Genomic DNA, 201716 nt, shown 5'->3' with positions numbered 1-201716 from the left:
AACTGTCACTCCTTTAAATCTTCCAAATGTGGCTAGAGCCATGAGTGGAAATGTCGAACCAAAATGAACGATGTCAAATTATCCCCAAAACTAACCCCCTGTGGAAACAAAAAAATATGGATAAATTGAAATTGTTCACAACTTTATCCACAGCTTGTTGATAATATCATGTGTTCATTCACATATTCACATCCAAAAGTAATATCATCATAGCAAAAGAAGGCCTTATTTTCAATGTATGTCGCTAATTTATCCACAAATTCAATACGTTGTGCATAATTCTTATTCACACCACTAGATATTGTTTATAAATTGTTCAGCTTTCGACATCATTAGCCTTCATGCGAAAAAAATTATGCACAGGTTGTCCAAATCGCAAACAATTTTTGCTTCCATCTCCATCTGTTCATAACTTCTGGTTGAATGTTCTAGCGGCCTTTATAATCAACCAAAGGTAAAAATGGTTGTGGATATCCCTCACTCGGACGTGCATGGCATGTCGAATGGGGGATTTTTGCCTGCTCAGGGGGGCTGAGAGCAGCGCAACCAGTGGTCATTCATCGACGTACTATAAGGAAACTTCGAACGGAGGAAACGGGATGGGAGAAACGCAGCCTAGGATTCAGTGGAGGAGATGGCTAGGGTTGCTCGTGCTGGTCTTGATCGTTGCTGCGGTCGCAGGCTGGGCGCAAAGCTATTATTCGAAGACATTTTTTTTATCTGGACGACGTCAAATACTTCAAGTATGAGGATTCGGGCAGCGGTACGGTCGAATATCGCGCTTTATTCGGCCGGGGAAGTCCGGTGTATGTTCACAAGTATGAGTCAGATCGGGTGATTGAAGCCGAGGGAGAAAGGTACCAGATTCACGGAAAAGAAGGGATGAGCGGGGAATGGGAGCCGTATGCTGTCGTTTATCCGGATGGTACCGAATTCCGGGTGGAGCCGTTTGGCCAAGACGGATTCCAGGTGTTTGATCAGGCTGGAGAGTGGGTGCTTCCCCCGGCAGTCATACAAGTTGGGTTGGGAAACAAAATAAGTGATCCGGATAGCCCTCGTTATTTTCCAGCGGATATTGCCGCTGCGTCGGACGAAGCGTTCCATCAGCCTAACGGCAGCGTAGGGTTCTTCCTTTTGGCCGTCGCATTGTTTATTTTCAACTGGTGCAGTTTTCGTTATGAAGCCTTTCAGCGCTTTATGTTTCATATATCTCCTTCCAATCTGATGGTGAGTGACCCGGAGCCGAGCGATTTCTATTTCTTCATGTGCAAGGTCGGCGGTATTTTTGGGATGGGATTCTCGTTGTGGATATTTTTTGCTCACGCGCTGTGATTAGGACAGTAGAAGGGAGGCTTACGCTGTCTGCTTTGTAAAAAAGGCATTAGGCCCGTTATATTCGAGACTGTTGGCGATTCGCCCCAGGCTCTTAATCCGCCCTCGGTGATTGCATGATCACCCAGATTGTTGGTGCGCCGGGGAGCATGCATCCTGCATCATAAAAAAAGCCTGTCTTTGCGAGGGATATTCCTCCGCCAAAGACAGGCTGTCTTTATTTTACTAGGTCACTCATGTTATTTCTGCTCAAATCTGCGCTGGAACTCCGATATGGCTTCATAGTCTTCCTCCAGCTTGCGCGAGATCCGGATATAGATCGGAAGGAGCGCTTTATACACATCGGCGTTCTCCTTCACCGGCTGGTGCTCATGCGTGCCGCCGACCATCGTTGAGACGATATCTAGCGAATCCACTCTTCCCGTAGCATATAAGCCCAGGACGACGGCGCCGAGACAGGAGCTCTCATAGCTCTCCGGCACGATCACCTGCTGGTCGAAGATATCGGCCATCATCTGCCGCCAGATCGGTGAGCGGGCAAAACCGCCGGTGGCGTGAATCTTCGCCGGATGGCCCATCTGCTCCTCCATGGCGAGCAGAACGGTATACATATTGAAAATGACACCTTCCAATACGGAACGGATCATATGCTCCTTCTGATGGTTCAGCGTAAGGCCAAAGAACGAGCCGCGCGCATTCGGATCCCACAGCGGGGCACGTTCTCCCGTTAAATACGGATGGAACAAAAGGCCGTTCGAGCCCGGAGGAATGCGGTCTGCAATTTTGGTCAGCACATCGTACGGATTGATCCCGAGCCGCTTGGCCGTTTCAATCTCCGATGCCGCGAATTCGTCCCGTACCCAGCGGAAAATCATGCCGCCGTTATTGACGGCACCGCCGATGACCCAGTGCTTCTCGGTCAGGGCATAGCAGAAGATCCGTCCTTTCGGATCGGTCATCGGCCGGTCTACGACCGTTCGGATGGCGCCGCTCGTACCGATGGTCGCCGCAACGACGCCCGGCTGAATTGCGTTGACGCCAAGGTTGGACAGAACGCCGTCCGCAGCCCCAAGCACGAACGGAGTGGAAGGAAGGAGACCCATACGAGCAGCGTATTCTTCCTTCAGGCCTGTCATGATATGTGTGGTTGGCACGAGTGTGGACAATTGATCCTCGGTAATCCCGGCCAGCTTCAGCGCTTCCTGATCCCAAGCGAGGGCTTCCAGATTCATCATGCCGGTGCTGGAGGCGATGGAATGGTCCACCACATACTTGCCGAACAGCTTATAGTATACATATTCCTTAATCGAAATGAATTTGGCGGTTTGCTTGAACACGGACGGCTGATCATGACGGAGCCACATCAGCTTTGTCACCGGCGACATCGGGTGAATCGGCGTGCCGGTTCTCAAATACAGCTCCATGCCGCCAAGCTCCTTCTTGAGCTTCGCGGACCAGGCGGCACTCCGGTTATCCGCCCACGTAATGCAGCGGGTTAACGGGACTCCTTCCTTATCCACGGCAATGACGCTGTGCATTGCGGCACTGAAGGACACGAACAATACCTGCTTCGGAGAAATTCCGGTATCGGCCATCACGCCTTGGACCGAGGAGAGCACCGTTTGAAAAATCTGTTCCGGATCCTGCTCGGCCGTCGAAGGCGTAGGGGTGTGAAGGGGGTATTCACCGCCGGCCTTGGCGACGACTTCTCCATTCTCCTTAAACAGCACCGCTTTGGTGCTTGTCGTTCCGATATCGACACCGATCATGTAGTTCTGTGTACTCAAGAGACATACCTTCTTTCTATTTGAGGTCCCCAAGCGAAGTCTTGCGTTGATGCGCGTATCTTCACCGGGGACCTCATGAGCTTATGTTCAATTATACAATTAGATTTAGGACAAGGGCCAATACAAGACCGGTTACAGAGAGAATCGTCTCCAGCACGGTCCAGGTCTTCAGCGTCTGGGCTACGGTCATATTGAAGAATTCCTTAACCATCCAAAATCCAGCGTCATTGACGTGGGACAAGACGATGGATCCGGCGCCGGTAGCAAGGACGACAAGCGCGACATTGGCGTCCGGCGTCATGGCGAGCACAGGTGCAACAATGCCGGCAGCCGTCGTCATGGCTACGGTGGCCGAGCCGGTTGCAACCCGGATCAGGGCTGCGACCAGCCATGCGAACAGGATGATATTGATGTTGGCGCCGGTGGCAATCTCGGCAATCGCATTGCCGACGCCGCTGTTAATCAGTACCTGCTTGAAGGCGCCGCCTGCACCGATAATCAGAATGATGGAGGCGATCGGCGCTAGACACTCGCTGGTGAACTTCGACAGCTCATGCTTGTTGAAGCCGCGTGCAAAGCCGAGCGAGAAGAACGAGAACACCGCCGCAATCAGAAGGGCGATGACTTCGTGTCCCACGAATTTGCAGATGACAGATATGGCGCTCGTGTTGTTAGGATCGATGATCTCAGCTGCCGAGCCGATCAGCATCAGAATGACGGGAAGCAAGATGGTGAAGATCGTGATGCCGAAGCCGGGCAGTCCGCGATCCGCTTTGCTGGAGAACTGCTCGGCCAGCTCTTCAGGCGGCTCGGTTGTGATCCGCTTGCCGATATATTTGCCGAATACGGGACCTGCAAGAATGGCGGCAGGAATCCCGATGACAAACGAGTACAGAATGGTAATGCCCAGGTCCGCGCCGTACGCATCAATCGCGATCATCGGAGCGGGATGGGGCGGAACCAGACCGTGAACCGTGGATAAGCCGGCCAGAATCGGAATGCCGATCTGCAGCAGCGACATTTTCGTTTTACGGGCTACGGTAAAGACGATCGGAATCAGCAAAATAACACCGACCTCAAAAAACACGGGAATACCGACAATAAAGCCGACAATCATCATGGCCCAGTGTACCCGCTTCTCCCCGAAGCGATTGACCAGCGTCGTTGCGATTTGCTCGGCGCCTCCGGACTCGGCCATCATTTTGCCCAGCATGGTGCCAAGCGCGATAACGATGGCTATCGTTCCGAGCGTTCCGCCGAGACCGCCGGTTATGGATGTGATCACGTCCATCGGCTGCATGCCGGTCAACAGCCCCAGCAGCAGCGCAGCGATCAGTAGTGTAACGAAGGGATTCCACTTATATTTGGATATCAGCACGATCAGAAAAACGATCGTCAGCAAGGTCCAGAACATTAAAGTAGCGTTATGGCTGAGACCAAAAAGTGTGTTCATAGCTGTCTTCCTCCTATAGATTACCCATTATGTCCGGGTGGTTATTGGTAAACTGAGCGGTTTTCTGCGGTAGTATGCCCAAAACAGAATGAATTTCTATTGTATACTTGTCGACAACTTAGAGCGTGCAATAAGAAACGGAGGAAGGGAGGACTACGATAAGTTAATCCTCCGGGAAACTCAGATGCAGCGTCCGGCGGGAATCATCGAAATATTGCTGAACCGCCGTTTGAATCCGGTCCGGATCCAAGGATTCCATCTCTTGAATAAGCCGGATATGCTTGTCCGTTACGTATCGGAGCTTGGAGGCACCTCCGCTGAACACCTGCCGGGTTGTGATCAGCATGACCGTCATCACAATCGGACGGATGCTCTTCCATAAATGCATGATCCGCTTATGATTCGCCTCGGTTATGATGCGCTCGTGGAAGCTCAGATCCTGATAGGAATACTCGATCGGATCCACATGCTTGGCAGCAAGCTCCATCCTGTCGACAATTTGCCGAAGCTGGCGGATCAATTCCGGCTGCTGCCGCGCAAAAACCTCTCCTTGCACGAAGCTTTCAATAAGATACCGCACATCGTACAGCTCTTCGACGTCTTTAAGGGATAGGCCCATGACAACAGCGCCCATGCGCTCCAACTGAATCAAGCCCTCGCTGGACAGCGTTTTCATCGCTTCGCGAACAGGGGATCGGCTGGTGCCGAACTCGCCTGCGATCCGGTTCTCCGAAATGACTTCCCCGCGCTTGATCGTGCCGCTAATGATCTGCAGCCTTAACTCGCTCGCAATGGCCTCGCCAAGCGAAGCTCCCTGCAGCCAGGCCGATGGGTATTTCATAGACTGATTCTCCAATCCGGTTAACTAGTAATCATCCTCTTTCGTGGTAATCATACCACAGGAAAAGTTCCGGATTCCATTCATGATGCCGTTTTTCCCCGGATGTTATCCAGGCTATGAAGACGCTTGCTAAAACGCGGATGGAGAAGCGGATTATTCCGACTTCTCGACCGCATGGCCGCCGAATTCATTGCGAAGCGCTGCCACGACTTTTCCATGAAACGTATCTTGATCCAGCGAGCGGTAACGCATAAACAGGGAGAGGGCGATTACCGGTGCGCTTGCCTGAACTTCCAGCGCCGTTTCGACGGTCCATTTACCTTCACCGGAGGAATGCATGACACCTTTGATGCCTTCCAGCTTCGGATCTTTGGAGAAAGCGTTCTGCGTGAGCTCCATGAGCCAGCTGCGGATGACGGAACCGTTCGACCATACCCGGGCAACATCCTCGTAATTGTAGTCAAAAGCGCTCTTTTCCAACACTTCAAATCCTTCGGCAATGGACTGCATCATCCCGTATTCGATCCCGTTATGGACCATTTTGAGGAAATGTCCGCTGCCGCTTTCGCCGGCGTAAAGATAGCCGTTCTCGACAGCCATGTCCTTGAACAGGGGTTCGATGCGGCTGAATACCTCGCGGTTGCCGCCGATCATAAAGCAGCCTCCGTTATGGGCACCTTCCATGCCGCCGGACGTGCCGGCATCGAAATAATAAATTCCTTGCTCCGACAAACGGGTTGCCCGGGCAATGGAATCCTTATAATGAGAGTTGCCGCCGTCAATCAGAATATCGCCCTGGGCAAGAAGAGGGGATAGCGAATCAATGACCGAATCCACAATCTTACCGGCAGGAACCATCATCCATATGATACGGGGCGAATCCAGCTTCGCCACCAGTTCTTCAGTCGAAGCGGTGCCTTCGGCCCCATAACCGGCAGCCTTGCTCACCAGATCGGCATTCAAATCGTACGCGACGACCTCATGCTGATGATGAATCAGGTTCTGGACCAGATTGAGACCCATTTTCCCAAGGCCGATCATGCCTATTTTCATAATATGATGCAGCTCCTTCTTAGATGTATACTTGTATACAACTTAAATTCAATTATTTATACTACTCCTTTATGGCGCCGGTGTAAACCGGCGAGGCGTCGCCCGATCAAGGTCCGAAAAACGCCGATAGTTCTATTCACAGACGGTTTCAATAGGTTATCCCCATGTGGATAAATCAAAACTAGCAATAAACGCTACATGTGGAAAACTTAAGCTTCCCTAAAAAGGCAAAGTTTGATTTGACTTTTAGTCCTGATCGTGATTAAATGTAAAAAGGCATTTTCTGTGAAGATAAAGGACATCATCCGCAATTACTGCGGTCTGTTATCAAGAGATGCGTCGATGGACGACGACTTGGCGGTCTGTCTTCCGTGAAAGTGCGTCGGTAGACGTTTAATCTTAAAATACGTATGAGAGATTCCTGTAAGGGGGTGCATTAGATCATGAGACCAACATTCAAACCGAATGTGAGCAAGCGCAAGAAGGTGCACGGCTTCCGCAAAAGAATGAGCACGAAGAACGGACGCAAAGTATTGGCTAGCCGCCGTCAAAAAGGAAGAAAAGTACTTAGCGCTTAATACTGTGCCGAAGACCACCGAGGTGGTCTTTTTTTCGTAATATCTCCTGTTTGATGAAGGGTGGGGTAAATGCCAACCTGTATTTGATCACTTAGGAGGCCCTTCGTGTATGTGATGTTGTTTGCGTTTACCGTCGTACCGGCATGACTATACTATATATATAGGAAGCGATGCCCGGAGGCGGAGAATGTCGATTAATGAATTTGATTATCGGTCAGGCAGGGAGAGACTTGTGCATAGAAAACTTCGTTTACGGAACCGCGCGGACTTCAGCCGGGTATATCGGCACGGAAAGTCCTTTGCCAATCATCAGTTTGTCTTATATTGGTCGCGTAAAAAAGAGGTAGAGCAGTTTCGCGTCGGCGTATCGTGCAGCAAGAAGATCGGAAATGCCGTCGTACGCAACCGGATGAGACGTGTGGTGAAGGAGATTGTCCGGCACCATCAGCATGAGATCGTGGAGCATATCGACTTGATCTTCATTGTCCGAAAGGGAGCGCTAGGCAAGTCGTATCAGGAGCTTGAAAAAAGCGTGCTGCATGTTCTGCGGAAATCCTCGCTTTTGAAACCGAAAAAGGGCTGAACGCTTGTGTTTATTTGTCCATATAAATATGTTATGATTTACCGTGGAATGGCAATGGCGAAGAGAGGGGTTTTGAAGTGTCGTTCATGAAGACAAGACGAGGAAAATGGTTCCTCCTCGCCGCTGTAATACTCGCAGTGGCGGTTATATCAGGTTGTGCGCCTGGAGCTGACCAAACGCGTTCCATCGAAGACTTGAAAAATGGCGGCTTTTGGCAGAGCAACGTTGTTTACTACTTTACCTTGGCACTTGATACGTTTGCTACATGGTTTAACGGTGAATACGGATTATCTGTCCTTGTAATGGTGCTTATCGTCCGTACATTGATCCTGCCGCTGACCTTGAAGCAGGTCAGAAGCTCTAAGGCCATGCAGGCGATCCAGCCTGAGGTTCAGAAGATCCGTGAGAAATATAAAGACAATCCTGAGAAAATGCAGATGGAAACGATGAAGCTTTTCCAGGAGAACAAGGTCAATCCGATGGCGGGCTGCTTGCCGCTGCTCGTTCAAATGCCGATTTTTATCGCACTCTATCATTCGATCTACTATAATGGACTTCTTCGTGAGCACGAGTTCTTGTGGATGCAGCTCGGTGAGCCGGACAAGCTGTTCATCCTGCCGGTATTGGCAGCAGCCACGACGTATCTGCAAACGAAGATGATGATGAAGATGAACCCGTCTCCACAGATGGGGATGATGCAGTTTATGCTGTTCGTGTATCCGATTTTGATCTTTGTCATGTCCTTTCAGTTTCCTGCTGCGCTTCCGCTGTACTGGTTCTACAGTAACCTGTACACGATCGTGCAGAACTACTTCTTGTACCGCAACAATGACAAGGCAGCTGTAACGGCAAGCGTTGCCAGCGCGACCCAAGGTCAAAAGAGCAATAAATCCGGGAACAAGAGCAGTCATAAAGGCGGGAAAAAGGGTTCGAAAGGAGCCAAAAAGTCGAGATGAGTAAAATCGTCGCAACAGGAAAAACCATTGAAGAAGCTGTCGCACAAGGGCTGGCCCGCTTGGGTGTAAGTCAGGATCGTGTATCGGTTCAAATATTGAGTCAGCCATCAAGAGGATTCCTGGGCCTGTTCGGGGTCAAGGAAGCGAAAGTTGAACTAACGCTCCTGCCTGAACGCGCCGGCGGCGAATCACACCATCCGATGACTCCTTCGTCCCATCAGTCGGCACCTGCCGCAGAGGTGAAGGTATCACATGCCTCGAGCGCGCCGGCACCATCCGCCGTGGCAACGATGGAAGAGAGCCGCACGGAAGCCGCTGAGGCGAAGAAGGACCCTTATGAGGAAGCCATCAGCTTCCTTCGCGAGACGGGACAGGCCATGGGGCTGGATATCTCGGTCGAGCAGGAAAAGGGGAAAGATTTCACGACGCTTCATATTTCCGGCGCGGGTCTCGGGCTGATGATCGGCCGCAGAGGCCAGACGCTGGACGCCCTTCAGTATCTGGCGAACATCGTGGCGAATCGTTATTCGGACAGTTACCTTCGCATCGTTCTGGATGCGGAGAACTTCAGGGAACGCCGCAAGAAGACGCTGGAGGATCTGGCCGACCGGCTTGCCGGACGGGTTCTGAAGAGCCGCAAGGAGATTGTGTTGGAGCCGATGCCGGCCGCAGAGCGGAAGGTCATCCATGCCAGACTGCAATCCCACGGCGGCGTGAAGACGTACAGCAAAGGCGAAGAGCCGAATCGCAGAGTGGTCATCACTCCGAAATCGTCGTAAGCCTTAATCAGAAGAGTATATGTTGATCAATGACTCCTTAAGCTTGTTAAAGGGAGTCATTGTTTTTTACCAAGATACAGTTTTGGGGCGCATCAGTCGGGCGATTGTTCGAGCTACAGCTTGGTGCAGCCGTTATACGCCCGAGGAGGGCGTTATCTAAGAGGAGATACAGCGAGTTGCAGAATGCATAGGGTATGAATCTGCACCCGTTCTAAATAGAAAGAGGTGAATACAGCATGTATAGCGATACAATTGCAGCCATTTCTACGGCCGTCGGAGAAGGCGGGATCGCGATTATTCGCGTCAGCGGACCGGACGCCGTGACGGAAGTGGAGCGTATATTTAAGAGTAAGCGTAAGCTGAGCCAGGTGGAATCCCATACGGTCCACTACGGCCATATTGTAGATCCGCAGACCAGGGAGAATCTTGAAGAGGTGCTTGTTACGGTCATGCGGGCGCCCCGGTCGTTCACGACCGAGGATGTGGTTGAGATCAGCGCCCACGGCGGGGTCATCTCGGTAAAAAGGGTAATGGATCTGCTGCTGCAGCTGAACATCCGTCTTGCCGAGCCGGGGGAATTTACGAAGCGGGCCTTCCTGAATGGCCGTATCGATTTGTCCCAGGCAGAGGCAGTCATTGACCTGATCCGTTCGAAATCGGATCGTGCTTTCTCGGTGGCGTTGAAGCAGGTGGAGGGGACCTTGTCCCGGAAAATCAAGGAGCTTCGTCATACGCTGGTGGAAACCCTGGCCCACATCGAGGTGAACATCGATTATCCCGAGCATGACGTGGAATCTTTGACGGCAGAGTTCATTAAAGAGAAGAGCAGTCAAGTGATGGGCGAGATCGACAAGCTGCTGAAGACGGCCCAGGAAGGGAAAATTTTGCGCGAAGGCATCACGACAGCGATTGTCGGGCGTCCGAACGTAGGGAAATCCTCGCTGCTCAATACGCTGGCGCAAGACAATAAGGCGATCGTAACGGATATTCCGGGCACGACGCGCGACGTGATCGAGGAATATGTGACGATCAACAATATTCCGCTGAAGCTGCTGGATACGGCCGGAATCCGCGAAACGATGGACGTGGTCGAGCAGATCGGCGTCGAGCGTTCCCGGCATGCGGTGAACGAGGCCGATTTGATTTTGCTCGTCCTGAATGCCAGCGAGCCGCTGCATCAGGATGAACTGGAATTGATGGAACAAATACGCGGTAGACAATGTATCGTCATTATGAATAAAATGGACTTACCGTCTCAGCTCGATAAGGATGTGCTGAACCGGTATGTTCCGGATGAATTGATCGTTCCGATGTCCGTGAAGGCACAGGAGGGCATCGATCGGCTGGAGGAGGCCATCTCGAATTTGTTCTTCAGCGGCCGAATCGAAGGCGGGGATTTGACGTATGTCAGCAATGTGCGGCATATTGCCCTGTTGAAAAAAGCGAAGCAGTCGCTTCAGGATGCTTATGAAGCGGCCGATCAGCTCATCCCGATCGATATGATCCAGATCGATGTGCGGCTCGCCTGGGAGCAGCTTGGCGAAATCCTGGGCGAAGCCGTTGGCGATTCGCTGATTGACCAGATTTTCTCGCAGTTCTGTCTGGGCAAGTAATCGCTAGAGGATGATTTGTTGAAATGGAAGGAAAATGCGGAGCCGGAGGTTGTGGGTGATTTGGGTGACCGGATATTCTTCCGCAATTCTTGGTCTCCATTACCATCGTTTTTCTTCTATAATAAGCGATAAGCTGCAGGTTGTAGTTTTTTTTAGAAGTTCTAAGCTGATCCACAGACATGGTGGAGGCTTTAATATATGAAAACAATATTCGAATAGGAGGGTTAGCCATGAGTTTTATGGGAGGCACGTATGACGTTATTGTCGTCGGTGCAGGACACGCCGGCTGTGAAGCGGCGCTTGCGTCTGCCCGAATGGGTGTCGAAACGTTGATGATCACGATCAACCTGGATATGGTTGCTTTTATGCCCTGCAACCCGTCGATTGGCGGTCCGGCCAAAGGACATGTCGTTCGCGAAATTGACGCGCTTGGCGGGGAAATGGGACGCAATATTGACAAAACCTTTATTCAAATGCGGATGCTGAATACAGGAAAAGGACCGGCGGTGCATGCATTGCGTGCGCAAGCCGATAAATTCTCCTATCAGCACACGATGAAAGAAACGCTCGAGAAGGAAGAGAAGCTCACGCTTCGTCAAGGCATGGTTGACCGCCTCATCGTTGAAGACGGCGTCTGCGTAGGCGTTGTGACACAGACCGGTACGGAATACCGCGCCAAAGCTGTCGTCGTGACGACAGGCACGTACCTGCGCGGCAAAGTGATTATGGGCGAGCTGACGTACGAGAGCGGACCGAATAATCAACAGCCATCGGTGAAGCTGGCGGAGAACCTTCGCGAGCTCGGCTTTGACCTCGTCCGCTTTAAAACAGGAACTCCTCCGCGGGTTCACAAGGACACGATTGATTTTTCCAAAACAGAAATTCAACCGGGCGATGAAAATCCTAAGTTTTTCTCGTACGAAACGAAATCGTCGGATAACGAGCAGCTTCCATGCTGGCTGACGTACACGTCGGTGGATACGCACCAAATTATTAATGATAATCTGCACCGTGCGCCGATGTATTCGGGTCTTATCGAAGGCACCGGACCACGCTACTGTCCTTCGATTGAGGATAAAGTTGTTCGGTTTGCCGACAAATCGAAGCATCAGATTTTCCTGGAGCCGGAAGGCAAAAATACGAAGGAATATTATGTGCAAGGGCTATCCACCAGCATGCCGGAAGATGTACAGCTGGCCATGCTCCGTTCCATTCCAGGGATGGAGAAAGTGGAATTGATGCGCAATGGTTATGCTATTGAGTATGACGCGATCGTTCCGACGCAGCTGTGGCCAACACTGGAGACGAAGAAGCTTCCGGGGCTGTTTACGGCAGGTCAGATTAACGGAACATCCGGCTACGAAGAGGCGGCAGGGCAAGGGATTATGGCCGGCATAAATGCCGCCCGCAAAGTGCAAGGGAAAGAACCGGTCATTCTGGACCGTTCGCAAGGATACATCGGCGTAATGATCGATGATTTGGTGACGAAGGGAACCAATGAGCCTTATCGCTTGCTGACTTCCCGTGCCGAATACCGTTTGCTGCTCCGCCATGACAATGCGGATCTGCGCTTGACCGAAATCGGTCATGACATCGGCCTGATCTCGGAAGAGCGGTATGCAAATTTCCTGCGCAAAAAAGAACTGGTCGAGCAGGAAATCGAGCGGCTCCGTCAAGCAAAGGTGAAGCCGGTTGAGGTAAATCCGATGCTGGAAGCAGCCGGTTCGGCTTCTATCCAGGACGGAAGCAATCTGCTCACCATCCTTCGCCGTCCGGAAGTGACGTTTGCGATGATCGAGTCGATTTCACCGTCTCCTTTTGAATTGGATGAGGAAATGAAGGAGCAGGTTGAAATTCAAGTCAAATATGCCGGTTATATCGAGAAGCAGCTGGGTCATGTGGAGCGCCTGCAGAAGATGGAGAAGAAACGGATTCCGGAAGACATAGTCTACGATGATATTCACGGTTTGGCCATCGAAGCTCGTCAGAAGCTGAACAAAATCCGCCCGATCTCCATCGGGCAAGCATCCCGGATCAGTGGCGTCACACCGGCGGACATTTCGATACTGCTTGTGTATCTTGAGCACTATAACCGGGTAACCGCAGCGAAAGGATAAGGTATGGACGATATCCAGAAGTCATTTGTTGAACGGCTGCAGCAGCAAGGCATCGCGATAGATGATCGGCAGCTTCATCAGTTTGAGCAATATTATGAGCTGCTAGTGGAATGGAACGAGAAGATGAACCTGACCGGGATCACTGAGCGGGATCAAGTATATACCAAGCATTTTTACGACTCGCTTACGCTCGCGTTCTACGTAAAGATGCCCGACATCGGAAATATGGCCGATATCGGGTCCGGTGCAGGCTTCCCGGGGATTCCGCTCAAAATCGCGTTCCCCCATTTGAAGCTGACCATCGTAGATTCGCTTAATAAGCGCATCACCTTTTTGAGGCATGTGGTGGAGACGTTGGGCTTGGAGCAGGTTGAACTGATCCACGGCCGGGCGGAAGAGGTAGCCCGCAAGCAGGGATACCGGGACGGATTCGACCTGGTTACTGCCAGAGCAGTAGCTCGTATGGCGGTGCTGAATGAATTCTGCCTACCGTTTACGAAGGTGGGAGGGAGGTTCGCGGCAATGAAAGGCAGCGACCCCTCAGAGGAAGTCAAGGATGCAGCTCGCAGCCTGAAAGAGCTAAGAGGCTCCCTGGACCAGATCTACTCATTCTCGCTTCCGATCGAGGAATCGGACCGCCACATCGTCATTATCGACAAGAAGGGCGCTACCCCGGCCAAATACCCGCGCAAAGCGGGGACAGCGGCCAAATCTCCGCTCTAAGAGGTCTTGCTGCATGCTGGGCATGCCCAAAGCGATGATCAGAGATGTTTGCTTATTGGATTGGATGGTTGGTCAAGTTGCAGGGGCATAGTCACATTATTGATGACGTGAAATTTGCAGCATCGATCAGACGGCATCCGTGAAGGTAAATGTAAAGAAGGACCCAAGGCGGGTCCTTCTTTTTTTGTGCCATGGTATGATATAGAACAAATCAAGGATTTAAGGATCCAAGGATGTATTTTTTGGCGTTTTATAATCTGGTGTGCCGCCACATACCAAGAGTCATTATTTTATATATACCGATTTCACACAGCATATTTTCACACCCCGTATCCTCAATTGTAAGAACAGCTAGTGCAAAATCAGTTGCTAGCTTAGCTGCAAGATCAATTATAAGACCAGCTATAAATCATCATTAAAGTAGTCAGTTACAGATCAGTTGGTTAGAGATCCATAATCCATGAAACAACGAGTTATTCTAACGTGCCTGAGACGTTCCGACTAACGGCCCAAGACAATCGCCGGTTGAACGGCCGGAACCGACGCATTCGATGAGAAGCGGCCATGCTGGGCCATCAGCTCGAGAATCTGTTCAAGTTAAACCCTATACATTAATTGCTTTCATGGAATTTGCGGTTATAAAAGGCCATGGGCAGACTCTGTTTTTAAATTCTAGACTTTGTTGGTTCGCATGCACTAGCGTGCTCTCCAAGAGCTTATAAAAGTGACTACGATCCGCTAGTTGGTAGAAATTATGCAAATGTTTCACGTGAAACATTTGATAGGGAGGGAGTGGAGTTGATCATCGGCAAAAATAAGGTGACTAACTTGGCGCAGGAAGTATGAAGAATGAAGTATGAAGAATGAAGAATGAAGTATGAAGGATAGGAGTATAAAGCATAAAATTTCAAGCCTGATAGCATGTTGCTTTACCAAAGCAAAACCTATTTGCATGCGTGATGGCTGACGCCCATTTCCAGCCTTAAATGGCATGGCGGGTATTACGCAGTCGGCATGGAACATTTTTGGGAAAACCCATTGTAGAGGAACGAGCCTTCTACTTATGAAGAAATTCACAAAAACTATGAATCTACCTTACCAATCACTTAGGATAAAAACCGACTAAGCCTTTATTCAAATAGGAAGGTATGAGTGTTATTGTTTTGTGAGATTTCACATAAATGAGTGCTAATCAAAACGAGAAATGCAGGAAAAAAGGTGATTTTGGAGAATAGAGTTATAGAACAAAAAGTGGTAGAATAGAATCGTAGCATTATACAAGCAGGCGGGCTGACTTAGCCCGTTCTTTGATGGGCACCGAAAGGTTCGATCAAGGTGATTCGCCCATCCTTGCTTCGTGCAGACGAACGGCTACCACACAGCGACGGAAAATAGCTGTTGAGACAGCGATGTCCATTTGTTGAAGGCGGTCCTATTCACGATGGTTTGCTGCACGAGTAGAGGTATAGATCTATTCTTGTTAGATATTCAATGTAATGACATCATGATATTACCTCCTGTTGTATCTTTCAAGAATTAGTCGTGTTGAATGCGGCTTTTCAGAGAAGTGCGCCCAGTGAAGATGATGATGGCGTTGGTTCTCAATTTGCATGAAGTATGTTTTTGCAGGGAAATGCCTGGCTCTATTACTACATAAGCGGCTTCCACATATAGGGGATATGGGGTGCCGAGGCTAGCAGTGTAAACTGCAGGGCGGTAGTTTGCCTGCCGGTATTTGCCGGCTCTGATGATTGTCGGGGGCTCATCCATGCTATCATGAAATTAGGTGGTAATATACGGAATGAAAGAACAATTTTCGAAGTTGTTTGGCTTGGCGGCAGAGCGTAACCAAGGGGATGAAGTGAAACAAATCCCGGTCAACGAGGTTGTCAGCAGCCCATACCAGCCGCGGACGATATTTGATGATGAGAAAATTGATGAGTTGCTCCAGACGATTAGAACCCATGGAGTGATTCAACCGATCGTTGTCCGGGTCCGTAACGGCGTGTATGAAATCATTGCCGGGGAACGCCGCTGGCGTGCGGTTAAGAAGCTGGGTCTGGATACGATTCCGGCTATTGTTCGGGAGTTCAACGATTCTCAGGCAGCATCGATTGCCCTGATCGAGAATTTGCAGCGCGAAGGGCTTACTTCAATTGAAGAGGCCGTTGCTTATCAGAAGCTGATCGACCTTCATCAATTAACACAGGAAAGCTTGGCGCAGAGACTTGGCAAGAGCCAGTCGACGATTGCTAACAAAATCCGTCTGCTGCAGCTGCCGGAACCGGTCAAAGCAGCATTAATGGAACGTAAAGTCACGGAGCGCCATGCGCGTGCACTGCTTTCTTTGGACAACGAGGAAACCCAGCTGAAGGTGTTGGATGAGATCATCACCAAGGAACTGAATGTGAAACAGACGGAGGCGCGCATTGCCTTCTATAAAGAGGTAACAACGATGAAGAAGGCCAAACGGATCTCCTATAGCAAGGACGTTCGTCTAGCACTGAATACGATCCGTCAATCGATTGATATGGTTTCAGGCTCAGGCATGGCCATCAAGACAACAGAGAACGATCATGAAGATCATTATGAAATCGTGATCAAAATACCTAAACGTTAATCGGGTGTAAAGGCGGTATGCATCGTGCCGCTTTTTCTATTGAGCATAAACGAGGTGTTTGAATCCGAGGCTTGTTGATCTTTGTTTCATTGACTTAAGCGTTAATGGAATAGGGGCATTCCGGGATGATTTCGGTTCAAGTCGAAAGTAAGCCCTTTACGTTTCGCTGGCACCCTCATATTGGTCGTTTATGAATTTTCGAAACTATCAGCGTTATATCCAATATAAAAAAATGATGCCGGCAATATTCAACCTTCCGATTCAGGAGGGCTGAATCTTGTCGTTATTGAACGGTATCATCCACAGCCGGAAATACAGCTTTCGTTTAAAGATGAAAAGCTTGTATATCTGTATTGCTTTTTTTCCATCGATGAATGACCCGGATCTGCTTATTGATTTGGGGATGTTCATATGATCTATATCCGGCTCTCGGGCTGTGTATCATCTATTGCGACTACTTAGAAGAGTCTTCCTACATTGAGGTGAAATGAGTGTCTAAAATTATTGCCATAGCAAATCAAAAGGGCGGTGTCGGCAAAACGACGACTTCCGTCAATCTGGGAGCTGGATTGGCTACGCTAGGCAAACGGGTGCTTTTGGTGGATATAGACCCCCAGGGCAACACGACAAGCGGGGTTGGTATTAATAAAGCCGATGTTGCAAATTGCATTTATGATATTATCATCAATGAAGTACACCCGAAGGACGCTATATGTGGGACGAACGTAGAGGGGCTCGACATCATACCGGCAACCATTCAATTGGCTGGCGCGGAGATTGAGCTGGTTCCCACGATCTCCCGTGAAGTGCGTCTTAAGAAATCGCTGCAGCTGATCAAACCCCAATACGATTATATTCTCATTGATTGCCCGCCATCGCTCGGGATTTTGACGATTAATTCGTTGACGGCAGCCGATTCGGTCATTATTCCGATTCAGTGTGAGTATTACGCTTTGGAAGGGCTCAGCCAGCTGCTGAATACGGTTCGTCTCGTTCAGAAACACCTGAATACATCGCTGAAGATCGAAGGTGTGCTGTTGACGATGCTGGATGCCCGGACCAATCTCGGCATTCAGGTTATTGAAGAAGTGAAGAAGTATTTTCAAGAGAAAGTGTACAGTACGATTATTCCAAGAAATGTTCGTTTGAGTGAAGCGCCATCCCACGGACAATCGATCATGACCTATGATCCTCGTTCAAAGGGAGCGGAAGTATACTTGGAGCTGGCAAAGGAAGTGATCTCGTATGAGTAAACGTTTAGGAAAAGGGCTGGATGCGCTTATTCCTTCTTTGTCTATTCATGAGGATGACAAGGTTGTGGAAATTCCGCTGACTCAGTTGCGAGCGAATCCGTACCAGCCGCGCAAGACGTTCAACGATGAAGCTATTCAGGAATTGGCAGAGTCCATCCGGCAGCATGGTGTCATACAGCCGATTATTGTACGCAGTGTTTTAAAGGGATACGAAATCATCGCCGGAGAGCGTCGGTTCCGGGCATCTCAATATTGCGGCAAAGCGACCATTCCTGCCGTAGTCCGTTCATTCAGCGATCAGCAGGTAATGGAAATAGCATTGATCGAGAACCTGCAGCGGGAGAATCTGAACGCGATGGAAATTGCAGTGGCTTATCAAGGGCTGATGGAACAATTTTCCTTAACGCAAGAGGAGCTGTCGCTAAAGGTCGGTAAATCCCGTTCGCATATCGCCAACTTTCTTCGGTTGCTGTCTCTTCCGGAGGAAGTGAAGGAAAATGTTTCACGTGGAACATTGTCAATGGGACACGCAAGAGCGATCGTCGGAATTAAAGATCCGGTGCTTGTGAAGCAGCTGGCTAAGCAATGCGTGGAACAGGAGTGGAGTGTCCGCGAATTGGAGGAGGCCGTTAAGAACCTGGATCGTAAACCGGCTGACAAGAGTAAGGTTAAAACGAAGAAGAAAGATCCGTATATTGACCATCTTGAGGAAAGCTTGAGAGAAAGGTTCAAGACGACGGTGAAAATCAAGCATAACAAAGATAAGGGGAAAATCGAACTGAATTATTACAGCAAACAGGACTTGGAACGCTTGCTGGAGATGCTCCAATAATTCGGTAATAGTTATCAAAATTGCAAATAATTCAGGTGCAGGATCCTGTATAATAGGTGAGCGCCCGTAAGATCGAGAGGACGTGCAACAGAATCGTTGCGTTGTCGTGCTTAAAACCAAAGACATGTCGATGTTCCCGGAGCGGGAAATAGATATGTCTTTGTTTAACCCTATTAGAACGAATGCAATGATGTGAATTTTCTTACTGTAAAGAAAAGGCGAGAATTTGTTCGTGGGAAGCAAGGTCTTAGGTGAATCGCTGGGCTCGTATGGAAAAGTGTGACGAGTATAGTTATGAACATTGTGGTTGAATGGTCAAGGCTAATGTGTTTGATTTGAGGGAGAGCAAGGGTTTCAAAGAAACGTAACTTCGGGTTGAGAAGGAGCGGCGAACGTGGACTCAATCGTTTATCTGGATCATGCAGCAACATCATGGCCGAAACCTCCCGAAGTGTTGGAAGCAATGAGAGTGTCGATGGAGGAGGCTGCGGCCAATCCCGGACGGGGGAGTCATGCCATGGCGGTGAAGGCTTCTCGTGTGTTGTATGGGACTAGAAGGGCATTGGCAGCTTTGTTCGGAGTTAAAAATCCTAATGACATCGTGCTCACATCCAATACGACAGAGGCGCTGAATTTAGCGATTAAAGGATACTTGCGAGAAGGAGATCACGTGATTGCAACGATGATCGAACATAATTCCGTGCGTCGCCCGCTGGAATATTTGAAGCGAACACGGGGAGTGCAGGTAGACTACGTGGCGGTTAATGAAAAAGGAGAGTTGAGGCTGCAGGAGGTGGAGTCGGCTTTTCGCTCAAATACGAGGCTTATCGTCTGCAGTCACAGCTCCAACCTGCTCGGTTCTATTATTCCATTGGAAGAGTTAGGGGCGCTTGCGAAGAAGAAAGGTGCTGTCCTTCTCGTAGATGCAGCCCAAAGTGCAGGTGTGCTGGATATTCATGTAGAGGACATGAATATCGGGATGCTCGCTTTCCCCGGACATAAGGGGCTGCTCGGTCCGCAGGGGACAGGAGGGCTGTATCTGTCGCCTGATATTGATCTGGAGCCGCTTCTGCATGGAGGGACGGGTAGCCAATCGGAGGCGCTGGAACAGCCGACCATTCGTCCGGATCGGTACGAAGCGGGGACTCCGAATACCGTCGGCTTCGCAGGCCTTCAGGCTGGAGTGCATAAGGTACAGGAGCTGACGCCAAAGCAGATATACCAGCATGAATGGGAGCTTACACAGGTGTTGATGGAGGGGCTGCTTGCACTGCCATCGATTCGGATACTTGGACCGGGGCAGGGGGAAGCGCGAACCGGAATTGTGGCATTCGTATCGGATACATACAGCGCTTCGGAAATAGCTTTTCGATTAGATCGGGAATACCGGATAGCCGTTCGTTCCGGCTACCATTGTACACCGCTTGCGCATATGGCAGCAGGCACGGATCGGATGGGTGCAGTTAGGGCGAGTGTCGGTATAACGACCCGTCCGGAGGAAATTAGCCTTATGCTTCAGGCTATGGCGGAAATTCATGGCTGAGTATAGAGATCAAGATGGAGAAGAGGAAGGAAGAAAGCATGACTGAATTAAATGAATTGATCATGGAACAGCTGCATTGGTTTGTCGTCTTAATGATCATGATCATCTTGATCTTATGGATTACGGTCATCGTTCAAGGGGCAAAGCTTCGGGGGATGCGTCGCCGTTATGATGCTATGATGGCAGGGAGCGGAGTCGAGGATCTGGAAAGCTTGCTGGTTCAATTGAAGGTACAAATGGATGAAATTGAAGAGGGCCATGCCGATCACCAGAAAATGCTCGATTCGATTAACCGAAAGCTGAAAGGAATGAAATCACGGGTTGGCATTGTTCGCTATAATGCATATGGAGAACGTGGAAACGAAATGAGCTTCTCCCTGGCTATTGTTAGCGATCAAGAGGAAGGGATTGTTCTGACCGGCCTTCATAACCGGGAGAGCTCGTATGTGTATGCCAAGCCGCTCAAAGACGGACAATCCAAATATCCATTGTCTCCGGAGGAGAAAGAGGCACTTACTCTTGCGCTGCAAGAAGGGTAGAACGATGCCATTCCTTGATCCCGGCAAATAGACAGGTTGCAATGATATCAGACAGCCGCATGACTAAGCTTAAACGCGTGTTCTGTAATACGAAGTACTCCATAAAGCCGCCGACATTGACGATGCCAGTTACATGGATATCGCCAACCGGCGGCAATTCTTTATGCACGCCGGCACCAGGTTTGAGCGGTCCATCCGATACCTGAATCGATCCGACGCTGGAGGATTGGCCAAGGCAGGCATCGATGCCGATGACGAAGGGGTTGTCGAATTTCTCATAGATTGCAGTCAGTGTTTCCTTCAAATTCATGGCGTGGACAGGCTCGTCCAATGTACCGTATAGATGGAACAACGGACTATTATAACGTGCCAGAGAGGTACCGACTAGAGGTCCAAGGCAATCGCCGGTTGAACGGTCGGTGCCGATGCAGACAATGACAAGCGGCCTTTGTTGGACGCGGACATCCGACAGATGGAAGAGCAAGCGATGAATAATGGCAGAGTGAATATCAGGATCGGTATGGGATATTTTCAAGCTCGGGGTATCAGAACGAGACGTTATTTTAGATAGCCTGTTCATAGAATCTTCCTTTCGTCTGCATTTGGTAGTATCAGTATATGGATGAAAGACTGTTTTTATACTTTGCGATGCCATGAAATATTAAGAACGGGTCCTTTTCAAAATCCCAAAACCAGGCTTAACGGGGAAAGGCTCGGCCATTCAACGGCTCAATGCTTGGCTTCATGTTAAAGGTGAGAATCGTATATAAATCTCTTAGATGGTGGCAATACAATAATAGAGGGCAGAGGCTTACGTAATAGAGTGGGAAGCGAAGGAAGAGAGGTAAGGAAGTGAATAAACGGCTGGGTGGTTGAATACAAGGCCTGAATGATGGAGGGAGGGATAAAGCCGTGGGGGATGCCATGCTGATTGCTTTTGATTCCACCCAGCAGGCGCTGCGTGCCGAGATGCTGCTGGAGTATGCGGATATCGAAATTGATTTGTTTCCGACCCCGAAGGAAATTACCGCAGGATGCGCATTGTCGATTCAATTTCCGCCTGATGCGTTAAATGAGGTTCAAGAAATCATTAGGCGGGAGCAAGTGGAGATCAGAGGAATATTTGCTCTCAATGACAACCAGATTTATGTGAACATCGAAGATTAGGGAGGAAATAACGAATGAAGGCAATGGGCTATCTGGTAGAGAATCCAGCTGATCCAGAAAATTTTGAGCAAATGGGAGAGGAGGCATTGCAGTTGAAAGATCAGATTTGGGCATGGTTAACGAATGAAGTGATGTGGATGCACATTCTTTCGTCCGCTATCCGGGTCATCATCATCTTCATCCTAACTCGGATCGTCATACGTATTGTTTATAAAATGATCGATCGGTTTCTGCTAAGACAGGAAAAAAGCCGGATCCAAGTCAATGCAAGGCGGTTTGTAACGGTAGGGGAGCTGCTGAAAAATGTAACCTCGTTTGTATGTAACTTTGTCATGATCCTGATTATTCTGGCGGAGTTCCAATTCAAGCTTGGTCCGCTATTGGCCGGTGCCGGTGTGTTGGGCCTTGCAATCGGTTTTGGTGCTCAGAGCTTGGTGAAGGACGTTATTACCGGGTTCTTCATTATTTTCGAGGATCAGTTTGCCGTAGGGGACGTCATTAAGAGCGGAGAATACCGGGGGACGGTAGAGGTTATTGGCTTGCGCACGACACGCGTAAGAGGCTTCAACGGAGAAATTTATATTATTCCAAACGGATTAATCACGAGCGTTACGAACTTTTCCCTCTCCAATTCCCTCGCCGTCGTCGATCTGCCGGTGAAGAACGAACAGCAGCTACAAGACACAATCGCACTCATTCAGGCTGCACTCAGCAATATTATGGACCGGTGTCCGGATGTTAAGGGAACGCCGGATGTTTTGGGAATCCAATCGCTGAGCACCTCCGAGTATGTGGTGCGCATTGCTGCTGAATGTAATCCGAATGCGCGGGAAACGGTCGAACGGCGGATTTTAACCGATATTAAGCAAGCCATTGAAGCTCGGGATAAAGGTCAGGAACGGGCCCAAGCTTGATCATGTCGGCATCCGATGATATATAATAGATAAAATGTGATTGATTACGGAGGAGCGGTAGCGATGGAGCGTAAGGTATTTCAGTTAGGGGATATCGTACAGATGAAGAAGCCGCATCCTTGCGGGAATAATGAGATGGAAATTATCCGCATGGGGATGGATATCCGGATCAAGTGTACGAAGTGCCAGCATAGTGTGCTGATACCGAGAGCCAAATTCGAGAAAAATATGAAGAAGGTGCTGAGGTCAGCTCAGGAGCAGGAAGGGGCAGAGGAGGCGTAACCATTTCGCGCCTTCCGCCTCTTTAGGGTTAAATGGCTATTGGATCGGTGTTTCAGGATTGGATAAGAACAGGTATTGACCAAGCCTTATTTTCATGATATAATCAATTCTGCTGTGGAAAGGTACCCAAGAGGCCCAAGGGGGCTGACTCGAAATCAGCTAGGCGTCGCAAGGCGTGCGTGGGTTCGAATCCCACCCTTTCCGCCACCAACTATATTCAAGCTCCGCTGTTATGAATATAGAGGAATTAGTGGTACATAAGGCAGGCGATCTAAGAATCACTGCATAACAGAACACCTTCACCATGAACAGGGATTGTCTCCCGATCGTGATGAGGGTGTTTTTTTGATAAAGGCACGCAATGACATTTCCTGAATCACGCCCATTTGCCATTCCTATGATAGACCGAATTCCGAATGCCGCGATCCGAGTACAATGCCGAGTTTAATTCCAATCCAGTTGGAGATCCATAACTCCGGATTCAGGTTCCTTGCTTTGAGACCAGGCAGAACGAAGAGACGGTTATAACCATGTTTAGCATGACAGGATGGGCACAAACAGCATTAAAAAAGAAGGACCCATACGGGTCCTTCCTTCTGGGTAGGCGGTGCTTGTGATTTTGGAATCCTCATCTCATCAACACATGCTGCAAAACCATCGACAACAGCTAAAACTTGTCCATCAGGTCAAGCCAGTTCGCTTATGTCCTCCGCTTGCAATACGTGTGAATATCAGAAACCATTCTGCGTCGTTCAGCTGCAACGTCCAACGGAACCACACCTCTCTCATGCACCGCCTGATGATAATATGTGCAGGAAGACGGATTCCTATGCAAATCTGCATGGATGGGAAAATATACCAAAAAACAAAGTGGATCAACAACATTTGAGCGGATCCTATTCCATGCTTGGCTAGGCGCGCAATGCAGTTGGCTGTTGTACTAAGCTGCTGCACCATAATTTCGTCAACAAAGCTGGCAAAGCCCGCAAGCGGTGGAATTAGTCGTTTGCGGGCTTGGGGCAGGATGTACTTGTTTACTTAGGTTGAACCCGGCGCTTATTCAGCCATACTCGGTCATCATTTTGCGTTTCCGGGAATGTGTCGCCTTTTTCCATTTTAATCTGACGCGGATTCTCGATCCCCATTATGTGGTCTCTTACACCGACTTCCATATAGATGCCGTTGTTCGGAGCCTTATCTCCTCCGCGGAATTCAGTCTGTTCTCCCATCATGGAACCCTCCCTTAACGTATTGGATGGACTGCATTTGTTAGCATGTGCCGGAAGGCCGGAATGCATGGCAGGTAAAGTGAGATAAGCACGGAAAAATAGGGAAGAGACCTCAAGAAAACCGAAAAGGGAGCAGCCTGCGATAAGGGAAAAGAAACTTGCATCCGATCATCCGTTCTGGTATAGTATTATGGTGCGAGTTAGGCTCGCTCCTTGCTCTCAACTTAGATTGGGGGCCGAAGTCCATAAGGAGGTGGAAATATATGCGCAAATATGAAGTGATGTACATTATTCGTCCTGACATTGAACAAGAAGCTGTTCAAGCTGCAGTCGAAAAATTCCAAGGCATCATCTCCAACGGCGGAGAAATTACGAAGCACGAAGTAATGGGTAAGCGCCGCCTTGCGTATGAGATCAAGAAATTCCGTGATGGCGTCTACGTTCTGGTTAACTTCAACGCAACACCAGATGTTGTAGCAGAACTTGAGCGTCTCATGAAGATTTCTGACGAAGTTATTCGTTATCTCATCACGAACGACGTTGCTTAATACGAGAAGTCTTTGTAATTGATTTCGTTCTAAAGGAGGGGATTGGATTGTTGAACCGTGTCATTTTGATTGGCCGACTGACTCGGGACCCGGAGCTTAGATATACGCCTTCAGGAGTCGCTGTCACACAATTTACACTTGCTGTAGATCGTCCGTTTACCGGACAAGGCGGGGAGCGCGAGGCGGATTTCATTCCGGTCGTGACCTGGAGACAGCTTGCGGAGACTTGTGCCAACTATCTGCGTAAAGGCCGGTTGACGGCCGTAGAAGGGCGCATTCAAGTGCGGAATTACGAGAATAACGAAGGTAAGCGTGTATACGTCACCGAAGTCATTGCCGATAATGTTCGTTTCTTGGAGTCTAACCGTGAAGGCGGAGGCGGCGGAAACCGTGAGGAGTCATCGTTCGGCGGAGGAAGCGGCAGCGGAAACCGCGGGGGCAACAACTTCTCGCGCAACAATCAGGATCCTTTTTCCGATGAAGGAAAACCGATCGATATTTCGGATGATGATTTGCCATTTTAATACGGAAAGGACTGACAACGCATGGCTTTTAAACAAAGAGAAGGCGGAGACAACGACAAAAGACCGGCACGCCGCGGCGGCCGCAACAAGCGTCGTAAAGTATGTTTCTTCACTGTGAACAAGATCACTCACATTGATTATAAAGATACCGATCTGCTCAAGAAATTCATCAGCGAGCGCGGAAAAATTCTGCCTCGTCGTGTAACAGGTACCAGCGCGAAGTATCAGCGTGCTCTGACGATTGCGATCAAACGCTCCCGTCAAATCGCATTGCTTCCATACACAACCGAGTAATTCGGTTACAGAAGCGGTTCAGCCTTGATAGGCTGGGCCGCTTTTTTTGTTCGGGTACCCATTCGGCTGTTGTCTCGGAACCTCCCCCAAAATAATGCCTCTGTGTTGATTAAGTTGGGCTCCTTGTCCTCAGGGATAAGCCGAGGCTTAATGGGCCAGCATTCTTGGAACGAAGGGATGACCGTACAGAGACTTGTATTATCTGTATTATTATTTGTATTTGTATTTGTTATGTTCGACTCCGATCGATCACGGCCTGCATCTATTCAAGTGACGTTGCGGATACTCGTTCGTCTTGTAACACGATCATGCTTCTGAGTAGTTAGACATTTTTCCGGAATATTCGTCGCAATCATGAAATAATTTTATTCTGCATTAGGAATACCGAACAAGTTCAGCATGTCTTTTCGGAGGAATCTTGTCTTCTCTGAGAAGACATAATTTTCATGAATTGCTTTTGTGACGCGAGGGTATACTAAAGCTTTCCAGTTTTAAAGTATGAAATAGTGTCTATTGATAGAGGACAGTGTCTATTGAGTGAAATACATCCTCCCCAAATGGTGGTTTCGTATGGCTGAAGATTTGTAGTGAGATGCAGAGATTATTTTGTGTCTTTAAAAAAATTCCTTCTATTATATATGTACTAATATAGAGCATGGAAAAACCAAATGGCCAATTACAATGGCACCTCATTTAGAGAAACTTATATCGAAGGCACAGGAGGCATAAACCAGCAAAGACGGTTTTATGAACAAGGATGTCTATTGAGAGTATACATAAAAAGACCCCTTGGTTATTCATTAAATCAAAAGAAAGTGAAATGAGATTTTCCATAAAATTCATAAATGGTGTCCTCAAATTACCTGTCCACTCCTAGAATACAATCGGACATCATATGGAAGAAATGAAGCGACCGTCGAATGATGCATATTCAACCTCATTTATCCAGATGCTAAAAGGAAAAGGAGGTATGTCTATGTGCAGACGGTATTCCATTTCCGCCGGCCTTGAAGAAGTGAACAGCTATTTTGGAATCAGTCGCGTGATGTATTACTATAAGAGCCGCTACAATATCAGCCCGATGCAGACTGTGCCTGTGGTAGTCCAGGAGGGACGAGATCGGGTACTTGACGAGTATCGTTGGGGACTGGTCCCTTACTGGGGAAAGGACGCGGTGAATGCGGATTTGATCACGGTGGATCAGAATCCTACTTACCGTAAAGCCGTCGATACACGTCGGTGTATCATTCCCTGCAATGGTTTGTATTACTGGAGAACCGTAGGGAAGCGAAGCTATGCCGTTCGGACCGTGGTTGGAAGCAACGAGATTTTTGGCATGGCCGGATTGTATGAAACATGGCGGGATGCAAGAGGTGTTGAAATGAGAACCTGCACGGTGCTTATGACGGAAGCGAACGAGGCGATCCGGGAGTTCGACGCGCGTATGCCTGCGATATTGTCGGAGGAAAGCATGGAGAAGTGGTTGGATCCAGAGCTAAAGGGAGTGCGTGCACTGCAACCACTGCTTGGAGCATACCGGGGTTCGATGCGGATATATCCGGTCACGCCGTTGATTGCCGATGATTCTCATGACCACCAGCAGTGCATCGAGGAGATGGATTTGAAGCGGGCATGGGTGAAAAGCGTTTAGTTCGTAAGTATGAAGTCTTTCATGTGCATGTTCAAACGGTATGAACTGCAGCAATCGAAACAATCCGGGAACCGATCCCGGGTTGTTTTTTGTTGAGGCGGGCGATGATGGAACAACTTCGGACGGCCTATGTTCCTAGCCCTGCTTGGTTAGTGGAGAACAATATTTAACATCGGAAATAGGTCCAACTATATTATCACGGATTATTTCATCATCTATGGAATGTTTTCTGACTTATTTTTGACAGAAAAGAAGATGGTTACAGGGTGTTGAATCGGATATTGGGTAATTTTATATTTTCGTGTAATATAAGTTTACACAACCGTCAAAAGCGTATATATAACATTATCTATAAAATGTAAAATGAACTTGAAATTACGTGCGTTTTCAGTAAACGAAGGGTAAAGTAAGCGATTAAAAGTATTTATTAACCCCGAAAATGACCTTAAAAACATGTTTTTTGAGAAATTTGAAAAAAAGTAATTGACGTTACCTAATTTTACACGTATCATAACATTAATTTTATAGGCAAGAAGATTTTGCTAGAGACTTTGGCACTAATTGACCATTGGTATATTTTCTGTAAATCTTTCAGCGGATTTCACATCATGCTTTGACATCCACGAGTCCGATCCGAGGCCGAAATTATTTAAGGATGATTTCAATATTCGTCCTGATAATTTATAGCATCATTATATTTTAAGAGGAGGATTAGCATGAAGAAGAGAATGTCGTTACTGCTTGCCATCATGCTCATGGCCATTTTGGTTCTTGCAGCGTGCGGCGGCGGTCAGACAGCAGAACAACCAAACCAAGGGGACACGCAAACTGAGCAGACTCCACCTGCCGAAGGCGAAGGCAAAGAAACAGAACCGCCAGCTGAAGGACAGGACGAGAGCCAAGGTTATTTCGAGGCTGAGGATCCTTCCGCGAACCCGGCAAATGCTCTGGCTCGCAAAGATACGCTGATCGTTGGTATGACAGCCCCTAAAGGGGTGTTCAACCCATTCTACTGGCAGACTGCGTATGACCGTTACGTTGTAGACGCCATTTTTGACAGCTTCTTCTCTCTGAACGGGGATGGCACTTACAATAATCGCCTGGCTGAGAGCGTTGAAGTATCCGAAGACAAATTGAAATACACGTTCAAATTGAAGCAGGGTGTGACATACTCTAATGGCGAACCGGTTACTGTAAAAGACTATGCTTTCGCCATGAAAGTTTTACATGACAAGAGTTACGACGGTCAATCCGATATTCTCTCCGTTAACGTTAAAGGTGGAAAAGAGTATTACGATGGTAAAACTGACGAGATTTCCGGTATTAAAGTCATTGATGACCATACCGTTGAAATCGAAGTTACAGAAGCAAATGCAATGACTAAGGATAATCTGGGTACTGTGTTTTTTGTTCCGGAATCCTACTACGGCAAAGATTACAAGCACGGCAACCTGGAGTACATGAAAGACCTGCATTCCAAACCAATCGGCAGTGGTCAATATGTACTGAAAAGCTACTCTCCTGGACAAGAGGTAGTTTTAGAAGCTAATCCTAACTATTTCTTGGGCGCACCAAAAATCAAGAATGTCATTTACAAAACTACAACTGATGAAACCAAATTGGCTATGTTCCAATCCGGTGAAATCGATATGGATATGGTATCCGTTAGCGAGGATAACGTAGAAGCTGTGAAGCTAATGGGCTTCTTGGATTATAATATGTTCCCATACAATGGTTACGGCTATGTAGCGCTGAACCATAAAGATCCTAAGTTTCAAGATCAAAAAGTTCGTCAGGCTTTGCTCTACGGTTTGAATCGTGCTGAAATTGTTGAAATCATCTATGGTCCATATGCGAATGTAATCAATATTCCACAATCGAGCGAATCATGGGCTTACACGAATGAAGGCATTGAGCCGTACGAGTTTGACATGGAGAAAGCAAAGCAGCTTCTTGATGAAGCAGGCTGGGTTCCAGGTGCTGACGGTATCCGCGAGAAAGACGGCAAGAAATTCGAGATTCATTTCTCTGCAACGGCTGACAACCCGGTAATTGATGCACTGATTCCGATTATGACAAAGAACTACCAAGATCTGGGCATAAAATTAACAGCTGAAACTTTGGACTTTAACGCAATCATGGATAAGAAGGATAAAGGCGAGTTCGAAATGTTCTTTGCTGCTTGGGGCTTGACTCCGGATCCAGACTCCACGGTTTATATCACAGATGGACAGCAAAATGACCTCGGATATTCTAATCCTGAATATGATGCAGCTATGAAGAAAGGTCTGAACGCCTTTGACCTGGAAGAGCGTAAAGCGGCTTATGCGGAAGCATATCGGATTCTGAACCAAGACGTTCCAGATCTTCCGATCTACCAAAGACGTGATATGTGGGCAATTAACTCTAGATTGAAAGGCATTGACATCACGCCTTACAAAAACTTTGCAATTGATCTGTACAAAGCAGAAATTGAACAATAGCATCAAGAAACATATGCTCAGCTCGCAAGAGCTGGGCATATGCACTTATAAGCCGGGAGGAATATTATGAAGCAGTACATTATCCGGAGGCTGCTGCAGATTATCCCGACATTGATCGGGATCTCGATTATCATATTTGCAATATCATCTTTGGTACCAGGTGATTATATCACTGCAGTGAACAACCCGACGATGACTGCTGAAAAAGCAGCTCAGCTTCGGGAAATTTATGGTTTGGATAAGCCGCCTGTAGAACGTTATCTTACATGGGTCGGCAATATGATAAAGGGTAATCTCGGAGATTCCCTTGTGCACAAGCAACCAGTTACAACCGTAATGAATAACTACGTATGGAATTCCTTTTTTGTAGCAATTTTTAGTTTAATTTTCAGTTGGATTATAGCTACTTTTGCTGGCGTGTTCTCAGCAAAGTTTCAGTACTCATTGTTTGATAAAATCGTCACATTACTAATTTTCTTGTGCATGTCACTGCCGTCTTTCTTTATCGGACTCCTGCTTATCAAGTTTTTTGCCTTGGATTTAGGATGGTTTCCTGTAGGCGGAATGAAGACTTCGGGACTGAACGGAAGCACATGGGATCAACTGATCGATATTGCATGGCATATGTTCTTGCCGGTTATGGTACTTACGATGCTTAGCACAGGTAGTTTGACGCGGTATTTCCGTACAAGTATGCTGGAGGTTATTCGTCAGGATTATATCCGTACAGCCCGTGCAAAGGGATTGAAGGAACGTACGGTTATTTTCAAGCATGCGCTGCGTAATGCGATGCTACCTGCCATTACTCTCATTGGTTTCGAGCTCCCATCCTTGTTTGGTGGAGCCATCATCCTGGAGAAGATTTTCATCTGGCCAGGGGTCGGTCAAGTTTATCTGGAATCGATCAATATGCGGGATTATCCGTTCATGCTTGGTTTTACAGTATTCATATCCGTTTTGACACTTGTGGGCAACCTATTGTCTGACGTTCTATATGGAGCTGCAGATCCAAGAATTCGCTTAAAGTAGGAGGAGATTCACTTGTCCGCAGAGACTGCACCATTAAAAACGAATCTACCAGTTCCGAAGAAGCGGCCGGATTCCCCATGGCAAATTGCTATTCGCCGTTTTGCCAGAAACCGTCTTGCTGTCATCGGACTTTTTATAGTTGTATTTATGTTTTTGCTCTGTTTTATTGGCCCATTTTTTTCACCTTATGACCTGTACGATTACAATAAGCTTGATAAGAACTTACCTCCAAGCTCGAAATATTGGCTGGGCACCGATAAACTGGGGCGCGATATTCTGCTACGCATGATGCTTGCTGGACGAATATCTCTTTTGGTTGGGCTTGTTGCGACAGGCATTTCGGTAATTATCGGAGCAACCTTGGGAGCTATAGCGGGTTTTTATCGTAAATGGGTAGACACGCTGACCATGCGTATAGCTGATATCTTTATGGCAATACCTACACTGCCGATCCTGATTATCTTGGGTACGATCTTGTCGGACCTGAAGGTGGAGCCTTCGGATCGTATTTATTTCTTGATGCTGATTATCGGTGTATTGGGATGGAGTAGTGTATCCCGTCTCGTTCGCGGTCAAATCTTAGGACTTCGCGAGCAGGAGTTTATGCAAGCTACCGAAGCTTTGGGACTGAAAGATCGCCGGAAAATCTTCCGCCATCTGCTTCCTAATACGATTCCAATCATTATTGTATCCGCAACACTGGGTGTAGCAGGAGCGATTCTTTACGAATCTGCACTGAGCTACCTCGGAATTGGTGTTGTTCCACCAACGCCGTCGTGGGGGAATATGCTCTCCGCCGCCAACAATATGATCGATTTCCGAAAGCGGCCGTGGCTGTGGATACCGCCAGGTATGTGTATTCTGGTTACCGTAGTTGCAATCAACCTGATCGGTGATGGACTTCGCGACGCACTTGACCCGAAAATGAAGAAGTAGGAGATGCGAATATGGCAAAAGAATTAGTTGAATTCCGCAATTTAAAAACGCATTTTCAAACCTCCGCAGGTACCGTGAAAGCCGTCGACGATGTCAGCTTCAAAATCCGGGAAGGCGAAACCCTGTGCGTCGTCGGCGAGTCGGGCTGCGGCAAGAGCGTGACGGCAATGTCACTGATGCGTTTGATCGATGTTCCCCCGGTCGGCGGGGAGATTTTATATGAAGGCAAGGACCTGCTCAAGATGAGCAAACGGGAAATGAGTCTGATCCGCGGTAATGATATCGCAATGATCTTTCAGGAGCCAATGACTTCCTTGAACCCTGTACTGACGATTGGCGAGCAGATCGTTGAGCCGATTTTGCTTCATCAGCTTGTGGACCGTAAAGAAGCGAAGAAGCGTGCGATCGAGCTGATTAACCTGGTCGGCATTCCGCGTGCAGAGAAAATCTTTGAGTCTTATCCGCATGAGCTTAGCGGCGGCATGCGTCAACGGATTATGATCGCAATTGCGCTGAGCTGTAATCCGAAGCTGCTCATCGCAGACGAGCCAACGACGGCGCTCGATGTGACGATTCAAGCCCAGATTCTGGACTTGATGCGTGACATTAAGGATAAATTCAAGACGTCCATCATGCTCATCACGCATGATCTCGGCGTTGTAGCCGAAATGGCCGACTATGTCGTTGTAATGTATGCCGGCAAAGTGATTGAAGAGGCTCCGGTTATCGAGCTCTTCAAGCAACCGAAGCATCCGTACACGAAGGGCCTGCTGAAGGCGAAGCCGGTCATCAATCAGACCCAGGAGCGTCTTTATTCGATTCCGGGTCAAGTACCGAACCCGGTTGATCTAGGCGACAACTGCCATTTCCATGATCGCTGCGAATTCTGCATGCAGATCTGCAAAGAGAAACAGCCTCCGCTCGGTACCGATCCGAACGGCCATAAGGTCGCTTGCTGGTTGTATGAAGAGGAGGGGAAAGCATAATGAGTCAGGCACTACTTGAAGTTGATAACCTAAAAAAATACTTTCCCATTACCGGCGGCATACTCCAGCGCCGAATCGGTGATGTTAGAGCCGTCGACGGCGTCAGCTTCACCATTAATAAGGGTGAATCCTTCGGACTTGTAGGCGAGTCCGGCTGCGGCAAGAGCACGATCGGACGTACGATTCTCCGCTTGCTCGAGAAGACGGACGGCAAAGTGTTGTTCAACGGAGAGGACATCCATGCATTGCCCAAGGAAAAAATGCGCGCGATGCGGCCGAAGATGCAGATCGTATTCCAGGATCCGTTCAGCTCGCTGAACCCGAGAATCAAGGTAGGGGAAGCCATTGGCGAAGCGCTCATCGACCATGGTCTTGTAAACCGCAGACAGCTCAAGGATAAGGTCATTGAGACACTGGAAATATGCGGGCTTGCCGCGTATCACTATGAGCGTTATCCGCATGAATTCTCCGGTGGACAACGGCAGCGGATCGGGATTGCCCGCGCGCTCATTCTGAATCCGGACTTTATCGTTGCAGACGAGCCGGTCTCCGCGCTGGATGTGTCCATCCAGGCGCAGATTATTAACCTGCTCAGCGACCTGCAGCGCGAGAAGCAGCTCACGTATCTGTTCATTTCCCATGATCTTAGCGTTGTCGAGCATTTGTGCAACCGGATCGGGGTTATGTATCTCGGATCGATGGTTGAGATGGCCAGCAAGGAAGAGCTGTTCCGCAACCCGCTGCATCCATACACGAAGGCACTGCTCTCCGCCGTTCCGATTCCGGATCCGACGCTGAAGCGTGAACGCATCGTGCTGACGGGTGACATTCCGAGCCCGGCAAATCCGCCGTCCGGCTGCAAGTTCCACACCCGCTGTCCGCTTGCTTCCGATCTGTGCAAGCAGCAGGTGCCGGAATACCGTAATGTCGGCAATGATCACTTTGTGGCTTGCCACTACGCATAAGGTGCAAACGAAAATCGGCTTAACAGGTTCTCATTATATAAGACTTGCGCTTTAACCCGATTCTGACAAAATCCTCTTGTTTTATTACGGTATCAGAATCCAAAAAGGACTTCTTCAGTCTAAAGACTGACAGGAAGTCCTTTTTTAGTAGGATCCATGCATGCAACTACTGATTTAGTTGCCTCCGTTATATGCTGCCTGCAAGGTAAACGTTCCATGCTGTTATAACAAACCAAGCTCATATTTCCTAGGATTTGCTACCTAGGTTAAGCTCTTTCGCCGAGTTAGGGAGAATTGGGAGAGGGTTAGAAGAATAGAGACTGGGATAGAGAGAAGTACGGAAGTTCACGGAATATACATAAATTCCCTTAAATTTTTTTGAAAAAAACGCAGACCAAAACACCGTTTGAACCGTCTATTATTATGGAGGGCGAAATCGATGAATAAACGGTGGCTTTGGATTGGGTTCGTGTTGCTGATAATTGTGCCCCTCGTGGCCGTATTTATATTAAATATAGAACGGGTAGCGTTTAAACCGAGAGTTGACGCCAGAGCGGTCGTCTTGATGGATATCACGACAGGCCATATTTTGCTGAGCAAAAACGGGGATATGCCGTTGCCCCCTGCAAGCATGTCCAAGCTGATGACCGAGCTGGTCATTCTGGATGAAATCAAATCCGGAAGAAGAGCGTGGGACGATGAAGTCGTGATCAGCGACAATGCGGGTAATGTCCAGGGCATCAATATCGATTTGAAGCCTGGTGAGACCCTGACGGTGCGCGAGCTTTTTCAGAGCATGGCCGTTTATTCCGCTGATGACGCGGCCGTTGCGCTTGCGGAGCATGTGGCCGGCTCGGAGAAGGCCTTCGTTGATCGAATGAACACCAAGGCGAAAGAGATCGGATTGTCGAGCGAAACGAGATTTGCCAATGCTTCCGGTGCGGAGAGCGGTTCGAATCTCTCACAAGCGCTGTCACCAGACGATGAGACCATGATGACCGCCGTGGACACCGCGAAGCTTGCCGCCCATCTGATTGAGCATCATCCGGACATTTTGACCACCTCAAGCAAGGCGCAGATGAAGCTCAGTGGACGAGGATTATATTTAAGCAATACGAACTGGATGCTGCCTTCAATCGGCGGACCCTACTCGTATGAGGGAACCGACGGACTAAAGGCCGGATATACGCCTAAGGCGGGCTATTGCTTCACCGGAACGGCCGAAAAGCAGGGCAGCCGGCTTATTGCAGTCGTCATGGGAACTGATTCGAAGGAAGCCCGGTTCGAGGCGACGCGCAAGCTGTTTGACTATGGATTCAAAAAAACATTAACATGGAAAGAGCGGCTGGATGATTGGTTTCTCAATGCGGGAACAACGGCTGCTCTTTTGTATACACCGGGCAATTCTAAGGATTCACATCAATTGGCAAGTTTGTAAAAGTGAGTGAGAGGGTTCACATCCGACAGGGATGTGGTTTACAATAGATGGTGTGCCAATTCTGAACACGCATGATGTTGCCATGCGTCAACGGGATTCAATCCCGTTTATATAAGGAAGGGAGGGTGAGCCTAGCTGCTTTGGGAGCATACTGCCCCTGATTGGAACTGACTCATTCATCAATTTATTTTATAATAAAGAAGGAATCTAATCTCATGAAGAGGAAATCAATATATATCACACTGGCAGTTCTCATCCTCCTCGGATCGTCAGCCTACTTATTCCGTACCCAGCTTATCGTAGCTGCTTTCGATCTGTTTATGGCGAAGGACGTTGAGGACTCGCTGCAAAAGTCATATAAGCCGCTGCAAGGCGACAAAAAACCGGAGCCTGTCGTGCTCCAAAGCAAGCCTTTCTCGGTCATGCTGCTGGGCAGTGACCAGCGAGAGGACGAACCCGCGCGTTCGGACACGATGATCTACGCCGTGGTCCGTCCGAAAGAATCCAAGGTACTCCTTGTATCGATTCCGCGGGATACCTATGTCGATATTATCGGCAAGGGCAAGAAAGACAAGATCACCCATGCTTTTGCATTCGGCGGCCACCAGATGGCCAAAGATACGATGGAGGCATTTCTTGATGAAGATATCGACTACTATGCGTCGATTAACTTCCAAGGGTTGAAGGATGTCGTGGACGCCATGGGCGGCGTGGAGCTGCCGATCGGCAAAGATATCGTCAATAAGGGCAAGGACCACGAGAAGTTTACGGTCAAGGCGAACAAGCCGATTTACAGCGGTGAGGAAGCGCTGAACTACGTCCGTTACCGGGAGGACAGCGACTTCAACCGGGCTAAACGCCAGCAGGTATTTCTGGATATGGCCGCCAAGCGGCTGAAGCAGCCTGATCAGATTGGCAAGGTACCTGAACTGATCGCGATCATGGGTGACAACTTCCAGACGGATATGCAGCCCAAGTTCATTATTGATTTGGCGAAGCAAATGCTGACCGGGCCTAAAGTCGATATGACCAGCTTTACGATCATGGGAGAAGGCATGCGAATTGGAGGGGTCTATTACAACGATCCTGACATGGAGGATGTTGAAGAAGCTAGAGACATGATTGACAACTGGATGAACCCGGATACTCCATCCGACCAGCTGCTGAAGCCGAAGGATGCTGAGAAGCAAAAATTGCAGTAAACTATAGACCGGCATCGTCCGGAACGTTCCTAACACGCGTTTCTCACCATAATCAGCAGTCCGGATTGTCTGGCTGCTGATTTTGTGTCCTGATGCTTATGAATCGGGACACGGGTGGGCTGCGTATGTATGATAGTGGATAGGAGAGAGGAGTAACCTGCTTGTCCAACCAACATGGGCAAGGTTACTTAAATGGCCTTAATTCTGAGGGATGGGAAAGGTCATAAGGAGGATAAGGCATTATGAATATCGCGTTTTTTCTATTACCGAAACAGGAAGTGGTCTGCCTCACCCTGGATTCCACGCTAAGGCAAACGCTGGAGCGCATGGAATACCACCGTTATACGGCGGTACCGGTGCTGGATAAGAACGGCCAGTACGCAGGCACGGTGACGGAAGGCGATCTGCTCTGGCACATGAAGAATTCCGATGGCAAAATCACATTTGAGAACGCTTCAAAATTTCTGCTGAAGGACGTACCGTTCCGAATGGACATTAAGCCGGTATCCATCGATGCCAGGATGGAAGACTTAATCAATTTGGCAAAGGTGCAGAACTTTGTGCCGGTTGTGGATGACATGAACCGTTTTATCGGAATCGTGCGCAGGAGTCTTATTATCGAATACTGTGAGCGGTTTGTTTCAAAGGAGACGTTGGAGTCCCAAGGGGCTCGAACCTCGGTATAATTTAGGATAAGTGGCAGGGCGTGTAACCGCGGTGAATACGTAGGTATCACGCCCTATTTTTCATACACGGGAATATTAGAAGGATAATTGGAGACACAGAGAAGGGAGCAGATGACAAGCAGCTGCCGGAATCCCGGCAAGCCAAGGGCCGGGGGACTTTATGTGGGTGAATTTTATTTATGCTATAATGGAGAATAAAGCTGTTTTCGGGGAGAGATGGATATGCCAAATATGCCAAAGGACTTGGATGTAGCTAAACGCGCCAAAGTGATTGAATGGCTGAAAACCGAAGTCATTGACAATGTATCTCGGTTATTCAAAGCCCTATGGGAAGGCAGCACTACTAAAGTTGGAGATAGTTTGGTAAGCCTGATGATGAGCTCCTACATATTAGGCCGAAGGCTGGGTATGACCTATCGCGATTTGGACGATCTCCTGCTTGAGAAATTGAGGAAGCACAAGCAGGAAGGACATCAGCTTGAGGATTGGTACCAGGATATATCCGCACTCGAAGAACATTTGCGTAAGAGGTGAACATATTGAAATTACGCTGGACAACAGCGGCCTGGAGCATCATTTATTTGCTTCTGCTGCTCTCTCTACAAACCCCCTTTTCCATTGTGACGGCATTCCTTCTGGTTCTGCCGGTTGCGGTCCTGTTTACGGCATTAAATACACAATCGTTTATTCTTCATATTGCGCCTGTATGGTTGATCGCGCTGTTGATTCATCCGATTTTTCTCTTGTTCGCGGTTTACTTTGCGATTCCGGGGGTTGTGATGGGATATCTATACCGGAAAAGAAAGGCTGCCATGCAAGTATTAAAATTCGGCGTGGCCACGATGCTGGTGGAATTGCTGCTGCTGCTTATGATCAGTACGGCCTTCTTCCAGATGGACCTATCGGCGTATGTGGATGAAATCGTGAAGATGACAACTGCTCCGCTGACCGAGATGGGGGTTCAAGGCAATTTTGGCGGACAACTCGTCGGACCGGAACTTGATACGCAGCTGATCAAGGACAGAACGCTGCAGCTTGTTCCGTTCGCCATGATCATCAGCTCGTTCCTGATGACGGTGATCACGCACTCGCTGGCTCGTCCGACGCTTAACAGCATGGGACTGTCCGTGCCGAAATTGAAGCCTGCCAGAGAGTGGATGCTGCCGCGTTCGCTGATTTGGTACTACCTGATCATTTTCTTTATCAATATCGCAACGGTGAACTCGGATAATGCGTTCATGAAGACGATCGTGGCGAATGCGACGCCGCTGCTGCAAATATGCTTTATGATTCAGGCGCTGGGCTTCTTCTACTACCTGGCCCACATCCGGAAATGGCATCCGATTCTTCCGCTGCTCACGGCCATTCCGATCGTGCTGTTCCCGCCGGCTATCATCATCGGTATTCTGGATCTGGCGTTCCCGCTTCGTCAAGCGTTTAGTAAAAACAAAAGATAGGGTGATGAGTCATGCCTAAATTTCTGCAGAAACGCTGGCACGGCTATCACACCGTCTGGGCGTTTGCGCTGGTGCTTCTGCTTGTCATATTCCTGTCATTCTATAATACGATTCTAGGTCTGGTCGGGCTGCTGCTGGCTGTGATCGGCGGATACGCGATGCTAAAAGCGGAGATGAAATTCCGGCGGGAGCTCGTCGAGTATATTGGCGATCTATCGTTTCGCATTCGACGTGTAGAGGGAGAGGCCGTCAGCGTATTGCCGTTCGGAATCGTACTATACAGCGAGGATAAGACGGTGGAGTGGCATAATCAATTCGTTGTGAATATGTTTCCTCACCAGACGTTGGTCGGCGTATCCTTGGAGGATCTGCTTCCTCAGCTGGTGAAGGCGATCAAGGAGACGCGGGAGAAGAAGGAGGAGAACCAGCCTAAGGAGATTCGGCTCGAAATATCACATGAGGACAAGTTTTATGGGGCGACCGTCATTCCCGAAGAACGGCTGATCTATCTTGATGAGATTACCGAGCTGGTCGTTCTGCGTCAGCGGTATGAGGATGAGCGTCTGGCGCTAGGCATCATTATGATGGACAACATCGACGAGGCGTCCCAGGGCATGGATGACCAGCAGCGGACGGCGCTCATCGCGAAGGTGACCAGCGAAATTACCGACTGGGCCCGGGAATTCAACGTCTATCTGCGGCGGCTATCGTCGGATCGTTATTTGATGATGCTGAATCACCGATCACTTGATCTCTTGGAGAACAGTCGGTTCGTCATCCTCGATGAAGTGCGGGAGATGACTGCCGATCTGAAGGTGCCGCTTACGCTCAGCATCGGTCTTGCCTTCGGCTCCGATGATATTACCGAGCTCGGTCAGCTGGCCCAGTCCAGCCTTGATATGGCTCTGGGAAGGGGCGGCGATCAGGCAGCGGTGAAAGCGGGGCAGCGCCTGTCCTTCTACGGCGGCAAATCCAATGCCGTGGAGAAGCGGACACGGGTCCGCGCTCGCGTCATTTCCCATGCGCTGCGCGATCTGATGCAGGAGAGCGACCGCGTCATCGTGATGGGGCACAAGCTGCCCGACATGGACGTGATCGGGGCATCGGTCGGTATTCTAAAAGCCGCTCAGATGTATAAAGTGGACGCATATATCGTGTTGGAGGGGCTCAACCCGTCGATTGAGCGGATTATGGATGAGGTTCGCAAGGATGAGGCCTTGATCAGCCGCTTCATATCGACGGAGCATGCGATGCAGATGATGACCGAGCATACCCTGCTCGTTGTCGTGGATACGCATAAAGCGTCCATGACGATGGAGCCGCGGCTCGTGCAGCGGGCAAGCCGGGTGGTCGTGATGGATCACCATCGCCGGGGCGAGGAATTCATCAACGACGCGGTGCTGATCTACTTGGAGCCATATGCATCCTCCACCTGCGAGCTCGTTACGGAGGTGCTGCAGTATATTCATGACCGGGTATCGCTTACCCCTGTGGAGGCGACAGCGCTGTTAGCGGGTATAACGGTCGATACGAAGCACTTCGCCCTTCATACCGGATCCAGGACGTTTGAGGCGGCAGGCTTCCTGCGGCGGCATGGTGCGGACACGATGCTGATCCAACGGCTGCTCAAGGAAGATCTGACAGAATTTATCGCTAAGGCAGAAGTCGTAAAACATGCTAGAATGGTATATGATCACATCGCCATTGCGGTCGCGGAGAGCGGGGAGCCGATGCCGCAAATGCTGATCGCGCAGGTTGCCGATATGCTGCTGAATATGAACGATGTGCAAGCATCGTTTGTCATCAGCGAGCGCACAGACGGCAAGATCGGCATCAGCGCCCGATCGATGGGCAAGATGAATGTTCAAATGATTATGGAACGTCTCGGGGGAGGCGGACACTTAACCAACGCCGCCGTACAGCTGGACTCGACGCTGGAAGAAGCCGAGGAGCAGCTGATGGAAGTGTTGGAGGACATTGAAGCGAAAGAGGGGTTATTCGAATGAAAGTAATTTTTATAAAGGATATGAAAGGCCAAGGCAAGAAAGGCGAAGTGAAGGAAGTATCGGAAGGTTATGCAACAAACTTCTTGTTCCCGCGCGGGGTTGCTCGTCCGGCAACGGAGGGCAATATGAAGACGCTGGAGCAGCAGCAGGCTTCCGAACAGAAGCGTAAGGCTCAAGAGAAGGAAGAGGCTCAAGTGCTCGGCAAGAAGCTGGAAGAGATGACGGTTGTGCTGAAAGCGAAGGCAGGCGAAGGCGGCCGCCTCTTCGGCGCGATTACGAGCAAGCAGATTGCCGAAGCGCTGGCTGGACAGAAGATTAAGATCGACAAGCGAAAAATCGAGCTGGGTGAACCGATTCGAACTCTGGGCGTGACGCAGGTACCGGTGAAGCTGCACCCGGATGTGAAGGTAACGCTTAAGGTTCAAATTACGGAGGAATAACATGGGAGGAGAACTCTATTTCGATCGGGTCCCCCCGCAGAACCTCGAAGCCGAACAGGCGGTGCTGGGGGCCATTCTGCTGCAAAGCGAAGCGCTGATTACGGCGATGGAGCGGGTGCAGACCGAGGACTTCTACGACAAAACGCACCAGATGATCTACGAAGTGATGGTGCAGCTCGGAGAAGAGAATCAGCCGATCGATCTGGTGACCCTCACCTCCCGTCTTCAGGATAAAGGACAGCTGGAGGAAATCGGCGGCGTCAGCTATTTAGCGAAGCTGGCGCATGCGGTTCCGACGGCGGCCAACGTGGATTACTACGCGCAGATCATCGAAGAGAAGTCGATGCTTCGGCGGCTGATTCGAACAGCGACGCAGATCGTGAGCGAAGGCTATACCGGCGGGGAAGATGTGGCCGGCATGCTGAGCGAGGCGGAGCGCCGCATTCTCGAAATTTCCAACCGGCGCACGGGCAGCGGGTTCATTGCGATCCGGGATGTGCTGATGGAAGTGTTCGAGAAGGTGGAGGTTCTGCATCAGAACCGGGGGAGCACGACGGGAATACCGTCCGGCTTCGTTGATCTCGATAAAATGACGAGCGGCTTCCAGCGCAGTGACCTCATTATCGTAGCGGCGCGCCCATCCGTAGGTAAAACGGCGTTCGCCCTGAATATCGCGCAGAATGTAGCGATTCGGGCGAAGGAGACCGTCGCGATCTTTAGTCTGGAGATGTCCGCGCCGCAGCTGGTTCAGCGTATGATCTGCGCCGAGGCGAACCTCGACGCAGGCGTCATGCGGACCGGCGATTTTAAAGGCGATGAGGACTGGTCCAAGCTCACGATGGGGATCGCCGCGCTGTCGGAAGCGGAAATTTATATTGATGATACGCCTGGGGTTACGGTTGCCGATATCCGGGCGAAGTGCCGGCGTTTGAAGAAAGAGAAGGGGCTCGGGATGATTCTGATTGACTACCTGCAGCTCATTCACGGGCGCGGCAAGCCGGGCGAGAACCGGCAGCAGGAAGTATCCGAGATTTCCCGTACGCTCAAGCAGATTGCGCGGGAGTTGGAAGTGCCGGTAATCGCGTTGTCCCAGCTGAGCCGGGGCGTCGAGCAGCGTCAGGACAAGCGTCCGATGATGAGTGACCTTCGGGAATCCGGTTCGATCGAGCAGGATGCCGACATCGTTGCGTTCTTGTACCGGGATGATTATTACAATCAGGAGACGGAGAAGAAGAACATCATCGAGATCATTATTGCCAAGCAGCGTAACGGCCCGGTCGGCACGGTCGAGCTGGTGTTCTTGAAGAACTTCAACAAATTCGTCAATTACGAGCGTACGCATGCCGATGCTTTTGCGGCAGGATAGCCAATCATCTACGAATATATTCGGGAATCATCTGTAGTTCTCGTCCTAATTCCGAACAATCGTACTGCATAGTGTACGATTGTTCGTTTTTTATTTGACTTTAAAAATAAGGACTGTTACACTGGTATTGCTGCCTTTTGTGCAGTTGAGGATATGAAACATGCTTCAAGACGATGTATTTCATAAAGGGTTTGACGAAATAATAAGGGTGCTAATGCCCGGGCGGAGGAATGAATATGTCAACGGTAGTCGTTGTGGGGACACAATGGGGAGATGAAGGGAAAGGGAAAATCACGGATTATTTGGCGGAAAGCGCCGACGTGGTGGCCCGTTACCAAGGCGGCAACAATGCCGGTCACACCATTCTGATTGACGGTAAAAAGTTCAAGCTCAGCTTGATTCCATCCGGAGTATTTTATAAAGATAAAACCTGTGTAATCGGAAACGGCATGGTCGTAAATCCGGCTGCACTGATTGAAGAGATTAACTATATTCACGATAATGGATTCAGCACGGACAATCTGGTCATCAGCGACCGGGCGCATGTCATCATGCCGTACCATATGGTGCTGGATGCTCTGGAAGAGGACCGGAAGGGCCCGAACAAGATCGGTACAACCCGCAAAGGGATCGGTCCTTGCTACATGGATAAAGCAGCGCGCAACGGAATCCGGATCTCGGATCTGATGGATCCCGAGGAGTTCGAGCTGAAGCTTCGCCATATGGTGAAGGAGAAAAATCAGGTGATCACGCAAGTGTACGGCGGCGAGGAGCTTGATGTCGAGGAGATTTTGACGAAGTACCTGGAGTATGCCGAATTCATTCGTCCATACGTCCGCGATACGTCGGTCGTGCTGAATGATGCGATTGATGAAAATAAGAAGGTGCTGTTCGAAGGCGCACAGGGCGTTATGCTGGATATCGACCAAGGCACCTATCCGTTCGTTACTTCGTCCAACCCTTCGGCTGGCGGCGTATGCATCGGCTCGGGTGTAGGCCCATCCAAAATCCAGCAGGTTATCGGAGTAGCGAAATCGTACACGACCCGTGTCGGCGATGGACCATTCCCAACCGAGCTGAACAATGAGATCGGCGACTATATCCGGGAAAAAGGCCATGAATACGGTACTGTTACGGGCCGTGCCCGCCGCGTCGGCTGGTTCGACAGCGTCGTGGTCCGCCATGCCCGCCGCGTCAGCGGAATCACCGGCCTGTCGCTGAACTCGCTGGATGTGCTGAGCGGACTCGAGACTGTTAAGATCTGCACAGCCTACAAATACCGTGGCGAGGAGATCAAGCACTATCCGTCCAGCCTTAAAATGCTGGCCGAATGTGAAGCGATCTATGAGGAGCTGCCAGGCTGGAGCGAGGATATCACCGGTGCGAAGACGCTGGAGGACCTTCCGGAGAATACCCGTCGTTATGTGGAGCGGGTATCGGAGCTGACCGGCATTCCGATTGCGATTTTCTCGGTAGGCCGCAACCGGGAGCAGACGAATCAAGTGCTGCCGATCTACGAATAATGCTGTAGAAGCATCAATTGTCCCAAAATATAGAGACGGAGAACGTCATCTGTTAGACCTGTTGAAGCCTGCTCGGGGGTGAGAACCCGGCAGGCTTTTTATTTTGGGGGCGATGGGGAAGAAGTATAAGATTATACCCCTCCGTCCGAAAAAATTATCCCTCGACCGCAAAGATTTCAACCCTATAATGGAGTTAGAAATAAAGAGCATGACGCTGGGTTTGGAATTGGGGCTAAGACAGCGAACCGCACGGCAGGATAGCTATGATCACAGAGGGGAAGAAGCCATACGCTTCTTAACAAGGCGTACGGCCTTATGGGAGAGCCGGGAATGCTATTCCCGGCAGCATAAAGACCGGAATCATCCGAAAGCGTTACATGCGGATGATTCCGGTCTTTTAACGTGCGTACCCCATTATGGCAGCCATTGCTGAATCCCTTCCATAGATTATATAGATCGGGGAACGAAAGTTAACCTCAATGAGGAATGATGCCTGATACCAATAAACGGTAGAGTGCCTGATACCGATTAAGGAACGCTTCGCGTCCGTAATAAGTCTCTATTTTCTGACGGGCGGCAGCGCTCATTCGCTCTCTCCATTCAGAATGGTCCAGGAGGTACATAAGCTGCTGGGCGTAATCCAGCTCCTCTGCTTCGGAACGCCCGATGAGAACGCCGTCATGGTGCTGGTGAATCAAATCCATCCATCCCCGGACAGCGAAGGCTATGACGGGCACCCCGGCTGCCATCGCTTCCAAGCCGCTAATCGGAAGTCCTTCACTTGGTGAGGTGGACGCCATGACATCCGTAAACTTCAGAATCTGATGCACGTCTCCGCGCGCACCAAGGACAATGATTTTGGACGACAGGGACCCGATGGCTTCGATTACCTGCTGCTTCAACGGACCTTCCCCAACGATTAGAAACCGGTAGCGATCCGCGGAATCGGCAGCGATCATTTGTTTGGCGATGGAAATGAATTTTAACGGGTCCTTGTCGATATTTAGTCTGGCGATGTAGGAGACGACCTTCTTATCCAGCGGGATGTTAAAGCCTTGTTTTAATATGGCATATTCCTCGGCAGTACCGGGGCGATATAAATTCGTATTGATCCCGTTTGGCAGCAGGCAGATTTTCTCGGGATTGATATGGAACAGGCTCGTCAAGGTGTCCTTCATTGACTGTCTGCACACGTTATAGCAATCAATCCAAGGATCGAACTGAACGGAATGCCTTACATGATCCCAGGGCAATTCAGGAACATAGGCGTGAAGCAGAGCAATGGTTTTAAGATGAGGAAATCTCGCTTTCAAGCCAGGCAGTATATTGTAGCCGACTTCGCTGTTGTTGTTATGGAGAATCTGTATGCCCCTGGTTTCGATCAGGTAATGGATGATGGCCTCCATTTGCTCCGGCAGCTCGCAAATCGAAGGGAGCAGAAAGATTTCATCGGTACATTGGTCATATCTCTGGTAAAGCGGGCTTTCCTCCCGTATGGTCGTGACCAGTGTAATGTGATACTGATCTCTGGGCATGGCCTCCAACAGATCCAGAAAGAAGGTCTCCGCCCCGCCGATAATGAGCCAAGGCATGATGATCATAATTTTAATTTTGTCGTCAGCCGGTTTGGTCACCATATAGTTATCTGACTGAATGTTCCAATTTGCCGATATCGCAGACGATTGCCTCATGCTGTACTCTAGCTGTCCGGCATCGAGCATGCTGTAGGCCCGGTGGTGTTTTCTCCGAAGATGTTCGCGAAGCTCATTCTGGCGGGGAAACTGTCTGACGGATTCGGTTTCGCCATGTCTGCGGTAGAAGAACAGCAATTCAGGAATACAGAATCCTCCCCAACCGAGACTGGTCAGCTGGATCCAGAAGTCCCAATCCTCGTAGCCTTTGCCTTGTTCGTCAAATCCGCCCGATCCCTCCCATGCGGCACGCCGAAACATTGAATTCCCCACGACTATATTATCTCTGAGCAGCTGGGCCAAGGAGAAGGGGGGGAGGATCCAAGTCCAATTCTCCTGATCAAATGCCTGAAGATAACAAGTAACGAAACCGACATGAGGGCGAGTATCCAATACGAGCGCCCCCTTCTCCAGCAGCGTATGGTGGATTCGGTCATCGGCATCAAGGCGAAAAATATACTTCCCCCTTGCCTCCCGTATCCCCCGATTTAACGCTGCCGGGATTCCTTTATTCTCTTGTCGAATGACTTTCGTCTTTGGCTTCTTCATGGTTCGGAACAACTCTACGGTATAAGGGTCTGTGGAACCGTCATCGACAACAATAATCTCGATATTTTGAATCGTGGAGGCGAGGCATGAGTCAATCGCTTCCTCGAGATAAACCCCATAGTTATAACATGCGATAACCACGGATACCAGCGGCTCGCTCTCTTGAGAATGTATAAACATGCGTCTAATGTGCCTCCTCTCACTTTGAGATGACAATGCACCACTCTCATTCCGGCTTACTGGCAGACGGACATCGTTCGGCTCTAGCATCTCATGCAACTGGTACTTTATCGTATGCAGGTCCGGCATAGGGGGCATAGGTGATCATATCAGCATGCCGTAATTATGCGAATGCACGGGGTGGATATCCCTGCAATATAGCAATTCTCAATAGAAAATAGAAAGCTTTGAGGTTGAAGAGAACGATAAGCGTCAATACTGGAAAAAGAAGACAGCCATCATTACGCAGTCTTATGGCATGCGGAAGGAAGGAGGAGAGGCGGATGAATCTGATGAAATGGCTGCTGAAGGTCAGCCTGACGGCAATCCTTGTCAGCACATTGACGATTGTGACCACGGGAATCGTTGTGAACGCTTATATTCAGTCGATCCTGTCCAGCCTTAATATTCAGCTTGAGGCTCAGCCTCTAGGAGTCGGAGGCATCATGAAGACGATGCTTGGCTTTGGCGCGGGTGCCGACACCGGAGCTGGTACGACGCCAGCCACTTCGGAAACCGTGAATGTGACGAATGCCAATCAAACTTCACCAGACTCCGTGCAAAGCGATGACAAGGAGCCTGGTGCAGACGAGGCAGATGCGGAGACTAACGGGACGCAGGAGGCTGAAGAAACGGATGCAGGCACGGGGGAAACGGAAGGGACGTCCTCCGAGCAGGGGGCTCCGGATGGATCGCTGCCGGTGATGGGGAGCTCCGCGGCCGATTCGGAAACGGCGCCAGAGGACGACCAGATTGTCATGACTCCTGGCGATATTGTAGACCGCAAAGGCAGTCTGCCGCTTGAGGACAAGGAGGAAATCTTTACATTGCTGATGAATAAGCTTCCCCAATCGGAAATGCAGAAAATATCGGAAGCTATGGAGGATGGCTTGACGGAGGCCGAACTCACGGAGATCGAGGAGGGCATCACCCAATACTTGAGTGAAGCTGAGTACGACAAACTAATCTCGCTGCTCCAGGAATAGAGCAAGGCCAGGAGCTGAGATGCGCCTGGTCACTATTTTGTCACAAATTGCAAGCCGTTTAATATTGGAAGACGTGTGAAAACCCGCATGTGATGCGGGTTTTTTGCTGTTTTGGCAAACTTGAAATGAGCTTAACGGCTATGTTAAAGTATACAAAGATCAAAAAGGTTAAAATTTTGATACCTTTTGACAGGTGATGACATTTTTCAAACGAGCAGTCAACATGTTCAGATGATATGCAGTGATTACATATGAACAAGGCTAGAAGGAGAGGGACATGAAGGGTTTCAAGGGGATACGGTGGATCGAAGGTTTGCTTCGTCGACAGCAAGCGGATCGCTCCGCCCTACACAACAATTCAACAGACGAGTCCGAGCTGCCTTCTCATCCGGAATCTACTGGACGGGCCGTTCCGCGCAAGTGGATTTGGATGTCGGCAGGGGCTCTACTCCTAGCAGGATCGATATATACCGGCAGCAAGGCTTATGTGAACGCCAATACCATTCCGTTCTATCATGTATATGTTAACGGTCAAGCGATCGGCGCGATTGCTGATGACGCCGAGCTGGACCGGCTGTTTGAAGAGAAGCGACAGGAATTTCAGGAGAAATACCCGGATGTGCTGATGGTGTTGCATACCGATGGGATTACGACGAAAGCGGATCGCTCCTTTAAGCCGGAAATTAACAGCGAGGAAACGCTGAACAAGCTGGACGGCATGCTGAAGGCATACGCTCGGGGCGTCGAGCTGAAGGTGGACGGCAAGACTGTTGCGATCGTCAAGGACCAGGAGACGGCAAGGGCTGCGATTGAGGCTGCCAAGCTGAAATTTGCGCCGGACGCGGATGCGGTGAAGACCAAGACGCAGCAGGTTGCTTTTAAGAGGGTCTCTGCTCAAGCTTCTACCAAGAATAAAGAAGGCGCAGAGCTGGAGTCCGTCCAGATCAAGGAAGAGATTACCGTGGCCGGCACGAAAGCCGATCCGAACAAGGTCTTGGATGTGGAGGACGCCGTGAAGGTGCTGACCGGAGCGAAGGACAAGCCGGTGACCTACACGGTGAAAGAAGGGGATACGATTTCCTCGATTGCCAAGCAGTACGGGATGAAATCATCGGAGGTTATGGCCTTGAATCCGGGGCTTGAGGAAAAATACATGCAGATTGGAGCCGAGCTGCAGCTTACCCAGCCGGAAGCGCCGCTCACGGTGCGGACGGTCGAGACGGTTACCGAGAAGCAGCCGAGCAAGCCGGAGACGATCGTTCGCAAGAGCGACCAGCTTCCTCTCGGTAAGCGTAAAGTTGTTCGCCCTGGGCGAGACGGTGTCAAAACCGTGAGTTACGTGGTCACGAAGGAAAACGGCAGGGTGGTCTCCAAGCTGTGGACCGGGCAAGAGGTAGTTCAGGAGGCGCTGCCGGAGGTTGTTTATAAAGGCACGAAGGTGGAACGCAAAGCGGCTGCACCGAAGGTGAGCAAAAAAACGTCGAGCAGCAAGCAGTTCGCCTGGCCGGTGAGCGGAGCTCGCATCACGAGCTCCTTCGGACATCGCTGGGGACGGAGCCATGAGGGCATCGACGTTGTCGGCGGCAGCACCATTATGGCCGCGGCCTCCGGTCGGGTTGTCTTCTCCGGCCAGCAGAGCGGGTACGGCAATGTGGTCATTGTGGACCACGGCAACGGCTACCGTACCCTGTACGGCCACATGAGCCGGATCTCCGTCAGCAACGGCCAGTCCATCAGCCAAGGTCAGAAGCTTGGCGTGATGGGCAATACCGGTCGTTCGACCGGAACCCATCTCCATTTTGAAATTCAAAAAAATGGAGTTGCTCAAAACCCGATGAAATATTTATAAATCTGTGTTATACTATCGTTACTAGTGACGACATAAGCCATTATTGGTTTTATATATCATAATGATGAAGATGGCCGCTCCTTTACGGGGGCGGTCATTTTCTTCGTTTGCATCTGCTTGGATGGGGGATGGGGATGTCATTGGCAGAACGGGAAATATCTTTCCAGTCTAGTGGCATGGGGTGTCCTTCTCCATCGCTGTTGAATTCGGAAATTTGGAACTAATAATTCCTGATGAGATTTTCCGAATTCAAAGGCGAGCGCTCCGCTTTCCGAATGCCACCCCAAGCTGAGTATGAAGGGTTTCCCTTATCTGCAAAGTCCATCCCCAATCCCGTGGAAGCCGATGCTGCCGAAGAGGTGGCCGCTCCCCGTGAACCGGAGCGGGCCATGGAGGCGAGGGTGTGGGAGGCAGAGCGGGAAATATCTTTGCAGTCTAGTGGCATGGGGTGTCCTTCTCCATCGCTGTTGAATTCGGAAAATTGGAACTACTAATCCCTGATGAGATTTTCCGAATTCAAAGGCGAGCGCTCCGCTTTCCGAATGCCACCCCAAGCTGAGTATGAAGGGTTTCCCTTATCTGCAAAGTCCATCCCCAATCCCGTGGAAGCCGACGCTGCCGAAGAGGTGGCCGCTCCCCGTGAATCGGAGCGGGCCATGGAGGCGGGGGGTGTGGGAGGCAGAGTGGGAAATATCTTTGCAGTCTAGTGGCATGGGGTGTCCTTCTCCATCGCTGTTGAATTCGGAAAATTGGAACTACTAATCCCTGATGAGATTTTCCGAATTCAAAGGCGAGCGCTCCGCTTTCCGAATGCCACCCCAAGCTGAGTATGAAGGGTTTCCCTTATCTGCAAAGTCCATCCCCCTTTCCGTGGAAGCCGATGCTGCCGAAGAGGTGGCCGCTCCCCATGAACCGGAGCGGGCCATGGAGGCGGGGGGTGTGGGAGGCGGAGTGGAAGCTGGAGCAAAGGAGTGAGTGCTGCATGCGTGAGTGTCCTTTGCCCTGGCGGAATGGGTGTGTCCAGGCGGCAGGTGTGTTAAAATGAAAAGAAGACCGTTCAAGTGAAGGTATGAGGTGAACAGGAAGATGCAGGGAACCATTCTGGTGGTGGATGACGAACAGCCCATCGCCGATATTTTGAAATTTAACCTGGAAAAAGAGGGCTATGAGGTCATTTGCGCCTTTGACGGCATCAGTGCGGTCGACATCGCGCTGACTCGGCGCCCGGATCTGATGCTGCTTGATCTGATGCTGCCCGGTAAAGATGGGATGGACGTATGCCGCGAGGTGCGTGCCGCCAACCTGCAGATCCCGATCATCATGCTGACGGCTAAGGACGGAGAGATCGACAAGGTGCTCGGGCTTGAGCTTGGGGCGGACGACTACGTGACGAAGCCGTTCAGCACAAGAGAACTGCTGGCCCGGGTGAAGGCGCAGATGCGCCGGCAGCAAAAGCCTGACAGCACGGCGGATCAAACGGGCGGTACCGGCGCGGGCGGACAAGGCCTGCGGTTGTTCGATCTGTTTATCGATACGGATATGTATATGGTATACAAGGGCGGCGAGGCCCTTGATTTGACGCACCGCGAGTATGAGCTGGTGTATTATTTGGCACGCAATGCCGGCAAAGTGATGACCCGGGAGCATTTGCTGCAAGCGGTATGGGGCTTTGAGTATTTCGGGGATGTACGCACGGTGGATGTGACCATTCGCCGATTGCGGGAGAAGATTGAAGAGAATCCGAGCAAGCCGGAATATATTTTAACCCGGCGCGGTCTCGGCTACCTGATGCGAAGCCCTAAAAACGGAGGCCTCTAATGAAGTGGCTCTCCTTCTTCCGCACGATTCAGGCGAAGGTGATCATCATCTACGTGCTGCTCATTCTGATCGCGATGCAGCTGATCGGGGTGTATTTCGTCAGTGCGATGAAGACGTCCCTGACCAGCAACTTTACGAAGGATTTGCAGGAGCGTGCGGAGCTGATGTCGGTGCTGGCCGCCAAAACCCTTGGCGGCGAGAACGAATCGGAGGAGGATCCCGTGGAAAGCCTGCGCGTCATGGTGAACAATCTGTTCAATCTGAGCGGGGCCGAGATCCAGGTGCTGGATTCGACGGGACGGGTATTGACGACCTCACTGCCTTCCCACGCCGATTATGAGGGCACGAAAAACACGCAGACTGTCGTAAGCCGGGCTTTGCAGGGAATCCAGGACAACGAGGAATACATTATTGACGATGACAATATCCGCAAAAAAGTCGTCGCCAAGCCCGTCATGTATAACGACAAGATCGTAGGCGCGATCTATATCGTTGCGAGCATGAGCGAGCTGTACAATACGATGCAGCGGATTAACAATATTTTTATATCCGGGATTCTCCTGGCGCTGGGCTTAACGGCCGTGCTGGGGGTTATCCTGTCGCATACGATCACGCACCCGATCAAGGAGCTGACGAAGCATGCGCGCGCGGTCGCCGACGGCCGGTTTACCGAGAAAACGCCGGTATTCGGCAGTGACGAGATCGGCCAGCTCAGCCAGGCGTTCAACTATATGACGAGCCGCCTGCGCGAAGCGCTGTCCCAGAACGAAGAGGAGAAGGAGAAGCTTGCTTCGATCCTCACCAACATGAGCGACGGCGTCATTGCCACGGATGAAGCGGGCCGGGTGATCCTGATGAACCGCCGCGCCGGTGAGATGCTGGGCGTGGAAGGCGAGGAGCTGGCTGGACGCGATATCGGGTCGCTCCTTGGCTTGGAGGAAGCGGAATCCGAGGCGCTGGCACGCGGGGAGCATCATGACTCCAAGCTGCTGGAGATCGCGCCGCGCGAAGGCGGAGAGCCGTTCATGGTGCGGGTTACCTTTACGCCGATCCATCGGCGGGAGATCGGGATTACGGGCACCATTGCCGTGCTTCAGGACGTAACGGAGCAGGAGAAGCTTGAGGCTTCGCGGCGGGAGTTCGTGGCGAATGTGTCGCATGAGCTGCGCACACCGCTGACCACGATCAAAAGCTATACCGAAGCGCTTGAAGACGGGGCGCTGGAGGACAAGCAGATGGGGCCGCGCTTTGTCGGCGTCATCCAGAACGAGACCGGGCGGATGATCCGCCTCGTCACCGACCTGCTTCACCTGTCGCGGCTCGATTCCAAGGAAGCGGCGCTTCATAAGGAGCCGACGGATATCGTGGAGATGCTGGAGGATGTCGAGGACCGGTTCTCTTTTCAAATGAAACAGAAGCATATCCGCACCATTATCGATATCAAGCCAGGTGTGTCCGCAGCGATGCTGGATAGGGACGGTATCGACCAAGTGCTTGACAATCTGATCTCCAACGCCCTGAAATATACGCCCGACGGGGGTTCCATCACCATGGAGGCAAGCATCACAGAGGACGGCATGCTGTCCTTATCCGTGAAAGATACCGGGATCGGCATTCCGAAGAAGGATCTGGATCGCATCTTCGAACGGTTTTACCGGGTCGACAAGGCTCGAAGCCGCAATTTGGGGGGCACCGGTCTTGGCCTGTCCATTGCCCGGGAAATTGTTAGAGCCCACGGGGGCTCAATCACCCTTCAGTCCGAGCTGGAGAAAGGTACAACCGTGACCTTTACCTTGCCCCTGAATGACGAGGGGAGGTCAACGCCGTGAAGGAACGATTAAAGACTTTACTGCTGGTCGTGCTGGTTCTTGGCAGTCTCGTGCAAAGCTATGTGCTGATCTACCGCCTGCCGGGCAGCGATTCTGTTGTGCAATCGAAGGATTCCTACATCCGAACCGAGGAGATGGGGCCGGAGGAGAAGCCGGAGAATCTCTTGTATCCCGACAAAATGATCATTCATCTCGGTGAGGACAAGCATACGATCTTTTATCCGAACGATACGTTCTACAATCTGGTGTACAACCGGCTGAAGGGCCGGACCTTCGACAATTTCCAGCGCCGGATGGTAGGCAATATCGACTGGAACAAGGTTCGATCCGAGAACCGGGGCATTGAGCTAAGCTTTGATTCAGGCATCCCGGTAACACTTCTGCAGCGCGTGATGCAGATCGTGCCCGATTCGCTGTTTAGTGGAGAGAGCATCAACAAAATGTGGCTGTACAGCGTTCCGGGCGAGGCGAAGGTTCATGTCATGTTTTTCAGCACCAAGGGAGATGTCGTTTACGAAGCCGTCCAGGCGGACTTGACCGTTCAGGACGTTGATCAGCTGGTCGATTTCGGGTTCAATTGGACGCCATACACCATGGTTAATGGCAGATATTATGTGCCGAACAAGAAGCTGAATATGGTCAGCACCGAGCTGCCGATCGGCGTGTATACGATTGAGCAGATGCAGCGCAGCCTGTTCTTTGACCCTAGCATCACCCGCAATATTCGGGAAAAAGACGGCTCCGAAATTTATACCGACAGCAAGCGCAGCCTGCAGGTGGATCAGGGGCAGCATTGGATCAGCTATACCGACCCGGCTGCGCCGCCGTCGGGAGAGAGCAGTCCGGGCAAGGATGTGCTGTCTGCGATTGATTTTGTCAACCAGCATGGAGGGTGGAACGGAATCTACCGGCTCAGTAAAGCTAGTGAATCTGAGGAGCGCACGCTGGTGAAATTCCAGCAGTACTACGGAGGCTATCCGATTCTCAATACGTCAGGCTTCCAGTACGGCGTGATGGAGCTAGATCTGCAGCAAGGCACGGTGACGTCGTATGAACGTTCGCTGCTTTATCTGGAATCGCCGGCGCTGAGCAAGCAGATGGTGACCCTGTCGGGAGGCGAGGAGCTCCAAGCGAAGCTGGATACGATCGCAGAGGAATCCCGGATTCAGAATTTGGAGCCGGCATATCTGCCGATCATTACAGGAGAAGGGCTGTTGCTTAAACCGGTATGGGCCGTCGAGCTTCAGAACGGAAGTGTGCGCACGCTGGAGTAACGGGTAAAGCAGATTGTGTTGGAATTACGAGAACAAGGAGGGACCGTCATGGATTGGGGCCGGGCTAAAAATGTTTTGATCTACGCCTTTTTGCTGCTGAATCTGGTGCTGGGCTATCAGCTGTGGATCGACTATCGGGAGCAGGCCGGCTCCAGTCTGGACTTTACCTCGCTCTCGGAAAGCACGCAGCAGATCATGGAGAAGAACGGGATTCAGGTGCAGAGTCCGATTCCGTCGGAAACGCCGCAGCTGCCCAAAATCAATTATATCTACAGCGCCGAAATGCAGAAGGAGCCGGTGGAGCTCGAAGAGCCGGTAGATACGAAGCTCATTTACGCCGATGAGAAGGAGCTGCGCAGTGTTCTGCAAGGGACTATACCGAATCTCGGAAACTATCGTCATGATCAGCCCTCGGATCAAGAGCATGTATTTGTGTTCCGGCCGCTGGTGCTGAAGGAATGGCCGCTGTTTAATGTGGAGCTGGAGTTTATCCATGAGTCGCAGAAGATTTATGCGTATCGTGAGCCGGTGTTTGAAATATTGCCGACGGACGGGGCGGAAGAGCAGAAGGTGCTCCCGGCATCCAAAGCGCTGGAGACCTTGATTGAGCGTAATTTCATACCGCGGGATACGGCGGTGAGGGACATACAGCTCGGTTATTACGGTCAGCTGTTCAATACGGAGGACCAGCTGGCGGCGCCGACATGGCGGTTCACGCTGGATAACGGCGAAATGATCTATGTACAGGGAATTAGTGGGGATGTGCTCACACCCAAAAGCGATACGGCAAAGGAGTAACAGAATTATGGGGATATCTTTTTCCGTGCTGTCGAGCGGCTCGACGGGCAATGCGACCATTGTCCGCAACGAGGACACGACACTGCTGATTGATGCGGGCTTAAGTGCCCGGCGCATCGATGAGCTGCTCAAGGAACGTGATATGATGGGAGAAGAAATCGACGGTATTTTGGTAACGCATGAGCATTCCGACCATATTAAAGGACTCGGGGCCGTCGCGCGCAAATACAATCTGCCGATCTATGCCAATGAGAAGACCTGGGAAGCGATGAGCAAATCGCTCGGAAAGATTGCCGAAGAGAACCGGATTGTGCTGGAGAGTCATGAGGTGAAGGATTTTGGGACGCTGCGGGTCGAGCCGTTCGAAATTTCCCATGACGCTGCGGCACCGGTCGGTTACTGCTTCTATGACGGCGATGAGAAGCTTGGTGTTGCGACAGACCTTGGGTATGTGAGCGATAAAGTGAAAAAAGCGCTGGACGGGTCGGACGTGCTGGTGCTGGAGGCGAATCACGATATCGAAATGCTGCGGATGGGACGCTACCCATGGAACACGAAGCGCCGGATTCTCGGCGATATGGGCCATTTGTCCAACAATTCGGCCGGAGAGGCGCTGAGCGAGCTGCTGACAGGCGATACGAAGCGGGCCTATCTGGCGCATCTCAGCTTGGATCATAACATGATGGATCTGGCCAAAATGACCGTGCGCGATACGATGGAGGACCGCGGCTGCTTCTTCAAGGACAGCGAGTTTAAGCTGTGCGACACCTATTATGACCGCTCGACCCCCTGGGATAAGGTCAGCGATTAGTAGGGCCTGTGCTGGCACAGGAACTGCGCGAACCGCTGGGACAGTGGGTGTGTTGGTATGTGCAGTGATTCGTTTCCCGTATATGCAGCGGCAGGCGGGTATAGTTGCATTGTGGCGGCATATACTGAATGGTCAGCTATTGAAACATGAAGGAGCTGGTCCAAATGATCGTGCGCGATACGATGATAAACCGCGGCTGCTTCTTCAAGGACAGTGAGTTTAAGCTGTGCGACACCTAGTTATGAATTAAAAAAACGTTGGAAATCAGTATAATCGAGAGAATAGGCGAAAATATGCACACAAGAAAGGGCTGCTTCCGTCACGTGGATCGTGACAGAGGCAGCCTGTTTGCTCTTTTACCCCTAAGTGAAAAAGATGCAGCAACGGCGTTATCGCCATAAGCCGCCATAAGCTATGCCTGCGTCGCATGCGTTAAGGGGCCCAGCTGCACACCGCGAAGCGCCGAGCGCTAACCCCTAGCGAGTGTGCAAGGAACGGCATGGAAGCATGATGAGGCATTCTCCCGGGCCGTGCAACATTCGGAAGCCATGGAGTGCTTTTGTGCTTTTATCCATAGCAGGCAACTAAGAACGTTCTTACGGCTTACTTAAACTCTCTTGTGCCATCCGGATCATTTCCCGGACCATCGAGCCGCCGATAGCGCCTCCGACTTTCCCGGCCTGCTCGGTGGTCAGATTGCCGTTGCCTTCAGGCTTGAGCGGGACGCCAAGCGTCTTTGCAACCTCATACTTCACTTCCTGCTGCGGGTTGACCTGGTAGCCCTCATTCCGCATGACGTCGTTCATGAACTGCTGCATTTCTGGACTGCGGCGCCGTCTTGATCTTCTAGCCATATTCGATCACCTCCTTTTCGTGAACCATCATCACGACGCGTTCTTAACATCCCCGCCTTATGGCGGACGCATGCGCAAGCAGCAGCTCGATCACCTTGAAGACAACGGGCAGCCTCAGCGAAAAACTCGGAACCTTGGGGCGAAAATAGCGTAATACCTTATTGTGTGTGTTAGGAGAAGCGTGGCTGCAGCATCATGCCTGAGGTATGTGAACGGAATTCCAAAAATATTTCCATCAATTTGACAATTGTTTTTACAAAAGACAGCTAACTTTAAACGTGACTGATGTGGTACAATAGGAGCACTAAAGAACATGCTCATGACAGCTGTTGGTATTTGGTACAATGTGCATCTTTGGAATGCACTGGATTGGGTTGTTCACGATGGATGGAGCAGGCGGATTGCCGGCTGTTTCATAAAATTACATGGAGTTCGCGCTTGGAGCCGCCCTGTTTGTGGTAATAGAAGGATACAGGGTTTTTTTTGAACCATATGGGTACCAATACATACCTTTTCTGGATGAAGATTCATAGTTTCCTGTCGGAACGTTCAGGCAGGGTTCGTATAAATGGTACAAATCGAAAGAGTATGGCCGAGACCTGCAACTTTTTGGCCTTCTCAAGAGTTATTACTATAGAGAGATTTATTGGCGTGGGCATGCGTTGGAAGAAAGATCTGATACACGATGCAGGGCGGATTGTTATGGCGACAGAATGAATGCGGAGTCGGTCGGTAATGGCGATGGTCTTTAAGCGGATATCGTATCTTGACGTGCAGCGACAAGGGGAGAGAGGGATCGCGAATGGGATTGTTTGACGATGATTTTTATTCAACCAAAGTATCCAGGAAGAGCAAAAATGCCAGCGAGGACCGATCTGCGCGAACCAAGTGGCGAACGAAGTGGCGGACCAGCCGCCGGAGCAGAGGGCTGTCCACCTTCCAAATCTCCGCGATCAGCTCGGTATGCAGCGCATTGATTGCCGTGATGCTGTTCAGCTTCATTACCGGCCATCCTGCCTCCACATCCCGGGTCTCCTTGGTGAACGGCGGACATCAGCTGTCCTCGACGGAAGGGGACCCTTATGAGCGGATTATTCAAGCAGCCGAGAAGGTGCGTCCTGCTGTCGTAAGCGTGCTGACGCATAAAGAGACCGTGCTGCCGGAAGAGGAGGATCTTGAGAGCGAGGAGGAAGTCTTGCCTGAAGACGAAGAGGGATTGGAGCTTCCGGAGGGATTTGATTTCGGAGAGGAATTCGATTTCGGGGATGAATTCGGTGATTTCGGCGAATCTCAGGAGGATGCGCTGGGATCCGGTGTTATTTTCAAGAAGCTTGAAGGCAAGGCTTACATCATCACGAATAATCATGTTGTAGAAAATGCCGATTCCTTCGAGGTCGTTACCGTGACCGGCGAGAAGAAGCAAGCGACGCTTGTCGGCACCGATCGCGTGAGCGATATTGCGGTGCTCTCGATTGACGCCAAAGGCATTGGCGATGTAGCCGAGTTCGGCGATTCCTCCAAGCTGCGGCTGGGAGAGACCGTCATTGCGATCGGGAACCCGCTTGGGCTGGGAGATACGCTGACCTCCGGCATCGTCAGTTATACGAACCGGATCATTCCGGTCTCGCTCAATCAGGACGGAAATTACGATTGGGAGCAGGAAGTGATTCAGACCGATGCCGCCATCAATGAGGGCAACAGCGGCGGTGCGCTGGTCGATCTGAATGGCCGGGTGATCGGCATTAATACGATGAAGATCGCGGATACCGGTGTGGAAGGCCTTGGGTTCGCCATTCCGGTGAACGAGATTACCGAGGTTGTTAAGGAGCTTATGCTGAAGGGCTACATCGCGCGTCCATACCTGGGTGTCTATACGGTGGATTTGGGCAATCCCTATGCGCCGCTGAGCAAGAAAGAGAAGGAGAATCTGAAGCTGCCGAAGAGCGTAACCGAGGGTGTGGTCGTACTGGATGCCCTGGGACCTGCCAAGGATGCGGGCCTTCAGCTGAACGACGTCATCGTCAAGCTGGATGGCAAGCCGATTAAGACCACCTTAGAACTGCGCAAGCATCTGTACCGCAACACCAAGGTTGGCGGTGAGCTGGATGTAACATTCTACCGGGATGGGAAGCTGCAGTCGCTCAAGGTGAAGCTGGAAGAGAAGCCGGAGGAATAAGCTTCGGCTATGCTTTAGACGAAAGAGATATGAAAAAGGTTGAGCGTCATTCACTTGGCGGACTAAAGAGAGAGCGTGCTTATGCACGCTCTCTTCAGGCTGTCGAGAAACCCCCTGTTTTTTTGCAGGGGGTTTAAAATTGCCTCGTCGGTCACTGAAGTAGGGTTCTCAGAGCGCTTTAAATCGATTTTTATTTTAAAAGATATGATTCCCCATATAAAAAATAGAGTGTCGAAAAGTCCGTTGGACTTTCTCGACACTCTGGAGAGAGCGTGCTTATGCACGCTCTCTTGCTGTTTTACTGGGATTGAGGCAATGAGGCAACCCCTAGCGGTAATTTAGCGTCATATGGGGATAGGCGGCCTCCCCGTCGGCATACCTTGTCCCGAACATTGGTCTGATCAACTCCTTGCAGACATTTCGCCCTCTTCCACGAGTATGGATTCATGGAGGCTGCGCGTAGAGGACGGGCCTCTTTGAGCGTGGTATTGTCCCAGAATAACGAATGATCCATTGTCCAGTAGGAAGATCTTGGGGGAATATCAAGCCTGGAAGCGAGGCAGAATACATTGGAAGCCCGGATGCGGGGGTAATTCGGGCAAAAGCATTTCTTTTTCTCGCAGAGTGTGGTAGAACAGAAGAGTGGCTATACGGTTTGATAGAAACGCGGGCTCATAGGCGATAACAGAAAGGATGCATAGAATGTACGTCGTATGCAAAGAACATGTGGAACTGGCAATCGAAAATTTCGTGGATGAGTATGAGGATGCTCCAGATATCGTGGATTTGAAGGAGACGGAGTTTTCGGACTGGGACCCGCCAGTGAAGTGCGCGGAGTGCGAGAAGCATGCTGAATTTTTAATTGTATAACGTCAATATTTTAATTCAATAAATAATGCGAATGAGAAAGCGTGATGATTTCACGCTTTTTTTGTTTAAGAGATCATGAAGGCAATCGAAGCAGCGAAGCTTTGGTGGACAGTCCTCCGTAGTGTATGATGGATGTGTAGATTGCACGGAGGCGCCGATAACCTATCGTGAATGGAGACGATCAGAGATGGATGACTTCGGGAAGGTCTGGGAAGAGGAGATCAAGCGGGCAGCCGATGAGGCTTACGAGAAGGAAATGGATGAAATCAACCGCCAACTGAAGCAGGAAATCCTCATTGCGCTGATTGGCGACGTGAATACGGGCAAGTCCTCAACCATGAATCGGATCGTGGGCGAAGAGGTGGCGGGCGTCGGGGCCGAGCCCGGCGAAACGACGGTGATTCATCCGCATAAATATAAGGACAATATATCTTTCATTGATACACCCGGGTTGAATGATGTGAATACCGCCAATTCGGAAGTGACCTTGAATTACTATAAACAGGCGGATATGGTGCTGTTCTTTCTGAACGCTGCAGGCACCGTCTTCTCGGAGGCGGAGAAGAGGTCGTTTGAGAAAATTCAAGGCGTCAACTCGAACATCCTGATCGTGCTGAATAAAATTGACGCCGCGGATGAAATCGACCGCCTGGTGGCGCGTATCCGGAAGGAGACCGGAGGGCGCTATGAGGTTGTGCCGGTGTCTTCTCGGACGGGCGAGAACATCGACCGGCTGCGGAGCAGCATTCTGGAGATGCTTAAAAAAAAGTCTAAAGACATCCTTTTTGCCAAAAGCATCAAGGAAAAGTCGGCGACCGCCAACGGGTGGATCATCGGAGCCTCGATCTCGGCAGGAGCAGTAGGCGCATCCCCCATTCCGGGATCGGATATCATTCCGATTACCGGCATTCAAGTGAGTCTCCTTACCCGGCTCGCGGTGCTGTACAATAAGCCGATCAGCAAGGAGACGGCGAAGGAGCTCGTCATTGCCACGATATTCGGAAATATCGGGAAGAGCATTTTCCGGCAGATCGTGAAGGTATTCCCTGGCGCAGGATCGGTCGCCGGAGCGACGGTCGCGGGGGCTACAACCCTGGCGCTGGGATATGCTGTGAAATATGCTTACGAGCACAACATCCAGATCAATACGGCGAATATTACAAAGCTCTATAAGAAATTCAGGGAGAAGGCCGAGACGGAATCGGAATCCAATTCCGAGTCGAAGTAAGCAAGCCGATGTCGAATGCATACCACGTTAAACGGATGGAATAGAAAAAGGGGCCTTCGGCCCCCAATCGTAGCTGCGTCAAAGCAGCGATATTTATCTTTGATTTACTTCGTGGCAGCCTCATGGTCGGCTTTGGCCTGCTCCAGCATTGATTTCCAATCCGGAAAATCGGTTTCTCTTGAAACGTGACGGTCAAACAGTTCGTCCGGAATGTTATCGATATCTTCATGCGTTTCCACTTGGAAGTTACCTTTTACGACAAAATCCCCAAAGCTGTTATGGGATGAATGTTTACGCATAAACGATTCATTGAACAGCTTTTCCAGAGAGATGTTATCCGGATCCTCCTGTACCGATTTTTGTCCTTGCAATTCCTTCAACAGATCATCAAACGACATGGGCTTTTGCTTTCTCAGAGTACCACTCCTATAAATTAATATTTGTGTTCAGTATAACATACCCGGAATTCTTATAAACATGGTAGACTTTCCGGAAGGCTGGTTACCCCGTTATCTTCTTAACAAGGAAGACCAGGTTTGCTCCAGCCAGCTGTCGAATTCGTCTCCTTTGTCACCCTCGTACGTATCATAGATATCAATTCTCATCTTTTTTAGCTTGTCTTTGAAGTCTTCATACTTGTGGTCACGGGGAAGGCTTTTTTTGATGCGCAGCAGCACCTTAGAAACGTCTTTCATCAGCTCGCCTTTTCGTCTTTCGGGCATCTGCACGTCCTCACCAAAGGCCCGGAGTTTATGATAGGCTGCTTCCCTTACCTGGTGAACCGCATCCGTATTCAGTCTATGCAGCAAAATATCGATGGATTTCTGATTTTTCCAATTTCCCAGCTCTTCAACGGCGTTTAACCGTTCTCTCCAATTGGCGTTCCGGTTAGCGGAGCTTTTCAGCTCTTCATAATTCGACGGCACGTCCGTCAAAACCTCTTGATTGTCCAATCCGTTCATCTCCTTCATAGGTGGTATCAGGGGGCTCCTAAAACCATATGTTCATTATGGGGTACCTTTATGCTTACTGGCGTCCGCTGCATTGTCCGCCTGCTTGGTCCCTTTACTGGTATAAGGTTTGGGTTTACTCTTGGCTCTTCTCGCGCTGGCATCCCATCGGCTCCAACCTTTCTTGCCTGTGCCTCGGCCTGTTCCGCCCTTGCCCTTGGATTTACTCAACCCATCACTCCGTTACGATATATTCTTGTCCCTATATGCTGATTCTTTACCAGCCCTGTTGAAATATACACTGTATTGGACCATATGTATAGGATAGAACGTAAATAAACCTAAGAATCGAAATATATATGGATGGAATCCAACATTGATATAGTCTAGGGACTTCTTCGGTTGACTAATTTTTCCCAGCATGTTATCTTATTTTTGAACTGACCAGTCAGAACAAGAAACGTTTAACTGAAATTTGTGTGAAAGGGCAGACCCCATTGTGAGCAAAGAAAAAATTATCCAAGCAGCCATAGAAGTATTCTCCGAGAATGGATACCACCGCGCAAGCATGGACGAGATTGCGGCCCGCGCTCAGGTTGCCAAGGGAACGCTGTACTACAACTTCCCGGGCAAATCCCAGCTCTTCAAGACGGTCGTCAAGCAGGGCTTCGAGGATATTATGCGGCGGACCGAAGCGGATCTGAATTCCCCGCTGCCGATCAAAGAGATGATTATGCGGACCATCCGTCATCATCTGGATCTGTTTCTGGAATCCCGGCATTTTTCCCATATCGTATTCAATGAGATCTCGAACGGCATTGAGCAGGATGTCCTGGAAGAGCTGAAGGAGCTGAAGCGGACGCATATCGGCTTTCTGGCGAAGATCATTGAGGATGGCAAGTGTGAAGAGAATCTGTTCCGCGATGTCGATGCCAACCTGGCTGCGGTCAGCATGATCGGCACATTGGAGAGCGTATGTAATTATTATTTGAATCATCAAGAAGCCTATACCCGCGAAGACCTGGAGCAGTTTGCGTTCACGGTCATTACCCAAGGCCTGTTTATATCGGTTGAATAAACTCGGCCTTCTTTTGTAAGCAGCTCTAACTGACCAGTCAGTTCAAATCTTGAAGCGAAGATGGAGGTTATCGGTATGGAATGGAATAAGAACGGTTTACTCCCGCTGGAATGGTTCCGCCAGATGCGAACGGAATCTCCGGTGGCTGCAATTGATGGTAGCGGAGCCTGGAACGTATTTAAATACGAGGATGTCAAAGCGGTCTTCACCAACTATGAGGTCTTCTCTTCCCAAGGCTCGCCTTCTTCGGAGGACCCGATCGAGTCCAGCCTGCTCCGGCAGGATCCGCCGAAGCACCGACAGCTTCGGAGACTGGTCTCCCATGCGTTTACGCCGCGGATGATCGAGTCGCTTGCTCCCAAGATCGAGGAGATCACGAAGTCCCTGCTGGATGAAGCGGAGAAGAAGGGGAAGATGGACATCGTGGCGGATTTAGCGAGTCCGCTCCCGATCGTCGTCATCGCCGAGATGCTAGGCGTATCGCTGGAATACCGGGAACGCTTCAAGGCTTGGTCAGATGCGTTGGTTGGCGATAATTACGAAGCGTATATCCAGTGCCAGCGCGAGATGAGCGAGTACTTCTCTGCCATCGCGGATGACCGGCGCCGCCATCCGCAGGATGACCTGATTACGAAGCTGGTGGAAGCCCGTATCGATAATGAGTCTCTGACCGAGCTTGAAATCATCGGCTTCTGCATCCTCCTGCTGGTCGCCGGCAATGAGACGACAACGAATTTGATCTCCTCTGCCGTTCTGGCCATCGATAGCTTGCCGGAGGTGCGGGCAGAGCTTCTCGCGGACCGATCGCTCATCCCGGGCGCACTGGAGGAAGTATTCCGTTATTTCTCGCCGGTACAGGTGATGTTCCGCCGCGTGAAGCAGGAGACGGAACTGGGCGGGAAGACGCTGAGGGAGAACGAGCATGTGTATATCTGGATGGCTTCCGCCAATCATGACGAGGCGGTGTTCGAGCGTCCGGACGTATTCAATATTCACCGAAATCCGAATCCGCATCTTGGACTCGGAAGCGGCATCCATTATTGCCTCGGCTCTCAGCTCGCGCGGATGGAGTCCCGCATTGCGATTGAGGCGCTGCTGAAGCGCTTCCCGGAGTATCGGCGCGACCGCTCGGCCCCGCTTTCCCGGATGGACAGTACGATGATGTTTGCGTTGAAAGAGCTGCCTGTCATTTTGCGCTGAGGGGACGGGGGAGGCTTCAAGTTAAAGCACAGCGGGAGAACTGGCTCAAGCATAAGGGGTTCTCGGAAGGACTGTATATGGAAGAGGGGGACCGGAGGCTGTGTATTCAAAATGGGGAGATCGTGTGTGTTCAAATGAAGTGTGCGGGGTAGTTCTGATGTTTACATCAGAAAAGCCGACTGCATCAGCTTCTTGTAACGACAATGAACAGCAACTGAAAATAACGATGGATGGGAGAGCCGCGGGTTGCGGTTCTTTTTCTTTTCATGCGTAGGTGGAAACGACAGGCTTCGTACGGGAGGGAGGTAAGACGGCGTCTTTCTTTCCGTGCAGAGGTTACAATGGTAGAATGAACGTCAGAACAGCAAAGATAAGGAGCGAAATCATCGCCATGAATATACAGATCGTATGCGTAGGCAAGCTGAAGGAGAAGTATCTGGTGCAGGGCATTGCGGAATACAGCAAGCGTCTTGCGCCATATGTGCGCCTGTCGGTGCACGAGGTGCCTGACGAGAAAGCGCCGGAAAACATGAGCGAGGCGGAGATGCGTCAAGTGCAGGAGAAGGAGGGTGCGGGCATTCTCGGCTACATCAAGCAGGACGCCCATGTGATCGCGCTCGCGATCGGCGGCCAGCTGTGGTCCAGCGAGGATCTGGCCGCCCATATCGACAAGCTGGGCACCTACGGTACCAGCACCGTTGCCTTCGTGATCGGCGGCTCGAACGGTCTCTCCGAGGCCGTGCTGAAACGCGCCCAAACGAAGCTCAGCTTCGGGCGTATGACCTTGCCTCACCAGCTGATGAGGCTGGTGTTGGTGGAGCAGATTTACCGGGCGGTGAAGATTAATCGGGGGGAACCATACCATAAGTGACGGCAAGTTATTAAATATGCCCCCCTTTAAGTAAGCAGGTTTAATAAATAAACAGGCTACTTGCAGAGGAGCATACCAGTTATCGTGGATGCCGAATTTTTTGGTGTCCTTTACAAGGGTTTTACCACATCATCTGAATCAGTGGAGTAAGCCAGCTCTTTCTGTGCTTCCAGAGCGGCCAGTCTGTCCAGCAGGGCTGCCCGGATTTGCTCATAGGCGTCACTGCCCAACGCCATACGTATCGGACCCTCTCCCTGGTCGACACGACGGATAATCTGCTGCGCCATTTTATCCGGATCGCCGACAACCATTTGATTGAACATGCTCATATCTATACCAGGCAGTTCTCCCTTCATCAGGCTGACGAATTGGCCCGCCTCCGTATCCCGGTATTCGTCCATCCGCTCGCCGAATACGGCGTTGCTTGTAATGAAATTCGTTCGGATTCCGCCGGGCTCCACCATAGTGGTCTTAATATTGAACGGAGCCACTTCCTTAGCTAGCGCTTCAAAGGCTCCTTCGACCGCCCATTTCGAAGAGCAATACAGTCCCATACCCGGAATAGAATAATGACCCGCCATACTCGAAATCTGTACCATGTGACCGCCGCCCTGCTTACGGAAAAAGGGCAGGATTGCACGCGCCACACGTAGGGAGCCAAGCACATTGGTCATAAACTGATGCTCAATTTGCCTGTCGCTTGCTTCTTCCACTGCGCCATACAAGCCATAGGCTGCATTATTGACAAACACGTCGATCGTGCCCAGTTCTAAAAATGCACGCTCCACCACTTCAGCAATTTGCTGAGAGTTTGTCAGATCTAAATTAGCCTGCCAAAGCCCAGAGCCATACTGTGCCTGCAGATCATCCAGCACCCCCGGCTTGCGTACCGTTGCGGCTACACGGTCCCCTCTATCCAGCAACCGGCGAGTTATACATGAACCCAAGCCTCCTGATGCTCCTGTAATAAACCAAGTCTGCATGCTAAACACCCTCCAATCGTTGTCATCCACCGAATTATACAAACAACTGGAGGGAGCTAGCCACAGCACGTCTATTCTATTAATGGGAGTAACAGTCTACGGTAGCTGCCTGTCCTGCTCAAGTAAACGCAATAATCTCTCTTCCGTACCTGAACCGGGCACCGGAACAAAGAAACACCAGTGCAGTCCCGGGTCATTATCGATTACAGCCGCGGAATGGAGCTCAAACTCCATCTCCTGTGCGTCAGGAACACGGAATAAAGCGGTGGCTACGCGTTTTTGTTTGATTTCATATAGTTCCCAGAAATGCACGAATTCCGGGCTTTCCCGCCTCAAGCGTTCGAATCGTTCCATATATAACGGGTTGTTCTTGTAAAGATCGAAGCCTGCCCGCAGAACAGCTACAGCGTAACGAGCAAAGCCTTCCCAATTCACCAGTCTGTTGCGGTAATCCGGCTTTAAAAACATAATCTCCATCATATTCCGTTCGTTTTTCGGCAAACTGCCGAAATCGGCTACGATCAGTTCTGCCGCTCGATTCCAGGCGATAATATCCGTACCTTCGTCTGTGATAAAAGAAGGATAATGCAGTTGATTTACGATTTTCTGCAGAACTCCCGTATCCGGCCCACCGTTATTTGGCACTGTGACGACGCTCGCCACATCTCCATTGGCCAGATCGAATAGATGCTTCTGCTCGTCTTCGTCAAGCTGAAGCGCTTTGCTGATACTTAGCAGCACTTCCGGCGAAGGATTAACCTCCTTGCCTTGCTCCAGCCAGGCATAGTAAGTCACGCTTATATTGGCAAGATAAGAGACTTCTTCTCTTCGAAGTCCCGGAGTACGTCTTCGTCCGGGCAGCGGCTGGATCCCTGCCTCTGAAGGCTGTAACCGTTCTCTGCGCGATTTAAGGAAGTCACCCAATGCGGATGGAGAATGATTCTTTTTCAAATGGGTCACCTCTATTTACTTATCTATTTACTCATAGGGTAGATGCAGATTGCTAGTACCAAATGGACCAAAAGAACGTTATATATGATTATTATAATCTCTGTTGAATGCCGTTTCTACAAAAGAGAACCATAACGAGTACAGAGGCTGTTAATCCCGCTAATAGTATAAACATGATGTGGTTGACTTCCCTCCACCGACAGTACAATGAAGATAATTTACGTCAGAGACGCTTAAATAGGAGGTTGGCTTCTTGAACAAATATATATATCGAAATAAGCTGGCAGTAGTCACTGGTGCTTCATCTGGAATCGGGAAAGCGTATGCCAAAGAACTGGCGGCACGAGGCTGTCATGTCGTTCTGGCAGCGCGCTCCAAGGACAAACTGGATGCAATGGCAAGGGAAATCAACCGCCAGTACGGCGTACAGGCTTATGCGCTCGCTTGCGATTTGTCCAAAGCGAATGCCCCGCGTCAGCTGGCCGAACAAATATTCGAACTGGGCTTGTCGGTCGATATTCTCATCAACAACGCAGGCGTTGGCACTTATGGCCGTTTCGAGGAAATAGACCCGGAGCGCGAGCAGGAGGAGATTCTGTTGAATACGGCTGCGTTAGTCGATCTTACGCATCGGCTGCTGCCCGATATGCTGAGGAGAAAGGATGGAGTCATCGTTAACGTAGCTTCGATGGCTGCGTTCATGCCTTGTGCATATTCTGCAGTTTATGGGGGTACCAAGGCATTTGTATTGTCCTTCTCTGAGGCGCTATGGGCGGAGGCGCGCGGGCGTGGTATTCGCGTGCTCGCACTATGCCCGGGTGCAACAGAGACGGGATTTTTCGATGCGGTCGGCAGCGAGGAGATGGGAGCAGGTCAGAAGCTCTCGACCCCTGAAAAGGTTGTACAGGCCGGATTTCGCGGAATTGACCAGGGGCGCAGCTATATCATCGATGGCCGTAGCAATTACTTTATGGCTCTAATGATCCGACTTTTCAGCAGGCGCAGGGTGGCTTTGATCATGGAACGTATGTCAAAACCAAAAAGGCACTGATAGCGGGATCCGGTTCTTGACTTAGAGTCTCGATGCACTTGAAGATCACCAACAGTAAATCATATAGATATCATTTAACAATAAAACTCTTCATGGAGACTGGTCTTTCCAAGAAGAGTTTTTCGCCGTTAGGCCTGTTAAGCTGTGAAGCCAAAGGGCGTTCGCTTACGAAACAATGCATTTAGTTCGCTAATTCCGCCGTCCCCCATTCGAATAGATCTCCTGCTCTTCCCGTGATGCAATGCATATGCATATGTTTTTCAATCGCCCTCCGTCATCGGTGACCTACTCGATCAGTCCGGCTGCAAGCAGTCCGTGAATAAGTGGATAAAGCCCCCCCTTGAATAACTTGCCGGCTTCGTACGTTACAATTGGAAAACAAGACTTTCCTAGCGTTGTATACCCGTAAATATTCTTTTTCATCATTTCAAGGTCGAAGATGTTATTATTTTTGATGCTGCTGTCACAAAAGGAGCTGCATTGGTGTATTAAGAGTGTAAGCAGGAGGGGGGGATGATTTTTGGACAGACACTACAGAGAGAATAAATCAAACTCAGGAGAAATTGAGCTGCTGGTTAAAAGGACTAAACTTGGGGATAAGGAAGCCTTCGCTTCAATTATTAAAAACTTTGAAAAACCAATGTATATCTATTGTTACCATATGCTCAAAAGCAAGGAAGAAGCCGAGGACGCTCTACAAGAAATATTTATTAAGGTGTATGAACAGATACATAAGTATCGTCCAAATATGAGTTTCTCGGCATGGCTGTACAAAATTGCCTACAATTACAGTCTGAATCAAATCAGGAGCAGAAAAAGGTGGTTTCGTTTTATAGATCGTTATAAATATGATCAGCCTGAAACCTCGACTCAGCAAATAGACAGTCAAACGACACTGAAGGATTTTCTAAATTTACTGACTGCCGAAGAGAGACATATACTAGTTCTCCGGGCAATTCATCGATATAACTTTAACGAGATTAGTGAAATCATGAATATGAAACCGGCAACCGTGCGCAAAAAGTATGAACGCCTTCGCAAAAAACTGCAGACGAAGGAAGTTAATGAAGGAGGAACAGTGAATGCGTCGATCACCTAATCCATCTAAAATCGCAAGTATTCACCAAGTGGAGCAAATGATTCGGGATACGGAGACGCCAGAGTACAGCATGAGTCAACAGATTGTCGAAAAACTTGAATCCAAAAGCATGCCACCACAAAAACCGATCTTCACAAGAAGAGTGGGCGTTATCGCAGCGGCATTGGTTGCTTTTTGTGTGTCTCTAACTCCTGTCATGGCTCAAGCCATAGAGCGGCTATCTTTGCTTGAATATATTAATCCGTTTGCCAAAGAAATGAAAAGTAGTCCAAATGAGAAGGTGGATACCGTTTATTCACGAGATTTGGATGGGAATAAGAAATTTCATACGGGGATGATTCCCTTTGAGGACATTGAGGACCAGGAGTTTAAAAGCCAGCTGCAAAAGGTTTGGGATGAGATTTTCCCTCAAGGAGAAGGAATTAATGATGTGATTATGTACGAATATAAACCGAACACATTTCACATAGAGGCGCGAAACGAAAATAATTCCATCGAATTTGACCAAGGTAAATGGTATTATGCGCAGCAAACGATTGAAGCGGAGCAGGTTCCAGATGCAACAAAGGATGCAGCGGACCAAGCTTTTCATAAAGTTGGGGATTTTAAAGAAAGTGAACGGTCAGTAAGTCAAATGATCTTAAGACCCGATCAAAATCCGGTGTATAAGTTCGTGTATCATACACACAAGGGTTCTATCCTCATTGATGTACAAAAAAATACGAATCAGGTCACAAGGGTTGTAGCTTTTCCGCTCTCGGATCAACTTAATCAATTGGATGATAAAAATAAATATCATGACGTAGTTGAGAAAACAAAAGCAATTGAGCTGGACAAGATTCATGAGGAAGCAGTGAAGCAAGCCAAAGCATGGATGAATTTGGATTTGGCTGATTATAACGTAGCCAAACTTGAATCACGGTTTGATACATTAACGTTCACAAAAGAGGGTTCTCCAGACGTGACTGCGTTGTTCACCTCTAAAGGAACGATCTATTCTATTAAAATTGAGCTAAAGCAATTATCTGAAAAAGGTACGGACTAATCAGAAGGTGCAGGGTTTAAGCTGAATTAAATGGCAAAAGCTGTCCTGCCTGGCAGGTTGAAGGTGCTGCTCTGCCCGTCTAAGGCAGAGAGAGGGGGTGATGACTACTGGTCTTCTATAGATTTATTTCAACGTGACTGAAGCATTCCATTAAAAAGCTGTGGGTAATAAATTATAAAGGAGTTTATTCGTATGAACAAAAAGATAATTTTTCCTATCATCGGAGCAGCCTTGTTATCAGGAAGTCTGCTTGGATATGATACACCGATTCAAGCGAATTCGCATAACAACGAGAATGTGAACATTAAGCAAAATGCTAAATCTGAGCAAACGCTTATGCAAAAGGCCCAGGATAAGCTTAAAGAATTGACAGGAAATACGTATACGTTGATTCAAGGAACTGCTGCAAAAGAATCTATCCATTTAAAAAGAGAGAACTTCAAGGACGATATCATCGCCTATAAAGCTAACGGAAAGCTCGAAACGATCAGTATTAAAATCAATTATGAAGATTTAAACGGTGGAAAATATCAAACCAAACTGAAGGAATCGTGGGAAGCTTTGTTCCCAGGGGAAGAACCGAAGTATGTGAATATCTCAGAGTCAATCTACTATGTGGGCACCATCTCATCGAATGCTATGCAAAATAAGCAAATTTATATGCAAGAGAATGGCGAGGCTTATGGCGTAAATTATGCTCCTGACGATGCCCCGGCAAGCGTGCAGAAGGAGGCTGATCTTGTTCTGTCCAAGCTTACCGATGGAAAGGTCAAGCAGGGTGCTAGGTTGGATCGTATGTATGTCCTTGATGGCAAACCCAATGTGTATCAATATAAGTATAAATCAAAAACGATGAACGTGACCTTTGCCATTGAAGAACAAACTCTGGAACTGCTCCAAGCTGACGTAAATCATACCGATGGTAAAGGGGTAGACAGTTATGAAGAATTCCAGAAAAGAGAAAAAGAAAAAAGTGAAAAGATTAAGAAGTTGACGTTAGACACTTTGATGAAGAACGCAGTGAAAGACGCAAAAACGATGTTAAACCTGGATTTGAAAGGGTATAAGGCAGCAAGAGGAGCGAATGCATGGGATGAGAATTATATGACGTTCACCAAAGAAGGGGCTCCTTCAGTTACTGCTAGATATAATAAAGACGGATCGTTTAGCAGCTTTACCATTGATAAGTATAATCAGACAATCGATTTTTACGGAATGACCATCGCAGGTCCCCCAAATGAAGAACTCAAATTGTTGATTGACTGATATGTATGGAAAAGCAGCTTGGAGATGCACTTAAATTTCAGTATAACCATGAGGCAGCCAAAGAAAGGAATTCATCGATATGAACAAAAAGAAAATTTTCCCTATACTCGGGGTAGCCTTATTATCAGGAAGTTTGCTGGGATGCCAAACACCTGTTCAGGCAGATTCGCCCAACAAAGTAAATATCAATGCTTCACAGAATGTTAAGGCGGATCAGAAGCTTATGCAGCAGGCTCAGGATAAACTGAAAGAGCTAACAGGAAATACCTATAAGTTAATTCAGGGAACAGCCATGAAAGATTTGGTGAGTTTTAAAAGAGAGAATTTCAAATATGATGTTATTACTTATAAAAAGAATGGAAAGCTTGAAAGCATCAATATTAACGTCAACTATGAAGATTTAAATGGCGGAAAATATCAAACTGAGCTGGGGAAAACGTGGGAAGCTTTGTTCCCAGGGGAAGCACCAAAGTATGTGAGTATCTCAGAGTCAAACTACAGTGTGGGCGCGATCTCATCGAATGCCAAGCAAAATAAACAAGTTTATATGACAGAGAAGGAGCAGGCTCATGGTGTGAATTATGCTCCTGACGATGCCCCTGCAAGCGTGGAGAAGAAGGCTGCTCAGGTATTATCCAAGCTTACCAATGGAAAGGTCAAGCAGGGGGCTAAGTTGGATCGTGTGTTTGTCCGTGATGGCAAACCGAATGTGTATCAATATAAGTATAAATCCAAAACGATGAATGCGAGCTTTGCCATTGAAGAAAAAACGCTGGAACTGCTTCAAGCAGGCGTATATCAGAGTAATGGTAAAAGCATAGATAATTACAAAGAATTCCAAAAGAAAGAAAAAGAAAAAGATGCAAAGATCAAGAAGCTGACATTGGATACATTAATGAAGAATGCAGTGAAAGACGCAAAAACGATGTTAAATCTGGATTTGAAAGGATATAAGGGAGCAAGAGGAACAAATGCATGGGACAAGGATCAAATGACGTTCACCAAAAAAGGGGCTCCCACAGTCATTGCCACAGTGGATGCAGACGGATCGTTTAACGAATTTATAGTAGAGAAGTATGGTCAGCATCTCAGTTTCGACGGAAACACGATCGTAGGGCCTGCAAATGAGGGACCAAAATTATTAATCAACTAATTCTAAATGTGGAAATCTTGACGCGGTGATTTTATCAGGCAGCTTTCTCAAAATGAGTTCGGTACTGTACCGGGCTCATTTTTTATTTTTGGCTTCATCCAGCATTTGATTTGCGTATTCCATCTGTGATAAAAGATCTGGGTCATACCCTTGAATTTATGCCAATTTCCTATCCTTCATAAATTTAGTCATAAAAAAATGCACCTGCATTATTTCATCTTTGCCTGATTTTTCGATCCAATCTCTGGATTTCTATGAGAGAATATAGAATGATGGGGTGAATGAAATGAACGGAATAGTAAAGATATTGGTCGTAGAAGATGATAATGAAATAAATAAATTACTGTGCGAAATTATAGCCAATAGTGGTTATGTTCCGCAGCCGGCTTATTCCGGCACAGAGGCTTTGTTGTATTTGGCGAATAAGCAGGAGTGGAGCATGGTCCTGCTCGATCTGATGCTTCCCGGTCGAAGCGGCGAAGAAATCCTTGAACAGTTAGGACCGGATCGACAACTGCCGGTTATCATTATATCGGCCAAAGGGGAACAGCAGACAAAAGTCGCCGTTTTACGAATGGGAGCGGACGACTACATTACAAAACCATTTGATGTTGAAGAGGTATCGGCAAGAATCGACATCCATCTTGGCAGATATCGACGTGTCGCGCAGCCCGATCCGATCCGGCAATTGACGTACAAGGATATTCTGCTGAACATAGATACGAAGACGGTATCGGTCAACGGTTCCGATGTGATCCTGACCGCGAGGGAATTTGCGGTGCTTGAACTCTTAATGTCTTATCCCAAGAAAGTATATACGAAGCAGAATCTATTTGAAGCGGCGTGGGGAGACGCTTACTTGGGGGAGGACAATACGATTACCGTACATGTGAGCAATTTAAGAAAAAAATTGGCCCAGGCAAACCCGGAGGCCGAGTATATTGAGACGATCTGGGGAATGGGGTATCGACTGAAAGGATGAATTAATAGTTTCTTAATAGTTTATTTAATCTTCTATTAGGATTTGATGATTAGTATGATGTTCATCAGCTGAAATAGGAGAGTGTAACATGAGAAAATTTCTACTCATAGTAATAACAATAGCACTTCTGTCCCCGTTTTTTTATCTTCCTCAACCAACCCTTGCCGCTGCGCCTGTACTCGACAAGGAAACGGTAGACGACTATATTGAACGTTATTTGGGACGGAATGGACTGCCTGGTGCTTCGATTGTTATCGTTAAGGATGGCGAGATCATCCATGCGCAAGGCTATGGGCATGATTCCGAGGGCAGTCCCATAACGGAACACTCGTTAATGAGAATTGGTTCCGTGTCTAAAACATTTACCGCATTTGCAATACTGCAGCTCGTGGATGAAGGAGCCATTCAACTGGATGACCCGGTCATCCGCCATTTGCCTAAGCTGACGATGGATGATAACAGATTCGGACAAGTGACCATACGCCATCTGCTTAGCCATACATCCGGGATTCCCAACCCAACCATTGTGCCTAAGGCGGATACCTTGGAACAAGGCGTTAGTCGTCTTCACTCCTGGAAGCTTCAATCCAACCCCGGGGAGAGGCATTTCTATAGCAATGCGAACTATTGGATCTTGGCATGGCTGGTGGAGAACGTAAGCGGCATGGAGTTCGCTGCGTATCTTGACACAAAGGTGTTTTCCCCACTCGGTATGGACGACTCGCTCTCGCCTGTGAACTCTAGGGTTGCGATTCCAGGGTTGCCTCGCGGGCATGTGACGGCCTACGGTACAGCAATTCCAATATCAGAGATGGAGATCATGTTCAGTGGAGCAGGGGGAATCGTTACTACAGCAGCAGATATGGGAAAATGGCTCTCCATGCATACCGATGATGGGGTAAGCCCATCAGGAGTTAGACTATTGTCTTCATCCTTATTGGAGGAATCTTATTCCCCGCAGCCTGGTAGTGAGCATTACGGTCTAGGCTGGTCGCTTAGTTCTTCGGGTGTTGCGCCGCAACGAATACAGCATAGTGGAGCATTATCAAGCTATCAAGCTCAACAAAGCATCGTACTAAGCAGCGGTTATGCCATAGCTGTAATCCTTAACAGCTTCACAACGACCTTCGAGCATGCATACGAGATGAGCTCAGGGATTATTCAGCTGACCGAGGGACAAGCACCTGCGATAAAGGCACCTGTGCCTACCATCATTGATTTATCGCTTGGATTTCTTACTTTGTTGTATGCAAGCTTTGGGATCAGGGGAATCCTGCGCAGTAAAAAGTGGTCTGATCAGCGCCAGCACCATTCCGCTGTGCGTTACTATCTGCGGTTAATCCCTCAATTGATTCCTATTGCGGGAATAGGATGGTTAATGTTTGTTGTTCCGGAGCTGCAGGACAATAGCTCGACGACCTTGGATGTGTTTCGACTATGGCCGGCTTTGGCGATCCTGTTATCGATCATCTTCTTATGTGCGGTGTTCATGACGGGAAAGAGAATTTATTATCGGCTTAAAGGAGGCAGATCCTAGTGGGACAGACTGTTCTGGCAACCATCGATTTGACGAAGAAATACAAGGAACAGACCGCCCTGGAGCATGTCAACTTGGTCGTGGAAAAGGGAGATATATACGGCTTTATCGGGCAGAACGGAGCAGGAAAAAGTACGTTGCTGCGTATCGTGACTGCCATGGCCCGGCCAACGAGCGGATCTGTCCGTTTGTTTGGAGAAAGCAGCGAGGCGGGGTTGATTGAAGCCCGGAAGCGCGTAGGGGCGATTATTGAAAGCCCTGCGTTATATCCTGATATGACGGCCCGCGATAATCTTGAAGTCCATCGGCTGCTCCGGGGCATCCCGGGTAAGGCATGCATATCGAAAGCGCTTGCCCTCGTCGGACTACAGGATACGGGGAAGAAGAAGGCGAAGAACTTCTCACTCGGCATGAAGCAGCGCTTGGGCTTGGCAATCGCCTTGCTGGGCGACCCGGAGCTGCTTATACTCGACGAACCGACGAATGGCCTTGACCCTGGAGGCATCGTGGAACTTAGAGAACTGGTCAAGGAGCTGAATCGCGAGTTGGAATTAACGATTCTGATCTCCAGCCATATTTTGAGCGAGCTTCATCAGATGGCAACGAAGTACGGCATTATCCATGAAGGCAGACTGTTGGAGCAAATGACCCATGAACAGTTAAATGAGAAGTGCAAGCAGCATCTACGCATCCGAGTTGATGATCCAAGCAAGGCCGCAACTGTTCTCGAGATGGAACTGGGCACCCAGGATTATGAAGTTTTGCAGGACGGTACGATCAAGCTTTACAGCCTCTATCATGATGTCAGAAGGGTATCTATGGCTTTGACAAGCAGCGGTCTGGTCATTGAATATTTTGCGCCAGACGGGGATGACTTGGAAAGCTATTTTACTAAACGGGTTGGGGGCGGATTCCATGATTAATTTATTGCGCATGGAGCTGTTCAAACTCGGCAAAAATAGGATGTTTTGGACACTAATGATCATTGTAACGGTTGTTTTTGCTCTCCTGCACGTTCTAATTACCATCGGATGGTGGAAGATGGATAATATGTTTATGGGCGCTGGTCTGGAAATGTTCTCTTCGCTTGCACTTGCTACAGCCCCATTCTACTTCATGCTATTCTTGTGTACGTTTGCCGGATTTTTTGTGGCGAATGACTTTACAATAGGAGTCGCCAAGAACATTGTCATGAGCGGAAACCGCCGAAGTCATATCTTTTTAGCTAAGTTTATCGTCTTGGCACTCGGTTCCATGGTTCTAGCTGGTGTATGTCCGTTCATTGTAATCATAGGCGGGAAGGTATTATTCGGATTCGGAGAAATGACAGACCCGTCGGCCTTGGGCTATTTGGCAAGAGCAGTAGGCTTGCTCCTCATTCATATGCTGGCCCTAGTTGCCTTATTGATGCTGATCGCGGTGCTTGCGGAAGATAGCGGGAAAACCATTATTATTTCGATCGTAATTGCATTGTTCATCTCCGTAGCAGAAGTTCTAAGACCGTTGCCAGGGGTTCTGGAAGCGATGTATCGCTATTCGATATTCCATCATCTTATCGACTCCTTCCGAATCCGGATGACATACGCCGATGTGATCCAGTCTTTGTTGGTTGGATTCAGCAGCCTTCTAATTTTGGTGTTCTTCGGGATTCTGGTGTTTAAGAGGAAAGAGATTAAATAATAAGATAGTAAGGGAGAGGAAAAATGATCTATATAGCGATCGCTGCAGTTCTGTTTATGTTCATTTTTCTCTTTCGCCTTGTGATGGTCAAGAAGGAGATGAGACGCTTATCCAGCCAGGTCGAACGCTTTCATAAAGGCTTAAGCGGGAAGAAGGTTGATATTGCTTTACTGGACAAAGATATCGAAGGGCTTGCCGGAAATATTAATCAATTGATGGATCTGGCGGTCCAATCGAACAGGGAGCGAATACGCAGTGATCGCGAATTGAGACAAGCGATCGCTAATATGTCTCATGATTTGAGGACGCCGCTAACGGCTATAATCGGATATACCAAATTATTGGGGGCTAGTTCGGTTACAGAAGAGAAAAGGCAGGAGTATTTATCCACCATCAGAGCAACTGCCGATCGCTTACACCTATTACTTCAGGAATTCTTCGAATTGCCTCTCGTGCAATCTGCTGATTATGAACTTAAGCTTGAACCGGTACACATGAATGCATTGTTGTGGGAAGTGCTGACCGGATTTTATGATCAATTTAACGAGCGACATCTGGAACCGGACCTGCAAATAACGGATGAAGTGCTGATTGCCAACGCGGATCCGTCAGCGGTTAAACGTGTAATCGAAAACCTAATCAGCAATGTGCTCCGGCATGCGACAGGCGATGTAGCGATTAGCTTGAAAGAAGCAGGCGGGAACATCGTGCTCATCTTCAGGAATGAAGCAAATAACTTGAGCGAGCAAGACTTAGACAGGCTGTTTGACCGCTTCTACACAGCGGATCGATCCAGATCAAGTCGAAGAACAGGCTTGGGTTTAACCATCGCCCGTAGTCTCATGTTAAAGATGAACGGGCGGCTGACCGCTGAGCTTAATGACGGGTACGTGGAGATGAGATGCGAGTGGAAAAGAAATTTGCCTTACTTATGATACTGTGAACCGTATCGTAAGTAAGGCAAGTTTTTTTGGCGTTCAATAATGCTGCTTTTTTGTTATTTAAAGAGGGCATCCATTATGGAAGCGAGTTTTTCCTTATATGCCAATTTGAAGTCGTAGCAACTGTAGATTGGCTGATCGGGGCCTGCGTCATGGCAGTGCTTTTTTTATACAAGCTGTTATTCAACGGTGTTTTTCGTTGCCTTGTACATATTTTCTGTGTATTTGTCGATTTCATCTCGTGACATGCGCAAGCGGGCCACAGAAGAACCATATCCAATTTCCATTTTGCCTTTTGCTAATTCGTTGAAGATTCCATCCGCGAAGGCTTCTAATGGCTCGCCATGCGTATGCAATCCCGCACCGCCTAAATCTGTATTTACTGCCGGAGGAGCGACTTCGATAACTTCGACAGACGTATCGGACAGCTGATGCCTTAGACTCATCGTAAACGAATGAAGTGCCGCTTTCGTTGCTGAATAAATCGGAGCCATCGCAAACGGTGTAAAAGCTAACCCTGATGTTACGTTAATAATGGTCGCCGATTCTTTTGCTGCAAAAAACGGAGCAAACAGCATAGAGAGATGGAGCGGTGCTTCAAGGTTCGTTATGATTTCTTTGTTGAAATAGCTCCAATTATTCGTCGCATCTGCTTTCAACACGTTAAAACGTTGTTGGATCCCTGCATTATTAACCAACACATTTGCTTCCGGATAGTTTCCTGTTACCCAGTCAAATAATGCTGCACGCTCGGATTCCTTATTCAAATCGCTTACACGAGTTATCAGGCTTGGAAGTTTTTCTTTCGCATGTTGAAGTGCATTTTCCCGCCGTCCAGTAACGATGACTTTATTTCCAGCCTTTATGAACCTTTCTGCAAAGGCTAATCCGATTCCAGCACTTCCACCTGTAATGAGAATTGTATTCCCTGAAAGATTCATGATCGTTCCTCCCTGATTCGATTTGTATAGCGCTTTATTTTTTCATCAATACCTTGCAAGGAGTCTGTCATTAACGAAATCTCATCCAGCACCTTCTGTTTGTGTTTTGTCATCATTTCAAGTCGGCGTTCAATTGTGGCGTCTCCTTCTTGGATCCAATCCATGTACTGCTTAATTTCCCTTATTGGCATGCGAGTATTTTTTAAGCAAATTACGGTTTGAAGGAGCGCCATTTGGACTTCTGAAAATAACCGCCTGCCTGCTTCATCACGCTCAATTCGTGGCAGCAGTCCTTTTTTTTCGTAATAACGCAATGTTGATTCTGGAATATTGAATTTGGCTGAAACTTCGCTAATGGAACAATACTTCATTTGAAGGCCCCCAAATCTTACATTTCAATGTCGACAAGAATAGGATACGACTTAAACCATGGTTTAAGTCAACAGTTAGTTTCCATGCGTGCATATGCCGTTTCAGGCAGCGGTGAGCTGAAATCAGGCATGTCGAATTGTTAATTTGAGTGTTGAGAATATGGGATGTCGGATTTAGGGAAATGAGATACATCTGGAATTGGTAAAGAAGCAAGGACAGTGTGGCTGGGAGAGAGAAAGCCGGGTTGATTCCCCTTATATGCCCCCAGTATCAGATCTCCTTACATGTCGGCATATTCCAGATTGTTTTGTGTGATACTAACCGAAACATCTAGGATAGGGGTCAATGATGTGATGAATGAATATCAACCGGGACAGATTGTGTATGTAATCATTCGTAACCCGCATGTTCAGGGTGTCGCAAATGTCCAGGAAGCTGCCGTAGTGAATGATCCTGATTCGCCGGGAAATTATGCGCTGTTTATTTATGAGACGTATTACCCATTGAACGATGAGATTGCGGTGTACCCAACAGCAAGTGAAGCTGAGCACGCCTATAGAGAGGCATTCGGTTTATCCGATATGGGGGCGTATTATGGTTAAGCCATTTGTGCCTCAACTCGTATATGTAGAGCCAAGGGCATTGGATTATCCGTTGGGAAAAGAATTAATATCTAAATTTGAAAAAATGGGCATCGAAATCCGTGAGACAACCTCACATAATCAAATTCGGAACCTGCCTGGAGACAATGATTTTCAAAAATATCGAATAGCAAAGTCAACGTTAGTTGTCGGGGTTAGGAAAACTTTAAAATTCGACACTTCAAAGCCTTCGGCAGAGTTTGCTATTCCGTTTGCAACAGGGTGCATGGGCCATTGTCATTATTGTTATTTACAAACGACGATGGGAAGTAAGCCGTACATCCGGACTTATGTCAATATTGACGACATCTTTGAAGCTGCGGACCAATATATGAAAGAGCGAGCCCCTGAGATTACAAGGTTTGAAGCATCATGTACATCGGATATCGCGGGTATTGATCACTTAACCCATACACTCAAGAAGGCTATCGAATACTTTGGTAAGTCTGACTTGGGACAACTACGCTTCGTAACCAAGTTTGCTCATATTGATCATTTACTTGATGCCAAGCATAATGGGCGGACTCGCTTTCGATTTAGTATGAATGACGATTATATTATTAAAAATTTTGAACCAGGTACATCCAGACAGGCAGAGAGGATCGAAGCTGCCAGAAAAGTTGGGGAGGCAGGATATCCATTAGGTTTCATTATTGCCCCTATATATTTGCATGATGGATGGAAAGAGGGCTACAAGGATATGTTCGAGAAATTAGAATCCGCACTTACCCATTCTTCTAAAAAGGATTTGACCTTTGAGCTGATTCAGCATCGCTTTACTAAACCAGCGAAGAATGTCATACAGAAAAACTATCCGATGACGAAGCTGGAACTTGATGAAACGAAGAGAAAGTGGAAGTGGGGGCGGTATGGGATTGGAAAATACGTGTACACTGATCAAGAGCAGGAGGATATTAAAGATACGCTAGGCAGGTATATCCATACTTATTTCCCTAATTCAAAAATTGAGTATTTTACGTAATAAAGCGAATTGAATAAAGATACGCCAAAGAAGAAAGGCACCTGATGGGGTGCCTTTTTGATTTCTCTCTATAGATGTTAAAGTGTCACGTTTTACGCTCCGGAAACGCCTTGTTCGTAAATAACACTCTCCTTGGGTCATCCGAAATGGTGATGACAGGAGAGCCTTTTATCTTAAGGTACCTTTTGGTTAATTAGATGGAAACGAGGTCTTATGCTCCGAGATGAACTGCTCCAGAGAACGCGGTTCTCGCCCGGTTACACGAAATACCGTGTCCGTTACCTGATCCTCCAATCCTTCGAGACGAATGCGGACATCCAGTCCGGCCAAGTATTCGGCATAGCTCCCCGGCAAGCCGGCGGCCTTATGCCTCTCAGTGAGTTCCTCTGGTGTGATATGGATATGCTTGGCGTTCAGGCCGGTAACGCGGCGGATCACCTCGGCCACATCGTCATAAGTGAGGGATTCTGGTCCAGTGATGATAAGCTCCCGGTTATGGGGTTCCTTGTCGGTCAGGGCATGAAAGCCAACAGCTGCAATATCATCTGCGTCGACGAAACCTACCTTGCCGTCTCCGGCTGCAGTATAGATGTGTCCGCTGTGGCGCAAGGAATGCCCGTGCCCATGTCCGGCATCCGTGAAGTTCTGCATGAAATAGGAAGGGCGCAGTACGGCCCATTCGGGGGCATGCTCACGCAGGTAACGGTGAACGGCTCCGAAAACGGGGCCATCTTCCGGAATCGAGGCACTGGATAACAGAACGAATCGCCTAACCGAGGCATCCAGCGCTCTGCGGATAAAAGGAATCATGACTTCTTCAGGATGCATACTTGCAGGTGCAACCAGATATACGGCCTGTACGTCTTTCAGGAGATCAACATGGTTAGAGTCATCGAACCAATCGAATGGGACGTGTTCACCGATTTGTTCCTCCCCGGGCCTCGGCATACTGCGTCCGGCTCTGCGAATCAGATAACCCTGACCGTGCAGCAGCTGTGCAATGCGGGAGGACGTCTTGCCCTGTCCTCCGGTGAGTAGAATACGAGTGGATGATTCATTATGCATACGGTTATCTCCTTCAGTTCTCATTTATGTTCTGTATCAAGTTAGTGCCAATGGATTCCAGTAGTCCTGATAGTGGGCAATCCTGCCATCTTGAACTTTGATTACGGATATATAGCTTTGTTCATAAGCTCTTCCTGTGGATAAATTTCTGCCGCTCGCTCCGAACTGAGCAAAGAACACGGGAGCGTCAGCGGCTATATGAATGACTGGTTCTGTGAATGAGGTTATTTCAAGCACCTTTCCCAAATTCTCCAGATACTGCTGCAGCGCCGCTTTCCCGTCCAGACGTTTAGGATTGGGCTCCTGGGCATAAGGAAATTCGAAGACGACATCGTCAGTAAACAAATTGAAAAATGCAGCGTAGTCCTTACGAATATAACGGTCTGCGAAAAGTTGAATGAGCTGTTCAGCTTGCTCGTAAGACAATGTACTCATTTCAGTTGCCTCGCTTTCTTGGAAGAGTGGGTGCCTTATCCAATTAGTGGTAGGTCTAGACCCACTATATCACTTTCCGGACTGAATGGTCAAGTATATTCGGACTGAATGATCAAAAAAATATTTGCTTCTTATCTCTTTACTTTGATAAAAACATTAGTGGCTTTAAGAAGAGGGATAATTGTTAAAGTAGCCCAAAAGTTAGAGCATTGTTTGAGCGGATTGAGGTAATTCTTGCGAAGCAACAAGTATACGGGATAATTTCGCGGTTGGATAATAAGGGAAATGAAACCTTCGGGTTCAACCTCGCAAGAAAGAACTCTCCGAGTCTGGAGAGTTCTGTTTATTGAGTACGATCGACTTATCCATCTTAAGAATGACATCAAAAAGCGGGGTCAATTAAAGAGATAAAGTATCCAGCGGTATTTCAAATGCACGTTTAATAACCAACCCGGCAGCAAGCTTTGTTTCATCCGGTTTGTTATCAAGGTAGATCAATTGTACGTTATTAACTGTCACAGGCAGCTGGTGCATCACCCTGGCTCTAATCTCGTTGAACATTTCAGGACTGATGGTATGAATAACTCGGCCCGTTATAAGCAGACTGTCTGGATTTATGAATGTAATGATATTGGTAACGGCGGTCGCGATACCATCAACGATTTTTTCGTATAAACTAAGGAACTTGGGATCTCCAGTTCTTATGCCTTCTGCGAACTCCTCTAGTGTGCATTTGATGGAAACGCTAAGTCCGCTGCTGGAAGCCAGCGTCGTTAAGCATCCGGATCTGCCGCAATGGCATGGATAGGCATCTTCTCCATAGAAGCCTTTATAATGCCCGAATTCACCTGCAACAAAGCTTGATCCTGCAATAATTTGTTTATCATGGACGATCGCGCCGCCTGTACCATAATCAAACTTGATTGTGATATTGTTATTGGAATCCTTCAAGCAGCCGTTCATATTCTCGTTGACAGAGAGAAGATTGACATCGTTCTCGATATATACTGGAATGTTATATTTGTCTTCAAGCAGCTGCTTGAGTGGAAGGCGATGAACGCCTATGCCGGGTGTCCGTAGAACGATGCCATGCTGTGAATCGACCAGGCCCTGCATACTGATTCCGATCCCTTTAACTTTGGAGGTGTTGGGCACCTGGGTGAGCAGCTCATCGATAACTTCATGCAACAGCTGCATCAGCACATCTATAGAACCATATTTGTTGCTCGTGCGTTCTGCGGATGCGACAGCTTCTTGACGCAGATTGAACACTTTTCCACGAATGTATTTGCCGGCGAGCTCAAGACCGATGGCGTAAAAGTGGCCGCTGTTGATATGAAGGCCGACTCTTTTCCTTCCGCTGCCTGCCTCCAAGTCGATAAGCTCCCCTGTCACGATTATTTTTTCCTTCAACAGGCGATTCACGATATTGGTTACCGTTTGTCTGCTTAGGCCAGTCTTTTCCGCAAGCTCTACGCGAGAGATCGGCCCCTCTGAATAAATGAGAAAAAGAACCTTCTGCTGATTAATTGATTTTAATAACATATGGCTGGTTTGTTTAACCGAATCACTCACAATATGCATCCTCTTTCCAACAACGTTTTATATAATATAGATTCAAAACATTTGACAAATTAGGAACATAATTTACTTCAAGTGTAGCATTAATACAAGGCGAATAAAAGTTGCAAGTTCGTTTAATTCAACGAGCATATCATTTAAATTTTCATAAAAACGACGATAGATGGCGGTATTATACGGTATGAGACAGATCAATACGAAAAGTTTTAATCCAAAAACACAGCGAATTGTATTGACATTGCAATAAAAAAGGATATTATATTTGTAAACTGATTTGATTAAATATAACTAAATGACGCCTAAAGGAGTAAGTAATGGTATGGATCGGATGGATAATTGCAATAGCAGCGATGACGGTGCTGGCTTACATATGTTGGCTGCATGCAGTTATATTACAACCTGGCAAAGCAGATGCACTTATTGTACTTGGCTATGTAACCAAAGACGGCCGAATACACCCTTTGCTTAAGGAAAGACTGGATGAGGCATACGAACGATTTCAGCAGTTTGGGCACAAATACATCATTGTATCGGGGGGAGCAGTTGGTTCACGCCAATCGGAGGCAGAGCTGATGAAGGAGTATCTGGTTGATAAGGGCGTTCCGGCGAAAAGAATATTAAAAGAAGACAAGTCACACAACACCGTTCAGAATTTAATCTTTAGCAAGCAATTGATGGAGCAGTACCAGCTAAAATCTTTTATGATCATAACAAATTTATTTCATGTCCGCCGCACGAAGTATATTATGCATCGTCTTGGCATGAAAGGCGGTTTCAGCGCTAATCGAAGCCTTAGAAGCGTTGTGGGGTTCCAGCTCAAATTAACATTGTTAGAAATTCGGGCATTTCGGTTAACTCTCCCCATTATTAAGAGGATCATCAATGATCAAAACAATTGATAAAAAGGTTGACAGGCAGCCGATAAGTGATTAATATGAAAGCGTTTACAGATTTGTTGGAGGTGAGGCTTAAGAGGCTATAAGCCAGAAGTTGTTTACAAATTATTAACCCTGATTTGATAGGTAACTAACAAATCATAGTTATGCTTAAATAGTTAATCCAATTTATTTATTAATTAACGGGGGGCGAAATAATGTTTAACGGAAAAATGAAACGATTCATGAGCACGGGTGTTGCAGCGTTATTATCTTTAACCATGCTGGCTGGTTGCGGTGGAAACAGCGGAAAGAACGAGGCTAACCCAAGTACAACTCCTGCTGGTTCGGATAAGCCGGGTGTATCTGCAGAAGTTGAGACTTACGAGAATGGATTGCCGAAGAATGAGGAAGTAACGCTAAAGGTAGGCTTCTTTGTAGGAGGATATGGCCGGGAATGGTTCGATTATGCGGTTGAATCGTTCACAGCCAAGTATCCAAATGTCAAAATAGACATCACAGCTTCAGCTGATATGAAGACGATTCTTTCTACAAAAATCTCTGCAGGCAATGATAATGACATGTTTGATCTATTCAATACAGAGCCGTCTGGAGGTATTGTTGGGCTCGCTGAAGCCGGCAAGCTTGAACCAATGGATGACATTTGGGACTTCCCTCTTCCAGACGTACCGGACAAAAAGGTCAAGGACCTTATGATGCCTGGCATGTACGAGTCAACGCCGCTGATCAATGGGAAACGATATGAATTTACTACGGCGAGCAGCTTTGGCGGGTTGTTTTTTAACAAAAAGCTATTCGAAGAGCATGGCTGGAACCAAAACCCGAACACATGGGACGAATTTAAAACACTACTAGCAGACATTAAAGCGGACGGGATTGCTCCCATTACGTTCCCGGGCATTCATCCAAGCTACCATAACTGGGCTTTCGGAACAGCCAAAAATTTTGAGCTGGCTGATATCAATGGCCATGTCGATGAATTCATCGAAAATTATAGAACTTATGGTCTGCCGCAATACACAAATCCAGAGACGGTTGAAACCTGGACGCGCTTCTATGAGCTTGGCAAGCTAGGATATTTTGCAGAAGGACTTCCGGCACTGAACCATACGCAATCGCAAATGCAGGTTATTCAGGGGCAAGCCGCGATGGTATCCACAGGGACACATGTCGAGAATGAGATGAAGGAAGCAACGCCTGCGGATTTCGACTGGGGCTTCATGGCGGTTCCTTTCAGAGATAACACGGATCAAACGCTTTGGATTCGAAGCGGAACTTCAAACTTCAATTATATCTGGGCAGCTAAGCCGGAACTGAACAAAAAGTGGGCTAAAGAATTGATCGCATGGCTGGTTACGCTTGAAAATCAACAATTTGCTGCCGAAAAAGCAGGTGCTTTGCCAATGCGCAAGGATTTAATGGAGGATCCTTCCAGAGCGGCTAACCTTTCGAGCTCTGCTCAATCTGTTCTGAAGTACATAGCAGATAATAAGGCTCAGACTTTTAAAGCAAGTCGGTCTATCAACATTTCCGATCCGAATCTTGCTCAAGCCGAAAAATTAATGAATGAGAATATTGTGAAATTTGCTATGGGCATGCAGGATCCGAAACCGATTCTGGAGCAAGCTGAAGAGCTGCTGAAGAAAGCTGTAGAGGCTGAAAAGAAATAATAAGACATGTTGGAGCGGGGAAGATTCATCTCCGCTCTTCCGTTTTAACTTCTGTGAACCTAGCTTTCACACTGTTCTTGACTCACTTCGTGATCAAAAGACGGCTTTTTGAACAGCCCTTTTATAAACGCTAGTAAGATAGGAGTTGACCTCTCGTGTCAGATTCAACCATTGTGACGACACCAAAAGCCCCAGTGCGCAAGCGTTTGGGGCTAGATAAAGCGAATACGCAGAAGTGGATATTTCTGATCATAGCCATCGTACCTCCCTTTGGCGGCTATTTGCTTTTTACGTTGTTTCCGAACATTTTATCCGTTTATTATGCGCTGCTCAATTGGGACGGGTTTACGGATGCCACGTTTGTCGGGCTGTCCAATTTCGCCACTGCATTCCAAGATAAGTATGTGTGGCGCGCGCTTACCCACAACTTGATTTTTATGATAACAGTGCCTTTCTTTGTTATTATCATCTCCTTGCTTCTTGCCTATTTAATTACCAATAAAACGTATAAAGAAAATAAATTTTTGAAGGTATTGTTTTTCTTCCCGAATGTTTTATCTACGGTCGTAGTCGCTCTACTCTGGGCTTTCATTTATGACGGATCGTACGGTTTGCTGAATGGGATCCTTAAGTTCATCGGAATTGATACCGGGAATTTCTATTGGCTGGGCAATGAAAGCACGGCACTTGTATCCATTATTCCAGCATGGGTTTGGGGCGGCGTCGGCTTGTATGTCATTATCTTTGCTAATGCGATGCTGGGGATTCCCAAGTCATTGTACGAGGCGGCGATTCTTGAAGGAGCCGGACATATGACACGCTTGTTTAAAATTACAATGCCGCTCGTTACGCCAATTATCCGCGTCAGCGCTTTGTTCCTCGTCGTTGGCACAATGAAGGGCTTCGAAATCATCCTCATTATGACAAATGGGGGCCCATACGGGTCGACGGATGTTATTGGCCTCTACATGTTTAACTTAGCCTTTGGCATAGAATATCGGAATTATGGCTACGCTTCCGCAGTCGGTATGATTCTGTTCGTTATCTTAGTAACAGCCAAGCTGTTAATCGATAAATTTGTGCCGAACAAAGGCTACGAGTATTAGTTTCCATATGAAGGTTCGGAGGGATACCGTTGAAGGAAAAACGAACGTTAATGGACATTGTGTGGCGTGTGGTGCTGTATGCCTGGTCGCTGACTATAATATTTCCTTTAATCTGGGTTATTTATGAATCGCTGAAGAGCAACCCTGAGTTTTTTAAAGATATATGGGCGCTGCCTTCGGAACTCAGATGGCAGAATTATTCGAAGGCTTGGAATCAATACGGTTTTGGGCAATCACTCTTAAATACCCTTTATTATGTTGGCGGAAGTCTGGTGCTTGGAATTTTCTTTACGACAATTAACGCCTATGCGCTAACTCGAATGCAGTTCAAAGGTAGAAAACTGATCTGGGGTTTGATTATGTTGTCTCTGTTTCTTCCAGGCATCAATGCGCTTGTACCCCAGTATGTCATTATGCGGGAATTGAGTCTGACCAATAGCTTGACGGGATTAATTCTCCTGTCCAGTTTGGGTGAAAGCGTGTTCTACCTTATGCTGCTCGGAGGATTTATGAGCTCTCTGCCGATGGAGCTTGAGGAGAGCGCAACGATGGACGGTGCGACACTATTCCAAAAGTTTTGGCGTGTTATTGTACCTTTGTCCACACCAGGGATTGTAACCGTTGGCGTATTCAAGTTCCTAGGGTTCTATAACAATTTCTTAGCGCCGTTCATCTATTTGAGCGATCCAAAGAAATATCCTATTGCGGTGCAAATGTATTCTGCGAATAAGCAAATGGAGTTTACTGCCGATTGGGTAACTTTGTTTGCCGGTGTAACCATTGCGATGGTACCGTCCATTATTATTTATATCTTATTCCAAAAACTTCTCATGGAAGGCGCGACGATGGGAGCGGTGAAGGGATGAATATGGTGCAGCAGGTAAAGGCGAAATATAAGCTGATTGCATTGGATCTGGATGGGACTCTTCTGACGGATGAAAAACAGATTACGCAAGAGACCAAAAGGTGGCTTCAATATGCAATAGATCACGGTGTTAAAGTGATGTTCTCTACCGGAAGAGGCTTGCAAACTGCACAGGGTCTTTGGGATGAGCTGGGGCTCGATTCCCCGATGGTGCTGCTCAATGGGGCGGAAATTTGGGAGGGACCGGGCAGGCTTAAGAAGCGAGTCTTCCTCCCTCGGGACACGGTCCGCAATATTCACGCCATTGCTTCCGAGCGGGGCGAGTGGTACTGGGGCTACAGCGTGGAAAGCTTGACGGGCGACAAGGAATGGACGCCTGAGATGTTCGAACGGGATTGGATGAAATTCGGCATCGGCAGCCATGAGCAACAGAAGCTTGCAGAAATTAAGGAAGAGCTGCTCCGTTGGGGGACGCTCGAGGTTACCCGTTCAGCCCCTACTAATATGGAGATTTCAGTAAAAGGAACTACAAAGGAAAGCGGAGTGCAAGAGGTTTGTCAGATGCTGGGCTTGTCGATGTCGGATGTCATTGCGATGGGAGACAGCGACAATGACGCGAAGCTATTGAAGGCAGCAGGTCTCGGTGTGGCGATGGCCAACGGTGAAGATTATATCAAATCCATAGCGGATGTGATGACGGCTACCAACAATGAGGACGGCGTTGCTCAGGCAATTCGGAAATATGTATTCCAAATGGAATAAACACAGGGAACATATTCTAGTAAATATAGTGAGGAAGTAGATATAGATGACCGTTCAATCGAAAGAGATAAACCTGGATCAACTGGGCGGAACGTTATACCCGGAGACAAAAAATAGCGAACAGTTGAGATGGCATTCTCCGCTTGAAGCGCCCTTTCACATCGCGGGTTTCCCTTGGCTTAAGCAGGATGGGATATACAGACGTCTGCCATTGGCTTCCGGGGCTGTATTGCCGCCCGCAGTTGATACGCTTGCTTATTGTACGGCAGGCGGACAAGTTCGTTTTCGCACCAATTCTTCAAGGCTGGTCATAAGGGTGCGTCTTGCCGGACCGGCCAATATGTATCATATGCCGCCTACAGGACAGTGCGGGGTCGACTGCTATCTTGGAGAACCGGGAGAGCAGAGCTTTATCACCACGGCTAAATTCAAGCCTTCGGAAAGTGAATATGAATCCCAGCTTTATCAGTGGGATACAAAAAAGGAGGTGGCCGTCACCTTAAACCTGCCGCTCTACCAAGGAGTAGAGGAGGTGTGGATCGGTGTGGATAAGGATGCGGTCATAAGCGAAGCACCCGCCTATGCAAGCAGTAGGCCCGTCATTATATATGGAACTTCGATTACGCAAGGGGGATGCGCCTCCCGGCCGGGAATGGCTTACTCTAATATTCTCAGCCGTATGATACCGGTTGAGTTCGTCAATCTTGGCTTCTCGGGAAGTGGAAAGGGCGAGCCGGAGCTTGCGCGGATCATGTCGGAAATCGATGATCCGGCTCTATTCATTCTCGATTATGAAGGGAATACGGGCGAGGCGGGGAACATCGCGCGAACGCTGCCCGCCTTCATCCAGATCTTGAGAGATCGGCATCCCGAAGTTCCTATATTAGTAGTCTCAAGGATTAGCACTGCCGAAAACCAGTTCTATATGGAGAGGAGGGAGCTTAATGATCGCCGCAGGCTGATCCAGATCGAGAATGTGGAACAGAGGCGGACAGAAGGAGACCGCAATATCCATTTCGTTGACGGCTTTAAGCTGCTGGGTGATGATTTCGTCAATGATTGTACGGTTGATGGAACACATCCAACGGACCTCGGATTTATGCGCATGGCACAATCGCTAGCACCTGTCGTTAAGCGATTATTGCGACTGTGATTAACAAAGATAGATGATATGAAACAGCCTTCAGACTTCATTTTTTAGTTTAAGGGCTGTTTGTTTATCAGTCAGACACCTGTATTACCATTTAAGCCGAAAAGGAGAGGGTTTGAGTGAAGTTCCAAAGAAGAAGACTGCCTTTCATTGTGCTGGCTTGTATCATCGCGGGGGTTGTTAGTCTTAGTTACGGTAACTTGGTATTCGCGTCTGCAGAGAAAGAAGTTGATGTTTCTAAAAAAGATAGAGCCAAGCACTTAGGAGCTTCACTGTTCAAAGGTCACATGCACTCTCATACTTCACTCAGTGATGGGATATTGCTGCCTAATGATGCTTATAATTTTGTGAAAAGTAATACAGATTTTGATTTTTTTGCAGTGACAGAACACGACGTGACTTATGATATCAGTACGGGCAGTGATTTCATTACGAATGTTCAAGACTCTTATTCAGATGAATACAAGCTGCTGCATGAACAATCGGATGCTCACAATCGTGATTACGAATTTATTACGCTGCCGGGTACGGAAGTGACCTGGTATGATGAATCGGGTCATATCAACTTATTTAATGCCCCATGGTTTGCAAGAACACATGGAGTAGGTGCGGATGGCACTTGGGGCTGGAGCGACATCAAATATGATCTGCCCACCTTTTACGCAAGACTTGCCCAAGATCCGAATGCGATTGCTCAGTTTAATCATCCACGTTTGTCAGGAAATTGGAGTTTCAATGAATTTAAACATTATAATCGAGACGTTGACAGAAACCTTAATCTGATCGAATACAAATCCTCCAATGATTTTGCAGTCTATACCAAGGCATTAGATCGAGGCTGGCATGTTTCGCCTGTGTTTGGCGGGGACGAGCACAAAGGGAATTGGGGAATGGTTCAGCCCCATGTGACCGGTATGTGGGGAAAGAAGCTTACTAGAGAAGGTCTTTATGATGCGATGCGAAACCGCCGCACCTATGTATCATTTGATCGCAACTTAGAAATGGCGGTTTCAGCCAAAGGTCAGATGATGGGGGCGATTCTTCCGCCCAATACAAAGAAAATTAATCTCAAGATACAGATAAGTGACCCTGATGCTAACGATGTGTTGGATAAAGTCGTTGTTTACAAAAACAGCGGTCAAATCGTCAAGGAGTATGGCAACATTGCCAGCAATCAATTTAAACAGGAAGTAACCTTAGCAAGTGAAGATGGGGACTACTTCCTCGTTAGAGCTTTCCAAGCAGACGGTGAAGAAGCTATAAGTGCTCCAATATGGATTGGTGATGAAACGAGAGGTACTGTGCATGCGCCTGAAATCACGGTTCATGGACAATATCCCGAAACGATTATGCTTGGGGATCAAGTGGAAGTGCTGGGCACTTCTGCGACGGATCACGGCGGTCAATCTTTATCGGTTGAGGCCATCGTTCTAAATGACAAGGGAGAGGTAGCCGTAGCAAATCAGCATTTCAAGGTCGACATGTACGGAGAATATTTCATTAAGTATGTAGCCACTGATGCTCAAGGTAATACGCGAGTTGAACTTATCCGGTTACTCGTTGATCAACAGAAGCTGGATGCCGATAAAGTTTTAAATGAATTCCAGCCCATGGTTAATGTAGGTGAAAACGAACATGAAGTAGGAATAAACTTGGTGACGGATAAGGCGTTAGAAACATCGTATGTTCAGTATAAACCAGAGTCAGTGGCGACGTGGGACAATGCTAAAGTAGTACAAGCAGAAGCCTCTTATTTTCAAGCCGCCTATGGTGATACGTATGACAAGAGTAATTATCGCGTGCTTGCAGCTCATGAAGCGAATATAACAGATCTCGACTTAGGGATTAAGTATGAATATCGGTATGGAATGTCACCGACTGGACCTTGGAGCAGCAATTATAGCTTTAGCACCGCGCCAGCTTCAGAGGAAGCCGTTATGTATGTGATGGGGGATCTTGAAGTTCCGGATCGAAATCCGGAAAGCTTCCAGCTCTTTAACAATATGCTGGACGTTCTGAGGGAAAAGAATTCAAACGGACAGACGGTGATTCAAGTCGGAGACTTGGTCGAAAATGGCGGCAATATGTATGCATGGGATGATGTGTTTAGCAACATTTACAACAACGAAAAGGGTCTGATTTCTGCTCACATTGTCGGGGACCGTGAACGTGCGACGGAGCGGAAGCTCGTGCCGTTCTCGGGGTTTTTCAACCTGCCAAAGAATGGTGAAGGCAGTTACCGGGAAACGAATTATTCGTTTGATTACGGCGATATGCACATTGCAGTTCTGAATTCCGTGCTGGATTTTGACAAGCAGCTGTCATGGCTGGAGCAAGATTTGCGGGCAACCGACAAGAAGTGGAAAATCGTGATGGGGCATTATCCTTATTATGGCGGTCAATCCGGTGATGAGACCGGTATGAACATGATGAGAGTGAAATTGTCTCAAGCATTTGAACGGCTTGGTGTCAGTCTGTACATTGGCGGTCATGATCATGTCTACAAGCGGACAACCATACGAAACGGTGTAAAAGATATATCGGAAGAAGCGATGAATCTAGGCACAACTTTTGTGACCGTCGGTTCATCAGGTCCAACGTTCTATGATAATAAATCATTTGACTGGGATCATATTGTTTATGATGAGAATAAGCAGACGGGTGTTATTTTAGAATCTACTGATCGGTCTCTCACGTTGAAAGCTTATAACAGCGACGGTGTTGAAATTGATTCATTTACGATTAAACAACCTGCGAATTATATGAAGTTAACAAGCGCAATTATAGAGAATAATGTCCTAAAGGGCGTAGGGGTTCTGAACTATCCGAGCTCTCTGGAACGTATTACCGTGATCGGGGAGAAGCGTAACCATACAGGTGAACAGCTGTTGGAAACGGTTGTTCAAGAAGCAACACTAGAACATCTCGGACGTGAACAAATCATCTTATTTGATACCTCTCTTTCATTTGGCGATGAACATACGATCATCGTAAGAGTGGTTAATAATCCAATCGATCTAGAGCCGTTAACGGAACCGTTCATAGCTAAAGAAGGAATGCTGGGCGATGGTTCGGAAGGCAATCCCTATCAAATCAAAAGTGCCAGTGGACTCTATAAAATGCTCGAGTTCCCGGACAAACATTTTATTTTAACTCAGGACATTGATGGTAAAGGCATGTTTTTTGAAGCCATTGGCGCGAATGGCACCCCATTTACGGGTACGTTTTATGGGCAAGGGCATTCGATTACAGGTGTTATGGTCTCCTCAGGCGGCGCAGGTCTCTTCGCTATTAATGAAGGAACAATTCGAAATGTAGGAATCCTTGCTGACATTGATGTTCGCCGGAGCAATGTTGGGATCCTGGTGGATCAGAACGATGGGATCGTGGAATTTGCCTACAGCACCGGATCCATTCGAGGCAATTCTACAGTTGGCGGTCTTGTGGGCTACTCGAACGGGATTGTTAGAAATAGTTATTCTACAGCTCGAGTCAATGCACGAGGTAAGCAAGCCGGCGGCGTCATCGGGATTACGAACCGGGGGAGTACAACAGAACAGGTCTATGCAACCGGAGCCGTAATAGCAGAAGAATCAAATGCTGGCGGTATCAGCGGATACGGCTATAACAATACGGTCATTCGAAATAGTATGGCATTAAATCCATCCATTGTGACAGGTACTGCATCGAATCGAATTGTCGGCAGAGTGTTAGCTGGGGAGACGGCAACTTTAGTCAATAACTACGCTGATGAAAATATGTTTGTGAGCAGTGAGAATGTTACGATTGCTGATCCGAACAATGAAAAAGGACAGGGGGTCGGCGTAGAAGTATTTACGAAGCCATCTTTTTACATGGAGACCCTCGGTTGGGATTTTGATTCAATCTGGATCTGGAATGAGGATGCCAAGCGACCATTATTGCAAAGTAGTCTGGAACAAATTAATGAAGATCATATTCCAAAACCGAAGCTTGATCGGAATGAAGATGGGTACTACATCATCCGTTCGGTTCAAGAATTAAAGACGATATCCGAATTCCCAAATGAGAATTATATACTGGCGAATGATCTTGATTTTGAAGGGAAGCTATTTGAGCCCTTATTCAAGGCGACACCATTCCTTGGCACGTTTGATGGAAACAATAAATCCTTAACCAATTTCAAATCAGAAAATGGCGGCTTATTTCATCTCAATGGCGGAACGATTGAAAACATAGCCATGGTTAATGCAAGCGTTACTGGCGGAAGTAATATCGGCATACTCGTTAATACGAACAACGGAATGGTAGTGAATAGTTATGTCACGGGCTCCATCCAAGGCTCCAGCACCGTGGGTGGTCTTGCGGGCTATTCCAATGGCATCGTGAGAAACAGCTATTCTACGGCAGATGTAACGGCCCAGCTGAACCAAGCTGGCGGTCTGATCGGAATTACAAGCGCAGGCAGCTTAACGGAAAACGTGTATGCATCCGGAGCCGTCCAGGCGCTTAGAAGCAACGCAGGCGGAGTGACCGGCTATGGATATAATGATACGGTTGTCAGAAACGTGATTGCTCTTAACCCTTCCGTCGTGACGCCAACGATGGCGAACCGGGTGATGGGACGAGTCCTTGCGGGGCACACAGCAACGCTCGAAAATAATTATGCGTTCGACGGCATGATGGTGGATAAAGAAGGCGAGAGTGTTGCCGCTGCTGACAACCGAAAGGGTTTAGGGCTATCCCAGCAGCAGGTTGAAGACCCTCATACGTATACCGATAGACTGAACTGGAATTTCGAGTCGGTATGGATGTGGAATGATGCTTTAAAGCGTCCGGTATTGAGCGGTAATCCTGAAAAGGTTAGCGAGCCTGTCGTGCCACTGGAAAGAAATGAAGCAGGTTATTACCGGATCAAGTCCATTGCTGATCTGAGCGTTATGGAAAGCTTCCCGGCAGAAAAGTATATTTTGGATAATGATTTGGATTACGCCGGACAACCGGCTGAGTCGCTTTTTAAAGTGATTTCGTTCACTGGTGTTTTGGATGGAAACGGAAAGAAAATCGTTAACTTTAATTCTTCGAGCGGCGGCTTATTCCATCTCAATGGCGGAGTGATTAAGAATATAGCCATGATCGATGCCAGCGTCACTGGTGGGAGCAGAATTGGCATACTCGTCAACACGAACAATGGCGAGATAGAGAATAGTCTCTCAACAGGCTCCATTACAGGCTCCAGCACAGTGGGCGGTCTAGTAGGCTATTCCAATGGTATCGTAAGAAACAGCTATTCAACCGCGGATGTAACCGCTCAGGTAAGTCAGGCCGGCGGCCTAATCGGCATTACGAACTCGGGCAGCCTAACAGAAAACGTGTATGCGTCAGGAACAGTTCGAGCGATTACGAGCAATGCGGGCGGAGTGACTGGATACGGATACAATGATACGGTCGTCAGAAATGTCATTGCCCTGGGCCCTTCGGTTACGGCGCCAACGATGGCAAACCGGGTGATGGGACGTGTTCTTGCGGGGCACACCGCTACGCTCGAAAATAATTATGCATTTGACGGCATGATGGTGGATCGGGAAGGTGTCGCTGAAGGAGCATTAACAACCCTTAAAGGATTGGGGCTATCTGAAACTGAAATAAAGACTCCATCCACCTATACAGACAGGCTAGGGTGGGATTTTAACGCGATTTGGAGATGGGACGATATTGCTAAACGACCTGTTTTACAATCGGTATCAACAGGCAACGAAGAAGAGCCAGTTAGCCTGATTGAGCTTGAGCTCGAAGGAATTTCTACACTGGTCGTAGGAGAGAGTTATCAAACAGTGACTACCGCAGTATATAGTGATGGAAGCCGTGAAAAGGTAGAGACAAACGTCATCTATACAAGCAGTGATCCAAGTATAGCGGAGATCAGCGCTAGCGGTGTAGTAACGGCGATTTCGGAAGGAACCGTACTTATCACGGCAGAGTATAATGGCTTGATTGCAACCTATGAGCTGCAAACCTTGACTCCGAAGCAGATCGAGATGGAGGGAGTCAACCAAGGATTGGATGCGGAAGCAACGCTCCCGTTCACTGCTTCGGCCTTTGTCGCAACGGGGGAGTGGTGGATCGCGAACCGGATGCCGCACCCACCTGGACCGCCTGAAGTGGTGGTCGTTTCAAGCGATAACGAGCTTCTCGTATCCGTGTCGAAGCTTTAATGAAATAGAGGCTGCTCCACCAGTGGAGTGACCCAAAACGGTCAGATATCATATGTATTGGGCAGTTTCATGAAATGAGTCCGGTAATTATACCGGGCTCATTTTCTTTTTATGTCTGCAAGTGATTTATATTGGTGGGTACAGCGTCCTATCTAGATCTGAAATTTATTTGGGATGGATCAGGTCTGCCGTTTACTTTGATACAGGAAGGTTCCGGGCCTCAACCCTTCGATACCGCGCAGCCCCAATTAGCATTGGAATGGAGATCAGAAGACTGACCACAACCGAAACAATGGAACCTTCAAGTCCAAAATCGCCCCCTGTGAGAAGTGTGGCACCGTTCACCTCTACAGTAAACAGACCGGGAGCCGAGTGTCCGGAAACAGGAATGCCTAGCACTCCTTCAATGGCATTCCATGCAAAATGCAGCCCCATGGCAAACCATAAGTTCCGCCGCCACAGGAAGGCCGCTCCGAGCAGAACACCTGCTTCCAGGGCTATGGCGAACCCGCTCCATAATGTTGCCCCTGGATTGCCGAGATGGGCAATTCCAAAGAATAGTGAGGTCACAACGAGTGCGAGCGGTTTCCCCCCCAATCGATCAATGGCTTGAAACATAAGTCCACGAAAGATAAGCTCCTCGACAATGGCTGCTCCTAAAGCTGCCCCAATGGAGGATAGTAGAACAGAACCCGCATTCGCAGAACTTGCCCACTGAAAGGAGTAACCTCCCAGAGCCATAATAATAAAGACGGAGCCTGCAATAAAGATTGTCCCGGTAAGTACGCCCAGCAAGGCCTCAATCCCTGCGCGTTGTCTAGCTATCTCTGGAGTGGAACGCCGGGCCAGGTATGTCAGGGTGAGCTTATAAACCAAGATGGCCAGCAACCCCATCACTAGTGTAAGGGCAAGGGAAATCACCCCATCAACTCGCTCTGTCAGCTGCCGGAACAACGTATCGATAAGAACAATACCGATAGCTCCTACAAGCATCCAGACGATGGGAAAGCGCCAAAATGAACTCCAAGCACTTAACTTCCTGCCATTCTGCTTCTGCAGAAGTTCTTTATTTCCGGACATTTTTTTCTTCATTTCTTATCGCCTCTTCTATTGTTTGATGCTATGAGTATAGGCTGAGAAAGTCATAAGAGACAGTGCGCTTTGGTCATCATTTAAGCTATGGCTATTGAGAAAAAAGCCGGTAACTCTAATGAGTTACCAGCTTCTTGGGAATCAGCTTATGAATGATCCAGCATTCCCGAATCTCGGGCTTTACGGGCGGCCTCGCGCCTTCCTTTCACATTCAGCTTTGAATAAATCGTGGAGATATAATTTTTGACCGTTCCTTCACTAAGATACAGCGACTCGGCAATGTCTTGATTACGCAGGCCAGAAGCCAGCTTATGCAGCACTTCCATTTCACGGGCGGTGAGCCCAAATTCGTTATTTTTTGCAAGGGGAGCATTGTTCATGGTCTTGATCATTTTACTCGCCATTTCCTGCGAAATTAAAGTCCCTCCCGCCTGAACCACCCGTATGCCTGCAGCCAGGTCTCTGGGATGAAGGGCTTTGAGCAGGTAACCTTCCGCTCCATGGCTTAACGCTGCTAGCACATACTCTACTTCCTTATAGGAGGTTAGCATGATGATTTTAGTTGCAGGCATCCGCTCTTTAATCAGGGCTGTTGCGGCGACGCCGTCCATGACAGGCATATTGATATCCATCAACACAATATCCGGCAAAAACTGCTCACAGCCCTTCAGTGCCTCTTCCCCATTCTTGGCCAAACCGACAATTTCCAAATCCGGTTCCATGGACAGCACGATATGTAAACTTTCGAGAATCAATTCTTGATCATCAGCAAGCAGCACTTTAATCTTCTCCATGCGGTACCAATCCTTTCAGCGGGATTTCGCATCTGACTTCGGTGATCACTGGAGTTCCCTCCCTGGATGACAGGTGCAAGCTGCCTCCTAACTGCTCAACCCGGTGGTTCATCGTGGTCAAGCCGAAGCCATAATTTAGCTTGTCGATCGGCTTGCCGTTATTTCGAACGGACAATAGTAGGTGGCTCTCGGAAAACCCAAGCTCCAGATGAAGTTGAGTTGCCTTTCCATGTTTTAATGCATTCGTAAAGGACTCCTGGATGACCCGAAGGATTGTTTGCCGTACTTCAAAACGTATCGACCTCTCTGTCCCCGGCAGACTCACAGTCAGGGCCGTACCCGTGTGCTCCCGGAAACGGGCCGCAAGGGATTCAATCTGTCGGATCAGACTGGACTCCTCTTCTTCCCCCATCTCGTGTACGATGTTTCTCATATCGTCCAGATTTTTCTCAGCCAATGCCCTTAAGCGAATTAACCGATCTTTGGCCTCGGCAGGCTTGCTATCCATAAGGGCAATAGAAGCATCAAGACTCAGGATGAGTGAGATAAAGGAATGACCCAGCGTATCATGAAGCTCCTTGGACATGCGGTTGCGTTCTTCAAGCAAAGTCATTTTCTCGATCTCGGCCGAGTAGTGAGTTAAGAGCTTATTTTGATGCTCCACTTCGGCTACCAGTTTATTCTTCTGATCATACGCATTGGCTACGAGGCTTGCCCACATGCCGATGAAGCAGAACAGCAGATTGTCTGTTCCGAGACTTAGGGCTTGCTCCCAGGACAGTCTTAGGGAAGACTGAAAGGAAAAAGGAATGAAAGCAAGCAAGGGAATGATCCAAAGAGATTGCTTAGTTAATAAGTACCCGATTGTAAGACTCGGCAGCAAATAGTCCGCTTTTGAAGTCAGATCCGGATGAATGACAGAATTCACATAATAAGAACCGCCAAGCAATAACTCCAATATGCAAAACCAGACTTTGTTCATCCGGCGCCCAGGAAACCAGAACAGCAAAGGGACGACAAGGGCTGCGCCCAGCCAGGTCACATTTAATAACGTTCGGATCGAAAACTCACTTACCGCCAGAGCCTGGGACAACAGCAAGATATAATGGTACGAACGAAGAGCGAATATGCCCCAATCCATGAAAGATAATATTTTTTTCATAGCATCATTTTACAGGAAATCTATAAACTTGGAACCTCGTATTCCGGCCAGTTTAATAAAACTCGGCATTGCAGCTCAATACGATGACCTACGGGTCGTCCCAACCGCGATAAATGTCTTTAATGGTTTCTTGTGTGTCAGAGGCTGATGGCCACTTGCGAGTATGCCTTCGATTTAACCATGACATCGCAGATAAGGTGAAGGAATCGAACGAAGCCCCAAAAATTCTAAAACGCTACTGACATAACGTTGTCAGTAGCGTTTTTTTATTATTGGACAAGTAAATGAAATAAGTAAAAAGCAAGTTTTACAACGGCTGTGGGGCACAGCCAAACCCATTATTAGGAAGGATGATAACTTATGAATTTCGCTTCCGTACGCATCATTACTGACGACGTGGATCGTCTCGTCGAGTTCTATGAGAAAGTCATGGGGGTTTCGGCGGAGCGACCCGCGCCCGTATTTGCCGAACTCGTCTTGCCATCATGCACCCTTGCAATCGGCCACTCCCAAACGGCACAGCTATTCGGCGCGGGTTCCGTAGTGGGGGCCAATAATCGCACTGTCATTATTGAGTTCCGCGTCGATGATGTCGAAGCCGAATATGTGCGCTTGAAGCCATTCGTCGATCATTGGGTAAAGGAACCGACCGATGCCGTGGGGGAACCGTTCTATGCTGTTCCGCGATCCCGATGGCAATCTGCTTAACCTCTTCGAGCCGGTGACCGAGGAAGCGATTAAACGGTTCAAAGGTAGACATTGACGAACGCTTTTGGGTTGTATCTTATTGTGAAGTCTGAATGGAGCTGATCCGTTCATTCAATTCGGACTGTAATTGCAGGCGGAGTTTCTCCACGATCGAAAAATCGGTGGCCGCAACATAGTAGGCTTTAATCTGAGAATCGATGGCTTCGGCTTCCGCCAGATGGGAGGTGGCCTCTTTCATCTTTGCCGAATAGCGTGCTTTGATAGCCGCTATTTCGTTAGCATAGGCTTCATCGGTTCCAGGGGCAATGGTCCGCGTATACATATCTAGGATCTCATCCCCGTCCCGATCGGGGAAATATTCATGCGGAGCGGTACTGTCGAAGATCGCTGTTCGAAGCTCCGGGAATATCAGCATATCCAGACTGTTCGGATCAAAGGCGCAATGAAACACTTGAACGTTGATTCCTTTCTGTTCGGCAGCAGATGCAAGCTTTTTCAGCAGCGTCGATTTGCCGGATCCCGCCCTTCCTTTGATGAATATCCGTCTTTCCAGCTGAGCGGTCAAGCTTTGAATAAAATCGAACGCCCCCCTCGGGGTCGCAGCTCCGAAAAATAAGTGACGCGGAGCGATTGGCGTATCGCTTTCATGACCGGCGTATAATTCTTGAATGAATTCCAGTGCAATCTGATCGGCCTTCGCGAAATCCATATTTTCGATATAATATTTTTCCCACTCGTCATGAATCCGTAGTGCCGTTGCGAATGTTTCATATACAGTTGAATAGGCGTCCTCAAGCTTGCCACTAAGATCTTCTATCGTGACCAAGTCTTCCGGTGAAATCAGGCTGTTATCGAATGCTTCCCCGAAATCGATATAGACGATGTTATCGGCCCCGCTATCCGAAATTCCCTTACAGACTCTGCCGTCAACAATACCAACCTTCAATTCCGTAAAAATGATGCCATCCAGTTCGTCGGGACGGAGGGGGGAGTGGAAGCATTGCACATGAAAGCCTTGATCCAGCAGGCGATCCGCCAAGCTTTGCATGACCGTTGATTTCCCCGTACCTTGGGGCCCCGTAAGGACATAAATCTTGTTCAACCCGTCAAATGCGGATGTATACAAGAAATGAGCCCCGCGCGCAGTGTTGCCGTGGGCAAAATAGTGAGATGATTGTAGTACCAACCTACACACTCCTTTGTGCCTATTCCGATTCCAAGCTTACAGAATAAGCATGATTGGGATAAGTGCCTATATATTTGTATATTCCGTGTTGTAACAAGTGGTGTTCGTCCTCTCATGATTTTGCGGAATGTACAAGATCATAACGATCATGTCTGCGATAAATGGGCAGATTTCACTTGCCATGCGCAGGCTTTTCTGTTATTTTTGATAGTAACAAAATGTTATTAACAAAATGATACTAAGTATTGACTGGGTGGTTTCGCTCTATAAACCAGTGAAGAAAGCAGAGGGGATGTATTGTGAAGATGGTTGCGCGCGGCTGGAACCTGTTCGAAATCGCTTGGTTGGCGCTGTTTACCTCGATTGCGGTGGGATTTACGGTGATGTCCAAGGATTCTTTATTCGGATTTACCGTTTTTATTACCGGGGTGCTGTGCGTGGTGCTTGCGGCGAAGGGCAGCCTGATGAGCTATGTTTTCGGCATGTACAACACCATCGGTTATGCTTATCTGGCCTATATTAACGGGTTGTTTGGAGAGGTTATGCTGAATCTGCTGTTCTTCGTTCCGATGAACGTCATTGGCTTCTACATGTGGAAAAATCACCGCCAAGACGGCAAGCTGATCATGCGCCAAATGGAGTTTAGAGGTCTGCTTCTCGTTGGCGCAGCCTGTATCTTGGGCTGTTTGCTGCTGGGATTTGGGCTTTCGTTCATCCCGGGACAGAACTCGCCTTACATCGATGCTATTACGACGGTGTTGTCCGTTGTAGCCACCTTCTTAATGGTCCGCAGATTCAAGGAGCAATGGCTTGTCTATATTGTGTTGAATTTGTTTACGGTGCTGCTCTGGGCGATTCGACTGCTTGAGGGCAGCAGCGAAGGCATGCTGATGATCGTCATGTGGAGCGCGTATTTGGTTAATGCGGTATACGGCTATTACAATTGGAACAAAGGGGCCAGGGAGGTGGCGGCATGAAAAAGCTCGGATTAACGCTGGGGAAGTTTGCCCCGCTGCATAAAGGGCATCAGTTCATGATCGAAACGGCGCTGCAAGAGGTCGATGAGTTGATCGTGGTCATTTACGAGACGACGGTGACGCCGATCCCGCTTCACATCCGGGCGAATTGGATTCGGCGACTATACCCGGCAGTCCGGGTCGTTGAAGCTTGGGACGGACCGGACGGGTATTCGGATGACCGAGAGCATGAGATTCGGGAGGAACAGTATATCCTCCGTTTACTGAACGGGGAGCAGGTCACGCATTTTTATTCGAGCGAGTTTTACGGCAGGCATATGAGCCTCGCTTTGGGCTCGGTTGACCGGCGGGTTGATGAAGCCCGCGAGCAGGTTCCGATCTCTGCAACGATGATCCGTTCCGATCCGTATAAATACAGGGAGTTCATAAGTGATATCGTGTACCGGGACTTAATCACGAAGGTGGTATTCGTTGGGGCGATGTCGACGGGGAAGTCGACGATCACCGAAGCGCTGGCGCGGCGGTATCACACGACCTATGCTAGCGAATACGGGCGCGATTATTGGACCGAGCATCAGGTGGACCGCAGAATCAGTCTGGAGGCGTTCGATGAAATCGCTGTGGGCCATATCGAGCGGGAAGAGCAGGCTTTGCTTGCGGCGAACCGATTTCTGTTCGTCGATACGAATGCGATTACGACGTATATGTTCGCTATGGATTACCACGGCCGGGCGCCGGAGCGGTTAACGCGGATTGCCCTGGAGAACGCGCAGCGCTACGATCTGTTCTTCTTGTGCGACGACGATATTCCTTACGACGATACGTGGGATCGAAGCGGGGATCAGAAGCGGCATGTTTTTCATAAACAGATCATCGCGGATTTGAAGGAGCGGCGCATCCCCTACATTACGCTGCGGGGGAGCCTGGAGGAGCGCATGCGCAAGGTAGACGAGGTGCTGGCGGGGTTCGAGCCCTATCGGAACTATTTCGGGGAGCTAAAACGTTTAGAATTAGATGCAGGCAGGGAGTAAAATGAACACATAACCACAACTAGCTTAGAATGAAAAAACAAGGAGGCGCCCCCATTGGATTTGTTGGATCGGGACGGACTAACGGAACGCGAATTTTTGGAGAAGTACCGGGCAGAGAATTACGAGCGGCCTTCGGTGGCAGCCGATATGGTGATCTTCACGGTTACGGATGAGGCGGCTGACAGCTATCGGAAGCTACCCGAAAAGGAGCTCCGCATCCTGCTCATCCGCCGGGGAGGTCACCCTTTCCTGGGTAAATGGGCGCTGCCTGGCGGCTTTGTCCAGCCGGGCGAGACGACTGAACAGGCCGCGGCAAGGGAACTGCGCGAGGAGACCGGCGTGGACGACGTTTATTTGGAGCAGTTGTATACGTTCAGTGACATCGGGCGAGATCCCCGAACCTGGGTGATGAGCTGCAGCTATATGGCTTTGATCAACAGCGATAAATTGGAGCTTCAGGCGGGAGACGATGCGGCCGACGCTGCTTGGTTCAAGGTATCCTATCGGCTGCTGCGGGAGCAGAAAGAGATGATGGAGGACGGATACGTCAAGACGCTGGAGTATGAACTCAAGCTAAGCGGGGAAGAGGAGCTTTCGGCGGTCGTGGCGAGGACGTTGACCGTGAAGACGACATCGACCAGCACGGATTATAAGATCGTATCGAATAACGGTTTGGCCTTCGACCACGCGAAGATTATAGCATGCGCGATCGAGCGGCTGCGGGGAAAAGTGAACTATACCGATATTGCGCTGCACTTGATGCCAGAGCTTTTTACCTTGACGGAGCTGCAGCAGGTTTATGAGGTCATTTTGGATAAAGAGCTATTAAAGGCGGCCTTCCGGCGCAAGGTGGCCGATCTCGTGGCGGAGACCGATCATTACACCGAAAATGCGGGACATCGGCCATCCCGCTTGTATCGAAGAAAACTGGAGGAATAACGGATGATTTACAATCTCGATGAGCTAAAACAAGCTTATAACAAAGGGAAAACGTTCAAGTTTGTATTCTTTTGGGGCCATACGCCGCCTAAGGACGGGAGCATCGACAAAAGCTGCTTCAGCCAGTGGTGGATGTGCCCGTTCACGGTAGAGGGGACGGAGTATTCCTGTGCCGAGCAGTTTATGATGGCTGAGAAGGCAAGGCTGTTCGGCGACCATGAAATGCTGGAGTCGATCCTTACAGCTAAGCATCCCAAGGAAATGAAGGCTTATGGGCGCGCGGTCCGAAACTTCGACAAGGATACCTGGGACCAGGAATGCTACGGCATCGTCAAACGAGCCAGCTTGGCCAAGTTTTCGCAGAATCCGGAGCTTGGCGATTATCTCAAGTCGACGAAGAACCGCATCCTCGTCGAAGCCAGCCCGCAGGACCGCATTTGGGGGATCGGTATGAGCCAGTCCAATCCAAATGCGGAGAACCCCGTGAAATGGCGGGGCCAAAACCTGCTGGGATTCGCGCTGACCGAAGCGCGGGACGAGCTGCTGCAGAGCTAGTTTTTTGGTCGGATAACGGAATTAGAGGATCGTAGGTGCTGTATTAAAATCGATCCTCTTTTCATTTTTCGTCGATAGCTCTCTCTATGGGATTGTGTTTCGACCGAGGTTTACAGGTCGACTCTCCAGTTGCCCATCATCTTGGCGACTTCCGGATCGCGGTATGATAAGAAGAGACTTTCACGCGTATCGAGGGTAGAGATTTGTGTCATATCGTCCGCGCTTAACTCAAAATCGAAAATGTCGAAGTTTTCGGCGATCCGCTCTCTGCGCACCGATTTTGGAATGACAACGACTTCACGCTGAACAAGCCAGCGCAGCACGATCTGGGCGACGGACTTGTTGTGTTTTTCAGCGATCGAGGTCAGCACTTCGTTGCCGAACATGTTGCCTCGTCCTTCGGCGAACGGCGCCCACGACTGATGTTGAACTCCCTGCTCTTTCAAAAAAGCGGTGACCTCTGTCTGCTGGTAGAACGGATGCGTTTCGATCTGGTTGACGGCGGGGACGACCTCATTGTGTACGATAAGGTCCATCAGACGGTCAGGCAGGAAGTTGCTGACCCCGATCGCCTTGATTTTGCCCTCGCGATACAATTCCTCCATTGCGCGCCAAGCGCCGTAGTAATCGCCGAACGGCTGGTGAATCAGGTACAGATCGAGGTAGTCGAGCTGCAGCTTCTTCAGGGATTTGGCAAATGCCAGCTTGGCACTCTCGTAGCCGGCATCCTGGACCCAAAGCTTGGTCGTGATGAACAGTTCCTCACGCGGTATGCCGCTGCGCTTAATTGCTCGTCCGACTGCCTCCTCGTTCAGATAACCGGCGGCGGTGTCGATGAGGCGGTAACCGGTCATTAGTGCTTCATATACTGCGTTCTCGCATTCTTCCGCATCGGGAACTTGATAGACCCCGAAGCCGACGATCGGCATGTTTACTCCGTTGTTCAACGTTACGGTTTGCATTGTAATTCCTCCTATTGTTCAAATGTATTACGGCAAACGGCCGCGAGTCCCAGGGGAATCGGTACCGCCGAGCGAAGATTTCGCTTACAGCCGATTTGCATTACAATTAGCTTAGAGCCTTCGTGTTACACGAAGTCAAGCCGTCTTTCAAATTATTTTTCAGGAGGATTTCACAATGCATACGGTCAAAGAAGCTGCCCAGATAACGGGACTCACAGAGCATGCCGTGCGCTTTTACACGGATAAAGGCCTGGTGCCAAGCGTACAGCGCAATGAGAATAATATCCGGATGTTCGACGAAGAATCGATCAACTGGCTGTTTGGCGTCAAATGCCTCAAGCAATCCGGGATGCCGATTGAAGTCATTAAAAAGTACGTCGATTTATGTCTCGAAGGGGATTCAACCATTCCGCAACGCTACACACTCATGATGGAGCATAAAGAAGCGGCGCTCGCTAAGCTCGAGGAAGCCAAACGGCATGTTGCCCATTTGGAGGAAAAAACAACCCTGTATCAGGCCATTCTAGAGAACCGCTCTCCAGACACGACCAATCCCGGGAACTGGGACAGAATTCTGCACATGCATAGTGACGTGTTTTACTCGCCCTCTGTTCGTTATCCCCGTTAAACTGAACCGTACAACAAGTGACGGAGAAAAATTTATGTCCGATATAAGCTGCTTTGATAGGCATAAGGCGGAGATGGGCGTTCCGATTCAGGAAAGGCTGAGCGCCCCATAAATCCGACTTTGGAATCATTTTCCTGGGCGGACTTGCCGGAACCGTGTGGCAATCTCTATAGTAGAGGGGAACGACATACGAACGGAGTGGTAGGGGAAAAATGGAGAGCGAACGCGTGCTTCAGCAAAATTTAGACGAAAAAAGCGAGTTTCAGCGGTTGTTTCAAATGTACCTGCTGTTTGAGGAGGAAGCGGAACGGCCGAATGCCGAGGCCATCCGGATTGCGATAGAAACCCAATGCGGAAAAACGGATATCGTGTCGGGATCCGACGCGTTATCGTCGTTTGCCGTAGAGGCGTATAAAGTAGCCTACCGGGATGGGGAAATGCCGGCTCAGGTAATGATGGCAGACGTTACGCCTTTTCAACCAGAGTCGATTACCGACATGGAGCGCACCCAGTTTTGGACAATGCCGGATGGGGAGGACGTTCTGGAACAGTGCCGTTATAAGCTGCTGATCAGCGACTTCATGGCGGCGGGGCTGGACTATAAATCGCGCAGCGCCTTGTTGGCGGATTGGCTGGAGGCTGCCGTAAGCCTGTTCCCGACCTGCAAAGCGATCTGGATTCCATCGAGCGGGAAGCTGCTGCATCCGTCCGAAATTGCGGATAATCCGTACGAAGGAGCCGCGAGGTTCTTGCAGTTCGGCATGAATATCCGCTATTTTACCATTCATGGCACCGAAGACAGCTTGGTCGATTCGCTCGGCCTCTTTGCGCTTGGACTTCCGGATGTCCAGTATCACTTTCATACCTTGGATCCAAACGACGTGTCACGGCATGCATTCAGTGTTGCAGCCTATTTGTTTGAAGCGGACGTGCCGGTGAACGACGGCGAGACGATCGCCGGCTTGCTGAACGGGGAGATGGCACCGGAGGTGCATTGGCCTTGCAGGTTCGAAATGTCGCTGATCCAGCCTGCCAGAGAAGTGATGGACGTCTGTCCAGGCGAATATGCGGCAGGAGAACGAGAATAAATTAGGCTGACGTATGACCGAGGCCTCGCGCCTGGAGTCGCGGGAGGGGCCCCGATCGAGCCGGCTGAGTATCAATTTTATACTAAACATGCCTGCAGTGTGATACGGCACGAAAATGAGCTGGCGGTACGTTTCCGCTGGCTTTTTTAATACTTTTATTTCCCGGACATGGCAACCGCCTTGGCTAGGTTAAGTTAACGGACAGATAGGAGTGGTATTGGATGATCGTTCTAAAAGATATCGGGAGGTTCGAGGAGCTGCCTGAAATTGCGATGCATATATACCAAGGGAATATTCCCGCGTTAGAAGCTGCAATTGCCGCAGGCTGGGATATTGAAGATGGCATCGTACTCAGCAAGCGCACCAAGCTAAGTCCGTTGGATCTGGCGCTTGTAACGCAGAGAATGGATGTTGTAAAGCTGCTGGTCGAGCACGGCGTCAACCTGAACGTCCATCATAATCCGGCTTTTTTGCGGGCTGTTCGCTATTGCAGGGAGGACATCGTCCGCTATATTGCAGCGCAAGGCGCCGAGATGGACAAGCTCAATAAAATCGGGTCAGGCGCCTATTCAGAGGCCTACAATGGCAACAAAAAAACATTCCGCTTATTCATGAGCTCGGATTAGATATCAAGCTGCATGGCGGTGACGTAATGCGTCAAGCCGCCTCGGACCATGACATGAAGACACTCAAGTATCTGCTCGATCAAGGGGTAGACATCAACTATAATAAACCAGATATGGTCTATCCTTATCAAGCGACTCCGTTAACCGTTGCGACGCGGATTGGGAATATGGCCATGGTCAAGTTTTTGATTGAACACGGCGCGGACGTTACGTTAGCGGAAAAGAACGGCGAGCGGCCTTATACGATTGCAGTCAGTAATAAGAATACCGTCTTGGCCGATTATTTGAAATCGCTGGAGCCGGATGAGATGCATGATATGGAAAACAAAAAATATGAGTTAAAGAAATATAAGCTAACGGATGAACTGGTCAGCTTCCTTACGGGAGACAAGCTGCGCCTTGAGCTCGCGCAAAACGAGTATGAAATCGGGCATATCGACTTTTTCACATTGACCGATACGATTGAGATGAAAGTTGGCAAGCAAAAGCTGCTGCGTCTATCAGCCGATATCGACAATTACTCCGATCTGCAGCTCGTTTGGAATCCGAAGAAAAAAGGGCTGATCGGCTGCTACGACGAGGAACATCAGACTTATGCGGATTTATGCAGCTTTACAGAGTTCCTCGCGTCGCCTGAAATGCACCTCATGAAGTTTCTTGAGGGAGAGGCGTAAAATGGAGAACCACACAAATTATTTAGTTGAGAAAACAGACTGTATTCTTTATTATGCGGAACCAAGTCTATCGAACGAACAGGGTACAGGCTGGATCGGCGGGAATGCACCGGACTTCTTTGATGATCAAGCAGACCTTATCCACGAAGGTAATCAAAAATATTATTTTTACATGTGCCTCGTCCATCCCTTTAAACCGGAGAGCATGATTTCGATCTTCATCCCAGAGGACTATGAGGAATATTTGGACAATAATGTTTATCCGAAGTGCTCGATAAAGGTGGTCGAGCATCCAATTTCAAAGGAAAGCGTTAAAGAGACGTTCACGAATCCAGGTCTCTTAAAACATGCAATTTCCGCCGGGGATATAAGCAATGACGAGAAATCCATGGATCAGTCTTTTTTGATCAAGCTAGGCGGGAATCCGAGACTTATCCAAAATAACGACTACTATTTCACGAAGCTGAAGGAGGAGTCATACTCTTTTTTATTTCAGGTAGATGAAGATGGTTACCCCGATATGCTTCTTCGAGACGACTACAGTTATCCTTTTGGTTTTGGATCTCTGTATATTTTTGCGAAGATTGGGGCGGAGGGGATACAACATCCAATAGCAGGTTTTTGGCAATTCTCATGATTTGTGGAGGGGTCGCAAAGCAATGGATCGGATCCTGGAGGATTGCTGGAAACGAAGTACGGATAAAACCCCGATGGTAAGCAAAATGGCAATCTTGTCAAAAGAACCGACCACTGACATGCGTTGCATGCGGAGGACGGTCTTTTTGTTATCCGATTTCTTGATGAATTAGTCGAATCATCAGTAACTGCAGTCATTCCTGAGTCTCGTTAGCGAGTGAATGAGCCCGGAAGGACTGAAGAAAGTGCAATATATCGGATGGAGCGGCCGTAAGTTTTTTATTTTCATAGTATGATAATGTTGAGAAAAGATGGGACAAGCGGAAAGGTGGAACACAATGAACGAGCTGCAGAAGGAAGCGCTGGAAGAGATGGAAACGGCCATTCATACATGGTTTGACGAGCAGGAGAATCGAAAGAACGCAGAGGAAGTGGTCTTGCGCACCACGCTGCAAGTAGGCATCTTTAACTCTGTCATGCTGGATTATCGGCCGGGGAGGACAAGCGTTGACAGCTTGAAACCTTTGGGGAGCGCGGCAGGCAATAAGTCGATGAGAGTTTCGCCCTTTACACGAGAGCAGATATTGCATGAGGTTCAGCCACTGCTCGTGAATATCGTACGGGAGAGGCTGAACAAGGTGGAAACGTCGCCGCTGATCGATTACCGGTTTACCTTTCAAGGAACCTTCGCGACAGCAGACGGGCTTGTCGAATTAACGGTGCTGGAAACCGAATATGAAGCGAAAAAGCAGCAGCTTCTGGAGCGAATTCATTCCTATATCGAGAAGAAACTCGAGAAGGGCACTTATCCGACAAAGCCGCTGGAAACCTTCTTTTTGGCGCGTCATCTGCTGGATCCGCATTTGTTCCCTGAACCGGAGGCCGCAAAGACAATCGCTTTATTTGACCGGATCCAAGAATTGAATAAAGGCCGGGTTGAGGCGCTTGCGGAGCATCGAAGAGATATTATTATGGCCTTGACCAGCTGGGCCGAGGATATATTCCTGCCACGCTACTATGACGTTACCCGTTCCGAATACAGGGCCAATGAGTATGTGATCAAGCCGGATGCCGTTCTTGAGAATAAGGATGAGCCGAACCAGCCTATTGACCTTCTGTTGTACGGCGGAGTAATGATTATTCGGTATGAGCCAAACTATAGCAAGATTAGAGGGCAGACTTTTCTGGAGCTGGCGGAGCAGCTTGGCAGCGGCAAAGCCTCACGTATGCTGAAACAGGGCAGCGATAGCTTCTCGCACGACGAAGTCAATATGCGCCATGAGTTGGTCGAATGCAAGGCGAACGATGTTTTTTCCCTTTTCACCATCGTTATTCGCAAGGAAGAAGCCGGGGCGTATGAGCGGGCGATATCGTTTATTCTCTCGCTGCTCCGAAAGGACTTCCCGAAAAGCTACAAAATCAAGCTAAAATCCAGCGTGAGAGAGTATTTGCCCATCAAGGGGCTGGCCAAATCGGATACGCACCGTTTTTTTGCGAATGCTCTGGCTTATTCCGAGCTGCATCCGTTATTAGAGGAGTACGCTCGTGAGGCGATGGTAGAATTCGAGTGGTATGAAGATGCGGAGGATGAAAAAAGCGTCATGCCGGGCAGTTATGCCGTGTTTGGGCTGGGGCTTTCCTCTGAGCGGTATTTTCCGCTTGTTGAAGCTTATATGGACCTTGTAGATGATGAGCATCAGCTGATGCATGACAAGTTTACAGCCGTTTTCGCCGAAACCTATGGCATTACGGAACGCTCGACGCCGACCTTGATCGCCAGTCTGCTGCGCTCCCACGATTCGTTGAAGCTGAAGATTCAGCCGGAGCTGGAGAACGAAGACAAGCTGACGCTGTTCGTGCAGCAAATAGAGACGCTGTCGGACGACGAGGCCGAGCGGGTACTGTATCCGATCTGGGGCAAGCCGGAGAAGCTGACTGCATTGGCTCGCAAGGCGCAGGGACCGCGCAAGGAGCTGCTGCTTCGTCTGCTAAAAGCGGCGGGCATAGACTGATGGCTCGGTGAAGTGACGATCTTAATAAGCAAATGGTGAGGAGAAGGTTAAGGGTCATTACTTGAAGCGAGGGGAATAGGTGAGACGCATTGAAAGCAAATCGGATGGAAGCATTCAGCGATGGGGTTCTGGCCATTATTATTACGATCATGGTGCTGGAATTCAAAGTGCCGGAAGGCCATGACTGGCATGCGCTAATCGCACTTGGCCCGAAAGTTGTTAGCTATATCTTCAGTTTCGTATATATCGGGATCTACTGGAACAATCATCATCATCTGCTGCATATGGTTCGAACCATGAACGGGAGATTGATGTGGCTCAACTTGCTGCTCCTCTTTTGGCTATCCCTTGTGCCGTTCACGACGGCGTGGATGGGGGAAAGCCATTTTGCACCTACTCCAACGGCGCTGTACGGTATTATTCTGCTCCTGGCGGCGTTCTCGTATTGGCTGCTTCAGCGCATGATCATGAACCAGCATTCCGGTGATTCCTCATTCGTTGCAGCGATGGGGAAGGACTGGAAGGGGAAACTATCACCGTTACTCTACTTGACTGCGGCCTTGACCGCTTACGTGAGTGTCTGGATATCCGGGTTCTTTTTCGTACTTGTTGCCGTGGTTTGGTTCATGCCGGATAAGCGAATCGAGCATGTCCTGAGAAGCCGCTAAGAATGGTTCTTCGTTTCATGCATGCCTGGGTTGAGGGTTTAATATGGTGGGAATGAATGGGGTATGTGGTGACTACATACTCCATTCATTTCTAATAGCACGCATATACGATTGACAGTCAGTTCCCCAAGGTATTGATAATGAAAAATGTTAGTTATCTTTAACTAACGAAAGGAGGATCCCAACAGTTCGGCTACCCTGCTCTATTTGCATCATGCGCGGTTTCCGGGTTCATTGCTTTACTGGTCTTCATGGGTTTTGTAAGACGAACCTTATTACACAGTAAGGAGGAACATGTCGGCAATATTCATGCATCAAGCTGAGCATATTTTTTTGAAGTGGGTGTTAGTTATAAATAACTAACAATTTGCTGTCACGATTGCACTTGAACCTTACGCAACGTAATGATTTACATTAGAGTTACCGGTACATAGCTAGCGCAAATGAGTGGAGATGGTTCATGAAGAGACATTGGGCAAGGAAATAGAAGGGGAGGTAGGAACATGATTATAGGAGAAAATGAGCTTATTGCTTCGCGCGAGTATGATGTCCCGCAGGAACTTGTGTTTCGGGCATGGACAACCCCTGATTTATTAGCAAAGTGGTGGGGACCGAAAGGCTTCAAAAATACGTTTCACGAGTGCGATATGCGGCCGGGAGGTACGTGGAAGTTCACCATGCACGGACCGGATGGCGTGGATTATCCTAACCATAATGTCTTTGTTGAGTTTGTGCCGACAGAGCGGGTCGTGATTGATCACCTCAACGTTCACGAATTTCGGGTAACGGGTACCTTCGAAGACTTGGATGGCCGAACCAGGGTCACCTTCCGTCAACGTTTCAAGAAAAAAGAGGAGTTTGAAAAAGCGAAGCCCATCTGCATAGAAGCTAATGAACAGCAGCTTGATCGGTTGGGCAAGGTGCTGGCGGAAATGGCCGACTAGCTTTTTAGATTGAGATATACGTATACCCGAGAAGACTGCAGCTTAAGTCATGACTTTAGAATTGTCGCCGTTCACGATCCCTGTCGGGACTCGGACGGCGATTTTTGTTATGCTGGATCCAGAGAAATGGATAGGGGAGGCGGGGAGGGCAGGATGAAAAAGATACTGATCGTAGATGATGAAGCCGATCTTCGCAAACTGCTCACGGATTACTTTGAAATAAACGGGTATTTTGTGATGACGGCGAAGGATGGCAGCGAGGCGCTGCGGCAACTAGAGTATCAACCGGATCTTGTGCTGCTGGATATCAATATGCCGGAGCTTGACGGTCTGGAATTATGCAGGAGAATCCGGCATTTTGTGTCCTGTCCGATTCTGTTTCTAACCGCCCGCGACGAGGATGCGGATAAAATATCGGGATTTCAGGCCGGAGGGGATGACTATATAGCCAAGCCGTTCAGTATTCATGAGCTGGGTGCCAGGGTAGAGGCACATTTGCGCAGGGAGATGCGAAGCCAAACGAAAACGTCCGTACGATTTAGCGAAGATTTGGCCATTGATTATTCGGCTCGCGCGCTTTACATCCACGATGTACGAATTCCCTTGGCCAAAAAAGAGTTCGATATTATAGAGCTATTGTCCATGCATCCCGGAATGGTGTTCGACAAAGAGCGTATTTTTGAAAAAGTGTGGGGACTGGACGGCGAAGGCGACAGCGCCGTAATAGCGGAGCATATCCGGCGAATTCGTGTCAAATTGAAAGAGCATGGCTGCGCCGACAGGATTGAAACGGTATGGGGAGTGGGTTACAAATGGCGAAAATGATAAACTGGCTGAGCCTGAAGCGGTTCACCTTGCTGCAATCGTTCATCCTATTATGCTGCCTTACGCTCATCGCCGTTCTAGTCGTCATCACATTGGAGTTTAGATGGGCGGAAAGCATACGGTTGCGGTTTGCCGGCTATTCTTCCGTGAACAACTGGTTGCTGCCTTCCCTCGTTGCGGTTGTCCTGTTAACGGTTGCCGTCGGCATCGTCCTGATGGGCAGCTTGTTTTATCGGTGGAAACTGAAACAACCGCTTGAAATCTTGATGCAGGCATCGGAGAAAATTTCGGCGAACGATTTGGGGTTTCATATTTCTTACGACAGCCGGGATGAGATGGGGGAATTATGCCGTGTATTTGAGAACATGCGCGGTCAGTTGGAGAAGAACCACCAAACGCTTTGGCGATCGGCCGAAGAGCGAAGACAACTTAACGCTATTTTTGCCCATGATCTGAGAACACCTCTGTCCGTTCTAAAAGGATACTCTGAGTTTCTGACCGCTTACTTGCCGGAGCGCAAAATATCCGAGGAGAAACTATTGGACACGATTCAAACGATGCAGGCGCATATCGTCCGTCTTGAAAGCTTCACGGAGGCGATGAATTCCATTCAGAAGCTGGAGGATATGCCGGTACAGAGCCGCAGGATTGAAACGGATGAGCTCATCTCCTTGCTGAATGACAGCGCACGCCAAATTACCGGACGGAATGGTAAGACTTTCGGTTCATCCATTGCCGAGGAAGCGAACGAAATAACGGTCGATGTCCATTTGACGATGCAGGTTTTTGAGAATTTGATCGTAAATGCAGCGCGTTATGCCTCTAGTCACGTAAGCGTTCATTATAACGTCGGCAAGGACCACTTTTCTATAACCGTCGCGGATGACGGCGCAGGTTTTTCCGAGGTGACGCTCCGCAAGGCCGTGCTTCCTTTTTATCGCGGAGAGGTATGGGATGCGAATGAACATCACGGACTGGGGCTTTACATTTGCAAAGTTCTTTGCGAAAAGCATGAGGGGAGTCTGCAGGTAGCCAACGGCCTCCATGGCGGTGGGAGCGTAACGGCAAGTTTTTGGTACGGAGTTGATAAATAGTTGAAAAAGATCGATTAGCATTTCCTTAACATGAAATAAGGAGTGCTGGTATGAGAACCGTAGAGAAGAAAATGTGGCTAGTCTTGAGTTGTTTCCTGCTATTGATGGGCATCCTGGCCAGACCCGCTTCCGCCGTTGAAGCTCGAAGCAAAACAGAAGTCCAACAGGAGATCGATGAATACGTTAAAAAAACAATGAGCGCCAATCATATTCAGGGTGCGGCCCTTGCCATCGTTCATAACGATGAGGTGTTCTATACGCAAGGGTACGGCGCTATTTCAGAGGGCCGTGATATAAACGGCGGCACCCCGTTTCCTATTGCTTCGTTAAGCAAATCTTTTACGGCACTGGCTGTCCTTCAGCTGGCGGACAAAGGATTAATCGAGCTTGATGCGCCGTACGTTTCTTATTTTCCCGACCTCGCACCTAAGGACGAGCGCGTTCGCGATATTACCGTTCGGGATTTGCTCAACCAGACAAGCGGACTTAATGACAAGGTGAATCCCGACATGACCCGTTCGTCCCCATATCAATCGCTGCAGCAGGTTAACGAGTCGTTGAACGCGGTTCAGCTAGCGAATGATCCTGGGGCAACCTATAGCTATCACAATCCGAACTATCAATATTTGGCTTTATTGGTCGAAACAATGAGCGGACAGAACTTCTCCGATTACTTGGAGGATCATATCTTTAAGCCTCTGGGAATGAGAGATACCTTTAATGTCAGCAACACACGGCAGATCAATGAGAACTCCGCCATTCCGCGGGGACATTATATATTGCTTGGCCATCCTGTAAGCCAGTCTGAACCCTCTTGGTTCGTTGACGGACCCGCCGGTATGATTTCGACTGCCGATGATATGGCCAAGTGGATGCTCGCCCAATATAATGGCAGGCTTCTTACGCCAGAGCTGATGGAGCAGTACCACACGGTCGGACAGAAGGGACCGTATGGAATGGGGTGGCTTGCGGATGAGGATGAGCAAGGGGGCCGGAGGATTTCCCATAGCGGAATTTTATGGACGTATAAGGCGGAAGAGACGATCGATTTGGATCAGCGGCTGGGCATTGCGATGATGTTTGACTCCGGTTTAAACGCCTTTGTCGATTATTCGGCTTTTGTTGACGGAATCGCAAAGATTATGAAGGGAGAAAAGGCCGAATCGCCGATTGTCAACAGCAAAAACATGGAGACGGTTATGATTCTCCTGGTGCTTGCGACGATTGCTTGGGGGATATATAGGCTCTATCGTATCCATCGAAGCAAAAAGGCCATGACAGCCGGGAAAATGATGGTTTCATTAGCAGGAGGACTGCTCCCAGTCTTGATTCTCTTATTTCTGTCGCCGTTAGCTACATTTATTGGAGCCGGGCGAGTATTGCCTTGGTATGGACTATGGACCGCCATGTCATCGCTGATCATATGGCTGGTTGTATTATCGCTTGTGAATATAACGGTTATGGTCTGCCGACTCAGATTGTATTACCAGGTAAAGAAGTTGAAGGGAATAACCACCTCACCTTAGGAGGCGATTCTGAGCCAGCGAAGGTGACTTTACCGGCAAACATTTGCTACAAAATTAACCCCTATACCAATATCCATCAAACTATGATATGGTAGATGAAACCCATAGGCATTCCACTCTTCGGAGTGGGGTGCCTTCGTCTGTATTTGCGGGTTTTTTACATTTAATGTATTGCGATCGATCGGATAGGATGGAGGTCTGGATGCTATGTTTCTCTATTGATCCCCGCTCAGGGGAGGTTCGACGGCTGCTATTTACAGCGCTAAGATCACTCATGTAAAGGAGAGGTAGAGCATGGCTGCATGCATTCATACAGAAAAACGTCCGCGATTAAATTCTTCGGGACTTCGTAATTTACGTCAGAAGGGGCGTTTGCCAGGGGTTGTGTTCGGTAAAAACGCCGCTAACGAAATCATTCATATATCCATGAAACAATTCGAAAAATGGTTAAAGAGAGGGGCATCTGGCTTTATTGAGCTTCAGATGGAAGGTGACCGATCCATGACGGTGCTGCTGGAGGATCTTCAGCGGAACCCGATAACCGGCGCCCTTATTCATGTTGACTTTCAGCTCGTCCAGACGGGCGAAATCATTCGTACGAAGCTCGGGGTGAAATTCGTAGGGACTCCGATCGGAACCAAGTCAGGCGGCGTTGTGCAAATCCAGGACCCTTATGTTGAAGTAGAGGCTTTCCCGAAAGACCTGCCAACCACCGTTGAGCTGGACATCAGTGCGATGGAAGTCGGAGATACACGCTTCGTGAAAGACCTGATCCTACCGCCTGAAGTGACGGTCATCTCCGGGGATAACGAGCTTCTCGTATCCGTATCGAAGCCTTAATGAGATAGAGGCTGTCTCTGTTTGAAGGGGCTCTAATAGCCAGGCATCCTATGTATTGGGCAGTTTATATGAAAAGAGTCCGGTAATAAATATACCGGGCTCTTTTTCATTTATATCCGCTAGCGATTTATAATGGTTGATAAAGCTCCTCGATTTCAGGCTCATTGTTAGAGAACGATCGGCAAGAAACCGTCTTTTACATATTGCCCGAAAGGAATATGCCCACCCGAACCCTCGTTACCGATCAACGGGATGCCAGCGTTCTCGATTTGCTCAGTCACCTCGAAAAATCCCGAGCAAGCTTGACAACCTCCTTTAATGATTCCGGATTTCATCACTTGCTTGAACAAAGCGTGAAATGGATGCTCCGGCTTGCCGAACTCATCGGGCCACTGCGTCCCTAACCCGTCAAATACGATTTCAACCTCGCAGCCTGCTTCGTAAAGCTCTTGCCCGTATAAAAGTCCATGCACCGCCTTGCCGACATCCTGTTGGTTCGCTTGAATCACAATCAGAAACTTATCCGCTACCATCGTTCTTCCTCCTTGTTTTCGATTACCCAAACTCGATTTGTACCTTGTTCGATATAAAGTACTTCGTCGATCTCGAACCGTACCAACCGCTCCGCACCTGGAAAGCGGGATATTTCGTTATCTTCCCATATGATTTCCGAGCGCCCCGTCAGTTGCAAGTAATGCCCGTTATCGAAATCGACGAATAATAAACCGGTACTTGGGTTGCAGTAGATGTTGCCTAACGTATTGAACATGGAATTGCCGTAATAATCGGGAAAAAGAAGCGTGCGTTCGTCAAGCGTCTTTACAAAACCCGGCGGCCCTCCCCGATGCGAAGCGTCGGCATTCCCCTCAGGGCCGATACTGCCGATGAAAAAAGTGTCCGCATTCCGAATCTGCGCCGATTGCACGGCATTGAGCTCCGAACTGCGCTCAGCTAATTTAGGAACTCTCCGGGAACCGGCTTCGAACAACGCGGTTCTTCTTTGAATGTATTTCGGACAATTGCCGTAAACTTGTTCGATATTGACAACTAGTCGATGATCACTGTCAACCATAGCCTGGCCGTTCATTCTTAATCTCGATTTCTTGTAGAGGTCGATCGCTAGCAATCCGAGATTCGAATGGCCCCCTAAGTGATGAATCAGGGGATCTCCTTCCACGGGAACGGCGTCGATCACCATGGTGACTTCGTCTAACAGCTCGATAAATCCCGGGTTGCCGGTTAACATCGAACACCAGACATTCCCGTTCTTGTCAATGGAAGAAGCAATGATCAGGGTCTGCTTCGATAAAAAAACCGCCGCTCCCTTAGGAAATCTGCTCTTGATCATTCTTCCGTTCTGCTCAGCGATCGCCTCGGCGCCTGCTAATCTTTGTACGGCCAATTCACCGGGATGGTACACATTGTCGCTGGACATGCTGCTTAACCACTGATTGCCGCGCGGCCCGGATCGATATCGTTCCGGTATCCGTCATATGCCTGGTGATATTCCATAATTCGCGCTACCTCCGAAATAAAGGTTTCGTCATAGCCCGCCCGGCGCAGCAGGTGAAACCCGAGTTCCATGCCGGAAGCGATGCCGCCGGCGGTGATCATCCGGCCGCTGTCCACGACCCGGGCGCGGCTGATCTTGCACGCTGGGGCGATTTCCGCGAGTCGGTCGATCGGCACTTTGCCGAGCGTTGATGCCTCCAGTCGGTCAGCTTCCTTCCGGCTCGTCGCGGCGATGCCATCGAGCAGTCCCATCTGACCGTACACCCAGGAACCGGTGCATACGCTCGTCAGCAGGCATGATTCCGGCAAAGAACGGATGTACCTGTGCAGTCGGCCGTTATGCATTTCCTGTCGGGTACCGAAGCCCCCTGGAATCAGGAACGCATCCATGTCAGGCTCGTCGTTGAAACTATAGTTGGGCAGTACGGTAAGGCCAGCTTGCGTCTGAATAGGATGCATTGCGTCTGCAACGAGAAATGCCTCAAGCTCGGGAGCCAGTCTGCGGGCAACAGAGAATACCCCGTACGGGGCGGCATAGTCCACGATTTCCGCATCCTTGAACACGTATATGCCAAGGCGGAAGCCCGGGATGATGTTCTTTTCCTTTTCCTTCTCCATCTCCATCTCCATCGTAACCCTCCTAAATTTTCATTGTTCCAGAACTAACTCCTATGCTATCATCGTATTACATATTCGAAAAGCGAAAATAAACGATACATGATATCGGATAATCCGATATCATAAGGAGGACAAAGCGTGCTGGAGAAGCTGGAAGGGCGGTTTCTGGTCACATTCCTAACCGTAGTGGGAGAGGGAAGCTTCAGCCGTGCGGCTGATAAGCTGGGGTACGTGCAGTCGACCGTCACCTCACAGATTCAAATGCTGGAGCAAATCTGTGGGAATAAACTGTTTCACCGGCTTTCCCGGGGCGTAAAACCGACGGACGCCGGAGAGAAGCTGGCCGTTTATGCCAGGCAATTTGTACAGCTTGGTCAAATGCTGGAGGAGGATTTAGGGAGTCTGGACCGACCGCGCGGGCCTGTCCGTGTGCGGGCGCTCGAATCGTTCTGCGTTACGCGGCTAAGCGGATTCTTGAATCCGTTTTTCGCCGAATACCCGGAAGTGACGCTTCTGCTCGAGACCGGATTCCAGGGAGATATTGTCGAACAGGTCGCCTCCCATGAGATTGATTTCGGTATCGTACCGAAAGACCCCGAGCGTGAAGACATTCTGTTCGAGCCACTCGTCGAAGAACATTTAGTGCTCGTTTGTTCGAATGAACTCGCCAGCCGGATCCGCTCCGAAGATTGGAGCGAATTAACCGGTGTTCAGGTGATCGGCTTTGGCAGTCGCTGTGTCTACCACAACGATGGTCTGCGCATATTGGCGGAGCTGGGACTGCCCGCTTCCGCACCACAAGCAGAGTTTCCAAGCACAGAGATGATCCGCTCTATGGTCGCATGCGGACTCGGCATTGCGTTTGTGCCGGAGATCACCATGGAGAAGGAGCTCGCCACAGGAACGGTTGTCAGTATTCCGCTGCCTAAGCCGGTCCGGATGAACCACGGACTGATCTGGCATAGGGACAGGGTGCTCGGCACACCTGCCAAAGTATTTCGAGAGAAGCTGCTGGAGTACATTACCAGCCCCCCTAATAAAACCTTGGAATTGTCCGATCGGAATCCAGTATGATTTTACCTCGGAAATATATTTATTTATGTTGATAAAGTATGAAAATAGAGAATGACCGACCTGGAATTGGGGTCGGTTTTTTCTTTTAGAGTCGCAATGCCGTATGTCTCAAATAATCGGTTGCTCGTATAGAGGGGATATCACTGATATACAATTCCTGATTTTGGAGCGTAAAATCCGGATTTAACATAGATTTTACAAGACATTTACATATATATCATTGAATATGTCAGTGACATTCTTTATGTTCAAATTAGATCCCTTGCGGATTCGAGTCGACTCAACGATTAGAGGGATAATGTGATGAAAGATATCCGTTTGACCAAACAGAACCAACTCTATCACCGGGTGGCCGATCAGGTCATCGAGATTATTCAAAGCCGCAGGCTGCGGCCGCATGATCCGGTTCCTTCGGAGGGCGAGCTTGCCAAGCTGTTTGGCGTCAGCCGGATGACGAGCAAGCTAGCGCTGCAGAAGCTGGCCGATCAGGGTCTGGTGTACCGTCTGCCCCGAAGAGGAACGTTCCTCGCCGAACCGCAAGACGGGCGGATTACGCAAGGAGGGTTCCCTCCCCAGGATCCCGAGGCGGCTCCGGCGGTCGAGAAGCGGAGCGGGCAGATCGCGCTTATCATGCCTCACCTGTCCGATTATACTGCCCGAATCATCGCCGCCGCCGAGGCCGAAGTGCGAAAGCACGGCTGCGACCTCATTTTAAAAATGACAAAGGATTGCGACGATGAGGAGCTTTGTCTGGAAAGGCTGGCCGAAGGAGGAATCACCGGCATTATTTTATTCCCTCAGGGGAGGAAGACCTGCAGCGATCAGGTTTTACGGTTAAAGCTGCAAAAGCTGCCGCTTGTCATCATCGACCGCATTTTCCATGAAGTAGAGATTGACTGCGTCTATCACGACCACTATATGGGCTCCTACCAAATGACCAAGTATTTGATCGGGAAGGGGCACCGGGAAATCGGCTATACGTCGAACGCGATCGATCATATCACAAGCAGGGAGGAGCGGTACCAAGGATATATCCAGGCGCTGCTCGACCATAAAATCCCGGTAAAATACCAGAACATTCACTTCAGAAGCGTGGCTTGCAATACCAGCCGCATTCATGAGCGAGATCCGGAACAGGAGCGGTTCATTCAGGACAACCCCCACATGACCGCCATCATGTGCGGTGATGACCACGTGGCCATTTCGACGATATATACCGCACTCCATATGGATATCCCGGTCCCTGACAAGCTGTCCATCGTCGGGTTCTCCGATATCCAGTTGGCGGCCTATATTCCGATTCCGCTCACGACGGTTCGACAAGATACCGAGAGGCTTGCCCGATCGGCCGTTGATTTGCTGATGAAGCGTGTTGGCAGCTCCAACGAGAATCCAATCACCATTAAAATTCAAACATCGATTGTAGAACGAAAATCCGTTCTGACCAGGACGTAACAAGGATCACTACAGTTTGCAAGGTAAGGAGAAATGACTTTTGAAAATACACTTTCTAGGAACCGCAGCCGCAGAGGGCTTTCCCAATGCATTTTGCCACTGCGAGTATTGTGCCAAAGCGCGGGAGCTAGGCGGCAAAAATATCCGCACGCGAACTTCCGCCATCATTGACGATGTCATCAAGTTTGACTATTCCCCGGATTCCTATATGCAGGCGCTGCGGGACAACATTGACCTTGGGGCCATCGAGCATCTGCTCGTCACCCATTCCCATTCGGACCATTATAATGCCGCTGATCTGGAATGCCGGAGGGAAGGAATTGCGCACGGCCTTCAGCATCCGATGCACATTTATGGCAATGGTACCGTGATGCATCATACGCGTGCCGCGATCGGCCGTTTTGAAGGACAAAGGTATGCGTTCCATCTGGTGCGTCCGTTTGAGACGTTCATGATGGGCGATGCGCGGGTAACGCCGTTGTTGGCGGATCATGACCGCATGGAAACCTGCCTGCTGTACGTGATTGAGAAGGATGGAAAAGCACTGCTGTACGGACATGATTCAGGGTGGTTTCCGGATGCGACGTGGGCGTGGTTAAAGGGCAAAAATCTGGATTGCGCCATCCTCGACTGCACGCACGGATATACGGGAAATTCCCGCGACCGCAATCATATGTGCGTGGAAACGGTGCTGGAGGCTCAGCGCGAGTTCCAGAAAGAAAGCATTCTAAAGCCCGAAGGCAAAATCGTCGTCACGCACTTTAGCCATAATTCCAAGCTGCTTCACGAGGATTTTGTCCGCATCTTCAATCCCGTCGGAATTGTGCCGGCATACGACGGGTTAATCATAAACATTTGAAACGAATAAGAAGAATGATTAAAAGGAGAGTTGGGATAATCATGAGAAAATGGACGATGGCAGCTTTGCTTCTCATTTTGTGTCTGGTCGTATCGGCTTGCGGCGGCAACAATGCCGGCAATGCAAACACGGGCGATTCGGGGGCCGCAGCGCCGGCCGGAACATCAGCTGGGACGGATTCTTCTTCCGAACCGGCCAAGAATGAGAAGCTGATCGTGTACACGAATGCAAACTCCGACGGCCGCGGCGAATGGTTAATCGAGCAAGCGAAGAGTGCGGGCTTTGACATCGAAATTGTCGGAGCGGGCGGCGCCGATTTGACGAACCGGCTGATCGCCGAGAAGAACAACCCGATCGCGGACGTTGTATACGGCTTGAACAATATGCTGTATGAGAATTTGAAGAAGGAAGACGTTCTGGCTAAGTTTGTTCCAAGCTGGGCCGGAGATGTTGAGCAGGGCCTGAATGATCCGGAAGGCTACTATCATGGTCTTGTGAAGCAAGCGATTCTGCTTGGGTACAACCCGAACGAATTCACGGCCGATACCGCCCCGAAGGACTGGACGGACCTTTATAAGAAGGACGCGTTCAAAGGGAAGTATGAAGCTCCGACGCTCCTTGGACAAAATACCCCTCGCCTTGTCGTAGCGGGGATTCTGACCAGATTCCAGGATCCAAATGGTGATCTCGGCATCTCGGAGGAAGGCTGGAACGAAATTCAGCAGCTCTATGATAACGGGGTTAACGCTGTCGAGGGCGAAGACTTCTATGCCAATTTGGCCAGCGGCAAAACACCGCTGGGAGCGCTGGTGTCCGGAACCCTGGAGCAGAAGGAAGAGCAGTATAAAGTGAAGGCAGGCATCGTCAGTCCGGAAATCGGCGTGCCGATGGTTGTAGAGCACGCTGCGATCGTGAACGGAACGAAGAAGCAGGCAACGGCGGAACGATTCGTGGAATGGATGGGCTCCGCAGAAGTCCAAGGACAATTCGCGGCACAGTTCAATGCGATGCCGGCCAATACGAAAGCGGCCGAGCAAGCCAACGCGTCCGTCAAGGAGCTGTATTCCACCTTAAAACCGCAGGAGCTGGATTGGGCCTTTATCGCCGAAAACATGGATCAGTGGGCGGAGAAAATCGAGCTGGAGATTATGCAATAAGAAGGAATGGAGTCAAGCCGGCTGTATATTGGGAGGCCAATATACAGCCGTTCATTCAAGAACAACAAAAAGGAAGAGTATACGATGATTACATTCCAGAACGTTGATATTAAATTCGGAGCGTTTCATGCGGTCAAGAACCTCAATTTGCATATTCGGGAAGGGGAGTTTTTCACGTTCCTTGGTCCTTCGGGCTGCGGGAAAACGACGACCCTTCGCAGTCTGGTCGGGTTTATTACGCCTACGAGCGGACGGATCCTGTTGAAGGATACCGACATTACTCATCTGCCGATCGAGAAAAGAGAGATCGGTATGGTGTTTCAAAGCTATGCACTGTTTCCGACAATGAATGTGTTCGAGAATATCGCCTTCGGCTTGCGGGTAAAGAAGATTTCCAAGGCTGAAGTGGACCAAAGGGTACGGGATATTGCCCGTAAGGTCGATTTGAAGGATGAACAGCTGTTCAAGAAGGTATCGGAATTATCCGGCGGCCAGCAGCAGCGCGTGGCGATTGCCAGGGCGCTGGTGTTAACGCCGAGTATCCTGGTGCTGGATGAACCCTTATCCAATTTGGACGCTAAGCTGAGGGTACAGCTTCGAAACGAGCTGAAGGAATTGCAGAAGAAATTCGGGATCACGACGATCTATGTCACGCACGACCAGGAAGAAGCGTTAACGCTGTCCGATCGGATCGGCGTATTCAATCAGGGGGTTCTGGAGCAAGTAGGCACGCCCCAGGAGGTCTATAACCAATCCCGGACGGAGTTTGTGTGTAATTTTATCGGGGATATTAACCGGATCGATCCGCAGGCGATAACAAACAGCCGACTGCAAGAGGTGGTCCATCCGGGGAACATCGCCTATGTCCGGAATGAAAAGGTCAGCCTGCTGGCCCTGCCGGGCATTGATACGGTCCAGCTGAAAGGCAAGATTGCGGATCGGGAATTTTACGGATTATACAGCAAATATGTACTGGAGATTGCCGGCGGCGGACAATTAAAGACCATCGAGAAGGAAAGCAGTCTCGTTCAGCATGAGGTCGGCGACGATGTAGATATCTACATTCCCGTAGGCGATATATTGCAATATCCGATGAAGGAGGGGGAAGCATGAATGTCCGGAGCCTAAACACCCGGCTGGCTTCCATGAACCCGATCGCCATCATCCTGTACGGATTGATTATTTGGTTCGTCATTGCCTTTCTGATTTACCCGAACTTGAATATTTATGGCGAAATCTTCTTTAAAGACGGCAAATTTACGCTGGAGGCAGCGGAAAAGCTGCTGTCGTCCGAACGCGCGATGAGAAGTTTGTACAACAGCTTTATCCTGGCGTTCTCGCTTGTCGTTACGGTAAACATCGTGGGCATTACGCTCGTGCTGATCTCGGAATACTTCGATATCAAAGGCGCGAAGATCTTAAAGCTCGGATATTCGACGACGCTGATTTACAGCGGGGTCGTGCTGGTGTCCGGATATAAATTCGTGTATGGCGAAGAGGGGTTTATGACCAAGCTCTTGGTCCGCTTATTCCCTTCTTTTGATACAACCTGGTTTCATGGCTACTGGGCGGTTCTATTCGTCATGACGTTCGCCTGCACGTCCAACCACTTCCTGTTTATGGGCAATGCGATTCGCAAAATCGACTTTCAGACCATAGAAGCGGCGCGAAATATGGGAGCCTCAACGTGGTACATCCTAAGAAGAGTTGTGCTCCCGGTTCTGAAGCCTACCATTTATGCGCTAACGATCCTGACTTTCCTGACCGGCCTTGCCGCCACGTCTGCACCGCTCATCCTGGGCGGGAAGGAATTCCAGACGATTACGCCGATGATCCTGACATTTTCGAAAAGCATGACGTCGAGGGATCTGGCCGCGCTGCTGGCCCTTATTCTCGGTTTGGCAACGCTGGTGCTGTTAACCGTGATGATCCGGTTTGAACGAAAGGGCAATTTCATGTCGGTCTCCAAAGTCAAATCCGAGCTGGTAAAGCAAAAGATTCGCCACAAATTCGGGAATATTGCCGCTCATATTCTGGCTTACGGCCTGTTTGTGCTCTATATCGTTCCGGTCGTGCTCATCATCCTCTTTTCGTTCACCGATTCGGCCAGCATTACTACCGCCACGCTGAATCCGAGCAGCTTCACCTTGGACAATTACATTCAAGTGTTTTCATCCATGTCCGCATTCAAGCCTTATCTCGTGAGCATCGTCTATGCCGCGGCAGCCTCGGTCATCGTCGTAGCGTTGACGCTGGCGGTCTCAAGATTATTGCATAAATATAATAACAAGTGGACGCTTGCCCTGGAATACTCGCTGCTGATCCCATGGATCCTGCCTTCGACATTAATCGCGATCGGACTGATCGTAACGTTTAATACGCCCCAGCTGGTGATCGGGAATTCGGTTCTGGTGGGAACGGTCTGGATGCTGTTGATCGCGTATGTGATCGTTCATATTCCTTTCACCCTGCGTATGGTAAAGGCATCATTCTTCAGCTTGGACAGCAATTTGGAAGATGCGGCAAGAAACCTAGGCGCCAAACCCTTCTATACGTTCAGGAAAGTGCTGCTGCCGATCATTCTTCCGTCGACTTTAGCGGTACTCGCTTTGAACTTTAACGGGATTTTGGCGGATTACGACGTTACGGTGTTCCTCTATCATCCCCTGTACCAACCGTTAGGAATCGTCATCAAGAACAGCACGGATGCGCAGGCCGCAGCGGATACCAAAGCGTTGACCTTGGTGTATTCCGTTATATTGATGATCATGTCCACCATTACGTTATATTTTGTATATGGCAGAAACAGCAGAACTTGAAGGTAAAAATTCCGAAATGGCGGCATACTATAGAACAATGCACATCCCTGACACATGAAAGATAATACTTGACATCAAACGTATTGGTGATATACATTGTTTCTAATATTTAAAACGTTGAAAAGGAATAGTACGTTTTTCAAAACGTGAAGAGAGCTGTTGGATGGTGCGAAACAGCCGTGGAGAAAATCGGAACTCGCCTTGGAGTTGCTCGCTGAACCCGTAGAGTAGGTGGAGCCGGAGCCTGACCGTTATCTTCAGGAGGATGCAAGGATTGTGCGTTGCTGCCAGCCCTGTATCCGTAGAGTGCATGCTGATGACGGCATGAATTCGGAGTGGTACCGCGTAAGATGTCAAAGTCTTTCGTCTCTGTTATTGGAGATGGAAGGCTTTTTTTGTGCATCCGGATCTTTTGCAGTTAAGCACAGGAAATCGATGAGAGGAAGGATATCCATGAAAAATGTTGAGAAATACGCCAGAGGATATTTTATGCCGCCGGAGACAAGCTTGAGCTGGACCCAAAAGGAATACATTACCGAGGCGCCGATTTGGTGCAGCGTCGACCTTCGCGACGGAAACCAGGCATTGATCGTTCCGATGAATTTGGAGGAAAAGCTGGAGTACTTCAAATTGCTTGTGGAGATCGGGTTCAAGGAGATCGAGGTCGGATTTCCCGCGGCATCGGAGACGGAGTTCACCTTTCTGCGCACATTGATCGAGCAGGATTTGATCCCGGATGATGTTACAATTCAAGTGCTGACCCAATCGAGAGAGCACATCATCCGCAAAACGTTCGAATCGCTGAAGGGCGCGAAGAAGGCCGTTGTCCATTTGTACAACTCGACCTCCGTAGCGCAGCGGGAGCAGGTATTCCGCAAGTCCAAACAAGAGATTATCGACATCGCCGTGAGCGGCGCCAAGCTGCTCAAGGAATGCGCTGCTGAGACCGAGGGCAACTTCCAGTTCCAGTATTCGCCGGAGAGCTTCACCGGTACGGAGATCGAATTTGCGCTGGACATCTGCAACAGCGTGCTCGACGTATGGCAGCCGACGGCCGAGAACCCGGTTATCATTAACCTTCCTGCAACAGTCTCCATGTCGATGCCTCACGTCTACGCAAGCCAGATCGAGTATATGAGCGAGCATCTGAGCTTCCGGGAGCATGTCATTTTGTCGGTCCATCCGCATAACGACAGAGGAACGGGCGTGGCGGATGCGGAGCTGGGAATGCTGGCCGGAGCCCAGCGCGTCGAGGGCACGTTGTTCGGAAACGGCGAAAGAACGGGGAACGTCGACATTGTGACGCTGGCGCTCAACATGTACTCGCACGGGGTGGACCCGAAGCTGAATTTTGAGAACATCCCTGCGATCATCTCCGTCTATGAACGGCTGACCAAGATGAAAGTAAGCGAGAGACATCCATACGGAGGCGAGCTGGTATTCACCGCTTTCTCGGGTTCGCACCAGGATGCGATTGCGAAAGGAATGAAGTGGCGCGAGGAACAAGAGCCGCGGCATTGGTCGGTTCCTTATCTGCTGATTGATCCCAAGGATATCGGCAGGGAGTATGAAGGCGATATTATCCGCATTAACAGCCAGTCCGGCAAAGGCGGCATCGGATACGTTCTCCAGCTGAAGTACGGACTCGATCTCCCGGCGAAAATGCGCGAAAACTTCGGATACTTCGTGAAAAACGTATCGGATCAGCAGCAGAAGGAACTGATGCCTGAAGAAATCTACGATATTTTCGTGAAGGAATATGTGAATATAACTTCGCCTGTCGAGTTTATCAAATACCGGATGACGGATAATGAAGATTTCCATACGACCGTTACGATCCGGACCGGCCATGAAGTCAAGGAGATTGAAGGCACCGGAAACGGAAGACTTGATGCAATCAGCAATGCGCTTCAAACCGAGCTTGGAATGAACTATACCGATCTGATCTATAAAGAGCACGCATTGGAAACAGGCTCGAAGTCACAAGCGGTCTCTTACATCGGTATAACGGCTGCTGACGGCAGCGTATATTGGGGCTGCGGCATTGATGTTGATATCATGACCTCGTCTGTAAAAGCACTGTTTAGCGCTGTGAATCAATTTAGCCGGAACCGAGCCAACTAAAGTCCGAGTTCATGGACTGCTTATAGAACAAGAACAACCGACCTGCTTTTGGGGTCGGTTTTTTTATTTGGCGTCCTCAGCGATCATGTCACAAAAGACATCTGCTATTTGTCTCATCTATGTATCAGAAATACAGGATAAGGGAGAGATCGAAGTTGGAAACACTGCTCGTTATCAATGCACACCCCATGGTGGATGACGATTCGTCGATAAGCCTGCAAGTGCTCCATCATTTTCTGGAGACGTATAGAGAGATGAATCCGGAGGGGCCAATCGAACAGATCGATTTATATCGGGAAACCATTCCTTGCATAGACCGGACCTTTCTGAGCCTATATGATAAAAGGAGAAGCGGAGAGCCTTTGACTGAAGAGGAGCAGGCGCTCGACTCCCGCATGACGGAAATTCTGCAGCAATTTAAGCGTGCGAAGAGATATGTCATCGCCATGCCGCTCCATAACTTTAACATTCCCTCCAAGCTGAAAGACTATATCGATAACATTCTGATCGCTAAAGAGACGTTCGCCTATACGGACAAGGGATCGGTCGGTCTGCTAAACGACGGCAGGAACGTGCTTGTCATTCAAGCAAGTGACGGTATCTATACGAACGAGGATTGGTACACCGAAGTCGAGTATTCTCACAAATATTTAAAAGCGATGTTTAACTTTATGGGCGTCGACTATCAAATCATCCGCGCCCAAGGGAGCTATTTACGTGGGAAGGATGAAGTTTTAGCCCAGGCCTTCCGTGAAGCCGAGTCTGCGGCGGCGTCCTTTGCAAGATCGGTTCATGTTGAGGGAGCGATCAAGTAATTTCACCATTGCATATCGTGCAACTGTCCGATGAGGACGTTATCATGAGATCACTCCGTTGATGAATTGGCACCTCGAGCGAGGTTCCTTTTTTGTTACGGCGAGATTTGGAACATTGTACATTCAGCCATTATGTTATCTTGGGCAATCCGGCTCGTTCAGAAAATATTAGTCAGCTCGTTTGCATTGATGGATAGGACGATGATATTCAATGCAGCGAATACGAGGGCAGGTGCTGTTTTTCCGAAAGTGTCCCGAGCTTTGAGGTGCGCGAAGCATGCGACCAGCATCGTGATACCAAGCCATACCCCGGCCCAAGCGATTGCCCAGCTATACCAGTAGCCAGCGATAAGCCCGGCAGCTCCGACTAATTGGACGAAGCCGGTAACGACGCGAAATCTCTGGGAGAGCCCAAGGTGGGCAAAGATATCGGCCCAGTACTTGGCTCCGATGATTTTGGCCGTGCCCGAGAATAGATAATACGCCACAAGTAAGCTCTGAAGTACGATCAAGAACAGAATCATGCAAATCCCTCCATATAAAATAGAATGAAAAGCCTTTTACTCGCTCAACGTGACCAAGTCCAGTTCCTTCATACGTGCCGGATCGGAAATCACATCGATTCCGTTGATCTTCCCGTCCGCATAGTCGATAGCCAACACGAGGAGCAATTGCCCCCCAGGTGAAATGACGACGCCGACCTCTCCGTTGACGAGAGCCGGCCGTGCCGCTTTGGCGCGTCCCCACATCAGTTGTTCAGCCACAGCATGGGTACCGCGGACTTCTTTCGGAGCGTTCTCGCGATCGCTGCGCAGCACGACTCCCGGGTTGAGGACCTGAAGCAATGCGCCGAGATCGCCGCTCCGCGCCGCCGCCAGAAAGGAATCAACGAGTCTCCTCTGAATGGAGAGGTCCGTCTTGGACGAAGTCTTTGCTCCTTGTATGCGGCGGCGCGCACGGCTGGCCATTTGCCTCGCTGCGGCCTCGGAGCAGCCTATAACAGGGGCAATCTCCGCATAGGGAATGGCAAAAATGTCATGCAGCACGAATGCAACCCGCTCATCGGCACTCAAGGTGTCAAGCACTACGTGCAATGCCAGGCCGATCGAATCAGCCAGCAACGCCTCCCGCTCCGGGTCACCCCCAGCTTCAAGTTCGGTGGACTTTCCGATTTCGTAAGCCTCCATTGATTCTTCGCGCCGTGCCTTTCGGGAACGCAGCATGTCAAGGCACACCCGGGACACAACGGTTGTCAGCCACCCTCCGATATTCTCGATCGCATCCGTTTCGGAGCGGTTCAATCGAAACCACGATTCCTGAACGGCATCTTCTGCCTCGTTCCAGCTCCCGAGTATTCGGTAAGCTACCGATCGCAGATGGGAACGATGGGCTTCGAATTGATCCGTAAGCCAATGGGTGTCGGTCATTGATAAGTCTCCCTTCTATAAGCTCTCATTGGATTGACGTATGGAAACGTGCCGATGTGACAGATTGGAAAATAAATAATCGTGCCCATCGCATCAACAAAGCCGGGTGAAGCTCCTTTCATGAAGGTTCAAACATAGGCCAACCTGCGGCTTGCTCCCCCGGGAGTGTTGATGGTCGAGCGTATATGCTTACACTTTACCTTCAATATTAAGAAACCAGAAGTAATATTTGGTATATTTTTTTTCGAACGAGGTTGACAGTTAATGGAACAGAAAATATAATGACTATATATTCAGTCATTTATTTTATTGGAAATCACTCTAAAAAGAGGTTGGAGGAATAAACCATGAGCGAAGTAAGCCAAAGAATTCAGAACTATTTCAAAGATTTCGAGCACGCGAACAATATGTACGATCCGGAGCTTCTCGATCCCTTGGTGAATGACCCCTTGGCGGGCGCCTATCCATCCGGTGACGTACATGCGGTGAAGAAGGAGGATTACTTGGCAGGGACGAGAGAATCGGGGGAATACTTAAAATCTTTAGGATATCAGTTTTTCAAGCTTACGCCCGTAAAGGAAACCCCTTTAAAAGACAACTATGTGCTGGTAGAAGTTAAAGGCACGGCGAGAGTCGAGCAGGCTTCGGGTAAATCCTTCGATCTGGTTCATGATTCTTTTTACATTTTGCATGTTAAAGAAGATTCGATTAAGATGGTCTTTACGATTACCCATGATGCCCCTACACAAATGATGGAGGATCAAGGATTCCTAACAGCAGAATAAGGTGAAGAACGGGAGGAGCAGTGAGCGTTGAGCAAGCAGAAAGAACGCTTTGAAGCCATGAGAGCCGAGGCTACGGAGAAGATTTTATTATCGGCGGCTAAACTTTTCGCTACAAAAACGTTTGGCAAAACCACAATGCAGGACATTGCGGATGATGCCGGTCTCAGTAAAGGGTTAGCGTATCGGTACTTTGCTACCAAAGAAGAAATCATGAGCAGGCTGATCGAAATTTCGATCCCCGGCCTTGACCGTATGGCAGGACTCTTTGAACAAGAAGGCAATGAAAAAGATGTGATCATAAAGGCAACAACATTTTTGCTGAGCAACCTGCAAGAGGACCCTTCCTCCACCGATGGGCTGCTTCTCCTTAGCCAGATCGATAGTTTTACCGATCAAGAGCTGAGCCCGGATCTGAAGAATGCCGTACGGGCCTCGATGAACCGATTGATCGATAGCCTATCAGAGCTCATTCAGGCCGGGCAGGGGCAAAGCGTTTTCAAGCCGGGGGACCCGCGAAGATTGGCTTTGTTCTATTACAGTACTTTCCAAGGTGTGGCATTTACTAGCCGAAGTTTCCATGCCAATTATCTGTTTCCGACGACGGAGATGTTTTTGGATTTTTTGATTCAACAAAGGTAACAACCTTAAAGGCTGCCAGCACGCTGGCAGCCTTTTTCTGTACTAACTTCTGCGGGTATCCGTTTCAATTAAGCGATACGCCCCAGGAAGGATTGCAGAATGCGCCGCAAATCTCCCGGCCTGCTGAGCATCGGCAAGTGGCCGGATTCCAGTTGTTCAACGGAATGCGGGGATAGATGCGAGATCATTTTATTTTGCAGGGAAGAAGGGAATTCCTTGTCCTTCGTCAGCTTGACGTACAGCTTCGGCACAGCCGGAACGTCCGCATGAGCCCGATCTGTGTATACGCGTATGGCCTCGGGAACGAAACCTTGTACGAGCCCCGTCGTTTGTTCCTCTGACAGGTCATTGCATAAGCCGGCACGGATGGCGGATTCCGGCGGTTTGGTACCCCATTTGCGCAATATGGCCGTCATGAGCATTCGTTTAGGGAAAGGAAGAACCGACACGAATGAACCGCCGTTCTTAGGGATCGCTGCCCCTACGGCGACAAAGCCGGCCAATCGATCAGAGAATTTGGAAGCGAGCTTTAGGGCTAGGACGCCTCCGAGCGAATGCGCGACGATGACAAACCTTTCGATGCCCCATTGATTCACTTGATGTTCCATATGGTTGACATAATCCTCTAAAGCAAGCTCGCTCCTTGAATCGGCCGGGCCCTTCCTGAGCGGAAAATCGAGAAGTAAAGAAGGATGACCCAGTCCCTCTGCAACGTTACTCCATATTCGGCCCTCCAATCCCGCCCCATGGATAAATACAAAACCGATCTCTTCGTGTGTGTTCTTCTTCATATAAGTTAAACTCCCCTCACAGGTTCATATTCTGCGTGCTATTTGTGAACATCGTATCACGTAAATAAGACAAATCATGTCTTATTTAAATGCTATAATGAAAAAAACTTCGAAGAGAAGGTGACCCATGCAAAAATCGCAGCGTCTCATTCAGCTGATTATGATGATCAATGCGAAAAAGTCATTTACCGTTCGAGAGCTTGCCGATGAATTCGGGCTATCCACTCGAACGATTACCCGTGACTTGCAGGAGCTGTCCGAGCTCGGCATCCCAATCTATTCCATTCAAGGAAGAGGGGGAGGGTACAAGCTGCTTCAAGACAGGATGCTGCCGCCCATCAGCCTGTCGGAAAGCGAGGCCATCGCGATGTTCTTCGCGTGCCAGTCACTGGACTACTTCGGCTCCCTGCCATTTGGCGAAGGGGCGGAATCCGCACTGCAAAAGTTCTATCATTATCTGCCTGCCGATATCAAAGAGCAGATCGATCGGCTGGACGGGCGAATCATGTTATGGAGTCCGTACCGTTCCATGGCTCCGGGGATTCTTCAAACGCTGATGCAAGCCATCATGACGGGCGAAGTGGTCACCATGGAGTACAACTCCGGCAACGGGGCGGCCAAGCGGGATATTCAGCCCATCGGCCTTTACACGAGCTCGGGTTATTGGTATTGCCCGGCTTATTGTTTTGAGCGGGAGGATATCCGTCAGTTCCGGGCGGATCGGATCCTTTCGGCAACACTCAACCCATCGGTTACTCCGCAGGAGGAGATCCGGAAGATGACGCTGAAGAATAAGCCGGAGAAAGGCCATCTGGATCAAACGGTGCTGCATATCGAAATAACCAAGAAGGGAGTATGGCTTCTGGAATCCAATCCCCGGTTTGCCCCGAGTATACGGCGCAACGAAGATGGCAGCGGAGAAGCAACCATTCAGATTGCCACGGAGGATTTACGTTTCTATGTAGACTTGATCTGGAATCTCGGGAGCGAGGTCAAGATTAAGGGGCCGGTTGAAGCGATAACGTACATTCAGGAAAAAGCCGAAGCGATGCGTTTATTGTATAGCTAGGCTTTTGCGTCACTGGGCCATGAAGCTAATAGCCGACATCCCGTCCTTTACGTAGGGACAGGATGTCGTTTTTTTACCGCGAGGGCTTGTAAGCATATTGAAACAACCCTATGTACAGTTTTTCTTCAGAATGAAGTGATACAATCCTTGAGTGGCAAATCCCGGTGCGGATTTATGGTTGAATTAAGGTGCGGCTCCGCAGTGAATGGAGGTTTAAGCAGTTTGGAATGGCGATATGGACGTAAAGTCCTGTGGACAGGACTTGGCTTATTATTAGGCGCGGTTGTAGAAATCGGTGGATTCTTTACGCAAGCCAAAGGGGACAATCCAACGAAACGTAGGCCGCGGTGAATTACGAGTCTCCGTCGGTGTATGGCCTCGCCATCAAGTTTGCGCTCCAAATGGGAGACAGGCCTTTGGCCGAACAGCTGTACGAGCGTCTGCAGACCTTCAAGGGGCGGGATCCCCAATATCCCGGAGGATGCGTGTTCGGGAGAAATACGCATATTTTTGATAACTTGCTTGCTTTACTAGAGGAATACGCAATTCAACGAGGTGGACATGGAAAATAAAAGATTCATCCAGCGTATGGTCTGGGGATACGTACTGCTGGTCGGATTAGCAATCCTGCAGGAATTGCTGATCTATTTGAATGTGTTTAGGGACCAATCCTTTACTTTACTTTACCTGAGCTGGGATTCGCCATTGGATGCCTTGCGGCTCTGCTGCTGGGCTTTTTGGCCCCGCCGGGGGTCTCGGCCGTCGGTATTTTTGTTTATATCGTCGCTTATTTTGTATGGCTTACAACGCATGCCGAGGTTGATGTGCTGTCCAACTCCTGGCTGTGGCTGCTGCCGGCTAACGTGGCCGTAGCCACGTTCATCAAATCCGGGCTGATGTTTCTTATACGTGAATCAAGAATGTGCGAGAGTTTACGACGTCCCTGCTTACGCTCTTCCAATACCCGCTTGACTCCCTGGATCAAAAGCTTGTATCTCATTTCGTCATCGTGGCTGAATTTACGCATCTCCTCGAAGTAATTGTTGTTCACTTACAAGCTCACTGCCCTTTTCTGTTTTTGTTTTAAGGGTACCATGGGTCTCTGAAGAATTTCTAAATATGACCTGCGTAACAGGCCATTGGAAATGGTGAGTGGCTGGACCTAAATAAGGATGGTATATTCCTGTTATAGGAATTGTTCATCTAAGAGATCGAAAACGTTAATAGGATATCATTCATAGGATCCGGGAGGAGAAGGGACATGCACACGAAAGAAAGCTTAATGGAGCAATTGGAGCAGCTGGGCATAGACAGCCAGGGGACGCTGCTGGTTCATTCATCGATGAAAAGCATGGGGCCGGTCAAGGGCGGCGCGGATACGGTGTTGGATGCGTTGTCGGAATATATGAAGGATGGGCTGCTGGTGTTGCCTACCCATACTTGGTCTTACATCAATGCAGAAAATCCGAGGTTTTACGTGGACCGTTCGCCTTCCTGCGTCGGAATACTGCCCGAGCTGTTTCGCAAGCGGCCCGGCGTGGTGCGTTCGCTGCATCCCACGCATTCGGTGGCGGCATTGGGCCGGGAATCCGAAGCGTTCACAAGCGACGACCATCGCTTTGATACCCCATGCGCCAGAGGCTCCGCTTGGGGGAAGCTGCTCGACCGAAAGGCGACCATTTTGTTAGTCGGGGTTGATTTGAGACGCAACACCTTTATTCATGGCGTTGAGGAATGGGTGGACATCCCGGGGAGGTTAACGGATGGCCATGAGCAGCTATACACGGTATTGCCGGACGGAACAGAAATTTCTGTGCCTTCCCGCAGACATTGCGGGCTGTCGTGGTCGGAGCATTTCTGGAAGGTCGATGAGGTCCTTGAACGTGAAGGCGCGATGCATAAAGGGCAGCTTGGCGATGCCGTTGTAAGGGTGTGTGATGCAGCTGCGGTGGCGGAGATCATCACGGCGATGCTGAAGGACAATCCGGATTTGTTCTCGGATAACCACCCCCTGAATCAATAAAACGCCTGCATTAGAGATGGGATTAGGAGTGGGATATTTGTTGGCAAAAGACTCCCTAAGCTATTTATGAAAAAAAAGAGCCATATTGTACTGTTAATCGGATTGTTATTCGTCATTTTATCCGGCCTGCGTGTGTTATGGATGGAATGGCTTCCCAATCAAATGCAGGTATCCATCAAGAACGGACAATTGGATTTGCGCCATTGGAATGCAGAAGACAGCGGCGTTCTCCTGCTTGATGGGGAGTGGGAGTTTTATCCCTCGGAGTGGCTGTCGGAACGCAAGCAGCAAGGTACAGGCGGTCCGGAGCCAAGGTTGATTTCGGTTCCGGGGGGATGGGAGGAAGCTTTGCCTCGTGAAGGTGAAGCGAAAACGCCATATGGATTCGGATCCTACCGCCTGCGTATTTTGGTAAATCCGGACAATGACTTGAATTATAGCATTCGCTTGCCCAGCGTGCGTACTGCTTCGGAAATGTATGTAAACGGCCGGCTGCTTGCTAAATCCGGTCAGGTGGGGAAGACCAAGGGAGAGTATACGGCGAAGAACCTCCCGTATTCCACAAGCTTTACGGCAGACGAGAACGGGGTCATCGAGCTGGTGGTTCAGGCGGCAAATTATGTGGATAGTCGAAGCGGCGGCATTGCCAGATCGGTTAAATTCGGTTCCGAAGAAGCCGTTACGAAGGAAATGAAGCTCTCCGTCTCGATGCAGACGCTGGGTGCCGTCATATTTCTTATGCATTCGGTCTATGCGCTAATTTTGTTCTTGCTAGGAAATAGGGATAAGAGGCTGCTTTATTTTTCATTAATGGCACTATGTATCACAGTTCCCATGGTATTAAGCAGTGATGAGAAGCTGTTTCACCAATTATTTTACATCGGCAGCGATTGGGATTTTCGGCTAGCTAATGCCCTTTTCATGATCGGAAGCTATGCGCTGTTGCAATGTACGAATCATCGGGAGCTCCCTTATTGGAACAGGGTGTATCCTGTTTATGCCGTGATGAATCTGGGGACGGCCGCTGTTACGTTGTTGTTGGCTCCTCATCAGGTGATCATGCTCTTCCCAGTTTATTTTCTTTTGGGCTGTGCAGCAGCCGTGATCACGATTATTGCCATCTTTAAAAAAGTAATCAAGGATATTAAAAGCCATCTGTTACTGCTTTTTTCGATACTAGCGCTGGTTCACCATTTCCTGTGGTCCTTATTCTTGCGGGAGAGCGGGTTGAGCATTGCCCACTATCCGTTCGACCTGATCATTTCGATGGGGTGCTTGGCCTCCGTATGGTTTAAGGATTATTTCAACATGCATGCTCACACCAAGGAGATTGCCGCAACCTTGCAAAGAGTGAATGACCATAAAGATCAATTTCTGGCGAACACTTCGCATGAATTTAAAAATCCGCTCCACAGCATTCTTAATATGTCACAAACCGTTTTGAGCAGGGAGCGACATTTGTTGCAGGATCGAAGCATCAAAGAGCTTGAAACGGTGCTGGCTGTAGGACGGCGGCTGACGCTCATCTTAAATGATCTGATGGATGTGATGAGCTTACGGGAAGGGAATCCGCGTCTACAGAAGAAGGCCGTATCAATTCAACCGATTGTGACCGGCGTCATGGATATGCTGCAATTTAACGCAGACGTGAAGTCTGTCAAAATCGTAAATCAGATACCTGAAGATTTTCCTCCCATCGTGGCGGATGAGAACCGGGTCATTCAAATCGTGTTCAATTTGCTTCATAATGCGGTGAAATATACAAATGAAGGCGTCATTTCGATCCAAGCCTATGCAGAGGACGGAATAGCTTATATCACCATTGCCGATACGGGGATCGGAATGGATGAAGCCATGCTGAAGCGTCTATTTCTTCCGTATGAGCAAGCAAGCGCGAGCGAGACCATGATTGAAGGCGGCTTTGGATTAGGTTTAAGTATAAGCAAGCAGCTCATTGAGCTTCATGGGGGTGCGTTAGAGGTGTCCTCCGTGTTAGGAGAAGGATCGGAGTTTACATTTTCGTTAGAGCTGGCGGAGGTGGATGCGGAGCAGAAGCCAAGTGATTCTAGCTTATTCGAAGCATTAACCTTAGAATCCATGCCGGTTCGGGAGACGGCCTGGACCGGGTTGGAACAAGAGGGGATCACCCCGCCGGCAGCGAAACCAGCAACTTTACCTGGAATGAGCAATCATCGTCCGCTCCTATTAATCGTTGATGACGACCCTGTCAATCTTCGAGTGCTGGAAGCGATCCTGCCGACAGGCGAATATGACCTTACGATGGCAACGAGCGGTAAAGAAGCGTTGGCTCTCCTGGATAGGAAGGAATGGGATCTGGTTATTACTGATATTATGATGCCGCAGATGTCCGGTTATGAGCTGACACGAAGGATTCGTGAGCGGTTTACGCTTACCGAGCTGCCTATTCTGCTCCTTACCGCAAGAAGCCAACCGAAGGATATCCAAAGCGGCTTTTTGGCGGGAGCCAACGATTATGTAACGAAGCCGGTGGAAGCATTAGAAATAAGATCGCGGATTCAAGCGCTAACGATGATTAAGCAAACGGTTCGGGAGCAATTGAGATTGGAGGCTGCATGGCTGCAAGCTCAAATCCAGCCTCATTTCTTATTCAATGCATTAAATGCTATAACGGCGTTAAGCGGCATTGATTTAGATAAGATGCGAAATTTACTGGATGAGTTCAGTCACTTTTTGAGGAGTAAATTCAGGTTCCAGGATACGGAAGGACTTGTTCCGATGGAAGAGGAGCTTAGCATGGTGCGCTCATATCTATATATTGAACAGGTTCGGTTTGGAGAGCGGCTGCAGGTTGTTTGGGAGGTAGACGACTCCTTACCAGTAAACATCCCGTTTCTATCGGTCCAGCCTTTAGTTGAAAATGCGATCAGACACGGCATTATGAAGCAGACTCGCGGGGGAACCATCTGGATTCGGATTTCGCTCCATACAACCTATGCAGAAATCATGGTCCAAGACGATGGCGTCGGAATGGACGAAGCTCAATTGCAGCGGATCCTGGAAAGGCGGGCAGAGCACGCAGGAGTCGGGCTAATCAATACGGATCTGCGCTTAAAACGGCACTTCGGAACAGGACTGCTTATCAAGAGCACGTTGGGGGAAGGGACCGAGGTAACCTTCCGTGCACGTCTCTTCGCAAAGCCGAAGTAATATTCCTATAATTATGAAAGCCGCAGCACGGATGCTGCGGCTTTGTTATACAAGTCCCTCTGGCCCTAATCCTCAAGCGGCAAGCAGATCGTGAACACCGAGCCCTCGCCGACCACGCTTTCCACCTCGATGAAGCCTTGATGAGCAAGGATATTATGCTGCGCAATCGCGAGGCCCAGTCCGGTTCCGCCGCCGGGACGAGCCCTGGAATGGTCCGCCCGATAGAAACGGTCGAAGATATGGGGAAGATCCGCCTCGGAGATGCCGGTGCCGTTGTCTTCAACCCGGATTCGGGCGTAGCGCTGCTGCCGGTCAGGCAGGTGCACCGTTTCCGCATGAATGCGGATGTGTCCGCCGGTCTTCGTATAGTACACGGCATTCGTCAGGATGTTGTACAGCGCCTGAAGAATACGGGATTTCTCCACCGAGACGGGGATCATCGGCTCTTCAGCATGCAAGGACAGCTGGATTTCTTTGTCCTCGGCCATGAACCGGGTTTTCGTCAGTAAGTCCTCCAGCAGCGCAACCAGGTTCTCCTCTTTCGGGTGCAGCTCCGTCATGCCGGCTTCAAGCCGGGACAGATCCAGCACTTCATGAACCAATCGCGATAACCGCAAAACTTCATCAAGAATCGAGGCTTGCTTCGCGGCAGTGAGGGGAGAGCCCGTCTCGTGCGCCAGCTCCAATTCCCCTTGGATGATCATCAGCGGGGTTTTCAATTCATGGGCGACGTCAGACATCAGCTGTTTTCGGGTGCGCTCCGCCTCCGCGAGCGAATCGTTCATCTCAAGAAGGGCCTTGGAAATCGCGCCGAATTCATCCTTCCGATGCGCGGGTAAGACTATGGGTGCGCCGCCTTGTTTGATGGCCCCGATCCCGCTAATGATTTTGCGTATAGGGCTTGTCAGCCGCCACGACAACAACAGGATGATCAGCAGCGCGGCAATGCCGGTAATCAGCAGCGAAGCAATCCCGATATTCGGCAGCATGCCGTACCACATGGTTTTGAACTCGTAGATTTTGGACTGCCGCTCGTTCATTACATACAGTCTGCCGATCCTCTGGTCCCCCTGACCAAGCGCCAGCATGTAGCCGTCACCGCGGAGCTTATCTACGCTTAAACTTCCTTGCTGATATAAGGCCTGCTCCTCGGCGGACAACACGATTTCGACAAAGGGGGCAGCGGATTCAAAGCTTGCGCTTTCTACGTCCTCCCAAGAATTGCCGTGACTCCGGTAATATTGCTCAAACTCCATCCTCAAGGCTTCAAAGGCATCCTTCTCCTCCAGATATGCCAAATCGCGGGTGATATAAAACTGCACATGCGTGACGGCAAGCAGGACGAGCATAATCAACACGATCAATCCGCCCATCGACAGGGTCAGCCTGGTTTTAATTTTCATGTTCTGCCCCGAATCGGTAGCCGAAGCCGTAGACCGTCTGAATATAATCGGCCGCCCGGCCGTCCTTCTCCATCTTCTTCCGCAGCTTGCTAATATGGGAGTCTACCGTCCGTTCGTCGACGATGAATTCCTCCTCGAAGGCATGCCGCAGCAGCTGCATGCGGCTGTACACCCGCCCGGGCTTTGACGCCAGCAGGTGCAAGAGCTTGAATTCGGTCGGTGTGAGATGCAGCTCCTGACCGCCAATAAAAACCTGCAGGCTGCTCTCATCAATCGTCAGATCCCCTCTTCGAAGCACAGTATCGGCCTCGTCATTTCCTGTGTGGTTCATGCGCCGCAATAAGGAACGGATGCGCGCGGACAGCTCTCTCAAGCTGAAGGGCTTTGTCAGATAATCGTCCGCGCCCATTTCGAGGCCCACGATTTTGTCAGCCTCCTCCGACTTGGCCGTAACCATGATGATCCCTGGGGACCCTGACTGTCTAAGCTGTCGGCAGGTGTCCAGCCCGTTCAATTGCGGAAGCATCCAGTCCAAGATCACGATATCCGGTTTATGCTGCGCATACAGCTGCAGGGCGGTTTTTCCGTCCATCGCGGTCAGTACGTCATATCCCTCTGCTTGAAGGTACGATTCCATGAGCGACGCAATTTTTGTTTCATCCTCAACGATTAGCAATTTGATTCCCATTCCTACACTCCCAGACTTATCCATTTTGATAGCTACTTAAAGAATATGGGTGCTTTCACAATCTGTAAATACCTTCACCACAAGTTCGCAACATTTCGCTAGTAATATGGTCATCAAAGATAACGTTTGGCAGATGGGGACAAATGCTACAGGTCAACCATCAAGAAAAGGATACCGGGCGTGAGGCTTACGAAGCCCCGGTTAAAAGGAGTGAACAGCATGTTCGAAACCATATTCAGCATCATCATTACGGTCGTTATGACCCTGTTGTGGGGAATCGCCGCCATTGCGGCAGCAGGCCTTCCCTACTCCAAGTCAAGTCGAAGCCTGAATAATAAGAGCACATTCTTGCTCTGGGTGGCAGGCATTGCTTTTGTACTGAGCGCTGCCTGGTACGGAGTAATCACCCTCCAACTCATCAAGGACGGCTGGTTGTTTGTGGAGGGGACGGTCAAAATGCTCATCCCGTTGACATTGATTCCTCAGTTGTATATCGCTGGAGCGATTCTCCCCCGGTTGAAAAGCTTACGCAATGCCGGCGGAGAACCGCCGACGCCAGCAGCACTGGAAGCAGTGGCCCAGCCTTCCATATCAATATCCTTTTTAGCGGCTGCGCTCGTATCCGGCATCTCCGCGCTCAGTACGTTCTTTGTCCAGCCGGTTCTTCCAAGCCTATCTCAGATCGGCTCCCGCTACTTGGTGGTTGCGCTTCTATTGCTTGTGCCGGCGATTTTTGCAAATAGAAGATACTCGAAGTTGAAGCAGGGGAAACCACTTCGGCGCGGGCTTGGTGCCAGGCTTATAAGCTTTGTATCGGCAGGTCTGCTCACGGCCATGGTGGCTATAACCCTTCTGGTTGCCAACGTACTGGTCGGAGTCCAGGTCTCCAAGCTGCCGGAAGCCTCCGACATGATGAATCACGACTGGATTGACGAGGGAGGCGGCGCCCCTACGCTTATGTCGGGAAGCTCCAATCATCAGCAGCATCAAGCTCATCATGCGTCGGCTTCGGTCGATCCCAGCCAAGTCGAAGTAGCGTCGCTCACCGGGGATATTTCGGAGCCCGCCGATCGGACATTTGAGCTGGTGGCACAGCAGAAGAAGGTGACACTCGCTTCCGGGGCAGTCATCGATGCCTGGACATATAATGGAGAGATCGCTCCCGAGCTCAGAGTGAAGCAAGGCGAAATGATTGAAGTGAAGCTCGTCAATCAAGATATCGATCGCGGAGTCACCATTCATTGGCATGGCTATAACGTGCCGAATGCGATGGACGGCGTGCCGGGGATGACACAAAATGTCGTTAAACCCGGGCAATCATTCACTTACAAGTTTCGGGCCAATCAGGAAGGAACCTACTGGTTTCACTCGCATCAGCAAGCGGCGGAGCAAGTCGTGAGAGGGCTGTTCGGCACCCTGATCGTCGAGCCGAAACAGGAAACGGAAAGTTATGATGAAGAGATAACCTTGATTAACCATCAATGGGAGACCGACCAAGGCCGTCGGAAAGCATTTGGAAACCAAGACGAGTTCCAGTGGAAGCAGGTGAAGCCGGGGGATACCGTGAAGCTGCGGATCATCAACGCATATAACTATTCGGAAAAATTCCTGCTTCAAGGAACCGAATTCCGAATCACCAGTATCGACGGCATGCGGATTCAAGACCCCAAGCCCTTGTCCGACCAAACGGCTTTTCGGCTCGGGGCGGGGGGCCGATACGACGTGGTCTTCACGATGCCGGATCGTCCGGTCTTCTTTAAACTCGTCAATAGAAGGAACGAGGGCAACCCGGGAACCGTGTTTTATGCCGGGAGCCGTCCAGAGAGACCGGTCTTTCAGGCTGAATCTGCTGAGTTTGACCCGTCTGATTACGGGAAGCCCGTCATGAATGAGGTTACGGCAGAGGACAAATTCGATCGGGAATTCCATATGATTCTCGGCAACCGAATGGGATTTTACAACGGCCAGATTAATTTCCTATGGACGATCAACGGGGAGGTGTATCCCCGGGTTCCAACCTTCGTCGTCAAAGAGGGCGACAGGGTCAAAACGACGTTCGTGAATCGAAGCTTGGGCGAGCATCCGATGCATCTGCACGGGCATCATATGACGGTGCTGAAGAAGAACGGCAAGAAGGTGGCCACGCCGTGGCTGACCGATACGTTAAACGTCATGCCGGGTGAATCGTATGAGGTCGGCTTTATCGCGGATAACCCGGGCATGTGGATGGACCACTGTCATAACCTCGATCATGCGGCGACGGGGATGACGCTGCATCTCATGTATGATCATGTGCTTCCTTCTTATGAGGTAGGAACACGGTCAGGAAACATACCGGATTAGGGAATGGAACCGATCCATTGAGATAAGAAGAGGATTCTGCTTGAAACAGAATCCTCTTCTTCCTGTATTTCGATGATTGGCCCATCAGGATTTCCGCAAAGCCTCGAAGACTCGTTCAAATGCATCATTGCCGTAGCCTTCAGCGACTTGCTGCGCAGCAATAGCGTGCAGGGGCTTTAACCACTCTGCCGGGATATCCAGCTCCTTGCTGGCGCGAATAATGTGTTCCAGCCCTAATTTGTTGGTATTCAGGTTGGACACGTCGGTCGCGTAATTGCGCTCCTCGAGTGCACGTGCGCTATCGGGGTTGGTTATGCTTGGGGCAATTACATGGTTGACCCAATTCGTTGCAAACGGGAGGAAAGCTGTTGGCGATATGTTTGCCGTACTCAAGAAGGCGTGGGCATGGAGGTATCCGTACACGGATCCATACAGCATGGTGAGCAGCGCCAGATCGTACAACAATGGGGCACCATGATCATCGCCAAGATAAGCCGCATTGCCTCCGAAAACCCGTAACAGCGGCGCGTGAGCTTCAAAGAGAGTCTTGGAGCCTCCGTAGAAGATGAGGGTTTCCGGCAGCCCGATTAGCTGGGGTACTGCCATGATGGCTCCGTCGAGATATTCGACTTCTCGCTCAGCTGCCCAGATGGCTGTGTTACGAGCTTGGTCTGGAGTTCCACTCGTGAGGTTGACTAGGACTCGACCGGAAAGTTCATCGGTTAATGGGGAGAGCTGTTCATGCATAACTTCGTAAGTGGATAGGCATATGATCACCACGGGACTAGCCGCTACCGCATCAGCAAAGGTAGCCGCAAGCGCAGCGCCTTTTGCAACCAGTCCATCGGCTTTATTCGCCGAGCGGTTCCATACGGTTGTGGGGTGACCGCCTTTCAGGAAAGCTTCTGCAAGTGCCACTCCCATGTTTCCAAGGCCGATGACCGAAACCGCTGTAAGGTCCTGAATAATCTTTTTGTTCATTTCCTTTCACTCCTTTCGTTAATCACAACAAGCCAGAATCAACGATGATGCCATACTGGTTCCCCTCGTATTTGAAGAAATATTGCCTTCGGATCGAATTCTAAAGTATGACACTAATGAGAAGGTCAAGAATAAATTCAATACGTTGATAGCTGATGTGCTTGACGATCGGATGAAGCCATGTCAGTATGTTAGAGATTCGATTATGATCATGAATGGAGAATATGAACATTGTCTAACCTGCCTAATTGTCCGAAATGCAATTCCGAATACACGTATGAGGACGGGAGCTTGCTGGTGTGCCCGGAATGTGCTCATGAGTGGAGTCCGGGATCCAGTCAAGAAACTGCTGAGGACGAGAAAGTCGTAAAAGATGCCAACGGCAATATGCTGCGGGACGGAGATTCGGTTACCGTTATCAAGGACCTGAAAGTAAAGGGAACGTCATCGGTCGTGAAGATCGGCACCAAAGTCAAAAACATTCGCCTGATCGATGGGGATCATAATATTGATTGCAAAATCGATGGTTTCGGAGCGATGAAGCTGAAGTCGGAGTTTGTGAAGAAGGCCTAGGAGGCACCTATGTTGGCTTGACTCCAAGCAAATGGATAGTAGTCTACAAGTAAAAAAAATAGCAACCTGAGTCCGGTATTCATAGGGGCTCAGGTTGTTTGACTTTGTTGAAATACAGTGGTTGTAGGGGGTATCGGACGGGTTTTTATTGCACATGCCTGTGCTTCTTCAATTGCATTGAAATATAGTAGCCTTCTTTTTCGACAATTAGCTCTGTATGGGCCACCCTATAATAGGTTCCTTCCATTGTTATTCCGCCTACCAACCTTGTAAGACGTAGAAATTCTCCAATTTCGGATATGTAAATATTCGCCGTTGAGTTGTCGGGGAAAATACATTGGACTCTAATTGGAATCATTCCTTTCTTAAGCTCCATGCGCCACGTTTTGAGCCAAGGAGTTTTATTTTTGGAAGTATAGGGCAATCTTATTATATCAAAATACAATCCCTATAGGGTATATTTTATAAAACAAAACCCTATAGTATCTTGGAGTGGTTATATGGCTGGTCTATGGTTTGCTTAGGGTGATTGCTATGGATGATTTGATGAGGATGGTGGGGGAGGGCATTCGGCACTTCCGAAGACAACGTGGACTAAGCCAGGAGGAGCTTGCAAGTAAGGCGGAGGTACACGAAACTTATATTGGTAAGCTAGAACGTTCTGAAAAAGTATGCTCTGTTGTGGTACTCGCTAAAATTACGAATGCACTCGATCTCTCGATGGTGGAGTTCTTTAGTTATATCCAGCCTGTGAGTGGAGAGGAACGGGAGTCTACACTCACAGAAATTGTGGACAGGCTCCGAAGCAGGAGTGAGGCTGAGCAGAAGAGGATACTGAAAGTTATAGACGTTATGCTGGATGATCAGTTGAGTTAAGAGGGAGAGTCATGGTCCGAGAGGGTCGACTAAAGCTTGGAGAGTTAAAAGGAGCTGCTGCGGCAGCTCCCTTTTACATTATTCAAGTTAAGTTGGTATTATACGTTGTATTATCACAGATACTATTACAAGGAGTCGATGATTGATTCCTTGTTTTTATGATCATCAACGCCAGTCTTTAATAAATAACAGACGGTCTCTCGATAACGAAATTGCCTTTTGTTCCGTTAAAATTATCTGTGTATATTCAGAGTATCTATCTATAGTGTCTATTGCAATGAAAATTTGTCTAGTGGATTTTTGATTATAAATCTTGATTATGTTTTCAACAACATTATCTTCGATGTTTTTAAATAGAATTGAGTCATGTATTAGAATGGGGAGTTTAGTAAGTTCAAAGACGGCAAGATCCAAAATTAATAAATTTGTATATGCCTTTCCAGTCCCAGTATTATCAAATATTTTATAATTATAGTCCTTCTCCAATAATTCTAATTTCGGTGAACGCCTGCTTTCATTATGAATTGAGTCATTAATTGTCAATAGTTTAGTGTTCACCAAATCAGTGACTTTTTCAATACTTTGCACCTTTTTTTCGCTAATATCGGTTTCAGTTGTTTCTATATCTTTTTTTATATTCTGCGATTTTAGGTAAATTTTATTTTCGAGTTCGATGCTTCTAAGTCTTGTTGATAAATCAAACAAATGCTCAATTAAGTGGTTAGATTGCCCATCATTACTGAGAAGCGAATTCATAGTGGAATCAATTTTACTGATCTGTTCATCAAAAAAATTAACTTCTAACTCCAGTCGCCTTTTTTCTTTTTTTAACTCCTCAGCAAGAATCTTTGATATATTTTCGTGAAATCTCTCAATATTCATTAATTTTTCTAAGTTAACATTTGGAAAAAACTCAACCAATTTTTCAAATTTTTGATCTACATGCTTATTTTTAAGATTCTTATTAATACGGATCAGTTTTGTTCTAAAGTAATCGCGTTCCTTGATTAATTTATTCTTTTCCTTTTGTAAGTTAAAGAGTTCTTCTGAAACAAAGTCACTTATGTTAAGTGCAACTTTATAAATATTCTCTTTAATATCTGTAATTTTTTCTTCAATTTCTTCTATCTCTTTAAGATTTTTTTCATACTTAGTTTTTGTGATCTTTGGCACATAATCATATTTGCCTGCTTTATTAAGAGTAAGGCGTGAATCTTTAAGTAATTTCAACTTTTTTTCTTCATGAATGATGTTATCATAAGCATTAAACAGTAGAAGAAATCTTACTACGGTATCGGCGTTTCTCTCCTTAGGAAAAGTGTGGAGAGGTCTTTTTACGTCCAGATTATGTTTTCCCCAAATCCTTGAATATAGACTTACTGCTGATCGGAAAGATAGATGTTCCGAGGGCAACGAGTATTGTTTTTTTAGGAACTTCAAATATTCTTCTAGCGTCATGGTATTTATCTTATCGAAGCTTTCATTACATTCATATACTTCTTTTGGGTTCACTGTACCTCTAATAAAGAAAAACTTCTCAGTACTAAATTCAAAGAAAAATTGAAATTCATGATCACCCAATTCCCTCATCACATCGTTATTGTATTCAGTGTAAGAAGTTCCTCCAAAAATAAAATCTATGATCATTAACAGCGTCGATTTTCCAATTGAGTTTGACCCTTGATTATCTCCTAAAACAACATTTAAACCTGGATGGAAATCGATTGTTTTTTCTCTAAAAACATCACATCGAATCTGTTTTAACATATTGTATGACCCCACTATCTGTGTCAAGATCAATAACATCTAATAAAAAAAGTACATCGAGAGAATAAATGAATTCATCAATCCCTTCAAATTCAGGACCAAGCTCAACAAACAAATCTGCCACTCTATAATTTTTATTTATACGCAACATTTCTAAAATAATTAGCATTCTATTAATAATGGAGTTCTCAAATGAGATGATTTTGTTAGGCACAATCATGAGAACACCTCACAGTTCTGAACAAAAAATGATATTACAATTTTACAAGCTTCTAAAGAGCTGTTTTCTGTCTTTTTGCTTAACCACTCAGATAAATTTTGGTATATATCCTCCTGGGTATGGCCGGCTTTTTTCAACACCATATAAAAAGCTTTTACCTGTGTAGCAATAGTTTCAAAAGTATCTCCATTAGTTTTGTCAAGCTCTGTAAACTGCTCCTTAATAAATAAATAATATTCAGCTACATCTGACTTTATTTTCCTTTTTGTAAGTCTTGATAAAGTACCGTTTGCTTTTTCATCCACTTTTATTGCATCTAAATTAAGTGTTTCGGGCTCAAGTATCCAGTCAATGTCACTAGCTAATGTTGTTAAAATGGCTTTAATCTCGTACTCAATTTGGTAATTTGAATATTGTTTTCTATTCTCATTCCTTGCTATAAACTGCTTCTTTATGGATAATAATTTTCGGTACTCTGCGACTGTTCTTGGATTATCAAATTTTCTATGACAGTCTCTACAAAGAGCAATATAATTATTTATATCATTGACATCTTCACTCAACTTTTCTTCATCTTTTAGAAGTGAAATTTCATGAGTGCTGGGGTTTAACGGATAAATATGGGCTCCTTCGAAAATTTTGTATTGCCTACCACCTTTAGAGTATATGAGACTTTTTGCACATAGAGGACATATTCCTTCAACCTCTGAGAAGAGAATAAGATTTTCATTTTCAGTTAGAGGTTTTCTATTGTCCTGCATGTTGCACCTCAAATCATCAGTAATTAATCATTTCCATATTAACCCACTACGAATATTATTTAAATGAAAAAATATACTATTTCAACAAATATGTCCAAGTGGCTTTCTGAATTAATATAGTAGACAAATCAATTGATGGGGAATTTGCTTTAAATGGCCGATCTATATAACTACGCAATAAGTGTACTGAAGGGGATAATCTTTATAGTGGATCGTCTACACTTAGTTGGACAATAAAAATGAGGGCTTGTAGAATAAACCTATCATCCTAAGGAGCGGATCTCTACAATGCCAAAACAACAACGACGTACCTTTACAGCAGAATTCAAAAAACAAATGGTAGAACTCTATGAAAACGGAAAATCCAGAGCAGCGATCGTGGAGGAATATGACCTCACAGCCTCCGCTTTAGACCGCTGGATCAAACAAGCCCAAACAACGGGTTCCTTCAAGGAGAAGGACAATCGCTCCTCCGAAGACAATGAGCTGATTGCCTTGCGAAAGGAGAACCAGCGTCTGAAAATGGAGGTGGATATTTTAAAGCAAGCCGCGCTGATCATGGGACGAAAGTAGCTATCATCCAGAACAACCGTGATAAATACTCGGTATCAGCAATGTGCGACGTCCTGCAAATCGCAAGAAGTACGTTTTACTATGAAGCGAAAGAACAAACGAGCGAAGACGATGTCGCCGAAGCGATTGCGGACATTTTCCATAAGAATCGAAAAGCTTACGGTACACGCAAGATTAAAGTCAAGCTCCAGGAACGTGGTTTCGTCGTCTCCAGACGTCGAATTGGCCGGATCATGAAAGAGCAGGGACTTGTTTCTACGTACACCGTGTCGCAATATAAACCCCTTAAGTCCGCGTGTAATGAAGCGTCTACAGCCAATACGCTGAATCGCGAATTCGATCAAACGGAGGCTAAACGAGTCGTTGTCAGCGATCTGACGTATGTGAAAGTTCAGAACCGGTGGCATTACATTTGTGTACTTATCGACCTGTTCAATCGAGAGATCATCGGCCATAGTGTAGGCCCTCATAAGGATGCCGTGTTGGTTTCTCGTGCCTTTGCAACGGTTCAGGGTGATTTATCTCAGATTCAATGGTTCCATACCGACCGTGGCAGTGAGTTTAAAAATCAAAAGATGGATGCACTTTTGGAGACATTTGAAATTGGCCGATCCCTGAGCATGAAAGGCTGCCCCTACGACAACGCTGTGGCGGAAGCGACCTACAAGATTATGAAAACAGAGTTCGTGAACCAGATGAACTTCCAGAGTCTTCGTCATCTGGAACTGGAATTATACGATTATGTTAACTGGTTTAACAAGCATCGGATTCATGGAACACTAGGATACATGACACCGGTTCAGTATCGCCATGCAGCCCTTAAAAATGCTGTCTGATTTACTGTTGACAATCCAATAGTGGGATTGTAAATTTAGAGGGGGGTTACAGGATAAACCAATTCATTCCCATAAAATCAGGGCTCCCTCAAACTGGTGGGAGCCCTGATTTTATATCATTACCACGCTCAAGCAACCCTAAAGCAGGCATCGATTTTCCCTCTACCCGCTCATACCGCTTATTCCGGTGTCCCCTCCGTCACCCCATGCACATACGTCTGCCAAGGGGTATCCAGTGCTCCTTGCCCTGGGTTATAGGTAAAGAAATACTCAACCGTATCCCCATGCTTTAGATTATTGACAGGGTAAGTGTAGTTGCCGTTCCCCGTAGGGGTCATGGCTACGTTTAGCTGCACGCCGTTGTTGACCTTATAGTGCAAGTCGGCAAAGGTGGCGCCGTTAACATAGAACAGCAGGTCATTGCCGATTTTCTTCAATCCCTTCACCTCATCGCCGATGACGATGACGGTGGAAGGAGGCGGTACAACGGTGATGGTGGAGCTGGCGGTTTTATTTCCGTCCGCGGTTGTCGCCGTGACGGTTGTCGTGCCCGGAGCGAGCCCGGTCACGAGACCGCTCGGACTTACGGATGCCGTGCTGCCGTTCGCAACCGACCACGTCACGTGCTTATTCGTTGCATTGGAAGGCGCTACATTGGCGTTTAGCTGAACGCTTTGCCCGACTTCCACCTGCGCCGTGCTTGGATTCACCGTTACGCCGGTAACGGGCACGTTTCCAGGATTCTGGCCCCCGCCGTCTCCTTCCTTGTACACCCGGACATAGTCCACCTGCATCGTTGCAGGGATATCGGACGGATCCGGGGTCCGGCCGCCGTCGAAGGTTCCGCCAATCGCCAGGTTCATAATGAGGTAGAACGGCTGATCGAACGGGGCGTTCGGATTGTTCGGCGCTGCTGCCGAATACCATTGATCCCGGGTCACTTTAAAGAAGAACTTGCCGTCTACATACCATTTAATATTGTCTTCTTCCCAGACGACCGAATAGACATGATAGTCATTGGCAAAGGTCTGCCCTTCCGGGAAGTGGTATTCGCCGGAAAGATGCCGGTTCGTCGGCCATTGCCCGCCGAAGTGAACCGCGCCGCTCGTCACGCCAGGTAAGCGTCCTCTTGCTTCCATCACATCGATCTCACCGGAGGATGCCCATGTTCCATACACATTATCCTGCGGAAGCATCCAGAGCGCAGGCCAGATACCGTTGCCGGTTGGCAGCTTGGCACGGAAGTCCACTCTACCGTACTTGAGGGAAAAATGATCCCTGGTGTTTATCTTCCCGGAGGAGTATTGTGCATACCGATTAGGATCCTGCGGGAAGGATTTTGGCTCGTTCAAGGCTCTAATATTGAGCTTTCCGTCCTGTACAAAAACATTTTGCGCACTATTGGTATAGTGCTGCAGCTCCGAGTTGCCCCAACCCCAGGTATTCGGATCATCATTGAGATAATACCCTGTTTCATAATTCCATTTGCTGTTATCCAGCGTCGTCCCGTTAAACTCATCCTGCCAGATCAGATTCATGCCCGCGATGGTTGGATCGCTTGGCGATCCGATCGGAATATCCTCCTGATCGGTGATATCCGGACGAGGAGCATCGGGATTCCCGATCAAGGTGTAGTTAACGTAATTGCTGCCCACGCTTCCACCTGCCTGCCCATTTAATGGATAGCCGATACGGATTTGCATGTCCTCTTGGATCGGCTGGAACCACAGACCATAGATATGATCGGCCCAGTACCCCCACTGATTGGCAGGGGACATGTTATTGTAGCCGTTCGCCGAGTATACAAATCCGCTCTGGCTCGAGTTGTCCAGATCCACCCACTGCCCGTTGATGTTAATCTGGTATACGAAATTGCCAAGCTCCGTGCCGATTGGCGCGCCTCCATCAATCTTGGGCAGCGGAATACCGATAGCGCCGCTCGCATCGGCTGTAAAGGTCGTTCCTTCATAAGGCGTAAGCACATATGAATTTCTTACGGGCTCGTTAAAGGTGATGGTATACACGATGTTAGCGGAAGAGGTCTTCGATTCCAATTTGACGTTGATCGACTCCGTGACGTTAAACCAGTAGCCGCCGCCTCCATCGGTGAATTGACCGAAGTTCTGATCATAGATCCAGCCGCTGGCGGCATTGTTGTCGATATCGATCCATTCGCTGCTGTTGACGGGCTTTACATACACCTTCAAATCGTCCGCGACGGCTTCATAGGTGATGGCTGGATCATTGTTAAAGATCGGATAGGTGAAGCCCGCACCGCCCGTAAAACCTGCTGTAATTTGCGGCCCTTGGGTCGGGGTCATTGCCGTGATGGTCGTTTTGTTGATGTTTTGAAAGACCAGCCTGTAATCCAGCGTCACCCCATTCGCTTTGGAGTACAGCTGAATCTCCGTTGTTGCGGAGAGGGTGAACCAATAGCCGGTAAAGCCGCCGTCGTTCCAGTGCCCCCAGTTCTGGTTATAGACAAAGCTGCCGACACTGTCGATATCAACCCAACTGCCGTTCACCTTCACCTTTACCCCCAGGTCTTGGGCAACATCATTCCAAGTGGCGGCGCCTCCGTTGAAGACCGGCATGACAAAACCATAGCTGGCCTGGCCAACCCCTGATTTTGTGATGACCGGTCCGTCTGCCGCGGAAAAGTAAGACATCGAGGTAATGGTGGTCCCAGCCTCTTCGGCTGCCTGAACCTTCGACGCCGGCATGAGACCGAGACTAACCAGCAGCACAATTGCCAAGAACAAGCCCAGGCCCTTACGCCTAAACCGCCTTTCCGTAGAGTGATAGTGAGATCGCTTCATAAATACCCTCCCTTAATCGTGGATTCTCCTGTTATAAGCACGCATCGGAAAACGCTTACAATAAGGAGCATCTTTATTCTATCGAAGATCATGAACCGATGAACAGGCACGATTTTTTTGGTAGGGTCTCATTATTTCGGGTGTCCGAACCATAGGTGAGATCAAGTTTTAACTATAGGTGGGCATAATGGAACCAGTGCTTGTTATCGGAAAGGAGGGGATTGCGTGTCTAAGGAAATGGGTCAATCCTGCGTCATCTTGCCAGAAGAGCAAGCGCCCGAGGATATGCAGCATTGTGAACGCTGCGAATTGTGCAAACAGCGGAATCGCATCATCTGGGGGGAAGGGAATCCGCAGAGCTCATTGATGTTGATTCTGGATAACCCGGGAGCCCGGGAGGATCGGGAAGGCAATCCGTTCTTGTGCGGGACCCGGGAAACCCTCCAACTCGGCATGAGGGAAGCGGGGATCGATATCCACTCGGTATACGTCACTTATTTGCTGAAACGCCGGCCAATCCGCGCTTACGATAAGCCTGCCACCCGTGCAGCATGCCTGCCGCATCTGCAGGCGCAGCTCCTTCAGAAGCAACCGCTTGTCCTATTTGGCTTTGGCAATGTCGTGGTTGAAGGATTATTCCCGGAGAAGGAGCATGCCACCGTCAAGGAGCTGCGGGGGAGCTGGCATGAGTTCCAGGGGATCCCGATCGGTTTTACCTATCACCCGCTGGCCGTAAGAAGAAGACCGAATTTGCTAAGGTTTTTTGTCGAGGATTTGAAAGGTTTGAGGGAGAAGTGGGAGGAGCCGGGAGGTAGGGGGATGTAGATATTACATCATTTTTGCGGCAAGTTGTCTTCGGAAATCCGGGGCGGAGATCAATCATGTACTCCATAGGGATAGGGCTCCACCAAATTGGTGGCGGCCCATTTTTGATACTTCGTGAATTGATACCGGACAGGTCCTCTTAAACCAGTTGACCGGTTTTGCTTAACAATGTCATGATTGGTTATTGGCGCGTATTCATAAAGTTTGCAACCTTTTCTAGGTTTAGGTGTTTTTATATATGTACTTGTGTAACTCCTTATTTAAGATACATTTCGGTAGTCAGATACAGTAGTACAATTCAAGCATTTGTACTGCTTTTTTTTTAGAAAATTTTGCAGGAGGGGCTGGATATGAAACGAAAAAGGTATGTTATTTCACTGATCATTTTATTTGTAATTGCTTATGTTTCCGTCGGCGCATGGATCTCCCATGACACTAAGATCATATTAGTCAAAGCAATGAGTGGGGCTGCTGACTATAAAGACTACATGAATACTACGACTTATCAAAAAATTAACCCGGCAACACGTGTAATGACGACAAAGCCTTATGAGTACGATAAAAAATTTCATGATGTCGGTTTTGTGTTACCATTGCATTTCTTTTATAGATCAAAGGCTTATGTAAATCAGTTTTATTCGAATGAGGATTTTGGATTCAGGGAACCGGTTAGGTTAAGTCTGAAATTAAAATCCGGGAAATGGTATGCTACGGATGTTTATATTAAACCTTAATTAACGAATGAACAGTCCCGATCCCTTACCATCCATATAATCAGGGCCCTCTTAGGAATGAGAGGGCCCTGATTTATTAGATTGTGCGCTCTTAAATCGGGAGCAGACACCGGTTGTCCAGCCACCTTACATGATCGTCCGGGCCTACAATAGTCAGCCGTTCCTCATTTCCTGCGCAATCCACCATACCCCGCTAGGAAAGCGCTTCTGCCGCATCCGGTTGCATGAATGAGAGTTTAGGACAGGGCTTCGGTAAGGACGCGATTTATTTCTTTAAGCCTTACAAGCATGCAATTTTCAATTGCCGGGTTTTCGGAAAGGGTGTACACTGAGTGCCGAAGTGACCATTATAGAACAGGGTGTGTTTCATATTTTCAGAAGACTGCGCCAATTCTATTTAAATCATTTGAAGCGAAAGATGTTCAACAAAATCGTCGTGCTGTACTCAACCGTCATGATCGTGCTGTTTGCGATTGCGGCAACGCTGGTTTATCAATACCAGGAACAGCGCATACTCCGTGAGCAGACCGATGCGAATCTCAAATCCGCGCATGTGCTGAACATTTATTTGAGCCGGCAGTATGAAGGCATACAGAATATATTTCAGCAGATTTACGGAGATGCCACGCTAAGCGATGAGCTGATCTATTTTCTAAACCACGAATATGAGAGTTACCTGAAATACCGGCTGGATTTGTACACCAGGGCAGGAGAGCAGCGATTACGGTCTTTCAATACCTTGATAAGAAATTATCTGGAACAGGAATCAAGCGCTAGAAGCGTCTCGATCTACAGCTATCCGAACAATTTTTACATGCATATCAGCCGGACCAACCAGCAGTTGAATAATGATGCCGGTTCCAAGAACAAGTGGGAGACCTGGTTTGCCCGCCGGGAGCAGCACAGCTGGGATACCATGCCTCCAAACGAATCCTCGCGTTCATCCGGAGGCTCCAGTCCAAGATCGTATTCCTATTCCAGAGAACTGAAGGACCCCTGGACCCTGAATCGGGTGGGGATGATGAATGTGGAGTTCGACGCCCGGCAAATTTCATCCTGGCTGGAGAGCCGAGCTTCGGTCAAAGGCCGGATTATGGTGTTGAATGCACAGGGAACGGTCATTTACGATTCGGAGGATGAGTATTACGGGCAAACCTACCCCTACCGTTTGGAGCAGGAAAAAGCCGGGGATTGGGTGCAGCTGGATGAACCCTCCAAAGTGAACATATTGAATGTCAGCAATGCGGGCTTGTCGGTGGTGGGGATTGTGTCGCAATCCCTGATCAAAGAGAGCACGGAAAGTTTAAGAACGGGACTGATTCTGGTCACCCTTCTGTTTATTGCGGCCAGTTTTGCGATTACGGTTACGATCATTCGCAGGTTCTCCAAGAAAGTGCAGCGGATTATCCGTTCGATGAACCGGATCGGCGAAGGCGATCTGTCGACGCGCATTCAGATGTCCGGCGAAGATGAGCTGCAGCAGATTTCCCGCCGGTTTAACGACATGGGCGACCGTTTGGAGCAATATATCGATAAAATGTATACCTCGGAAATTAAGCAGAAAAACGCGGAGCTGGTTGCCCTGCAATCCCAGATCAACCCCCATTTTCTATACAATACGCTCGAGTCCATTCGCATGAAGGCGTACTTTGTGGGCGCGAAGGAAGTGGGGCAAATGATATACAGCTTGTCGGTGATGTTCAAGAACATGGTGAAAAAAAGCACGGTGGTTACCGTTGAAGAGGAAATGGACATGTGTTCCGTTTACCTCGACTTGTTCCGCATTCGCTATGAAGGACGGCTGGAGACGGAAATCGAGGTGGATCCGGAGATCCAAAATGCCAGCATCATCAAGCTGCTGGTCCAGCCGATCGTGGAGAACTATATCGTTCACGGATTCCGTCCGCTGGAAGACAACAATAAAATTTCGGTCCATGCCCGCCGGGCGGGGGACCGGGTCGTCATCATCGTATCCGACAACGGAACGGGCATACCGGAGGAAAAGCTGGCCCAAATCCGCAGCACGCTGGACAAGGTTCTCCAGCCTCCCGACAAGGGATACCGTTCGATCGGACTGATGAACGTGCACGAGCGAATCGTGCTGAATTACGGAAGTGATTACGGAGTGACCATCAACAGCACGGAAGGACAGGGAACCGAGGTCCGCATGGAAATACCGATGCTGCGCAAGGGGGAGACGACATGAGGAAGGTGTTTTTTGTTGATGACGAGCCTTTAATTGCACAGGGATTGGCCACCATCGTGGATTGGCAGAATTATGACCTGCATGTGTCAGGTTCGGCCAACGATGGGGTGCAAGCGCTTGAGCGGCTAAGGGAAGATCCTGTGGATCTGCTGATCACGGACATTATGATGCCCAGAATGAACGGGCTGGAACTGATCAAGAAGGTAAAAGAAATGCATCCCCGCACCAAATTCATTGTGCTGAGCGGTTACGAAGAATTTGAATATGTGAAGGTGGGGATCACGCTCGGCATTCAGAATTATATTCTGAAGCCGATCAGCATCGAGGAGCTGGAAGCGACGATTAAGCATATCCGCGGCGATTGGGAGCGCGAGGAATTGAGCCGGTTTCGCTCCGAGGAGGATTGGAGGATCCTGCGCAGCAATATTTTGCAGCGGTGGGTTAACGGCGATATCAAGAGCTCGGAATTAAAGCAGAGAGCTGAACTTCTCGGAATTCCGCTCAATTATGCGTCTTACCAGGTGTATGTTCTGCGGCTCATATCCGATGAGCGCCCGGTGTCCCAGCTCTATCGCTTGACCAGCCTAGCCGACGAATGCAGCCGGGCTTTTTCGGAAGTGCTTGGGGGAGACCACGAGGTAATCTGTTTCCCTGATGCGGATGACGACATCGTTGTGATGTCGGCCGCGAGGAATGAACGGAGGGACACGGAACAGGAGGGCATAAGAAATGCCATGGCCCGGCTGCGGGAGCTGACGGGCTTGCGCATTTGGTGCTCCGAAGGCAATGCAGGCTTCAATGATTTCAAAGATATTCAAGCGAGCTACAGGAAGGCGAAGGACCTCTTCAACGCCTGCCTGATTGCCGGAGATGACATGCTCCTATACAGTCCGGCTGCGGAACCGGAGGCCGTTCAGGCTTCTTCGCCGTCCGCTCGTCCCGATACGTTCGCGAAGCTGCTGATCGAGGGTGACATTCCCTCCCTGCAGGCTTATATCGAGTCCGTTCTGAGCGGAGACGGCAAGGAACCAGTGGTCCCTCGGGAGACCTCCTTCAATGCGGCAGTCCAGCTGATGGTCGCGGCGAAGGATATGGAGAAAAACCCCGATTACAGCGAGGTATTTACGCCAATGCACCGGATTAATACGCTCCAGGGGCTCCGCAATCATGTATGGCGCATCGTCGAACGCAGTCTTGCGCGCCTAGAAGAAGCGGAGCAGGGCTATAGCCCGCATGTCTCGTTTCTTGTGGAGCAGGTGCAGCATCACTATCCGGAAGAGCTTTCCCTGAAGACGCTGAGCCAGCGGCTGCAGATGCATCCGAATTATTTAGGTCAGCTGTTTCAGCAGGAGGTCGGCGCCAGCTTCTCGGATTATTTGAACCAATACCGCATCGAGAAAGCCACGCAGCTCCTCTTACATACGGATCAAAAGACGGCGGATATTGCGTTAGGCGTAGGTTATACGGATAGCTCGTACTTTTACAGACAGTTCAAAAAATATACGGGCGTATCTCCGACCGAGATGAGATCCATGTATCGGATCTAAATCGACGGGGAAACCATTTACGACAGGCCCATGGGTGGATAACCCTTTGGCCTGTTTTTTGTTGTTTTATAAGGGATTCTTTAATTTGTCCATCCCGTTCTAGTATTTTTCAACTTGAGCGCGATAGCGCTTACTTGGCACAATGATAGTAGTTAAGGGCAAGTGATAGAATAACGCATCGACAAAGATCATGGGGATCTTCTACTGCAGTCGCATCACTTGTATTTAACAGGGAAGAGGAGGAGTGCTCATGTCGGGGTTCATCAAAAAGGTCATACGCAACCGGTTTATGCTGCTGATGATCCTGCCCGGAACCATATGGTTTCTTATCTTTGCTTACTTGCCTATGTTCGGTACCGTTCTCGCGTTTAAGGATTTCCGTATTAGCCCGGACGGTTTTTTTGCCAGCGTGCTCAACAGCGAATGGGTAGGGTTCAAAAACTTCGAATATCTGTTTACAACCAATGATGCTTATATCATTACGAGAAATACGATTCTGTACAACCTGGCTTTTATTATCCTGGGCCTGGTCATTGCAGTGGGCTTTGCGATCATGCTAAGCGAGCTTGTCAACAAGCGTACGGCCAAGGTATATCAGACCGGCATGTTTCTGCCGCATTTTTTGTCGTGGGTTATCATTAGTTATTTTGCGTTCACTTTTCTTAGCGTAGACAAAGGGACGCTCAATCAAATCATCACTTATTTCGGGGGAGAGCCGATCAGCTGGTATTCGGAAGCGAAGTATTGGCCCTTCATTCTCGTTTTTGTCGGTATCTGGAAAGGCGTGGGTTACAACAGCGTTATTTACCTTGCGGCTATCACAGGGATCGACAAGTCTTATTATGAAGCGGCCGTGATCGACGGAGCCAGCAAGTGGAAGCAAGTGCGGTACATCACGATTCCGCTGCTGAAGCCGCTTATGATTATCCTGACCATACTCGCAATCGGCGGCATCTTCCGTTCCGATTTCGGATTGTTCTACCAGCTTCCGAAGGATTCGGGCGCGCTGTACCCGGTTACGAACGTCATCGATACCTTCGTCTACCGCGGGCTGATGAACATGGGAGACATCGGCATGAGTACGGCAGCGGGCTTGTACCAATCATTTGTAGGCTTGATTCTGATTCTGGTTGCCAACTATATCGTTCGTAAAATTGAAAAAGATCATGCGATCTTCTAATCCGAGGGAGGTGTACCGTTCATGACGCAGCTATCTACGCAAACCGCGAATCAACCGGCAAAGCGTTCAAAGAAGAGAGACTACAACGCCATCTCCCCATTGTGGAATACGATTTTCAATATCGTGATCGGCCTCTTCTCGTTTTCCTGTATCTTTCCGTTTCTATTTGTTATTATTATTTCCCTGACGGACGAACAGACGCTGGTTTCGGAAGGCTTCAGGCTGTTGCCAAGTCAGTTCAGCACGGCAGCGTATGAATATATTTTCGAAACGGGCAGCGAGCTTTTGTCCTCATTCGGCTTAACGCTTTTGATCACGGTGCTGGGGACGCTGGTGAGTCTGGCATTGGTTACGACTTATGCCTATGCATTGTCCCGTCGAAATTTTGAATTCAGAGGCTTCTTCAGCTTCCTTGCATTCTTCACCATGCTGTTCTCAGGCGGAATGGTGCCTGGTTATATCGTGATGACCCAGTTCCTGCATCTGCAGAACACCATCTGGGCGTTGATCTTTCCTTTATCCTTGAGCGCGTTCTCCATCATTGTCATGAGGACTTTCTTCCAGACGACGATTCCGGATGAAATTATCGAGTCCGCCAAAATCGATGGGGCCGGCGAGTTTCTGACCTTTATCCGAATCGTGCTGCCGGTTTCGCTCCCGGGGATTGCAACCATTGGTTTGTTCAGCTCTCTGGGGTACTGGAACGACTGGTTTAACGCCTTGCTGTATTATAACGATCCACAAGCGACGCCGCCGCTGCAGTTCATGCTGATGAAGATCGAGAAGAACATGGACTTTCTGACGCAGAATGCGCAGAATATCGGTTCCTTCGACGCAGCAGCAAGCCTGCCGACGGAGACGGTAAGAATGGCGATGGTCGTATTGGCGACCCTGCCGATTGTTATGGCGTATCCGTTCTTCCAGCGGTATTTTGTCCAGGGCCTGACGGTAGGCTCAGTCAAAGGCTAATTTCATAAGGTTGTACCCGCATCGCACACGGCCGGAGTAATCCGGCTTTCACGTCTGAGGTGTGTAAGCGGTGTCAATATAGCATTAACCATTAAGTGATACAGGGGGAAAACACATGTTTAAGAAAAAGGCTTCTATACTGTCCCTTGCTCTTGTGCTTTTGCTCACGGTCGTATTATCGGCTTGCGGCGGCAAGGAAGGCGCTAAGTCTGGCGAGCCCGCGAAGGAAGAGGCGGCCATTCAGAGCGACGGCACGGTGGATGCATCCAAGCTGGACCCGGTCAAGCTCAAAATGTACATGATCGGGCCTAACCAGAAGGATCTTCCTAAGGTTCAAGAGGAGATCAATAAATACCTGACGGAGAAAATCAACGCTACGATCGAGATCAACATGATCGACTGGGGCGATTACAGCCAGCGGATGCAAGTCATTACCAGCTCCGGCGAGAATTACGACATCGCCTTCACCAGCTCATGGGCATTTGATTATCTTCCAAACGCGGCCAAGGGTGCCTTCAAGCCGCTGAATGACTTGCTTGATCAGTATGGACAAGGCATCAAGGAAGCGCTGGATCCTCGTTTCCTCGAAGGAACGAAGGTGAATGGCGTGAACTATGGCATCCCGGCCAATAAGGAGCTGGCACAGCAGTTTGTATGGCGTTTCAACAAGAAGTATCTGGATAAGTACAACCTGGACATTTCCAACGTGACAACGCTTGAGGATCTGGAGCCGCTTTTGAAAACGATTAAAGAGAACGAGCCGGCGGATATTACACCGCTCGCCGTACCGAAAAGCTTTAAGCCGTACTTGCCGGTTGACTTCCCGCTTGGTGATGAAATTCCGATCGGCATGTACCTTGATACCAAAGACTTTAAATTTGTGAATCTGCTGGATACACCTGAACTGAAATCGGCTTTGGCCACGATGCGCAAATACTATAAAGCGGGTTATGTGCGCGAGGATGTAGCGACGCTGGACGGCATTGATAATATCAAGACCGGCAAATGGCTCGTGGACCGCGAGATTACGCAGCCATATGCAGAGCTCGGCTGGTCCAGAAACGCGGGATATGACATTGTGACGAGACCGATGCATGATCCGGTGATTTACACCAGCTCCGCAGCGGGTTCGATGATGGCGATTTCTTCGTACTCCAAAAATCCGGAGCGGGCCATGATGTTCTTGAACCTGCTGAACACGGATGAGAAACTGCGCAATATGATTCAATACGGCTTGGAGGGCACGCACTACAAGAAGCTTGAAGGGCCATACATCGAGGATATGCCTGCAATGCAGGAAAACTATGCAATGCCTGGATTTGCGCTCGGCAATATGTTCCTGACGTACCTTCATGAAGGCGAGCCTGAAGACAAGTGGGAAGCATTCGAGAAATTTAACAGCTCCGCTGTAGTAGCTCCTACATTCGGCTTTAACTTCGATACGGCTCCGGTCAAAACAGAAGTTGCGGCCGTGACGAACGTAGCGAAGGAATTCATCCCTGCACTGTATACCGGCTCCATCGATCCTGACGAATACTTGCCAAAAGCAAAACAAAAGTTCCAGGATGCTGGAATCGACAAAGTTATCGCTGAGGCTCAAAAGCAGTTCGATGAGTGGAAGGCAGCACAGAACAAGTAAGGCATAAGAGTGGTTGAAGAGTAGAAACGGCTGATGATGATAGCCGTTTCTCTCTATTTATCATCACGCTCCTGTAAAATACTAGAAAAACTGCAAGATCATTATCCGTATAGGAGGTTTTTTGAGTGAAAAAAATCAAACCGGGTTATTTTACTAAAGCTCAGTGGAAGCGAAGAATGACCGTATGGATGAGCACAGCCGTGCTGGCAGCATCCCTGACGGGTTTTGCCGGAGAAGTCGAAGCAGCGCAGCCTCATTCGTCCTATTGGTATCCGAACACGCTGCTGGAATGGTCGCCGTCGGCCGATAAGGATGCGCTTTTTAACCGGGGAACGGTGAAGCTGGAGGCCAAACGGGTCCAGGGCCATAAGGTCAACAGCCATGCCAAAGAGGAAGTGAAGGTTCTATCGATTGCTTCCATGTATCCAAGCACAAGCGGAGCTCCTTCCCAAGGCTCGGAGAAGTTCCATACGTATACGTTCAGTAATTGGCAGTATATTGACAAGCTGGTGATGTGGGGCGGCTCGGCAGGTGAAGGCTTGATCGTTCCGCCAAGCGCCGACGTGATCGATGCAGCCCACAAGAATGGCGTGCCTGTATTTGGAACCGTTTTCTTGCCGCAAACCGAGCATGGAGGCAAAATCCAGTGGCTGCATGATCTGTTACAGCAGCGGGAGGACGGATCCTTCCCGGTTGCAGACAAACTGATTGAGGTTGCTGCGTATTACAGATTTGACGGTTGGTTCATCAATCAGGAAACGCAGGGCGGAACGCCTGAGGATGCCGCTAAGATGGCTGAATTTTTAACGTATCTTCAGCAGAAGAAGGCACCGGGCATGGAAGTGATCTGGTACGATTCCATGATCAAGGACGGACCGGTGAAGTGGCAGGGAGCTTTGACGGACCAGAACAAGATGTTCTTCCAGGCGGGAAATCAGCGCGTTTCCGACAATATGTTTATCGATTTCCGCTGGCAGTTCAAGGACGAGAAGAACGGCAAATACGATTATATCACGCCGTTCCTGAACTCCCCGGCGAAGGCCGCCGAGCTTGGCCGCAGCCCGTATGATCTGTATGCCGGCATCGATGTGGAGGCAAACGGCTACGAAAGCAGGTTCAATTGGCCGGTATTGTTCCCGGAAGGCGAGAAAGCGACCACTTCCCTCGGCATCTACCGTCCGGATTGGGCGTTCAACAGCTCTGAGACGCACGAGGAATATATGAACAAGGAGCAGATCTTCTGGGCGGGACCTGGCATGAACCAGGCGAATACCTCCCAGCCTGAAGGAGCCGACCCGCTCGCCTGGAGAGGGATTGCCCATGATGTCGTTGCCAAAACGGTGCTGACCGGTTCCGAGTTCGTCACCCATTTTAATACGGGGAACGGCCATATGTTTGCGGTGGACGGCAAAGTGATGCGGAGCAGCGATTGGAGCAACCGGAGTCTGCAGGATATTTTGCCGACCTGGCGCTGGATCACGGAAACCAACGGCAAGGGCGAAGCCCTCAAGCCTGGATTTGATTTCAGCAAATCCTACTACGGAGGCAGCTCGCTTCAGGTAGAAGGTCCCGTCAGCAAAGGTTCTTCTACCCATATCAAGCTGTATAAGGCGGATATCCCGGTCGAGGCAACGACGGAAGTATCGCTTGTTTATACGGATAATGCGAAGGATGCCAAGGTGAAGATCGGGTTGGCCTTCTCCGATGCGCCGGATGACTATGTGTTCTTCGAGCCGTCCAACTGGACCCAGGTAGGCGCGAATCAGGATTGGAAGCAGGGGAGCGTCAGACTGAACAAGTTCAAAGGACGTAGGATTGCGGGAATTTCGCTTCAATTCGAATCCGCGGCGGATATGGCCAACTATCAGGCCAATATCGGTAAACTGGCCGTTTCGCAGGTGAATGATAAGGCGAAGAAGCCGCATCAGGTGAGCGATCTGCAGGTGATCGAGAACGACTTCCGCGACGGGATCTATGGGGATGCGCGATTGTCCTGGAAGGCACCGAAACAGGCGGAGGACGTAATGTATTATCAGGTGTACCGGGTTCATCCGGACGGCAAGTACGAGTTGATGGGCATGACGGGCAACACCGTTTATTATGTGCCTGAAATGAAGCGGCTGCAAAAAGAGCAGTCCACCAAAATGGTCGTGATTCCGGTGAACCGCCACTACGAACAAGGAAAAGCAGCATCTGTAAGCTTTGACTGGCCGGAATACCCGAAGCCGACGGCAGCCTTCAAGGCGGATAAGACGCTGATTGCACCGGGAGAAACGGTACAGTTCACGGATCTTTCATCGGAAGTCACAGAGTCCTGGAGCTGGAGCTTCCCGGGCGGACAGCCAGCGTCCAGCACGGAGCAGAATCCTAAGGTGACCTATCCGGAAGAAGGAACGTTCGAAGTGACGTTAACCGCTAAAAATAGCATTGGCGAGGACGTGGTTCGGAAGAAGCTCATCACGGTTACACGGGAAGCAGAGAATGGCGTTGGCAATCTTGCCCTTGGCAAGACAACGTCAGCATCCAGCTTCGTGAATGAGAAGGAAGCCCCTGCATTTGCGGTGGACGGTAATGCCGCTACCAAATGGTGTGCGGTCGGAGACGGGCCACACTGGCTGACGGTGGACCTCGGAGCCGAGCATAAGATCAGCGAATTCGTGATCAAGCATGCGGAAGCGGGAGGCGAGCCGGCCGCATTCAACACGCGGGCATTCACCATACAGGTAAGCTCGGACGGCAAGGAATGGAAGGATGCGGTTTCGGTCAAAGACAATACGAAAGCGGTCAGCAGCCACGCTATCGAACTTACTTCCGCACAGTACGTTCGTCTTCAAGTCGAGAAGGCGACCCAAGGCGGGGATACGGCCGCGCGGATTTATGATTTTGAGGTATTGGGCTTGAAATAGTATGAATGAGCAAAAGAGCGTTTCCCTAAAGAGGGGAACGCTCTTTTTTAAGCTGCCGGCCAAGTTTATTTCATTAAGGGCTCCATTAGCACAACGAGCTGCTGGCAGTAGGCTCTCAGCCTGTACATGGAAGCGTAATGGGCTACGGGGGTTTAATCAATGGGAATAATCAGAGAGGGGGACAGGTACAGCAAGTGTCGGCTCCTGCTTTACGCTAAGGATGCTTGCCACTCACAAGTAAATCCTCCGAGCCTCCTCATCGAAGAATTCAATCACACTCCCATAATCGGCAATATCGATCCGGTTCTGCCGCATGATCTTCTGAAGAAAGATGGTATCCGCGAAGATTTTATTTAGAATCGTTTTGCACCATGCCGGATTGTCTCTAAAGTAGTCCACCAGATGATGAATTTCATCAAACTCAAAATAAAGAACATAACACACGTAATTCTGCAGCAATATGCTGAAGCAATGATCACGATATGGGATAGAGCGAGTGCCTGCGAGAGCATCTCTCATGATGTCGAATACCGTTGATTTATTTTCCGAGTACATATGGAGCATCTCGTCCACATCATTGATCAGTCGGAGTGCAGCCTCGAAGCCTTCTTCCGGGGGCATGACCAGCTTGGTCGACTTTCCCTCGATGGACCTAAGCAGCTCAATCGTGAGGTTTTTGCAGGCTGCGATTTCATGGGGAGCTATCATTAATTGATCGTGATATTCAGCGATATGCTCGATGTAGTAATCATGGTACGCCGAGAAATATGGCTCAATGTGGATGCCGGTTTTCGTATGAACCAAATCCTGACCGTGGAATGAAAAGGCGTAAAGCGTCTCCTCGTTCACCGGATGGGCATACAGGTAGAAAAAGAGGAAAAAGCCCCTTAATTGAAGCTTCTGTTCATCGCTCAACCGGGAGACACCGTTTAATTGAGACAACTGGAAGAAACAATAGTTCTTCATTAAATCATTCATGGCGTTGTACGGATTGCTTCGAACAATGGATGTCGTCGAGTTGATGGTAAACAACAGATAATAGAGTATCTGTTCATCGTAGACGTCCAGCTGCTTAAACGTGTCCGCGAGCACAGGCTTCCAATCCGGGCTCGCAGCATATTGGGGATCTCCCGGCTGTAAATCATACGCCCATTCAACAAAAGCCTGATCGTTGCGATCGACAAAGAATAACGCTGCTCTTTCGTCTTCCAGAACGCCATATTCAAAGCCAACGGTCTGTACCGACGGCAAGCCTCTGTTGAACTTTATATTTAAGTATTCATGAAATAGGAGCTGAAGCTTCATTCCTCTTACCCTCGATTCTTATCCATTTATTATGGTCAACCGGATGATCTTCAGCCAAGGGCTAGGTAGGGTTAAACACTCGTCCCCAAACCCCAATCCATCGTTAAAATCCGCTTAAGCTGATCCGCTTGCTCTTCTCCGATCGAGGCGGTGATTTTGGCCTCAAGCTTTGCCTTAATCGCTTCGTTGTGCTCAAAGCACTCCTCGCCGAACTTCGTGAGACGGATGCACTTGTCTTTATTGTTATGCTGCGCTCTGCTGACCTCGACCAGTCCTTTGGCTTCCAGATTTTTAATGAATTTATGGGTAGCCTGACGGGAGATATCCACTTGTTTGGCGACATGGGATATCGTCGTTTGTCTCTTATAGATTCTCGCCATAATAAACCATTCGGAGTTCGATATATGAAGGTCATGGCTTTTATGCCACAAGCGGTCGTTTAAGGTGCGGAGAAGGACATGACGTTCGCTTATCAGGTCGATCAGATCCAGGGTCTTCACTTCTACATGCATTGGTCATCATTCCTTTCAGCAATTCCTCCACCAATATACAAAAGTTCACGATTCTTCGTCAACCAAGTTGACGATAGTGTATAATAGAGATACATAGTCAACCAAGTTGACAACGTGAGGAGGATAACAGCATGTTTGAAACGGGTCATTTGGTTATCTATTCAGTTCATGGCATATGCCAAATTGATGGGATCAGCGAGAAAGAAGTCTTGGGCACAACCAGACGCTATTATGAGCTGCATCCGGTAAGTAACGTGAAATTAAAGATTAGCACGCCAGTAGACAACGACAGTCTGCTCATGGTCGAACTGATCGATCGGGAGGAAGCCGAGAAGGTCATGCAATCCTTTAAATCGCCGGGCACGGGATGGATTGAAAAAAATACGGAGCGTTTCCAGACCTACTCCAAATTAATTAGATCAGGCGACCGGGAGGAGATCGCTAACATTATCAACACCTTAATGCGTCACAAGCAGAAGGCCGAAAGCAACAACAAAAAGCTGAACCAACAAGATCAAGTGATGTTAGCTTCGGCTCAAAATATTTTGTTTCAGGAAATGGCAATTGCTTTGGATACATCCTATGAATCGGTATTGGGCAAGGTAAACGGCATGCTGGCGTAAGCGCTGGCTGACCGAAATTCAGCAAGGCGAGGGCAGAGAGACCGTATGTATGCGATCCAAACTTCATTACTACAATAAAAATCACTAATCCTTTATCGGTTGGTGATTTTTTTGTTTTGGGCTTCATTCTCTATTTTATTTTGGATAATTATTCACAGAATGTTCACTTATGAGGAGCCCCCCTAAATCGCTAAAATAACACGGTGACACATTAGATGAAAGGTTGATGATTGGAGATGGCAAACCAGAAGCTCGTAGAGACAAGACTGCCCAGGAACGGCAAAGAGGGGATATTATTTTTATTGATCGTATCGATTATTTCGGTCAACACGATCGCGCCGATCATTATTGGACTGGAGCGCGGGTTCAGCAAAGAGGTTTATCTGGATAGTCTAAAAGTGATTCCTATCATGTGGGTCATCGTCGTGTTATGCGTGAAGCTGATCGCTGGCCCGATTGTTGGCAAGATGATGCCTAAATTCTTGGGGCAGACTGATGGGGTCAATGCAAGAGTATTATTAAATATTGTGCTCAACGTAACGGTATTATCACTTCTTCTCTCCATTATTGGCCCCATGGTAGGTACCAAACACATCAGTTTGGATCCGTTTAAAAACTTCCTCCATACCTGGCCACGAAACTTCGGCATTGCGTTCTGGATTGAAGTGTTGATCGCACAGCCTATCGCAAGATACGCGATGAAGGTTCTGCACTCAAGACAGGCAAGCAAAGCATCGAGCATACAAGCGTAAGATCGTGAGGCCGTCGATTCGTCGATGGCCTTCTGTTGTCCGTAAGGGATCAACCAAACGGAATCAGGCCGCGCTCACATCTAATTAGTCTGGAATTGACACCTCCCTGTTCCCCTACTAAGATAGAAAAAATATATATATCGCAGATGGAAATGAACGAGAGGATCCTGCTTATTCCGAAATGGACATTCAAGGAGCACAGGAGCTTGCCATCTCGATAATGAATGAAGACCAAAATCCGAATATAAATGTATTAATGTGGGATGCAACCCTTACAGAAATAAAGAAATAATTGGCCGGGAAGCCATTATTGCAGGAGGAAGAGCCTGATGCTTAAAGATTTGCAAGGCGAGGCAAATATGTCCCCGATCGTTGGGATGTTATATTCCGCGGTGAAAGAAAACAGCCAGCGACTTCAGTTGATTACGAAGGGCATGTCGCAGGAAGAAGTCGATTACAAGGGACCCGATGGCAGCTTTAACAGCACTGCTCAATTAATGAGACATATCCTGTATGTTGATTTGAATTGGGTGTACCGGATGAAAGGGGAGCCGCTCCCTCATTCGTTACAAAAACAATACGGTCCCATGATCGATGTGAACAACCGGCTGCCGATGATCCAAGGCAAGTCGCTCAACATGCTGATATCGGAGTATGAAGAGGTGTTAAGCATGCTGAAAGACATCTGTACCCAATTGCAGGATGCTGATTTAGATCGGGTGGTCACCTTTGGTCATGAGAATGAAAAGCAAGCAACGATTCGCTGGGGATTATGGCATATGGCTGACCATAACCGCTATCATCAGGCGCATATTAATCTGCTAAGAAAATGGTATGCAGAGCATTCGCCTTCAAAATAAAGGGACATCAAGTTTAAAAAATTGGGCATCTGCAGATGTAACCTTTTATGCGAAGCGGAAAGGGGGGCCAGGATGCGGTACGTCTGGCCGATCTTTCATCGATATGTGGGAGAATAGGCTGGAATTGCGTACATCCTCAAAGTAACCTATTATGGCTGGAAGTTAAGCAATGACGCGTGCCGAGGCAACCGCACTGTTGGTAAGAATGCTGAAAGTGAATGACCTGATTGATAAATAATGAAGCAACGCAAACAACCATTGATGACATGAACGTCTTCGATGGTTGTTTTCTTTTGTTCACGTGCACCGATATATCAATTCTCATAGATAAATTCTTTAAGGCTGTTCAGATTTTATTCAGACTGCCTCTATATAATGTAGTGGCGTGTATTCCTATAATTCGACAGTGACTTTGAATAAGATCCTCGGTCCAACAAATTTCGTATTTAGGAATCTAACAGAGTATGTAGCCTAGATTTAAAAGGATGGAGATTATGTGAGGGGTATTTTAACTATTCTGCATAATTACTTAAGCGAAGCGGCTGTTGGAAAAGGAAAACACGAGGCTTACAAATATGATGAAAAAGATAGGAGGAAAGAAAAACGTGTTTAAATCTAGCAACAAGCCTCGTAAGAAAAAGCATGCAGCATTGTTCCTGGCTTGCGTTCTTACTATTGGTGGTTTTCCGGTAGGAGCTGCTAAAGCTTCAGTCTACGCGGCTGATACAGAACAAGCCTTAATTACCACATCCGGGGGTACGACCAGCTATGATGTTGTTGACGGGGGAACTCCGACCGGGGTAGTTATTGATCCGGAGGTTCTGATTCTTAACTCTCCCGATACGGCTAACTTGGATGCTGCAACGGTAATGATTGAAAATTTCCAGACCGGAGATACATTATCATATACCTTGGCTGCGGGAATTACAGCAAAAAGAAATACCCCCGATAACGGCGTTCTAATGTTTACGGGAAAGGCTTCAGCAGAAGCTTATACGCAAACATTATCCAGTGTTAAGTTCTCGACGACGTCCAGCGATAAATCAGTGAGAACTATTAAATTTACCTTAGGCGATGCCCTTCCTTATGAAGGTAACGGTCACTTTTACAAATATGTAAATAAGGGCAGCTCAATTACTTGGGATAAAGCGAAGCAAGAAGCTGAGGGTATGACTTATTTTGGACGGCAAGGGTACCTGGTCACGATTACAGACGCCAAGGAGAATGAGTTCGTAAAAGAAAAGACTCTAGGCTTGGGCTGGATTGGCGCACAGGATATCGAACGTAAAGATGGTGGACCTAGGAAAACTGGTGACTGGCGTTGGGTAACCGGCCCAGAAGGTGAAAAGGATAGCGGTAATGGCTTGAAATTCTATGAAGGCTATTATCAAACCTCTGGGAAGCCAGTAGACGGAGCGTATACCAACTGGGACGCTCAGGAGCCTAATGATTACAGCAATAAGGAATATGTAGCTCATATTTTTTCATCTGGTCAACAAGCAGGGAAGTGGAATGATTATCCGAATGATAACAACGTTACAGGATACGTCATTGAATTCGGTGGTATGTCAACTGACACCAATTACGAGGTTATCGCCGAGAAATCCGTAGCTTTTGTTAACATTACCGAACTGAAGAAGGCGGTTGAGCAACTCAGCCAATTGAAAGAAGAAGACTACATGGAAGACGAGTGGCCAGCGTATCAGCAGGCACTGGAACAAGCCAAAGCAGTGCTTGAAAACAGAAACAAAACGCAAGAGCAAGTAAATAAAGCGCTTGAGGCCCTAAAGGCAGCGGAAGATCAACTGAAGACCCGGATTAAAATCACGCAGCCGGCTGGCAGCCACGCATACGTAGCCAAGCCTGAGTTTAAAGGTGAGTCTGCTCCTGGTGCGGATGTTACTGTGGAGATTAAAGATAAAGACGGCAATGTGATTGGTACGCCTACCGTCAAAGTGAATGCTGACGGGACTTGGAGCTTTAAGCCTGCACAGGATCTGGCGGATGGGGACTACGTGGTTGAAGTGACAGCCACGAAGAACGGAGAGTCCAATACTGCAACCAAAAATGTGACGGTGGACACGACCAAGCCTCAGCTTGCGATCACCGAACCAACCGGTGAGCTGGTATCCGTGGCTAAGCCGGAAGTCAAGGGAATCGCAGACCCGGATGCCAAAGTAACCGTAGAACTGAAGGATGAGAACGGAAATGTCATTGAGTCTCGAGAGGTAGAAGTGGACAGCAATGGCAACTGGAGCTTCATTCCAACGGCGGAGCTGGCGGATGGTAAATATACGGTCGATGTAACGGCAGTTAAGGACGGCAAAGTGTCCAACGAATCCAAGACGATCGTGGTGGATGCATCCGAAAATTCCCACCTCATCGGCTTGGAGCTGAACAACAGCAACGATGGTACACCGATTGGTCTGTCACCTGAGTTTGCTGAAAATACTCGTGAGTACACCGCATCCGTTTCTGCTGCAACGTACAGCGTCTATCTAACACCAACGCTGGACGAGCTGGCTGGCCTGGATCCGAATGCCAAGATTGAGATTTCACTCAATGGTGGTACCTGGATGGATGCAGCTGACGGTAAGGCAAGCGATCATTTGCTTTTAAAAGAAGGCAGCAACACCATTGAAGTCAAGGTAACCGTAAACGGTAGAGAGACGATTTATAAACTAACCGTATATCGAGCGTTCAGTGGCGGAGGAGATAACAACAATGGAGGCGGAAACGGAGGAGGCGGAAGCACGCCGGGAACAACTCCAACACCTCAGCCGGAAACTCCAAAGAGCAATCTGGATGTCCGAGTGGACGGCAATGACAATCCATTTGCCACCGGTACCACGACAGTTACGGATGGCCGTACCGTAACCTCAGTGAAGGTAGATCAGGGCAAGCTGGTTGATGCAATATCCAAGAGCACAGATCCGAAGCTGGCTATTCACTCGCCGAATGAAGGTGACCTGACAGTTGGCGGCTTGACTGCGGATAATCTGAAGCAACTCGGCGATAAGGGCGCAAGCTTGGAAATCAGCAACCCGCTCGCCATCTATCCGGTTCCAGCTGGTAAAATGAATCTGTCTTCCGTAGCCGGGCAGCTTGGAAATGCCGCGCTTGGTGATATCGCAGTCCGTATCGACATTAAGCGTGCTTCGGAAGCCGTGACCGCATCTGCCAAGAGCAAGGCGACATCGGCAGGCTATGAGCTGCTGGTCGATCCAATCGATCTCGACCTGACGTTTGCTCACGAAGGAAAGAACGTGAGATCCGGTCAGCTGAGCGGATATGCGGCGAAATATATCGCTCTTCCGGAGGGCATCGACCCTAACCGGATCACAACAGGGGTTGTAGTCAACCCTGACGGCAGTGTGTACCATCTGCCAACTGTCGTAACGAAGATCAATAACCGTTATTTTGCTCAAATTAACGATCTCCGCAGCAGCGGAACCTATTCGATCATCTGGAATCCGCAGGATTTCGATGATGTGAGAACACACTGGGGCAAAGCGGATGTGAATAATATCGCAGCAAGACTGGATTTGAAGGGCAATGGGAATAACACATTCTCGCCGGACCGCAGCGTTACGCGCTCCGAGTTTGCAGAGATGGTGGTTCTCGGTTTAGGCTTGATGCGTCCTGAGGCTCCACAGATGAGGTTCCCGGATGTTCCGGCAACAATCTGGTATCGTAATGCGATTGCGATCGCCGATGAATTCGATATTGTCCGCGGTTATGACGATGGCAACTTCGTCGGCGGCCGGCAAATTACGAGAGAGGAAGGGTTCGCCATGGTAGCCCGGGCTCATCGCCTGATTCTCTCTCAGAATGCAGTAGAACAGGATACTTCTGTTCTGGCTCAATATAGAGATGGAGATAACGTAGCGAAATGGGCTAAAGCCGACGTAGCGCAATTGATCTCCGCAGGCATCATTCGCGGGAACGGTCCGGATCATCTTAGTCCGAAAGCGCAAATGACACGCGCCGAAGTCACCGCACTGATCGCAAGAATGCTGAAAGTGACGAACCTGATCGATAAGTAATAAAGCAACGCAAAACAACCATTGATGACATGAACGTCGTCAATGGTTGTTTTTCTATTTAGATACGGTGACCTATTGTTAAGCGGCGTGACGAACGATCGAACTTGAAATATAAATCACGGAGGTATCAGATGCGTATAACGTGCAGATCCTTTATCAATGGAAACATAGGGTGGTAAGCGGAGCAGATTCCAGGCGTGTCCCATCGATTTAGAGTCTCCATCGGAACCTCTATTAACAGAGTGGGTTAAATCGAGAAATTTATTACTTTTGGCTTATTAAGAGAAGAAGTACGGTCAATCGGCTGGATTTTAAATAGGAGAAGAAGTAAGATATGGTTGTAAAAATATAGATATTCAATTGGAAAAACATTAGATTCCATTGTTGCTCCGGCAGTCACCGACTGATGAATTTGAACAGAATGAAAGGGGAAGCCATGCGAAGAATCGTAGGTGCGTTGTTGATGCTTGCAGGCGTCGGGTTTGTAACATTCGCTGCAATACAATATTTCGAACATCAAGCAAGCCTGAAGGAAGCCATGGCGGAAGCGAATACGCTGATTTCTCAGCCGCAAACCATAGATCATTTGGATGATAAGGGTGTTGATCCAGCCTCGCAGCGTGATCCTATGGCCGAGAGATCCCAGTTTGATCCAAGTCCGAACGATGTGATCGGGATGCTGGAAGTTCCAAAGCTGGAAGCCGAGCTTCCGATTATCGAGGGCACGGATGAGGAGATGCTTGAAAGAGGAGTCGGGCATTATAGCTCTACCGCATTTCCACTAGACGATGAACAGATTCTGCTGTCAGGCCATCGGGACACGGTGTTCCGGAACTTCGACAAGCTGGCGGTTGGGGATCGATTCATCGTAAAGCTGCCGTATGGGACATTTGAATACGAGATCCGAAGCACGGATATTGTAGACAAGGACGATACATCGGTTATTCGATCGATGGGATCCGAGGTGCTGGTCGTTTCCACCTGTTATCCGTTCCGCTATTTAGGCAATGCGCCGGATCGTTTTATCTTCTATGCATATCCGGTTGGAGATGAGCAGACCACCTAGTTTTTCATTAACCAAAAAATTAATGCAAATGGCGTAGATGTCTCACAATCCAATTAAGGATTGTGAGATTTTTATGTTATCCCGCTTTTTTGCAGTCTGCGCTTTTTCAAGTGATCAACATAGACGGTAATGAAATAGGGGAAGGGCCGTACTAATCCAGCGAGATGGTTTGCAATTCGGATAGAAGATAATCTCTCTCCTTGGGATCGCCAATATGAATGGCTGCTTCCTTGGCGAGTTGGAGGTATTCCATCATGGAATTTATATTCTGATCAATCATGTAAGCCCTCGCAATGGCTTCATAAGCAAACGCCAAATCGAAATCACCGATATGATTCTCCAAGCACAGTTTAAGCGAGTTTTTCCCGTGGAATAAAGCGCTCTCGAACATGCCGAGCACGGCATATACCCGCGAGATTTGCCATTCGCCTCTTGAGAATTGAAGGGGGGTGCCGATCTCGCCCCAGTGATAGCGGGAAGCATGGGCCATGTGGATCATCTGAAGATCGTCTTCCCAGGACCTGTCCGCTTTTTCAATCAAATCCCATGCGGCATTAAAATTCGTTACCGCTTGTTGCTTGTGCCATTCAAGCACGGTCAGCTTCTCGCTCATGTCTGCTCCTCCTGCAATTCAACATATTAAGTCGACTTAATCTCATCAAGAATAATGCAAAGTTGCAGGACGGCACAAGGAAATTCATCGGAATGGCCCGATTTCCGCACGTTTCCATAAGTCGTAATACTTCCGCCCTGTTCGCAGGAAGCGACGTGTGTGATGATAAGTGCATCCAAGGTTCACGGCCACATGGCCTGGAACCGAACACACCTTCAGGCTATTGCGATCCTTCCTTCTATTTCAAATTGAGCGAATTAGGGTCGCAGCTTCCCTGAGGGATGTTGATTAAGAGAGGAGGCATCCAGGCTATCTTGTACCTTCCTTCTAAATTACCTTTCACGTATTTAGGGCAAGGCTTTCCTGGAATCCTGATGATAAATAATACCATCTATTTACGAAGAGCGAATAAACTTATGGTGGAGCGAGGGCAAGGGGAGAGCCGGCTTTCGGAAGCGGTTTTGGCCACTGCCCTGAAAAATATCGAGTTTCTTGGATTTACGTTCTCCCACCCATTGATGCACGTCATTCGTACATTATCCATGGAGCAGTTTTCCGAATTCTATGCCCAGCTAGTCGCTGACCTTAGCGTTATGGTCGGTGCACATGTGGAGTATCAGCCGATGTATCCCGGATTCCCGCAGCAAGTGATGGAGGAAGACGATGCAGCGCTGTATCTGAATGCGGTCTACCATTATCTTACGCTGGAGGCTCCCGATCATCCTGGTGTGGTAAGACCTACTTTGCTGGATAAAACCCAGCTGACCGTCATCGAGCTTGGAAGCCAAGCCGAGTTCCATATGATGATCCAGCAACTAATTCAAGCCAAGACGTCCATTTCGGACACGGACCGGCAGGACATCGATACCGCGATCGCGAATGCCGAGCCGGAGGAGCTGGAAGAGCTGCTTCCTTCCGAAATTCCGTTCAAGGAAAACGCCGCCTTCGTCGCAAGCTCCTTGCTGAAGCATGACAAGGCAAACATCAACCTGATCGAGCGCTACTTCAAGACGGCAACGGATGTATTGCGTCTGGCAGCGGCTTGGTCGGGGGGCGATGTCAGCCTTACCGCGCCTGTGCGCTTCCGTAAATTCAAGCGCCCGGAAAGACGGCTGCTGCTCGGATTGCTGGAGCGATGCCACCCGATAACGGAGGATATGCTGAGATTTAAAGACCGCTGGATTCGCCTTGGCGAGATTCTACACCCTTCCGAATACAAGTCGCGTTTTCCGCGTGCGGAAGAAGCCTTCGATATCTTGCGCAATAACAAGCCCTTTACGACCTTCAACGGCAGCGTAGAGCTCGCCTTCCGCTATGATCAAGTCTGGTCCCTCATCGATCTCTTGATGAAGCGTCCCGGCGAATTCGCGAGACGGCTGGATCAGCTGCTGCGCTCGACCGAGCATACAGAGTATGTCGTGCTTGCATTCGGAGAAGTCGCGGATCAAGTGTCGACGCCGGTGTTATTGCAGGTGAAGTCTCATTTTGCCCGCCGCCATGAGCCGAGCGACCTTCGCATCTTCTTCCCGAAAGGCAATGTGGCCAAGGCGTTTGCGGTTCCGAATAAGCTTCCGAAGGTGGATCCTGGGGCTTGCGAGGACATCGTGAACCTATGTGACCAGGTATTGATCCAGCGGTTCTCCGAGCTGCCGCCGCTTGGTAAGACCTATGTCGACCAACGCTTGCAGCACTACCACGTCCCGTTCTCACAGCGATCGGCCAGTAAAGCTTTGCGTACGCTCGTACGCGGAAGCCGCATCCCGATGGGGGATGGGGATACCATCCGGTTCTTCAGCTGGTGGAAAGAGGGAATGGTCGACGGCCAACCGACCGGCCGCGTGGATATCGACCTGTCCGCAGTGATGTATGACGGGAACTGGCAGTATGTGGAGCATATTTCGTATACGAATCTGCGGTCGTCCAAGTACCGTGCCGTGCACAGCGGAGACATCGTATCCGCCCCGCAGGGCGCATGCGAATTCATTGATCTCCATATCCCTTCCATCGTCCAGTACGGCGGGCGCTACATCGTGGCAACCCTGCATTCTTATACGAGTCAGCCGTATTGCGAGCTGCCGGAGTGCTTCACGGGCTGGATGATGCGTAAAAAACCCGGCTCCGGGGAAATCTTCGAGCCTGCCACGGTGGTCAATAAACTCGATGTCACCGCCGACACGCAGATTGCGATTCCCGTTATCCTTGATCTGATGGAGCGCACGGTCATTTGGACCGATCTGTCCTTGACGCGGCATCCGCACTACTATAACAATGTCGAAGGGAACCAGAAGGGAATGGTTCTGATGGGGAAAGCCATGACGGCGCTTCGGAAACCGGACCTGTACGATCTGTTTGTGCTCCATGCGAAGGCACGGGGCGAGTGCGTCGAACAGAAAGATGAGGCCGAAACGGTTTTTTCGGTGGATCATGGAACCACGCCGTTTGATATCGAGCAGATTATGGCGGAATACCTGGTTTAATCGCATATGCTTGATGAGGGCACCTATTGACGGTGCTCTTTTTTCTTCACGAACACATATTGAAATCAGGATGAATTAGGATCATCGCTAAATTCGCCACATAATAATGACAAACCTTGTCACTATTAACGGTTAGGATAAAGATAAGGCAGCCGGTCCATTAACCATGTAAATGAGAACCGGAACTTCAGCTAGGGGAGGACCCTGGAACAGAGCGGATGGGCGAGCCAAATAACATATGATTGTTAAAAAATAAGGAGGACTGCGCTTATGTATGTAACAATTTCGGATTTTGTTGCGGAGTGGAAGAGGGAGGCTGCATTAACTCAGCAGGTATTGAACGGTTTGACGGATGCCTCGCTGCAGCAGAAGGTGTACGGGGAAGGACGAACGTTGGGGAGAATCGCCTGGCACTTCACCACGAATATCCCGGAATATTTGTCAGAGTTCGGAATTACCATCGAACAGATCCCGAATGCGGAGGAAGTCCCTGCTTCCGCGAAGGAAATTGCCGATACCTTTGCGGAGATCAGCGACCGGGCGGCTCGCGCCATTGAGGAGCAGTGGACGGATGCCTCGCTGCAAGCGGTGCAGAATGCCTTCGGAAGAGATGAATCGAATGCGTCCATCTTGATGGGACTCATCAAACACATTGTCCACCACCGGGGACAGGTTACCGTACTGATGCGTCAAGCTGGATTAAAGCCATTTGGCGTATATGGACCTCCCAAAGAAGATTGGATCCATTTCGGGGTGGAACAGCCGCCACAATAAAAAATCATGACATGACCGAAAACTCAGGCGCTAAATTTCAAACCAATCACACGTCAAGCTTATCAGCATGGATGTTGGTGTTTGTCCGATGATCACCGTTTTCTGGCCGCGAATCCTCACAGGATTGCGGCCTTTTGCGTTATTGGCGTCTAGCCTGTAGTTATTAGCCGACCCCACCCTGCACACCATTCCAACGGGAAGCATACGTACAGCACCTTTGCAGGTCCGGCCTAATTAACGATACATGATGTGGAGCGGGCTGCGCCGGAAATGGTATAATTCTACTAAAGTATGAGAGGGGGCAAGGCCAATGAGGGAAGAACTCTTGGAACAGCTCGAGGAGTGGCATGAAGAGGATGAATTCGAAGCGATCGTAGACGCGATTACGGAGATTCCGGAAGAAGAACGGGATTACGTCCTGACAAGCCATTTGGGCAGAGCGCTGAATAATCTGGAGCGCTATGAGGAGGCGGTTGAACAGTTCTTATCGGTTGCAGAAGAAGGACAAGAGGACCCGCTCTGGCATTACCGCATCGGACTGGCCTATTATTATCTGGAGCAATATGAGAATGCGCGCGAAGCCTTCGAAACCGCCGACCGGCTGGAGCCGGGGGATGAGGATACGCTGGAGTTCCTGGAGTGGATCCGAAGTAAAACGGAGGAGCAGGAGCATGAAGCTGCTGTGTCAGCAGTTGATGCTCCAACAGAGCAGGCGTTTATCTCTGCCGACATGGATGTTACGGATTTTTGGGATGATGGCGCGGAAGCTGCCGATTCGTATACCATGGCGCCGCCGACGGACGATTTGGTTGAATCCATCCAGGAAGAGCTGGTTTTTAAACTGCCGACAGCCTATATTCAGATGATGAAAGTACATAATGGCGGGATTCCCCGCAGAAGGTTTTTCCCTATACAATCGGGGGATGCAGCCGATGGCCGCATCGAGATTACGGGCATGCTGGGCATCGGCCGAGAGAAGAAGCACTCGCTCTGCGGAGAAGCCGGCAGCCGGTATATGATCGAGAATCGAGGCTACCCGGAGATCGGTGTCGTTCTATGCTTGTGTCCTTCCGAATCGGAAGCGGTCATGCTGGACTACCGGGCAGCCGGCAATGACGGAGAGCCCCAGGTCGTTCATGTTGACCAGAGACATCCAGACAAGATTACCCGGCTTGCGCCGAACTTCCAAGCTTTTGTTCAGGGATTGGTGCAAGCGTAAACGCCTTTTTTGAACATCCACCGTTGATAAAGAAGCTTCGCCCGAAACCAAGCCAGTAGAAGAGCCATGCTGCTGGAATTCAGTTGCGGCACACCGGTTACAGGAAAAGAAAACAACCATACGATAAAAAGCTGTTCAGAGAGGAGCGTGAGCTCTTACTCCTGAGCAGCTTTTTTACAATGCTCCATTAGTCGGCATTACACCGGGAGCCTCACCACAAATAATTCCAACTGCGACAAGTAAAAATTGTAATCGAATATCAAAAGTAACATTCTATTGTGATAAGATGAGTATAAAGACTTAGAATAAGCATTCAGAAAATATTCAACGCAACATGCCAATATATAGAAGAAATGGTGTTGGACGATTGGGGGAGCTGTTCGCTGGTTTTGCGTGAGATGGACCACGAGAAGTCATTCATGACTGCAAAAAACCAGGAACATCACTTCATCTATAAGGAACCCGGTTCAAGGGGGATGGCGAGCCTGCAGAAGGGGGAGAAGAGGACCTTGAAGGTCATGTTCGTCGATGATGAATTACTGGCTACACAGTATTTAAAGAGACTGCTGTTACAAGAAGAAGCTGCCGCCGATTTCCAGTGGGTTGGCGAATATCAAAATCCATACGAAGCATTAGATGCAGCCCAATCAGAGGAGCCTGATGTCGTATTTCTGGATATCGAGATGCCGGAGATGACCGGCTTTGAATTGGCGGAGCGCTTATGGGAGGTTCGGCCTCAGCTTCAGATCGTGTTTGTGACCGCCTATGATGATTATGCGATCAAGGCATTTGAGGTTAACGCGCTGGATTATCTTCTGAAGCCTGTGCTTCCTTCAAGGCTTTCCGTTACGATCGACCGAATCGTGAAAGGTTCGCTAACAAAGCCGGCAGCAGTTATCAGCCGTACCGATGATGAACAAGAGCCAATAACCCTCTGCTGCTTGCAATCCCTGCACTATAGGGAGAACGGGGAGCCAAAGCATTTTCCATGGAAAACGTTAAAGGCCCCGGAGCTGTTCGCCTACCTTATTTACTACCGGGGGAAGACGGTGAGCAAGCAGACGCTCATGGATCTGCTGTGGCCTGTCCACGACCCGCACAAAGCCGTGACGCAGCTCCATACGGCCATTTATCAGATTCGGAAAATGATCAGAATGTGCGGGCTGGATGCCCGAATTCATTATCATGACGAGAGCTATCGGCTGGAGCTTGCGGGTAAGCTGGACGTGGAGAAATGGGAAGACAGGTTGAGTAAAGCGCCGGAGGTAATGCCGGACACGCTTTCCATCCACCAGTCGATCATGGATATGTACGAAGGGGATTTCCTGGCGGACCACCGGTATGTGTGGGCAGAGCCTGAGCAGGAACGCCTTCGACTGCTATGGCTCGAGCATGTCCAATCTGTCGCAGCATGCCATGTCGAGATCGGCCAGCATGCGGAAGCCGTAAAAATCCACCAGCAGGTGATTGAGCGGCTGCCGTATTTGGAGGACGGCTATGTCGGATTGATGTATATCTATGCTTCGCTGCATCATCACTCTGAAGTCAAAAAGATGTTTCAGCGAATGAAGGAAGTGCTGCTCGGGGAATATGAGGTCCCCCTTTCGGACAACATCGTTCAATGGTACAAAGAGTGGGAGCAGACCGTTGAGGTCGCTGATGAGCAAGGGGCGTGAGTGAGACCATGATCAAACGGGCATTGCCTGTTCTATTCATCATTGCAGGAATAATCCTAATATTCTATCCGAAGCTGACGGAAAGGGTTCAGCAGGCGGAACAGGAGCAGCTGGCCCGCGAATGGCAGGATAGTCTTCAACAGATCAGCGTTGTGGATGATCGTCAGGCGTCAGGGAACCAGGAATCCAATGAAGCAGCCGGTGGAGCGGGTACATCCGATCATGCCTCCACCAAATCTGAAGGGGAGCTCGAAGTGATGCTTGCCATCCCCAAGATCGATCTCAAGCTGCCTGTATTGCATGGGGCGACGAAGGAGAATCTGAGGACGACATTGGCCAGCATCGAGCATACGGGAAGACCCGGGGAGATCGGTAATTTTGCCGTTGCCGGCCATCGCAACCGAACCTATGGAAGGAACTTTAACCGATTGGATGAGCTGGCCGTAGGCGATGCCATCGAAGTGGATACGGGTACCCGAGTATTTAAATATGAGGTAACCGAAAAGCTGATCGTTAAGCCGGAGGAAGTCTGGGTGCTGGAAAGCGACGGGAAGAATAAGGAGGTTACGCTCGTGACCTGCCACCCGATGGTCAATCCGACGCATCGGCTCATTATTAAGGGGAAGATCATCTCATAAGATTTCCCGCGGTAATATGGATCTCATTGATTTATGATAAGTCAGATTCTTATAACGATTTGATGGAACAGCCTGCCGGCAAGCGGCAGGCTCAGGCTGTCGAGAAACCCCCTGTTTTTTTGCAGGGGGTTTAAAATTGCCTCGTCGGTCACTGAAGTAGGGTTCTCAGAGCGCTTTAAATCGATTTTTATTTTAAAAGATATGATTCCCCATATAAAAAATAGAGTGTCGAAAAGTCCGTTGGACTTTCTCGACACTCTGAGGGCACTCCCTAATGGAGTGCCCTTTTTTATGGTGGATCGTCTACACTTAGTTGGACAATAAAAATGAGGGCTTGTAGAATAAACCTATCATCCTAAGGAGCGGATCTCTACAATGCCAAAACAACAACGACGTACCTTTACAGCAGAATTCAAAAAACAAATGGTAGAACTCTATGAAAACGGAAAATCCAGAGCAGCGATCGTGGAGGAATATGACCTCACAGCCTCCGCTTTAGACCGCTGGATCAAACAAGCCCAAACAACGGGTTCCTTCAAGGAGAAGGACAATCGCTCCTCCGAAGACAATGAGCTGATTGCCTTGCGAAAGGAGAACCAGCGTCTGAAAATGGAGGTGGATATTTTAAAGCAAGCCGCGCTGATCATGGGACGAAAGTAGCTATCATCCAGAACAACCGTGATAAATACTCGGTATCAGCAATGTGCGACGTCCTGCAAATCGCAAGAAGTACGTTTTACTATGAAGCGAAAGAACAAACGAGCGAAGACGATGTCGCCGAAGCGATTGCGGACATTTTCCATAAGAATCGAAAAGCTTACGGTACACGCAAGATTAAAGTCAAGCTCCAGGAACGTGGTTTCGTCGTCTCCAGACGTCGAATTGGCCGGATCATGAAAGAGCAGGGACTTGTTTCTACGTACACCGTGTCGCAATATAAACCCCTTAAGTCCGCGTGTAATGAAGCGTCTACAGCCAATACGCTGAATCGCGAATTCGATCAAACGGAGGCTAAACGAGTCGTTGTCAGCGATCTGACGTATGTGAAAGTTCAGAACCGGTGGCATTACATTTGTGTACTTATCGACCTGTTCAATCGAGAGATCATCGGCCATAGTGTAGGCCCTCATAAGGATGCCGTGTTGGTTTCTCGTGCCTTTGCAACGGTTCAGGGTGATTTATCTCAGATTCAATGGTTCCATACCGACCGTGGCAGTGAGTTTAAAAATCAAAAGATGGATGCACTTTTGGAGACATTTGAAATTGGCCGATCCCTGAGCATGAAAGGCTGCCCCTACGACAACGCTGTGGCGGAAGCGACCTACAAGATTATGAAAACAGAGTTCGTGAACCAGATGAACTTCCAGAGTCTTCGTCATCTGGAACTGGAATTATACGATTATGTTAACTGGTTTAACAAGCATCGGATTCATGGAACACTAGGATACATGACACCGGTTCAGTATCGCCATGCAGCCCTTAAAAATGCTGTCTGATTTACTGTTGACAATCCATTTCTCGACAGCCTGAGGAGAGCTGGATAAACAGCTCTCCTTTTTCGATGCTTACTTCTTTCGGGTAGACATTTTTATTACAAAGAATAGTATCGACAAGAAGAATAGAGCTTGAGAGACGTTGACAAATATTCTGATACCTTCGCCCGATTCTTTTAAGCCGAATAAAATATCAATGACGGACACCAAACCTGTAATTATAAGTATGATCAGTGAAAGTATGTACACGTTTAGTCCCCCTTAAATATTGGTGCTTTATAGCAGGAAGAATACAATAGCTCTAGCAGCTGGATCGCTTAACCACGCCGGAATACCAACCGATTGTAATGCGTTAGAGAGGCCATCCTCTGCAGTTCCTGTGAAGTCTACCATAATATCCAATGCCTGCATGAGTACCTGGTAACTAAGATATGTTTTAAGAGTAGTTTTTGCACCAGCTGTCAATGGCAATTTGTCTACGTATACTTTAATCTGTTCATTCCAAGCACGTGACCCAACGTTTTTGAGTTTTTTGATCAATTCTTGTGCTACTTCTTTTGCTAGTTTTGTCTTCCAACCTTGTGTAGTAACATCGCCTGCAGTTGATGTAATACCAAGCTCAGCGCCAACCGTTCTAAAGAGAGTATCGTAATCTACTTGTCTAAGTTCAAGTTCAATTCTTTTGTCTAGATTGATTGGGCCAGACGGTAATTCGATTTGTGTTCCCGAATTAGTAGAATTTCCATTCGCAACTTGAGCGCTAGCAAAAGCGGGTAGAGTAAATGAGGACAACAAGAGTGCAGATAATGATGCGATTCCCAGTTGCTTAACCTTTTTCATAGATTCATACCTCTTTTCATAGAATTTGGTTGTTACAGGAATATTATAGCATTAGAAATCTATGATTGCAAAATTTAGGTAGATTCATATATAAATTTACATAGAATTTACATAAAGGAACTATTCGCTATTAAATCAGTGACTGATTAATAATCTATTTTTGAATGAAGAATGGCACTTCGTTGGACTTTTTAGGTGATATATTTGTATTGTGGGAATTAAGCGAGAATGAAACGCACAGCCGCACGAGGCGGCATATGACTGGGGCGTTCCTCTTCTCGCTTTTTTCTATACAAGGTAGGAAATTAGTCCCAAGTGTCGAATTGTGTTCAGGACAATATACATACTTGGGGGAAGAAATGATGGCAAGAAGGAAGAGTAAGGCGAAGCAGGAAGAAGAATTGTTCCAAGGGTTAGCTGGTATGGCGATGTTGGGAGGAATTATTGGAACCTATTCGGTAACAAGATCATGGCAAGCATCATTGGTTGTCGGATTGCTAGGTGTCGTTGGAGTTATTATTTTAATGGTCTATATTCAACGAAAACGTGCCGAACGACTGAAGAGGTCAGGCATAGCTGAGATCGATAAGATGGACGGCGTACAATTTGAACATTATCTTGGTCATCTTTTTCGCTCTCAGGGGTACAAGGCTGAGGTTACAAAGGCAGCAGGCGACTTTGGAGCAGATCTGATTATGTCCAAAGATGGGAAACGGATTGTGGTTCAAGCCAAGCGTTATAAAAAGAATGTAGGGTTGAAAGCTGTTCAAGAAGTTCAGGGTGCTAAGGCACACTATAAGGCATCCGGTGCATGGGTTGTTACCAACAGTAATTTTACTCAACAGGCTTATGAGCTCGCAAAATCAAACGGAGTCAGACTAATCAGCCGGGATGAACTGGTAGAAATGCTTCTAGTTATGAAAGAGAAGCTATCAGCTTCAAAGAAATCAGGAAGTGTAAAGACGAGTGCATAATCGAATTAATGAGCAATAGTGAGTAAAACATGTATGGTATTAGTTTCTTCGCTAATGAAGGACATTCCGAAGATTGACCTTGATTTTGTGACTTCGTTAAAATGGTCTTGTTCTTCCTCTATAGTTACAAAGTACGTATGCTTTTAAAGCAAAGAGCGCAGCGTTTTTGCGGCGACCGTTCGGGCGCATGCTTTTAGGACGTAACACCAACATCATACATATCACATTAAAGTCGTTCCTTCACTGGATCGGCTTTTTTTATTGGAGGAATAGAAGTGGTCAGTAGAAGACGGAAGAAGAAACGGATCCGACCCAGAGAGCAGCCGAAGAAATGCAAAGGTTGTGTGTGGGGGAGATGGGATGGAGTGAAGCAGTTTTGTCCTAAACCTCCTGAGTGTTGTATTAGAAAGGAAAAACCTTCCTGAATGTCGAATTATGATGTCGAGGAGGGATTCGTATGGAAATGTACAAAGAATTTAAGAGATACTTTGGAAGCAGTTCAATTTATACGGATTTACTAATGCATATTCAAGACAGTCAGCTTGATGAAAAAATTATGGCATTCTACCCGGAGGATTGGTTCGGTAAAGAAAAACCAGGGCTGACCATATTCACGCACAAAGATATCATTTCGATAAAGAATGACACGAGAAGCCTGAGTGAAATTATTTATAAAGATTATAAGGTGACTAAACTAGACTATTTAGAACACCATAATGATCGCTATGCCGGTTCGAAATTGACTATCACTCTGGATTCAGGAGAACAATTGATTTTTGATGCTTCCAAAGTTGCTGACGAAGATTACATCGTAACACTTTCGCGTTATATCAAAATGATATATGAATTTCTTAAGGAAGCACCCTAAATTAGGTGCTTTTTCTGTTGCTCTTATATGACGGAATATGAGCCGTTTTAAGCGTATTAGTATGAGAACATCCGATTGCAGGGAGCAGTCCGTTGAAGAGCGGAGAACAGCAACTGAGTGAGCGTACGAATGCATATGATGGTCACCCAAACGTTGAAACCAACTCAACACAAATACAAAGCAATTTGTTTGTTTTATCCTCGACACTTCATACTGAGGAAGGTAAAATATCCTTGACATGAATGAATGTTTTGAACGGGGGTGTTTAGATGAAATTTGTTAATAAAAATACTCTTCTTTTAGAAGTTGTAGACCTTTTTTATATAAATAGGCTGATCCAAACCTCAGACCCAGATTACTTCAATGCACTTGAAACTCACGTTGTGCATCTTCAAGGAATGGTATCTAGTCTAGACGGAATGAAAATTGTAACTGATGAAGCCACAAAAGAACGGTATGGCGACTTATTCAACCGTTTAGAAGACGCACTGAGAAGACACAACAGCTAATACAATCATTAGGACGAGCCCTGAGCTGGTCCTTTTTTTGTTGTCATAAAACCACTGGAGGTAGAGACATGAACATCAGAATCGTGCCAATCGATCAGATTAATGCAGCAGCCTATAACCCTCGGGTTGATCTTCAGCCTGGGGACGTTGAATATGAAAAACTTCGCCGAAGCATCGAGGAATTCGGTTATGTGGAGCCGATCATCTGGAATGAACGCACAGGAAACATGGTCGGTGGCCATCAACGGTATAAGATCCTGGTTAATGAGCAGAGCCATACTGAACTGCAAGTGTCTGTCGTGGATCTCGACGATCAGCAGGAACGGCTCCTGAATATTGCTTTGAACAAAGTATCAGGTGACTGGGATGAAGATGCTCTATCGCAGTTGCTTGTTGAGCTGCAAAAGGACGGCGTGGATATTTCCTTGTCCGGTTTTGACGATGTGGACTTGAAACAAATGCTTGGGGATATTGAGATCCCGAATTTTGAAGCAGGCACTCCCGAAGATCAAGGGGATTTGGGGGTATTGAGCTCAAAGCTTGTGACTTGTCCGCACTGCGGGGAGGAATTTGAACATGATTGATTTAAAGGTGGATTGGGCGACGCATGCAGCCGCAAAGTTTGCTTGCGAGAACTTCCACTATAGCCGCAGCTTACCCGCTGGAAAGTCCGTGAAAGTGGGAGCATGGGAGAATGGCCAGTATATTGGGGTTGTTATATTCAGCCGTGGGGCAACTCAGAATATCGGGTCTCCTTACGGCCTGACTCAACGTGAATGCTGTGAGCTCACACGGGTTGCATTGACCAAACACAAGTCGTTTGTTTCGGAGATCCTTGCCAAAGCAATTCGATTCTTGAAGGATCAGTCCCCCAACGTTGAGTTGATCGTCAGTTATGCCGACGTTGAACAGAAGCATCACGGTGGGATCTATCAGGCGACCAACTGGATCTATGAGGGAAAGACAGACGGTGAACATTATTTCATCATTAAAGGGAAGAAGACACATCCCAAATCGATTCATTCCAAGTACGGTACCGGCAGTCAACGCATCGATTGGATCAGGAATAATCTTGATGCCAATGCCGAATTGTATCGTACCGAAGGCAAGCACAAATACCTTATGCCCCTTAACAAGAAGATGCGGCGCAAGATCATGCCTTTGCACAAACCTTATCCCAAATAAATCAGATGGATCGCTCTTGCAGGACTATGGAGATTGATCCGAAGTTCTGTGATGTAATCAAACAACGATACCAGGAAGCGACAGGCATTAAGCCTGTTTTGATTAATCGAACGAGTGCTGAACTATAACTCATCATTGATATTTATATCAACAGAGATATTCTTCAATTAACGACAGATTGTTGAATATTATTGTAATTGATGATAGGATTGTAGTGGATGCATTCTATAAATCTGAATTATGAGGGGGACATTAATGAAGATCTTCTCCTACAACCCGCCAAAGCTGAAGCCCTCAACCAAACGGACTAAAGTTAAAGACGAGCAAGGGAATGTAGTGTGCTGGTTTGAGCGAGTATATCCCAATGTTATAGCAAAGATGTGCAATTATGTATTTGGAATTGATTGGTCCGCACAGATCCAGGTATATTCTGCAGACGGTCATCCGGTGTTCCAGTGCAACAAAAAAACACCATGGCTTGGGAGGCCGGAATATAGTGTTCAGCGTAGTGATACACAAGACGTTTTTAGAGTTACATATAAGAGTTGGCAAAAAGTTGCTCCAGAGTTTAAAGTCACTTATCAAGATCAAGAGTATGTAATAAAGAAAGATATGTTCGATTGGGCTAAGTTCATGCATTCAGGTAAGGAGTTGGCTAGATGGAGAATGAAAACGACAGAAGGATTTAAGGTAAGATTAGAGATCGAAGAAGCTTCTCCGATACAAGAACCTGAATTTTTCGTAGCTTTGTTTCACTCTATTTTCCTCATTGGTGATTGAATTCTAAATACTCTTTAATATGTTGACTAATAGGACAGATATTTGAAACATCAACCACCTACTGATTGGGTGGTTTTTTCTTTGAAATAGGTTAATCAAATTTTAATTAAAATAAAAGGAGGACGCTGACACGTCCTCCTGATCATACCCAGGGTATTCGCCCAGGTACCCCCAGCTGAGATAGCGGCCCGCCGCGCGCGGCATTTATCGACACCGCCGCTATCTCGCATTCCAGTATAAAGGAAAGCTGAGGGGACCACATGAGAACAAAAGATGAAGATTTATTGCAGCATGAGCTCGCCGTGATGGAAGGGATCCTGGAATCCAAAGAGCAGTACCGTAAAATCGTCAAGGCAGCTATCGCCCAATGGGTTAAGGACCTACAGGCTGGACATATAATGATGAAGACCGTTCAGGATCTGGAACGGTTGATTGAGCTGGACATCAAGCTTCAGAAGGATGATGAATTGTGAATTACGTAGGCATGTTAAATTAAGGGCGGCTTCCTCTTATATTGGTAGTACAATCCCATATAGGAGGAATGACGTATGTTATTCAAAGATGTAGTGTTGCTTGGTCTTGCCCATAAGAAAGAGAAGCAAGAGGTGTATACCCACTTCTCAAGAGAAGGGAAAGTAGATGATTTCATTGAAGCCCTGTACCACTTGAACAAAGATGGGTTGGTTTATGTTCCATTGAGAGCATGGAGTCCGAAGTATGATGGTGTCAGCATTCCAAATGATGTTGTCATGACAGGGGTTAAACTTACTCCATATGGTGAAAGCAGAGCTAAGCACCTTATCACGAAGCACAAGAAGTCCCTTTAAGGGGCTTCTCAGGCTGTCGAGAAAGTCTCGACAGCCTTCTTTATGTTTATTTATTTTAAGACAGCACCGCGTTAATGTTGTATAATATAGATAACTACTCATGAACGGATGGTGTCTTGAATGCTGAGATCTAATCGGGAAAAACAACAAAGCTACGAATTCGTGTCAATTGAAGAGCTGGTTCCACAGGATCATTTGCTGCGGAAAGTGGACAAGTATATCGACTTCTCCTTTATTGACGATAAGGTTCGTCCTCTTTACTGCGCAGATAACGGGCGGCCAGCCATTGATCCGGTCGTTCTGTTTAAGATGATTTTTCTCGGTTATTTTTATGGCATTCGCTCCGAACGCCAGTTGGAACGCGAGATTCAAACGAATTTGGCTTACCGCTGGTTTTTAGGTCTTGGTCTAACCGATAAAGTCCCAGACCACTCCACCATTAGCTGGAACCGGCGGACTCGGTTTAAGGATACTGACATTTTCCAGGAGATCTTTGACGAAATCGTCCTCCAAGCGATCTCGCACAAAATGGTGGGCGGGCGTGTGCTCATTACCGATTCGACTCACGTAAAAGCCAATGCCAACAAGCACCACTATACCAAGCAAGAAGTTCTACAAAACACCAAGGACTATATTGACGAACTCAATGAGGCTGTGACGGAGGACCGCAAAGCGCACGGAAAAAAGCCCTGAAAGTACGAGAGGAAGTGAATGGAACCAAAGAAATTAAAGTGAGCACCACCGATCCTGAAAGTGGCTATATGATTCGCGACGGTAAGCCAGAGGGGTTCTTTTATCTCGACCACCGGACGGTGGATCTTAAATACAATCTCATTACCGATGTCCATGTTACGCCAGGAAATGTCCACGATTCGGTTCCGTATTTGTCGCGATTAGACCGCCAAAGAGAACGTTTTGGATTCAAGGTTGAAGCTGTAGCCCTGGATTCCGGTTATTTAACTACGCCCATTTGCCGAGGTTTACAGCAGCGAAAGATTTTTGCCGTTATTGCACACCGGAGATTTCATCCGAAGCAAGGTTTGTTTGCCAAATGGAAGTTTACTTACGACGCTGAAAGTAACACCTATATCTGCCCGGAAAAACACCAACTGACGTACCGGACTACCGACCGGAAGGGTTACAGGCAGTATGCGTCAGACCCGGAACATTGCAAGACCTGTCCGATGCTTGCGCAATGCACTCATTCCAGGAACCACCGGAAGGTACTGACCCGACATGTCTGGGAAGACAGCAAAGACTGGGTGCGAAATAACCGGCTAAGCCGAGACGGCAAGCAGTTGTACCGCAAACGAAAAGAAACGATTGAGCGAAGCTTCGCGGATGCCAAAGAGCTCCATGGGTTTCGCTATTGCCGTTTGCGCGGACTCTCGAACGTCACGGAACAAGCGTTGATGACGGCCACCGTGCAGAACATGAAGAAGATGGCGATCCACCTGGATCGCCTGGAAAAGAGGGGGTAACCCTTCTTTTTTAGGCTTTTTAGCAACTGCAAATGAAAATAAGAGAAACCCAACGTCTACAAGACGTGGGTTTCTCGACAATCTGAGCCTGCCGGCAAGCGGCAGGCTGTTTTTTTCGTGTCTACATGAGATATATATCGGAGAAACTAAATACTTCAGGCCACAATACTGCTAAAGTCACCATATCACGCTTTTACGGCTTAACGCCTACAGCCAGCCCTTATCCTCCGCGATCGCGACCGCCTGCTGCCGGGACTCGGCGTCCAGCTTCTGAATGGCCGAAGAGAGGTAATTGCGAACCGTTCCTCGCGTCAGGAACAGAGCCTTGCTGATGTCCTCGGTCGTCATCCCTTCCTTGGTCAGGCGAAGCATTTCGATCTCCCGCTCGCTGAGCGGGTTCTCCTCCTTCATGAAGAGCGCTGCCGCCAGGTCGGTGCTGACGACCCGCTCGCCCTTCATGACCCGGCGGATGGCCTCGATCAAGTAATCGATCGGCTCGTCCTTTAGCAAATATCCCTCGACCCGCGCATCCATTGCTCTTTGCAAATAACCGGGGCGCGCGAAGGTCGTGACGATCATGATTTTGCAAGGCAAGCCGGCATGGCGTATCCTCTCGGCTAGCTCGAGCCCGCTAATATGAGGCATCTCGATGTCGAGCACGCACACATCCGGCTGATGGAGCGAGATGGCTTCCCATGCCTGTTCTCCGTCCGGCACCTCCGCCACCACCTCGATGTCGTCCTCGAACTGGAGCAATGAGGCGAATGCGCCGCGAAGCATTTTCTGGTCTTCTGCAATCACGATTCGGATCATGCGGGGTCCTCCTTTTTATGCTGGCGTAACGGGAGCATTAAAGACAAGGTGGTTCCCCCGGCTGGGGAAGCGGCAATGCTAAATGAGCCTCCCAGCATCTTCATCCGCTCCTTCATCGAAGGGATGCCGTTTCCGCCGTCCGGCTCCTTGATCCCGGTGCCGTCATCCGCAATGTGGATCTCGTAGGCTTCGTCCTTGGCCTCGATCCGGATGGTGCATCGCTTGGCGCGGCTATGCTTGATGATGTTGGTCATAGCTTCACGTACGCAGAGCGCAAGCATCGTTTCCTCCACGCTGGATAACAGCGGGGACTTCTCCGGCTTCTCGATCCTCAGCTCAATCCCTGCCGTACCCAGCAGCTTGACGGAATGCTCCAGCTCGCAGGCCAGGGAGATGAATTTCATCTCCGATACCAGCTCTCTCACTTGCTTAAGGGCCGTCCTGGAGCTGTCCAGAATCTCGCCAAGCTCCCGTTTGGCCTGGGCAGGATCCTTATCCACCCATCTCGTCGCCAGCTCGGTCTTCATCTTGATCATCATCAGGGTCTGTCCGAGCGTATCATGAAGATCTCTCGCGATCCGCTGACGCTCCTCCTGCTGGATATACATGGCGATCTGCTGGTTGGCTTCCTCCAGCTCGCCCTGCAGGCTTTTTGCTTTCTCCCGAATATAGATAATGGCCGGGTACAACGTTTGAATGATCATAACCGGCAGGTAAATGGCATTCTCCGTCTTCAGCAGCGGCTCCTGGCGGATGACGAACACCAGCAGATACGAGAGGGCAATAGCAGCACTGCCGATAGCAATCTGCCCTTTGGACCTGGACTTGCCGAGCAAGTCGGCAAAGAGGATGCCGAATAGCAGGATACCCGGCCCAATAAAGATTCCGAGCACGGTAAGCGTACCCTGGCCTGATAACACGGCTGCCAGAAGCCAGCCGCTGCGGCGCCACAATGCAATATAAAACGAAACCAGGAACAGCAGGAGCAGCAGAAGGCTGCCCCACAGTCCCGGTGCCGTATCCGAGCTTAACACCCGGTAGAATAAAAACACCGTCAGTACGAGGTCGATCAGCAGATAATTTTTGATTTGGTCTCTCGGGTACAACTTATGAAACATATCAAGCCCCCAATTCTGGCTATCTCGATTCAAAGAGGCCTATCGCTTGTTTGCGGACGGTTTCCATAGGTCCTAGCTTAAAGCCCCGAAGCCATAGGGATGAAATGCACAGCAGGACGATGCAAATCATCAGCCAGATGGCGATGATGGCTGCAGAATTCAGCTTGCCGGCGAGCCCCAAGCCCCAGCCGTAGAAGAGGAAGGAGGCGATGATGTTTTGGAGCACATAGCAGCTCAGAGACATTTTCCCGGCGTTCTCCAGGAGGCGCCACAGCCATTCCCACTTCGTATATTGTATCATTCTAGCAATGATTGCTATATAGAGGATGGACATCAGAGGAGCAAATAAATAGCGCACCGGCAGATCGAATGCGCCGCCTGGGATGAAAATGAGCAGGTTAAGCGGCAACCCGATAAACAAGCCGAGTTTAAATAGGTTCTTTCGTATCCTTTGGCCCTTTTCATCCGGGGAAAACACCCCTGCACGCATGAAACGAACCCCCAGCAGAAACAGAAATATGTTGGATGGAATCGTTAATATGGCTTCGATCCGAAGCGGAAGGAAGTTATCCAGCCGGTACCGCACCTGCTCCATCCACGTACCTTCTTGATATAGAGCAACGATACTGTCAAAGCTGCCCATCGATACCTGCCCGCTAACCGCCAGCATCAATCCCATTAAGCCGAGCAGCACAACCGCGCAGACACTGCCGATGACCGTCATCGAACGGGCGATGAGCCGGTCGCCGCCTTTTACGATAAACGCCGCTATGATTGCCGTAATCCCATAGCTCATTAAGATGTCATATTCCATAACCAGTATAAAATGCAGCAGCCCCTCCAGGAACAAAAACAGCACAGCCCACAGATAAACGCCCGGCCATGGCTTTCCCTTCCGTTTGGCCTGCCGATACTTCATTTCGAGCCCGACGCCGAACATGATCGTCAATAGTCCGAGCAGCTTCCCGTTCACAAGGAATAACACGATCATGCGAAGAAGATCATCAATTCCCCACCAGCCGGAATATTCAAAGGTTGTCATATAATTGAGGTCTCCCGCATGCGCGAAGAGCCAAATATTCGTCCCGAGTGTTCCGAGGATGGCGAATCCCCGCAAAATATCCAGCAGACGAATGCGTTCCTTTCGTTGTTCCATGGTTCTTTCCCTCTCTCCTTATCGTTCTCTCTTACAGCTTTATTGTAGATTCGGCCGGTCTGCCGCAACATTCACACCTGTAAAGAGATCCTTATGACACCTGTCATAAAGTTAGGGAAGGCTGGGGTCATCCCGAGAGATTGGGGGTATGTATTGTAATAATTGGGGGATTGTATACGGAAAAAGGGTTAACTAAGCGATAAAGGAGACATCATCATGAATTTCAAACACATTACGGTTGCCGGAAGCGGCGTATTGGGAAGTCAGATTGCCTACCAGACCGCATTCAAAGGCTTTCAGGTATCGGTATACGACATTAACGATCAGGCGCTCGAACGTGCGAAGGAGCGGATTGCGGAGCTGAAGCCGCATTACCGGCAGGATTTGGGGGCGACCCAGGAGGAAACCGATCAAGCCTTTGACCGAATCTCCTTTCACAGCGATTTAGCACAGGCCGTGGCCGAGGCGGATCTGGTCATTGAAGCGGTCCCTGAGGTGGTGTCCATCAAAACCGAATTTTACGCCAAGCTGGGACAGGCCGCTCCTGCCAAAACGGTGTTTGCCACAAACTCCTCGACGCTGCTGCCAAGCCAGTTTGCCGATTCGACCGGACGGCCGGAGCGGTTCCTGGCGCTGCATTTTGCCAATGAAATCTGGAAGAACAATACGGCTGAAGTCATGAAGCATTCAAGAACGGACATGCAGGTGTTTCAAGATGTCATTGACTTTGCTAAGGCAATCGGGATGGTGGCGCTGCCGCTCCATAAGGAGCAGCCGGGGTATATTTTGAATTCCCTCTTGGTGCCTCTGCTTGAGGCGGCCCAGCGTCTGTTAGTCCGGGAAGTGGCCGACGTCGAGACGATCGACAAAACCTGGATGGTGGCAACGGGCGCACCGCTTGGTCCGTTCGCGATCTTGGATGTCGTCGGCATCACCACAGCCTACAATATCGGACAAGCGAAGGCGGATGCGACCGGGGATGGAGAGTTCGTTCGGGTGGCGAACCTGCTGAAGACGGAGTATATCGACAAAGGAAAGCTTGGACGGGCGACCGGAGAGGGCTTCTACAAGTATCCGAATCCGAGCTTTGCGGATCCGGATTTCCTAAAGAGCTGATTAAGCGGACGTTCCCTGAAGATGGCCTGCCGAAGGAGCAGTCCTGCACGCGTCTTATGCGCGCGTGCTGCATTCGGGCTGCTCTTTCCGCATTCGGCCGCGAACAAGGCAAGGCCCGCAATTTGGCGCTAACCGATTACCGGGGAGCAGGTATGCCATGTTTGGCGAAGCAGGCGGAATAGCGTAAACTAAAGGGTAATGGCTGGGTTGATCCCTTAAGCCGTCGGCAAGGAATAATACAGGAGAGCCGGTACAATCTATAAAAGGCTGAAGTCGAAATGGATGATACATAGAAGATGTACAGCAATCATGGAACTCATTGTTGCGAGCATAAACGAAGAGCATAATCCGAGAAACGTATAATGAAAATGAAAAAGGAGACTTCCGATGACCAATGAATCAACGCCAGCTGCAGGCTGGAACTTTGACAACAGCTACGCCCGCCTGCCGGAAACGATGTTTACCCGGCTTGACCCAACGCCTGTGCGCGCTCCCGAGATCGTCATCTTCAACGAGCCGCTAGCCGCAGCGCTTGGGCTTGATGCCGAGTCGCTGCAGGCCGAAGGCGCAGCGGACGTATTCGGCGGCAACCGAGTCCCCGAGGGGGCCGAGCCCCTCGCCCAAGCTTATGCGGGGCATCAGTTCGGGCATTTCACGATGCTGGGCGACGGCCGCGCGATTCTGCTGGGCGAGCAAATCACGCCCGAGGGAAAGCGGATGGACATTCAACTTAAGGGTTCAGGCAGAACCCCATACTCTCGCGGCGGCGACGGCCGAGCTGCACTTGGCCCGATGCTGCGCGAATACATCATCAGCGAGGCGATGCACGGGCTCGGCATTCCGACTACCCGCAGTCTGGCGGTAGTGACAACCGGGGAGGAAATTTTCCGCGAAACCGAACTGCCTGGTGCCATTCTTACCCGGGTCGCGGCGAGTCATCTGCGCGTCGGCACCTTCCAGTATGCCGCGAATTGGGGGAGAGCCGGGGAGCTGCAGGCGCTTGCCGATTATACGATTCAAAGGCATTACCCCGAGGCGGAGCAGGAGGAGAACCGCTATCTGGCGCTTCTGAAGGCGGTCATTCGGCGACAGGCTTCCCTGATTGCCAAGTGGCAGCTGGTCGGGTTCATCCACGGCGTGATGAACACCGACAATATGGCGCTTAGCGGGGAGACGATCGACTACGGGCCGTGCGCCTTCATGGACGCGTATCATCTGAATACGGTGTTCAGCTCCATTGATGTGCAGGGTCGGTATGCTTACGGGAATCAGCCGCAGATCGCCGCTTGGAATCTGGCGCGTTTCGCCGAGACGCTGCTGCCGCTTCTGCAGGAGGACGAGAAGCAGGCAATCGCGACAGCCGAGGAAACGCTGGGCGATTTTGCCGAGCTGTACCATCGCCACTGGCTCGAAGGCATGAGGTCGAAGCTCGGGATCGTGAACGAGGAGGAAGAGGATGAAGAGCTCGTGAAGAGCCTTCTCCACCTCATGCAGCGACACGGAGCGGACTACACGAACACCTTCCGTGCTTTGACGCTGGGCCGGCCTGAGGAGACGGGTCTGCACGGCAGCGCCGATTTCGCACAATGGCTGGAGCTGTGGCGCGGCAGATTAGACCGGCAGGAAGCGTCCGAGGAGGAGTCGAAGCAGCGGATGCGCAGCAGCAATCCGGCGATCATCCCGCGCAACCACCGGGTGGAGGAGGCGCTGGAGGCTGCCGTGGAGTCCGGTGACTACAGTGTGCTGAAGCGTCTGGTTGCGGCCTTGGCGAATCCGTACGCTTATGTCCCCGAGCAGGACGAATATTGCACGCTGCCTCCGCAGTCAGGCCGTCCCTACAGGACCTTTTGCGGAACCTGATGCAGCCCCGATAGAGGCATGGGCTTGGTTTGTTCATCGCACACGGTTCTCCTTATGCGCACGAAGCGGGAACAGAAGGGATCAGAGTAATCCGAGCCTATCATACAGCACAGCACAACCCTGCGCCATCTGGTGCAGGGTTTATTGACGTTGGTTCTTTGTTTGGTGACGATCAGGCGCGCCGGAAACCTCCATCGGCTTTCGGGGAGCGGGAAACTGCACCGCTGATCATGAGCCATGCTTATCCTAGTAAAGCTGCCGCGCTCGGTCATCTCAGCGGTCCCGGTGCATCATTCAGGCAGCATTCTCACTTGGTCTCGTATCATGGCACACATCGCATATGCTCAAAATAAAATAAAGGAATGAGTACAAGCGAAGGAGGCGATGAACCAGTGAGAATCAATTGGCATGAGGACTTCATCCTCTTTCTGACAAGCATCGTCCGGCCCAAAGTATACGTGGAGCTGGGGCTGTACCAATGCGCGCTGTTCAACCGGGTCATTCCGTTTGCGGAAACCCTGATCGGCGTTGATCTGAACGGTGAGGCCGGTCAGCATATGCAGATGACCCCCAAGACGCGGTTCTTCCATGGAACGACACAGGCCTTTGCCCAGGAGCTGGCGGCTCGCCCGATGCAGATTGACATGCTGTTCATTGACGCCGATCACTCCAGAGAAGCCGTGCTGCAGGATTTCTATGATTTTTTCCCTTATGTGTCGCCGCACGGCCTGATCCTGCTTCATGATTCGCATCCGGGGAGCGCTGAAATGATGGACCCGACGCTATGCGGGACCGCTTATCAAGCGATCGATGAGTTATCCAAAAAGACCGATGCTTATGAGATGGTGACGATTCCAATTTCGCCGGGGCTGACGATTTGCCGCAAACGACGGCAGCAGCTATCCTGGCAGGAAATATAGCCGCCGGGGCGTACAGGTCGCTTGGCGGCTCTGCGTCTTATTTCCAACGCTTCTTGGCACGGGAAGGAGGCACGTCCCCCTCTTCTAAACGGATTGAAGAGTGACGTTCCGTTAGTAGGACGGATGTTGGGCAGATGAGATGATGGATGATCATTCGATCGATTTCTTTTCTCCGGCGGTTGGCCTTGATGCCTTCCGCCTTTTTGCGTTGACGGCTTATGCGGGCTGCTCATGTAAAAGCGGGTGGCGGCGGGGAGGGATAAGCGGCTGGCTGGCCGGGCGGGCTGAGCCCCCGCTTCGGAATTCTGGCTGGCGTGAGCCGTATTTTTGCAGGAAATCGGGAGGCGGCAGACGAATGTAATCAGAAATATGCCGAGCTATTTTTTTGGAAAGGTGTTTGGTTTTGGCTCCGGAAAGCGTTTCTTATCATGAAAGAGAATAAGAGAATAAACCCAGTGAGAGGAATGAACTGTAAATGTCGAAGGTTCAAGGAAATGCTTTAAAAGCCGTGTGTTCCATCTATGTACCGGTCCGTGACCCGCTAAAGTCGGCGGCATGGTGGCAGAATAACTTTGGGCTTGAGTATGCCGTACCTTATAATCCAGCGGAAGCTCAAGTGATTTTGAAGCTTTCCGACGGGCAATGGCTGCACTTGGTGGAAACCGAAGGCCCGCACAATAATCAGTTTCCAACGAGGGACGGATATGAAATGTTTCGGTTTACCTTTGAAGTCAGGCAGATCGAGGTGCTGTATCATAAATTGAAAGAAAATGGCGTCGTAACGGATCAGCTTCAGGACCGTCACAGCTGCGGAATCAATTTCGTATTTTATGACCCGGATGGGAATAAATTCGATGTGAATGAAGTCGTGGACCAACATCGAACCCCGGAAGAGGCCGAGAAGGTGAGAGCAGCATTATTCCATCCGGTGGGCTAGGGGTCAGTGGAAGACACCTCTGAATGTGTTCTGCATCAAAAAAAACCGCGACGGCCGCAAGATTTCGCTCCAGCAACGGTGCTCGGCGTTACATAACGGCGGTCAACCACATCATGACCATGATTTAACTTTATAGGGGGAAGGCTCTTATGAATTTCGAGTTAAATGAAGCCATTGCGCTATTGGAACGGACGCCGGCAGCGCTTGCGGCGTTGCTGTCCGGCTTGCCGGAGGGCTGGCTGACGAGCAACGAAGGGGAAGGCACCTGGAATGCTACCGAAGTGATCGATCACCTTATTGAAGGGGAGCGAACGAATTGGATGCCGAGGCTGGCGTTTATGCTGGAGGAGGGGGAGGGCAAGCCGTTCCCTCCTTTTGACCGGTTTGCCCATCTGTCCGAAGGGAAGACGGCGTCGACGGATGAACGACTGCAGACCTTTAAGGAGGCTCGGGCGCAAAGTATCGAGAAGCTGAAGACGCTGGTCCAATCGGAGCATCAGCTGGAGCTGACGGGCGTGCATCCGGCCTTCGGCGTTGTGAAGGTACGGGAATTGCTCTCGACTTGGGTGGTGCATGATCTGACGCATCTGGCCCAAATCGCCCGGGTATTAGCGGAGCGGTACCGGATGGATGTCGGCCCTTGGGTGGAATACTTGGGCATCTTGAACCGGACGGGAAAATAACGGATCGGAAAAAGACAATACGGATGCCATTCGAGAGGATGGGCATCCGTTTTTTTCGCTTGCGAAGGGAGGCGAGGCAGCCTAGCCGAGGGTGATGGCTCGGTCGATGAAGGCCGGCCGCGTCTGCCTCTGCCTTTATTCTGCCTTATTCTGACCGTCACGGCGTCCCTGTGTCCCGACATCCAGGCGTCATGGCTGATCACGACTGGGGCTGCCGCTCAACTGCCCGAGCAGTCCTCCCAGAAGAATGAGCGAATACGCCCACAGCAGCCAAACGAAGAAGAGGTGCAGATGGGCTTGTGGAAGTCCGGGGAACACCAGGTCATGAAAAGCTACGCTGAAGAGGTCCAGCAGCATCCCCGGGATCGCCACCAGCATGGCAGCCCGTGGGCGCTCTGAGGAAGAGAGCTCCCGGGCACGAAACAGCGCCCGAAGCGTCAGCAGAATCAGGGGAACGATCCCAATAAAGGACAGCCAGATGAGGGGCTGGCCGGGATCGATCAGCGCACCTCCCCAAAATCGGAACACGAATGTAGCGGCCAACCACAGCAGGAATCCTAAGCTGATCCAAAACCGCATGGCTTTGCAGCTCCTTTCTAACTTGAAGTGTTGGATGAATCGGAGGATTTCTCTATCCAGGCGGAGGCTGCCCCGATCAGCTCCGCATACACCGCTTCCGCCTCAAACTCCGGATCGAGAAGCGCCTGAAGCGCCAGGCCGTCGATAAGGGCGTTGACCATCATGGCCCGGTATTTCAGGGAGGGGCCGGACATCTCCATTTCCGGGAAGAGCCGGGCAAGGAGGCCGGCAGCATGCGTGTTCTCACGCTCGACCATGCCCTTGAGCTGGTCGCGGAGGGCATAGTTCTGCAAGCTGTGTACCACCAGCGAGAAGAACAGCGTATGATACGATTTCTCCGCGCAGCGGTCACGGGCGGCTTCCAGCACGCGGACCATCGTATCACGTCTGCTGCCATCCTGCGGATCCGACCCTGCCGTTTGCCAGGACGCATCACAGATGGAGCGGACGATTTCGAGCATGAGCTGCTCTTTGGTTTTGAAATGGTAGTAAACCGTCCCCTGCGTCACACCGGCTCCTTCGGCCACGGCCTTCAACGTCAGCTTATCGAGCCCCTTCTCTTGAATGCATTGCTGGGCTGAGGCGATCAATTCCTCTTTCGTAATCCGTTGAGGTCTTGCCAACAGACCCACCTCCAGTATAAGTTATTCAACTAACTAACTCCTTCTGAAGGTATATTATCATAATGATCCTGGATTTGGAAGATGCATATCGGGGTTATTACGTTCAAAGGCTGAAGATCAGCGCAAAAATAGCCAGGCAAGCCTCTGCTTGCCTGACCATACGCTCCGTATATAGTATCGTCTGCAATCGGAGCTTTACATCGGTTAATTCCCTGATTTCTTCTCTAGCCGGCGATGCTCCGGAATGACGAAGGACACGGACGTGCCTTCACCCGGGCGGCTGATGATGGTCAATCCTTGACCATACATTTGAATCAGCCGGCGATTCGTGTTCGGTATGCCGATCCCCCGCAGCGCCTGCCCGGCAGGGCTCAACAGCTCGGCTACCTGATCCGCCTCCATCCCGCGGCCATTGTCGATCACTTCAATCAGCACCCCTTCGGTTTGGCGCTTGATCCGAACCCGGACCATTCCGCCCTGATGCCGGCGAAGAATCCCATGCTTGACGGCGTTCTCCACCAGCGGCTGAATCGACAGCGGCGGAAGGCGCAGCTGAATCCCCGGGTCGACCTCCCATACGGCGGCCAACCGCTCGCGGAACCGTTCCTGCTCAATATACAGATAGGCTTTGACAAGCTCGAGCTCGTACGTGATATCCACCAGCTCGCCCGTGTTCAGAAAATCAAAGCTGATCCGCAAGAACGAAGCGAATGCACCCGCCAGATGCTGCATCTTCTTGGTGTCGATCTCGCTCAGCGCCATGATGGAATTCAGCGTATTGAACAGGAAATGAGGCTGAATCTGTGCCTGGAGATAGGCGGCCTCGATCCGCAAGCGCTCGCGGACCGACTGCCGGAGCATGATCAACGCCCGGATTCGGTATTTTAACTCCGTTGCATCGACAGGCTTGGTCATATAATCATTGGCGCCCGACGCGAATCCCGTATAGATGTCCTCAGGCTGACTACGGGCGGTAAGCAGCAGAATCGGCAGCTCCGCTACCGAGTAATGCTCCCGGACGCGCTGCGTCAATTCATAGCCGGACATTTGAGGCATCATCACATCAGCGATGAGCAGATCCCATGTCCGCATTCCCA

The 201716-nt window shown here is 49.0% G+C and carries 177 protein-coding genes, 1 tRNA gene, 2 pseudogenes and 1 other annotated feature (1 of these 181 cut by a window edge); of the genes and pseudogenes, 133 read left to right on the top strand and 47 right to left on the bottom strand.

What is annotated here, in order from left to right:
- Positions 1–666: 666 nt before the first annotated feature.
- Positions 667–1332 carry a hypothetical protein gene (locus NST08_RS29515; RefSeq protein WP_341342599.1) on the top strand — a complete coding sequence of 222 codons (666 nt, stop codon included), beginning with the start codon at positions 667–669 and terminating at the stop codon, positions 1330–1332.
- Positions 1333–1571: 239 nt separating this feature from the next.
- Here NST08_RS29515 and gntK read toward each other — a convergent pair whose 3' ends face one another.
- From gntK to gnd, 4 genes are all read right to left on the bottom strand, one after another.
- A complete protein-coding gene (gntK, locus tag NST08_RS29510) occupies positions 1572–3119 on the bottom strand; it encodes a gluconokinase (RefSeq protein ID WP_341034654.1) in 1548 nt (515 codons plus the stop codon).
- Positions 3120–3210: 91 nt separating this feature from the next.
- Positions 3211–4572, bottom strand: coding sequence for a GntP family permease (locus NST08_RS29505; protein ID WP_007129234.1), 1362 nt, complete (start codon positions 4570–4572; stop codon positions 3211–3213).
- Between the two features lie 163 nt (positions 4573–4735).
- On the bottom strand, positions 4736–5413 hold the full coding sequence (locus NST08_RS29500) for an FCD domain-containing protein (RefSeq protein ID WP_028406529.1): 678 nt from the start codon (positions 5411–5413) through the stop codon (positions 4736–4738).
- A gap of 153 nt (positions 5414–5566) precedes the next feature.
- Positions 5567–6466, bottom strand: coding sequence for a phosphogluconate dehydrogenase (NAD(+)-dependent, decarboxylating) (gene gnd, locus NST08_RS29495; protein ID WP_007129232.1), 900 nt, complete (start codon positions 6464–6466; stop codon positions 5567–5569).
- Positions 6467–6909: 443 nt separating this feature from the next.
- On the opposite strand from gnd, the gene rpmH reads away from it, so the two are divergent.
- The 12 genes from rpmH (at position 6910) to NST08_RS29435 (ending at position 20602) form a co-directional block, all read left to right on the top strand.
- The gene (rpmH, locus tag NST08_RS29490; protein ID WP_007129231.1) at positions 6910–7044 is read left to right on the top strand and encodes a 50S ribosomal protein L34; all 135 of its coding nucleotides are present in this window, start codon (positions 6910–6912) and stop codon (positions 7042–7044) included.
- A 232-nt stretch (positions 7045–7276) separates the two neighbouring features.
- Positions 7277–7627: a ribonuclease P protein component gene (rnpA, locus tag NST08_RS29485; RefSeq protein ID WP_028406528.1), complete on the top strand. Its 351-nt coding sequence runs from the start codon at positions 7277–7279 to the stop codon at positions 7625–7627.
- A 77-nt stretch (positions 7628–7704) separates the two neighbouring features.
- Positions 7705–8583, top strand: coding sequence for a YidC/Oxa1 family membrane protein insertase (locus tag NST08_RS29480; protein WP_251535902.1), 879 nt, complete (start codon positions 7705–7707; stop codon positions 8581–8583).
- Entirely contained in the window at positions 8580–9362 is a 783-nt protein-coding gene (gene jag / locus NST08_RS29475) for an RNA-binding cell elongation regulator Jag/EloR (RefSeq protein WP_007129228.1), read from the top strand. The genes NST08_RS29480 and jag overlap by 4 nt, the downstream gene beginning before the upstream one ends.
- Before the next feature lie 236 nt (positions 9363–9598).
- Positions 9599–10975: a tRNA uridine-5-carboxymethylaminomethyl(34) synthesis GTPase MnmE gene (gene mnmE / locus NST08_RS29470; RefSeq protein ID WP_251535900.1), complete on the top strand. Its 1377-nt coding sequence runs from the start codon at positions 9599–9601 to the stop codon at positions 10973–10975.
- A gap of 230 nt (positions 10976–11205) precedes the next feature.
- Entirely contained in the window at positions 11206–13092 is a 1887-nt protein-coding gene (gene mnmG / locus NST08_RS29465; RefSeq protein ID WP_341342598.1) for a tRNA uridine-5-carboxymethylaminomethyl(34) synthesis enzyme MnmG, read from the top strand.
- Positions 13093–13095: 3 nt separating this feature from the next.
- Positions 13096–13815, top strand: a complete 720-nt coding sequence (rsmG, locus tag NST08_RS29460; RefSeq protein ID WP_341342597.1) for a 16S rRNA (guanine(527)-N(7))-methyltransferase RsmG — start codon at positions 13096–13098, stop codon at positions 13813–13815.
- Positions 13816–15616: 1801 nt separating this feature from the next.
- Positions 15617–16435 carry a nucleoid occlusion protein gene (gene noc, locus NST08_RS29455; protein WP_007129224.1) on the top strand — a complete coding sequence of 273 codons (819 nt, stop codon included), beginning with the start codon at positions 15617–15619 and terminating at the stop codon, positions 16433–16435.
- A 491-nt stretch (positions 16436–16926) separates the two neighbouring features.
- Entirely contained in the window at positions 16927–17688 is a 762-nt protein-coding gene (locus NST08_RS29450; RefSeq protein ID WP_007129223.1) for a ParA family protein, read from the top strand.
- The gene (locus NST08_RS29445; protein ID WP_028406523.1) at positions 17681–18520 is read left to right on the top strand and encodes a ParB/RepB/Spo0J family partition protein; all 840 of its coding nucleotides are present in this window, start codon (positions 17681–17683) and stop codon (positions 18518–18520) included. Before NST08_RS29450 ends, NST08_RS29445 begins: the two co-directional genes overlap by 8 nt.
- A 394-nt stretch (positions 18521–18914) precedes the next feature.
- Positions 18915–20063, top strand: coding sequence for an aminotransferase class V-fold PLP-dependent enzyme (locus NST08_RS29440; protein WP_144879127.1), 1149 nt, complete (start codon positions 18915–18917; stop codon positions 20061–20063).
- Between the two features lie 38 nt (positions 20064–20101).
- Positions 20102–20602 carry a DUF4446 family protein gene (locus tag NST08_RS29435; protein ID WP_144872615.1) on the top strand — a complete coding sequence of 167 codons (501 nt, stop codon included), beginning with the start codon at positions 20102–20104 and terminating at the stop codon, positions 20600–20602.
- Here NST08_RS29435 and yyaC read toward each other — a convergent pair.
- A complete protein-coding gene (gene yyaC, locus NST08_RS29430) occupies positions 20577–21182 on the bottom strand; it encodes a spore protease YyaC (protein ID WP_007129219.1) in 606 nt (201 codons plus the stop codon). The two genes, NST08_RS29435 and yyaC, sit on opposite strands and share 26 nt — an antisense overlap.
- Before the next feature lie 344 nt (positions 21183–21526).
- On the opposite strand from yyaC, the gene NST08_RS29425 reads away from it, so the two are divergent.
- From NST08_RS29425 to NST08_RS29410, 4 genes are all read left to right on the top strand, one after another.
- A complete protein-coding gene (locus NST08_RS29425) occupies positions 21527–21769 on the top strand; it encodes a DUF3343 domain-containing protein (protein WP_028406520.1) in 243 nt (80 codons plus the stop codon).
- A 14-nt stretch (positions 21770–21783) separates the two neighbouring features.
- Positions 21784–22683 carry a mechanosensitive ion channel domain-containing protein gene (locus NST08_RS29420; RefSeq protein ID WP_144872621.1) on the top strand — a complete coding sequence of 300 codons (900 nt, stop codon included), beginning with the start codon at positions 21784–21786 and terminating at the stop codon, positions 22681–22683.
- 63 nt (positions 22684–22746) lie between these two features.
- Positions 22747–22965: a DUF951 domain-containing protein gene (locus tag NST08_RS29415; protein WP_007129216.1), complete on the top strand. Its 219-nt coding sequence runs from the start codon at positions 22747–22749 to the stop codon at positions 22963–22965.
- 116 nt (positions 22966–23081) lie between these two features.
- Positions 23082–23172 (top strand) — tRNA-Ser (locus NST08_RS29410).
- Between the two features lie 827 nt (positions 23173–23999).
- Here the strand turns inward: NST08_RS29410 and NST08_RS29405 are convergent.
- Complete coding sequence (locus NST08_RS29405; protein WP_028406519.1) at positions 24000–24194, bottom strand: YjzC family protein; 195 nt, start codon at positions 24192–24194, stop codon at positions 24000–24002.
- A 263-nt stretch (positions 24195–24457) separates the two neighbouring features.
- Here NST08_RS29405 and rpsF point away from each other — a divergent pair, with 263 nt between their 5' ends.
- The 18 genes from rpsF to NST08_RS29315 all read left to right on the top strand — a co-directional run bounded on the left by rpsF (position 24458) and on the right by NST08_RS29315 (position 43728).
- On the top strand, positions 24458–24742 hold the full coding sequence (gene rpsF, locus NST08_RS29400; RefSeq protein WP_007129214.1) for a 30S ribosomal protein S6: 285 nt from the start codon (positions 24458–24460) through the stop codon (positions 24740–24742).
- A gap of 47 nt (positions 24743–24789) precedes the next feature.
- Positions 24790–25266 carry a single-stranded DNA-binding protein gene (gene ssb / locus NST08_RS29395; protein WP_007129213.1) on the top strand — a complete coding sequence of 159 codons (477 nt, stop codon included), beginning with the start codon at positions 24790–24792 and terminating at the stop codon, positions 25264–25266.
- Between the two features lie 21 nt (positions 25267–25287).
- Positions 25288–25560: a 30S ribosomal protein S18 gene (gene rpsR, locus NST08_RS29390; protein WP_006207333.1), complete on the top strand. Its 273-nt coding sequence runs from the start codon at positions 25288–25290 to the stop codon at positions 25558–25560.
- Between the two features lie 976 nt (positions 25561–26536).
- Positions 26537–27211 (top strand): SOS response-associated peptidase, encoded by a 675-nt coding sequence (locus NST08_RS29385; RefSeq protein ID WP_341342596.1) that lies wholly within the window; start codon positions 26537–26539, stop codon positions 27209–27211.
- A 716-nt stretch (positions 27212–27927) separates the two neighbouring features.
- Positions 27928–29694 carry an ABC transporter substrate-binding protein gene (locus NST08_RS29380; protein WP_007129211.1) on the top strand — a complete coding sequence of 589 codons (1767 nt, stop codon included), beginning with the start codon at positions 27928–27930 and terminating at the stop codon, positions 29692–29694.
- 66 nt (positions 29695–29760) lie between these two features.
- Positions 29761–30723, top strand: a complete 963-nt coding sequence (locus tag NST08_RS29375) for an ABC transporter permease (RefSeq protein ID WP_007129210.1) — start codon at positions 29761–29763, stop codon at positions 30721–30723.
- A gap of 12 nt (positions 30724–30735) precedes the next feature.
- The gene (gene opp4C, locus NST08_RS29370; RefSeq protein WP_007129209.1) at positions 30736–31659 is read left to right on the top strand and encodes an oligopeptide ABC transporter permease; all 924 of its coding nucleotides are present in this window, start codon (positions 30736–30738) and stop codon (positions 31657–31659) included.
- Positions 31660–31670: 11 nt separating this feature from the next.
- Positions 31671–32645, top strand: a complete 975-nt coding sequence (locus NST08_RS29365) for an ABC transporter ATP-binding protein (RefSeq protein ID WP_007129208.1) — start codon at positions 31671–31673, stop codon at positions 32643–32645.
- Positions 32645–33610 carry an ABC transporter ATP-binding protein gene (locus NST08_RS29360; protein WP_007129207.1) on the top strand — a complete coding sequence of 322 codons (966 nt, stop codon included), beginning with the start codon at positions 32645–32647 and terminating at the stop codon, positions 33608–33610. The genes NST08_RS29365 and NST08_RS29360 overlap by 1 nt, the downstream gene beginning before the upstream one ends.
- 439 nt (positions 33611–34049) lie before the next feature.
- Positions 34050–35048: a D-alanyl-D-alanine carboxypeptidase family protein gene (locus tag NST08_RS29355; protein WP_007129206.1), complete on the top strand. Its 999-nt coding sequence runs from the start codon at positions 34050–34052 to the stop codon at positions 35046–35048.
- Positions 35049–35263: 215 nt separating this feature from the next.
- Positions 35264–36250 (top strand): LCP family protein, encoded by a 987-nt coding sequence (locus tag NST08_RS29350; protein WP_007129205.1) that lies wholly within the window; start codon positions 35264–35266, stop codon positions 36248–36250.
- A 242-nt stretch (positions 36251–36492) separates the two neighbouring features.
- The gene (locus NST08_RS29345; RefSeq protein ID WP_007129204.1) at positions 36493–36936 is read left to right on the top strand and encodes a CBS domain-containing protein; all 444 of its coding nucleotides are present in this window, start codon (positions 36493–36495) and stop codon (positions 36934–36936) included.
- Positions 36937–37167: 231 nt separating this feature from the next.
- Positions 37168–37470, top strand: a complete 303-nt coding sequence (locus NST08_RS29340; RefSeq protein WP_028406241.1) for a MazG-like family protein — start codon at positions 37168–37170, stop codon at positions 37468–37470.
- Between the two features lie 5 nt (positions 37471–37475).
- Positions 37476–38393 (top strand): DUF2232 domain-containing protein, encoded by a 918-nt coding sequence (locus NST08_RS29335; protein WP_028406240.1) that lies wholly within the window; start codon positions 37476–37478, stop codon positions 38391–38393.
- Between the two features lie 11 nt (positions 38394–38404).
- A complete protein-coding gene (locus NST08_RS29330) occupies positions 38405–40399 on the top strand; it encodes a DHH family phosphoesterase (protein WP_341034658.1) in 1995 nt (664 codons plus the stop codon).
- Positions 40396–40839, top strand: coding sequence for a 50S ribosomal protein L9 (gene rplI, locus NST08_RS29325; protein WP_007129200.1), 444 nt, complete (start codon positions 40396–40398; stop codon positions 40837–40839). The genes NST08_RS29330 and rplI overlap by 4 nt, the downstream gene beginning before the upstream one ends.
- Position 40840: 1 nt before the next feature.
- Complete coding sequence (gene dnaB / locus NST08_RS29320) at positions 40841–42205, top strand: replicative DNA helicase (RefSeq protein WP_007129199.1); 1365 nt, start codon at positions 40841–40843, stop codon at positions 42203–42205.
- 236 nt (positions 42206–42441) lie between these two features.
- The gene (locus NST08_RS29315; RefSeq protein ID WP_144870886.1) at positions 42442–43728 is read left to right on the top strand and encodes an adenylosuccinate synthase; all 1287 of its coding nucleotides are present in this window, start codon (positions 42442–42444) and stop codon (positions 43726–43728) included.
- Between the two features lie 476 nt (positions 43729–44204).
- Here NST08_RS29315 and NST08_RS29310 read toward each other — a convergent pair whose 3' ends face one another.
- A complete protein-coding gene (locus NST08_RS29310; RefSeq protein ID WP_007129197.1) occupies positions 44205–46148 on the bottom strand; it encodes a glycosyltransferase in 1944 nt (647 codons plus the stop codon).
- A 323-nt stretch (positions 46149–46471) separates the two neighbouring features.
- On the opposite strand from NST08_RS29310, the gene NST08_RS29305 reads away from it, so the two are divergent.
- From NST08_RS29305 to NST08_RS29275, 7 genes are all read left to right on the top strand, one after another.
- Positions 46472–47173 (top strand): hypothetical protein, encoded by a 702-nt coding sequence (locus tag NST08_RS29305; protein ID WP_007129196.1) that lies wholly within the window; start codon positions 46472–46474, stop codon positions 47171–47173.
- A gap of 277 nt (positions 47174–47450) precedes the next feature.
- Positions 47451–49022: a peptidoglycan DD-metalloendopeptidase family protein gene (locus NST08_RS29300; protein ID WP_341342595.1), complete on the top strand. Its 1572-nt coding sequence runs from the start codon at positions 47451–47453 to the stop codon at positions 49020–49022.
- Positions 49023–50108: 1086 nt separating this feature from the next.
- Entirely contained in the window at positions 50109–50840 is a 732-nt protein-coding gene (gene yycF / locus NST08_RS29295; RefSeq protein WP_007129193.1) for a response regulator YycF, read from the top strand.
- The gene (gene walK / locus NST08_RS29290; protein WP_007129192.1) at positions 50840–52669 is read left to right on the top strand and encodes a cell wall metabolism sensor histidine kinase WalK; all 1830 of its coding nucleotides are present in this window, start codon (positions 50840–50842) and stop codon (positions 52667–52669) included. The genes yycF and walK overlap by 1 nt, the downstream gene beginning before the upstream one ends.
- Positions 52666–53943 carry a YycH family regulatory protein gene (locus tag NST08_RS29285; protein WP_007129191.1) on the top strand — a complete coding sequence of 426 codons (1278 nt, stop codon included), beginning with the start codon at positions 52666–52668 and terminating at the stop codon, positions 53941–53943. Before walK ends, NST08_RS29285 begins: the two co-directional genes overlap by 4 nt.
- Before the next feature lie 48 nt (positions 53944–53991).
- On the top strand, positions 53992–54741 hold the full coding sequence (gene yycI / locus NST08_RS29280) for a two-component system regulatory protein YycI (RefSeq protein WP_007129190.1): 750 nt from the start codon (positions 53992–53994) through the stop codon (positions 54739–54741).
- A gap of 7 nt (positions 54742–54748) precedes the next feature.
- Positions 54749–55552 (top strand): MBL fold metallo-hydrolase, encoded by an 804-nt coding sequence (locus NST08_RS29275; RefSeq protein ID WP_007129189.1) that lies wholly within the window; start codon positions 54749–54751, stop codon positions 55550–55552.
- Between the two features lie 596 nt (positions 55553–56148).
- On the opposite strand, the gene NST08_RS29265 is transcribed toward NST08_RS29275, so the two are convergent.
- Entirely contained in the window at positions 56149–56406 is a 258-nt protein-coding gene (locus NST08_RS29265; RefSeq protein WP_028406228.1) for an alpha/beta-type small acid-soluble spore protein, read from the bottom strand.
- An 802-nt stretch (positions 56407–57208) separates the two neighbouring features.
- Here NST08_RS29265 and NST08_RS29260 point away from each other — a divergent pair.
- The 3 genes from NST08_RS29260 (at position 57209) to NST08_RS29250 (ending at position 60680) form a co-directional block, all read left to right on the top strand.
- The gene (locus NST08_RS29260) at positions 57209–58582 is read left to right on the top strand and encodes a S1C family serine protease (protein ID WP_007129187.1); all 1374 of its coding nucleotides are present in this window, start codon (positions 57209–57211) and stop codon (positions 58580–58582) included.
- A gap of 702 nt (positions 58583–59284) precedes the next feature.
- Positions 59285–59452 carry a CxxH/CxxC protein gene (locus tag NST08_RS29255; RefSeq protein ID WP_007129186.1) on the top strand — a complete coding sequence of 56 codons (168 nt, stop codon included), beginning with the start codon at positions 59285–59287 and terminating at the stop codon, positions 59450–59452.
- Positions 59453–59639: 187 nt separating this feature from the next.
- A complete protein-coding gene (locus NST08_RS29250) occupies positions 59640–60680 on the top strand; it encodes a GTPase (protein WP_007129185.1) in 1041 nt (346 codons plus the stop codon).
- Between the two features lie 104 nt (positions 60681–60784).
- Here the strand turns inward: NST08_RS29250 and NST08_RS29245 are convergent, their stop codons facing one another.
- The 3 genes from NST08_RS29245 to NST08_RS29235 form a co-directional block, all read right to left on the bottom strand.
- Complete coding sequence (locus tag NST08_RS29245; protein WP_007129184.1) at positions 60785–61078, bottom strand: hypothetical protein; 294 nt, start codon at positions 61076–61078, stop codon at positions 60785–60787.
- A 111-nt stretch (positions 61079–61189) separates the two neighbouring features.
- Positions 61190–61633, bottom strand: coding sequence for a HEAT repeat domain-containing protein (locus NST08_RS29240; protein ID WP_007129183.1), 444 nt, complete (start codon positions 61631–61633; stop codon positions 61190–61192).
- Between the two features lie 54 nt (positions 61634–61687).
- The gene (locus NST08_RS29235) at positions 61688–61861 is read right to left on the bottom strand and encodes a DUF3934 family protein (RefSeq protein WP_083832603.1); all 174 of its coding nucleotides are present in this window, start codon (positions 61859–61861) and stop codon (positions 61688–61690) included.
- A gap of 268 nt (positions 61862–62129) precedes the next feature.
- On the opposite strand from NST08_RS29235, the gene NST08_RS29230 reads away from it, so the two are divergent.
- The 3 genes from NST08_RS29230 (at position 62130) to rlmH (ending at position 64779) form a co-directional block, all read left to right on the top strand.
- A complete protein-coding gene (locus NST08_RS29230; protein WP_028406222.1) occupies positions 62130–62708 on the top strand; it encodes a TetR/AcrR family transcriptional regulator in 579 nt (192 codons plus the stop codon).
- Positions 62709–62783: 75 nt separating this feature from the next.
- The gene (locus tag NST08_RS29225; RefSeq protein WP_341342594.1) at positions 62784–63908 is read left to right on the top strand and encodes a cytochrome P450; all 1125 of its coding nucleotides are present in this window, start codon (positions 62784–62786) and stop codon (positions 63906–63908) included.
- A 391-nt stretch (positions 63909–64299) separates the two neighbouring features.
- Positions 64300–64779 (top strand): 23S rRNA (pseudouridine(1915)-N(3))-methyltransferase RlmH, encoded by a 480-nt coding sequence (gene rlmH / locus NST08_RS29220; protein ID WP_251535889.1) that lies wholly within the window; start codon positions 64300–64302, stop codon positions 64777–64779.
- Between the two features lie 110 nt (positions 64780–64889).
- Here rlmH and NST08_RS29215 read toward each other — a convergent pair whose 3' ends face one another.
- Positions 64890–65762: an SDR family oxidoreductase gene (locus NST08_RS29215; RefSeq protein ID WP_340898244.1), complete on the bottom strand. Its 873-nt coding sequence runs from the start codon at positions 65760–65762 to the stop codon at positions 64890–64892.
- A gap of 96 nt (positions 65763–65858) precedes the next feature.
- The gene (locus tag NST08_RS29210; protein WP_341342593.1) at positions 65859–66722 is read right to left on the bottom strand and encodes a helix-turn-helix transcriptional regulator; all 864 of its coding nucleotides are present in this window, start codon (positions 66720–66722) and stop codon (positions 65859–65861) included.
- 244 nt (positions 66723–66966) lie between these two features.
- Between NST08_RS29210 and NST08_RS29205 the strand changes: the two genes are divergently transcribed.
- The 10 genes from NST08_RS29205 (at position 66967) to NST08_RS29160 (ending at position 77461) form a co-directional block, all read left to right on the top strand.
- On the top strand, positions 66967–67764 hold the full coding sequence (locus tag NST08_RS29205) for an SDR family NAD(P)-dependent oxidoreductase (RefSeq protein WP_341342592.1): 798 nt from the start codon (positions 66967–66969) through the stop codon (positions 67762–67764).
- 520 nt (positions 67765–68284) lie between these two features.
- Entirely contained in the window at positions 68285–68863 is a 579-nt protein-coding gene (locus NST08_RS29200; RefSeq protein WP_007129166.1) for an RNA polymerase sigma factor, read from the top strand.
- Positions 68847–69908 (top strand): hypothetical protein, encoded by a 1062-nt coding sequence (locus tag NST08_RS29195; RefSeq protein WP_007129165.1) that lies wholly within the window; start codon positions 68847–68849, stop codon positions 69906–69908. Before NST08_RS29200 ends, NST08_RS29195 begins: the two co-directional genes overlap by 17 nt.
- Positions 69909–70100: 192 nt before the next feature.
- Positions 70101–71174: a hypothetical protein gene (locus NST08_RS29190; protein ID WP_007129164.1), complete on the top strand. Its 1074-nt coding sequence runs from the start codon at positions 70101–70103 to the stop codon at positions 71172–71174.
- A gap of 79 nt (positions 71175–71253) precedes the next feature.
- Positions 71254–72327 carry a hypothetical protein gene (locus NST08_RS29185; protein WP_007129163.1) on the top strand — a complete coding sequence of 358 codons (1074 nt, stop codon included), beginning with the start codon at positions 71254–71256 and terminating at the stop codon, positions 72325–72327.
- Between the two features lie 286 nt (positions 72328–72613).
- Complete coding sequence (locus NST08_RS29180; RefSeq protein WP_040738336.1) at positions 72614–73309, top strand: response regulator transcription factor; 696 nt, start codon at positions 72614–72616, stop codon at positions 73307–73309.
- An 88-nt stretch (positions 73310–73397) separates the two neighbouring features.
- Positions 73398–74846 carry a serine hydrolase domain-containing protein gene (locus NST08_RS29175; protein ID WP_007129161.1) on the top strand — a complete coding sequence of 483 codons (1449 nt, stop codon included), beginning with the start codon at positions 73398–73400 and terminating at the stop codon, positions 74844–74846.
- Positions 74846–75769, top strand: coding sequence for an ABC transporter ATP-binding protein (locus NST08_RS29170; RefSeq protein WP_007129160.1), 924 nt, complete (start codon positions 74846–74848; stop codon positions 75767–75769). Before NST08_RS29175 ends, NST08_RS29170 begins: the two co-directional genes overlap by 1 nt.
- Positions 75762–76526, top strand: coding sequence for an ABC transporter permease (locus tag NST08_RS29165; protein ID WP_341342591.1), 765 nt, complete (start codon positions 75762–75764; stop codon positions 76524–76526). The genes NST08_RS29170 and NST08_RS29165 overlap by 8 nt, the downstream gene beginning before the upstream one ends.
- A gap of 23 nt (positions 76527–76549) precedes the next feature.
- Positions 76550–77461, top strand: coding sequence for a sensor histidine kinase (locus NST08_RS29160; protein ID WP_007129158.1), 912 nt, complete (start codon positions 76550–76552; stop codon positions 77459–77461).
- A gap of 185 nt (positions 77462–77646) precedes the next feature.
- Here NST08_RS29160 and NST08_RS29155 read toward each other — a convergent pair whose 3' ends face one another.
- Together NST08_RS29155 and NST08_RS29150 are read right to left on the bottom strand one after the other, a co-directional pair.
- On the bottom strand, positions 77647–78408 hold the full coding sequence (locus NST08_RS29155; RefSeq protein ID WP_341342590.1) for an SDR family oxidoreductase: 762 nt from the start codon (positions 78406–78408) through the stop codon (positions 77647–77649).
- Entirely contained in the window at positions 78405–78779 is a 375-nt protein-coding gene (locus NST08_RS29150; RefSeq protein WP_007129156.1) for a MerR family transcriptional regulator, read from the bottom strand. The genes NST08_RS29155 and NST08_RS29150 overlap by 4 nt, the downstream gene beginning before the upstream one ends.
- Positions 78780–79133: 354 nt before the next feature.
- On the opposite strand from NST08_RS29150, the gene NST08_RS29145 reads away from it, so the two are divergent.
- A complete protein-coding gene (locus NST08_RS29145; protein ID WP_007129155.1) occupies positions 79134–79382 on the top strand; it encodes a transcriptional regulator SplA domain-containing protein in 249 nt (82 codons plus the stop codon).
- On the top strand, positions 79375–80403 hold the full coding sequence (gene splB / locus NST08_RS29140) for a spore photoproduct lyase (protein ID WP_251535880.1): 1029 nt from the start codon (positions 79375–79377) through the stop codon (positions 80401–80403). Before NST08_RS29145 ends, splB begins: the two co-directional genes overlap by 8 nt.
- Positions 80404–80592: 189 nt before the next feature.
- On the opposite strand, the gene NST08_RS29135 is transcribed toward splB, so the two are convergent.
- From NST08_RS29135 to NST08_RS29125, 3 genes are all read right to left on the bottom strand, one after another.
- Complete coding sequence (locus tag NST08_RS29135) at positions 80593–81468, bottom strand: NmrA family NAD(P)-binding protein (RefSeq protein ID WP_007129153.1); 876 nt, start codon at positions 81466–81468, stop codon at positions 80593–80595.
- Positions 81469–81504: 36 nt separating this feature from the next.
- Positions 81505–81903: a nuclear transport factor 2 family protein gene (locus NST08_RS29130; protein ID WP_007129152.1), complete on the bottom strand. Its 399-nt coding sequence runs from the start codon at positions 81901–81903 to the stop codon at positions 81505–81507.
- Positions 81904–82302: 399 nt separating this feature from the next.
- On the bottom strand, positions 82303–83487 hold the full coding sequence (locus tag NST08_RS29125; protein WP_244152676.1) for an ROK family transcriptional regulator: 1185 nt from the start codon (positions 83485–83487) through the stop codon (positions 82303–82305).
- Positions 83488–83798: 311 nt separating this feature from the next.
- On the opposite strand from NST08_RS29125, the gene NST08_RS29120 reads away from it, so the two are divergent.
- The 7 genes from NST08_RS29120 (at position 83799) to NST08_RS29090 (ending at position 96127) form a co-directional block, all read left to right on the top strand.
- Positions 83799–84383 (top strand): YdcF family protein, encoded by a 585-nt coding sequence (locus NST08_RS29120; protein ID WP_007129150.1) that lies wholly within the window; start codon positions 83799–83801, stop codon positions 84381–84383.
- A 194-nt stretch (positions 84384–84577) separates the two neighbouring features.
- Positions 84578–86050 (top strand): ABC transporter substrate-binding protein, encoded by a 1473-nt coding sequence (locus NST08_RS29115; RefSeq protein WP_007129149.1) that lies wholly within the window; start codon positions 84578–84580, stop codon positions 86048–86050.
- Between the two features lie 155 nt (positions 86051–86205).
- A complete protein-coding gene (locus NST08_RS29110; RefSeq protein WP_007129148.1) occupies positions 86206–87156 on the top strand; it encodes a carbohydrate ABC transporter permease in 951 nt (316 codons plus the stop codon).
- Between the two features lie 29 nt (positions 87157–87185).
- Positions 87186–88022, top strand: coding sequence for a carbohydrate ABC transporter permease (locus tag NST08_RS29105; RefSeq protein WP_007129147.1), 837 nt, complete (start codon positions 87186–87188; stop codon positions 88020–88022).
- A complete protein-coding gene (locus tag NST08_RS29100) occupies positions 88019–88783 on the top strand; it encodes a Cof-type HAD-IIB family hydrolase (RefSeq protein ID WP_007129146.1) in 765 nt (254 codons plus the stop codon). The genes NST08_RS29105 and NST08_RS29100 overlap by 4 nt, the downstream gene beginning before the upstream one ends.
- 46 nt (positions 88784–88829) lie before the next feature.
- Positions 88830–89936: an SGNH/GDSL hydrolase family protein gene (locus NST08_RS29095; protein ID WP_007129145.1), complete on the top strand. Its 1107-nt coding sequence runs from the start codon at positions 88830–88832 to the stop codon at positions 89934–89936.
- A gap of 116 nt (positions 89937–90052) precedes the next feature.
- Positions 90053–96127 (top strand): CehA/McbA family metallohydrolase, encoded by a 6075-nt coding sequence (locus NST08_RS29090; protein ID WP_341342589.1) that lies wholly within the window; start codon positions 90053–90055, stop codon positions 96125–96127.
- A gap of 192 nt (positions 96128–96319) precedes the next feature.
- Here the strand turns inward: NST08_RS29090 and NST08_RS29085 are convergent, their stop codons facing one another.
- The 3 genes from NST08_RS29085 to NST08_RS29075 form a co-directional block, all read right to left on the bottom strand.
- Positions 96320–97219 (bottom strand): CPBP family intramembrane glutamic endopeptidase, encoded by a 900-nt coding sequence (locus NST08_RS29085; protein ID WP_007129143.1) that lies wholly within the window; start codon positions 97217–97219, stop codon positions 96320–96322.
- A 146-nt stretch (positions 97220–97365) separates the two neighbouring features.
- The gene (locus NST08_RS29080; RefSeq protein WP_007129142.1) at positions 97366–98013 is read right to left on the bottom strand and encodes a response regulator transcription factor; all 648 of its coding nucleotides are present in this window, start codon (positions 98011–98013) and stop codon (positions 97366–97368) included.
- The gene (locus NST08_RS29075; protein WP_040738333.1) at positions 98000–99175 is read right to left on the bottom strand and encodes a sensor histidine kinase; all 1176 of its coding nucleotides are present in this window, start codon (positions 99173–99175) and stop codon (positions 98000–98002) included. The genes NST08_RS29080 and NST08_RS29075 overlap by 14 nt, the downstream gene beginning before the upstream one ends.
- 360 nt (positions 99176–99535) lie before the next feature.
- Here NST08_RS29075 and NST08_RS29070 point away from each other — a divergent pair.
- Positions 99536–99938 (top strand): annotated as a pseudogene (locus tag NST08_RS29070) (VOC family protein).
- A gap of 21 nt (positions 99939–99959) precedes the next feature.
- Here the strand turns inward: NST08_RS29070 and NST08_RS29065 are convergent.
- Entirely contained in the window at positions 99960–101078 is a 1119-nt protein-coding gene (locus NST08_RS29065) for a PRK06851 family protein (protein ID WP_244152675.1), read from the bottom strand.
- A gap of 296 nt (positions 101079–101374) precedes the next feature.
- Between NST08_RS29065 and pnuC the strand changes: the two genes are divergently transcribed.
- From pnuC to NST08_RS29045, 4 genes are read left to right on the top strand one after another with little or no spacing between them, the layout of a single operon-like run.
- On the top strand, positions 101375–102046 hold the full coding sequence (pnuC, locus tag NST08_RS29060; protein WP_244152682.1) for a nicotinamide riboside transporter PnuC: 672 nt from the start codon (positions 101375–101377) through the stop codon (positions 102044–102046).
- Positions 102043–103077 (top strand): AAA family ATPase, encoded by a 1035-nt coding sequence (locus NST08_RS29055; RefSeq protein WP_007129137.1) that lies wholly within the window; start codon positions 102043–102045, stop codon positions 103075–103077. Before pnuC ends, NST08_RS29055 begins: the two co-directional genes overlap by 4 nt.
- A gap of 54 nt (positions 103078–103131) precedes the next feature.
- Positions 103132–104016, top strand: coding sequence for an NUDIX hydrolase (locus NST08_RS29050; RefSeq protein ID WP_028405864.1), 885 nt, complete (start codon positions 103132–103134; stop codon positions 104014–104016).
- A 3-nt stretch (positions 104017–104019) separates the two neighbouring features.
- Positions 104020–104571: an NADAR family protein gene (locus NST08_RS29045; RefSeq protein WP_007129135.1), complete on the top strand. Its 552-nt coding sequence runs from the start codon at positions 104020–104022 to the stop codon at positions 104569–104571.
- 110 nt (positions 104572–104681) lie between these two features.
- On the opposite strand, the gene NST08_RS29040 is transcribed toward NST08_RS29045, so the two are convergent.
- The gene (locus NST08_RS29040) at positions 104682–105533 is read right to left on the bottom strand and encodes an aldo/keto reductase (protein WP_210094146.1); all 852 of its coding nucleotides are present in this window, start codon (positions 105531–105533) and stop codon (positions 104682–104684) included.
- A 175-nt stretch (positions 105534–105708) separates the two neighbouring features.
- On the opposite strand from NST08_RS29040, the gene NST08_RS29035 reads away from it, so the two are divergent.
- The 11 genes and pseudogenes from NST08_RS29035 (at position 105709) to NST08_RS28985 (ending at position 117094) form a co-directional block, all read left to right on the top strand.
- Entirely contained in the window at positions 105709–106161 is a 453-nt protein-coding gene (locus NST08_RS29035) for a MerR family transcriptional regulator (protein WP_210094145.1), read from the top strand.
- Positions 106162–106373: 212 nt separating this feature from the next.
- Positions 106374–107249 (top strand): DUF4261 domain-containing protein, encoded by an 876-nt coding sequence (locus NST08_RS29030; protein ID WP_040738332.1) that lies wholly within the window; start codon positions 106374–106376, stop codon positions 107247–107249.
- Between the two features lie 221 nt (positions 107250–107470).
- Positions 107471–108549: pseudogene (locus NST08_RS29025) on the top strand (ankyrin repeat domain-containing protein).
- A 1-nt stretch (position 108550) separates the two neighbouring features.
- The gene (locus tag NST08_RS29020) at positions 108551–109186 is read left to right on the top strand and encodes a hypothetical protein (RefSeq protein WP_007129130.1); all 636 of its coding nucleotides are present in this window, start codon (positions 108551–108553) and stop codon (positions 109184–109186) included.
- A 337-nt stretch (positions 109187–109523) separates the two neighbouring features.
- On the top strand, positions 109524–111197 hold the full coding sequence (locus NST08_RS29015) for a DUF6138 family protein (protein ID WP_213616477.1): 1674 nt from the start codon (positions 109524–109526) through the stop codon (positions 111195–111197).
- An 89-nt stretch (positions 111198–111286) separates the two neighbouring features.
- A complete protein-coding gene (locus NST08_RS29010; protein WP_007129128.1) occupies positions 111287–111865 on the top strand; it encodes a TMEM175 family protein in 579 nt (192 codons plus the stop codon).
- A gap of 503 nt (positions 111866–112368) precedes the next feature.
- Positions 112369–112809, top strand: coding sequence for an SRPBCC family protein (locus NST08_RS29005; protein ID WP_341342588.1), 441 nt, complete (start codon positions 112369–112371; stop codon positions 112807–112809).
- 153 nt (positions 112810–112962) lie between these two features.
- Positions 112963–113634 carry a response regulator transcription factor gene (locus tag NST08_RS29000; RefSeq protein ID WP_341342587.1) on the top strand — a complete coding sequence of 224 codons (672 nt, stop codon included), beginning with the start codon at positions 112963–112965 and terminating at the stop codon, positions 113632–113634.
- Positions 113622–114728 carry a HAMP domain-containing sensor histidine kinase gene (locus NST08_RS28995; RefSeq protein WP_341342586.1) on the top strand — a complete coding sequence of 369 codons (1107 nt, stop codon included), beginning with the start codon at positions 113622–113624 and terminating at the stop codon, positions 114726–114728. Before NST08_RS29000 ends, NST08_RS28995 begins: the two co-directional genes overlap by 13 nt.
- Before the next feature lie 50 nt (positions 114729–114778).
- On the top strand, positions 114779–116254 hold the full coding sequence (locus NST08_RS28990) for a serine hydrolase domain-containing protein (protein WP_210094141.1): 1476 nt from the start codon (positions 114779–114781) through the stop codon (positions 116252–116254).
- 294 nt (positions 116255–116548) lie between these two features.
- A complete protein-coding gene (locus tag NST08_RS28985; protein ID WP_251535870.1) occupies positions 116549–117094 on the top strand; it encodes a 50S ribosomal protein L25 in 546 nt (181 codons plus the stop codon).
- 167 nt (positions 117095–117261) lie between these two features.
- On the opposite strand, the gene NST08_RS28980 is transcribed toward NST08_RS28985, so the two are convergent.
- From NST08_RS28980 to NST08_RS28970, 3 genes are read right to left on the bottom strand one after another with little or no spacing between them, the layout of a single operon-like run.
- Positions 117262–117627, bottom strand: a complete 366-nt coding sequence (locus NST08_RS28980; RefSeq protein ID WP_251535869.1) for a hypothetical protein — start codon at positions 117625–117627, stop codon at positions 117262–117264.
- Entirely contained in the window at positions 117621–118529 is a 909-nt protein-coding gene (locus NST08_RS28975; protein ID WP_251535868.1) for a pyridoxamine 5'-phosphate oxidase family protein, read from the bottom strand. Before NST08_RS28975 ends, NST08_RS28980 begins: the two co-directional genes overlap by 7 nt.
- A gap of 5 nt (positions 118530–118534) precedes the next feature.
- On the bottom strand, positions 118535–119236 hold the full coding sequence (locus NST08_RS28970) for a DJ-1/PfpI family protein (protein ID WP_341342585.1): 702 nt from the start codon (positions 119234–119236) through the stop codon (positions 118535–118537).
- Positions 119237–119362: 126 nt separating this feature from the next.
- Here NST08_RS28970 and NST08_RS28965 point away from each other — a divergent pair, with 126 nt between their 5' ends.
- From NST08_RS28965 to NST08_RS28930, 8 genes are all read left to right on the top strand, one after another.
- Positions 119363–120298 carry a LysR family transcriptional regulator gene (locus tag NST08_RS28965; protein ID WP_341342584.1) on the top strand — a complete coding sequence of 312 codons (936 nt, stop codon included), beginning with the start codon at positions 119363–119365 and terminating at the stop codon, positions 120296–120298.
- Positions 120299–120601: 303 nt separating this feature from the next.
- Positions 120602–121753: a GntR family transcriptional regulator gene (locus NST08_RS28960; RefSeq protein WP_028405856.1), complete on the top strand. Its 1152-nt coding sequence runs from the start codon at positions 120602–120604 to the stop codon at positions 121751–121753.
- Positions 121754–121793: 40 nt separating this feature from the next.
- Entirely contained in the window at positions 121794–122612 is an 819-nt protein-coding gene (locus tag NST08_RS28955; RefSeq protein WP_210094139.1) for an MBL fold metallo-hydrolase, read from the top strand.
- Between the two features lie 41 nt (positions 122613–122653).
- Positions 122654–123769: an extracellular solute-binding protein gene (locus tag NST08_RS28950; RefSeq protein ID WP_028405854.1), complete on the top strand. Its 1116-nt coding sequence runs from the start codon at positions 122654–122656 to the stop codon at positions 123767–123769.
- Positions 123770–123853: 84 nt separating this feature from the next.
- Positions 123854–124882, top strand: coding sequence for an ABC transporter ATP-binding protein (locus tag NST08_RS28945; RefSeq protein ID WP_210094137.1), 1029 nt, complete (start codon positions 123854–123856; stop codon positions 124880–124882).
- On the top strand, positions 124879–126588 hold the full coding sequence (locus tag NST08_RS28940; protein ID WP_251535866.1) for an ABC transporter permease: 1710 nt from the start codon (positions 124879–124881) through the stop codon (positions 126586–126588). The genes NST08_RS28945 and NST08_RS28940 overlap by 4 nt, the downstream gene beginning before the upstream one ends.
- Positions 126589–126696: 108 nt before the next feature.
- Positions 126697–126962, top strand: a binding site (T-box leader).
- Between the two features lie 79 nt (positions 126963–127041).
- Positions 127042–128712 carry a 2-isopropylmalate synthase gene (gene leuA, locus NST08_RS28935; protein ID WP_251535865.1) on the top strand — a complete coding sequence of 557 codons (1671 nt, stop codon included), beginning with the start codon at positions 127042–127044 and terminating at the stop codon, positions 128710–128712.
- Positions 128713–128867: 155 nt separating this feature from the next.
- Positions 128868–129527 carry an FMN-dependent NADH-azoreductase gene (locus NST08_RS28930; protein WP_251535864.1) on the top strand — a complete coding sequence of 220 codons (660 nt, stop codon included), beginning with the start codon at positions 128868–128870 and terminating at the stop codon, positions 129525–129527.
- 158 nt (positions 129528–129685) lie between these two features.
- On the opposite strand, the gene NST08_RS28925 is transcribed toward NST08_RS28930, so the two are convergent.
- Positions 129686–130051: a DoxX family protein gene (locus NST08_RS28925; protein WP_251535863.1), complete on the bottom strand. Its 366-nt coding sequence runs from the start codon at positions 130049–130051 to the stop codon at positions 129686–129688.
- Between the two features lie 36 nt (positions 130052–130087).
- Positions 130088–130954 carry a sigma-70 family RNA polymerase sigma factor gene (locus NST08_RS28920; RefSeq protein ID WP_251535862.1) on the bottom strand — a complete coding sequence of 289 codons (867 nt, stop codon included), beginning with the start codon at positions 130952–130954 and terminating at the stop codon, positions 130088–130090.
- Positions 130955–131301: 347 nt separating this feature from the next.
- Between NST08_RS28920 and NST08_RS28915 the strand changes: the two genes are divergently transcribed.
- Positions 131302–131739 (top strand): hypothetical protein, encoded by a 438-nt coding sequence (locus NST08_RS28915; protein ID WP_251535861.1) that lies wholly within the window; start codon positions 131302–131304, stop codon positions 131737–131739.
- 27 nt (positions 131740–131766) lie between these two features.
- Positions 131767–132378, top strand: a complete 612-nt coding sequence (locus NST08_RS28910; protein ID WP_251535860.1) for a TetR/AcrR family transcriptional regulator — start codon at positions 131767–131769, stop codon at positions 132376–132378.
- 68 nt (positions 132379–132446) lie between these two features.
- On the opposite strand, the gene NST08_RS28905 is transcribed toward NST08_RS28910, so the two are convergent.
- Positions 132447–133169 (bottom strand): alpha/beta fold hydrolase, encoded by a 723-nt coding sequence (locus NST08_RS28905; RefSeq protein ID WP_251535859.1) that lies wholly within the window; start codon positions 133167–133169, stop codon positions 132447–132449.
- Positions 133170–133296: 127 nt separating this feature from the next.
- On the opposite strand from NST08_RS28905, the gene NST08_RS28900 reads away from it, so the two are divergent.
- Entirely contained in the window at positions 133297–134238 is a 942-nt protein-coding gene (locus NST08_RS28900) for a helix-turn-helix transcriptional regulator (protein WP_251535858.1), read from the top strand.
- A 787-nt stretch (positions 134239–135025) separates the two neighbouring features.
- Here NST08_RS28900 and NST08_RS28895 read toward each other — a convergent pair.
- The gene (locus tag NST08_RS28895; protein ID WP_251535856.1) at positions 135026–135289 is read right to left on the bottom strand and encodes a hypothetical protein; all 264 of its coding nucleotides are present in this window, start codon (positions 135287–135289) and stop codon (positions 135026–135028) included.
- A gap of 210 nt (positions 135290–135499) precedes the next feature.
- Between NST08_RS28895 and NST08_RS28890 the strand changes: the two genes are divergently transcribed.
- Positions 135500–136261: an AAC(3) family N-acetyltransferase gene (locus NST08_RS28890; RefSeq protein ID WP_251535855.1), complete on the top strand. Its 762-nt coding sequence runs from the start codon at positions 135500–135502 to the stop codon at positions 136259–136261.
- 66 nt (positions 136262–136327) lie between these two features.
- Positions 136328–139450 (top strand): hybrid sensor histidine kinase/response regulator, encoded by a 3123-nt coding sequence (locus NST08_RS28885; RefSeq protein WP_341342583.1) that lies wholly within the window; start codon positions 136328–136330, stop codon positions 139448–139450.
- Between the two features lie 65 nt (positions 139451–139515).
- Here NST08_RS28885 and NST08_RS28880 read toward each other — a convergent pair whose 3' ends face one another.
- Positions 139516–140853 (bottom strand): sensor histidine kinase, encoded by a 1338-nt coding sequence (locus NST08_RS28880; protein WP_251535854.1) that lies wholly within the window; start codon positions 140851–140853, stop codon positions 139516–139518.
- Positions 140843–141541, bottom strand: a complete 699-nt coding sequence (locus tag NST08_RS28875; protein ID WP_007129092.1) for a response regulator — start codon at positions 141539–141541, stop codon at positions 140843–140845. Before NST08_RS28875 ends, NST08_RS28880 begins: the two co-directional genes overlap by 11 nt.
- 219 nt (positions 141542–141760) lie before the next feature.
- On the opposite strand from NST08_RS28875, the gene NST08_RS28870 reads away from it, so the two are divergent.
- Positions 141761–143884 carry a multicopper oxidase family protein gene (locus NST08_RS28870; protein ID WP_210094115.1) on the top strand — a complete coding sequence of 708 codons (2124 nt, stop codon included), beginning with the start codon at positions 141761–141763 and terminating at the stop codon, positions 143882–143884.
- 84 nt (positions 143885–143968) lie between these two features.
- On the opposite strand, the gene NST08_RS28865 is transcribed toward NST08_RS28870, so the two are convergent.
- Positions 143969–144865, bottom strand: a complete 897-nt coding sequence (locus NST08_RS28865; protein WP_251535853.1) for an NAD(P)-dependent oxidoreductase — start codon at positions 144863–144865, stop codon at positions 143969–143971.
- 231 nt (positions 144866–145096) lie between these two features.
- On the opposite strand from NST08_RS28865, the gene NST08_RS28860 reads away from it, so the two are divergent.
- On the top strand, positions 145097–145438 hold the full coding sequence (locus tag NST08_RS28860; RefSeq protein ID WP_251535852.1) for a zinc ribbon domain-containing protein YjdM: 342 nt from the start codon (positions 145097–145099) through the stop codon (positions 145436–145438).
- A 534-nt stretch (positions 145439–145972) separates the two neighbouring features.
- A complete protein-coding gene (locus NST08_RS28855) occupies positions 145973–146314 on the top strand; it encodes a helix-turn-helix domain-containing protein (protein WP_210094112.1) in 342 nt (113 codons plus the stop codon).
- A gap of 165 nt (positions 146315–146479) precedes the next feature.
- Here NST08_RS28855 and NST08_RS28850 read toward each other — a convergent pair whose 3' ends face one another.
- The 3 genes from NST08_RS28850 to NST08_RS28840 are packed head-to-tail and all read right to left on the bottom strand — an operon-like array spanning position 146480 to position 149062.
- Positions 146480–148081, bottom strand: a complete 1602-nt coding sequence (locus tag NST08_RS28850) for a DUF2326 domain-containing protein (protein WP_251535851.1) — start codon at positions 148079–148081, stop codon at positions 146480–146482.
- Complete coding sequence (locus NST08_RS28845) at positions 148059–148301, bottom strand: ABC-three component system middle component 7 (protein ID WP_210094110.1); 243 nt, start codon at positions 148299–148301, stop codon at positions 148059–148061. Before NST08_RS28845 ends, NST08_RS28850 begins: the two co-directional genes overlap by 23 nt.
- Positions 148298–149062, bottom strand: a complete 765-nt coding sequence (locus tag NST08_RS28840; RefSeq protein WP_210094109.1) for an ABC-three component system protein — start codon at positions 149060–149062, stop codon at positions 148298–148300. The genes NST08_RS28845 and NST08_RS28840 overlap by 4 nt, the downstream gene beginning before the upstream one ends.
- A gap of 288 nt (positions 149063–149350) precedes the next feature.
- On the opposite strand from NST08_RS28840, the gene NST08_RS28835 reads away from it, so the two are divergent.
- A protein-coding gene (locus NST08_RS28835; RefSeq protein ID WP_156124786.1) for an IS3 family transposase occupies positions 149351–150471 on the top strand; the annotation gives its coding sequence in 2 pieces (ribosomal slippage) (positions 149351–149600 and positions 149600–150471; 1122 coding nt in all).
- A 179-nt stretch (positions 150472–150650) separates the two neighbouring features.
- Here the strand turns inward: NST08_RS28835 and NST08_RS28830 are convergent.
- Positions 150651–153290, bottom strand: a complete 2640-nt coding sequence (locus NST08_RS28830; RefSeq protein ID WP_251537951.1) for a family 16 glycosylhydrolase — start codon at positions 153288–153290, stop codon at positions 150651–150653.
- Positions 153291–153527: 237 nt separating this feature from the next.
- On the opposite strand from NST08_RS28830, the gene NST08_RS28825 reads away from it, so the two are divergent.
- From NST08_RS28825 to NST08_RS28790, 8 genes are all read left to right on the top strand, one after another.
- Positions 153528–154115 carry a uracil-DNA glycosylase gene (locus NST08_RS28825; RefSeq protein ID WP_083832606.1) on the top strand — a complete coding sequence of 196 codons (588 nt, stop codon included), beginning with the start codon at positions 153528–153530 and terminating at the stop codon, positions 154113–154115.
- Between the two features lie 350 nt (positions 154116–154465).
- Positions 154466–154849 (top strand): hypothetical protein, encoded by a 384-nt coding sequence (locus NST08_RS28820; RefSeq protein ID WP_007129081.1) that lies wholly within the window; start codon positions 154466–154468, stop codon positions 154847–154849.
- Positions 154850–155189: 340 nt separating this feature from the next.
- Positions 155190–157055 carry a sensor histidine kinase gene (locus NST08_RS28815; protein WP_251537953.1) on the top strand — a complete coding sequence of 622 codons (1866 nt, stop codon included), beginning with the start codon at positions 155190–155192 and terminating at the stop codon, positions 157053–157055.
- Positions 157052–158602 carry a response regulator transcription factor gene (locus NST08_RS28810; RefSeq protein WP_213616815.1) on the top strand — a complete coding sequence of 517 codons (1551 nt, stop codon included), beginning with the start codon at positions 157052–157054 and terminating at the stop codon, positions 158600–158602. Before NST08_RS28815 ends, NST08_RS28810 begins: the two co-directional genes overlap by 4 nt.
- Positions 158603–158852: 250 nt before the next feature.
- Positions 158853–159782: an ABC transporter permease gene (locus NST08_RS28805; protein WP_213616817.1), complete on the top strand. Its 930-nt coding sequence runs from the start codon at positions 158853–158855 to the stop codon at positions 159780–159782.
- Between the two features lie 21 nt (positions 159783–159803).
- Entirely contained in the window at positions 159804–160751 is a 948-nt protein-coding gene (locus tag NST08_RS28800) for a carbohydrate ABC transporter permease (protein ID WP_099478038.1), read from the top strand.
- 115 nt (positions 160752–160866) lie between these two features.
- Entirely contained in the window at positions 160867–162390 is a 1524-nt protein-coding gene (locus NST08_RS28795; protein WP_007129076.1) for an ABC transporter substrate-binding protein, read from the top strand.
- Between the two features lie 125 nt (positions 162391–162515).
- A complete protein-coding gene (locus NST08_RS28790; protein WP_251537955.1) occupies positions 162516–165296 on the top strand; it encodes an endo-beta-N-acetylglucosaminidase in 2781 nt (926 codons plus the stop codon).
- A gap of 231 nt (positions 165297–165527) precedes the next feature.
- Here the strand turns inward: NST08_RS28790 and NST08_RS28785 are convergent, their stop codons facing one another.
- Complete coding sequence (locus NST08_RS28785) at positions 165528–166601, bottom strand: hypothetical protein (protein ID WP_251537957.1); 1074 nt, start codon at positions 166599–166601, stop codon at positions 165528–165530.
- A gap of 71 nt (positions 166602–166672) precedes the next feature.
- On the bottom strand, positions 166673–167113 hold the full coding sequence (locus tag NST08_RS28780; RefSeq protein ID WP_251537959.1) for a MarR family winged helix-turn-helix transcriptional regulator: 441 nt from the start codon (positions 167111–167113) through the stop codon (positions 166673–166675).
- Between the two features lie 131 nt (positions 167114–167244).
- Here NST08_RS28780 and NST08_RS28775 point away from each other — a divergent pair, with 131 nt between their 5' ends.
- The 5 genes from NST08_RS28775 to NST08_RS28755 all read left to right on the top strand — a co-directional run bounded on the left by NST08_RS28775 (position 167245) and on the right by NST08_RS28755 (position 174460).
- Positions 167245–167736, top strand: coding sequence for a CarD family transcriptional regulator (locus tag NST08_RS28775; RefSeq protein ID WP_007129072.1), 492 nt, complete (start codon positions 167245–167247; stop codon positions 167734–167736).
- A gap of 236 nt (positions 167737–167972) precedes the next feature.
- Entirely contained in the window at positions 167973–168488 is a 516-nt protein-coding gene (locus NST08_RS28770; protein WP_251537961.1) for a hypothetical protein, read from the top strand.
- Positions 168489–168817: 329 nt separating this feature from the next.
- Positions 168818–169348 carry a DinB family protein gene (locus NST08_RS28765; protein ID WP_210094098.1) on the top strand — a complete coding sequence of 177 codons (531 nt, stop codon included), beginning with the start codon at positions 168818–168820 and terminating at the stop codon, positions 169346–169348.
- Between the two features lie 575 nt (positions 169349–169923).
- The gene (locus NST08_RS28760; protein WP_251537963.1) at positions 169924–173394 is read left to right on the top strand and encodes an S-layer homology domain-containing protein; all 3471 of its coding nucleotides are present in this window, start codon (positions 169924–169926) and stop codon (positions 173392–173394) included.
- 406 nt (positions 173395–173800) lie between these two features.
- Entirely contained in the window at positions 173801–174460 is a 660-nt protein-coding gene (locus tag NST08_RS28755; protein WP_251537965.1) for a class D sortase, read from the top strand.
- A 151-nt stretch (positions 174461–174611) separates the two neighbouring features.
- Here NST08_RS28755 and NST08_RS28750 read toward each other — a convergent pair whose 3' ends face one another.
- Positions 174612–175073 (bottom strand): hypothetical protein, encoded by a 462-nt coding sequence (locus NST08_RS28750; protein WP_210094095.1) that lies wholly within the window; start codon positions 175071–175073, stop codon positions 174612–174614.
- A gap of 416 nt (positions 175074–175489) precedes the next feature.
- On the opposite strand from NST08_RS28750, the gene NST08_RS28745 reads away from it, so the two are divergent.
- The 6 genes from NST08_RS28745 (at position 175490) to NST08_RS28720 (ending at position 183353) form a co-directional block, all read left to right on the top strand.
- Complete coding sequence (locus tag NST08_RS28745; protein ID WP_432806791.1) at positions 175490–177550, top strand: TerD family protein; 2061 nt, start codon at positions 175490–175492, stop codon at positions 177548–177550.
- Between the two features lie 270 nt (positions 177551–177820).
- Positions 177821–178324: a DinB family protein gene (locus NST08_RS28740; protein WP_251537967.1), complete on the top strand. Its 504-nt coding sequence runs from the start codon at positions 177821–177823 to the stop codon at positions 178322–178324.
- A gap of 310 nt (positions 178325–178634) precedes the next feature.
- On the top strand, positions 178635–179543 hold the full coding sequence (locus NST08_RS28735; protein ID WP_251537969.1) for an SMI1/KNR4 family protein: 909 nt from the start codon (positions 178635–178637) through the stop codon (positions 179541–179543).
- Between the two features lie 419 nt (positions 179544–179962).
- Positions 179963–181219 (top strand): response regulator, encoded by a 1257-nt coding sequence (locus NST08_RS28730; protein WP_251537971.1) that lies wholly within the window; start codon positions 179963–179965, stop codon positions 181217–181219.
- A gap of 38 nt (positions 181220–181257) precedes the next feature.
- Positions 181258–181857 carry a class D sortase gene (locus NST08_RS28725; RefSeq protein WP_445933651.1) on the top strand — a complete coding sequence of 200 codons (600 nt, stop codon included), beginning with the start codon at positions 181258–181260 and terminating at the stop codon, positions 181855–181857.
- Positions 181858–182232: 375 nt separating this feature from the next.
- A protein-coding gene (locus tag NST08_RS28720) for an IS3 family transposase (RefSeq protein WP_156124786.1) occupies positions 182233–183353 on the top strand; the annotation gives its coding sequence in 2 pieces (ribosomal slippage) (positions 182233–182482 and positions 182482–183353; 1122 coding nt in all).
- 273 nt (positions 183354–183626) lie between these two features.
- On the opposite strand, the gene NST08_RS28715 is transcribed toward NST08_RS28720, so the two are convergent.
- Positions 183627–184190 (bottom strand): hypothetical protein, encoded by a 564-nt coding sequence (locus NST08_RS28715; RefSeq protein ID WP_251535850.1) that lies wholly within the window; start codon positions 184188–184190, stop codon positions 183627–183629.
- A 359-nt stretch (positions 184191–184549) separates the two neighbouring features.
- Here NST08_RS28715 and NST08_RS28710 point away from each other — a divergent pair, with 359 nt between their 5' ends.
- From NST08_RS28710 to NST08_RS28670, 9 genes are all read left to right on the top strand, one after another.
- Positions 184550–185164 (top strand): restriction endonuclease, encoded by a 615-nt coding sequence (locus NST08_RS28710; RefSeq protein WP_341342581.1) that lies wholly within the window; start codon positions 184550–184552, stop codon positions 185162–185164.
- A 457-nt stretch (positions 185165–185621) separates the two neighbouring features.
- Positions 185622–186032, top strand: coding sequence for a hypothetical protein (locus NST08_RS28705; protein ID WP_251535849.1), 411 nt, complete (start codon positions 185622–185624; stop codon positions 186030–186032).
- Between the two features lie 269 nt (positions 186033–186301).
- Positions 186302–186541, top strand: coding sequence for a hypothetical protein (locus NST08_RS28700; RefSeq protein ID WP_251535848.1), 240 nt, complete (start codon positions 186302–186304; stop codon positions 186539–186541).
- Positions 186542–186609: 68 nt separating this feature from the next.
- Positions 186610–187125 carry a ParB N-terminal domain-containing protein gene (locus tag NST08_RS28695; RefSeq protein WP_251535847.1) on the top strand — a complete coding sequence of 172 codons (516 nt, stop codon included), beginning with the start codon at positions 186610–186612 and terminating at the stop codon, positions 187123–187125.
- Positions 187118–187726 (top strand): Mom family adenine methylcarbamoylation protein, encoded by a 609-nt coding sequence (locus tag NST08_RS28690; RefSeq protein ID WP_251535846.1) that lies wholly within the window; start codon positions 187118–187120, stop codon positions 187724–187726. Before NST08_RS28695 ends, NST08_RS28690 begins: the two co-directional genes overlap by 8 nt.
- Positions 187727–187981: 255 nt before the next feature.
- Positions 187982–188506 (top strand): tubby C-terminal domain-like protein, encoded by a 525-nt coding sequence (locus NST08_RS28685; protein ID WP_251535845.1) that lies wholly within the window; start codon positions 187982–187984, stop codon positions 188504–188506.
- A 260-nt stretch (positions 188507–188766) separates the two neighbouring features.
- Positions 188767–188979: a hypothetical protein gene (locus tag NST08_RS28680; RefSeq protein ID WP_251535844.1), complete on the top strand. Its 213-nt coding sequence runs from the start codon at positions 188767–188769 to the stop codon at positions 188977–188979.
- A 75-nt stretch (positions 188980–189054) separates the two neighbouring features.
- Positions 189055–189333 (top strand): hypothetical protein, encoded by a 279-nt coding sequence (locus tag NST08_RS28675; RefSeq protein ID WP_251535843.1) that lies wholly within the window; start codon positions 189055–189057, stop codon positions 189331–189333.
- Positions 189334–189453: 120 nt separating this feature from the next.
- A protein-coding gene (locus NST08_RS28670; RefSeq protein ID WP_251535842.1) for an IS1182 family transposase occupies positions 189454–190814 on the top strand; the annotation gives its coding sequence in 2 pieces (ribosomal slippage) (positions 189454–190024 and positions 190024–190814; 1362 coding nt in all).
- 207 nt (positions 190815–191021) lie between these two features.
- Here NST08_RS28670 and NST08_RS28665 read toward each other — a convergent pair.
- The 3 genes from NST08_RS28665 to NST08_RS28655 are packed head-to-tail and all read right to left on the bottom strand — an operon-like array spanning position 191022 to position 193901.
- Positions 191022–191627: a response regulator transcription factor gene (locus tag NST08_RS28665; protein ID WP_210094091.1), complete on the bottom strand. Its 606-nt coding sequence runs from the start codon at positions 191625–191627 to the stop codon at positions 191022–191024.
- The gene (locus tag NST08_RS28660) at positions 191624–192745 is read right to left on the bottom strand and encodes a sensor histidine kinase (RefSeq protein ID WP_210094090.1); all 1122 of its coding nucleotides are present in this window, start codon (positions 192743–192745) and stop codon (positions 191624–191626) included. Before NST08_RS28660 ends, NST08_RS28665 begins: the two co-directional genes overlap by 4 nt.
- A 19-nt stretch (positions 192746–192764) precedes the next feature.
- Positions 192765–193901: a DUF418 domain-containing protein gene (locus NST08_RS28655; RefSeq protein ID WP_007129059.1), complete on the bottom strand. Its 1137-nt coding sequence runs from the start codon at positions 193899–193901 to the stop codon at positions 192765–192767.
- A gap of 216 nt (positions 193902–194117) precedes the next feature.
- Between NST08_RS28655 and NST08_RS28650 the strand changes: the two genes are divergently transcribed.
- The 5 genes from NST08_RS28650 (at position 194118) to NST08_RS28630 (ending at position 199417) form a co-directional block, all read left to right on the top strand.
- Positions 194118–195017, top strand: a complete 900-nt coding sequence (locus NST08_RS28650) for a 3-hydroxyacyl-CoA dehydrogenase (protein ID WP_210094089.1) — start codon at positions 194118–194120, stop codon at positions 195015–195017.
- A gap of 387 nt (positions 195018–195404) precedes the next feature.
- Positions 195405–196877, top strand: a complete 1473-nt coding sequence (locus tag NST08_RS28645) for a protein adenylyltransferase SelO (protein WP_210094088.1) — start codon at positions 195405–195407, stop codon at positions 196875–196877.
- Between the two features lie 392 nt (positions 196878–197269).
- The gene (locus NST08_RS28640; protein WP_210094087.1) at positions 197270–197797 is read left to right on the top strand and encodes a class I SAM-dependent methyltransferase; all 528 of its coding nucleotides are present in this window, start codon (positions 197270–197272) and stop codon (positions 197795–197797) included.
- A 475-nt stretch (positions 197798–198272) separates the two neighbouring features.
- Positions 198273–198734, top strand: coding sequence for a VOC family protein (locus NST08_RS28635; protein ID WP_210094086.1), 462 nt, complete (start codon positions 198273–198275; stop codon positions 198732–198734).
- A gap of 149 nt (positions 198735–198883) precedes the next feature.
- Positions 198884–199417, top strand: a complete 534-nt coding sequence (locus NST08_RS28630) for a DinB family protein (protein ID WP_210094085.1) — start codon at positions 198884–198886, stop codon at positions 199415–199417.
- Positions 199418–199606: 189 nt separating this feature from the next.
- On the opposite strand, the gene NST08_RS28625 is transcribed toward NST08_RS28630, so the two are convergent.
- From NST08_RS28625 to NST08_RS28615, 3 genes are all read right to left on the bottom strand, one after another.
- Entirely contained in the window at positions 199607–199996 is a 390-nt protein-coding gene (locus NST08_RS28625) for a DUF5367 family protein (RefSeq protein ID WP_210094084.1), read from the bottom strand.
- A gap of 17 nt (positions 199997–200013) precedes the next feature.
- Complete coding sequence (locus NST08_RS28620) at positions 200014–200619, bottom strand: TetR/AcrR family transcriptional regulator (RefSeq protein WP_251535841.1); 606 nt, start codon at positions 200617–200619, stop codon at positions 200014–200016.
- Between the two features lie 204 nt (positions 200620–200823).
- Positions 200824–201716: the 3' end of a hybrid sensor histidine kinase/response regulator gene (locus NST08_RS28615; protein WP_341342580.1), read on the bottom strand. It continues 2278 nt past the right edge of the window; only the last 893 of its 3171 coding nucleotides appear in the window; the start codon falls outside the window, past its right edge; its stop codon occupies positions 200824–200826.

Origin of the sequence: Paenibacillus sp. FSL K6-1566, from assembly GCF_038050475.1 — a bacterium.
Classification (GTDB): domain Bacteria; phylum Bacillota; class Bacilli; order Paenibacillales; family Paenibacillaceae; genus Paenibacillus_AQ; species Paenibacillus_AQ lactis.
Note: the sequence above shows the minus strand (reverse complement) of the source record. Positions and strands in the feature narration are given on the sequence as shown.

Bases quoted from the DNA above. Each gene is read 5' to 3' on its own strand.
- NST08_RS28995 (WP_341342586.1), top strand. From the start codon at position 113,622: ATGGCGAAAATGATAAACTGGCTGAGCCTGAAGCGGTTCACCTTGCTG.
- NST08_RS28730 (WP_251537971.1), top strand. From the start codon at position 179,963: ATGACTGCAAAAAACCAGGAACATCACTTCATCTATAAGGAACCCGGT.
- NST08_RS28695 (WP_251535847.1), top strand. From the start codon at position 186,610: ATGAACATCAGAATCGTGCCAATCGATCAGATTAATGCAGCAGCCTAT.
- rpsF (WP_007129214.1), top strand. From the start codon at position 24,458: ATGCGCAAATATGAAGTGATGTACATTATTCGTCCTGACATTGAACAA.
- NST08_RS28890 (WP_251535855.1), top strand. From the start codon at position 135,500: ATGCACACGAAAGAAAGCTTAATGGAGCAATTGGAGCAGCTGGGCATA.
- NST08_RS29255 (WP_007129186.1), top strand. From the start codon at position 59,285: ATGTACGTCGTATGCAAAGAACATGTGGAACTGGCAATCGAAAATTTC.
- NST08_RS28715 (WP_251535850.1), bottom strand. From the start codon at position 184,190: ATGAAAAAGGTTAAGCAACTGGGAATCGCATCATTATCTGCACTCTTG.
- NST08_RS28945 (WP_210094137.1), top strand. From the start codon at position 123,854: ATGATTACATTCCAGAACGTTGATATTAAATTCGGAGCGTTTCATGCG.
- NST08_RS28875 (WP_007129092.1), bottom strand. From the start codon at position 141,541: ATGGGAATCAAATTGCTAATCGTTGAGGATGAAACAAAAATTGCGTCG.
- mnmE (WP_251535900.1), top strand. From the start codon at position 9,599: ATGTATAGCGATACAATTGCAGCCATTTCTACGGCCGTCGGAGAAGGC.
- NST08_RS29135 (WP_007129153.1), bottom strand. From the start codon at position 81,468: ATGCATAATGAATCATCCACTCGTATTCTACTCACCGGAGGACAGGGC.
- NST08_RS29015 (WP_213616477.1), top strand. From the start codon at position 109,524: ATGAACGAGCTGCAGAAGGAAGCGCTGGAAGAGATGGAAACGGCCATT.
- NST08_RS28625 (WP_210094084.1), bottom strand. From the start codon at position 199,996: ATGCGGTTTTGGATCAGCTTAGGATTCCTGCTGTGGTTGGCCGCTACA.
- mnmG (WP_341342598.1), top strand. From the start codon at position 11,206: ATGAGTTTTATGGGAGGCACGTATGACGTTATTGTCGTCGGTGCAGGA.
- NST08_RS29175 (WP_007129161.1), top strand. From the start codon at position 73,398: ATGAGAAAATTTCTACTCATAGTAATAACAATAGCACTTCTGTCCCCG.
- rsmG (WP_341342597.1), top strand. From the start codon at position 13,096: ATGGACGATATCCAGAAGTCATTTGTTGAACGGCTGCAGCAGCAAGGC.
- rplI (WP_007129200.1), top strand. From the start codon at position 40,396: ATGAAAGTAATTTTTATAAAGGATATGAAAGGCCAAGGCAAGAAAGGC.
- walK (WP_007129192.1), top strand. From the start codon at position 50,840: ATGAAGTGGCTCTCCTTCTTCCGCACGATTCAGGCGAAGGTGATCATC.
- pnuC (WP_244152682.1), top strand. From the start codon at position 101,375: ATGGTTGCGCGCGGCTGGAACCTGTTCGAAATCGCTTGGTTGGCGCTG.
- NST08_RS28940 (WP_251535866.1), top strand. From the start codon at position 124,879: ATGAATGTCCGGAGCCTAAACACCCGGCTGGCTTCCATGAACCCGATC.
- NST08_RS28735 (WP_251537969.1), top strand. From the start codon at position 178,635: ATGAGGGAAGAACTCTTGGAACAGCTCGAGGAGTGGCATGAAGAGGAT.
- NST08_RS29245 (WP_007129184.1), bottom strand. From the start codon at position 61,078: ATGTCGTTTGATGATCTGTTGAAGGAATTGCAAGGACAAAAATCGGTA.
- NST08_RS29155 (WP_341342590.1), bottom strand. From the start codon at position 78,408: ATGAATCTTTCAGGGAATACAATTCTCATTACAGGTGGAAGTGCTGGA.
- NST08_RS28660 (WP_210094090.1), bottom strand. From the start codon at position 192,745: ATGTTTCATAAGTTGTACCCGAGAGACCAAATCAAAAATTATCTGCTG.
- NST08_RS29215 (WP_340898244.1), bottom strand. From the start codon at position 65,762: ATGCAGACTTGGTTTATTACAGGAGCATCAGGAGGCTTGGGTTCATGT.
- NST08_RS28745 (WP_432806791.1), top strand. From the start codon at position 175,490: ATGGTGGAGCGAGGGCAAGGGGAGAGCCGGCTTTCGGAAGCGGTTTTG.
- NST08_RS29180 (WP_040738336.1), top strand. From the start codon at position 72,614: ATGAACGGAATAGTAAAGATATTGGTCGTAGAAGATGATAATGAAATA.
- NST08_RS29085 (WP_007129143.1), bottom strand. From the start codon at position 97,219: ATGAAGAAAAAAATGTCCGGAAATAAAGAACTTCTGCAGAAGCAGAAT.
- NST08_RS29130 (WP_007129152.1), bottom strand. From the start codon at position 81,903: ATGAGTACATTGTCTTACGAGCAAGCTGAACAGCTCATTCAACTTTTC.
- NST08_RS29425 (WP_028406520.1), top strand. From the start codon at position 21,527: ATGCTGATTGCTTTTGATTCCACCCAGCAGGCGCTGCGTGCCGAGATG.
- NST08_RS29160 (WP_007129158.1), top strand. From the start codon at position 76,550: ATGATCTATATAGCGATCGCTGCAGTTCTGTTTATGTTCATTTTTCTC.
- rpsR (WP_006207333.1), top strand. From the start codon at position 25,288: ATGGCTTTTAAACAAAGAGAAGGCGGAGACAACGACAAAAGACCGGCA.
- NST08_RS28970 (WP_341342585.1), bottom strand. From the start codon at position 119,236: ATGGAGATGGAGATGGAGAAGGAAAAGGAAAAGAACATCATCCCGGGC.
- NST08_RS29365 (WP_007129208.1), top strand. From the start codon at position 31,671: ATGGCAAAAGAATTAGTTGAATTCCGCAATTTAAAAACGCATTTTCAA.
- NST08_RS29190 (WP_007129164.1), top strand. From the start codon at position 70,101: ATGAACAAAAAGATAATTTTTCCTATCATCGGAGCAGCCTTGTTATCA.
- NST08_RS28740 (WP_251537967.1), top strand. From the start codon at position 177,821: ATGTATGTAACAATTTCGGATTTTGTTGCGGAGTGGAAGAGGGAGGCT.
- NST08_RS28880 (WP_251535854.1), bottom strand. From the start codon at position 140,853: ATGAAAATTAAAACCAGGCTGACCCTGTCGATGGGCGGATTGATCGTG.
- NST08_RS29100 (WP_007129146.1), top strand. From the start codon at position 88,019: ATGAATATGGTGCAGCAGGTAAAGGCGAAATATAAGCTGATTGCATTG.
- NST08_RS29165 (WP_341342591.1), top strand. From the start codon at position 75,762: ATGATTAATTTATTGCGCATGGAGCTGTTCAAACTCGGCAAAAATAGG.
- rlmH (WP_251535889.1), top strand. From the start codon at position 64,300: ATGAATATACAGATCGTATGCGTAGGCAAGCTGAAGGAGAAGTATCTG.
- jag (WP_007129228.1), top strand. From the start codon at position 8,580: ATGAGTAAAATCGTCGCAACAGGAAAAACCATTGAAGAAGCTGTCGCA.
- NST08_RS29040 (WP_210094146.1), bottom strand. From the start codon at position 105,533: ATGCAAACCGTAACGTTGAACAACGGAGTAAACATGCCGATCGTCGGC.
- yycI (WP_007129190.1), top strand. From the start codon at position 53,992: ATGGATTGGGGCCGGGCTAAAAATGTTTTGATCTACGCCTTTTTGCTG.
- NST08_RS29350 (WP_007129205.1), top strand. From the start codon at position 35,264: ATGAAGAGGAAATCAATATATATCACACTGGCAGTTCTCATCCTCCTC.
- NST08_RS28985 (WP_251535870.1), top strand. From the start codon at position 116,549: ATGGCTGCATGCATTCATACAGAAAAACGTCCGCGATTAAATTCTTCG.
- NST08_RS29300 (WP_341342595.1), top strand. From the start codon at position 47,451: ATGAAGGGTTTCAAGGGGATACGGTGGATCGAAGGTTTGCTTCGTCGA.
- NST08_RS28960 (WP_028405856.1), top strand. From the start codon at position 120,602: ATGAAAGATATCCGTTTGACCAAACAGAACCAACTCTATCACCGGGTG.
- NST08_RS28810 (WP_213616815.1), top strand. From the start codon at position 157,052: ATGAGGAAGGTGTTTTTTGTTGATGACGAGCCTTTAATTGCACAGGGA.
- NST08_RS29500 (WP_028406529.1), bottom strand. From the start codon at position 5,413: ATGAAATACCCATCGGCCTGGCTGCAGGGAGCTTCGCTTGGCGAGGCC.
- dnaB (WP_007129199.1), top strand. From the start codon at position 40,841: ATGGGAGGAGAACTCTATTTCGATCGGGTCCCCCCGCAGAACCTCGAA.
- NST08_RS29380 (WP_007129211.1), top strand. From the start codon at position 27,928: ATGAAGAAGAGAATGTCGTTACTGCTTGCCATCATGCTCATGGCCATT.
- NST08_RS28915 (WP_251535861.1), top strand. From the start codon at position 131,302: ATGAGCGAAGTAAGCCAAAGAATTCAGAACTATTTCAAAGATTTCGAG.
- NST08_RS28825 (WP_083832606.1), top strand. From the start codon at position 153,528: ATGGGTCAATCCTGCGTCATCTTGCCAGAAGAGCAAGCGCCCGAGGAT.
- NST08_RS28685 (WP_251535845.1), top strand. From the start codon at position 187,982: ATGAAGATCTTCTCCTACAACCCGCCAAAGCTGAAGCCCTCAACCAAA.
- NST08_RS28690 (WP_251535846.1), top strand. From the start codon at position 187,118: ATGATTGATTTAAAGGTGGATTGGGCGACGCATGCAGCCGCAAAGTTT.
- NST08_RS29195 (WP_007129165.1), top strand. From the start codon at position 68,847: ATGCGTCGATCACCTAATCCATCTAAAATCGCAAGTATTCACCAAGTG.
- NST08_RS28800 (WP_099478038.1), top strand. From the start codon at position 159,804: ATGACGCAGCTATCTACGCAAACCGCGAATCAACCGGCAAAGCGTTCA.
- NST08_RS29505 (WP_007129234.1), bottom strand. From the start codon at position 4,572: ATGAACACACTTTTTGGTCTCAGCCATAACGCTACTTTAATGTTCTGG.
- NST08_RS28795 (WP_007129076.1), top strand. From the start codon at position 160,867: ATGTTTAAGAAAAAGGCTTCTATACTGTCCCTTGCTCTTGTGCTTTTG.
- NST08_RS28680 (WP_251535844.1), top strand. From the start codon at position 188,767: ATGAGAACAAAAGATGAAGATTTATTGCAGCATGAGCTCGCCGTGATG.
- NST08_RS28675 (WP_251535843.1), top strand. From the start codon at position 189,055: ATGTTATTCAAAGATGTAGTGTTGCTTGGTCTTGCCCATAAGAAAGAG.
- NST08_RS29080 (WP_007129142.1), bottom strand. From the start codon at position 98,013: ATGGAGAAGATTAAAGTGCTGCTTGCTGATGATCAAGAATTGATTCTC.
- NST08_RS29330 (WP_341034658.1), top strand. From the start codon at position 38,405: ATGCCTAAATTTCTGCAGAAACGCTGGCACGGCTATCACACCGTCTGG.
- NST08_RS29035 (WP_210094145.1), top strand. From the start codon at position 105,709: ATGCATACGGTCAAAGAAGCTGCCCAGATAACGGGACTCACAGAGCAT.
- NST08_RS28950 (WP_028405854.1), top strand. From the start codon at position 122,654: ATGAGAAAATGGACGATGGCAGCTTTGCTTCTCATTTTGTGTCTGGTC.
- NST08_RS29020 (WP_007129130.1), top strand. From the start codon at position 108,551: ATGGAGAACCACACAAATTATTTAGTTGAGAAAACAGACTGTATTCTT.
- NST08_RS28775 (WP_007129072.1), top strand. From the start codon at position 167,245: ATGTTTGAAACGGGTCATTTGGTTATCTATTCAGTTCATGGCATATGC.
- NST08_RS29375 (WP_007129210.1), top strand. From the start codon at position 29,761: ATGAAGCAGTACATTATCCGGAGGCTGCTGCAGATTATCCCGACATTG.
- NST08_RS29250 (WP_007129185.1), top strand. From the start codon at position 59,640: ATGGATGACTTCGGGAAGGTCTGGGAAGAGGAGATCAAGCGGGCAGCC.
- NST08_RS29435 (WP_144872615.1), top strand. From the start codon at position 20,102: ATGACTGAATTAAATGAATTGATCATGGAACAGCTGCATTGGTTTGTC.
- NST08_RS29360 (WP_007129207.1), top strand. From the start codon at position 32,645: ATGAGTCAGGCACTACTTGAAGTTGATAACCTAAAAAAATACTTTCCC.
- NST08_RS28650 (WP_210094089.1), top strand. From the start codon at position 194,118: ATGAATTTCAAACACATTACGGTTGCCGGAAGCGGCGTATTGGGAAGT.
- NST08_RS28830 (WP_251537951.1), bottom strand. From the start codon at position 153,290: ATGAAGCGATCTCACTATCACTCTACGGAAAGGCGGTTTAGGCGTAAG.
- NST08_RS29000 (WP_341342587.1), top strand. From the start codon at position 112,963: ATGAAAAAGATACTGATCGTAGATGATGAAGCCGATCTTCGCAAACTG.
- NST08_RS29420 (WP_144872621.1), top strand. From the start codon at position 21,784: ATGAAGGCAATGGGCTATCTGGTAGAGAATCCAGCTGATCCAGAAAAT.
- NST08_RS28820 (WP_007129081.1), top strand. From the start codon at position 154,466: ATGAAACGAAAAAGGTATGTTATTTCACTGATCATTTTATTTGTAATT.
- NST08_RS28905 (WP_251535859.1), bottom strand. From the start codon at position 133,169: ATGAAGAAGAACACACACGAAGAGATCGGTTTTGTATTTATCCATGGG.
- NST08_RS29185 (WP_007129163.1), top strand. From the start codon at position 71,254: ATGAACAAAAAGAAAATTTTCCCTATACTCGGGGTAGCCTTATTATCA.
- NST08_RS28920 (WP_251535862.1), bottom strand. From the start codon at position 130,954: ATGACCGACACCCATTGGCTTACGGATCAATTCGAAGCCCATCGTTCC.
- NST08_RS28925 (WP_251535863.1), bottom strand. From the start codon at position 130,051: ATGATTCTGTTCTTGATCGTACTTCAGAGCTTACTTGTGGCGTATTAT.
- NST08_RS28870 (WP_210094115.1), top strand. From the start codon at position 141,761: ATGTTCGAAACCATATTCAGCATCATCATTACGGTCGTTATGACCCTG.
- NST08_RS28785 (WP_251537957.1), bottom strand. From the start codon at position 166,601: ATGAAGCTTCAGCTCCTATTTCATGAATACTTAAATATAAAGTTCAAC.
- NST08_RS28705 (WP_251535849.1), top strand. From the start codon at position 185,622: ATGGAAATGTACAAAGAATTTAAGAGATACTTTGGAAGCAGTTCAATT.
- NST08_RS28980 (WP_251535869.1), bottom strand. From the start codon at position 117,627: ATGGTAGCGGATAAGTTTCTGATTGTGATTCAAGCGAACCAACAGGAT.
- NST08_RS29415 (WP_007129216.1), top strand. From the start codon at position 22,747: ATGGAGCGTAAGGTATTTCAGTTAGGGGATATCGTACAGATGAAGAAG.
- NST08_RS28765 (WP_210094098.1), top strand. From the start codon at position 168,818: ATGCTTAAAGATTTGCAAGGCGAGGCAAATATGTCCCCGATCGTTGGG.
- NST08_RS29405 (WP_028406519.1), bottom strand. From the start codon at position 24,194: ATGGGAGAACAGACTGAATTCCGCGGAGGAGATAAGGCTCCGAACAAC.
- rpmH (WP_007129231.1), top strand. From the start codon at position 6,910: ATGAGACCAACATTCAAACCGAATGTGAGCAAGCGCAAGAAGGTGCAC.
- gnd (WP_007129232.1), bottom strand. From the start codon at position 6,466: ATGAAAATAGGCATGATCGGCCTTGGGAAAATGGGTCTCAATCTGGTC.
- NST08_RS28755 (WP_251537965.1), top strand. From the start codon at position 173,801: ATGAATTTGAACAGAATGAAAGGGGAAGCCATGCGAAGAATCGTAGGT.
- NST08_RS29145 (WP_007129155.1), top strand. From the start codon at position 79,134: ATGAATGAATATCAACCGGGACAGATTGTGTATGTAATCATTCGTAAC.
- NST08_RS29115 (WP_007129149.1), top strand. From the start codon at position 84,578: ATGTTTAACGGAAAAATGAAACGATTCATGAGCACGGGTGTTGCAGCG.
- NST08_RS28780 (WP_251537959.1), bottom strand. From the start codon at position 167,113: ATGCATGTAGAAGTGAAGACCCTGGATCTGATCGACCTGATAAGCGAA.
- NST08_RS29445 (WP_028406523.1), top strand. From the start codon at position 17,681: ATGAGTAAACGTTTAGGAAAAGGGCTGGATGCGCTTATTCCTTCTTTG.
- NST08_RS29260 (WP_007129187.1), top strand. From the start codon at position 57,209: ATGGGATTGTTTGACGATGATTTTTATTCAACCAAAGTATCCAGGAAG.
- NST08_RS29120 (WP_007129150.1), top strand. From the start codon at position 83,799: ATGGTATGGATCGGATGGATAATTGCAATAGCAGCGATGACGGTGCTG.
- NST08_RS28630 (WP_210094085.1), top strand. From the start codon at position 198,884: ATGAATTTCGAGTTAAATGAAGCCATTGCGCTATTGGAACGGACGCCG.
- NST08_RS29055 (WP_007129137.1), top strand. From the start codon at position 102,043: ATGAAAAAGCTCGGATTAACGCTGGGGAAGTTTGCCCCGCTGCATAAA.
- NST08_RS29125 (WP_244152676.1), bottom strand. From the start codon at position 83,487: ATGCATATTGTGAGTGATTCGGTTAAACAAACCAGCCATATGTTATTA.
- NST08_RS28885 (WP_341342583.1), top strand. From the start codon at position 136,328: ATGAAAAAAAAGAGCCATATTGTACTGTTAATCGGATTGTTATTCGTC.
- splB (WP_251535880.1), top strand. From the start codon at position 79,375: ATGGTTAAGCCATTTGTGCCTCAACTCGTATATGTAGAGCCAAGGGCA.
- NST08_RS28750 (WP_210094095.1), bottom strand. From the start codon at position 175,073: ATGAGCGAGAAGCTGACCGTGCTTGAATGGCACAAGCAACAAGCGGTA.
- NST08_RS29075 (WP_040738333.1), bottom strand. From the start codon at position 99,175: ATGAAAAAAATATTATCTTTCATGGATTGGGGCATATTCGCTCTTCGT.
- NST08_RS28805 (WP_213616817.1), top strand. From the start codon at position 158,853: ATGTCGGGGTTCATCAAAAAGGTCATACGCAACCGGTTTATGCTGCTG.
- NST08_RS28865 (WP_251535853.1), bottom strand. From the start codon at position 144,865: ATGAACAAAAAGATTATTCAGGACCTTACAGCGGTTTCGGTCATCGGC.
- NST08_RS28770 (WP_251537961.1), top strand. From the start codon at position 167,973: ATGGCAAACCAGAAGCTCGTAGAGACAAGACTGCCCAGGAACGGCAAA.
- NST08_RS29305 (WP_007129196.1), top strand. From the start codon at position 46,472: ATGAATCTGATGAAATGGCTGCTGAAGGTCAGCCTGACGGCAATCCTT.
- NST08_RS29095 (WP_007129145.1), top strand. From the start codon at position 88,830: ATGACCGTTCAATCGAAAGAGATAAACCTGGATCAACTGGGCGGAACG.
- NST08_RS28655 (WP_007129059.1), bottom strand. From the start codon at position 193,901: ATGGAACAACGAAAGGAACGCATTCGTCTGCTGGATATTTTGCGGGGA.
- NST08_RS29150 (WP_007129156.1), bottom strand. From the start codon at position 78,779: ATGAAGTATTGTTCCATTAGCGAAGTTTCAGCCAAATTCAATATTCCA.
- NST08_RS28850 (WP_251535851.1), bottom strand. From the start codon at position 148,081: ATGTTAAAACAGATTCGATGTGATGTTTTTAGAGAAAAAACAATCGAT.
- NST08_RS29345 (WP_007129204.1), top strand. From the start codon at position 36,493: ATGAATATCGCGTTTTTTCTATTACCGAAACAGGAAGTGGTCTGCCTC.
- NST08_RS28840 (WP_210094109.1), bottom strand. From the start codon at position 149,062: ATGCAGGACAATAGAAAACCTCTAACTGAAAATGAAAATCTTATTCTC.
- NST08_RS28700 (WP_251535848.1), top strand. From the start codon at position 186,302: ATGAAATTTGTTAATAAAAATACTCTTCTTTTAGAAGTTGTAGACCTT.
- NST08_RS28635 (WP_210094086.1), top strand. From the start codon at position 198,273: ATGTCGAAGGTTCAAGGAAATGCTTTAAAAGCCGTGTGTTCCATCTAT.
- NST08_RS29310 (WP_007129197.1), bottom strand. From the start codon at position 46,148: ATGTTTATACATTCTCAAGAGAGCGAGCCGCTGGTATCCGTGGTTATC.
- NST08_RS28710 (WP_341342581.1), top strand. From the start codon at position 184,550: ATGATGGCAAGAAGGAAGAGTAAGGCGAAGCAGGAAGAAGAATTGTTC.
- NST08_RS28900 (WP_251535858.1), top strand. From the start codon at position 133,297: ATGCAAAAATCGCAGCGTCTCATTCAGCTGATTATGATGATCAATGCG.
- NST08_RS29315 (WP_144870886.1), top strand. From the start codon at position 42,442: ATGTCAACGGTAGTCGTTGTGGGGACACAATGGGGAGATGAAGGGAAA.
- leuA (WP_251535865.1), top strand. From the start codon at position 127,042: ATGAAAAATGTTGAGAAATACGCCAGAGGATATTTTATGCCGCCGGAG.
- NST08_RS29225 (WP_341342594.1), top strand. From the start codon at position 62,784: ATGGAATGGAATAAGAACGGTTTACTCCCGCTGGAATGGTTCCGCCAG.
- NST08_RS28990 (WP_210094141.1), top strand. From the start codon at position 114,779: ATGAGAACCGTAGAGAAGAAAATGTGGCTAGTCTTGAGTTGTTTCCTG.
- NST08_RS29275 (WP_007129189.1), top strand. From the start codon at position 54,749: ATGGGGATATCTTTTTCCGTGCTGTCGAGCGGCTCGACGGGCAATGCG.
- NST08_RS28845 (WP_210094110.1), bottom strand. From the start codon at position 148,301: ATGATTGTGCCTAACAAAATCATCTCATTTGAGAACTCCATTATTAAT.
- yyaC (WP_007129219.1), bottom strand. From the start codon at position 21,182: ATGAACAGGCTATCTAAAATAACGTCTCGTTCTGATACCCCGAGCTTG.
- NST08_RS29340 (WP_028406241.1), top strand. From the start codon at position 37,168: ATGCCAAAGGACTTGGATGTAGCTAAACGCGCCAAAGTGATTGAATGG.
- NST08_RS28760 (WP_251537963.1), top strand. From the start codon at position 169,924: ATGATGAAAAAGATAGGAGGAAAGAAAAACGTGTTTAAATCTAGCAAC.
- NST08_RS29355 (WP_007129206.1), top strand. From the start codon at position 34,050: ATGAATAAACGGTGGCTTTGGATTGGGTTCGTGTTGCTGATAATTGTG.
- NST08_RS29030 (WP_040738332.1), top strand. From the start codon at position 106,374: ATGGAGAGCGAACGCGTGCTTCAGCAAAATTTAGACGAAAAAAGCGAG.
- NST08_RS28975 (WP_251535868.1), bottom strand. From the start codon at position 118,529: ATGTCCAGCGACAATGTGTACCATCCCGGTGAATTGGCCGTACAAAGA.
- NST08_RS28645 (WP_210094088.1), top strand. From the start codon at position 195,405: ATGACCAATGAATCAACGCCAGCTGCAGGCTGGAACTTTGACAACAGC.
- NST08_RS29385 (WP_341342596.1), top strand. From the start codon at position 26,537: ATGTGCAGACGGTATTCCATTTCCGCCGGCCTTGAAGAAGTGAACAGC.
- NST08_RS29265 (WP_028406228.1), bottom strand. From the start codon at position 56,406: ATGGCTAGAAGATCAAGACGGCGCCGCAGTCCAGAAATGCAGCAGTTC.
- noc (WP_007129224.1), top strand. From the start codon at position 15,617: ATGAAAGAACAATTTTCGAAGTTGTTTGGCTTGGCGGCAGAGCGTAAC.
- yycF (WP_007129193.1), top strand. From the start codon at position 50,109: ATGCAGGGAACCATTCTGGTGGTGGATGACGAACAGCCCATCGCCGAT.
- NST08_RS28665 (WP_210094091.1), bottom strand. From the start codon at position 191,627: ATGATCCGAATCGTGATTGCAGAAGACCAGAAAATGCTTCGCGGCGCA.
- NST08_RS29045 (WP_007129135.1), top strand. From the start codon at position 104,020: ATGATTTACAATCTCGATGAGCTAAAACAAGCTTATAACAAAGGGAAA.
- NST08_RS29005 (WP_341342588.1), top strand. From the start codon at position 112,369: ATGATTATAGGAGAAAATGAGCTTATTGCTTCGCGCGAGTATGATGTC.
- NST08_RS28855 (WP_210094112.1), top strand. From the start codon at position 145,973: ATGGATGATTTGATGAGGATGGTGGGGGAGGGCATTCGGCACTTCCGA.